This is a genomic window from Rhodococcus sp. PAE-6, assembly GCF_025290685.1.
GTDB lineage: Bacteria > Actinomycetota > Actinomycetes > Mycobacteriales > Mycobacteriaceae > Rhodococcus > Rhodococcus pyridinivorans.
The window spans coordinates 1-229161 of the sequence record NZ_JAOCLZ010000010.1; the positions used below are offsets into that span (position 1 = coordinate 1).

Sequence of the window (229161 nt, forward strand, 5' to 3'; positions counted from 1 at the left end):
TAGATCAGGCCGTCGCCGCGGATCTCACCGACGCGAGCGGTCTTGGTGATGTGGTGGTTGTCGCCATCGATCGTGACGGTGCCCTCGGGGGCGTCGAAGGTCACGCCGTCGGCGGCTTCGACGACGTCGTCGACCTCGAAGGACTCGGCCTTCTCGACGGTGTTCTTCCACAGGTAGACCGAGGTGTAAGCGGCCTCCATGGGATCGGAGGTCGGCTTGTTCGCGCCGTACTTCGCCTTGTACGCCTCGACGAACGAGGTGTTCTCGGGGGAGTCGACGGTCTGGTAGTAGTTCCACGCGGTGAGCTGGCCCTCGATGTTCTGCGCGCCGATGCCGCCCACCTCCTCCTCGGCGATGGACACCGACACGACCGGCATGTCCTTCGCGTTGAGGCCGGCGTTGGTGTACTCGCGGAAGAACGCGACGTTGGAGTCGCCGTTGAGTGTGTTGAACACCGCGTCGGCGTCGGCGGTGCGCACCTTGTTGACGATGGTGGAGAAGTCGGTGGAGCCGAGCGGGGTGTAGTCCTCACCCTTGATCTCGATGTCGTTGGCCTCGGCGTACGCCTTGATGATGCGGTTGGCGGTCTGCGGGAAGACGTAGTCGCTACCGACGAGGTAGAGCGACTTCACGCCCTGTTCCTTCAGGTAGTCCAGGGCCGGCACGATCTGCTGGTTGGTGGTCGCGCCGGTGTAGAAGATGTTCGATGACGACTCGAGGCCCTCGTACTGGACGGGGTAGTACAGCAGCGCGTTGCGGTCCTCGAAGACCGGCAGCATCGCCTTGCGACTCGACGATGTCCAGCCACCGAACACCGCTGCGACGCAGTCGGATCCGATGAGCTTTTCGGCCTTCTCCGCGAACACCGTCGGCTCGGATGCGCCGTCCTCGGAGACGATCTCGATCTGCTTGCCGAGCACACCGCCGTCGGCGTTGATCTCCTCGACGGCCAGCGCGATCGAGTCGCGGACGGTGACCTCGGAGATCGCCATCGTGCCCGACAGGGAGTTGAGCGAGCCGACCTTGACGGTGTCGCCCGAGGTGTCGACGCACGACGCAGCACCGGAGGCGGCCGTGCTGCCCTCGTCACCTGCGCGACTTCCGCAGGCGGACAGCACGAGTCCGACTGCGACGAGTGCTGCGGGGGCCGCGATGGCGCGGGTGGCGAGCCTGGACCTGACAACAGACATGTAGAGCCCTTCCTTCGAAGGTGTGGCCTGAGGGGACCCCGGTGTATCCGGGAGGCGTATACAGCGCTGTATCCGTGAGGCCACACAGTAGAAGGGAGTTGTTGCGCGGGAATATCTTCCGGTCACGGTCTCGTGACACAGATTTCGTGGGCGTTACAAAATGCGCACAAGCATCAGCTACGACCTTCGCTATCCGCTACGGCAATCGCTGCGGCGGATAGCTGACGGTGTAGCGAACTGTTTGTCCACAGGTGGCGAGATCATCCACAGGCGACGCGAATACCGGTGTTCGCACCGCGTCTGCACCACGACGATCGGGCACGGTTGTCCGCATGCGACCGACACCTTTCCTGCGGACCACCGCTCTCGCTTCCGGGATGACCGACTCCGAGATCCGTCGTGCGGTACGCGCCGGTGAACTCGAGCGACTCGAACCCGGCGTCTACCTCCACCGCGACGACTCCCTCGACGAACTCGATCGCTATCGCGTGCGCGTGCGATCCGTCGGGGCAGTGCTCGCGCCCGGCACGGTGATCAGCCACGAGTCCGCCGCCGTCCTGCACGGGCTCGCCCTGTGGAAGCCGGATCTCACACGGGTCCACGTCACCCGCGGCAGATCGGGTGGTGGTCGGAGGAACGCGAACCGTCACCTGCACGTCGCCCCTCTGCGTCCTCACGACCTGTCGGAGGTCGCGGGCATAGCGTGCACCTCGCTCGCCCGGACCGTCGTGGATCTCGCCTGCACACTCGACTTCGACGAAGCCGTGATCGCGGGTGATTGTGCTGCGGCTCGTGATGCCGAGTTCGGCTCCGCGTTGCTCTGTTGTCTCGACGAGTCCGGGCCGCGTAGGGGTATCGCCGCGGCGCGACGCGTGGCTGCATTTCTCGACGGTCGCAGCGAGAGTCCGGGAGAATCGCTGAGTCGCATCCGGATGCATCAGGCCGGCATGCCCGCACCGACGCTCCAGAAGGAGATACGAACACCCGACGGGCAGTTCGTCGCCCGGGTCGACTTCCTCTGGGAGGACGAAGGAGTCGTCGGTGAGTTCGACGGGATGGGCAAGTACGACAAGGGAGGCGTCGAGGCCCTACGGAACGAGAAGCGACGGGAGGACGCCCTGCGCGACCTCGGCTTCGAAGTGGTCAGGTGGACGTGGCCCGAACTGTCCCGGTTCGACGTCGTCCTCGCTCGCTTCGACCGTGCTGTCGCCCGTGCGTGGCGGTAACCGCTACCCTCCCAGCTATGTGCCGCATCTGCTTCCGCTGCGGATGGCAAACAAGCGAGCGGATGCGTCAGATGGGGTCGAGGACCGAGCCCATCACGCGCTCGACTGCGATCTCGATGACGACGCGGCGGGGGTTGGGGCGGGGTTCGCGGTAGCGGGCGGCGTAGCGACGCTCGCCCTCGCGGACGTCGGCCGGCTCGCGCGTAACGCGGGCCGGGCCCTCGAGGGTGAGCCAGCGACCGCCGTCGACCTGGCTCACCACCGCGTAACCCCCGCGCTCGACGTTGAGGGTCTTCTGGGAGCCCTCGAAGGTGATGACGCGGGCGAGGCCGGCCTCGCCGTCCCACGTGAACCCGACGGCGACGACGTGCGGCGAGCCGTCCTTGCGGAGGGTCGTGAGCGTCGCGAGGTGGTACTCGGACAGGAACTCGAGTGCCTTCGCGCCTATCGAGTCGGGGGTGCGTGCCATGCGACGAGCCTACCGACGCTCAGCGCACCAGATACGGCGAGACCGACGAGCGGTGCTCGTTGATGTCGATCTCCTTGCCCAGGGGAGGGAAGGCGCGCTGCGGGCAGTTCATCCGCTCGCACACGCGGCAACCCGAGCCGATCGGCGTGCCGGGATTGGACTCGTCGAGGTCGAGACCGTCGGCATAGACGAGGCGATGCGCGTGCCGCAGTTCGCAGCCGAGACCGATCGCGAACGTCTTCGACGGCTGGCCGTAACGCGCGGCGCGACGCTCGACCGTGCGCGCGACCCACAGATAGCGACGACCGTCGGGCATCTGCGCGATCTGCGTCATGATCTTGCCGGGATAGGCGAAGGTCTCGTAGACGTTCCACAACGGGCACGTGCCACCGCTGGTGGAGAAGTGGAAACCGGTGGCGGACTGGCGCTTCGACATGTTGCCCGCGCGGTCGACGCGCACGAACGAGAACGGGACGCCCCGCAGCTTCGGACGTTGGAGTGTCGACAGCCGGTGCGCGATCGTCTCGTAGCTGACGCCGTAGAAGGCCGACAGGCGTTCGACATCGTAGCGGAAGTCCTCTGCGATCTCGTGGAACTGCGTGTACGGCAGGATCAGTGCGGCCGCCCAGTAGTTGGCGAGCCCGAGCCGGGCCAGCGCGCGTGAGGCATCGCTCGTGAACGAACCCTCCGCGACGAGGCGGTCGATGAGCTCTCCACACTCCAGGTACGCGAGTTCGATGGCCAGCTTGAAGACCTGCTGCCCGCCGGACAACTGCGGCGCGACCTCCAGGACACGGGTCTCGGGGTCGTAGCGGTGAAGGATGTTCTCGCCGAGGTCGATGCGCTTGACGATCTGCACATCGTGGACCGTGGTCATGCGGCGAGCGATCTCGCCCCCCACGTCGCCGCGGTGGAACCGGATGCGGTTGGCCAGCTCCTCGGCCGCGGTGTCGAGATCGTGCAGGTAGTTCTGCCGCTGGTAGAAGTAGTCGCGGACCTCCTCGTGGGGCATGGTGATCGCACCGCTGCCGCTGCCGTCGCTGTACCTCTCCTCGGTCGCGACGGCGAGCTGCGCGGTGGTGTTGCGGAAGCGCCGGTGGAGATTGACCATCGCGCGCGCCAGAGTGGGGTGGGCTGCGACCATCTCGGCGATCTCCTGGGCGTCGGCCTCGATGCCCATCTCCCGGTCGAGCGCGACCTCCCGCATCTCCGCGATCAGACGGGTGTCGTCCTGCGAGGAGAAGAAGGTGGCGTCGACCCCGAAGACCTCGCTGATCCGGAGCAGGACGGGCACCGTCAGCGGCCTGACGTCGTGCTCGATCTGGTTGAGATAACTCGCCGAGATCTCGAGGGTCTTGGCGAGCGCGGCCTGGCTGAGTCCTCGCTCGGTGCGTAGCTGCCGCAGCCGGGCGCCTACATAGGTCTTGGCCATTCGCCCAGGGTAGAACTGCCTCGCAGCCTTCGCAAGGCAGCGTTCGCAGCGTGTTAATCGACAGATACCGGTGGGGCCTCGAGGCCGAACCACGAGCCCGGCGCGAACGCCTCGAAGTGAATCGACTCGGGGGATACCCCCGACGCGACGAGATCCGAGCGGATGGCACGCATGAACGTGATCGGACCGCACACATAGGTGCGGGCATCGCCCGGAATCGTCAGCCCGGACAGTGGAGTTCGTCCGTCGCTGCGGATCTCGTCGTACTCGGTGTAGCGCACGTGCAGCCGGGCGTCCGGCAACGAGTCGACCAGGATGGCGAGTTCGGTCCGGTGCGGTTGCTCGTAGGGGGTGCGGTCGACGTGGACGACGTCGACGCTCCGGCCGTCGCCCCGGGACTGCATGTCGCGCAGCGCCGCGATCGTCATCGTCACGCCCACGCCCGCCGAGGCGAGCAGCAACGGTTCGCTGCCCCTGTCGACGACGACGCTGCCGAACGGCGGCGACACGAGGAGGTGATCGTCGACGCCCAGGCCGTCGCACAGCACGGGGGAGACGAGTCCGCCCGGCACGCGCTTGACGGTGACGGCCCACTCGCCGCTCGTCCTGCCCGGGAAGACGGTGTACTGGCGGATCTGCTCGGAGCCGTTCGGCAGCGCGACCCGCACCGAGATGTACTGGCCGGGAAGGAAGGCCGGCAGCGGCCGACCGTCGACGGAGCGGAGGTGGACGGTGGCCGCGTGCGCGCCGTCGTACTCGTGTTCGGTGACGACAACCCGACGCCAGATGTCACCGGGGGCCACACCGGCCCGCCGGTACAGCTCCGTCTCCTGCTCGACGAGCGAGTTCGCCATCAGCGTGTACACCTCGTGCCAGGCCACGGCGACCTGCGGTGTGATGGCGTCGCCGAGCACCTCGGCGATCGCGGCGAACAGGTGGGTCCGCACGATCCCGTAGTGCGCGGCCTGTACACCGAGGGACGCATGTTTGGCGGCGATCCGCTCCATGATCGGGTCGATGTCGGTCGGTGCGTGGGTGACCAGCAGTGATGCGAAAGCGGCGACCGAGTCGGCGAGCGCCCGTTGCTGGGCCCCGTTGGCCTGGTTGGTGCGGTTGAAGGTGTCCCGCAGGGACGGGACGGCCCGGAAGAGCCGGTTGTAGAAGACACGTGAGATCGTGCCGATCTCGGCGCCGACCACCGGCAGGGTCGCTTCGACGATCGACCGCGACGTACTCGAGAGAATGTCGACTCCTCGTGTTCGGGGGCTGTTCTGCCGGGGCCCTGACACACGAAGGCACTACGATGCACCGGCCCCGATCCGGCCCGAGACATGTTACGGATGGGATTCCAGGGGTCAATGGGGATCACAAACCACGATCACCGTTTGTGAAGGCAGTCACAGGCAGGTGTCCGATCCGTCCCGAGGTGGGGGAGTCGGCGGGACGAGGCGTCCCGGCGGTGTGGGCCGGCCGGCAGCGGCAAAAGCCGAGGTAGTTACTACTCGCGGGTAATAAACCCGTGCCCGATTCGGGTAGTTGGACCGACCATCGATTGGCAATCTTCGCAATGGCTGCGACGAAAATAGCCGAGATTGGCATTAGCAACAGGTAGACGGGCTTTTTGGACTGTGTCATTGTCGTTCTTGTACATCCGAACGGCACGCAAAGGATGTGAAGTCGTACACGCGTACTGCTTCATCCCGAGCGGGGCAGATCTAGAGAGTGGAGATTTGATGTCGACCACCGGCACCCCGAGGACTGCAGAAGAGATCCAGAAGGATTGGGACACCAATCCGCGCTGGAAGGGGATCACCCGCAACTACACCGCCGAGCAGGTCGCCAAGCTGCAGGGCAACGTCGTCGAGGAAGCCACCCTCGCTCGCCGCGGTTCCGAGATCCTGTGGGACCTCGTCAACAACGAGGACTACATCAACTCGCTCGGCGCCCTCACCGGTAACCAGGCGGTCCAGCAGGTCCGCGCCGGCCTGAAGGCCATCTACCTCTCCGGTTGGCAGGTCGCCGGCGACGCCAACCTGTCCGGCCACACCTACCCGGACCAGTCGCTGTACCCGGCGAACTCGGTTCCGCAGGTCGTCCGCCGTATCAACAACGCGCTGCTGCGCGCCGACGAGATCGCCAAGGTCGAGGGCGACACTTCCGTCGACAACTGGCTCGCTCCGATCGTCGCCGACGGTGAGGCAGGCTTCGGTGGCGCCCTCAACGTCTACGAGCTGCAGAAGGCCATGATCGCGGCCGGCGTCGCCGGTTCCCACTGGGAGGACCAGCTCGCGTCGGAGAAGAAGTGCGGTCACCTCGGTGGCAAGGTGCTCATCCCCACGCAGCAGCACATCCGCACCCTGACCTCGGCTCGCCTCGCGGCCGACGTCGCGGACGTCCCGACCGTGGTCATCGCCCGCACCGACGCCGAGGCCGCGACCCTCATCACCTCCGATGTCGACGAGCGTGACCGCCCGTTCATCACCGGTGAGCGCACCGCCGAGGGCTTCTACCACGTCAAGAACGGCATCGAGCCCTGCATCGCCCGTGCGAAGGCCTACGCTCCGTACTCCGACCTCATCTGGATGGAGACCGGTGTTCCGGACCTCGAGGTCGCCAAGAAGTTCGCCGAGGGCGTCCGCAGCGAGTTCCCGGACCAGCTGCTGGCCTACAACTGCTCGCCGTCCTTCAACTGGAAGGCTCACCTGGACGACGCGACCATCGCGAAGTTCCAGAAGGAGCTCGGCGCGATGGGCTTCAAGTTCCAGTTCATCACCCTCGCCGGCTTCCACTCGCTCAACTACGGCATGTTCGACCTGGCGCACGGCTACGCCCGCGAGGGCATGACGGCCTTCGTCGACCTGCAGGAGCGCGAGTTCAAGGCGGCCAAGGAGCGCGGCTTCACCGCCATCAAGCACCAGCGTGAGGTCGGTGCCGGCTACTTCGACACCATCGCCACCACCGTCGATCCCAACACCTCCACGGCTGCCCTGAAGGGCTCCACCGAGGAAGGCCAGTTCCACTAGGAACCAGCGCCACCCCGAGGTCCACCACCCCGCGGCGGGATCCACAGGTCCCCATGTCCTGCCGCGGGGTGCGTGCGTATCCGGAGCAGTTCGAAACGCGCGCACCCGACGGGTCCTCGCTTGTACTTCCGGCCTCGGCCACGACCCCCACAACGAGAAGGAGCTGACGTGACCAGCGAAAAGATTCAGCGCGTCGGCGTGATCGGCGCCGGCATCATGGGCGCAGGTATCGCCGAGGTGTGCGCACGCGCTCATGTCGACGTACTGGTGTTCGAGCAGACCCGCGAACTCGCGGCTGCCGGACGTGCCCGGATCCTCCGGTCGCTGGACCGGGGCGTGAGCAGCGGAAAGATCACCGAACGGGAGCGTGAGCAGGCCGCATGGCGTCTGCGCTTCACCTCCGATCTCGGTGACTTCGCCGATCGGCAGCTCGTGGTGGAGGCCGTCGTCGAGGACGAGAAGGTCAAGAGCGAGATCCTCGCGGAGCTCGACAAGATCGTCACCGATCCCAACGCGGTGCTCGCCTCGAACACCTCGTCGATCCCGATCATGAAGCTCGGTATCGCGACCGGTGCGCCCGAGCGTGTCATCGGCATGCACTTCTTCAACCCTGTTCCGGTGCTCCCGCTCGTCGAGCTCGTCACCACCCTGAAGACCAGCCCCACCGTCGCCGAGCGCGCCGAGGCGTTCGCAGCCGACGTACTGGGCAAGCAGGTCGTGCGGTCCTCCGACCGTGCAGGTTTCATCGCCAACGCACTGCTGGTGCCGTACCTGCTCTCGGCGATCCGGATGGTCGAGTCCGGCTTCGCCACCAAGGAGGACATCGACAAGACGATGGTCCTGGGTTGCGCCCACCCGATGGGTCCGCTCGCCCTGACCGACCTGGTCGGTCTGGACACCGTCAAGTCGATCGCCGACTCCATGTACGAGGAGTTCAAAGAGCCCCTGTACTCGGCCCCGCCGCTGCTACAGCGCATGGTCGAGGCGGGACTCGTCGGCAAGAAGTCGGGCGCCGGCTTCTACGAGTACGCCGACAACGGTCGCACGGTCAAGAAGGCCGGCTAGCCAGGTAGCACCACCGCACACGGCGCCCGTGCCCGGCGACAGTGTTCCGAACACTGGTCACCGGTGCACGGGCGCGACGTGCATGAGGGAAAGGTCGACGCCGACATGGCAACTCTCGCCGACGGATACGGATCGAGCATCCTCGGGTACCCGCGCATCGGGCCCCGCCGCGAGCTCAAGTTCGCCCTCGAGGCCTACTGGCACGGTGAGGGCACGCGCGACGAACTTGTCGCGGTCGCTCGCGAGCTCCAGGAGAACACCTGGCGCGAGCTCGCAGCCACGGGTCTGACCCAGGTACCCGGCAACACGTTCTCCTACTACGATCACGTCCTGGACAACGCGCTGTTGTTCGGCGCGCTGCCCGAGCGGTTCCGTCCACTGGCCGATGAGCTCGACCCGCTCGATCTGTACTTCACGCTGTGCCGTGGCCGCGAGGACTTCCCGCCGCTCGAGCTGGTGCGCTGGTTCGGCAGCAACTACCACTACCGCCAGCCCGAACTCGACGAGAACACCGTCTTCGAGCTGAATTCGGCGGCCGTACTCGACGAGTTCGAGCGTGCGAAGGCCGAGGGTATCGAGCTGCGGCCGGTGGTGCTCGGCCCGGTCTCGCTGCTGCTGCTGTCGAAGGTCGCACCGACGTCGACTAAGGAGGGTTTTCGCACCCTCGACCTGCTCGACGCGCTGCTCCCCGAATACGAGAAGCTCTTCGAGCAGCTCGCCCGTGCCGGTGCCACCTGCGTGCAGCTCGACGAGCCGTCGTTCACCGAGGACCGCAGCGAGGAAGAGCTCGCAGCACTCGCGCGTACCTACGACGCGCTCTCGCACGCTCCGCTGCGTCCGCGTCTGCTCGTGACCGGCCCGTACGGGCATCTCGGTGAGGCACTGCCGATCCTGGCCGCGTCGAAGATCGAGGCGATCGGCCTGGACCTGGTCAACGGCCGCATGAGCGCGGACGAACTGGCCGCAGTGCCCGGACTCAAGCGCAAGCGCATCTACGCCGGTGTCGTCGACGGCCGCAACGTGTGGAAGGTCGACCGCCACCGCACCCTCGACTACCTGAAGTCGCTCGCCGCGGTCGCACCGGATCTCGTCGTGTCGACCTCGTCCTCGCTGCTGCACGTGCCCTACGACCTGCTCGTCGAGTACGACATCCCCGGCGACGTCGCCGACCGTCTCGCGTTTGCGAAGCAGAAGGTGGGGGAGGTGGTCTCCCTTGCCAAGGCGCTCACGACCGGGGCCGAGGAGCGGTGGCGCAAGCCGCCCGTGTCGGTGCACTTCAAGCAGAAGCACACCGTCCGTGCACGTCTGAACGCGGTCACGCCCGCCCATCGGGTGCGCGCGCCGTACGAGGAGCGCCGCGCCGCGCAGCAGAAGCGACTGGATCTGCCGCCGGTGCCGGTGACAACCCTGGGGTCGTTCCCGCAGACCGCGGAGATCCGCAGGGCACGAGCGGAACTCGGTCGTGGCCGGATGTCGTACGGCGAGTACGTCAAGCGGATCCAGGAGGAGATCGAGTCCACCATCCGTCTGCAGGAGGACATCGGTCTCGACGTCCTCGTCCACGGCGAGCACGAACGCAACGACATGGTGCAGTACTTCGCCGAGCTGATGGAGGGCTTTGCCACCACCCACTTCGGCTGGGTGCAGGCCTACGGTTCGCGCTGCACGCGTCCGCCGATCCTCTACGGCGACATCGTGCGGCCGAAGCCGATGACGGTCGAGTGGATCTCGTTCGCGCAGTCGCTGACCGACAAGCCGGTCAAGGGCATGCTCACCGGTCCGGTGACGATGCTGGCGCGTTCCTACGTGCGTCAGGATCAGCCGCTCCACGAGACGGCCGACCAGCTCGCGCTGGCCATCCGCGACGAGATCGCCGATCTCGAGCGGGCGGGCATCGCGATCATCCAGGTCGACGAACCGGCCATCCGGGAACTGTTGCCGCTGCGGCAGGACGGGCGCTCCGAGTACCTCGACTGGGCCGTCGACGCCTTCCGTCTCGCCACCGGTGGCGCGAAGCCGGAGACGCAGATCCACACGCACCTGACCTATTCGGGTCAGGTGTCGGTGGTCGACGCGATCGAGCGGCTCGACGCCGACGTCACGGCGATCGTGGCGACACGCTCGATCCGCTGGGTGCTCGAGGCGATCAAGGACCGCGCGCTGTCCCACGGTGTCGGTCCCGGTGTCTACGAGTCCCGCTCGGCCCGGATCCCGGACATCGACGAGCTCGACGAGTTGCTCAGCGAGGCGGCGGAATCGGTGGAACTCGACCGCTTGTGGGCCAATCCGGACGGTGGTCTCAAGACCCGTCACCACTGGCAGCTCGAGCCGTCGCTGCGCAACCTCGTCGCTGCGGCGCGACGACTGCGCCGCCGGGCGACACACCGGTCCGACCAGGCCGGATAGTCGAACCGTCTCCACGACGTGCACCTGCGGGAGTCCCCCGCGGGTGCACGTCGTCGCGAGGCGGAGTAGTTGTGGAGGAATGACGTCCACAACCGGTACGACCACCGTCGCCGCATACGCCGCCACCGCGCCCGACGCGCCCCTGTCGAAGACCACCGTCGAACGACGTGCCCTCGGCCCGCTCGACGTGCTCATCGCCATCGAATTCGCCGGCATCTGCCATTCCGACATCCACACCGCCCGGAACGAGTGGGGCGGAACCAAGTACCCGATCGTGCCGGGCCACGAGATCGTCGGCACCGTCGCCGCCGTCGGTTCCGGTGTCACGAAGCACGCCGTCGGAGACCGCGTCGGCGTGGGTTGCTTCGTGAACTCCTGTGGTGAATGTGAGCCCTGCCGAACAGGATTCGAGCAGCACTGCACCAGTCGGGTGACGGGAACCTACAACTCCGTCGACCGCGACGGCTCCGTCACCCAGGGCGGCTACTCGACACACATCGTCGTCACCGAACACTTCGTCCTGAGGATTCCCGACGGACTCGACCCGGCCGCCGCGGCGCCTCTGCTGTGCGCGGGAATCACCCTGTACTCGCCGCTGAAGCGGTGGAATGCCGGGCCGGGGAGCAAGGTCGCGATCATCGGCATGGGCGGTCTCGGGCATGTCGGAGTGAAGATCGCGGCAGCGATGGGTGCGGAGGTGACCGTGCTCGGTCACTCGCTGTCGAAGCGGGACGACGGCCTGCGCTTCGGTGCGGTCGACTACCGGTCCACCGAGGACGAGTCGACCTTCAAGGAGTTGCGCGGGAAGTTCGATCTGATCCTCAACACCGTCTCGGTCAACCTCGACCTCGACCGCTACCTGTCGTTGCTGCGGCTGCACGGCACCCTCGTCGGCCTCGGCCTGCCCGAGAAGCCGCTGTCGATGCGGGCGTTCTCGCTCGCGATGAACGATCGTGCGATGGCCGGATCGAATGTCGGCGGAATCCCCGACACGCAGGCGATGCTCGACTTCTGCGCAGAGCACGGCATCGGTGCGGAGATCGAGCTGATCTCCGCGGACCGTATCAACGAGGCATACGACCGTGTGGTCGCCAGTGATGTGCGCTATCGCTTCGTGATCGACGCCTCGACGTTCTGACCGCGTCGACGTCCCGGGCACGGGAGCCCGGGACGTCGACCCGTCAGAAGTTGTCGCCGAGCTGATCGCGGAGCTGCGCGAGGGTCTTCGTGAGCAGACGCGACACATGCATCTGCGAGACACCCACGCGCTCGGCGATCTGCGTCTGCGTCATGTTGCCGAAGAAGCGCAGCAGCACGACCGTGCGTTCGCGGGCCGGAAGGGCCTCGAGCAGCGGACGCAGCGCCTCGTGGTTCTCGACCTCGTCGAGCGCGGCGTCGTAGTCGCCGAGCGTGTCGGCGAGGGTGAGCCCGTCGTCGCCGGACGGGGACGACCGGTCGACCGACACGGTCTGGTAGGCGTTGCCGGCCACGAGACCCTGCAGCACCTCCTCCTGATCGATGCCGAGTACCTCGGCGAGCTCGGAGGCGGTGGGTGCACGTCCGAGCTGCTGGGAGAGCTCGGACGTGGCCTTGCTCAGGGACAGATGCAGTTCCTTCATGCGTCGCGGCACACGAACCGCCCAGCCGGCGTCACGGAAGTGCCGGCGCACCTCGCCCATGATCGTGGGGACCGCGAAGGAGACGAAATCCGAACCGCGTTCGGGGTCGAAACGGTCGACAGCGTTGACCAGGCCCAGGCGCGCGACCTGCAGCAGATCTTCGAAGGCCTCACCACGGCCGTCGAAGCGCCGGGCGATGTGCTCGGCGAGCGGCAGGCACCGCTCGACCACTGCGTCGCGGATGCGGATGCGACCGGGGTCGCCCTCCTCGAGTGCGAGGAGTGTTCTCAACGTTTCGGTGACGTCGGCGTACTCGTCGCTCGACCTACCCGTGTTGCGCGTCACCGATCGGCGCTGCCTTCGGCGATGGACATGTCGATCGTGGCGCGCGAGTCGTCGCTCGTCACCGAGATGGACTCGGTCAGCGAGTTGAGCACGTGCCATCCGAAGGAGCGCGGCTGCCCGATCTCGGAGGCGTCGTTCGTGGGCGCCGACAGGCTGATGTGCAGCAGCGGGAGAGCCGCCCGGAACGAGCACGCCAGGATCGCGTCCTCGGGTGCGCCCATGATCAGCCGCGTGGCCGCTTCGTCGACGGCGAGCTTCACATCCGCAACGGTATCGAGGTCGAAGTCGTGCTGCAGCGCGATCGCGGCGGCTACCGCTCGAAGCACTGCGAGCTGGTCGGGATGGGCCTCTAATCGAAGTTCGACTACCGGGGGATTGTGGTCGCGTGCCGATTCGATCGACGCGGATTTTGCCATGAGCCTGATGTCTCCAGTACGGGGAGTGGGGGTACGAGCGGGTCGTGTCTGTCTGATCGTCGGAGAGATTACCCAGATACCGCGAATTCAATCCATCCAACGTGACCTGGGCAGGGGGCCGCAACATTCCCGAAATGCACGATGGGCGTGTTGAGTGCCCGTGGTTCGTGGACTACTGTGGCGGCAGAAGGTTGAGCACACAGCCGAGAACACGGAAGCACCCCTGTTTCGGGAGGGTTCCGATCGGTCACCGGTTGTGCCTGTCTCGTAGGTCGTGCTTCCTGCAATTTTCGATGTTGGGAAGTGCTATGACAGTTCCTCAGCGAATTGCCGCACAGGTAGATTCCGTCCCATCCGGGTGGTCGGCTCGGCCGATCAGGTCCGACATTCCCGCAGAACGGGTCGTCGGCGCAGAATTCAGCGCGCAGAAGATCGAACCGGACCTCGTCTGGATCGACGTGCGAGGCGAGATCGACATCCGCAACGCACACGCTCTACACGCGTTCACCCATCGGCAGCTCGAAGAATCGATCCGTATGGTCGTCGATCTCGGAGCAGTCGAATTCTTCGGTGCGGCCGGGTTGTCGGTCTTCGACGATCTCGACGAACGTGCGCGTGCCCTGAACGTCCGCTGGGCACTTCTGAGTGGGCGACCGGTGGAACGGTTGCTCCGGGTCGCCGACGCGACCATCGCTTCCAAGGCATGCAGAACACGTGAAGCAGCGCTTGCTGCGCTCGCTCGCGTGAAGTAACAGGCCGGGAGAGCCGACCATACGGCGTGGCCGCAATCCGCCACGCCCCTCCATACCGTTGCCGTTCGGGTTTCCCGGGCGGCAACGGTTCTGTTCGGAGGGCATCTCCGATCCGCCGCTCGGCCCGAGGTGCCCGTTTCGTCACTCCGACCCGGGGGAACCCGCTGGTGAACCCGAGGAGGTCGAGATGAGCACGAACGACTGGATTCTGCTGGTGATAGCGGTGGTCGTCGCGTTGGTGGTAGTGGCGGTGCTGGGGTGGACGCTCCGCAACCGGCGTGCCGAGCGCCGGCGTACCGAAGCCGAACGTCTGCGTCGCAGCGTCGAGGAGAACAGGCCGGGAGTCGAACAGCGGGCGGCGTCGGCCGAACGCACCGAAGCGGAGGCCCGTCGCGCCGCGGCGGACGCCGAAGCGAAGGCGGCCGAGGCGGAGCGGCTGCGCGCCCGCTCCGAGGAGGAACGTCGTACCGCCGAAGCGGCACGAGCCGAACTCGACGAGCGTCGTCGCCGGGCGGAAGAGCTGGATCCCCGTTCGGCGGAACACGCCGAGCGCGGTGATCACCGCGCGGATCCGGTTCCGCGGACGGCAGGTTCGTCGGATCAGGTCCCGAACACCGTGCCGGGCGACGAGGCCGGCCCAGCGGGCGCACACCGGAACGATCAGGACTTCCGTCGCTGATCGTTCCGGCGTCTGTAGAGGTTCGACGGGCGCTACTGCACGCCGGTCCGTGCGGTCCGGTGTGCAGTACGCCGGACCGGCACGCAGCGTTCGTAGGCGCGAAGGGTGTCCTCCGCCACGCGATCCCAGGTGTACCGGGCGAGAACGCGGTCGCGTCCGGCGATACCGAAGGTGGCGCGTGTCGTCGCATCGGAGAGAAGCCGGCGCGCGGCGGCCGCGACGGCCTCGGGGGAGCGGGTGGGCACGAGAAGGCCGGTCGCCTCGTCGAGCACGGTGTCGAGCATTCCACCGGAAGCAGTTGCGATGACCGGGCGACCGCACGACATCGCCTGCAGGGCGAGCATCCCCGACGGATCGTGCCAGGGAGTGGAGACCACGGCGTCGGCGGACAGGAGCAGACCGGGCATCTCGTCCCGCCCGACATCGCGGCGGATCCGGACGCGTCCCTGCACACCGCGTACGCGTGCGAGCTTCACGAGACGGGCCTTCTCCTGCTCGTCCGCTCGGCGCGACAAGTACGGGGGAGCGGGATGCGCGGCGATGATCAACTCGGTGTCGGGAATGCCCGCCAGCGCTTCGATGGCGATGTCGAATCCGGAGCCCAGTTCGAGAGGGCCGGCTGCGAGCAGACGATGCTTGCGGGTCCTCGTGGTGTCGGGAGCGGCAGCGGTGCTGTAGTGCACGGCGTCCACGCCGCTCGGCACCACCGTGGTCCGCGTGCGGGGAAGTCCCATGCGCGCCAGCTCGAACACCTCGTCGGAACTCGTCGCGATCATGCGTGTCGCGCCCCGGGCGAGGAGCCGCTCCAAGCGGATTCGGTCGCGCGCGGACGCGTCCATCGCAGTCTTCTCCCGGATCCGGTGCTCGACCGTGCCGAGGGAATGGAAGGTCTGAACCGTGGGGATGCCCAGCGAACGGGTGGCGAGCTGCGTGGCCAGTCCGGACAGCCAGTAGTGGGCGTGGGTGATGTCCGGTGGCCGCTGGCGCCACTCCCGATCCAGGAAGCTTCCGAATTCCCCCATCGCAGAGGCGGTTTCGTCGGGACGCAGCGGGGACGGTGGTCCTGCCGGTACCTGCACCACCTCGTATCCACCGGGGGCGGAGATCCGGTCGGGGTCGTCGCGGTCCTCGCGGCGTGTGTAGACCACCACCTCGTGACCGGCCCCGGCGAGGGCGGACGACAGTTCGGCCAGGTGGACGTGAAGTCCTTGCGGCGGCGCATCTGCGTGCGCGCCGTGACCGAGCAGGGGATTCACTTGTCCGGCAACCATCGCGATCTTCACCACAGCGGTATTCCCGTGTGTGGTGGGGGATAAACCGGTCACGGCGCGCCGGTACGAACCGAAATACGCTGCTGCCCCACCTGTTCGTTCGTGTGGGTCGGTGGCTCCGGCCGCACCGGGCCGGGACGACCGGTCCCGGATCAGATGATGGCGCGGGCGGAGATGGTGGCGTAGACGACCATCAGCACCAGCAGTACCCATCCCGCACCCTGCCAGATCGGCCAGCGACCGCCGCGCTTCCACGTGCGGTAGGCCGTCAACAGTGCGCCGAGTCCGCCGAGCAGGAGCACGAGTGTGGGTCCGAAGACCAGGATCTGGCGGGCGGGATCGGTGCACACCGCGAATGCGGCGTCGCTGCAGTCCTGTCCGGAGTTCGTGCCCCAGAGGATGGCGACGCCCATCACCACGAGCGCAGCGACGATCACGCCCCCCGCGTACATCGTGGCCTTACGGGCCGTCCGGGGGTCGTTCCAGCGTTTCTCCACATCCTGGGTCATGGCTCTCCTTCTCGTGGCCGAACGGTGCACGCGCGATGGGGGCGCACGCGCGTAACGGCCGGCGTGACTCGCTCTCCGAGTACCCCCGGCCAGGTCGCCCAATCCGGATGTGCGGTGGTCGCCCCACGAGAGGTGGGGTGAGCCGGGCGTCAGGCGTGCTGGTGCACGGTCATGAAGACGTGGTCGAAGTGGCTCCGATGCTGTTCGGCGAGGGCCGGCAAGGACGTGATCTCGTGTACGAGTCGTTCGGCCAGTGCCCGCAGTTCGACGTCCGTCTCCTGCGAGCGCCAGGCGCCGCCGGACCCGGATTCATCCCCGCCCGATCCGACCTTGGAGAGTTTTGTCCGTTAGGGCCGGATCAGGGCGCTCGGTGCGTTTGTTCGGTTTCCCCCTCGGGTATTGCTACCCGGCCGGACGGTCCGGCATATGAGACGGATCGAGGTGAGGTCGTGCGATTGGTGAGTCTCGTGGTCCTGATCTGGTTGATCATCGGTGCGGTGGCGGCCGGTCAGCGCGGCTACTTCAGCGACTCGGACCAGAATTGCAGCAGTCTCGCGACGGTGGCAGTCACGGTGGTGGCCGGGCCGCTCAACTACGCGGGCGTCAATCCCCAGGTCGAGTGCGAGGTGCCGCAGCCGAGCGGGTAGGTCCGCATTCCTTCGGGTCTGTCGCTGTTCGAGGTGCGGAGCGTGCGGGTCCTCTCCGACAGATGTCGGAGAGGACCCGCACGCCTAACTTCCGGAGGCGGTGACGTGCGCACCCGAGGTGGCCCGCAGGTCCTCGAGGAAGGTGCGCGACCAGCGGGCGACGTCGTACTCCATGACGTGCGCGTGCATGGTCTTCATGCGCTTCTTCCGTTCGGCCGGGTCCTCCTCTATCGCTTCCACGATCGCGCGCTTGACGCCTTCGAGATCGTGTGGGTTGACCAGAAGAGCGCGGCGGAGTTCGGCTGCCGCCCCGGCGAATTCGCTGAGCACCAACGAACCGCTGCCGTCGGGGTGGCAGGCGATGTATTCCTTGGCGACGAGGTTCATGCCGTCGCGCAGGGGAGTGACCAGCATGACATCGGCACCGGTGTACATCGCGAGCAGTTCGTCGCGGTCGACCGAGGCATGGAGGTAGTGGACGACGGGGGAACCGAGCCGGGCGAACTCGCCGTTGATCCGACCCACTTCGCGCTCCACCTGGTCGCGGAGTTGTGCGTACGCCGTCAAACGCTCGCGGCTCGGCGTGGCCAACTGCACCATCACGACCTTCTCGGGATCGAGGGTGCCTTCGGCGAACAGCTCGTGCAGGGCCTCGAGACGTACGTCGATCCCCTTGGTGTAGTCGAGCCGGTCGACGCCGAGCAGCATGACCTCCGGATCGCCCAGGTCCCTGCGGATCTCGGCGGCACGCTCCTGAACGGCGGTGTCGCGGGAACGTTCCCGGAGCTGCGCGGAGTCGATGGAGATGGGGTAGGCACCGACACGAACCTGCCGGTCGCCGAGAACGATGGTGCCGCCCGACGAGGTCCCGCGCGGTGCCGGAAGTCCGAAGAGCCGGTTGGCGAGATAGAGGAAGTTCTGTGCCCCGCCGGGGAGATGGAAACCGACGAGATCGGCGCCGAGCAGACCGTCGACGATCGCCTTCCGCCACGGCAACTGCAGGAACAGTTCGGTAGGCGGGAAGGGGATGTGGAGGAAGAAACCGATCGTGACGTCGGGCCGGAGTTCACGCAACATCCGGGGAACGAGCTGGAGCTGGTAGTCGTGCACCCACACCGTCGCCCCGGGGGCAGCGGCACGGGCCGCGGCCTCGGCGAATCGCTGATTGACCGCGCGATAGGTCCGCCACCACCGGCGATCGAAAGTGGGTGGGATGAGCGCGTCGTGGTAGAGCGGCCACAGAGTGTCGTTCGAGAAACCCTCGTAGTACTCCTCGACCTCCTGGGAGGACAACTCCACCGGATACAGCGAGAGCCCGTCCTCCTCGAAGGGATCGACCGTCACGTCGGGAGTGCCGGGCCAGCCGACCCAGGCGCCACTGTTGGACCTCAGGACGGTCTCCATCGCGGTCACCAGGCCACCGGGGCTGCGTCGCCAGACCGGCGGGCCACCGTCGGTCGGCGTCTCGAGATCCACCGGCAAACGGTTGGCGACCACGACGAAATCGTCGGAGTTCGGTTCGTTCATAATCCCGCCTTCGTGCAACTGCCTTACGGCGAACCAATCCCACATGTTCGAAATCGACTACTTCTTGTTATCAAGGCGGGTAGGGGGCCGCAAACTGCGTGCACCGCTGCGGGCCTTCGACCAGCAGTTCTCCGGAAAATCAGCTTTCGCTCGGCAGGGGAGCAGCCGGGTTGTCGAACATTTCGTCGATACGCTTCTTGATCTCCGCGGTACTGAATCGCACGCCCTGGTGGAGGGCTGCGGGCGGGAAGAAGGTGGCGCCGGAAACGGGGCTCTGCTCGAGCATCGTCGAGGTCCTTTCGGAAAACAGGCGGAGATGGACCGGGACCTTTGTGGTCGCGGTCGGTGAAGTGACGAGGATCGGCCTGCGTCGTGGCCCGAACGATTCAGCTCGCGGGGTTCGCCGCGAAGAGATCTATGAGTGCCTTGCAGAATGCCGGCAGGTCGCCGGGGTTGCGGCTCGAGACCAGGTTGCGATCGACGACCACCTCTTGATCGACGACGTTTCCGCCGGCGTTGCGGATGTCGGTACGAACGCTCGGATACGACGTGAGGGTGCGGTCGCGCACCACGTCGGCCTCGACGAGCATCCATGGTCCGTGGCAGATCACGCCGACCGGGCGCCCGGAGGTGACGAACTCCCGCACGAACGACACGGCCTTGTCGTCCTGGCGCAGCTGATCGGGATTCGTGGTTCCACCGGGAAGCACCAGGCCGTCGAAGTCGCCGGGGGAGACCTCCGAGACGAGGTGATCGACGGTGTATTTCCCTGCGGCGTTGACGTCCTTCTCCATTGCCTGGATCTCGCCCTGCTCGATCGAGACGAGTCGGACCGTGGCGCCCTCGTCCTCGAGAGCTTTACGCGGCTCGACGAACTCGACCTCCTCGACTCCGTTCGTCGCGAGAATTGCGATGGTCAGTCCGGACAGTCGTGCCCCATCGGCGGAATTCATGTTCGTGTGTCCTTTCTCGGCTGCTGTCAGAATTACCCGGCTCGGATGGTGTGAAACGCGGGCTCTCACGCCTTTTTCCACCCTCGGCGTCACCTGGGGGAAAGGTTGCCGGTCGCGGGCCCCTCCAGCAGAGTGCCGTCGGCAGTGAATCGGGAGCCGTGCAGCGGGCAGTCCCACGACGACTCCGCGTCGTTCCACCGCAGGATTCCGCCGAGGTGCGGGCAGACCGCGCTCACGCGGTGCGTCCGGCCGTCGACCGTGGACACGCCGACGGGACGTCCGCAACTGCGTACCACCCGTCCCTGTCCTTCTTCCGGCTTTGATCCGGAGGACGTCGCGGCCTGCAACCAGCCCTTGGCCATGTGCAATGCGACGGTGGCATTGAGTTTGGCTGCGGTGGGAATGCCGGTCACCAGTTCGGTGCGCCATGCCGCTATGGCGGGCGCCCACGCCTCGACCTCGGGATCCGGCGACTCCGAGAACCGGGACGCGATGATGTGCGCCGCCGCGACCCCGCCGGTCATGCCCCACTTGCCGAAGCCGGTCGCCACCCAGATCCGGTCGGCACCGGGCAGGACGGGCCCGACCTCGGGGAGGCTGTCCATGTTCGTGTAGTCCTGCGCCGACCACCGGTACAGTTCGTGGGCGCCGGGGAAGGTCCGTTGACTCCATCGCAGCAGGTCGTCGTATGCGGAGCGGGTCGAATCGTGCCGGCCGACGACGTGTCCGTTGCCGCCGACGAGCAGTAGTCGATCCGCCGACGAGGGCGTTCCCGCCGCAGAGGCGGTGCGGAGCGACCGGGTGGGACTGTCCGCGGACAAGAACATCCCTTCCGGCGGGCCACCGGGCACTTCGACGGCGATGGAGTACGAGCGGTCGGGTTCCATCCTGGCGAAGAATGCACCGCGGTCCAGGATGGGGATGCCGGTTGCAAGTACGACGCGATCTGCACGGATGTTGCCGTCGTCGGTGCGGACGATGCATCCTGCGTCCTCGGTGTCCACGGTCTTCACGCGCCGCCCGACGAACACTTCGGCGCCGCACGCACGCGCCCGGTCGACCGCCGTGAACAGAATGGGCATGGGATCGACCTGCACCTGGTCGGGAATCGTGACTGCCGCGGCCACGCCGAAGGGCAGCGGGATCTCACCGACCCTCTCGGCCGGTAACCCGGCGGCGCGGCAGTGGTGGTATTCCGCGTCGATCATGCTCACGTTCGACGGATCCTGCGCGTAGGTATAGGCGTCCGCACGGTCGAAGTCGAGTCCGTGCCGCGTGCAGAAATCGACCACCCATCGTTGTGCCGCGAGGGTGCCGTCGACATATCCCTGACGGATCGCACCGGAATGTCTGCGGCCGATCTGCGACAGGCGTGTGCCCTGCAGGACGCTGACCTTGCCGGTGGTGTTCCCGGTGGTCACCGCCCCGATGTCCCGGGCTTCGAGCACCGCAACGCGTAGTCCCCTCTCAGCGAGGAGCAGCGCCGTCACGGTGCCCGTGATCCCGGCGCCGACGACCACGATGTCGTAGCGCTCCCGGCGGGCCGTCCAGTCGTCGTACGTCGCGATGTGCGGGGCGCGATCCCGCCAGAGGGACACCGTGGTCTCGGTAGGCATACGCGCTGGTTACCTCCCCGGCCGGACCGGTAAACGGGGCGCTGCGGGAGCCTCTCGCATCGTTGTTTCCGGTTCGTGATCCGAACCGGGTGTTTCGATGCCGGACAGGTGTGGGTAAACCGCAGTACCACGTCGCGTAAGGCGAAATAAATCAACCGGTTTCGTGGGTGTCCCACGGGAGGTTCCAGTGCTGTCTTCTGAGATCGACGATTTCGGTGGAGGTGAGGGCGTCAGCCGCACCCACCGAGGTGGAAGCGTGCGCTCCCGAGTCGTTCGGGGCGCGGTACGCGCACTCGCGAAGCCGGTCGTCGGGGCATGGATGGCCCGGCCCGACCTCGCGTGGCCACTGTCGGTCGTCGACGGCGCTGCGTCCCTCCTCCCCAAGCCCTCCGGAGCCCAGTACGTGGACGTCGACCTGGGCGCGTGCAGTGCAGAGTGGATCCGCGCGGAAGGACGATCGACCAAGCGCGCGGTGCTGTACCTGCACGGTGGCGCGTTCCTGATGTGCGGATTGAACACTCATCGTTCGCTGGCCGTGAGCCTGTCGGATCGCGCCGACGGCGCGGTGCTCAGCGTCGACTACCGCATGCTGCCGAACGCTCCCCTCGCACACGCGGTGGACGACGCGGTACGCGGTTACGAGTGGTTGTGCGAGAAAGGCTATCGGGGAGAGGACATCGTCGTCGCAGGCGACTCCGCCGGAGGATACCTGTCGTTCATGACGGCCCTGGCCATCGCGGAATCCGATCTGCCCCGCCCCGCCGGAATCGTCGCGCTGTCGCCCCTCGTCGACCTCGATTCCGATCGTCGCGCCGAACACGACATGCAGGCGGCCTGCCCCATGTTCCCCGGATCGGCCGTGCAGTCGCTCGTACGCTACATCGAGGGCACCCATACCCGTCTGACCGTCGACGGGGAGCCCGGACCGCTGATGTGCCCGCTCGACAACGACCTCAGTGTGCTGCCCCCGGTGATGATCCACGCCGGTCACGACGAATTGCTGCGCAGCGACGCAGAATCCATGGCGCGGGCCGTGCGGGAGGCAGGGGTCAGCTGTGACCTGCACCTGTGGCGACACCAGGTGCACGCCTTCCCGATCTTCGCCGACAGCGTTCCCGAGAGCCGGCGTGCGCTCGCCGAGGCCGGCCGGTTCGTGCAGTCCGTGACGGACACGACCGGTCGTGCGCAACGGTCCGTCGTCACGCCGATCTCTCGCTACGTCTCCGATTCCGCAGTCGCCTGAGCACTGCAGTGCTCTGAGAACTGCAGTGCTCTGAGAACTGTAGTGCTCTGAGAACTGCAGCGGCCCGAATCAATTGGAGTCGGGACCGCTCGGTCGCGGCACTCGTGACCGAGCGGTCCCGGAACCTTCTACAGCACCTACTGCTGCGAACTACCCGAGTGGGCGAATTCCAAGGTTCCGAGATCGGCTTCCGCCACCTCGAAAGGCATCGTCAGCACGGTCGCGGTCGCCCACCCCCGGCACACGAGAACGGCGTCGCTGTCGTGGGATTCGTCGAGTTCGACCGCCCGGAAGGTGACCGGCAAGGCGCGGGAGATGTCGCCGTCGTCCTCGACCTCCCCGATCTCGGCCTGGACGGCACCGAATCCTGCCAGAGGAGCACTGCGCAGTCCGCGTAACTCGTGGACGGGCATGTCGGGGATGTTGACGTTGAGAACCGTGCCCGGACGGCTGTGTTCGACGGCCCACTCGAGAGCGCGACGGGTCACCAACTCGGCGGTCTCCCACTGCGACGGAGCTGTCCCGTTGAGGGACAATGCGACCGCGCGGGCACCGTGGGTGGCCGCGGTCAGGGCTGCACCCACCGTGCCCGAATGCAGGATCGCGTGACCGGTGTTGGGGCCCAGGTTGATTCCGGATAACACGATGTCCGGTGCCGTCCCGAACGCGCCGTACGAGGCGAGGAAGGTGATCAACGCCGGAGATGCTTCCACCGCATAGGATTCCACCTCGGGCAGGTCGTCGAGCGGGCGACGGCTGAGCAGGAGTTTTCCTTCGTCCTGGAGAGCGGTCAAGGATGCGCTGGCGCCGCTGCGCTCGACATGGGGCGCCGCGACCTGCACGTCGAATCCCGCCTCGACGGCGAGGCGGGCGAGCAGGGCGAGACCGGGACTGTCGATGCCGTCGTCGTTGACGATCAGTGCTTTCATGAACGCTTCCCCTTCACCTTCCGGACCTCCACCTTCTCGGCCATCTTCTCCACAGCGCCACGATGCCCCGTCGCCAGACCGCGGCGCGTGACGTTGACCGCACCTGCTGCGGCGCCGAGACGCAGCGCGTCCTCGAACTTCGCGCCCGCGGCGTAGGCCGACGCGATGCCGGCGGTCATCGAATCTCCGGCACCGTGGTGGTCCACGGTCTGCACCGAGGGTGCCTCCACCTCCCAGATGGTTCCGTTGTCCAGTGCGATCGCCGGATCGCCGGCGCGGGAGATCACCACCGAGGCGGCACCTTCGTCGTGGAGACGGTGCAAGGCCTCGATGAGATCGTCGAGATCCTCGGACTTCGCGCGACCGTCCTCGATGAGATCCTCGTGGCTCACCTTCAGCACGGTCACCCCGCCTTCGAGGGCCGCACCGAGGGTGGGGCCGGACAGATCGGCGACGACCGGGATGCCGAGGGCTCCCAGATCGGCGCACAGGCGCGTGTACACCTCGCTCGGTACGGCGTCGTCGTTGTGCGGTCCGCCCAGCATCGCGACCTTCGCGCACATCGCGGACGCCAGCGACGCGCTGAACAGATCGTCGGTCTCGTGACGGGTGAGTGCCGGCGGGTCGATCTCCACGATCTCCTTCCGTTCGCCCTCGCGCCGGTCGTGGATGTAGGAACCGTTGGGTGATGCGGTCTCCACGGCATGCACCGTCACGCCTTCGCGGTTGATCATGTCGACGAGGATCGTGCCGGACTCGCCGCCGAACGGTCCGCACAGGTGCACGTCCATTCCCAGGGTCGCCGCCATGCGGCCGATCCAGAATCCCTGCCCGCCGGGATGGACGTGCAGTTCGGTGCTTCCGTCGGGTGCCTTCTCGAGGGTTACCGTGAGGAGCGGGGACGGCGCGAAGACGAAGGCGTACGGGTTGGAGGAGGGGGTGTTCTCGGCTTCCATGCCCGCCCGGATACCCCCTCCGAACAGCGATGACACCCGGCGTCGTGTGACACCTGCGGAAGCGGGGTATGCGTCTGCCGCAAGCGAGCTGTCGTCCAGAGGATGAGGAGCGGGCATGGCCAGGATCGCGACGATCGAGACTTCGGTGGCACCGGCGCGTGTATGGGAGATCCTCGCCGACGGCTGGCGGTACGCGGCATGGGTGGTGGGTGCGTCGCGCATCCGGGCCGTCGACCCCGCCTGGCCGCAACGGGACACCCGGATCCATCATTCGGTGGGTCTGTGGCCTCTCCTGCTCGACGACCACACCGAGGTCAGCGAGGTGGTGCCCGAACGGCAACTGGTGCTGCGCGCACGTGCCTGGCTGTTCGGCAAGGCCGAGATCGCGATCTCGCTCGAACCCACCCACGACGGCGGCACCCGCATCACGATGGCCGAACACGTCGTCGAAGGACCGTACGCCCTCGTCCCCGATCGCGTACAGGAGGAAATGGTGTTGCCACGGAACCAGGAATGCCTGAGACGGCTGGTGCTGCTCGCCGAAGGCGCCACCGAATGAGCGACGCGACGGTCGATGCGGTTGTCATCGGCGCCGGACCCAACGGTCTGACCGCCGCCGCGGTGCTCGCCGACGCCGGATGGGACGTCCTCGTACTGGAGGAACAACCCGAACCCGGTGGAGCGGTGCGCAGCGCAGAACTTCACCCGGGATACTGCGCCGATCTGTTCAGCGCGTTCTATCCGCTCGGTGTGGCCTCACCGGCCTTCCAAGCCCTCGATCTCGCGTCGCACGGCCTCCGCTGGGCGCGTTCCCCGAAGGCCTTCGGTCACCCGCTGGGCCCCGACGACGAGGACGCGATCGTCGTCTCTCCGGATCCGACCGACACGGCGGCCGACCTCGAGCGTCGCTACGTCGGTGACGGGGAAGCGTGGCTGGCGCTGTTCGACCAGTGGAAGCAGGTACGCGGCGCGCTTCTCGAACTGCTCCTCGGTCCGTTCCCGCCCGTCCGGGGTTCCGTGGACCTGCTGCGCACCATGAAGACGGGAGATCTGCTGCGCTACGCGCGCATGCTCGCGCTGCCCGTCACCCGGATGTCGTCGGAGTTGTTCGGCGGTTCGGCGGCGCGGCTGCTGCTCCTGGGCAATGCCATGCATGCCGACACACCGCCCGAGGCGCCCGGCAGCGGCGTGATGGGTTACATGCTCACGATGCTCGCGCAGGACGTCGGATTCCCCGCGCCGGTCGGCGGCGCGGGAGCGCTCACCGACGCGCTGGTCCGGCGCGGCGCCGCAGCGGGTGCCCAGCTGCGATGCGACTCGCCGGTCGTCGGCGTGGAGGTGCAGGGCGGGAAGGTCTCCGCAGTCCGGATCGCCGGTGGCGAGCGGGTGAAGGTGCGACGTGCCGTCCTCGCCGATACCTCGGCCCCGGCCCTGTACACGCGGCTCCTCCCGGCCGACGCCGTCGGGTCACGGGTACTCGACGACCTGCGCAAGTTCGAATGGGACACCCCGGTCGTGAAGGTGAACTACGCGCTCGACGGCCGCGTGCCGTGGCGTTCGCCCTCGTTGAGCGGGGCCGGCACGGTGCACGTCGGTGCCGATACGGACGCGATGATCCGGTGGTCGGCCGATCTGTCCACCGGGGTCGTCCCCGAGTCGCCCTTCCTCCTCTTCGGGCAGATGACCACCACCGACACGACGCGGTCGCCCGAGGGAACCGAAAGCTGCTGGGCCTACACACATCTGCCGCGGGGCATCACCGACGACGCGTCCGCCGACCACCTCGCCGAACGCGTCGACGCGCAACTCGAGGCCTACGCACCGGGTTTCGGTGCACGCGTGGTCGGCCGGCACGTCCAGCGACCCGGCGACCTCGAAGCGGCCGACGCAAATCTCGTCGGCGGCGCCGTCAACGGTGGAACCGCGCAGGTCCACCAGCAGTTGTTCCTGCGGCCCACTCCCGGTTTCGGCGGACCGCGGACCCCGGTCGAAGGGGTGTATCTCGCCAGCTCGGGTGCGCATCCGGGCGGGGGAGTCCACGGCATGGGTGGCTGGAACGCCGCTCACGCCGCACTCGCGGACGGCAAACGCACCGCTCCGGTGACCCGACGCGTGCGAAATGCCGCTCGCCGGGTGCTGTTCTCGTGATTGCTGGGCCTCCCACGCGGAACGGTGGCGTGTTTCACACGGAAGTCGCGCGGGTATCCGCCCGCGAACGGACGGATCCGGGTTTTCGGCCCGGGGTGGTGGAGATGCCGTCGAACTCGAGATACCGAGGTGGTGTGACGTGACAGCTTCCCTGGCGCTGGACGGATCGGATTCGCCGCGGGTATGGCGTCTTCCGGGGGTGTACCGCCCCCAAGAGGATTCGTATCTGCTCGCAGGCGCGCTTGCGGACGCAGGCGGTACGAAGGGTGCGAAGGTGCTCGACTTCTGCACCGGGACAGGGTTTCTGGCGGTGAACGCCGCCATGCTCGGTGCTTCGTCGGTGGCGGCCTTCGACATCAACCCGCGAGCCGTGTTCAGCGCCCGCGTCAACGCGTGGTCGCGCCGGCTGCCGATCCGTGCCCGGCAGGGAGGCCTGGACGAAGCGTTGCGCCACGGTCCGTTCGACATCGTCTTGTCGAATCCGCCGTACGTTCCGTGCGACGGGGAGAACCGCGACCCGCGCTGGGATGCCGGCGCCGACGGACGCTGCGTGCTCGATCCGTTGTGCGACAGCCTGCCCACCCTGCTCACGCCCGGCGGATTCGCGCTGATCGTGCACTCCGAGTTCACCGGTGTGGAGGCGACACTGTCCCGGCTGCGCGAGGCGGACCTCAAGGCATCCGTCGTCGCCCGCAGCCGTATCCCCTTCGGACCGGTCCTTCGCAACCGCACGGACTATCTGTACTCGTCGCAGCTGGCGGAGCCCGGGGCACTGACCGAGGAGGTGGTCGTCGTCCGCGCCGACCGCCCCCGCACGAGGAGTTGAGAACGTGAGCAAGGCACCGAAGATCACGCAGCTCACCGCCGACGGAGAGTGCGAAGCACGGGTCGTGCGGCAGGTGAGGGGCGGTCCCACCCTCGTCGAGGGCCCGGTGCGGATCGTCGAGGACGACGGCGCCGAGACGGTCTCGGACCGTTTCGTGGTGGCCGTGTGCCGGTGTCACCGCAGCGCGCTGTACCCCCTCTGCGACACCAGCCATCGCGCACTCCGCACGCCGAAAGCCGCGGCGCGCGCCGACACGTAGTCACCCGACGAATCTGCCGATCCGGGCCGGTCCCCGCACAGGGGCCGGCCCGGATGTCGTTCCGGGACCCGGTCCGTCCGTCCCTGTCGGGACCGGTCCGTAGAGGTACGGAAACGACGGATCCCGGGTGCAGTGAGCACCCGGGATCCGCAGTTCTGCTTCGTGCCGGACGTCTCCTTCCGGCACGGACGATCGGTAGGGGGTCAGTACCAATGCGCGCGTCCGCCGATCGCCCGGCCCGTCGCGCCCAGGATCGCAAGGATCACGCCGATCACCAGGAGTATCACTCCGAGTGTGGTGAGGATCGAGATACCCGTGAAGAACCCCACCACCAACAGAATCAGACCCAGAATGATCATTGTCGCCACCTCAGATGTCATGACCGAGACCTGGAAGCCTCGGTGCCCGGCGATCGAATAACCGGGTTGGTCCGTTTCCAAACGTTTGTGACTCGCCGAATTCGGACGAAATTCTTCGATGCAGGTCGCGGGACGTCCGGTGCGCCCGGATGTTTGGATTCCACCGTGCCTCGGGTATTCGCCCTCCGACACACCCGAGAGCATTCTGGAGGAAGAATATGTCGAACTCGAGCTATACGGTTCCCGGTCTGAGCGATGCCGACGGCTCGCGCACCGCGCAGATTCTCCAGGAGCGCCTGAGTGCCTACAACGACCTGCACCTCACGCTGAAGCACATCCACTGGAACGTCGTCGGTCCGAACTTCATCGGCGTCCACGAGATGATCGACCCGCAGGTCGAGCTCGTGCGTGGATACGCGGACGAGGTCGCCGAGCGGATCGCCGCGCTCGGTGCGTCCCCCAAGGGCACGCCCGGCGCCATCGAGAAGAACCGCACGTGGGACGACTACTCGGTCGGCCGCGACACCGCGCAGGCGCATCTCGCCGCGCTGGACCTCGTCTACGACGGGATCATCACCGACAACCGCAAGGCGATCGACGAGGTCGGCAAGCTCGACCCGATCACCGAGGACGTCCTGATCGGCCAGACCGGCCAGCTGGAGAAGTTCCAGTGGTTCGTCCGCGCCCACCTCGAGAACGCTGCCGGTACTCTCCAGAACGCCGATGCGCAGACGGAGAAGGACGCAGCGGAATCGGCCCGCTGACCGGGACGCTCGGACGATACCGGCGATGCCGATGGCTTCCACATCCCGAACCGGTCTGCCACGACGCATCGTCGTCACCGGAGCGAGCGGAAATGTCGGCACGGCGCTTCTGCGCCGGCTGGCCGCTCATCCCGCACAACTCGATATCGTCGCGATCGCGCGCCGGATTCCCCCGGCGCGCGATCCGTATGCGGCGGCACGGTGGTGCGCCGTGGACCTCGCGGCTCCCGACGCCGCCGAGGTCCTGACGCCTATCTTCGCGGAGGCCGACGCCGTCGTGCACCTGGCGTGGGGATTCCAGCCCTCGCACCGTCGCGACTATCTCCGGCGGGTGGCGGTGGACGGCACCCGCGCCGTCGTGACGGCCGCCGCCGAGGCCGGTGTCGAGCACGTGATCCACATGTCCTCCGCCGCCGTGTACTCCGACGGTGCCTACGGTCGGGAGGTCGACGAATCGTGGGCGCGCGAAGGTGTACCCACCTGCGTGTACAGCGTCGACAAGGTCGCGGCGGAGAAATTCCTCGACGACTTCGAGACCGGCACGAACGTGCCCGTCCTCACCCGTTTCCGCCCGGGATTCATCGGGCAGCTCGTCTCCGGCTCGGGTCTCGAACGCTACGTGCTGCCCGAGTCCGTGCCCGCCGGCATCACGAACCATCTGCCGCTGATCCCGATCGACCACAGGCTCACGATCCCCGCCGTACATTCCGACGACGTCGCGGATGCGCTGGTCGCAGCGCTCGAACGACGGGTGCCCGGTCCGTTCAACCTGGGTGCACCGACGCCAGTGGGGGCACAGGACTTCGCGGCCCCGTTCGACTGCCGGACGATTCCGGTGCCGCGATGGGGTCTGTCGGCCGTCGCCGAAGCGACCTGGCGCCTACGGCTGCAACCGGTGCAGGGCGGTTGGATCGACCTCGCCTACACCTGCCCGATGCTCGACTGCAGAAGGGCCCGCGAGGAACTCGGATGGTCGCCGAAGTACGACGGTCCCGAGGTGTGGTCCGAGACGGTGCGCGGCATGCGCAGCGCGACGGGCACCGATAGCCCCGTCCTCTCTCCGCGCAGCGCGCGCGAACGACTCGCCGCGCTCGTCGAACGTGGGCCCATCGGCCGGCGGATACCGCCGTAACACTCTCGGCCGTAACGCTCTCCTGCGCAGAACCATCCGCCGCCCTCCGTCGTCCCCTGCTGGGCCGTGGAGGGCGGGTTCGTGGAGGGCTGGTTTCGTGGAGGGCCGGATGCGGTATCCACCACCATGACGAAACCATCGAATCGAGCTCACGCTCCAACCACTGCGTCCCGAGCTTCGGGCTGGGTCGGATACGCCTGCATCCTCGCGGGGATCGCTGTCGTCGCTCTCGTCCTCTACGCGGCGGGCGACGGATTCGAGGGATGGGTGATCGTCGGAGCCATCGCTGCCGCCGTGCTCATCGTCATCGGCGTGGTGATGTCCGCGCTCAACCTCCGTCGACGCCGCCTCCGCGGGTCCGGTGGCACCCCCACACACGAACCCGGCCTGATCGACTGAGCCGGGACCCCGGCACCGACGAGTGGAGCCCCGGGACGCACTGTCCCGGGGCTCCACTCGCTGACTCGTACCCGAGTGTCAGGCCGGTGCCTCCGCCGACGTGAGGAGCGAGCTGCGACCGGCGGTCCAGCTGCCCAGCAGATGGCTTCCGAGCCGGCCCTCGAGGAACTCGATGGCCTGCGCACCGAACGAGATGTCCTGCGCCCGAGACGGATCCTGTTCGATCATGTAACCCACCACGTCGTGCCGCAGGACGAGCTCGTGGACGGCGTCGGCCTCGATGTGCTCGGAGTAGAAGAGGACGCACGCGTCGTCGGCGCCCAGACGCTCGAGAGCCTCGACCATGCGGCGGGCGCTGGGGGCGGTGGTGATCTCGGCCGCGGCGAACATCCCGACCAGCATCGGCGTATATGCGCGGTGCAGACCGCACAACGACATGAAGTTCACCGTTGCAAGGGTGACGGCGGGAACGACGTCGAGATAGCCCAGATAGTCGTCCTTCAGGCCGGCGGCGAGCAGCAGGTCGGCGAACAACCGCGAGTGCATGCGCTCGGCCCGACCTCCGCCGTACTCGTCGAACTCGACGGCGACCAGCGCGGCTTTGGCGCGACCGGACAGTCGAGGGATCGCGAGGGCGTGTGGGTCCGCTTCCTTGAGGTGGTAGATCGAGCGATGGACGAAGAACTCGCGCATCATCTCCCACGTGCCGTTCGCGGCGAGCTCGTGGGAGACACCCCACGAGTCGTCCGGCTCGCGGCACAGGTCCTCGAGGACACCCTGCGGATCGTCGGAAGCCGGGACGTCGGCGCGCAGCCGATCGAGGAAGATGCGCTCGAGACGCGCCCGGACCCCGAGCGGGCCCGGTGCCCATTCCCAGGCCGGGTCGACGCCCGCGAACCCGCGGTAGTGGAGCTCGTAGAGAACGGCCAGAGCGAGTTGGACGTCCTCGCCGTAGGCATCCGCGCCGTCGGTCGCGACGTCCCACACGGCATCGTCCACCGGGCCACCGAGTCGCTCGACGATCTCGGCGGAGATGGGTCCGCGGGGCGTGGGAAGCGGAGCGTCGTGCACGTCGCACATCCGGGTCTCATGAGCCATACGCCGGGGTTACCCTCTCGGAGCAGTGCAGAAACGACCCGTCGGTCGGTGCAGAAACGACCCGTCGGTCGGTGCAGAAACGACCCGTCGGTCGGTGCAGAAACGACCCGTCGGTCGGTGCGGACCGGGGAAACGGGCGTGAATATCGATGCAGCCTGTGGGTATCCGGCGGCCATGAGCGAGGACCGCGAACGAGAACCACACACCATCGACTATCCCGGTGAGACCGACGAGATGGCCGAGCGCCCCGCCGACGAGATGCGCGATTACGTCGGCCGCGGGTTGCTGTCCGGCCGCAAGGCCCTCGTCACGGGCGGCGACTCCGGCATCGGACGGGCGGTCGCCGTCGCCTTCGCGAAGGAGGGTGCCGACGTCGCGATCGCGTACCTCGAGGAACACCGCGACGCCGAACACACCGCCGACCTGGTGCGGCGCGAGGGCCGCACATGCCACGTGATCGCGGGCGACCTCGGCGACGCGCAGCACTGCCGGGCGGTGGTGGCCGAGACGGTCGAGCAACTCGGTGGCCTCGACATCCTCGTCAACAATGCCGGCACCCAGCAGCCCGTCGACGATTTCGCCGAGTTGAGCGAGGAGCAGTGGCGCCACACCTTCGCCGTGAACATCGACAGCTTCTTCCACGTGACGAAGGCGGCCCTGCCGCATCTGACGCCGGGCGGTTCCGTCATCAACACCGCGTCGGTCAACGGTCTGCGCGGCAACAAGACGCTCATCGACTACTCGGCGACCAAGGGCGCGGTGATCGCCCTGACCTACTCGCTCGCGCAGGCACTGCAGGACAGGCAGATCCGCGTGAACTGCGTGGCGCCCGGACCGGTGTGGACACCGTTGATCCCGGCGACGATGGACGCGGAGAAGGTCTCCGAGTTCGGGCAACAGGCCCCTTTCGGCCGCGCCGCGCAGCCCGACGAGATCGCCCCGTCCTACGTCTTTTTCGCATCGGAGACGATGTCGTCGTACTACAGCGGTGAGGTACTCGCCCCGCTCGGCGGCGAGACCATGCCGGGCTGACCGGGTGAGCCGGTAGAGAGCAAGAACGGTCGGGCGGCGGCCGGGGTCTGCGCGCGACACTGAACGCATGACCTTCGGCCGTGACCGACTGCGGGAACTGCTCGACGCCGTTCTCGACGAGAACAACGCGACCCTCGAACGGATGGCGCAGCACGCCTACGCGTCGCAGTGGCACTTCAGCCGCACCTTCGCGGTGGGCACCGGCGAGTCGCCGGTGGCGTTGCGGCGCCGGGTGATGCTCGAGCGTGCCGCCTGGCAACTGCGTCACGGCAGTTCGGTCACCGATGCGGCGTTCGCCGCCGGCTACGACAGCGTCGAAGGGTTCGCCCGGGCCTTCGCCCGTGCCTACGGATATCCGCCCAGCGAGGCCGCCCGGGTGCTCGGCACCGGCCGTAGGGATCCCGGGGCGCCTGCGCCCGTCGACCACTGGGCGCCCGCGCCCGTCGACCACTGGGCGCCCGCGCCCGTCGATCACTGGTTGCCCGCCCCCAACGGCGTACATTTCCATCCGCCCACCAATCTCTGGGTCGAGGAGGACGGAAGGCGGTCCACCGCGCCCGATTACCCGGCCGCCGAGGTCCTCGCGCAGATGGTGCAGCACGACCTCGCGGACACCCGCTATCTCCTCGAGCGCGCCACCGAGCTCGACGACGACGAGCGCGACCGGATCAGGTTCCCCGGACTGGTGGTCCTCGAATGGGACGGTCCCGAGGAATCCGTCTCACGTGTGCTCGGCAACCTGGTACGTGCCAAGGAGATGTGGTTGGCCTCGATGGCCGGCGCTGACCACCCCGAGGATTCTGACAACGGGATCGACTCTCTGACAGAGCGTTTCGAGGACGTTGCTCCGCGCTGGGTGGAGACGATCCGCGACATCCATCGCCGCGGCGCCTGGGGCGACGTGCTCATCGACGCCCTGTGCGACCCTCCCGAGAGCTTCGTCCTCGGGGGAGTGGTCGCCCACGTCCTCACCTTCGCCGCACACCGCCGTCAACTCGCGCGGCACATGATGCGGGCGGTCGGGCTCGACGTCGATCACGGAGATCCACTCGACTGGAACAGGAGCAGCTCATGACCCGGATGATCTACTACACCGCAAGTACACTGGACGGCTTCCTCGCCACCGAGGACCATTCGCTCGACTGGTTGCTCACCCGGGAGTCCGGTGACGGCGGGCCGTTCGACTACGAGAAGTTCATCGCCGGTATCGGCGCCATCGTCATGGGATCGTCCACCTACCGCTGGGTGCTCGACCATGCAGGCGAGGACAAGTGGGAGTACGACCTGCCCTGCTGGGTGTTCACGCATCGCGACGACCTGCCCGTCGCCCGGGCAGGCGACGAACCCGGCGACATCCGCTTCACGCAGAAGGACGTCCGTCAGGTCTACGACGAGATGGCCGAGGCCGCGAACGGCCGCGACCTGTGGATGGTGGGCGGCGGTGATCTCGCCGGACAGTTCGCCGAGCGCGGTCTGCTCGACGAGCTCGTCGTCTCCTTCGCGCCGGTGACCATCGGTTCCGGCCGTCCGTTGCTCCCGCTACACGTGGAGATGCGCCTCACCGAGCTCGGGCAGAGCGGCGAGTTCGCCGTCCTCCGCTACGAGGTGCTGAAGGAATCCACCGGTCGGTTGTGATGCGAGTCACGTGCAGGTACCGTCGGCATCGAGAGGGACACACCTCGTCCGAGGAGGCCGGTCGTGAAACTCAATCTGTTCGTAGCCTGGAGCGCGTATGCGCTCGCACTCGCCTCGATCCTGATGATCGCCCTGACGATCGTCGCCGCGGGGTACGGATTCTCGGGCTGGGCGCTCGTCGCGGCGCTCGGCGCTGTCGTCGCACTCGGCGCGGCATTCGGCATGATGGCCGGAACCGTGCGCCGAGACCACAGACGGCACTACGACACCCCGCATCTGTTCTGAGGGTGATACCTGACGCGAGTCGGTGAAAGCCGACTCGCATCACTCACACGACATCACGACTCTGCGAGACATCACGACTCTGCGAGTCGACGCTTCTCCGTTTCGATGTCGAAAGTAGGCTCCGGCCAATCGAGGTCGAGACGTTCGAACGCGTCGATGAGCAGTTCCGTCACTGCGAGGCGGCTGTACCACTTGCGGTCGCACGGTACGACGTACCAGGGCGCCTCGTCGGTGCTGGTCCGATCCAGCATGTCCTGATAGGCCTGCTGGTACTGCGGCCACAGGGCGCGCTCCGAGACATCGCTCGGGTCGTACTTCCAGTGCTTGTCGCGGCGCTCGAGGCGCTCGGCGAGGCGCTTCTTCTGCTCGTCCAACGAGACGAACATCGCGACCTTCACGATGGTCGTGCCCTCCCGGACGACTTCGCTCTCGAACCGGTTGATCTCGTCGTAGCGTCCGCGCCAGACATTCTCCGGCACCAGTGATCTCACCCGCGCGACCAGCACATCCTCGTAGTGCGACCGGTCGAAGACGCCGAGCTGACCGTTGCGGGGGAGGGCCTTCGCGATCCGCCACAGGAAGTGGTGCCGCTTCTCCTCCTCCGTCGGCACCCCGAAGGCCTTATGGTCGACGCCCTGCGGGTCGATTTGGCCGACGACGTGACGCACCATGCCGCCCTTCCCGGCGGTGTCCATGCCCTGCAGGATCAGCAGCACCGAGCGGGTGCCGCCGGTCCGCCCCTCGGCGAACAGCATCTCCTGCAGATCGGAGAGGATGGCACCACGTTCGGCGAACAGACGTTCGCCGAGCGCCTTGTCGCCGTCGAATCCCGGGGTGCCGTTCGTGTCGATGTCGGCGACGCGGGTCTCGGGCGTCGCCCGGAGGGCTTCGACGATCGATGCGGGCCGGAAGACGTCGTCCTTCGTCATCCCGCCAGCGTGTCACACGCAGTCGTGATCAGGCGGGATCGACACCGTCGGTCTCGGTTGGCAGAGGGTAGGGCGGTCGCGAGATGCCGTCGACCATGTGGCTGCCCCACAGGTCGACCTCCGAGATGCGGGCGGTCGCGGTCTCGGGGGCGTCGGGCACCGTGATCGTCACGGTGGTGCCGGGGGCGGGCGAGGCGTCTGCTCCGAGGGTCTCGGCGAGCCTGCGGAGCCGGCCGCGCCACACGTGCCGGCCGAGCAGGGGGTCGAACCGTCCGGAGATCTCGACGTCGACGGCGACCGTGCGGTTGCCCACGGTGACCTCGGCGGGACCGCGGTAGCCGGGATCGTCCTCGTCGTGCAGGTCGTCGGCGTGGTCGCTCATGTCCGCACTATACATGCAACTTCGAGTAACAGTAAAGGTGTCGATCAGGGAGTGGTCGACGACTCCGGCAGGAGTGGATGCGGTTGCGACTTGAAGCGCACCGGAGATCCGGCGACTCCGGCGATGCCGTTCATGCCGCCCCAGATCATCATCGTCAGATAATCGATCAGGTCCTCGGCGGTCATCGACTTGTTCGAGATCCACCAGTGCGTCGCGAGCTGGATGCCGCCGACGATTCCGTACGCCCACGGCACGGCACCACCCGAATCCATCTCGAGCAGCCGCAGCCGTTCCCCGAGGACGGTAGCGACGAGCTCGGCGATCATCCGCTCCGAATCGGCCACCACGTCGCGCCCCGCCGACGCGCTGTTGCTCATCACGTACAGATAGACCTCGGGATCGTCGGCGACGGTCTCGACGTAGGCGGTGATCGCCTCCCGGGTGAGCTCGTACTCGTCGAGATCCTCCGCGACCGCCGCGTAGATCCGGGGAGCGAGGACCGTCTCGACGTACCGCAGCATCGTCGCGGTCGTCAGGTCGCTCTTGTCGGTGAAGTAGCGGTAGAGCACCGTCTTCGACACGCCGATCTCGGCGGCGATCTCGTCCATGCCGATCTCGTGGCCGCGGGAGCGGATCGCGTTGATGGTGCCGTCCACGAGCTCTTCCCGGCGGGCGATCTTGTGCTCGTGCCAGCGCCGTTTGCGGCCGTCCTGCTTCACGGGCGGGGCGGCCTCGCTCGAGGTCGTGGTCGAAGTCGTCTGCGGTCTGCTGGACACTGTGTGGCACATCCGTTCGGTTTCGATCGTCGGCTCAGTCTACGATCCGGCCCCCCGTCCTTCAGAACTCGAGGGCGATCCGTCCGCCGAGTGCCGACTTTCGGCACAATCGATCGGGTGCAGCTCCTGACGACCGACGACGAGATCAAACGCCGAGAACTCCGCCGTATGAAGGCGGTCGCGACCGGCTTCCTCGTCGCCGCCGCGATCATCTATCTCTTCTGCCGCTGGCAGGAAACCCGCGGCGCCGGCGCATGGGTGGGTTACGTGCGCGCGGCTTCCGAGGCCGGCATGGTCGGCGCGCTCGCCGACTGGTTCGCCGTGACCGCCCTGTTCCGGCACCCACTACGGATACCCATCCCGCACACGGCGATCATCAAGCGGAAGAAGGACCAGCTCGGCGCCAACCTGAGCTCGTTCGTCGGCAACAACTTCCTCGCACCCGAGGTGGTGTCGGCCAAGGTCGAGTCGGCGCAGATCCCGCTGCGGGTCGGTACCTGGCTCGCCGAACCCGAGAACGCCCAGCGTGTGGCCAAGGAGACGTCGACGGTCCTGCGCGGCGTGGTCGGAATCCTGCGCGAGGACGACATCCAGCAGATCATCGACCACACCATCGTCAAGCGGATCGCCGAACCGGAATGGGGACCGCCCATCGGGCGTGTCCTCACCGAGCTCCTCGCCGAGAACCGCCACCTGCCGCTCGTCGACATGCTCGCCGAACGCGCGCACCAGTGGGCGCTCGGGAGCCAGGAGACCATCGACCGCGTGATCAGCCGCGACTCGCCGTCGTGGTCGCCGAAGTTCGTCGACCTGCTGCTCGGCGAGAAGATCCACCGCGAACTCGTGGAGTTCACGTGGAAGGTGCGGTCGAATCCCGACCACGAGGTGCGGCTCGCGGTCAACAAGTTCCTCGCCGACTACGCCCGCGACCTGCAAAGCGATCCCGTGACCATCGCCAAGGCGGAGAAGGTCAAGGCCGAGATCATGGGCCGCGACGAGATCACCGGGCTCGCCGCGGCGACCTGGCGGACGGCCAAGCGGATGATCCTCGACTCGGTGGACGACCCGAACAGCACCCTGCGCACGAAGATCGCGGAGAACGTCATGGCGTTCGGCATCCGGGTGCGTGAGGACGCCGAGCTGCGCACCAAGATCGACGGTTGGTTGCTCGACGCGGTGCGTTTCGTCGCGTCCAACTACGCCGACGAGATCACCTCCGTCATCCGCGAGACGGTCGAGCGCTGGGACGCCGAGGAGGCCAGCCGCAAGATCGAACTCGCCGTGGGTCGCGACCTGCAGTTCATTCGCATCAACGGCACGGTGGTCGGCTCACTCGCCGGGTTGACGATCTACACGGTCTCGGAGTTGCTGTTCGCGTGACGACGGTCACGTGCTAGCAAGGTGCTTGCTGTAGCTAGCACTTGTCCGTAGACTGGTCGGTGTGTCCACGGAACCAGATCCGATCGAGGGCTCGGACACGCCGGACGACAGCGCCGGACCGGGGGATATCGCCGTTCGGGTGGTCAACAACGCCGCCCAGGACATCGGTGCCTTCATTCGGTCGCAGCGCGAGGCTGCACAGGTGTCGCTCCGCCAGTTGTCGCAACTGGCCGGTGTCAGCAACCCGTACCTGAGCCAGATCGAACGGGGCCTGCGCAAGCCGTCCGCAGAAGTGCTCGCCCAGATCGCCAAGGGGTTGCGGCTCTCGGCCGAGGTTCTCTACGTGCGAGCGGGGATCCTCGAGCATCGAGCGGAGAGCGCCGTGCGCGACGCGGTGCTCGTCGACACCGTTCTCACCGAGCGGCAGAAGCAGGTCCTGCTCGACATCTACGACTCGTTCTGCCGAGAGAACCAGCAGAACACCGGCGAGGCCCGGCCCGACCATCCGACAGACTTCGACGAGGAGAAAACTCCATGACCGATCCCACCAACATCCGTACCTCCCTCTACGCCGCGGTCGGTGCCGGCGACGCCGTCGTCCAGGCCGTCGCCGACCTCGTGGCCCAGGCGCGCCGACGTGCGGAGACCAACCGCACCGAGGTGGCCGAGCGAGTCGAGACCGCCCGCGACCGCTTCGCGACCCTGCCCGCCGATCTCACCGAGACCGTCGAGTCCCTCCGCGAGCGTCTCGCCGAACTCCCGGCCGAGCTGCCCGAGGAGATCGCGGAGCTGCGCGAGCGCTTCAGCACCGAGGAGCTGCGCAAGGTCGCCGAGGCGTACCTGAAGGTCGCCTCCGACCTCTACACCGCACTTGCCGAGCGCGGTGAGGAGACCATCGAGCGTCTGCGCTCCCAGCCGGCCCTCGAGGACGGCCTCGGTCGCGCCGAAGCCGTGCTCGGCGACGCCGCCGACCTCACCGAGGAAGCCCTCGGGACGGTGGCCCGCCGGACCCGCGAGGTCGGCGAGCAGGCCGCTAAGCTCGCGGGTCGCGCGGCCGGCCGCATCTCCGAGACGAGCGACGAGGTGAGCGAGGCCGTGTCCGACGCCGGCGACAAGGCCGCCGAGCGCGTCGTCGAGCTCGGTGAGCGTGCCGAAGAGACGGGCTCCGAGACCGCCGGACGGGTCGAGTCGGCCCGCGGCGAGGTCCGCGAAGCGGCCGACAAGGCTGCGGAGAAGGTCGAGTCGGTGGCCACCCCGGTCGAGCCGGTCGAGGTCACCCCGGCCAAGGCTCCGGCCAAGAAGACTCCCGCCAAGGCTCCGGCGAAGGCCCCGGCCAAGACGGTTGCCAAGACGCCCGCCGCCAAGGCTCCGGCCAAGACCGCCGCCAAGACCCCGGCGAAGAAGACCCCTGCCAAGAAGGCGGCTCCGCGCAAGACCAGCGGTTCCTGACCTGCAGTGATCGATCGGCCCTCGTGCGAACTCGCACGAGGGCCGATTCTCGTAGACTGGTGTGGTGACCAATGTCGATTCACTTGCCGGTCTGATCATCCTCGCGCTGCAGATCATCGCCATCGCCGGGGCGGGATTCGCGCTGTTCCACGTCGTGCGTCAGCCCGCCGAGGCGTTTCCGGCCGTCGACAAGCTGACCAAGCCCGTCTGGCTCGGCATCCTCGTGGCCGCGTTGCTCGTCCTCGTCGTCTTCGGCGCGGTGGGTCTGCTCGGGATCATCGCGGTCGTCGCCGTGTGCGTGTACCTCGTGGACGTCCGTCCGCGGGTCGAGGAGGTCCAGCGCCCTCGGTGGTAGGGGGTCGGGCCTCCCTTTCGCTTGACAAGTGTGATCCAGATAATGACACTTCGGGTAACGGATAATTTTCCGAGACGAGGTGATCGGCGATGACGCTCCTGCGAAAGCACGACAGCCTGCCGGGTGAACACTCCACGGATCACCGGCAGGAGACCGCGCAACGCCTGCTCGATTCGTCGGCGCGGCTCTCCTACGATCCCGAGCTCGAGATCGACTGGGACGCGCCGCTCGTGGACGGCAAGTACGGCATGACCCCGGAGTGGTGCAGTCTCTACGGCACCGACCTGTGGGAACGCATGTCGGAGGACCAGCGCATCACCCTCACCGAGCACGAGGCCGCGAGCATCGCCGGCACCGGGATCTGGTTCGAGATGATCCTCATGCAGATGCTCGTCCGCGATCTCTACCGGCACGATCCGGCAACCCCCTACGTGCAGTTCGGGCTCACCGAGATCGCCGACGAATGCCGGCACTCGATCATGTTCGCGCGGTCGGCGCAGCGATACGGCATCCCCTCCTACCGGCCCAAGCGTTGGATCCGCGAGACCGGCCGGCTGTTCAAGGCCGTCGCGCGCGGCGCCCTCGCCTACGGCGGCACCCTGTTCGCCGAGGAGATCCTCGACATGATGCAGCGCGATTTCATGCGCGACGAGCGGGTGCAGCCCATCACCCGGACGGTGAGTCACGTCCACGTCGTGGAGGAGTCGCGGCACATCCGCTACGCCCGCGAGGAGACACGCAGGCGCTCGGCCCGGCTCGGACGTCTCGAGCGGGCATGGATCCGGATCCACCTCGGGGTGAGCGCGTACTTCGTCGTCACCAGCCTCGTGAACGACCAGGTCTACGCCGCGGCCGGACTCGACGTCGCCGAAGCGAAGAAGGCCGCACAGGAGAACAGGCACTACCACGACAAGCTCCGTCAGGGCACTCGCCGCACGGTCGAGTTCCTCGACGAGGTGGGACTGATCGGCGGTCCGTCCACTCTGCTTCTGCGTCGCGCGCACGTCCTGTGACGGCGCGCTGCTCCACCGAACCGACAGGAGAATTCCACCCGTGAGAAAGCCGTCCCCGACCGCGTCGATCGCCGCGGGTTCGATCGTCCTCGCTGCCGCGGCGACCACCGCCGTGCTCGTCCGCCGGCGTCGTCGGACGGTCGTCCGTACCGAGGACGTCGCCCCGCACGAGCTGCTGCGCGAACCGGAACTCGAACCCGAGATCCTCGACGTCCGCGCCGACGACGGTGCCCGGCTGAACGTGCTCGCCTATGGCGACGCGGACGCTCCCGTGCTGGTGTTCTGTCACGGCTGGACGTGCAACGCCGCGTACTGGACCCCGCAGATCAACGCCTTCGCGGAGAACTACCGGGTGGTGGTCTACGACCAGCGCGGGCACGGCGACAGCGAGGCCGGGGCGCGGACGCTGGGAGCAGACGTGCTCGCCGACGATCTCCGGACGGTCCTCGACGCTGTGGTCCGGCCCGGTTCGAAGGCCGTGCTCACAGGTCACAGCATGGGCGGGATGAGCATCATCGCGTGGGCCGAGAAGTACCCGGAGAACGTCGGCCGCACGGTCGCAGGCGTGCTGCTCGCGAGCACCGGCACCGACCGGCTGGTCGCGGACTCGGCGATCGTGCCGCTGCCGCAACGCTTCCCGCGGGTGCCGGTGCCCGTCGCGAGCCGGCTCATGGGTGCGACCGTCCCGTTGGCGGCGTCCCCGGTGACGACGCGGGCCCTGCGCTACGTGGCCCTGTCGCCCGGTGCAAGCGCCGCCGAGGTGCAGTTCTGCGAGAAGATCGTGCTCGGCTGCCCGCCGCGCACGCGGGGCGGCTGGGGCAGGGCCCTGAGTGCCCTCGACATCCGTGAGGGTCTGCGCAATCTCACCGTGCCGACGACGGTGCTGGTCGGCACCGCCGACCGTCTCACCCCGCCTGTCCACGCCCGGCGTCTCGCCGAGGAACTCGACCGTGCGGGCAACCTCGAACGTTTCGTGGTGCTCGACGGCATCGGCCACATGAGCTCGGTCGAAGCGATCGACCGGTTCGACGAGGAGCTCGCGCACCTTGTCGAACGAGCCGGTGTGCCCGTCGGCTGAGCCGATCACTCGCACGCACGTCGGCTGAACCGATCACCCACGCACGAAAGACCGGTCCATCCGCTCGCGGGTGGACCGGTTTCGGCTCGGGGGATCTACCGGAAGACGACGGTCTTACTGTCGTGCACCAGCACCCGATCCTCGAGGTGCCAGCGCAGACCGCGCGAGAGGACCAGCTTCTCGACGTCGCGGCCCTGACGGACCATGTCGCTGACGCTGTCGCTGTGACTGACGCGGATGACGTCCTGCTCGATGATCGGGCCCGCGTCGAGTTCGGCGGTGACGTAGTGGCAGGTCGCGCCGATGAGCTTCACGCCGCGCGTGAAGGCCTGGTGGTAGGGCCGTGCGCCGATGAACGACGGCAGGAAACTGTGGTGGATGTTGATCGCGCGGCCGGCCCAGTGCTCGCACAGTTCCTCCGGGAGCACCTGCATGAACCGGGCGAGGACCACCGCGTGCGGGTCGTGGGCGTCGACGAGCTTGCGGACCTGCTCGAAAGCCGGTCCGCGCTCGGCGGGATCCTTCGGGAACGACACGTAGTGGAAGGTGATGCCGTGTCGCTGCGCGACCGGTTCGAGATCGCGATGGTTGCCGATGACCGCGCAGATCTCGGCGTCGAGTTCCCCTGCGGCGACCCGTCCGAGGATGTCGTGCAGGCAGTGCCCTTCCTTGCTGACGAGCAGCACGACGCGCTTGCGCTTGCCGGTGTCGGAGAGCGTCCATTCGGTCTGCGGGCCGATGTCGGCGGCGACGCTCGCGAACTTCTCGCGCAGCTCGTCGAGTCCGAACGGGATCGACGACGCCCGGACGGCCTGCCGGGTGAAGAACCAACCGGTGTCTTGATCGGCGTGGTAGGCCGCCTCGACGATCGAACCACCGACCTCCGCGAGGAAGGTCGCGATGCGGGCGACGATCCCGGTGGTGTCCGGGCAGCCCAGGGTCAGAACGTAACGTCGATCGTCGGCGGATGAGGCGAGCGTCATGCCCCGATTCTCTCAGGTGACACACGGCGTCCTACTTCCGGTCGGCCCTGCTCCCGGTAGACCCTGGCTCCGGTCGTCAGCCCGAGACCGGAGGACGTCGAACCGTACCCGTGGCGACGAGAGTGGTCGCATCGATCGTGCGCAGTCCGCGTGCGGTGACCTCCTCGGCGATCTGCTGCCGCACCGACGCCACCTGCCCGGAGTCGAGCCCGGTCAGCACCGCGCGCAAACCGGTGCCCGTTACGAGCGACCAGCACAACTCCTCCGTCGCCGGAAGGAGATTCGACAGGGTGCGGACCTCCACGGAATCGGTTCCGGCGTCCGCGAGCCACGCCTCGAGTGTGTCCGGAGTGTCGATCCGGTGCAGGGGTGTGCGGTCGCGCAGGACGCCGCGCTCGCGCAGCCCGGGGGAGTAGCGCGACGCGACATCGAACACGATCGACGAGAACTCCTCCATCGCGCCGCGTCGCCAGACCGTCACGCCGGCGCGTCCGCCCTGCCTCACGAGCGAGACCAGACGCCAGAAGGTTCGGTCCATGTCCGGGAGGAAGAACACCCCGTAGGAGATCGACAGCACGTCGTAGCCGGCGTCGGGTACGTCCGACGGCGCCTCCCACTGCGAGGCGTCCGCACAGACGAATTCGATGTTCTTCAGGCCGCGGCGTTCCGCGGTCAGGCGGCCGTGTTCGAGCATCTCGTCGGCGACGTCGACGCCGTGGACGAGACCTTCGGGTCCGACGGCGGCGGCGGCGGGAAGCGCGGACGATCCCGTTCCGCAACACGCGTCTAGCACCGCCTCGTCGGGGGCGACGCCGAGCTGGAAGACCAGTGCCTGCCCGGCCGGTCCCCACACTGTCGGGGTCAGCTCGTCGAAATCCCCGCTCGCCGCGTCGAAGGTGCGTGCGGTCTCGGCGGAATCGGCCCAGGGGTTCTCGGGATCGTCGTTCATGCCTGCTCCTCGAGGGCGTAGAACGGCTCGGCGTACCGGAAGGTGCCCCGCAGCTCGGGGTCGTGTGCCGTGAGCGCCCGTGCCTGGAAGTGGGACGCCCACTCCTCGACGTCGGGGGAGATCCCGAGTTCGGCGGCGGGCACGAAACCGAAGCGGGGGTAGTAGTCGGGATGTCCGAGCAGGAGCACGATCGACTCGTCCAGGGCATCCGCCGCACCGAGCACGGCGTGCATGAGAGCGGCGCCCACGCCGGAGCGCTGGAAATCGGGACGGACACCGAGTGGACCGAGGCCCAGGGCAGGGGTGGCGCCGACGTGACCCCGGGTGGCGACGACCTGGCCGACGATCGCGCCCGAGGCGTCCTCGGCCACGAGCGACAACGGCGGCAGCCATGCGTCGCTCGCCCGCAACGACGCGACCAGACCGGGCTCGACCGGCTCGCGACCTTCCGGGGTGAACGGCGCGAACGCGGCGCGATGCACGTCGGCGGTCGCACGGACGTCGGCGGGGAGTTCTCGACGGATCAGCACGCGATCATTGTCGTGGCCGAAGCGGTGCGGCGGTATCGAATTATCGCCGTCTGCTGTTCCTCCGGACCACCACGACGGCCACAACTGCGACGAGAAGCGCGATCACCAGGATTTCCATGGGAATCGACTACCCGGCACGGGGCGAAGCCTGCTGAGCACGGCCGTCGGATCTCGCCGTGTGGAAAGCTGCAGTCATGTCCGGAACTACGTTGACCCGCGCGCAGGTCGCGTCGATGATCGACCACACCCTCCTCAAGCCCGAAGCGTCCTCGCAGGACGTGCGGGCCCTCGTCGACGAAGCCGTCGAACTCGGCGTGTACGCGGTGTGCGTGTCGCCGTCGATGCTGCCCCTGCGGGCCGAGGGGGTCACGGTCGCGACGGTCGTCGGTTTCCCTTCCGGCAAGCACCATTCCCTCATCAAGGGCGCCGAGGCGCGACTCGCCGTCGACGAGGGCGCACGCGAGATCGACATGGTGATCGACGTGGGCGCAGCGGTGGCCGGCGACTACAACGCCGTCCTCGCCGACATCCTCACCGTGCGTGAAGCGATCGGTTTCGACCCTGTCCTCAAGGTCATCATCGAATCCGCGGTGCTCTCCGACGAGGCGATCGTCGAGGTGTGCCGCGCCGCGGAGAAGGCCGGGGCGAACTTCGTGAAGACCTCCACCGGTTTCCATCCCGCGGGTGGCGCCACCACCCACGCGGTCGCGCTCATGGCGGAGACGGTGGGCGGCAAGCTCGGCATCAAGGCGAGCGGCGGCATCCGCACCGCCGAGGACGCGGTCGCAATGATCGAGGCCGGAGCGACGCGACTCGGACTGTCCGGCAGCCGCGCGGTGCTGGACGGGCTGCAGAGCTGACGACAGCTCTCGACGGTCTGCCGGACCGGCCTCCTCGCTCACGACAGGAGGCCGCAGCTGCCCTCCTGCTGTTGCTGCTGCTGTCCCTGCGGGGCCTCCGGCAGCACGAAGCGGCCACCCTCGAGGCGGAGATCGATACCGCTGTCGGTGACGTTCACCTCGGTGGCCTGCATACCCAGCGGGTACTGCTGCAGACCCGAGGTCAGGATCTCCACGACGCCGTCGACGAGGGCCGTCGGGAGCCCGATGCCGAGGATCGTCGCGTCGGTCGTCTCGACCGTCACCACACCGCCGTTCACCACCGGTCGCGCGGTGAACTCCGCGAGACCCTGGCCGCCGACCGTGAACGTCAGGGTGCCCGCGTTCTCGTCGGCCACGACATCGGTGACGAGGCCGCCGACCGACTGGCTCTGCACGGTCGCGAGGATCCCGGAGGTGGGCCACGAGACGTCGGCACTCGAGCTGCCGATGGTGCCGGCGCCCTCGGCGGAGTCGCGCAGGTCGACGTCGTTGACCTCGGCGTGCACCTGCATCTGCTGGGCCGGACCGAAGGCGGTGTCGTCGCTGTCGAGAGCGACCGAGGGAACCTGCCGGTCGAGCAGCTGGAGCAACACCGGCTTCCAGCTCAGGTCGACGTCGACTCCCGTGCCGAGCTCGCTCTCGAAGGACTGGGCGAGGCAGGCCGTCGCGCGGTTGCGGACGTAGACCTCCGCGCCCACCAGGACTGCGACCAGCGCCGCGACGAGAACGACGGCGATCGTGACGGTGCGGTTGCGCTTCCGTTGCGTCATGGTCGCCGATTCTTCCGGACGACGCTGAGGATCGACTGAGCACACGGCCACAGGATGAGGAAAATATGTGAGGTGTACCACATTCTTCGGCTACGCTGGGCGCCATGACAGGGTGGACGGATTCAGGTTACGACGCAACCGGGCGGGCCGATGCCGACGACTCGCTGCGGCGCCTCGCCGCCACACAAGCCGGGTTCTTCACCGCACGCCAGGCCGTCGGTCACGGAATAGCAGCTCACGACTTCGCGGAACGCATCGAGGCGGGACTGTGGATCCGCGTCGAGACCGAACTGTTCCGCCTCAGCGACAGCCCACGGACGAAGTTCGACGAATTCGCCCAATGGTGCACCTGGTACGAGGGGGAAGCGGTCGTCTCGCACCAGAGCGCCGCCGACCTGCACGGCATGGGCCACCTGCAGCCCCGCTTCCTGCACCTGTCCACACCCGACCAGCGCACCGTGCCGAGCAACCGGCTCGCGCTGCATCACCGGACGCTGGCAGAGGAGGACTGCGAGGTCGTCGGGGCCTTCCGGATCACCACACCCGCCCGCACCGCGGTCGACCTCGCGGCCGGCGGCGTGTCCCAGGAAGTGCTCGACGAACTCGTCGGCGACGCGATCGCGCTCGGACGGGTCGACTCCGACCAGCTGCACGCCGCCGTGGCGAACCAGCCGGCCGCAGTGGCCGACCGGATCGAGCTCGCGCTCCTCGCCGCGGGCTGACCGACCGGAGCGACGACGAACTCGGACAGACGGTCTCAGACCGCGACCAGCTCGGATGCAACGGGTGCGCCGGCGGGCGCGACCGCGTCCCACGGCACCGTCAGCACGCAGTCACGCAGACGGCGGCGGGGCGGAGACACCGGGAAGCCCTGATCCCGCAGCAGCTCGAGCGTCGCCTTCCATCGGATCCGCGGCCCGAACGCCGCGTGCGGAGCGCTCGTCGCCCACGCCCGGTCGGCCGCGCGGAGCAGCGCGTGGATCGGCTCGCCCGGGACGTTCCGGTGGATCAGCGCCTTCGGCAGCCGTTCGGCGACGTCGGACGGTCTCTCCACGTGGAACGGGCTCCACGCCAGGGTCAGCGAACGGGGACCGTACTCGTCGAGGAGCACCCAGGCGCAGCGCCGGCCCAGCTCGTCGCACGTGCCGTCGATGAGCAGGCCGCCGGAAGCGAGGCCGGAACGCAGGTGCGCCCACGCCGGTTCGACCGCCTCCTCCGGATACTGCCGGAGCACGTTGAAGGCCCGGACCAGGGTCGGGCGCAGGCCCGCGAGCTCGAAGCCGCCCCGGGCGAACTCGACACCGTCGCGGCCCGGGACCACACGGTCCGGATCGATCTCGAGACCGACCACGCGCAGATCGCTGCGGACCCGACGCAGGCGCGCGGCGAGTTCGAGGGTCGTCACCGGCATGGCGCCGTAACCCAGATCGACCACCAGCGGGTCGGTGGCGTGCGTCAACGCCCTCATGATGTGGGGGTCGTGCATCGCCCAGCGGTCGCTGCGGCGCAGCCTGTTGATGCCGGTGGTGCCGCGCGTGACGACACCGACGGGTCCTCGATTCCGCACGCGCTACCGGCCGGCGAGCCAGTCGGCGGTGATGGCCGCTTCGGTGCGGAACACGTCGACGAGATTGGTGAGGATGAGTTCTTCGAGTTTGCCGCCGACGAACGGGATGTGCACCTTGGCCTCGGAGGTGGTGCGGAGCGTGGCGCCGTGGTCGTCGCCGAAGAGCTCCATCGTGCCCGTAAGGCTGCCCGGACCGCCGGGGATCGACGCCTGGTAGGTGCCGGTCGCGCCGTCGGTGAACGGCCCGTAGTTCTCCTTGCGCGTGATGACCATGTCCTTCTTGATCACCGTGCGGGCGATCTCCGGCAGGTCGGAACGCGGCAGGACGTGGTGCAACACCAGTGCGATGCCCGATTCGGAGACCGTGAACTCGCGGACGTGGTTCTCCGAATACTTGCGCATCTCGGTCATCCGCGCTTCCCAGTGATCGGGGTCGGCGAGAGCCTCGTACACCCGCTCCGGTGGATGAGGGAAGCGGGCGGAGTAGTCGATACGCCGTGCCACGACCGGCCAGGTTACCGCGCCGGACGGCCGGCCCGGAAATCGCGACCGTCCACGGGGGAGCCCCGCGGGGTGCGATCAGGCCGAGTGATCCCCGTTCAACCACTGTTCGGTGAAGGTGCGCTCCGCGTCGAACAGCTCGACGAGCTGCTCGACGATCATGCCCTCGATCTTGGAACCGAGGAACGGGATCTTCACCTCGACGGTGCCCTCGATGACGACGGACGAGCCTGCTCCGTCGGCGATGAGTGTCATCCCGCCGGTGACCTCGCCGGGCATGCCGTCGACGTGGGCCGAGAACCTGCCCTCGGCGCGACCGTCTGCGTACGCACCCCACGATTCGTGACGCCGGATGACGAGATCGCCCGGGCGGAGGCTCGTGACCATGCTCGGCAGGTGCTCGGCCGGGATGGCCTGGTGGAGGTCGAGTTCGATCGTGCCGTCGCCGGTGTCGGCGCGTTCGACCGCCGCGCCCGGGCCCCCGACCTCACTCAGCCGGGTCTGCCAGTACTGCGGATCGACGAACGCCGCGTGGACCGCAGCAGGCGGGGACGAGTAGTTCGCAGTGTGGTCGATAGGGCTGCCCATACGGGGCACGCTACCGTTTGCTGGTGCTTGATCCACGTACCAGGGCCCGGCTCGTCGAAACGGGAGCCACGGTGTCCGAGCAGGTGTCGCTGTCGGAATTCACGACCCTCCGGCTCGGTGGCCCCGCCCGGTATCTCGTCGAATGCACGTCCACCGCGTCGTTGATCGAGGTCGTGCGCCTGCTCGACGAGCAGGAAGTGCAGCTGCTGCTCCTCGCGGGTGGCTCCAACCTCGTGATCGGCGACGACGGCTTCGACGGCGTGGTGGTGCGTGTCGCGACCACCGGTGTCGACCTTCGCGACGACCACGTCCGGGTGGACGCGGGAGCCGAATGGGACGCCGTCGTCGCGGCCACCGTGGAGGCCGGCCTCGGCGGCCTCGAATGCCTGTCGGGCATCCCCGGCTCCACGGGAGCGACGCCGGTGCAGAACGTCGGCGCGTACGGCGTCGAGGTGGGCTCGATCCTGCGTCGCGTCCGCCTGTTCGACCGCGCCACCGGCCAGGACTCGTGGGCCGGCCCCGAGGCACTCGGTCTCGGCTACCGGACCAGCATCCTCAAGCACACCGACGCAGCGGTCGTCCTCGAGGTGGAACTGGACGTGCGGAGCGACGGTTCGTCCGCACCCCTCGCATACCGGGAGCTCGCTGTCGCGCTGGGTGCGGAGGAGGGCGAGCGCCGGCCGGCGGCGCAGGTACGCCAGCACGTGCTCGCGTTGCGCCGCAGCAAGGGCATGGTGCTCGACGCCGACGACCATGACACCTGGAGCGCCGGATCGTTCTTCACGAATCCCGTCGTCCCCGACGACCGCCTGCCGCAGGTGCTCGCGGCCATCGCGGCGAAGGTGGGGGAGGACGTGCGCATCCCGCAGTTCCCCGCGGACGGCGGCACCAAACTGTCGGCCGGATGGCTCATCGAGCGGGCCGGTTTCGTGAAGGGTTTCCCCGGCGCCGACGCACCGGCGCGGTTGTCGACGAAGCACACGCTGGCGCTCACCAACAGGGGAGCGGCATCGGCCGCGGACCTCGTGGCGCTGGCGCGGACGGTGCGCGACGGCGTCGAGGACGCCTTCGGGGTCCGTCTGCATCCCGAACCCGTCACCGTGAACTGCGTGATCTGACGGACGGCCCGCCCGTCGCCCCCGGTCGAACACCCCGAAGGCGGTGGCGGGATCGAGGACCAGCTCCCGCCCACCCACGGTGACCGTGACAGTACCGACGGGGGTGGGTGCGACAGCCTCGCCGCGCCCACCACCGCGGTGGGTCAGTCGGTGACGCGGTGGAACCGGCCGGCATTGGCCTGGTCGCGCGGCTTGACGATGATCTGGTCGAGGTTGACATGCGACGGCCGCGACGCGACGAAGCCGATGATGTCGGCGATGTCCTGGGCGACGAGCGGGGTGATGCCCTCGTACACCTTGTCGGCCCGATCCTTGTCGCCCTCGAAGCGCACCAGCGAGAACTCGGTCTCGACCGCGCCCGGCGCGACTTCGGTGAGGCGGACGGGCTGTCCGAGCAGTTCGCCGCGCAGCGTGCGGTGCAGCACGGCCTGCGCGTGCTTCGCCGAGGTGTAGCCGGCGCCGTTGTCGTAGGCCTCGAAGGCCGCGACCGAGGTGATGGTGACGATCAGGCCGTCGCCCGAGGCGATGAGCTTGGGGATCAGCGCCTTGGTGATGCGCATGGTGCCGATGACGTTGGTCTCCCACATCCAGCGCCAGTCGTCCTCGACGGCCTCGGCCACCGGTGCGAGTCCCTTGGCGCCACCGGCGTTGTTGACCAGCACGTCGACCCGCGGCAGCACCGTGGTGAAAGCGTCGACCGAATCCTCGTCGGTGACGTCGAGCTCGAGCGCGGTACCGCCGATCTCGTCGGCGAGCTTCTGCAGGCGGTCGAGGCGGCGTGCGCCCACCACGACGTGGAAGCCCTGTGCGGCGAGCGTGCGGGCGGTCGCCTCGCCGATTCCGGAGGAGGCTCCGGTGACGACGGCGACGCGGGAATCGGGAGAGATGCTCATGGGGGCAATCGTAGTGTCGGGCACCGGATGCCGCCGCACGTCCCGGCCTGCGAAGTCCTTTCCGTGCGGCTACCCTGCGGCGTATGACCACCACCCGCGGTCGATACAGTTCGGGCGAACAGACCCGGATCCGGCTCGTCGAAGCCGCTGAGCGACTCTTCGCCCGCAGTGGATACGACGGGGTCACCCTCGCCGACATCCGCAAGGCCGCCGGACAGCACAACTCGTCGGTGGTCGGTTACTACTTCGGCACCAAGGAGGGGTTGCTCGAGGCGGTCTTCTCCCACCGGTTGCTCGCCCTGCACTCCCAGCGGGAAGCGCTCCTCGCCGAGATGCTGCGGACGCGGGAGACCCTCTCGGTCCGCGACCTGCTGTGGGTGATCATCCGCCCCCTGGCCGGCACGCTCGGCCGCAACAACCACTACGTCGCCTTCCTCGACCGGCTGTCGAACCACGACCGGTTCGCCGAGTGCTTCCGCGTCACCGGACCGACGGGAACCGAGAGCGGCCGCCGGTCCGACACCGCGCTACGGACCCTGCTCGGGCCGTTGCCCGACGATATCGCCGGGCAGCGTCTGCGGCTGGTCTACTCCGGCACCGTCGGTGCGCTGGCGCGGTGTCACCGTGCAGGCGAATCACCCACCACGGCAGAACTCGCCGCACTCGTCGACGCGTGGGAGGCGTTGCTGCTCGCCCCGGTGTCGGCGGAGACCGCGGACGCACGCGGGGACGTGCAGGAAGATTTCCCACCGGATCGGTGAGGATTGGACACGACGCGGTTCGGGCGATAGTTTGAGCGACATGTCAGTCGGCCACGCCTCCGCACCGCGGGTCACCTATGTGACCGCCGCGCTGGGATCACGGCTGCCTCTGGCGCGCGAACTCTGTTGTCGCTGCTGCGGAAAGTAACTCCGCACCGATCCCGCCCTCGTTGTGCGGGTCCGTCTCCGATCATGTTCTCCACGTCGGGGTCTCGGTGCGTCGATCGTCTCCCGCCCGTTCTCCGGTCATCACGTCCGGATCAGCAGCCAAGGATCAGCGCCGTGTCGGTTCCCACTCTCTCGCCGTCCGTTTCCCTTCCCTCGCGGTCGTCCGCGCCCCGTCGCGCCGCCGGTTCCGCCGTCCGTGGATCCACGCGTGCGACGGTCGTCCGTCCCCGCACCTCCCGTGTGTCGAGCCCCGTCAGGATCGTTCCGCCGGACCTGCGTATCGCCGACGGCACCGGGGCGTCGGTCTTCCGTGTCGCCGCCAACCGTGGCCCCGTCTCGCGCGACGTGATCGCCAAGGTCACCGGTGCGAGCATCGCCACCGTCAATCGTCAGGTGTCGGCCCTGCTCTCGGCAGGTCTGCTGCGTGAGCGCGCCGACCTGACCGAACCCGGCGCGGTCGGCCGGCCGCGTGTTCCCGTCGAGGTCGACCACGAGCGGTACCTGACGGTCGGCATTCACATCGGTGCCGTCACCACCGGCATCGTCGCCAGCGACCTGCGCGGTCGCATCATCGGCGCCGTCGAGGTCCCCACGCCGACCGGCGACCAGGACGCCGCGCTCGCGTCGATCACCGCGAGCGCCAAGGCCTTCGTCGGACGGTGGCACCGCCGCGCCCCGTTGTGGGTCGGCGTCGCACTCGGCGGGCGGGTGGACTCGAACACCGCCGTCGTCACGCACCCGCGACTCGGCTGGGTCGACGCCCGGGTCGGCGCGATCGTCGGTGGCGGTATGGGGCTTCCGGTCTCGGTGGCCGCGCACGTCGAGGCGATGGCCGCCTCCGAACTGCTCCTCACCCCCGATCGCGACGCCCCCGAGGCCAAGGGCACCGGCCTGTACTTCTACGTTCGTGAGACGGCCGGTGTGGCAATCACTTTCGAGGGCAAGGTGCACACCCCTGCCGGCGGTCCGGGTTCGGTGACGCATTTCCCCACCGGTTCGTCGACCCGGTGCTCGTGCGGCGGCACGGGTTGCCTCGAGGCGACGGTGAGCGATCGGGCGGTCGTGCAGCGCGCGGTGGCCGAGGGCATCCTCGCCGACGGCGACAACACCATTCAGTCGCTCTACCGCCTCGCGCGCGGCGGTTCCGAGGCCGCCCACGGTCTGCTCGTCGAGCGGGCCACCGTGCTCGGCCGCACCGTCGGAATGCTGCGCGACCTGTTCAATCCCGACCGTGTGATTCTCGGCGGACAGGCCTTCACCGAGTACCCGGCCGCGGTTCCGCACGTCGCCCGCGCGTTCGCCGCGTCGACCACCCTGCCGCGCAAGGACATCCGCATCACCGGCTTCGGCAACCGGGTGCAGGCCCACGCCGCGGGTGTCGTCTCGCTCAGCTCGTTGTTCTCGGATCCGATCGCGGCGATGAAGCGCACCGAACTCTGAGCGATCCCGTCGGATTCACACGCTCGGTGGGGCGTCCGTCGCGTCCGCAGCGGCGCCCCGCCGGTCGAGTTCCGCCCGGGCCCGGTCCAGCCCGCCGTGTTCGAGTGCGGCCGAGTGCGATTCGTCGGCCCACACCAGTTTCCCCCGTTCGTGGACCGTCACGGTCATGCGACCGCCGAGATGTTCGATCGAACCGGCGACGTTCCGTCGTTCCGCGGGCACGGGGACCGGCAGGACGTGTGCCGCTCCGAGGGGTGAACTTCCCGAGATCTCCACGCTCCAGCGGGCATTGCGGCCGCGCAGGTGCCAGCTCTCGTCGGTGACCGTCGCCCGGACCGGGGATGTGACGGGATTGCCCAGCCGCACGATGCGCCCGTCGGGTAGTGCGACGACGACCGCCGTGACCTCCGTGTGCAGCGGACCCGAATGCACCTGCCCGCCTGCGAACGCCACACACGCCTGCGGGTCGGCGAATCCCTGCGCCTGACCCCACCACCACGACTCGGGGAAACCGCCCTTGCCCCAGTTCTTCTCGCCGTAGACCTGGGCGCCGGTCAGATCCCACTTCTCGTCGCCGAGGATCGCGTGCCCTTCCACCCGGCCGCCGAGCAGCCAGGAATGCCAGTACTGGTTGAGACCGGGGACGGAATGGAACACGCTCGACGCGCCGAAGCGGCGTCGCGGCCAGAGCCACAGATCCGACAACCGGATGTCGAGACGGGCGTCGTCGCCGAGATCCATCCACACGCGTTCGCTGTCGCCGCAGAAGACGTCGCCGGCCGATGCGCCGAGCCGATCGGGATCGGAAGCGGCCACCGGATGCGCGGCGGTGCGCAGGAAACCCCCGGGATGGGCGGCCAGACCGAGCGTCGCCCAGTGCGAGCCGGGCCCTCCCGAGTCGTCCGCACGGTTTACCCCGCACAGAGCGATGACGACGCGGCCGGTTCCGGGCTGGGTGAAGCGCCAGAAGTAACCCTCCATCGCGACGCCGTGCGCGGCGAGCGGATTCCCGAAGGGCAGATCCGCTCCCGACGCGCGGTAGCGGGTCCACAGACTCCTCGGAGAGAGATCCTTCGGTGAGAGCCGTCCGTGTCGTTCGTGCACCGCCATGCCCGCTCCGTTCCGTGGATCCGTCCTGTCCGTTCTCCGGATGTACCCAGCATGGCCGTTCCCGTCACGGAACGTGCGGAATCGGGCAGCGATGTGCGGACGCGGGGGAGGTACCTTCACCTCGCGTGGTCGGTCGGCCATAACGTTGACCGGACCGGATCGGACCGAAGAGAACGCGAGAAGTACGTGACAGGAGAGAAGGGCGGCTCGTACCGCGAGTTGTTCGCAGCGCCGGGTGCAGCCGCGTTCTGCCTGGCGGGATTCGTGGCGCGACTGCCGATCGCGATGGTCGGGATCGGCATCGTCACGATGTTCTCCCAGCTCGAGGGGAACTATGCGGTCGGGGGCGCACTGTCCGCGGTGTTCGCGCTGTCGTACGCCGTGCTCACCCCGCTCGTCTCCCGCGCGGTCGACCGGTACGGCCAGCGACGGGTCCTGCCCACGGCGGCGGCCGTCAGTGCGGTCGCCACCCTCGCGATGCTCGCGGGCGTCCGGTTCGAGGTGCCCACGGTGTGGCTGTTCGTCTGCGGGATCCCGGCGGGACTCATGCCCACGATCGGCGCGATGGTGCGGGCGCGGTGGACACAGCTCTACGGCGGCACCCCGCGACTGCGCACCGCCTTCGCGCTCGAAGCGGTGGTCGACGAGGTGTGCTTCATCGTCGGCCCCGTCCTGTCGGTGGGCCTGAGCGTGGCGGTCTTCCCCGAGGCCGGCCCGCTGCTCGGCGCGGTCCTGCTGCTCGTCGGCACCCTTGCCCTTGCGGCGCTGCGCAGCACGGAGCCTCCCGTGCAACCGCACACCGACGACCGTGCGCGGACGAACATCCTGCGCATGCCCGTCCTCCTGTCGATCGTCGTGGTGATGGTCGCGATGGGTGTGGTCTTCGGCGTGATCGATGTCGCAGCCGTCGCGTTCACGGCCGAACAGAACTCTCCGGGCTCGGCCACCTTCGCGCTCGCACTGTTCGCGACGGGTTCGGCGATGAGCGGCCTGATCTTCGGTAGCCGGGTGGGATCGAGTGCTCCGACCCGCCAGTTGTTCGTCGCCACCGGCACTCTCGCCGTCCTGCTGTGCCCGTTGCTGCTCGCCGGTTCGGTGCCGATGCTCACGGTGCTGTACTTCGTTGCCGGATGCGCGATCTCGCCCATCATGATCGTGGCGACGTCGCTGACGCAGCAGATCGTGCCGCCCGACCGGCTCACCGAGAGCATCACGTGGACGGTCGCGGGTCTCGGCGTCGGCGTCGCCGCAGGTTCGGCGCTGGTGGGACAGGTCATCGACCGGACCGATGCCGGCACCGGATATCTCGTGGCGGTCGCCGCGGGCATCCTCGCGGTCACCTGTGCCGGCGGGATCCATGTGCAAGCACGGTTAGAGTGACGCGCATGGCAGTTCGTGAAGTGGCCGGTATCGACGGCACCTCCCTCGTCTATCGCACATTCGGCTCCGAGACGGCACCGGTTCTGGTGCTGCTCCACGGGTGGGCGCAGTCGTCGCGGTGCTGGGGCGACGGGGTCCTCGACGCACTCGCCCGCGACTTCCGTGTCGTCGCCGTCGACCTGCGCGGACACGGTTATTCGCAGGCTCCCGAGACCGGATACGCCGATCGCAGTCTGTGGGCCGGCGACCTCGCCGCGGTGCTCGCCGCCGAGAACGTCTCCGAGACGAACCCGGCGGTGCTGCTCGGTTGGTCGTACGGCGGCCTGGTGATCTGCGACTATCTCGCCGAACGCGGCGCGGGAGCCGTCGCCGGCCTGGTCCTCGTGGGTGCCATCACGAGCATCGGCCGTGGCGAGAAGGGCGGACGCGTCGGTGCCTCGATGCGTGCCGCGATCCCCGCCGCGATGTCGGAGGACCCGAAGGAAGCGGTGCGCGCGCTCGGCTCCTTCGGTAACGCCCTCACCGGTCCCGTCGTCGAGGGCAGCGCTCTCCTCGAAGGCAAGGGCGCGGTGTCGCAGGCCTTGTTCGGTGCGAGCCTGTGCACCCCGCCCCGCGTCCGTGCGGCGCTGTTCGACCGGGCGGTGGGCAACGACGACCTGCTCGCCGACCTGGACGTGCCGGTTCTCCTCCTGCACGGCGACGCCGACTCGGTCGTCGACGTCTCCGCGGCGCACCACGCGGCGTCGCTGCTGCGACGCGCCACGACCTCGATCTGGGAGGGCGTCGACCACGGTCCGTTCGTCGAAGATCCCCACCGGTTCGTGTCGGAGGTCGGAGAGTTCGCTCGCACCGCGACGGCGGAGGCGGCGACACGCGAAGATCGGCAGCAGGGCAGTATGGAGGGGTGACGTCCCAGCCCAGCCGCCCGCACCGCGTGGCCGTGATCTCGGTCCACACCTCGCCGCTGGCGCAGCCCGGAACCGGGGACGCAGGCGGTATGAACGTGTACGTCCTGCAGACCGCCGTCGAGCTCGCGCGTCGCGGCGTCGAAGTCGAGATCTTCACCCGCGCGACCTCGTCGGCCGATCCGGCCGTCCAGCAGGCCGCGCCCGGGGTGCTCGTCCGCAACATCGAGGCCGGCCCCTTCGAAGGCCTCGACAAACACGACCTGCCGACGCAGCTGTGCGCTTTCGCCGCCGGCGTGCTGCGCGAGGAGGCACGGCACCCGCAGGGCTACTACGACCTGGTGCACTCGCACTACTGGTTGTCGGGGCAGGTCGGCTGGCTCGCCCGCGACCGCTGGGGTGTGCCGCTCGTGCACACCGCCCACACGCTCGCCGCGGTGAAGAACGCCTCGCTCGCCGAGGGCGACACCCCCGAACCCGCAGCCCGGCAGATCGGGGAACAGCAGGTCGTCGCGGAGTCCGACCGCCTGGTGGCCAACACCGCCGACGAAGCGGGGCAGCTCGAACGCATCTACGGGGCCGATCCCGCGAAGATCGACGTCGTCGCACCGGGCGCCGACCTGAACCGCTACCGGCCCGGCGACCGCGCGGCCGCCCGCGCCGAACTCGGACTCGACCCGCGCGAGACCGTCGTGGCGTTCGTGGGCCGCATCCAGCCGCTCAAGGCCCCCGACGTGCTGCTCGAGGCCGCTGCGCGGGCACTCGCCGACGATCCCGGCATGCCGCTGCGGGTCCTCGTGGTGGGAGGTCCCTCGGGAACGGGTCTCGAGCGCCCCGACGCGCTCATCGAACTCGCGTCCGCACTGGGCATAGCGTCGCGGGTCACCTTCCTCCCGCCGCAGCCGCCGGACCGTCTCGTCCAGGTCTACCGGGCTTCGGATCTCGTTGCGGTGCCGAGCTATTCGGAGTCCTTCGGTCTCGTCGCAATCGAGGCGCAGGCTTGCGGCACGCCCGTGCTGGCCGCGAACGTCGGGGGTCTCGGCGTCGCCGTGCGCGACGGGGAGACCGGCATGCTCGTCGACGGGCACCGCATCGACGACTGGGCGACGGCGTTGCGTTCGCTCGTCGGCGATCCGGATCGTCTCGCCCGGTTCGCGGCGACCGCGCCCGTGCATGCGGAGTCCTTCTCGTGGGAACACACCGCGGAAGGACTGCTCGACAGCTATCGGCGGGCCGGGATGCGCCGCAACCGCACCTTCGGTACCGGTGAGCATTCGCTGCGACGGCAGCGTGGAGTGTGGAAGTTGCGACGGACGAGGGGAGTCACGGCATGAGCGACCGGCTCATCGAACTGATCGAATCCACGCTGCGCGATCGCGAGCTCGAGTTCTCCGTCAAGGAGGGCGGGCACTTCGTCGTCGAGCTCCCGGGCGAGAAGAAGCTCAAGACGACCACGCTGCTCAGCGTCGGACAGCACGGTGTGCGGGTCGAGGCGTTCGTGTGCCGCAAGCCGGACGAGAACTTCGAATCGGTGTACCGCTACCTGCTGCGTCGCAACCGTCGCCTGTACGGCGTGGCGTACACGCTCGACAAGGTCGGCGACATCTATCTGGTGGGACGCATCGCCGCGCACGCGTTGACCCCCGAGGAGATCGACGCGGTCCTCGGGCAGGTCCTCGAGGCGGCGGACCACGACTTCAACATCATCCTCGGTATCGGGTTCATCACGTCCATCAAGCGCGAATGGGAGTGGCGGGTCTCGCGGGGCGAACCGTTGCGCAATCTCGAGCCGTTCCGTCACCTCATCGAGGAGGAGACCGGCACGCCGTTCGAGCCCGATGTGGACGACGACGAACCCGGGGATCGGCGCGAAGCGAACGGGTGACGGCGTTGCCGGACACCGTTATCTCCCCGTGAACATATCCGGTTGGAGAGGTCTGCACGGCCGTATGGTGTGACCATTCCCACAATCGAAATCCGCTGAAAACGTCCGGGAAACGGTGCGTTCCCACGAAGCGACCTGGGGTTTTGTCGATCGCCGGTCCGGTTTCTCGCACAGCCGTACCGGAAAATCGAACCGTGACCTCGCCGTGATGAACCCTTACCGTCGATGTAGGCCCGATACCGACGGGCTTTACACACCGGCCCCGCAGCCGCTCGTTCCACCCCCGCGGGATTGTCGGATCCACAATCTGCCGAGGGGTGGAGCGAGAGAGCGACCGGGCGTGCGCCAGCACCGCACCGCGTTGCCGGCACCGACCGTCCAGCCCACATGTGGCGGACCCGTTGCGTCGGGGGCCTCGCAAGCAGCCGGAAAGGAATCATCCACATGGCAAAGTTCACGATCAAGCGCGCCCTGGGCACCCTCGCTGCCTCCACTGCACTCGTTGCGACCCCGTTCGCTCTGGGTGCCGGTACCGCCAATGCCGCATCCGGTAACTGGGATGCCGTCGCACAGTGCGAGAGCGGTGGTAACTGGGCGATCAACACCGGTAACGGCTACTACGGCGGTCTGCAGTTCTCGCAGAGCACCTGGGAGGCCTACGGTGGCTCGGGAACCGCGAACAACGCGTCGCGCGAGGAACAGATCCGCGTCGCCGAGAACGTCCTCGCCGGACAGGGCGTCGGTGCATGGCCGGTCTGCGGTCAGTACCTCTGACCGCAGCGCCCTCCGGGGTAGCGAGCGCAGCTCACACGCCATCGTGAGTGCAGCTCCAGCAGCTTCACAAACCCCGCGTGCGATCCGTCGCACGCGGGGTTCGTGCTTTCCGGCAGGGGAATCGCGCCGGGAACGGTATCCTCGCAATCCCCACACAGCGTGTGTGACGGGCTTCATAGCCGCTGCGGTAGTGTGAACTCGACCGAAAGTCGGCACGGCGTGCCAGCAGAATCCTCGGAGGATGAGTAATGAGTTTCCGCAGTCCCTTTCCCGACGTGGACATCCCGGCATCGAGTGTCTACGACTTCCTGTTCGGTTCGCTCGACGAGTCCGAGCTCGATCGACCCGCGCTGATCGACGGCGCGTCCGGCACGGTGACGGACTACCGCACGCTCGTGGCCCACATCGACGCCGTCGCCGGAGCGCTGGCCGCCCGGGGCATCGGTGTGGGGAAGGTCGTCGGGCTGCTCGCACCCAACGTGCCGGCCTTCGCCTCGGTCTTCCACGGCATCCTGAGGTCCGGCGCCACCGCGACCACGATCAACGCTCTCTACACGGCCGGGGAGATCTCGAAGCAGCTCGACGACTCGGGGGCCGTGGCACTGTTCACGGTGTCCCCGTTCCTGCCGCAGGCGAAGGAGGCCGCCGCGGCCGCCGGGATCCCCGATGAGCTGCTCTTCGTGCTCGACGGGGCCGAGGGCCATCCGTCCCTGCGCGACGTGCTCACCGAGGGGTCACCGGCTCCCGCGGTCGAATTCGATCCGGCCACCCACCTCGCGGTACTGCCGTATTCCTCGGGCACGACCGGCCGGCCCAAGGGCGTGATGCTCACGCACCGTAATCTCGTCGCGAACGTCTGCCAGATCACCCCGCGGATGGGTATCGCCGCCGACGACCGCGTGCTCGCACTGCTGCCGTTCTTCCACATCTACGGCATGACGGTGCTGCTGAACGCCGCGCTGTACAACCGCGCGTCGCTGGTGACGATGCCGAAGTTCGACCTCGTCGACTTCCTCACCTACATCTCGGAACACAAGTGCACGTACGTGTTCATCGCGCCGCCGGTCGCGGTCGCGCTCGCCAAGCACCCCCTCGTCGACCAGTACGACCTGTCGAGCGTGCACACGGTCTTCTCCGGTGCCGCACCGCTCGACAAGGAACTCGCCGGATCCGTCGTGAAGCGCCTGGGCTGCAACGTCCGGCAGGGATACGGCATGTCGGAGATGTCGCCCGTGTCGCACGCAATTCCCTTCGAGGACAACGAGACCGAACTCGATTCGGTGGGTCCGACGATCGCGAACATGGAATGTAAGATCGTCGATCCCGCGACCGGTGAGGAAGTCGAATATCCCACCGGCGACGGCGTTTCGGCGCCCGGCGAACTGTGGTGCAAGGGGCCGAACGTCATGGTCGGTTATCTCGGCAATCCCGAGGCCACGGCCGACACCCTCGACGATGACGGCTTCCTCCACACCGGCGACATCGCCACGGTCGACGGGAAAGGTGCCGTCCGGATCGTCGACAGGCTCAAGGAACTCATCAAGTACAAGGGCTACCAGGTGCCGCCGGCCGAGCTCGAGGCTCTGCTGCTCACGCACCCGCAGATCGCCGACGCCGCGGTGATCGGCGTCCGCGACGACGAGGGCGAGGAGGTCCCGAAGGCCTTCGTCGTCCGGCAGCCGGATTCGACGATCGACGAGGACGAGGTCATCGACTTCGTGGCCGCGCGGGTCGCGCCGCACAAGAAGGTCCGCCAGGTCGAGTTCATCGACACGGTGCCGAAATCCTCTGCGGGCAAGATTCTTCGGAAGGATCTGCGCGCCCTGAACGCCTGACGGGCGCACCGGCGACGTGTGGATCCCCGGGAGATCGTGTGTCTCCCGGGGATGCCGCTGTCCGGCCCCTGCTACGGAACCGCCGGGCCTCGACCTCTCGGGCCGTGGAGGACCCTGCCCGATCAGGCGAGCATGTGCGGTTGTCCCGCTCGGTACCGGTCGGCGTTGATGCGCCGCAAGGGTTCCAGTTCGGGCGGTTCGTGCAACTTGTACAGTGCCGGCGGTGCGGCGGGGGAGCCCGCAGTCTGGAGCAACGCACCCACCGCCACCCGCGCCGATTCGTTCGCGCTCTCCATCGTCGCGAGGTCGATGTCGTTGCGGACGTAGTCGCCCGCGAGGAACAGGTTCGGGATCGCGGTGTGTGCCTCGGGCCGGTTCGCGAGCGACCCCGCGGTGTTGATGAGCAGCGGGTGTCGTTGGTGACGCCACCGGCTCCCCACTTCACGCCGGGATCGAGGAACCACGAGGCGATGTCGTTCTCGTCGATCGCGCCCGTCCCGGGCAGATCGAGGCGGCCGCCTGCCGCGGTGCCGGGGGAGGGGATGCTGCGCGCCTTGCCGCCGAGCGCGGTCGGCTCGAAGACGGTGACCTCGAAGCCGCGTCCGATCAACTCGTGCGCGGCGGCCGGTCCGGCCATCCCGCCGCCGAGGATCGCGACCCGGCGTCCGCCGGAGTGCACCGCCGGTGCGCGGCGGCTCGGCTGTGCGCCCGCCGTGACCGGCAGGGCTGCGGCCCCGAGCGCGCCGAGCGCGCCGAGCGCGCCGAGCGCGCCGAGGGCGGTGAGGACGGTGCGGCGGGACATGCGTCCGTCGGGCTGCGGACCCCGGTGTGGCTGCGGACCCCGGTGTGACATCGAATCCCGTGTGTGTCGGTGACGACGAACTGTGGTGCGCGGCGCCGACTCCCGCGTTCCTGGCAACGTACATTGTCAGATATGGCCCACGATCGGGGGCGCCCGTGGCGAAATCCCCATCCGTGCATGTCAGGATTGGGTCATGACTATCGGAACACTTGTTCTGCTCCGCCACGGCGAGAGCGAATGGAATGCGATGAACCTGTTCACCGGCTGGGTGGACGTGCATCTGACCGACAAGGGGATCGCCGAGGGCAAGCGGGCCGGTGCCCTCCTCGCCGAGCACAATGTGCTTCCCGACGTCTCCTACACCTCCCTGCTGCGCCGCGCGATCAGCACCGCCAACTTCGCGCTCGACGCCGCCGACCGGCACTGGATCCCCGTCATCCGCGACTGGCGTCTCAACGAACGCCACTACGGCGCGCTCCAGGGCAAGAACAAGTCCGAGATCAAGGACGAGTTCGGCGAGGAGCAGTTCATGCTGTGGCGTCGCAGCTACGACACCCCGCCGCCGCCGATCGAGCCGGGTTCGAAGTACAGCCAGGACGCCGACCCGCGCTACGCCGACGTCGACGAGGTTCCCCTCACGGAGTGCCTGAAGGACGTCGTCGCCCGTTTGATCCCGTACTGGGAGTCGACGATCTCCCAGGACCTGCTCGCGGGCAAGACCGTGCTCGTCACCGCGCACGGCAACTCGTTGCGCGCGCTCGTCAAGCACCTCGACGGGATCTCCGACGACGACATCGCGGGCCTGAACATTCCGACGGGCATCCCGCTGCGCTACGACCTCGACGAGAACCTGCGCCCGCTGAACCCGGGTGGCACCTATCTCGACCCCGAGGCCGCAGCTGCCGGTGCGGCGGCGGTCGCGAACCAGGGCGCCAAGTAGCAGCCTCACGGAAGCGAGATCCGACCCCGTTGCCGTTCGGTGACGGGGTCGGTTCGTTCGTGCAGGTCCGTCGCAGAGTGGTCCGTTCTGGGCGAACAAAGGGTGAACAACACTCCAACATCCGAAAAATGGGGTGTGACGTGCGGGAAATGCCGTCGACCCGCTGTTCGGTGGGGTACCGGTGTCATTACGATTCGAAGTGTGAGTGTTACGCAGGCCGTGTTGCTGGCCGTGGTCGCAGCGGTCCTCGGCGGGATCGTCACCGTCGCCGCCGGGAGGCTGGTGCAGCGCCGGGCCCACGGTAGCGACCAAGCCGACCTCACGATGTTCGACGTGCTCGACCGGGTCGTGCACGGGGCGTCGACCGGTATCGCGGTGGTCGACAAGTTCCACGACGTCGTCCTGTCGAACCCGCGCGCCGAGGAACTCGGCCTCGTTCGCAACCGGCAGATCGACGACCGGGCCTGGGCGGCCGCCTGCCAGGTGCTCGAGAAGAGGAAGCCGATCGAACTCGACCTGGGCGCGAAGGCATTGCTCGGCCGCGAGCCCGTCGCGGTGCGCTGCACCGTCCGGCTGCTGCTCGACCAGGATCCGCGCTTCGTCGTGCTCTACGCCTTCGACGACTCCGAGCACGTCCGCATGGAGGCCACCCGGCGCGATTTCGTGGCCAACATCAGCCACGAACTGAAGACCCCCGTCGGCGCGATGGCGTTGCTCGCGGAGGCGCTGCTCGAATCCGTCGACGATCCCGAGACCGTCCGCCACTTCGGCGAACGGGTCCAACGCGAGGCGACGCGCCTCGGCAACATGGTGACCGAACTGATCGCCCTCTCGAAGCTCCAGGGTGCCGAGAAACTGCCCGATCTCGAGGTCGTGGACGTCGACGACGTCGTCGACGAGGCTCTCGACCGCACGCGCCTGACCGCCGAGAACGCCTCGATCACCATCAGCACCGACCGGCCGAGCGGTCTCGAGATCCTCGGCGACCGAACGCTGCTCGTCAGCGCCCTCACCAACCTCATCGAGAACGCGATCGCCTACTCCCCGGCCGGCTCACCGGTGACCATCAGCAGGTCGCTGCGCGACGGCAAGGTCGCTATGGCCGTCACCGACCGGGGGATCGGTATCGCCAAGGAGGACCAGGAGCGGGTCTTCGAGCGCTTCTTCCGCGTCGACAAGGCCCGGTCGCGGGCCACCGGAGGCACCGGCCTCGGGCTGGCCATCGTCAAGCACGTCGCTGCGAACCATCACGGCGAGATCACCCTGTGGAGCAAGCCCGGTACCGGCTCCACCTTCACCCTCCTCGTCCCGGCCCACGTCGAGGACGCCGAGGACGACGAGAACCACACCGCCGACCGCACCGAGAAGGTGGTCGGATCGTGACGCAGACCCCACCCGGGTTCCCGGGCGGACGGATATCGAGAAACAGACGGAGGACCAGCTCGTGACGCGTGTGCTGATCGTCGAGGACGAGGAATCGTTGGCGGATCCGCTCGCCTTCCTGCTGCGGAAGGAGGGGTTCGAGACGACCATCGCCGGCGACGGCCCCTCGGCCCTCGCCGAGTTCGACCGGGAGGGCGCCGACATCGTCCTGCTCGACCTGATGCTCCCCGGGATGAGCGGCACCGACGTGTGCAAGCAGTTGCGGACCCGCTCGGGTGTGCCGGTCATCATGGTCACCGCTCGCGACAGTGAGATCGACAAGGTCGTCGGGCTCGAACTCGGCGCCGACGACTACGTCACCAAGCCGTACTCGGCGCGTGAACTCATCGCCCGGATCCGTGCGGTCCTGCGGCGCGGGGCCGACACCGAGAGCGAGGTAGCGGCGGACGACGGACTGCTCGAGGCCGGACCCGTGCGGATGGACGTCGACCGTCACGTCGTGCACGTCAACGGTGAGCCGGTTGCCATGCCGCTCAAGGAATTCGACCTGCTCGAATATCTCCTGCGGAACTCCGGGCGGGTGCTCACCCGCGGACAGCTCATCGACCGGGTGTGGGGCGCCGACTACGTCGGCGACACCAAGACCCTCGACGTCCACGTCAAGCGTCTGCGCTCGAAGATCGAGGAGGATCCGGCCAAGCCGCGTCACCTCGTGACGGTGCGCGGTCTGGGTTACAAGCTCGAGGCCTGATCGGAGCCGGCATCGGAGCCCGCCTGTGCTGCCGACGTCGCGGGATGGATCGCGATCAGACCCAGTCCCTGGCGTCGCCGGCACAGGCGCGCGAGCTCGTCGTAGGCCGCCGCACCGAGGAGTTCGGTGAGCTCGGGGGCGTACGACTGCCAGACCGGACGCTCGCCGACGTGCGCGTCGGGAGAGCCCGAGCAGTACCAGTCGAGGTCGTGCCCACCCTCACCCCAGCCGCGTCGGTCGTACTCGGTGATGACCGTGCGCAGGATCTCGGTGCCGTCGGGACGCTCGACCCAGTCCTGGGTGCGGCGGATCGGGAGCTGCCAGCATACGTCCGGCTTCATCTCGAGCGGTTCGATGCCGCGTCGCAACGCCATGGTGTGGAGGGCACAGCCCTGGCCGCCCTCGAATCCGGGACGGTTCAGGAAGATGCACGCACCCTTGTAGCGGCGGGTGCGCAGGGCGGGCTCGTCGTCGATCTCGTCCTCTTCGAGGTAGCCCTTCTTGCCCAGGCCCTTGTCCATGAACTGCCAATCGGCCGGCGTGAGGTGTTTCACTGCCTTCGCCAGCTTCTGGCGATCGTCGTCGTCGGACAGGAACGCACCGTGCGAGCAGCACCCGTCGTCGGGTCGCTCGGCGATGATGCCCTGGCACGCCGGAGTGCCGAACACGCAGGTCCACCGCGAGAGCAGCCATGTCATGTCTGCGGCGATGACGTGTTCGTCGTTGTCGGGGTCGGTGAACTCCACCCATTCCCGAGGAAAGTCGAGAGGGACTTCCGGGGCCGGGTCGAGTTTGTGTGGGGCATGGGACATACCTGCTGTCACAGGTCCCGACGGTAGACCCAGTACCGTATTGATGTGCGCTTAGGGGTACTCGACGTCGGAAGCAACACCGTTCACCTGTTGGTGGTGGACGCCCATCGTGGTGGGCACCCCACGCCGATGAGTTCGACGAAGGCCACGCTGCGGCTGTCCGAGAACATGGACGACAACGGCGACATCACCTCCAACGGCGCCGATCGGCTCGTCGAGACCGCCGCCGAATTCGCCAGCATCGCCCGCACCTCGGGATGCGGCGAGCTCATGGCGTTCGCGACGTCCGCGGTGCGCGACGCCGGCAACTCCGAGGCCGTCCTCGAGCGGGTGCGCCGGGAGGCCGGGGTGTCGCTGGACGTGCTCTCCGGCGAGGACGAGGCGCGGCTGACCTTCCTCGCGGTGCGCCGCTGGTACGGCTGGAGCGCCGGAAACATCCTCGACCTCGACATCGGCGGTGGATCGCTCGAGCTCACCTTCGGTGGCGACGAGGACCCCGAGATCGCCTACTCGCTCCAGCTCGGTGCGGGACGGCTCACCCGCGACTGGTTCCGTGAGGACCCGCCCGGCAAGCGCCGGATCTCGGCGCTGCGCGACTGGCTCGACGCCGAACTCGCCGAGCCGGCGAAGGCCATACGCAACGCGGGCGACCCCGACCTGTGTGTGGGCACCTCCAAGACCTTCCGGACCCTCGCCCGCCTGACCGGCGCGGCCCCCTCGTCCGCCGGCCTGCGGGTACAACGGACCCTGACGGCCAGCGGACTGCGCCAGCTCATCGCCTTCATCTCCCGGATGACCACGGCCGACCGCGCAGAACTCGAAGGCGTCAGCTCGGACCGGTCCGAGCAACTCGTCGCCGGCGCCCTCGTCGCGGAGGCGAGCATGCGTGCCCTCGGAGTGGAGACGCTGCAGATCTGCCCGTGGGCGTTGCGCGAAGGCCTGATTCTTCGGAAGCTCGATACGGATATGGGTGGCGAACTGGTGGTGGCAACCGGATGAGCGAGAATCGCAGCAACGACACGGGGCAGATCTCCGTGGCCGAGCTGTTGGCGCGTAACGGCCAGAAGGTGGGAACACGGGCCGGGGGACGACGCCGACGAGGTGCGAGCGGCGGCATCTCCGTCGCTGAACTGACGGGTGAGATCCCGATCACCCGCGCAGACAGCAAGGTCGAGCGGAATACCCCGACCGATGCGGAAAGCGCTGCCGGGCAGGCGGATTCGTCGTCCTCGACGGCTGCTGTCGAGGCGGAGACCCCGCCGAAGGCCGTCCCGGCGCCACGCAAGGTCGAGACCCCGAAGCTAGAGACGCCGAAGGCGGCGACCTTCGCGCTGTCCGACATCGAGAAGACCACCGTGACCCCGCGGGTTGCCGTCGAGACGAAGACGCCGCCGGTGAAGACCGGAACGAGCACGCCTGCCGTCACGAAGACGCCGCCTGCCGCGAAAACACCACCCACTGCGAAGGCGCCGTCCGGCCCGGCGGCGAAGGTGCCTGCAGCCGCGGATGAAGTGTCGAAGACGGACACGGTGTCGAAGACGGACACGGTGTCGAAGACGGACACGGTGTCGAAGACGGCCGCATCGACGAAGGCAGCGTCCAAGGCGGCGCCGCCCAAGATCGAGTCGCCGACCGAGGTCATCCGTCCCGAGGCGCTTCCCCGGCGCGCGCGGGCGCATCTCGGAGCGGCAGCGCCCGGCTCGCAGTCCGGTGAAGGAGCAGCGGTCGCCGACAAGAAGGCGGACAAGAAGTCCGAGAAGGCGAGCGTCCCGGCGGTGTCGGTGCGCAAGGCCGACGTCGCCGAACCGCGACTACTGTCCGGCCCCGCCAGCGACCTGCAGGGCACCGGTTCCGACGCCGACGACTCGACCGACACCATCGGTGCTGCGGGTGCCGCGCCCGACGCTTCGAAGGGAGTGGCATCGTCGCGGTCGCGGAAGTCCCGCGGCAAGGGTGGGAAGGCGACGTCCGACGCCGCCGACGACTCGGCACGGAAGAGTGCGGACGACGAGTCCGCCGACGCGGAGCAGGGCAGTGGCCTCAAGCAATGGGCGTTGCTGATCGGCGAGAGCGTCGCCGCGATCGTCGCGGGCGGATTGCTCTTCAAGGGCTTCGAGCGGTTGTGGGACCTCATGCCGTGGGTCGCCTTCGCGCTCGCGCTGCTGGTGATCGTGGGCCTGGTCGCGCTGGTGCGTGTCCTGCGGCGCACCGACGACATCACGAGTCAGCTCATCGCGCTCGCGGTGGGAGCATTCGTGGCCTTCGGGCCGCTGTTGTTCCTGCTGCCCGGGTGAGCCGATGCCGACCGCGCAGGGAATCCGGGTAGGGCTGTCCACCGCTTCGGTCTATCCGGAGAACACCGAAGCGGCGTTCCGCTTCGCGGCCGATCTCGGTTTCGACGGGGTCGAGCTGATGGTGTGGGCCGAACCGGTGAGCCAGGACCCCACCTCGGTGGAGCGTCTGGTCCGCGAGTACGGCGTGCCGGTGCTCGCCGTGCACGTGCCGTGTCTGCTGATCTCGCAGCGCGTGTGGGGATCCGATCCCGCCGCCAAGCTCGACCGTTCGGTGCGTGTCGCCGAGATCCTCGGTGCGGAGACCGTCGTGGTCCATCCGCCCTTCCGGTGGCAGCGTCGCTATGCGGAGGGATTCTCCGACCAGGTCGCGGCGCTCGAGGCCGACAGCCACGTGGTGCTCGCGGTCGAGAACATGTACCCGATGAGGGCCGACGTCGTCTTCGGCGGTCGTGATCGCGGCGCCGAACGTCTGCGCCGGCGCGGTCCCGGCCGCGCGGTCTCGGCCTACAGCCCGTCGCTCGACCCCACCGACACCGGTTTCGCGCACTACACGCTCGACCTGTCGCACACCGCGACCGCGGGGGCCGACGCCCTCGCGCTCGCGGATCGGATGGGGGAGGGGCTCGCCCACCTCCATCTCGCCGACGGCCGGGGCTCCTCGCTCGACGAACACCTCGTCCCGGGAACGGGCACGCAGCCGTGTGCGGACGTGTGCCGCCGGCTCGCCGCGAGCGACTTCGGCGGGCACGTGGTGCTCGAGATCAGCACCCAGAGCGCACGGACGCGTGCGGAGCGCGCCGGGATGCTGGCGCGTTCGCTGGCCTTCGCTCGCACGCACCTGGATCGCTCGGCGACGCGCGCGATCACCGCCGGCCCCGAGAGTCCCCGGCACACGGACATCGCGCGCGTCCCCGCCTCAGAGGGCAGCGATTCCGGCGGCGAGCACGGCGACGCCTGAGATCAGCACGCCCGCGGTGAGGGAGACGGCGCCGAGCCGGACCGCCGCGAACATCCGGTCGGGCCGCGTCGGATCGGGCCCGAGCACCGACAGGAAGAAGCCTGCCGGGATCAGGATCGCGGCGACGAGCACGGCGATGGCGCCGGCCGCCGACCAACCGGGTGATGCGCCCACGACGTGCGTGAGAACGGCGATGAGCAGCCCGAGGGTGACGAGTACTCCAGCGTGGGCGTGACCGGCACGGAAGAACGTCTTCTGCAGGTCGTTGGTGGGTACGCCGCCCGAGGCGACGCGTAGCAGGAAGGTGCCTCCGAAGGCGATGCCTGCGACGGTGAGCACGGTGCTCCCGAGAACGATGGTCACGAGCGGATGCATGAGGGCCTCCTCGGCCGGTACTCCGTGACTGGATACTACAACTATCCAATACTGGATAGTTGTAGTATCCGGTGTCGAGGAGCGGAGGTGATCGGTGCGTATCTCGGAACTCGCCGAGCGTTGCGGCATACCGCTGCCGACGGCGAAGTACTACCTGCGCGAGGGGCTGCTCATGCCGGGCGTGGCGACGAGCGTCACCTCGGCGACCTACGACGACCGGCACGTGCGGCGCATGGGTCTGGTCCGGTCACTCGCCGCGCAGGGTCTGCCCCTCGAGAAGATCAAGACCGTCGTGGATCTCGTCGACAATCCCCGCGACGACCTCTTCGTCGAACTCGGCCACGCCATCGCCGCGCTGCCACCCTACGTCGAGGACTCGGCCGGTCCCGGCTATCCCCGCGCCCGCCACCTGCTCGAACGCCTCGGCCAGATCTACGACCCACGGTTCGCGGCCGTGGCGCAACTCGAACACGCGCTCGCGGCACTCGAAGCCGCCGGCCTGCGGATGGACGACCGCCGGATCGACGCCTACGGCCGTCACGTCCGCGCCATCGCCGAACTCGACCTCGAACTGCTGCCGACGCACTCCCGGGAAGCCACCGTGGAAGCGGCCGTGCTCGGGACCGCCCTGTACGAACCGGTCCTCACGGCCATGCGCCGGTTGGCCCACCAGCATCTCGCCGCCCGCATGTTCGGGTCCGGTGGACCCCCCACGACCGGCGCCGATCCGGCCCCGAACGACGACCAGGAGCAGCAGTGACCCTCACCGACCAGCCCTTCCTCGACCTGACCTCGGTCACCCGGATGCCGGGAGAGCACCCGGATGGCACGGCGCCCTGGCAGGCGCACATCGATCCGGTGTGGACCATCGGGCCCAAGGTGCACGGCGGATGCATGCTCGCGGTCTGCGCGTCCGCGGCGCGCAGGTCGGTGCTCGACGCCGGCGTGGACCCGCTCACCCAGCCCCTCGCCGTGAGTGCCTCGTTCGTCGCCGCGCCCGACCCCGGCGACGTCGAACTCACCACCGTCCTACGCAAGCAGGGCAAGCAGATCGCCCTTGTGGACGTCGAACTGTCCCAGGCCGGGCGTGTGGCGGTGCGGGCGAGTGTCACCCTCGGCACGCCGGATACCGAGGAGCCCTTCCACACGGTGCCGCACCGCGCGACCACGATGCCCGCCGACCCGCCGGCCGAGTCGGTGCTCGTCACCCCCGAGCACCCCATGGGGCAGATCGTGAAGTTCGCCGCCACCTCCCACCTCCGGATCGACTCCGCCACCGCGCGTTTCCTCGACGGGCAGCAGGGCGAACCGCTCGTGTCGATGTGGACGCGGCCGTCGCCGGGCGACGAGGCCGACGTCGACACCTCGGTGCTGTTCGCGCTCATGTGCGGCGACGTGTCGGCTCCCGTCGCGATGAACCTCGGCCGTTTCGGCTGGGCGCCGACGGTGCAACTCACCGCCTATCTGCGGCGGGTTCCGGCTCCGGGATGGCTGCGGGTCATCGCCGAGAGCAGCGTGCTCGGCAGCACCTGGTTCGAGGAGGACCACACCGTCGTCGACTCGACCGGCCAGGTGGTCGTGCAATCGCGTCAGCTGGCCATGATGCCGCGCTGATACGCCCGAACGCGGTAGGTCCCGACAGGCGGTGACCGTGGTGTAGGCCGCACGGACGGTCGTGGCAGGCTGTCCCCATGACGAGAATCGCAGTGATCGGTGGCGGCAGGATCGGCGAGGCGCTGATCTCGGGTCTGCTGAAGAACGGCTTCGCGACCAAGGATCTCGTGGTCGCCGAGAAGTTCGAGGAACGGCGTGAGGAATTGTCCCGGGCCTACTCGATCCGGGTCACCGACAGCACCTCCGACGCCGCGGAAGGCGCCGACGTGGTGGTCGTGGCCGTCAAGCCCAACGACGTGGACGTCGTCGTCACCGCCCTCGCGGCGGTCGACGCCGGGAACGACGACGAGCAGATCCTGGTGTCGCTTGCCGCGGGCATCCCGACGGTCCGCTACGAGACCAAGCTCCCGGCCGGCTTCCCTGTCGTGCGCGTGATGCCGAACACCCCGATGCTCGTCGGGGAGGGCGCGAGCGTGCTGTCCGCCGGTCGGTACGTCAAGCAGCAGCATCTCGACACGGTCCGCGAGATCCTCGCGAGCGTGGGAACGGTCTCGGTGGTCCCGGAGGCGCAGATCGACGCGGTAACCGCGGTTTCCGGATCCGGGCCCGCATATTTCTTTCTCGTCGCGGAGGCGATGATCGACGCCGGTGTCTCGCTCGGCCTGACGCGGGCGGTGGCCACCGATCTGGTGGTGCAGACGATGACCGGCTCGGCCGCGATGCTCACGCGCTCGGGGGACAACGCTGCCGACCTGCGCGCCGCGGTCACCTCGCCGGGTGGCACCACGGCGGCCGCGATCCGCGAACTCGAGCGTGGAGGCCTGCGTACGGCCTTCTACGAGGCGCTCGACGCTGCGAAGCGCCGTTCCGCGCAACTCGGGGCGGCATCGGATCAGCCGTCGCCTGCGGCCCGCGAGGGGCTCTCCGGGACGGCCTGACAGGGCATCCACCCGAGGCACTGACAGGTGTCACTGCGGAACGCTGACAGACGTCACCGTAGGGCGTAGCGTGGCGACGAACAGCCGCCCGCCGGAAATTCCCCAGCTGCATCGTCGCACAGGAACCATTCGTCACGCTAAGCTCGAATCAGCACGTGCGTGTCTGTTCCGCCGGAGGGGAAGCCGGCGGCGCGGGCGTGCCGGAGGTGTGTAATGGTTTCAGGAAACACGCCGTCGAAGGGTCAACCTCAAGACGGACAGTCGGTTCTCGCCGGTACCCAGTTCCTGACGGTTGCCGAAGTGGCAGCTCTCATGCGGGTGTCGAAGATGACCGTGTACAGGCTGGTGCACAGTGGCGAACTACCCGCAGTGCGTGTGGGACGCTCGTTCCGCGTGCATGCGAAGGCCGTCCACGACTACCTCGAGACGTCGTACTTCGACGTCGGATAGAGGTCGGACAGGGACGATCGGCGCATCGTCGGGGACGACGGTACGACGAACGGATCCGGTGCGCGAGGGAAGTCGCGTTCCGGGACGGACCTCGGTTTCACGCCGGGTGGGCCGCCCCGGTAGGATTGCTTGTCGTCGTACCGGCCAGCCGGTGTCGTGAGGCGCTGTTACTCGTCGCCACGAGGCCCAGCGTCGACATACATCAGGCGTACGTCACCGGCGTGCGCAGGAACGCTACAAGGAACGTGAGGGATGCCCACATGGGATCTGTGATCAAGAAGCGCCGTAAGCGCATGTCGAAGAAGAAGCACCGCAAGCTGCTCCGCCGCACCCGAGTGCAGCGTCGTAAACTCGGCAAGTAAGCCCTGCGCCTATCCGATGCCCGTCACCTTCCATGGTGGCGGGCATCGTTCGTCTGTGCATCCCGGTACACGAAAGTTCACCCACGAGTCGTGCGATGGCGGCGAATTGGCCGTATTGTGGGACGGCATACCGCGTCGGGGCGAATGTGACCGATGACGCGTGTGGTGCAGCAGGGGGTTTCACGAGTGGTTTCGCAGGGGCACGAAGTGGCACGTCCACGAGTCGTGCTGGTCACCGGAGCAAGTCGGTTCCTGGGGGGTTTCCTCGTCACCAGGCTCGCCCAGAATCCCGACATCGAGCGGGTGATCGGCGTCGACACCCAGTCGCCGTCGAAGGACATGCTCCGGCGCATGGGGCGGGCCGAGTTCGTGCTCGCCGACATCCGCAACCCACTCATCGGCAAGATCATCCGCAACATGGACGTCGACACCGTCGTCCACGCGTCCGCCGTCACGAAGGCCCCGAAGTCCGGGAGCCGCACGGCGATGAAGGACATGAACGTCCTCGGCGCGATGCAGCTGTTCGCGGTGTGCCAGAAGGCACCCTCGGTGCGCAGGATCGTGCTGCGCTCGTCGTCCGTCGTCTACGGATCGAGTGCCAAGGACCCCGCGAAGTTCACCGAGGAGATGAGCGCCCGCCGCCGGCCCACGGGCGCCTTCGCCCGCGACATGATAGAGGTCGAGGGATATCTGCGCGGCGTCGCCCGGCGGCGCAGCGACATCGCGACCACCATCCTCCGGTTCGCACCCACCGTCGGAAACCGGCTGCCCGGCTCGGTGTCGAGCTATCTCACCTCCCCGCTCGTCCCCAACGTGCTCGGCCGCGACGCGCGACTGCAATTGCTGCACGAGGAGGACGCACTCGGTGCGCTCGAACACGCGGTCGTCGCCGGACCGTCAGGGACGTACAACATCGCCGGTGAGGGGATCGTCACGATGACCCAGGCCGTGCGCCGGGCCGGTGGCGTCACCGTGCCGATGCCCTACGCGCTGTTCCGCACGGTCGGGCACGCACTCATGGGTTCCGTGATGAACTCCTTCACCAAAGAAGAACTCGACTATTTCCATTTCGGATGCGGACTCGACACCACGCGCATGCGCAACGAGTTCGGATTCGAACCACGCTGGACCACGAGAGAAGCGCTCGACGATTTCGCCCGGGGCCTCGCCCTCACCCGCATCGTGAAGACCGAATGGGTGGACAAGGCCGAGTCGATGGCGCTCTCCGTGCTCGGAGAGACGAGGGAGACGCGATGACGGAGGTCGCGAAGGTCATCCCGTTGCACGCCGGCAACCGCCGTCCCGGTGAACGGGTCACACGCACACCCCATCCGTCGATGGGGCCACCGCCCACCCCCGAGCAGGTGAACCGCACCGATCGATTCCTCGACGACCTGCGCGGCACGCTCGCACAACAGGTCACCGCCACCGCCGAGTTCGTGCGCCGCCGGATGACCGGCGACTACGAAGTCGACGACTTCGGCTTCGACCCGCACTTCACCGAGAACGTCGTCCTGCCGGTGCTGCGACCCCTGTTCGACAAGTGGTTCCGCGTCGAGGTCCGCGGCGTCGAGAACATCCCCGCCGAGGGCAGCGCACTCGTCGTCGCCAACCACGCCGGCACGCTCCCCGTCGACGCACTGATGACCTCCGTCGCCGTGCACGACCACGCGGATCGTCACCTGCGGATGCTCGCCGCCGATCTCGCCTTCGGTATGCCCGTGGTGGGGACGGTGACGCGCAAGGCCGGCCACACCCTCGCGTGCCATCCCGACGCCGAACGACTCCTCCGGCAGGACCAGGTGGTCGCGGTCTTCCCCGAGGGGTACAAGGGACTCGGCAAGCCGTTCAAGGAGCGTTACAAACTGCAGCGGTTCGGCCGCGGCGGTTTCGTGTCGGCGGCCCTGCGCACCCAGGCGCCCATCGTGCCGTGCTCGATCGTCGGCTCCGAGGAGATCTACCCGAACATCGCCGACCTCACCTCGCTCGCGCGCCTGCTCGGCCTGCCCTACTTCCCGATCACCCCGCTGTTCCCGGCGCTCGGCCCGCTCGGGATCCTGCCGCTGCCGTCGAAGTGGTACATCGAGTTCGGCACACCCATCGTCACCGACGTGTACGACGAGACCTCGGCGGAGGATCCGATGGTGTTGTTCGAGGTCACCGACCACGTGCGCGAGACGATCCAGCAGACCCTCTACAAACTGCTCACGCGCCGGCGGAACGTCTTCCTCGGCTGAGCACCTCGAAAATCAAGCCGCTCGGTCGCGGCGGCGACCCACGAGGACCGCGACAGCACCACCCGCGGCACCGAGACCGAGCGCCGTCGGCACCCCGACCTTCGCGGCCTTGCGCGCCGTCCGGAAGTCGCGGATCTCCCACCCGCGTGTGCGAGCGACCTGCCGTAGATCCGGATCGGGATTGATCGCGACGGCCGTGCCGACCACCGAGAGCATCGGCACGTCGTTGTGGCTGTCCGAATAAGCCGTGCAGCGCTTGAGATTCAGACCCTCACGGATCGCGAGGGCCCGCACCGCGTGCGCCTTGCCGAGACCGTGCAGGATGTCGCCGACGAGACGGCCCGTGAAGACGCCGTCCTTCGACTCGGCGACGGTGCCGAGCGCACCGGTCAGGCCGAGGCGTTCGGCGATGACGTCGGCCAGTTCGACCGGCGTCGCGGTCACGAGCCACACCTGCTGGCCCGCGTCCAGGTGCATCTGCGCGAGCGCGCGGGTGCCCGGCCAGATCTTGTCGGCGATGATGTCGTCGTAGATCTCCTCGCCGAGCCGGCGCAGTTCCTCCGTGGAGCGGCCCTGCACGAACGACAGCGCCTTGTCGCGACCGGACGCGACGTCGTTCATGTTCTCCTTGCCCGTCAGGCGGAACTTGACCTGCTGCCAGGCGAACTCGAACAAGTCGGACTTGTCGAAGTAGTTCCGGGCGACGAGGCCGCGGGCGAAGTGGATGATCGACGCGCCCTGCACCATCGTGTTGTCGACGTCGAAGAACGCCGCCGCGGTCAGATCGCGCGGGACGGGAGCGGTATCGGGGGAGGGCTCGGGTTCGACGCGGGATTCCTGCAACGCGAGGGCGGCATCGGCGCTCGCCTCACCTGCGAGATTGGCGCGGACCTCTTCCTCGCTGGGTCCGAATTTGCGAGAGAAGAGCCGACGTCCGGGACGGATGATGCTCGCCCACGTCTCACCCATGCCCCATCCGTAGGGAAACGAACGTCCTGGCACTCGCACCTCCGGTGTCGTAACGGGCGGGGCTGTCGAAACGGGCGGGCCCCGTGTGACCCCTGCACTTCCGGGCGCCGCACATATGGCGACCGCATGCACGGGCGACCCGCGCCAAGCCTAGCCCGCGACACCGCCCCTCACCGGGAGGCCGTCGCCCCCGTGACGGGGTGTGACGTTCATCTCGACAGGTCGTGCCGCACAGTGGAGGCATGAGTGAGCAATCGTCATCGGCAACGAGCGGCTCCGCGAGCCGTCATCACCTGACCCTTCTCGTGCGCGCCGGGTGCGGTGCGTGCGGTCCTGCGCGCGAGCAGCTCGAGGCGCTCGCGGAGGAGCTCGGCGTCGAGGTCACCTGCATCGACGTGGATGTCGCTGCCGCAACCGATCCCGATCTGAGGGCCGAATTCGGGGACCGTCTGCCCGTCGTTCTGCTCGACGGACGCGAGCACAGCTACTGGGAGGTCGACGAGCCGCGACTGCGCGCAGATCTCGCTCGGTGAGTCGGCAGGTCCTCGTCGTACAGCAGGTGGGAAGCACATTCGGGGTGCTTCGAGCAACTTTGTGCATGGCTTCACAAGCGGTTACCGTGGTGTGAACGAATTCCCGGATCACCGTGAGGCCAGGCGTGTATCCACCGGCCGGACGAGGAGCCACGTACCGTGACGCAGTTGCACCCACCGCAGGGCGAGGACGCTCGCGGCACCGCCGAGTCCGGCGAGGGTGCCACTCCCACTCCTCCGGTCCGCGATATCCCACAGGCTACTGTGACGCGTCTCGCGACCTACCTCCGGGTCCTCGGTGCGTTCGCCGAAGCGGGCACTCTCATCGTCTCCAGTGAGGAACTCGCGGCCGCCGCCGGGGTCGGTTCGGCCAAACTGCGCAAGGATCTGTCCTTCCTCGGACCCAACGGAGTGCGCGGCGTCGGCTACGACGTCCTGCGCCTCCAGTCCCGCATCGAAGCAGCTCTCGGACTCGACCGGGGCCATCGCGTCGTGCTCGTCGGAGTTGGCAGCCTCGGCCGCGCCCTCGCCCGGTATCCGGGCTTCGACCGCCGCGGTTTCACGATGGCCGGACTCTTCGATTCCGATCCCGACGTGGTGGGCACACGTGTGGGCGATCTCGTCGTGCGTCACGTCGACGATCTCGAGAACGGAGCCCATGAACTCGGCGCGACCATCGGTGTCGTCGCCACCCCCGACGAGGCAGCACAGCAGGTGTGCGATCGGCTCGTGCTCGCAGGAGTGCGCAGCATCCTGAGCTTCGCTCCCGTCGAACTCGATGTCCCCGACCACGTCGAGATCCGACGCGTCGATCTGTCCGTCGAGATGCAGGTCCTGTCCTTCAACAGCACCCGCAACGGGGAGACCCCCCGGGCCGCGACCGCTGACGTTCGTCCTGCTGCCGGCGACGTACGCCCCGCCGGCATACCGCGGGTGTCCACCCGAAGCTCTGCTCGGCGTACCACAACAGGAAAGGCGGGTCCGATGGGCTCGGCCGCGACCAGAAACGGATCGGTGATCGCACCGTGAGTGTTCTCCTCGTCGGGATATCGCATAGGAGCGCACCGGTCCCGGTGCTCGAGAAGGTGGCGGTCACGGACACCGACCGCCCCAAGCTCACCGACAAGATGCTGGCGTCGGACAAGATCTCCGAAGCGATGATCGTCTCCACCTGCAACCGGGTGGAGATCTACGCGGTGGTCGACGCCTTCCACGGCGCGCTCGCCGCGGTCAGCGAACTGCTCGCCGAGCACTCGGGTCTGCCCGTCACCGAACTGCACAAGCACGCCTACGTCCGCTACAGCGAGGCCGCTGCCGAACACCTGTTCTCCGTCGCCAGCGGGCTCGACTCGATGGTCGTGGGGGAGCAGCAGATCCTCGGCCAGATCCGCACCGCCTACGCCGCCGCCGACGCTCAGCAGGCCGCCGGCCGCACCCTGCACGAACTCGCCCAGCAGGCGCTGCGCGTCGGCAAGCGGGTGCACTCGGAGACCGGCATCGACGCCGCCGGTGCATCCGTCGTGTCGGTCGCGCTCGACAAGGCCTCGAACTTCCTCGGAGGCGCCCTGAAGGGCCGCACCGCCGCGGTGATCGGTGCCGGCGCCATGGGTGGTCTCGCCGTCGCGCATCTCGTCCGGGCCGAGGTCGGCTCGATCGTCGTCGCCAACCGCACCCGCGACCGTGCCGAGCGACTCGCCGAGACCGCACAGGCCGCCGGTGTCGACGCCGAGGTCGTCGGATTCGACGATCTCGCGACCGCACTGAGCCGCGCCGACGTCGCCGTCACCTGCACCGGAGCCGTGGGCGCCGTCGTCACGCTCGCCGACGCGCACCGCGCACTCGCGCAGCCCGGCCGCGGCGAACGCCCCCTCGCGATCTGCGATCTCGGTCTGCCGCGCGACGTCGACACCGCCGTGGCCGGTCTTCCCGGTGTGCAGGTCTTCGACATGGAGTCGCTGCAGCGCGACCCGTCGGCCGGCGCCGCCGCGACCGACGCGGAGGCCGCCCGCACGATCGTCGCCGCCGAGCTGTCGCAGTACCTCACCGCGCAGCGACTCGCCGAGGTCACCCCCACCGTGACGGCACTGCGTCAACGCGCCGCCGAAGTGGTCGAGGGCGAACTGATGCGCCTCGAATCGCGACTGCCCGATCTCGACGACGGCCAGCGCGGCGAGGTCGCCCGCACCGTGCGCCGGGTCGTCGACAAGCTCCTCCACGCACCGACGGTGCGCGTCAAGCAGCTCGCGTCGACGCCGGGAGGCGACCAGTACGCCGAGGCCCTGCGCGAGCTGTTCGAGCTGCGCCCGGGCTCGGTCGAGGCGGTCGCGACACCCACCAAGGATCTGAACTCGCTGACCGATCCCACCCTCTCGGGGGATCTGTCCGCCGCACTCGACCCCGCTGTCACCACCGAACTCCAGGCCTCACGAAAGGACGGCACCGCATGAGCACCGAAGCCGCATCGGTTTCCCGCGACGATGTTGCTCGGCAGGATCGTCCCCTGCGGATCGGTACCCGCGGCAGCGTGCTCGCCACGACCCAGGCCGGTACCGTGCGCGACGCACTGATTGCCGCCGGTCGCCCGGCAGAGCTCGTCATCATCACCACCAAGGGCGATGTGACGCCCGGCCCGGTGCAGCGCATCGGCGTCGGCGTGTTCACCGCCGAGCTGCGCGAGGCGCTGCTCGCAGGTGAGGTCGACGTCGCCGTGCACTCCTACAAGGACCTGCCGACCTTCCAGGATCCGCGCCTCGTCGTCGCGGCCGTCCCCGAGCGGGAGGACCCGCGCGACGCGCTCGTCGCCCGTGACGGACTCGTCCTCGGCGAGCTGCCGCCCGGCTCCAAGGTCGGTACCTCGGCGCCGCGCCGGCGGGCACAACTCGCTGCGCTCGGCCTGGGACTGCAGATCGAACCGCTGCGCGGCAACATCGACACCCGCATCGGCAAGGTCGACTCCGGCGAACTCGACGCGATCGTCATCGCGCGTGCCGGACTGTCGCGGATCGGACGCCTGGACCGGGTCACCGAGTCCCTCGAACCGGTGCAGATGCTGCCCGCGCCGTCGCAGGGTGCGCTCGCCGTGGAGTGCCGGTCGGACGATCCCGAGATGATCGAGCTGCTCGCCGGACTCGACCATGCGCCGAGCCGCGCCGCCGTCGTCGCGGAGCGCTCGCTGCTCGCCGAACTCGAAGCCGGATGCACCGCACCGGTGGGGGCGATCGCCGAGGTCGTCGAATCGCTCGACGACGACGGCCGGGTGATCGAGGAACTGTCGGTGCGCGGATGCGCCGCCGCCATGGATGGATCGGATGTGCTGCGAGCGAGCGCGGTGGGGGCGCCGGAGAAGGCCGAGGAACTCGGTCGTCGTGTCGCCCGCGAACTGCTCGACCTCGGTGCGCGCGAGCTCATGGTCGAGCACGGGGTCTTCCCCGAGACGAGACCTGCCGATGATTGACACAGCCGTCACCGTCACCCGATTTGCCCTTACCGCTGATTTGACCGCACTGGAGAATGACCGATGAGCCGAGTCCGTAAGCACAACCCCGGGCGCATCCTGTTCGTGGGATCGGGTCCGGGCGATCCTGCGCTGCTCACCGTGCGCGCGCGTGACGTGCTGGCGGGCGCCACGATCGCCTTCACCGACCCCGATGTCGACAAGGGTGTCGTGGCCCTCGTCGGTGTCGACCACGGCACCGACCCGGAGACCGGTGAGCCCGTCGCCGAGGTCCGTCCCGCGCTCGGCGAGCCCGCCGAGGTCGCCAAGACGCTCGTCGCCGAGGCGAAGGCCGGTCGCGACGTGGTGCGCCTCGTCGCGGGCGACCCGCTCACCACCGACTCGGTGATCGCCGAGGTCAACGCCGTCGCCCGCACCCAGGTGGCCTTCGAGGTGCTGCCGGGCCTGCCCGCCGGATCGTCCGTGCCGAGCTACGCCGGTATGGCGCTCGGCTCGTGCCACACCGAGGTCGACGTGCGCGGAGAGGTCGACTGGGCCGCGCTCGCCGCCGCCCCCGGCCCTCTCGTCCTCCATGCGACCTCCGGCCACCTCGCCGAGACCGCCAGCGCGCTGGTCGAACACGGCCTGGCGCCGCAGACCCCCGCCGCGATCACCGTGCGCGGCACCACCCGTCAGCAGCGCACCGTCGAGGCCACTCTCGCGACCCTGAACGACGCGGGTTCCGAGCTCGTCGGACCGCTCGTCGTCACCGTCGGCAAGGTCGTCTCGCACCGCAACAAGATGTCGTGGTGGGAGTCGCGCGCCCTGTACGGCTGGACCGTGCTCGTGCCCCGCACCAAGGATCAGGCCGGCGAGATGAGCGAGCGGCTCGTCACGCACGGCGCGATCCCGATGGAGGTGCCGACCATCGCGGTCGAGCCGCCGCGCAGTCCCGCGCAGATGGAACGCGCGGTCAAGGGCCTGGTCGACGGTCGCTACCAGTGGGTGGTGTTCACTTCCACCAACGCGGTGCGTGCGGTGTGGGAGAAGTTCGAGGCGTTCGGTCTCGACGCGCGCGCGTTCTCCGGCGTCAAGATCGCGTGCGTCGGTGAGGCCACCGCTGCGAAGGTGCGCTCGGTCGGCATCATTCCCGAGCTCGTGCCCAGCGGCGAACAGTCCAGCCTCGGCCTGCTCGCCGAGTTCGCCCCGTACGACGACGTCTTCGATCCGGTCAACCGGGTGCTGCTGCCGCGCGCCGACATCGCCACCGAGACCCTCGCCGAGGGTCTGCGCGAGCGCGGCTGGGAGATCGACGACGTCACCGCCTACCGCACCGTGCGTGCCGCTCCGCCGCCGGCCGCGACCCGCGAGATGATCAAGACCGGTGGTTTCGACGCGGTGTGCTTCACCTCGTCGTCGACGGTCCGCAATCTCGTGGGTATCGCGGGCAAGCCGCACGCCCGCACGATCGTCGCGTGTATCGGCCCGAAGACGGCCGAGACGGCGATCGAGTTCGGCCTGCGGGTGGACGTGCAGCCCGAGACCGCGCAGATCGGGCCCCTGGTCGACGCGCTCGCCGAGCACGCGGCCCGGCTCCGCGCGGAAGGCGCACTGCCTCCGCCGCGGAAGAAGTCCCGCGCCCGCCGCTGATCTCTGGTGATCCGATGATCCGTGCGCGGTCCCGGTAGTCGCCACTACCGGGGCCGCGCACGACCCGTATGGAAGGTGTTCTCCCCATGTTTCCCGACATCCGTCCCCGCCGGCTGCGCAGCACACCCGCCATCCGACGGCTCGTGGCAGAAACCTCCCTCGAACCCCGCCACCTCGTGCTCCCGATGTTCGTGGCCGACGGCCTCGACGAGCCGCGCGAGATCGCGTCGATGCCCGGGGTGTACCAGCACACCGCCGATTCGCTGCGCAAGGCCGCGGCCGCGGCCGTGTCCGCCGGTGTCGGCGGCCTGATGCTCTTCGGTGTGCCCAGCCCCGAGGACAAGGACGCCCGTGGTTCCGCGGCGAGCGATCCCGGCGGTGTGCTCAACCGCGCGCTGCGGTCGCTGCGCAGCGAACTCGGCGACGCCACGGTGATCATGGCCGACACCTGCCTCGACGAGTTCACCGATCACGGCCACTGCGGTGTGCTCACCGACACCGGCGTCGTCGACAACGACGCGACCCTCGAGCGTTACGCCGAGATGGCCGTCGCGCAGGCCGAGGCCGGGGCGCACCTGCTCGGCCCGAGCGGCATGATGGACGGCCAGATCGGTTTCATCCGGTCCGCGTTGGACGAGGCCGGGCACACCGAGGTCGGTCAGCTCGCCTACTCCGCGAAATACGCCTCGGCGTTCTACGGTCCCTTCCGCGACGCCGTCGGCTCGTCCCTCGAGGGAGATCGCCGCACCTACCAGCAGGATCCGGCGAACCGTCGCGAGTCGCTGCACGAGGTGGACCTCGACCTCGCCGAGGGCGCCGACATGGTGATGGTCAAGCCGGCGATGTCGTATCTCGACGTGCTGCGCGAGGTCGCCGACCGCTCGCCCGTCCCGGTGGCCGCCTACCAGATCTCGGGGGAGTACTCGATGATCACCGCGGCCGCGCAGAAGGGCTGGATCGATCGCGATGCGGCGATCCTCGAATCGCTGGTCGGCATCCGGCGGGCCGGTGCGGACGTCGTCCTCACCTACTGGGCCGCCGAGGTCGCGGGTCGCCTGTCATGAGCTTCCCCGCACCTCCTGTCGGGCCCGGCCCCGCGGCGAATCGTCCCGTTCCCGGAGACGTCACGACGGCCCACCAATTGTGGTGCGGGGTACTCGCTCTCGCCGTCGTGAGTTTGGCGGCAAGTCTCGCCGATCTGCTGAGTCGACGCGAGGAACTGCTCGACCTCATGACCACGATGGCCGCCGAGCAGGCCATCGAGGGCGTCACCACGGAGCAGCTCGAGTCGGCGGTCCCGCTGCTGGTCGCGCTGACCGCCGGCATCGGCCTGGTGATCGTCGGACTGCTGTATCTGGTAGTCAGGCAGCTGTTGAAGGCCAAGAACTGGGCCCGGATGCTGCTGACCCTGCTCGGGGTGTTCATGTCGCTGTCGACCCTGCCCACCGTCTTCGGTGTGGGCGTCGGGGAGGGCGGCGCGGGCTGGATACTCGGTGTGGTGGGCATTCTGCAAGCCGTCGCGACCGTCGGAGCGATCGTGCTGATGCACCGGCGGGATGCCAACCGCTTCTTCCTGCGACTGCCGGAAGAATAGACGTACCACTCGGTTTCGTCCGGCGCGACCGAAGAGTACGGTGGGCTCACCATGTGGGCCGCACGGCCCTTTCCGTCGAGCGAAAAGGACGTCATGCAGGTGGAACCGCGGCCCTATGGGCGCCGTCGCGAATTGGTGTTGATCGCTCTCATCGCCCTCCTCGGACTGGTGACCACCGTGCTGCTGGTGATCCCCGGCGCGTTCGCCGCTTGACCGACCCGGCGGCCCCCGATCCGGCGACCCCTGATCCGGCAACCCCTGATCCGATGGGCACCGACCCGGCCGGGCCGCTGTTCCACGAACCCGGAGCGCGCTGGCGCACGGTCGCCATCGGCCCGCTGGTCTGCGTCGTGGCCCTCGTCGTCGAACTGTTCACCGGCCCCGTCGTGCACTGGGTCGCGCTGCCGATCATCGCGATCGTGCTCGCCGGCTTTTCCTACGTGATGGTCGTGGCTGCTCGTCGGCACGTCAGCGTCGAGCTCACCTCCACGGTCCTGCGGCAGGGCACCGAGGAACTGCCGGTCGCCGAGATCGAGGCGGTGCTGCCGCCGCCACCGGACGACCGGCGCGATCCGGAACGCTGGGAGACCGCCCGGAGCCTCGGCGAACTGGCGGATGTGCCGCGCGGCCGCAAGCCTGTCGGACTGCGGCTCATCGGAGGAACGTTCGTGCGGGCGTGGGCGAAGGACGCCGACGAGCTGCGAGCACGGCTCGGCGAGCTCGTCGGCGAACCCGGTCAGACTGCGACGTCCTGAGGTGGGACGACCGCTCCCTCGCGGTCGAGCATGGCCGAGCCGAGCAGGTAGTCGGGCACACCCAACCCGTCCACGAGCGTCAACGCGTGCGGACGCAGGCTGCGGCACCGCTCGTTGATCCCGCGTGTGACGGCCTTGGCGCGTTCGACCGACAGCAGGCGGTGCTCCATGAACCACGCCTTGTCCTCGTCGATGATCGTCAGCGCGTAGAGATCGCACAGCTCCGACAGCAGGTCGCGGGCGGTCTCGTCCTTGCAGTCCTCGATCGCGGCGACGAACGCCTCGAGCACGACTCGGTCGATGTGCGCGCGGGCGGCGTGCAGAACGTGGTCCTGCACGAAGTTGAAGGCGTCGAACGGGTTGTCCTCACGCTTCATCGCGGCCTGCAGGCGCCGGGCCGCAGTGGACAGCAGGTACTGCTCACGGTCCTCGAACATCGTCACCTGGGTGCCGCGGTCGAAGAGGCTGCCGTCCTCCTCGTTGTCCTGGCGGGTGTCGACGATCGTCTGGATGATCTGCTGCGCCGCGGTGCGCTTCTTGACGATGTCGGAGATGGTGGTCGCGGCGAAGCGCATCCACTCCACCGGGCTCATGCCCTGCACCTCGTCGGCGTAGGCCGTGAGCAGTTCCTTCGCGACCAGCTGGGTCAGGACGTGGTTGTCGCCCTCGAAGGTCGTGAACACGTCCACGTCCGCGCGCAGCGCCGTCAGCCGGTTCTCGGCCATGTAGCCGGCACCACCGCACGCCTCGCGGCACTCCTGTATCGCCCGCGACGCGTGCCAGGTGTTGGCGGCCTTGAGGCCGGCCGCGCGACCCTCGAGTTCGCGCTGTTCCTGCGCGTCGAGTTCCTGCAACGACGTCGACTGCAGCCGGTGCATCGTCGTGAGCAGCTCGTTCTGGGCGAAGCCGAGCGCGTACGAGCGGGCGATCAGCGGGAGCAGGCGCCGCTGGTGGACGAGATAGTCCATGATCGGCACCTCGCCGTCGCGCCCGGGGGCGTCGAACTGGCGACGCTTCTCGGCGTAGCGGGTGGCGATGCTCAGCGCGACCCGCGCCGCCGCACCCGCCGAGCCGCCGACGGTGATGCGCCCGCGGACCAGCGTGCCGAGCATCGTGAAGAACCGTCGGCTCGGGTTGTCGATGTCCGAGGCGTAGGTGCCGTCCGGTTCGACGTCCGCGTACTTGTCGAGCAGGTTCTCCCGGGGGATGCGCACCTGGTCGAAGACGATGCGGCCGTTGTCGACACCCGGCAGGCCGCCCTTGTAACCGCAGTCGGAGGTCGTCACACCCGGCAGGTCGTTGCCGTCCTCGTCGCGGATCGGGACGACGAAACAGTGCACACCGTGCGTCTCACCCTGCGTGACGAGCTGCGCGAAGACGGCCGCGAACCGGGCGTGCTGCGCCGCGCCACCGATGTAGTCCTTGCGGGACGACGGGGTGGGGGAGTGGATCACGAACTCCTGGGTGTCCGGATCGTAGGTCGCCGTGGTCTCGAGCGACTGCACGTCGCTGCCGTGACCCGTCTCGGTCATCGCGAAGCAGCCGAGCACGTCGAGGTCGATGAGCTGCTTGACGTACTTCTCGTGGTGCCGCTCGGTGCCGAGGTTCTCGATGGCACCGCCGAACAGGCCCCACTGCACGCCCGCCTTGACCATCAGCGACAGGTCGGACATCGCGAGCATCTCGATGGATGCGACCGCGCCGCCCGCGTCGCCCGTGCCGCCGGACTCGACGGAGAAGCCCGCCGCGGCATAGCCGTGTTCGGCGAGGATGCGCATCTGCTCGAGCGTGATGGCGCGCGCCTTGTCGGTCTCGGGGGTGTAGTGCGGTGCGAACTTCTCGTGCGCGAGATCCTTGCGTGCGCGTTCGCGTGCTTCGTGCCACGCACCGTCGAGTGCGATGCGCAGGTGTTCGGCTGTCGTCGGCATGCCTCAGACGATAGGTGCGACAAGTCACTCACGGTGTCCCTTTTTCCTGGTAAGGGAGAAAAAACACATGAGGTTTGAGGACCACTGTTTTTGGCAAATCCCGCGAAACTACGGACACTGGAAGTCGTGACTGCGACCCCCGATGCTTCGTCCACCCACGACACTCGATCCGCCGCACTCTTCCACCGGGCATCGAAGGTGACACCGGGGGGCGTCAACTCTCCGGTCCGCGCGTTCGGATCGGTCGGCGGCAATCCTCCTTTCTTCGCATCGGGATCGGGTCCGCTGCTCACCGACGTCGACGGAAAAACCTACGTCGACCTGGTGTGTTCTTGGGGCCCGATGATTCTCGGGCACGCGCATCCGGCGGTCGTCGAGGCCGTCCGATCCACCGCGCCGGCGGGTCTGTCGTTCGGTGCCCCCACCGAGGGTGAGGTCGAACTCGCCGAGGAGATCGTCGCCCGCATCGCACCCGTCGAGCAGGTCCGGCTCGTCAACTCCGGCACCGAGGCGACGATGAGCGCCGTCCGTCTCGCGCGCGGATTCACCGGACGGTCGAAGATCGTGAAGTTCGCGGGTTGTTATCACGGTCACGTCGACGCGCTGCTCGCCGACGCCGGTTCCGGCCTCGCCACCTTCGGTCTGCCCACCTCGCCCGGCGTCACGGGCGCCCAGGCGGGCGACACCATCGTCGTCCCCTACAACGACCTCGCCGCCGTGCGCGCCGCCTTCGAGGCGAACCCCGGTGAGATCGCCGCGGTCATCACCGAGGCCGCCGCCGGCAACATGGGCACCGTCCCGCCGGTGTCCGGCTTCAACGAGGGCCTGCGCGAGCTCACCCGTGAGCACGGCGCGCTGCTGATCATGGACGAGGTGATGACCGGCTTCCGCGCGAGCCCGACCGGCTGGCACGGCATCGACGGTGTCTCCGGCGACCTGATGACCTTCGGCAAGGTCATGAGCGGAGGTCTGCCCGCCGCGGCCTTCGGTGGCCGCGCCGACGTCATGGCCCATCTCGCCCCGAGCGGACCGGTCTACCAGGCCGGCACCCTGTCCGGTAATCCCGTCGCCGTGGCCGCCGGCCTCGCGAGCCTGCGTGCCGCCGACGCCGAGGTCTACGCCACCCTGGACCGCAACTCCGAGACCCTCGGGCGTCTGCTGGGGGAGGCACTCGCCGCCGAAGGGGTGCCGCACCGCGTCCAGAATGCCGGCACGCTGCTGAGCGTCTTCTTCACCGATGAGCCGGTGACGAACTACGAGCAGGCCAAGGCCGCGCAGACCTGGCGCTTCCCGGCCTTCTTCCACGCGCTGCTCGAGCGCGGCGTCTATGCACCCCCGAGTGCCTTCGAGACGTGGTTCGTCTCGTCCGCGCTCGACGACGACGCGTTCTCGCGGGTCGCCGACGCGCTGCCGCACGCCGCGCGCGCGGCCGCCGCGGCGACCGCGCCGTAGCACCGCTCTCCTGCCTGCCCAGCCCGATCCGCCCCTCCCACACCCCTCGAGGAACATCGACGTGACCGACGCCGCCCCGTCCGAGACCCGCACGATCGTGCACGTGCTCCGCCACGGAGAGGTCCACAACCCCTCCGGAATCCTCTACGGCCGCCTGTCCGGCTTCAAGCTGTCGGTGACCGGTGAGGCCCAGGCACGTGCGGTCGCGGCGTCGCTCGCCGACCACGACATCGCACACGTGGTCGCGTCCCCGCTCGAACGGGCCCAGCAGACCGCCGCCCCGATCGCGGAGAAGCACGGACTGCAGATCCGCACCGACGAGAACCTCATCGAGGCGGCCAACGACTTCGAGGGCTTGAAGGTCTCGGTCGGCGACGGTGCGCTCAGCCGCCCGCGCCACTGGTGGAAGCTGCGCGATCCGTTCACCCCTTCCTGGGGCGAGCCCTACCTGCAGATCGCCCACCGCATGCTCGCCGCCGTCCACGCGGCCCGCGTGGCCGCGGTGGGGCGGGAAGCGGTGTGCGTGAGCCACCAACTCCCGGTGTGGACGCTGCGCCGCTTCCTCGAGGGCGAGCGACTGTGGCACGACCCGCGTCGCCGCCAGTGCAGCCTCGCCTCGCTGACCTCCCTGGTCTACGAGGGTGACACCCTCGTCGACCTGGTCTACTCCGAGCCGGCCGGCGCCTCCGACCCGAACGTCCACGGCGCATGAGAAAGGTGTTCCGGGCGACGGTCGCCGCGATCTGCGGTGCCGTCCTTCTCACCTCCTGCGCCACCGGGGACGACGCCGTCGCCACCGGGGGAACGTTCGACTTCGTCTCGCCCGGCGGGCAGACCCGCATCTTCTACGACCCCCCGGCCGACCGGGGCACCCTCGGTGAGCTCACCGGCGAGGACCTCATGAACGAGGGCGAGACCATCTCCCTCGACGACTACGAGGGCCAGGTCGTCGTGCTCAACGTGTGGGGCCAGTGGTGCGCGCCGTGCCGCAGCGAAGCCGACGATCTCGAGGAGGTCTACGAGGCCACCAAAGATCTCGGGGTGCAGTTCCTCGGCATCAACGTCCGCGACAATCAGCGCGACAAGGCCCAGGACTTCGTCACCGACCAGCGGATCGGCTACCCGTCGATCTACGACCCGCCGATGCGGTCGCTGCTCGCCCTCGGCCGCAACTACCCGACCTCGGTCGTGCCGACGACGGTCGTCCTCGACCGTGAGCACCGCGTGGCTGCGGTCTACCTGACCGAACTGCTCGCCGAGGACCTGCAACCGGTCGTCGAACGGGTCGCGGCGGAACCGGATTCGGAGCAGTAACAGTGATCCTTGCGTCGGGTGTCGGGGAGACCTTCCAGAACGCGGCCCTGTCGGGTCCGCTGCTGCTGGCGATGGGCGCGTGCCTGCTCGCCGGTCTCGTCTCCTTCGCATCGCCGTGCGTCGTGCCGCTCGTTCCCGGCTATCTGTCCTACCTCGCCGGAGTGGTGGGAGCCGAAGCCCCCGCCGTCACCGCCGAGCAGGCCGGTGCCCGCACCACGACCGTCCGCAGCGACGGCCGCCTCCGGGTGGCCGGTGCCGCCGGGCTGTTCGTCCTCGGATTCACCGTGGTGTTCGTCCTCGCGACGGCCTCGGTGTTCGGGGCGATCTCCGCGCTCGCCGTCAACCGCGAACTGCTCATGCGGATCGGTGGTGTCGTCACCATCGTGATGGGTCTGGTCTTCATCGGTCTCATCCCAGTCTTGCAGCGCGACACGCGTCCGGCGCCCCGGCGCATCTCGAACCTTGCGGGAGCCCCGCTGCTCGGCGCGGTGTTCGCGCTCGGGTGGACCCCGTGCCTCGGCCCAACCCTCGCCGGCGTCATCTCGCTCGCGGCGGGCACCGAGGGCACCACCGCGGCACGCGGGGTGACGCTGATCGTTGCCTACTGCCTCGGCCTCGGGTTGCCGTTCGTCGTGCTCGCGCTCGGTTCGGCGCGGGCGCTGCGCGGGGTGGGCTGGCTGCGCACCCACGCGCGGACCGTGCAAATCGTCGGTGGCCTGATGCTCATGGCCGTCGGTATCGCTCTCGTCACCGGTGCGTGGGACCTGTTCGTGTCCTGGGTCCGTGACTCGTTCATCTCGGAAGTGACTCTGCCCGTATGACCGCGACACACACCCCGACCCCCGCACCGCAACCGTCGCCGCCGCCGCGACAGGGCGCGCTCGGACGTGCCGCGGCCTTCGTGCGGAACACCTGGCGCGGCCTGACGTCGATGCGGACTGCGCTGGTCCTGCTGTTCCTGCTCGCGCTCGCCGCGATCCCGGGCGCACTCCTGCCGCAGCGCAGCCTCAACACCCAGAAGGTCGACGAGTACATCGCGGCCCGCCCGACGCTCGGACCGATCATGGACCGGTTCGAGCTGTTCGACGTCTTCGGCAGCTTCTGGTTCACCGCCGTCTACGTGCTGCTGTTCGTCTCGCTGGTCGGCTGCATCCTGCCGCGCTGCGTCGAGCACTTCCACGCCCTGCGCACCCCGCCGGTCGTCGCGCCGCGCAACCTGCAGCGCCTGCCGCACCACACGCAGACGAGCGTGTCCGAGGCCCCCGCCGACGCCCTCGACCGGATCCAGAAAGAGCTGCGAGGTTGGAAGGTCGTGCGCCGCGAGGGCGGTGCCCGCGGACGGGACGGCGAGATGACTCTGTCCGCCGAGAAGGGTTATCTGCGCGAGGCCGGCAACCTGGTCTTCCACATCTCCCTCGTCGGGCTGCTCGTCGCCGTCGCCGCCGGCAAGCTCTTCGGCTACGAGGGACAGCGCATCCTCGTCGCGAACGGCGAGGAGTTCTGCACCACCTCGCCCGCCTCCTTCGACTCGTTCCGCGCCGGCAGCACGCTCGACGGCACCGGCCTGAACCCCATGTGCGTGCGGGTGAACACCTTCGCCGCCGACTATCTCGACAACGGCCAGGCCGAGATGTTCACCTCCGACATCGAGTACCAGTACGGTGACGACCTCCTCACGAACACCTGGCGCGACGCGCAGTTGAAGGTCAACCATCCGCTGCGGGTCGGCAGCGACCGTGTCTACCTGCAGGGTCACGGTTACGCCCCGACCTTCACGGTCACCTGGCCGAACGGCGAGACCCGCACCGAGACGATGCAGTGGGCGCCCGACGACGCGACGACCTTCCTCAGCAGCGGCGCCATGCGTTTCGACCCGCCCGGCGGCATGTACCCCGACGCCGACGAGCGCCGGAAGAACCAGATCGCGCTCGAGGGACTGTTCGCGCCGACGGCGTCCTTCCACGGCACGCTGCTCACGTCGATCTTCCCGTCGATGATGGACCCCGCCGTCGCCATCGACGTCTACAAGGGCGACTCCGGCCTCGACACCGGCAGCCCGCAGTCGCTGTTCTCGCTCAACAAGGAACTGATCAACCAGGGCCGCCTCGTGAAGCAGGACCGCGTGAACCTGCGTCCGGGGGAGAGCGTAACGCTCGCCGACGGCACCGAGGTGCGGTTCGACAAGGCCACCGACTTCGTCAACCTGCAGGTCTCGCACGACCCGGCGCAGCAGTGGGTGCTCGTCGCGGCGATCGCGATGATGGCCGGTCTGCTCGTGTCGCTGCTGGTCAAGCGACGCAGAGTGTGGGCGCGCGCGTACCCGGGCGGTACAGTGAACGACGGTGAACGACGAACCGTAGTAGAACTCGCTGGTCTCGCACGGACCGATCAGGCCGGATGGGGAGACGAGTTCGACCGACTGGTCGAGCGTCTTCTCGGTGACGATGCACCCCCCGCCCCGGCGGCACAGGAGAAGAAGAACAGATGACAGAGAACGACACCCTGGCGCGGTACAGCGACTGGGCCTTCGAATCGGCGTTCGCGGTGCTCGTGCTGGCGCTGGTGCTGCTCGTCGCCGAATACGCGACCCACCGCGCCGACGTCGTGGCCGAGCGGGAACGCGAACTCGTCGCCGCCGGCCGCCGAGCGGCCTCCGACACCGTCGAACGCTCCGCCGGCCCGGGTCGTGTCGAGGAGGCGCCCAAGCGCGCCCTGTCGCAGCGTCTCGGCAACATGGGCCGCGCGCTCGTCGTCGTGGTCGCCGGACTGCAGGTCGCCTCGATCGTGCTGCGCGGCCTGGCCACCGAGCGATTCCCGCTCGGCAACATGTACGAGTTCGTCGCGATGGCGTGCACCGCCGCCGTGATCTTCGGCCTGATCGTCCTGCGCAAGCCGGCCTACCGGACCATGTGGGTGTACCTGCTGGTCCCCGTCCTGATCCTCATGTTCCTCGCGGCGACCGTGCTCTACGCAGACGCCGCTCCCGTGGTTCCCGCGCTGCGCTCGTTCTGGCTGCCGATCCACGTGACGATCATCAGCGTCGGCAGCGGCATCTTCCTCGTCTCGGGTGTCGCGAGCCTGCTGTTCCTGCTGCGCATCCGCTTCCCCAAGGGTGAGGAGCGCAGCGGCGTGTTCGCGGCGCTCGCCGAGCGTCTGCCCGACGCCCAGACTCTCGACCGGCTCGCCTACCGCACCACGATCATCGGTTTCCCGCTGTTCGGAGCCGGCATCATCCTCGGTGCCATCTGGGCCGAGGCGGCCTGGGGACGATTCTGGGGCTGGGACCCGAAGGAGACGGTCTCGTTCATCACGTGGGTCGTCTACGCCGCCTACCTGCACGCACGTGCGACCTCCGGTTGGCGCAACACCCGCGCGGCCTGGATCAACGTCGCCGGTTTCATCGCGATGCTGTTCAACCTGTTCATCATCAACATGGTCGTGTCGGGCCTGCACTCGTACGCCGGGCTCAACTGAGGCTGCTATCGTCGCGCCGTCGTCCGTGACAGTCGACGGGGGGAGAACGCGGTGAATGGGGCCGGTAACGGGTCGTCGGGGCTCGACGGACACGCATTGGACGCGACGGCGCTGGACTCGTCGCTACTTGTACGTCCGGTCGCCGCGCCGCCGCGGAAGGGCTGGCGGCGGGTCGTCTACCGGGCGACCGGTGGTCGCGTGCACGTGGGGGAGAGTTCCCGGCAACAATGCAAGGAGGAAGCGGCCGAGCGGGTGCGTGCACCGCTGCACGGCTGCCATCGGATCGCCCTGCTGAGTCTCAAGGGCGGGGTGGGCAAGACGACCACCACGGTCACGCTCGGCTCGACCTTCGCGGAGCTGCGTGGCGATCGGATCGTCGCGGTCGATGCGAATCCGGACCGCGGGACGTTGAGTCAGAAGGTGGCCGAACAGACGCCGGCCACGGTGCGCACGCTGCTGCGCGATCAGTCGCTGCTCGAGACATATGCGGACGTGCGCGCCTACACCTCGCAGAACACGCATCGTCTCGAGGTGCTCGCCTCGGACACCGATCCGGCGGTCTCGGAGGCCTTCAGCGCCGACGACTACGAACGGACGTTGGGTCTTCTCGAGCGGTTCTACAGCATCGTGCTCACGGATTGCGGGACCGGGCTCATGCACTCCGCTATGACCGCGATCCTCGAGAACGCCGACACGCTGGTCGTCATCAGTTCCGGTTCGGTGGACGGCGCCCGCAGCGCGTCGGCCACGCTCGACTGGCTCGACGCGCACGGCTATCGCGAACTCGTCGAGCGGTCGGTGGCCGTCGTCAACGCGGTGCGGCCGAGGTCGGGCAAGGTCGACCTCGACCTCGTGGTGCGACACTTCGAACAGCGGTGCCGCGCGGTCCACGTCCTGCCCTTCGATCCCCACCTCGAAGAAGGGGCGGAGATCGACCTGGACCGGTTGCAGTCGGGTACGCGGCGCGCCCTGCTCGGACTCGCCGCGGATATCACCGACGGTTTCGCCGCGCGGTGACAGACCGCTCGGCGTAACGCGAACGGTCAGTCGCCCCGCTCCTGATCGGACTCGCCGGTGCCGTCGCCACTCCGGCGGCGGTGCACCTCGCGATCGACCTTCCACAGGAAGTCGGGATCGTCGTCCGGGCCCATCACGCGGGACGGCGGACGAGATGTGGGACCGTACGCCTTCCACAGCAGGACGGCGAGTGTCACCGCACCGATGAGTGCCAACAGATAGAGCACGTTGCACCTCCTGACCGTGGTGGTGCCGGACGAGGACGTGCCCTCGCCGTGCACCTCCGGGCCGCGGCGACCGCAGACCGGTTCGTCCACATTCTAGGTGGGCGGAACCCGGTCCGGCACGTGGGTTCCGCGGGTGGTCGGCCGGGATCCGGCAGGTGCACGCCGGAGGTGCGGATTCTGCTGTCTCGGATCAGCGTGTCGCTTCGGTCGTGAGGGAGCGGAGAAGCGCCAGGACCTCGGACTCACGGAAGCGGCGATGGCCACCGGGGGTCCGCAGCGAGCCCAATCGGCCGGCGTGGGCCCACCGGGTGACGGTCTTGGGATCCACATGGAACAGTGCCGCCACCTGGCCCGGGGTCAGCAGGGATTCCTTCGCGCCGTTGAAAGTGGGTGCGCTCATTGCGAATGTCCTCCCGGTTGTCGTGATCGTGTTGTTCGACGCGATCGAGTTGTTCGATCGGGATGTCCAAGCCCATGGTGGCACCGATACCCCTGGTTGCTCGAACGGTCTACGGTTGGTAAAGCGGAAGTAATAGACAAAACGGACGGATGTCCGACTTTCGGAAATCGACGCGGAGCTCGTCGTCCGGGCGGCCGGTTAACCTGGAGTGGTGAACGACGAACGCCGGAACGAACCCTCGGATACCCCCTCCCAGCGCACTCCACACCCTCACGGTGAGGGCGCCACGGCCGCCGACGGTCAGGCGGGGGCCGGGTCTCTGATCCGGGACGTCGCGTTGTACTCGGTGGCCCGACTCGCCCTCGTGGTCGTGCTCACTCTGCTCATTCTCTACGTTCCTCGGGCATTCGGGGTGGAAATCCCCCTCCTCGTCGCGGCCCTGTTCGCCGTGCTCATCGCCCTGCCCGTTTCGCTCGTGCTCTTCGCGTCGCTTCGGCGTCGCGTCAACGTGGGCATCGCCGCGGTCGATGAGCGTCGGCGCACCGAACGCGCGGACCTCGAGAAGCGCATGCGCGGCGAGAACGGGCGGTGACGGCGACCGGTGCGGTCGTCGACCGCAGCGCACCCCGGGACTGGGTCGACAACGCGGTCCGACTCATCGAGGCCGACGCCCAGCGCAGCGCCGACACCCACCTGCTCCGCTACCCCCTCCCCGCGGACTGGGGCATCGACCTGTACTTGAAGGACGAGTCGACGCACATCACGGGCAGCCTCAAGCACCGTCTCGCGCGCTCGTTGTTCCTCTACGCCCTGTGCAACGGCTGGATCCGTGAAGGGACCCCGATCATCGAGGCGTCGTCCGGGTCCACCGCGGTCAGTGAGGCGTACTTCGCGCGACTCCTCGGCCTCGACTTCGTCGCCGTCGTACCGCGCCGCACCTCACCGGCGAAGGTCGCGCTCATCGAGGCGCAGGGCGGCCGGTGCCACTACATCGACCGCCCGCCCGAGATCTACACCGAGGCTCAGCGGCTCGCCTACGAGCTCGGGGGCTGCTTCATGGACCAGTTCACGAACGCCGAGCGGGTCACCGACTGGCGGGGCAACAACAACATCGCCGAGAGCATCTACTCGCAGATGCGTCTCGAGCGTCATCCCGTGCCGGAGTGGATCGTCGTCGGCGCCGGAACCGGCGGCACGAGCGCGACCCTCGGCCGCTACATCCGCTATCGCCGTCACCGGACACGGCTGGCGGTCGTCGACCCGGAGAACTCGGCGTTCTTCGGCGGGTTCGAGACGGGATCGGCCGACTACACGACCGGCATGCCCTCGCGTATCGAGGGGATCGGACGTCCGCGCGTCGAGCCGTCCTTCGTGCCCGAGGTCGTCGACCGGATGGTGCGGGTGCCCGACGCGGCGTCCATCGCCGCCATGCGGCACGCGAGCACCGTGCTCGGACGTCGGGTGGGCGGCTCGACCGGCACGAACCTCTGGGGAGCCTTCGGCCTGATCGCCGAGATGCTCGCGGAGGGCCGTGAGGGCAGCGTCGTGACGTTGCTGTGCGATGGCGGTGAGCGCTACGCCGACACTTATTTCTCCGACGAGTGGGTCGCTGCCGAGGGGATGGACCTCGCAGGGCCGCTCGCGGTGCTGGAGAAGTTCGCGACCACCGGCGGCTGGTGCCGGTAGAGCCTTCACCACCTGCGCAGATTCCGTTTCTGTCAATCGTCGTTGACGCGCCCTCGGTGTCAACCTATATTGACAACATGAGTGAAGCCACCACCCTCGCCGCTGCCGCCGCGAGCTCCGATCCCGCAGTGGGCCTGCGCGCCGTGCGTGCCCTGCGCCGGCTGCTGGAACGGCTCGAGGAGGTCCAGGTCACGAATGCCCGTGAGCGAGGATGGTCCTGGCAGGCCATCGCCGACGAGCTCGGTGTCAGCCGCCAGGCGGTCCATCAGAAGCACAATCGGAAGCGCAGGTGATCGACATGTTCGAACGATTCGCCGACGGTGCCAGATCCGCCGTTGTCGCAGCGCAACAGGAGGCGATCCGGGTGTGCGATCCCCGGATCGAGGCGTCGCACCTGCTCATCGGGGCCGCTGTCGCTGCGGACGAACCGCTGCGGGTCCTGCTCGCGGAGGAAGGTCTCACGGTCGACGGGCTCCGCTCCGACCGGGCCGCCCGCACCGCCGACGCCCCGCTCGGTGACGAGGACGCCGCGGCGCTCGAAGCGATCGGGATCGATCTCGACGAGGTCCGGAGCCGTCTCGAAGCGGCCTTCGGCAAGGGGGTGCTCGACGGGAAGAGCGCCGATCGGCGGGGCGTCGCGAACCGGCTCGGTCACATCCCGTTCGACCGGGCGGCGAAGAAGTCGCTCGAACTCGCGCTGCGGGAGGCCATCGCACGCCGCGAACGGGTCATCCGTCCCGAACACATCCTGCTCGGACTGCTGCGCAGCGACGATCCGGCGACCGGCGCCCTCGTGGAAGCGCACGTGCCGCGCGCGCAGCTCCGTCAGCGCCTGAGCGGCCACCTCGACGCCGCTGCCTGAGGTCGTCGAGCCTTCGGGTGGTTACCGGGTCGGCTGCGCGGGGGCGACGGCGAGCGGACGCCCGGCGACGAGCGGGACGACCGTCGCCGCGACGAGCAGCAGCGTGCCGACCGCGATCGTCGCGAACGGCCACCACTGACGATCCGAGGTCGCCGTGACCTCCGCAGCCTGCGTGTCCGTAGCGGCCGGCGCGGTGCGCGGCAGCGCTTCGGTGGCCGACCGGACGTTGTCGGCGATGCCACCGACGACGTCGGCCACCGGCACCACACCGTCGACCAGCTGTCCGGTGCCGTCCGTCAGGGCTCGGCCACCGTCGTCGAGGAGAACGAGGCCGTCGCGGAGCTGTCGCGAGCCGTCGGCGGCCTGCGCCATGCCCGCAACGAACTGCGCGTTCGGATCGGTGAGTTCGTAGGCGAGCTGCCGTGCGCCGTCGCGCAACTGCCCGAGCTGGGCGAGGGTGTCCGGTCCGAGGCCCTGCGTGTCGAGGGTCTCGACGAGCCCGCGCAGTCGGCCGGCCGCGCCCTGCGAGACCGGATCTGCAGACGCACCGAGCGTGTCGGCGACAGCTGCGAGTTGCGCGGTGACGTCGCCCTGCATCTCCCCGAAACCGGAGAGCCGGTCGACCACCTCGTCGACGCCACCGCTCACCTGGCGGGCACCGTCGCCGAGCATGTCGACACCGCCGTCGAGTTGTCCGAGACCGTCGGCGAGCTGCTCCCCGCCGTCACGGGCCTGCCGGAGACCGTCGGAGAGCTGGTGGGCACCGTCGTCGAGCTGGGTGCTGCCCTCCGTCAGCTGACCGACCCCGCCGTCGAGCACCGACAGCGGCAGTCCGGCCCGCTGCAGATTGCTCCGCGCCTCGTCGACGCCGTCCGCAGAGGGACTCGGCTCTTCCGCGACGGTCGCGACCGTCGTCTGGGGGCGGTCGAACCAGGCGAAGACCGAACCCGTGCCCACGAGGAGCAGACCGGCTACAGCGAGAAGCAGGGGGAGAAGACGTGAACGCACGCCGGCCGACGCTACCGTCCGTCGCTGAGAGGCCCCTGAGGGGGAGGGGCGATCCCGAATGGGCCCGATTTGCCCGTTACGAGACCGAGTTCGGTGTGCCACAGTGGCACCATGATTTCTCTGATACTGCGGTTGATCATCAACGCGGTCGGTCTGTGGCTCGCGGTCGAGCTGGTCGACGGGATCGACTTCACCGATCCCGCAGGCACCTCCGACACGACCCGCAAGGTCATCTCGCTCGTCGTGCTGGCCGCCATTTTCACCGTCGTCAACGCACTCGTGAAGCCGCTGGTGAAGCTGCTGTCGCTGCCGCTGGTGATCCTCACCCTCGGGCTCTTCCTGCTCGTCGTCAACGCGCTGATGCTCATGCTCACCGCGTGGCTGAGCGGATTCACCGAATACGGCCTCACGATCGACGGTTTCTGGGCGGCGCTGTGGGGCGGCGTGATCATCGCGATCGTCAACTTCGTCCTCGGCCTGGTCGTCCCGGACCGCGACTGATCCCGTCCGCCCGCGACCCGGTCCGCCGCGCCCGCGTCATGGTCAGCCGAAGGCCAGCGCGGGCGCGGTGGCTACCGCCCACACGAGCATCGCGACACCCGAATCGCTGAGCGCCGGGATCAGCGCGAGACCGAGGGCGCCGGCCCGCACCGGTTTGTGCGCGCGGACCGCGAACGGTGCGGCGAGGAAGCCGGCGAGCGCCCACGGCGTCGCCGCGACCAGCACGAGCGACATCACGAACGGCACGACGACCAGCACCAGGTGGAGCGTGCGGGTCCTCGGGTCGCCCAGCTTGACCGCCAGGGTCCGCTTGCCGGTCTCCGCGTCGGTGGCGATGTCGCGGAGATTGTTCGTCACCAGGACGGCCGTCGAGATCGAGCCGACGGCGACCGCGCAGGCCAGACCCACCCAGTCGACGCGACCGGCCTGAACGAACTGGGTGCCGAGCACCGCGACCAGCCCGAAGAACACGAAGACGCCGATCTCACCGAAGCCGCTGTAGCCGTACGGGTTCTTTCCGCCGGTGTAGTACCAGGCCCCAGCGATGCAGACCGCGCCGACGAGCACGAGCCACCAGGCGGTCGTGACGGCGAGAGCGAGTCCCGCGACGGCCGCGATGCCGAAGCACACGAACGCCGCGCGCTTGACAGCGCCGGGGCTCGCCGCCCCCGAACCTACGAGCCGCATCGGGCCGACCCGCTCGTCGTCGGTGCCGCGGATGCCGTCGGAGTAGTCGTTGGCGAAGTTCACGCCGATGATCAGTCCGAGCGCGACGACCAGTGCCAGCAGCGCCTTCCACCACACGGCCTCACCGAGCCACGCCGCAGCGCCCGTGCCCGCCAGGACGGGTGCGATCGCGTTGGGGAGGGTGCGCGGACGAGCGCCTTCGAGCCATTGACCAGCCGTTGCCATGGATCGATCTTCGCACCCGGGCCTGCCTGCCGCGTCGTGCGCACCCCGTCAGGAGAAGCGCGAGACGAGGGCGCGGCGATCGACCTTGCCCGGTCCACGCAGCGGCAGCGTGTCGACGACCTGCAGCTCACGCGGCGCAGCAGTGGGATCGAGCGTGGCCTCGACGTGGTCGCGGAGTTCGGCGAGCGTCGGCGTCGCGCCGGGGACGGGCACGACGACCGCCGCGACGCGCTGACCGAGCCGGGCGTCGGGCAGACCCACCACCGCGACCTCCCGGACGGCCGGGTGCTCGACGAGCACGGCCTCGACCACCTGGGGGACCACGGTGAGCCCACCGGTCGAGATGGCCTCGTCGAGCCGTCCCAGGATGCGCAGGACCCCGTCGTCGAGCATGCCCGCGTCGTCGGTGCGGAACCAGCCGGGTTCGGCGAAGGCAGGATGGTCGGGCAGGTTCCGGTAGCCCGAGGCGAGCGTGGCGCCGCCGAGCCACACCCGCGAGTCGCCGTCGACGCGCACGTACACGCCGTCGAGCGGCACGCCGTCGTAGACGCAGCCGCCGCAGGTCTCGCTCATGCCGTAAGTGCGCACGACGGTGATGCCGGCCGCGCAGGCGCGGTCGAGGATTGGCACGGGAGTCGCGGCCCCACCGAGCAGGATCGCGTCGAGGCGGGCGAGCGCCGCGGTGGCGTCGGGATGGTCGAGGGCCTTGATCAGCTGCGTGGGAACCATCGAGCTGTACCGGCGGGGGCCCGGCACGGCGTCCACCGCCGCCGGCAGATCCGCAGGATCGAAACCGGCGGACACGTCGACGACGACGGGTTCGGTTCCGGAGAGCAGGCTGCGCAGCAGCACCTGCATGCCCGCGATGTGATGGGCGGGCAGGGCCAGGAGCCACGAGCCCGTCCCGCCCAGTCGGGCGTGGGTGGCGTCGCCGCTCGCGCGCAGCGCCTGCGCGGACAACATGGCACCCTTCGGGGTCCCGGTCGTGCCGGAGGTCGCGACCACCAGTCCCACGCCGTCCGCGACGGGTTCACCGGGGCTCAGTGCGGCGGTGAGTCGGAGCGTCTCCCGCTCGTCCCCGGCGGGGACGGGGAGCAGCGCCGGTCCGTCACCGTCGAGCATGCGCTGCAGGGTGGGCAGCACGGAGCGGACGGCGGACCCGGCAGGGACGGGCAGGAGCTCGAGCGTGGTCACAGATCGTATTGTGTCGTGTCCCATCCGCCTGCCTCGAGCTGGCGGCGGACCCGGTCCACATCGTCGGGCGACGGCATGTTGTTGGTGATCCTGCTGACCAGGACCGCGATGTCGATGCGGTTGATCGAGAGGTCACCGTCCTCGACCAAGGTGTCGGCGACCTGGGCGACCTCCTCGTCGGACAGGCGCCGCGCGAGCAGTGCGAACAGGGGTACGTAGTCCTGTTCCGGTACCCCTTCGGGGTAACCGGCGCGGAGCCACTCGACGATGGAAGCGAGAAACGGCGGGAGAGCCACCCGTCACTCCGATCAGAAGATGTCGATGCCGAACGTTCCGGCGAGGAAATCGGACGCCAGCAGGAGGATTCCCGCCAGGATCGCGCAGGCGACCACGGCGAAGCACAACACCGCAGCGGTCCGCGCCACGGGAGTCGGTAGGCCGTCGCTGCCCCGACCGGTGTCGAGTGCGCGGACCCCCAGGGCGAACAGGGAGGGCAGGCCGGCGCCGAGCAGCAGGCCCACGAGAACGACCTGCCAGAGGGAATCGAGGGTGTGCGTCAACAGGTTCACGAGCGTCCTTCCCCGCTGACCGTTGCGGAGGCACCCGGCGCCGGGGCCAGCTTGTCGTCCCAGTCGGCGGTGACATTGGAGGCGTCGACGGGCTGCCGGCGCGAGCGCAGCCACATGAACAGGGCCAAGGCGCACAGGATCGCGAACACGCCGAGCACGCCGGGCATACCTCCGATGAGGTGGGCGAGCGCCCAACAGATCGCTCCGACGACCGCGGCGCACGGCAGGGTGATGACCCACGCGACGACCATCCGTCGCGCCACCGACCAGCGCACCTCGGCGCCCTTGGTGCCCAGACCCGTTCCGAGGATCGACCCCGTGGCGACGTGCGTGGTCGACAGCGGCAGACCGAAATGACTCGAGGTGAGGATGATGGCGGCCGACGACGACTCGGCGGCCAGGCCCTGCGGCGGGGCGATCTCGACGAGACCCTTGCCCAGCGTGCGGATGATACGCCAGCCACCGAGATAGGTGCCGAGTGCGATCGCGACGGCACAGGCGACCTTCACCCAGAACGGCATCGCGGTGTCGGCGGTGATGGTGCCGTGGGCGACGAGGGCCAGGAAGATCACGCCCATCGTCTTCTGCGCGTCGTTGGTGCCGTGCGCGAGGGACATCAGGGACGCCGTGCCGATCTGTCCCAGCCGGAAGCCGCGGTCGCGGTGCTCGGTGGAGACGGATCGGGTCAGGCGGTGAATCGACCAGATGCCCACCGTGGACACGAGCGCCGCGATGACGGGCGCAAGCACGGCGGGGATCAGGACCTTGCCCAGGACTCCGTCCCACACGACGCCCTGGACACCGATCGACGCCAGTGCAGCGCCGACGAGACCGCCGAACAGAGCGTGCGACGAGCTGGACGGCAGGCCGAACAGCCAGGTCGAGATGTTCCAGAGGATCGCTCCGACCAGACCGGCGAAGACGATGAGCAACAGATCGGTACCGCCGACGGTGTCGAGGTCGACGACACCCTTCGCGACGGTCGCAGCGACTTCCACGGACAGGAAGGCGCCGACGAGGTTGAGAGTCGCGGACAAAGTGACCGCGGTCTTGGGTTTGAGGGCGCCGGTGGCGATGGATGTCGCCATGGCATTGCCGGTGTCGTGGAAGCCGTTGGTGAAATCGAAAGCGAGGGCAGTGACGACCACCACCAGGAGCACGACGAACTCTGCGGTCACGTCTGTCGATTGTGGGGTAGCGGGCAGGTGAATGTACAGCGACGGGGATGTGAATTCTGCGTCTCGCCGTCACACCCGACCGGTTCTTTCGGACTCCGACCATGAGCGGAGTGCAGAGCAGACCGCACGGCTTGTGTGCAAGATCACCGGCGCCGCGCGACTGGCTCCGGCCGTGCCCGGGTACCTCCGTTCGTCAACGGAGGTCGCGCCGCAAGGGATGGTCCTCGGGGATCTGCACCAGGACGATCGGGATCCCCTCGGGATCCGCGATCCACAGCTCGCGCAGTCCCCACGGCTCCTGCTTCGCACCCCGGACGATGCGCACGCCCTTCAGCGCCAGTTCGGCCTCGGCGTCGTAGACGTCGCGCACCTGGAGCCACAGGGCGCCGTGGAACATTTCGTCGCTGTCGTCGGATCGGCCGTGCGCGGCGATCTCGATGAGCGACTGCCCCGCGAAGAAGACGGTTCCGCCGGGATACTCGCGGGCGATCGCCAGTCCCAGCGTCGAACCGTAGAACTCGAGGGCGGCCTCGGGGTCGCGCGGACGGAGGATGGTGCGGCTGCTGAGGATCTCCACGGTCACTGTTCCTCGGCCGGGCAGGCCTCGTGATGGCGGCGGCCGTGCGTGCGCCGCGATTCCTTCATCTCGGCCTCGAACAGATGGCGCCGGCCCTCCACGAGTTCGTCGCGCACCTGCTTCTCGAAAGTGCGGAAGTCCGACCAGTAGCCGTCGTCGAACTCCTCGACGAGCTGGAAGGTCCAGCGACCCTCGGCGATGTTGCGTCCGATGATCTCGGTGCCGAGCCGCTCGGCGATCTCGTCGTGCCCGGCCTCGCGGAACAACTCCTCGGCGTCGCCGGTGAGCAGATCGGCGCGGCCCATCAGCTGGTGGAAGGCATAGAGATGGCCTCGCGCCTGCTCGACGGTCTCGAGGGCCTCGGACAGTTTGCCGGTCGCTTTCACAGTGGCGTCGGAGACGCTTTCCGGGCGGGTGTGGGCGGTTCGCGGACTCTGGCGATCGGTCATGTCCCACAGTGTGCCCGAGAGCACACGGTTCGAACGTAACTGAACATATGTGTTTGACGAAGCTTTCGATGGGACATTACTGACGGCAACGGTGCCCATGACAGCGCCGGCCTGCCACAGCGGATCCGACGCCGCCGTTACCGCGGCTGCGCGGCACCGCCGACAACGAGTGAGGAGAACTGCCATGGCGACCGACTACGACGCTCCCCGCACCACCGACATCCTGGGCGGCGGTGGCACTGCCCTGGACGAGCTGGACATCAAGCCCACCGCGGCCGCCGACACCGACGAGGGCGAGATCCTCGAGACCCTCGACCTGCCCGGCGCCGACCTCTCGGCACTGTCGGCGGAGGAGCTCTCGGTGCAGGTCCTGCCGAAGCAGTCGGACGAGTTCACCTGCATGGGCTGCTTCCTCGTCCAGCACCACAGCCGTCGCGCGACGGGCGACGGCGAGCAGGCCTACTGCCGCGACTGCGTCTGACCTTCCGTCCGACGACCCCTCCCTGCGCGGCGAACCGGGCTTTGCACCTGCTGTAGCAGGGGCGAAGCCCGGTTCGCCGCGTCAGGATCAGTAGTAGTGCGGGTAGGGCGACCAGTCGGGCTCGCGCTTCTCGAGAAAAGCGTCGCGACCCTCGATCGCTTCGTCGGTCATGTAGGCCAGACGCGTGGCCTCGCCCGCGAACAACTGCTGACCGACGAGGCCGTCGTCCTGCAGGTTGAAGGCGTACTTGAGCATGCGCTGCGCCTGCGGCGACTTGCCGTTGATCTTCTGCGCCCACTCCAGCGCGACGTTCTCGAGCTCGTCGTGGTCGACGACCTTGTTCACCGCACCCATGTGGTGCATCTCCTCGGCCGTATAGGTGTCGCCGAGGAAGAAGATCTCCCGCGCGAACTTCTGGCCGACCATCTTGGCGAGGTAGGCGCTGCCGTAGCCCCCGTCGAAGCTGCCCACGTCGGCATCGGTCTGCTTGAAGCGGGCGTGCTCGCGGGAGGCGAGCGTCAGGTCGCACGTGACGTGCAGGCTGTGACCGCCACCGGCGGCCCAGCCGTTGACCAGAGCGATGACGACCTTCGGCATGAACCGGATCAGCCGCTGGACCTCGAGGATGTGCAACCGGCCCGCGCGGGCCTTGTCGACGGTGTCGGCGGTCTCGCCGCTCGCGTACTGGTAGCCGCTACGGCCACGGATCCGCTGGTCGCCGCCGGAGCAGAACGCCCACCCGCCGTCCTTCGGGCTCGGGCCGTTGCCCGTGAGCAGCACGACGCCCACGTCGGAGGTGGTCCGCGCATGATCGAGCACGCGGTAGAGCTCGTCGACGGTGTGCGGACGGAAGGCGTTGCGCACCTCGGGACGATCGAACGCGACGCGGACCGTGCCCTGCGTGACGTGTCGGTGATAGGTGATGTCGGTGAGGTTCTCGAACCCGGGTACCGGGCGCCACAATTCTGGATCGAAGGTCACCTCGTCACCATAAAGGGCCGGACATCTCGGCGACGTGTGCTGCCGCCCGATAACGTGCACAACCATGACCGAGCAGACCGATCCCCGCGACGACTACGAACACCACGGCGGATTCCCGGTCTACGAACCGGTGAAGGCGGGGCCGAACTACGGTCGCCTCGTCGAGACCTTCCGGCGTCTGCAGGATCTGATGGTCTCCACGAACCCGCCGGACGAGGTCGTCGACCGCGCGATCGAGCAGACCGAGGCACTCGTCGGCCTGCTCGCCGAGCACGCCGTGCCGGAGGGCCGCTCGCCCGCCGGATTCAACGTCGACCTGCCCGGACGCGGCAGCGCGCTGCTGCTGCCGTGGACGATCGAGAAGTACGGACCGGACGGTGTCCGTGAGCGCGGCGTCTTCCGCCGCTACCACCTCGGAGGCAACGGGGCCGCGCACGGCGGCACGCTGCCACTGCTGTTCGACGACCTGTTCGGCATGGTCATCCACGCCAACGGCCGCCCGATCGCCCGCACCGCCTATCTCCACGTCGACTACCGCAGGATCACTCCGATCGAGACCGAACTCGTCGTCGACGGCTGGGTGGACCGCGTGGACGGTCGCAAAGCCTTCTGCAAGGCCGAACTGCGCGATGTCGACGGCAACCTCCTCGCCGACTGCGAGGCGCTGATGGTCCAGTTGCTGCCGGGCCAGCCGTGACCTCCCTGCCCCTCCCGTCCGCGCTGCCCCTCCCGTCCGCGGACGAGTTGCTCGACGGGGCAGTCGTCGTCTCGCTGCCCATGCGCGTCCGGTTCCGCGGCATCACCGAACGCGAGGTGCTGCTGCTGCGCGGACCCGCCGGGTGGGGCGAGTTCGGACCGTTCCCCGAATACGGCGACGACGAGGCGGCGCACTGGTTGCAGTCGGCGATCGAAGCCGCCTGGCAGGGCCATCCGGCTCCGCGCCGCTCCCGGATCGCGGTCAACGCGACCGTGCCCGCCATCGGCCCGGAGCGCGTCCCCGAGGTGCTCACCCGGTTCCCCGGCGCGCGCACCGCGAAGGTGAAGGTCGCCGAAACGGGCCAGGATCTCGCGCAGGATGTCGCTCGCGTCCGGGCCGTGCGCGAACACGTGCCCCACGTCCGGATCGACGCGAACGGCGGCTGGAGCGTGGACGAGGCCGTCCGCGCCCTCACGGCGTTCACCGCCGACGGTCCGCTCGAATACGCCGAGCAGCCGTGCGCGACCGTCCCCGAACTCGTCGAGGTGCGCCGGCGACTGCCCGGGGTGCGCATCGCGGCGGACGAGAGCATCCGCCGCGCCGAGGATCCCCTGCGGGTCGTGCGGGCCGGGGGAGCGGACGTGGCCGTCGTGAAGGTCTCGCCGCTCGGTGGGGTCCGACGCCTCGTCGCGCTCGCCGACGAACTCGCCGGGCACGGCGTCGAGGTGGTCGTCTCGAGCGCCCTCGACTCCGCGGTGGGGATCGCCACCGGTCTCGCGGCGGCAGCCGCCCTGCCCGACCTCCCGTACGCCTGCGGGCTGGGCACGGGTGGCTTCGTCGAAGCCGACGTCGCGCCGGCTCTGCACATGTCCGACGGAGCGCTCGATGTCGTCGCGGTCGAGCCCGAACCCGAGCGGCTCGACGCGCTGCGGGCCGATCCCGATCGAGTCGAGTGGTGGTGCGAGCGGGTGCGTCGGTGCCGTACGGTGCTCGCCGGACGCGGACTGTGACGACCTCGCCGGACGCGGACTGTGACGGCACGGAATCGTCGTATATCGTTCCCCGCGTCCCAACGGTCACAAGTGTCACATCTACGGAGGCAGTGAAAGTGGTTGCAGCTCTGGGCGATGCCCTCCTCGGCGCCGACAAGTTCCCGGCGGTCAAGGCAGACGTCGAAGCCCTGATCGATGCTGAGGTGTCGGACAAGAAGGGTGCGTCCGGTCTCGCCCTCAAGGGTGGCTACGCAGCAGTGAAGAAGGTCGGCCCGGGCATCGTGCCGGGTGCCGTCGAAGGTCTGCTGCCCGAATTCGTCGAGAAGCTCCAGCCGTTCTGGGTGGAGTACGCAGGCAACGGTTCGTTCGCGGACTTCCTGGTCGCCCGCGGCGAGGTCGTCGCCGACGCTCTCCTCGGCGTGACCGACGAGCGCATCGCCGGCACGTCGAAGTCCGGCGTCAAGAAGGTCTACGACTCGCTGCGCCCCTCGGCCAAGAAGCACGTCGTCGAGGCCCTGCCGCGCCTGGGTGATCTCATCCAGAAGCACGCCGGCTGAGCCGACACCAGCGACATCCGGACGTCGCGGTCCCGAACCGGTTCGCCGGTCGGTACCGCGACGTTCGTCGTTCGAGGGGGTCGTTCGAGGGGTCCGTCAGTAGACGGGCTCCCCGTACTTCCAGTAGCCGATGAAGGTCACCGCCGCACGGTCCCAGCCGCACTCGCGCACGAGATGGCGGCGCACGCCGGTCGCGAGCGACGACTCGCCCGCGACGAACGCGTGGGCCGAATCCGACGAGGGCGTCGACTCCCGCACCGCGTCGACGACGAGACTGCCCGGAACCGCCTCGCCATCCGTCCTGATCACCGGATGCACCCGCACGTTCTCGCCCGTCGGCAGATTCTGGGCGCTGAGATCGCCCGGGTGCGGAACCTCGACGAAGACCTCCACGGCCGCGAACGGGTCGAGGGCAAGAATCGAGTCGAGGATGCCGACCACGGCGGGCACCGCGCTCTCGTCGCCGACGAGCAGCCACGACCGTGCTTCGTCGAGGGGCAGGTTGCTGATGCCCTCGTCGAGGATGCCGATCTCGTCGCCGGGCTGTGCCCGCTCCGCCCACGCCGAAGCCGGACCCAGATCGCCGTGCGACGCGAAATCGATCTCGATCTCTGAGGTCGGACCGAACAGCCCGGTGCCCGCAGGTCGCACACGGCGGAACGTGTAGTTCCGCAACACCGGACGCCGCTCCTCGGGCAGTTCCTGGTATTCGGGCCACCAACGGTCGTCGGTCGCGCCGGGAAGGGTCAGTTCCTGCTGATCCGGGGTGGGAAAGAACATGCGGAACCAGTGGTCGAAGCCCATCGGTGCGATCGAGTCGACGTCGTCGCCGCCCACGGTGATGCGCACGAAGGTCGGGCTGATGCGTTGGGCGGCGAGTACCTGCGCGCGCACCATCCGCCGCGACTCGGGCTTGAGATAGGGATTGCGCCGTGCGGTTCCGGTGCTCTTCGCCATACGGCCCTCCGAGGTTGCTCGGGATGCCACCACTGACGACGTGCAGCATCCCGACGATCGTTCAGCGGAGCCTAACCTGTGTCGTCACCCGGGAGTGCCGGGCCGCTGCAGTCTCCGCACCGCGGGCGTCAGTCCCCATTCGGTCCGCCCCAACCGGCTCACCGCGCCGAGCGCGGCGAAGTCGGGGGCACCGTCCTCCGCCAGCACCTCCGGATCGACCGTCACGGCGAGGACGTCGCCCATCACGACGAACGAGTCGCCGATCTCGATCACACGGTGCAACCGGCACTCGATCGAGGCCGGTGCCTCCGCGACCCGCGGGGGCCGCACCCGCTCGCTCGGCTCGGCGTGCAACCCCACCTCGGTGAACTCGTCGATGTGGTGCGGGAACGCCGCCGACGAGGCGTTGACCTTCTCCATCAACGGCACGGTCGCGATGTTGATCACGAACTCGCCCGTCTGCTCGATGTTCCGCAGACTGTCCTTCCGGCCCACGGAGGTGAACTGCACGACCGGCGGGGCCGTACTCGCCACCGTGAAGAAGCTGTACGGAGCGAGATTGAACACACCGTCCTCGGCCTCGGTGGACACCCACGCGATCGGTCTCGGCACGATTGTCGCGGTGAGAAGGCGGTAGAAGCGGCCGGGACTCGACTCGGCGGGATCGAAGACTGTGCGCACGGCCTCCATTCTGACCGCACCTGTACCCGGCCACACTTCCGGCGCAATTACCCTGGACTCCGTGAATCCGTCCACTGCCCAGGCCACTGCTGTCGTCGACGAACTCGCCCGGGGCGGTGTTCGGGACGTCGTGCTGTGCCCGGGCTCGCGCAACGCGCCGCTCGCCTTCGCGCTCCAGGCCGCCGACAGCGCAGGACGTCTGCGCCTGCACATGCGTATCGACGAGCGCACCGCCGGATTCCTCGCGATCGGCCTGGCCCTCGCATCGGGGCGTCCCGTCCCGGTCGTCATGACCTCCGGTACCGCCGTGGCCAACCTCGCGCCCGCCGTGCTCGAGGCGAACTACGCCCGCGTCCCGCTGGTCGTGCTCAGCGCCAATCGCCCCTACGAACTGCTCGGATCCGGTGCGAACCAGACCGTCGAACAGCTCGGGTTGTTCGGCAGCCAGGTGCGCGCCACCATCAGTCTCGGCCTCGCCGAAGGCATCGAGCAGAACAGCCAGTGGCGTTCGGCTGTCTCCCGGGTTCTCGCTGCCGCCCGCGGAACCCGATCGGGCAACGCCGGCCCGGTCCACTTCGACATCCCGCTGCGCGAACCGCTCGTGCCCGAGCTCGACGCGAAGGGCCCGGTGCCCGAGGGCCGCCCCGACGGCAATGCCTGGACCACCACGGTGAACGCCACCCTCGACGTCCCGCTCGAGATCGACCTGACCCCCGACACGATCGTCGTCTCCGGTCACGGTTCCGCCCACCGCCCCGAATTGTCCGGGCTGCCGACCGTCGCCGAACCCACCGCACCGTTGCACGGCATCCCGGTGCATCCGATGGCGCTGCCGCACCTGAAGCCGCGCCAGGCGATCATCACCGGACGGCCCACGCTGCACCGGCCGGTGTCGAACCTGCTCGCCGACCCCGCCGTCACCGTGTACGCGCTGACCACCGGCCCGCGCTGGCCCGACGTGTCGGGCAACGTCATCGCGACAGGCACCCGCGCCGTGGTGTCGGGAACACCCGACGAGGCGTGGCTCGAACGATGCCGCCAGCTGTCGGCACACACCGACAAGGCCGTGCGCGCCCAGCTCGACGGGCATCCGAAGGCCACCGGACTGCACGTCGCGGCGGTCGTGACGGACTCGCTGAAGCCCTGCGACCAGCTGCTGCTCGGGGCGTCGAACCCGGTGCGCGACGCGGCGCTCGTGAGCTACCCGAAACCCGACGTGAAGGTGCTGTCCAACCGGGGTGTCGCCGGGATCGACGGTACGGTCTCCACCGCCGTCGGTGCCGCACTCGCCTACGAACAGGGACGGACGGTCGCGCTGCTCGGCGACCTGACCTTCCTGCACGACGCGTCGGGCCTGCTCATCGGGCCGTCGGAGCCGCGGCCGCAGAACCTCACCATCGTCGTCGCGAACGACGACGGCGGCGGAATCTTCGAACTGCTCGAACAGGGCGACCCGCAGTACGCGGGTGTTTTCGAGCGTGTCTTCGGCACCCCGCACGGTATGGACCTCGCGGCACTGTGTGCGGCCTACCGCGTCCCGCACGAGCTGGTGGATCTGCAGGGACTCGCGCTCGCCCTCGCGAACGACACGGCGCCGCCCGCGGGCATCCGTGTGGTCGAGGTCACCACCGATCGGGCCGGACTGCGCGAACTGCACGCGGCGGTGCGGGCGCAGCTGTGAGCGGACCCGAGCGCGCGCGGCGCGCGGTTCTCATGGTCGCGGCGGCGATCTCCGCCCTCGCGGTGATCCTGTTCCTCGGCGCCCTCCGCAACGACCTCACCATCCGCTCCGACACGGGCACGGCCGTCGCGGAGGTGCTCTCGGCCGGCTCCGTGCGGTCCGCCGTGAGTTTCGTCACTCCTGACGGTGTGACGCACAATCCGGAGCTCGGCGTTCTGTACCCGACGGGGCTGACCACCGGGCAGCGGATCGCCGTCGAGTACGCCCGGAGTGATCCCGATCTCGTTCGTGTGACCGGTCGCGACGCCCGCGTCGCCCTGATCCCGACCGGATCGGTGATCGTCGTCACATGGTTGATCGCCACGCCGGTGCTGATCTGGCTGCGGCGGAGGGCGACCGCCGCACCCGCTGTCGCTCCCGACGTGAAGGATCGACAGCTGCAGGTGTGACGAACGAAACGTTCGTCGCGACTTCGTCCATCGGTCACCGAACTCGCACCTGCTCGACTCGCAGGCTCGCCACGCTGTCGGCGTGCGAGTAGCCATCGTCGCGGAATCCTTCCTCCCGAACGTCAACGGCGTCACCAACTCGGTGCTCCGCGTCCTCGAGCACCTCGACCGCACCGGACACGACGCGTTGGTCGTCGCACCCGACACGGTCGCAGGCAGGCCACCCGCTCCGTCCGACCATCACGGGACACCCGTCCACCGCGTACCGGCGGTGCGCGTACCGAGGATCAGCTCCCTCCCGGTGGGCGTGCCCGGCCCGGAACTCCTTCCGGTGCTGCGCACTTTCGCGCCGGATGTGGTGCACCTCGCGTCCCCGTTCGTGCTCGGTGCCGGCGGTCTCGCCGCCGCGGGACGTCTCGACATTCCGACGGTCGCGATCTATCAGACGGACGTGGCCGGATTCGCCTCCAGCTACGGGCTCGGCCTCGCCGCGCGTGCGTCCTGGCGGTGGACTCGGCGCCTGCACCGCGGCTGCGATCTCACCCTCGCTCCCTCGACCTCCGCCGTGGACGACCTCGTGGCCCACGGCATCCCGCGCGTGCGGCGCTGGTCGCGGGGCGTCGACACCGACCGCTTCGCGCCGTCCCGGCGGGACGAGGACCTGCGCGCCTGCTGGTCGCCGGACGGCCGTCCGATCGTCGGTTTCGTGGGACGCCTCGCGCCCGAGAAGCACGTCGAGCGGCTCGCGATCCTCGCCCACGACCCGCGGCTGCAACTCGTCGTCGTCGGCGACGGTCCCGAACGGTCGCGGCTCGAACGTCAGCTGCCGTCGGCCGTGTTCACCGGGCAGCTGGGGGGCGAGGAACTGGCCCGCGCCCACGCGAGCCTCGACGTCTTCGTCCATCCCGGCGAACACGAGACCTTCTGCCAGGCCGTGCAGGAAGCCCTGGCGAGCGGGGTCCCGGCGATCGTGCCGGACGCGGGCGGACCACGCGACCTCGTCGCCCACTGCCGCAACGGTTACCGCTTGCCGGTGGACCGCTTCGTCGAATTGCTGCCCCGAGCCGTCGATGCGCTGCTCGCTCCTGGGGTCCGGGACGAGTTCGGTGGTGCGGCACGCAGTGGAGTGCTCGGCCGCACCTGGCCCGTGCTGTGCGACGAGTTGTTCGCCCATTACCGGCGGGTGCAGGGCCTTCCCGCGCACGCGCTCCGCCGCGCCGCGTGAGCGCCGGCGTCCACTAGGGGAGCGGGTAACGTTTCGGCCGTGGCAACAACTCACGGATCACGCGCGTCGCTCGACAAGGACCCGCGTGAGGTCGCGTCCATGTTCGACGGGGTCGCTGCACGCTACGACCTGACCAACACCGTCCTGTCGTTCGGGCAGGACCGCGGGTGGCGTCGCGCGACCCGTGCGGCTCTCGACCTGAAGCCCGGCGAGCGGGTGCTCGACCTGGCCGCCGGCACCGGGGTCTCCACCGTCGAACTCGGACGGTCCGGCGCGTGGGTCGTCGCCACCGACTTCTCCAAGGGCATGCTGCACGCCGGTGAGTTCCGCAACGTCCCGATGGTCGCAGGCGACGCGATGAGACTGCCGTTCGCCGGCGCGGTCTTCGACGCCGCGACCATCTCCTTCGGCCTGCGCAACGTCGCCGACCCGGACGAGGGACTGCGCGAGATCGCCCGGGTGGTCAAGCCGGGTGGACGCCTCGTGGTGTGCGAGTTCTCCACGCCGGTGCGGGAACCGCTGCGCACCGTCTACATGGAGTACCTGATGCGGACGTTGCCGCGGGTCGCACGGGCGGTCAGCAGCAATCCCGACGCCTACGTCTACCTCGCCGAGTCGATCCGGGCCTGGCCCGATCAAGAGCAGCTCGCCCGGCGCATCGAGGCCGCGGGCTGGAGCGACGTGAAGTGGCGCAATCTCACCGGGGGCATCACCGCCCTGCACCGCGCGGTACGCAAGTAGCCGGGCGCATCGGCACCGCGCGGTACGCAAGTGGCCGGGCGCATCGGCACCGCGCGGTACGCAAGTAGCCGCGCGGCGCTGTATCGGCTCTCAGGCGAAGAGGGGCTGACGGTCCCAGCGCATCGAGAGATGACCGCTCGTCCGCCACACCCGGGCCACGAAGTCGGCGTCCTCGTCGGTGACAAGATTGCCCATCACCCGCACCGCGACCGACATCATCGTCCGCGACCGCATCGCGATCGGGCCGGTCGCCGGCAGGAACTTCGGGATCGTGAGCAGGCTCGCGAGGCGACGCGCGGTGGAGAACGCCCGGCCGTAGTGGGAGCGCAGCGTCGCCGGCCACAGGTCGGTGAGGTCGTCGGAGTCGAGCAGCCCGGCGAGCAACCGACCGCCTTCGAGTCCGTAGTCGATGCCCTCGCCGTTGAGCGGATTGACGCACGCCGCGGCGTCGCCGATCAGCGCCCAGTTCCTGCCCGCGACCCCCGACACGGCTCCGCCCATGGGCAGCAGCGCCGACGCCACACGCGTCACCTCACCGAGTTCCCATTCCGTGCGACGCTGCCGCGCGTAGAGGTCGATGAGAGGCCGCAGCGATCCGCTCGCCGGTCGCGAGGCGGTCGCGAGGGTCCCCACTCCCAGGTTCACTTCGCCGGTGCCGAGCGGGAACACCCAGCCGTAGCCCGGCTGGACGGCCCCCGCGTCGTCGCGCAGTTCGAGGTGCGAGGTGATCCACGGATCGTCGCTGCGCGGGGAGGTGGCGTAGGCCCGCGCGGCCACGCCGTAGGTGGTGTCGCGGTGCCAGCGACGACCGAGCACCTTGCCGAGGGGAGAACGCACCCCGTCGGCGACGATCACCGTGCGGCAGCGGACGGTCCGCGGTCCGTCGGCGGTGCGGAAGATCACGGCCGAGACCCGGTCGCCGTCGCGTTCGACGTCGACGGCCTTCGTTCCGTCCACGGCGCGGGCACCCGAGTCGAGCGCGACCTGCCGGATCCGGGCGTCGAGTTCGGTGCGCGGCACGGCGCTGCCCACGACCGGGAACGACGAGTCGGGCCAGGGGAGTTCGAAGCGGCCACCGAAGCCCTCGAGACGCAGACCGCGGTTGACGGTGCGGGTGCGCAGCCAGTCGCCGAGGCCGAGTTCGTCGAGTTCGGCGACGGCACGCGGGGTCAGTCCGTCACCGCAGGTCTTGTCGCGAGGGAAGGTCGCGGCATCGACGAGCAACACCTCGCGACCGGCGCGGGCAGCCCACGCGGCGGCGGCGGAACCGGCTGGACCGGCACCGACGACGAGAACATCGGTACTGTCGGGAACGCAGGACTGGGATTGCCGCGGATCTCGCGCGGAGTGTTCGGCCACCACCGCTCCATCTTCTCAGGCCGCGATCGGCCGCCTCGACGAGGTGGATCGGGGAACGAACGGCTAGGTTCACTACGGTGAAGTCGAGGCGACAGAACAGGATGGGTACGTCATCGTGAGCACTGAGGGGGCGGCTCGGACCGCTGGTTCGGCCGATGCGGCGCCGAGCACCGTCGTGGCCGGTGTGGAACTCGGCGATCCGGTCCTCGCCGCGACAGTCGGGGACGGCCTCGCGAGCGTCGAGAAACTCCTGGTCGAGGAACTGTCCGACGGTGAGGACTTCCTGACGGAGGCCGCACTGCACCTTGCGAAGGCGGGTGGCAAGCGGTTCCGGCCGCTGTTCACTATCCTCACCGCGCAGCTCGGGCCGAAGCCCACCGATCCCGCCGTGGTGACGGCGGCGACCGTCGTCGAGCTCGTGCACCTCGCGACGCTCTATCACGACGACGTGATGGACGAGGCGACGATGCGTCGCGGCGCCCCGAGCGCCAACGTGCGCTGGGGCAACAGCGTCGCGATCCTCGCCGGCGACTATCTGTTCGCGCACGCCTCGCGGTTGGTGTCGACGCTGGGTCCGTCGGCCGTGCAGATCATCGCGGAGACGTTCGCCGAGCTGGTCACCGGTCAGATGCGCGAAACCATCGGTGTGCGTACCAACGACGACCCGGTCGAGCACTACCTGCGGGTGATCTGGGAGAAGACCGGTTCGCTGATCGCCGCCAGCGGTCGCTTCGGCGGTACGTTCTCGGGCGCCGATCCGGAACATGTAGAGCGTCTCGAACGGCTCGGCGACGCCGTCGGCACCGCTTTCCAGATCGTCGACGACATCATCGACATCGCGTCCGACACCACGGAGTCGGGCAAGACCCCCGGAACCGATCTCCGCGAGGGTGTGTACACCCTGCCGGTGCTCTACGCGCTGCGGGAGACCGGACCGGAGGCGGATCGTCTGCGTGAACTGCTAGTCGGTCCCATCGAGGACGAAGCACACGTCGCGGAGGCGCTCGAACTGCTCGTCCGCTCGCCGGGGATGGATGCGGCGAAGGCAACTCTCGCGACCTACGCCGCCCGCGCTCACGCCGAACTCGATGCCCTGCCGCAGGGGTCGGCGAACGAGGCGCTGCGTCGCCTCGTGGACTTCACCGTCGCCCGCGTCGGCTGACGGACCGTCGTGTCGTCCCGCCCCGGTCGGGGCGGGAACCGCGCCGTTCGCTCGTTCGTTGGACGAATGAGTGGGAAATCGTGGTGCGGAAGGGGTGCGACGTGCACGGATACTCGAACCGTCTCAAGACGGCCGGTCTGTTGATCGGAATGTCCGCGCTGATCGTGTTCGTCGGAGCGTTGTTCGGCAATTCGACGATCCTGCTGATATCGATCGTGCTCGCCGTCGGCATGAACGGCTACGCGTACTTCAACAGCGACAAGCTCGCCCTGCGGGCGATGCACGCCCAGCCGGTCACCGAGGTGCAGGCACCGGCGATGTACCGGATCGTTCGCGAACTGGCGACCGCGGCGCACCAGCCCATGCCGCGGCTCTACATCAGCCCCACCAACGCTCCCAACGCGTTCGCCACGGGTCGTAACCCGCGAAACGCCGCCGTGTGCTGCACGACGGGCATCCTGGAGATCCTGAACGAACGGGAACTGCGCGCGGTGCTCGGCCACGAACTCGCCCACGTCTACAACCGCGACATCCTCATCTCGTCGGTCGCCGGCGCGATGGCTGCCGTCATCTCGGGCCTGGCGAACTTCGCGTTCTTCGCCTCGGCCTTCGGCAACCGGGAGGGTGGCGCGAACCCACTGGCGCTGCTGCTGGTTTCCCTGCTCGGCCCCATCGCGGCGTCGGTCGTCAAACTCGCTGTGTCGAGGTCGCGCGAGTACCAGGCCGACCAGTCCGGTGCCGAGCTCACCGGCGACCCGCTGGCCCTCGCGTCGGCGCTGCGCAAGCTCGCTCTCGGCACGCAGGCCGCGCCGCTGCCACCCGAACCGAAACTCGCGGCCCAGTCGCACCTGATGATCGCCAACCCGTTCCGGGCGGGCGACAAGATGAGCCGGCTGTTCTCGACGCACCCGCCGATGGCCGACCGCATCGAACGGCTCGAGCGCATGGCCGGGATCCGCTGACCGGACGGCACCCCACAGACGACATCCCGGACGACTCCGCCCGCGACGACGGTCGCGGGCGGAGTCGTAGGAGAGGGCGTCGTCGGCAGCGGTCGACGTACTAGCGGTAGTTGACGAACTGCAGGGCGATGTCGAGGTCGGCGTTCTTGAGCAGCGAGATGACGGCCTGCAGGTCGTCGCGCTTCTTGCTGCTCACGCGCAGCTCCTCGCCCTGGATCTGCGCCTTGACGCCCTTCGGGCCCTCGTCACGGATGAGCTTGGAGATCTTCTTGGCATTCTCCTGGCTGATGCCCTGCACCAGCGTGCCGGTGATCTTGTAGACCTTGCCGGACTGCGTCGGCTCGCCGGCGTCGAAGGACTTGAGGGACAGGTCGCGGCGGATCAGCTTCTCCTTGAAGACCTCGAGCGCGGCGAGCGCGCGGTCCTCGGTCTCGGCCGAGATCGTGATGGCCTCGTCGCCCGACCACTCGATGTGCGCCCCGGTGTTCCGGAAATCGAAGCGGTTGGCGATCTCCTTCGCCGCCTGGTTCAGCGCGTTGTCCACTTCCTGGCGGTCGACCTTGCTCACCACATCGAACGACGAATCAGCCACGTCTCACTCCACTTCGGGGTCGGTCTGTAAGGGTTCTGTCCACCCGACGCTATCGGGTCGCGCGGAGCTGTGACCACTCGGTTTGCGTTTCGGGGGGGTATGCGTTGTATTCTTCCAAACGCATCGAGGACGCGGTCCCGATCGCACCCCGGCAGGTTGCCCGAGCGGCCAATGGGAGCGGACTGTAAATCCGTCGGCTTACGCCTACGTAGGTTCGAATCCTACACCTGCCACCGGAACAGCCCCGGTTCTTCGGAACCGGGGCTGTTCTGCATTCCGGGGCCCTTCGGTGCGGGATCCGGAGTGTGGGTCCTGCTCTCCCCGAGGTTCCGGGCGGCTCGGCACGCGGTGCCGTTCCGCCTCGCGCCCGATGCCTCCCGCCGGCCCGCCGCGCGCGTATGTGTGGGCACGGGTGGGTGCGGGTGGGCAGAGCTCGGAGAGGAGCGGCGTTTATGCGCCTCCACCAGCGGATTTTGCACCAGGACCGAGTGTGTGTAATCTTTTGGAGGCCGCAGCGAGCAGAGATGCTCCGGAGGCCACGCCCCCTTAGCTCAGTCGGCAGAGCGTTTCCATGGTAAGGAAAAGGTCGACGGTTCGATTCCGTCAGGGGGCTCGCTGGATTGAGGTGCCGCCTTCGTAGCGACACTCGGCACCGAGGCGGTGTAGCTCAGTTGGTAGAGCAAACGACTCATAATCGTTGCGTCGCCGGTTCAAGTCCGGTCACCGCTACCAAAAGTTCATTGATCCACCCTGATCGATACTGATCGGATTGACGCGAAAGAAGGCATCCCGTGGCCTCCTCTACTGACGTTCGGCCGAAGATCACCTTGGCCTGCGAGGTGTGCAAGCACCGCAACTACATCACGAAGAAGAACCGTCGCAACGACCCCGACCGGCTCGAGCTGAAGAAGTTCTGCCCGAACTGCGGTACGCACCAGTCGCACCGCGAGTCCAAGTAGCCGGTCGCAACGACGTCGACGCATAAGGTCTCCGCAATACCGACCGTGCCAGTTGGCGTCGTCGGAATTGCGGAGGTTTTGCGTATGACGAACATACTCGAGAACCAGGAATCGGTGGACGCGACCGAACAGGCCGGGATCCCGTTCGATGCCGCCGCGCACGCCAAGTCCATGGTCGGTCACCACTACCGGGTGGGCGACTACTACGAGGTCGGTCGCGAGAAGATCCGCGAGTACGCCCGTGCCGTGCGCGATTCGCATCCGGCCCATCACGACGACGACGCAGCCCGGGGGCTGGGATATGACGGAGTGATCGCGCCGCTGACCTTCGTCTCGATCGTCGGCATGATCGCGCAGCGCAAGCTGTTCGAAGAGGTCGTCACCGGCTACGACCTGAGCCAGATCATGCAGACCGACCAGCGGATGGTCTACCACCGCCCGATCCAGGCCGGCGACAGGCTGTTCTGCGACGTCTACCTCGACGATTTCCGGCAAGCTGCCGGCAGCGACATCATCACCACCAAGAACGTGATCACGGATCAGTACGACAATCTCGTGCTCACCTCCTGGACGACGCTCGTCGCCCGTTCCGGTGGCGAGGTCGACGACAACATCGCGCACGCGGTCAAGGATGTGGTGATGCACAGTGACACTCCGTAGTTTCGCGGATGTCGCGGTAGGGGACGAGCTTCCGTCGAAGGTCGTCACGCTCACGCGCGGAAATCTGGTCAACTATGCAGGTGTGTCGGGTGATCCCAACCCGATCCACTGGAGCGACAAGGTGGCCGAACTGGCCGGCTTGCGCGACGTCGTCGGGCACGGCATGCTCTCGATGGGCATCGCGGCCGGCTTCGTCACGGAGTGGCTGGGAGACCCCGGCGCGGTGACCGAATACAATGTTCGGTTCACCAGTCCGGTATACGTGGAGGCCGACGAGGCCGCCGAGATCGAGTTCACCGGCAAGATCAAGTCGGTGGACGCGGAGAGCAAGACAGCAGTGGTCGCTATCGTGGCGAAGTCCGACGGTCGTAAGATCTTCGGTCGCGCCACGGCAACGGTCCGTTTGGCCTGACGGCCGAGCGGATTGGGTTTGTCCCGGGGCAATGCAGTACACTTAGGCTTCTGGGATCGCATAGCAGCGCGCTGCTCTACGAAGGCCGTAACGGCCCGACGGGGTAGCGCGCGTGTCATGTGGTCGCAGATGGGTCGGTTCCGGACACTCGCTTCGTACGAGTGTGGATGTCCGACCAGAGGGGCGTAGCTCAATTGGCAGAGCAGCGGTCTCCAAAACCGCAGGTTGCAGGTTCAAGTCCTGTCGCCCCTGCCCCCGGACTGCCAGCGACCGAGAGGAACGATGTGAGCGAGGAGCGCGGTCAGCGCCACAGCGGCACCGCAGGGAACATTCCCGGCGACGCTGGAACGGCTACCGGCGCGACCCCCGACGGTTCTTCCGCGGCTGCTCGGCCGACCGGCAAGCGGGCCACCCGTCGTGGTGCAGCCGATCCCTCGGCATCCACGACGAGTGCGGTGTCCATGAAGAAGACGTCGCGTTCGGCCACGGCCGTGAGCGATCGTCCCGCCGCGAAGTCCGAGAACATCTTCAAGCGACTCGTGCGCTTCTTCCGTGAGGTCATCGCCGAGCTCCGCAAGGTGATCTGGCCCAACCGCAAGCAGTTGACCACCTACACGCTCGTGGTCCTTGCGTTCGTGACCGTCATGACGGCGTTCATCTTCGGATTGGATCTGGCGTTCGTACAGGGCGTCAGCTGGTTGTTCGGTTAGCGCCTGTCCGCGCGAGACGAAAAATGTGATCGACGAGAGGAAAGTGCCCGGTGAGCACCCCCGAGAACGACTCGTACGAGGCTTCGGCCGAGGAGCACGTTTCGGACGAGGCCTTGGTTGACGACGTGACGGCCGAGTCGGCGGATGCGGACACCGAGGTCTCCGAGTCCGACGCTGCTGTCGAGTCCGGCACCGATGCCGAGACCGATGTCGAGGTCTCCGACGCAGCGGAGGGCACCGACGACGCCGCCGCCGAAGAGGACGAGGTCGACCCGGCCGAGGCCCTCGAGAAGCAACTGCGGCGCGAGCCCGGCGACTGGTACGTCGTGCACTCCTACGCCGGCTACGAGAACAAGGTCAAGACCAACCTCGAGACCCGCGTCCAGAACCTCGACCTCACCGAGTACATCTTCCAGGTCGAGGTGCCGACCGAAGAGGTCACCGAGATCAAGAACGGTCAGCGCAAGCAGGTCAACCGCAAGGTCCTGCCCGGCTACATCCTCGTCCGGATGGAACTCAACGACGAGTCGTGGGGCGCCGTCCGGAACACCCCCGGCGTGACCGGCTTCGTCGGAGCCACGTCGCGTCCGTCGCCGCTGACGATCAAGGAGGTCGTGAAGTTCCTCCTCCCGCAGCAGGCGAAGAAGAAGCCGGCGGCCGGTGCTTCGACCGCAGGCGAGCAGGCTCCCGCCGCCGCCGCGAAGCCCGCCATCGAGGTGGACTTCGAGGTCGGCGAGTCGGTCACCGTGATGGACGGCCCGTTCGCGACGCTGCCCGCCTCCATCAGCGAGGTCAACGCCGAGCAGCAGAAGCTCAAGGTCCTGGTGTCGATCTTCGGCCGTGAGACTCCCGTGGAGTTGTCGTTCAACCAGGTGTCGAAGATCTGACGATCCCCAGGATCCGACGGCGCCGGCATCCGGCGCGCACAAGCTTGCAGTAGCAGTACGCAAGAACCACACCGAGCACGAAACTAGGAATAGAGATGCCCCCCAAGAAGAAGAAGATCGCCGGGCTCATCAAGCTCCAGATCCAGGCCGGCCAGGCCAACCCGGCTCCGCCGGTCGGCCCCGCGCTGGGTCAGCACGGCGTCAACATCATGGAGTTCTGCAAGGCGTACAACGCGGCGACCGAGTCGCAGCGTGGCAACGTCGTGCCGGTCGAGATCACGGTCTACGAGGACCGTTCGTTCGACTTCAAGCTGAAGACTCCGCCGGCCGCGAAGCTCCTGCTCAAGGCCGCAGGCGTGCAGAAGGGCTCCGGCGAGCCGCACAAGACCAAGGTCGCCAAGGTGACCATGGATCAGGTGCGCGAGATCGCCAAGACCAAGCAGGAAGACCTGAACGCCAACGACATCGAGGCTGCCGCGAAGATCATCGCCGGCACCGCTCGGTCGATGGGCATCACGGTCGAGGGCTGAGCCCCTCGCTGTTCCGGGGCTCCGTCCCCGGGCTTGCATAGCACTCGTGGGAGGGCCGGCCAGGCCCGCTACCACGCCCGAACCATTCACCTGCCGGTGAGAAGTTAGGAAAGAACATGGCAAAGCGCAGCAAGGCATACCTCGCCGCGGCCGAGAAGATCGACTCGGACAACCTGTACAGCCCCCTCGCAGCTGCGAAGCTCGCGAAGGAGACCAGCTCGAAGAACTACGACGCCACCGTCGAGGTCGCCATGCGACTCGGTGTGGATCCCCGCAAGGCGGACCAGATGGTGCGCGGCACGGTCAACCTGCCGCACGGCACGGGTAAGACCGCTCGCGTCATCGTCTTCGCGGTGGGCGAGAAGGCTGCCGAGGCCGAGGCCGCAGGTGCCGACGTCGTGGGCGCCGAGGATCTGATCGAGCGCATCCAGGGCGGCTGGCTGGACTTCGACGCCGCGATCGCGACCCCCGACCAGATGGCGAAGGTCGGTCGTATCGCCCGCGTCCTCGGTCCCCGTGGTCTGATGCCGAACCCGAAGACGGGCACGGTCACCCCGGACGTCGCGAAGGCCGTCACCGACATCAAGGGTGGCAAGATCAGCTTCCGCGTCGACAAGAACGCCAACCTGCACTTCGTGATCGGCAAGGCCTCGTTCGACGAGACCAAGCTGGTCGAGAACTACGCTGCTGCTCTGGATGAGGTGCTCCGCGCCAAGCCGTCCAGCGCGAAGGGCCGCTACATCAAGAAGGTCACGATCGCTACGACCACCGGCCCGGGCATCCCGGTGGATCCGCAGCGCACCCGCAACCTCCTCGAGACCGCGGAGTAATTCGCACTGCACGCAGTGGATGTGCGTCCTGAAGCGGCCGGTACAGCATCGCTGTGCCGGCCGTTTTGCATCTCGTGCACATCGTCCGCTACAGTGGTGGGGTAGTTCGGCGTGCGCCGATCTTCACCCCGATCATGTTCTACCCAAGACCGTTGGTCACCGAATCCGCGTGCGGATCGGTTGAAGGTCCGGAGTTGTCCGGCGGCCCACGCAGGAGGACGAGGTTAGGGGAGATACGAACCGCGATGTGCCTTCGGGTTGCATTCGAGTTCCTCCTCCTTGTATGCCCCGTGTGCCCTGCGCCGGGGCGTTCGTCGTTTTCCGGTCCCGGCGGTCGTCCGGTGGGGCGTCCCACTCGGGACACCGGGAAAACGACTGTTACTGAGAGGAGGCGAAGTATGGCAAAGCCCGAGAAGGTTTCCGCAGTTGCGGAGATCACCGAGCAGTTCAAGACCTCCACCGCTGCCGTGATCACGGAATATCGTGGTCTGTCGGTGGGAAGTCTGACCGAGCTGCGTCGCGCTCTCGGAGAGGGTGCCACCTACTCCGTCGCCAAGAACACCCTGGTCAAGCGTGCCGCCGCTGAGGCGGGCGTCGAGGGTCTCGACGATCTGTTCGTCGGTCCGACCGCCATCGCGTTCGTCAAGGGCGAAGCGGTGGATGCTGCGAAGGCTCTGAAGAACTTCGCGAAGGACAACAAGGCTCTCGTCATCAAGGGCGGCTACATGGACGGCGCTGCGCTGTCCGTGGAGCAGGTCAACCAGATCGCGGACCTCGAGTCCCGCGAGGTGCTGTTGGCCAAGCTCGCCGGCGCGATGAAGGGCAACTTGGCAAAGGCCGCAGGCCTGTTCAACGCCCCCGCTTCGCAGGTGGCCCGCCTCGCGGCCGCTCTGCAGGAGAAGAAGGCGGGCGAAGAAGCCGCCTGACGCTGATCCGCATCACTGCGAATCTGCATCACCGCGAAAGATACATCCACGCGTGCTCCGGCACGCACCATCCCATCCGGTCGCGGATCAGCGACATGGGACTTATCAGGAAGGACCGCCACCATGGCGAAGCTCACCACCGAAGAGCTGCTCGACGCGTTCAAGGAACTGACCCTGCTCGAGCTCTCGGAGTTCGTCAAGGCATTCGAGGAGACCTTCGAGGTCACCGCTGCTGCTCCGGTTGCCGTCGCTGCCGCCGGTGCTCCGGCCGCTGCTGCCGAGGCCGAGTCCGAGCAGGACGAGTTCGACGTCATCCTCGAGGGTGCCGGCGAGAAGAAGATCCAGGTCATCAAGGTCGTTCGCGAGATCGTCTCCGGCCTGGGCCTGAAGGAAGCCAAGGACCTCGTCGAGGGTGCTCCGAAGCCGATCCTCGAGAAGGTCGCCAAGGATGCTGCCGACGCTGCCAAGGCCAAGCTCGAAGAGGCCGGCGCCAAGGTCACCGTCAAGTAGGACGGTTTCCGAACTTTCCGTCGAGCGTTCCGACGCTCTCCGGAACGGTTCCGCACAGGGCCGTTTCCGCGAATTCATTTCGCGGAAACGGCCCTTCTGCATTTCGGGCATGAATGTCGAGTGATATGTCCGTTATCGGCAGAAATCGACATCTACGCCGTGTTCATGCAGGTCACGGCGTAAGTCGAGATACGCGCACCCCCTTGTACAACGTCCTTACTCATGAGTAGGATCGCGTGTCACAGGTACCACTATCCATGCGATAGAGTGGCCCAACCCACACGGGGGCGACGGTATCGGACAGCGGAGGGTGATCGTGGGAGTCGAGGTTTCCGTCGAGGGACTGACCAAGTCCTTCGGCTCGCAACGTATCTGGCAGGACGTGACGTTGACGTTGCCGGCCGGTGAGGTGTCCGCGTTGCTCGGGCCGTCGGGTACCGGTAAGTCGGTGTTCCTCAAGTCGTTGATCGGTCTGCTGCGCCCGGAGGAGGGCTCGATCGTCATCGACGGCACCGACATCCTGCAGTGCTCCTCCAAGGAGCTCTACGAGATCCGCAAGTTGTTCGGGGTGCTGTTCCAGGACGGTGCGTTGTTCGGGTCGATGAACCTCTACGACAATGTCGCCTTCCCGTTGCGTGAGCACACCCGCAAGTCCGAGTCGGAGATCCGGCAGATCGTGATGAGCAAGCTCGAGCTCGTCGGTCTGCTCGGCGCCGAGGACAAGTTGCCCGGGGAGATCTCCGGGGGGATGCGGAAGCGCGCCGGTCTGGCGCGGGCGTTGGTGTTGGATCCGGAGATCATTCTGGTGGACGAGCCGGATTCGGGTCTCGATCCGGTGCGCACGACCTATATTTCGCAGACGTTGATCGATATCAATGCGGAGATCGATGCGACGATCCTGATCGTGTCGCACAACATCAATCTGGCGCGCACGGTGCCGGACAACATCGGGATGTTGTTCCGCCGGCAGTTGGTGATGTTCGGTCCGCGTGAGGTGTTGCTGACTTCGGATGAGCCGGTGGTCAAGCAGTTCCTCAACGGCACGATGATCGGTCCGATCGGGATGTCGGAGGAGAAGGACGAGGCGACGATGGCGCACGAGCAGGCGCTCGTCGAGGCGGGTCATCATGCCGGTGGTGTGGACGACGTCGAGGGGATCGTGCCGCAGATGCAGGCGACTCCGGGGATGCCGGAGCGGCAGGCGGTGGCGCGTCGGCAGGAGCGGGTGCGGTCGATCCTGCACAACCTGCCCCCAGCCGCCCAGAGCGCCATCCTCGAGTCGCTCGATCACAACGGCGCGCCCCACACAGCCCGGGGCTATGCCGACGACGACACCCAGATCATTCCCGCCTATACCGGAGAGAGATACGAGCAGCAGGCCCAGCAGTAGCACCAGCCGCAGCAGTGGTACAGCGTCAGCAGTGGTACAGCCGCAGGCTGGAGAAGTAGGAGAGTAGATGGGGGCGGGCAGCTCGCTCGTGCGGCCGGTTCACGGCGCACTCACCCAGGCCGGCAACATCGTCGAACTGTTCGTCGACGTCGTGCGGAACACCTTCCGCCGACCGTTCCAGTTCCGGGAATTCATCGAACAGGCGTGGTTCATCGCCAGTGTCACGATTCTTCCGACGGCGCTCGTCGCGATCCCGTTCGGCGCCGTCGTGTCGCTGCAGACCGGCTCGCTGATCAAGCAGCTCGGCGCCGAATCGTTCACCGGTGCCGCGAGCGTCCTGGCGGTCATCCAGCAGGGCAGTCCGATCGTGACGGCTCTGCTGATCGCCGGTGCCGCCGGCTCCGCGGTCACCGCCGACCTCGGATCGCGGACGATCCGCGAGGAGATCGACGCGATGGAGGTGCTGGGCATCAATCCCATCCAGCGCCTCGTCGTCCCGCGAGTACTGGCGATGGTGCTCGTCGCGCTCCTGCTCAACGGTCTCGTCTCCGTGATCGGCATCGCCGGCGGCTACTTCTTCAACGTGGTGCTGCAGGGCGGTACCCCCGGCGCCTACCTCGCCTCCTTCTCCGCCCTGGCGCAGCTACCCGACCTCTACGTCGCCGAACTCAAGGCTGCGATCTTCGGGTTGATCGCCGGCGTCGTCGCGTCCTACAAGGGGCTGCACCCCGGTGCAGGCCCGAAGGGCGTGGGGGAGGCCGTGAACCAGACTGTCGTCATCACGTTCCTGCTTCTCTTCTTCGCGAACCTGATCCTGACGATGGTGTACCTGCAGATCGTTCCTGCGAAGGGATCCTGACCAGATGACAGTCTCCAGAGGCCGCGGAGATCTCGTTCTTCTCCGGGGTCGCCGAGCGGTGCGCGCACCGCTGAACGTGCTCGACCGCGCGGGGGACCAGATGTCCTTCTACGCGCGCGCCGTCGCGTGGACCCCGCGAACCCTCACCCACTACCGCAAGGAAGTCCTGCGGTTGCTCGCCGAGGTCACCTTCGGCAGCGGTGCACTCGCCGTGATCGGTGGCACCATCGGCGTCATCGCGATGATGTCCGGCTTCACCGGCGTCGTCGTGGGTCTGCAGGGTTACGCCGCGCTCGAGCAGCTCGGCTCGTCGGTGCTCACCGGCTTCCTCTCGGCCTACGTCAACACCCGTGAACTGGCCCCGATCGTCGCGGCGCTCGCGTTGTCGGCGACCGTGGGCTGCGGCTTCACGGCACAGCTCGGTGCCATGAGGATCAGCGAGGAGATCGACGCCCTCGAGGTGATGGCCGTGCCGTCGCTGCCGTTCCTGGTGACCTCCCGGATGATCGCCGGCTTCGTCGCCGTGATCCCGCTGTACATCATCGGTCTCCTCGCGGCCTATCTCGCGACCCGCACGATCAGCACGCTGTTCAACGGCCAGTCGAGCGGCTCGTACGACCACTACTTCTATCTGTTCCTCCCACCGGAGGATGTGTTGTATTCGTTCGCGAAAGTGCTGGTCTTCGCGTTCGTGGTCATCCTCATCCACTGCTACTACGGTTTCCACGCCAGCGGCGGTCCCGCCGGCGTCGGGGTGGCCGTGGGCCGCGCGGTACGTACCGCGATCGTGACGATCGCGATCCTCGACTTCTTCCTCAGCCTCGCGATCTGGGGCACGACGACCACGGTGAGGGTGGCCGGATGAGCGACACGACCACTTCGCCCTTGCGTCGCCGCACCCTGGGATTGATCTTCTTCGTGGTGCTGGCGCTGTTCCTGTACGTCACGATCGCGATGTACAACAAGACGTTCACGAAGGTCGTGAAGGTCGACCTCCGCACCGACAGCATCGGCAACGCCCTGCCGCTCAACGCCGACGTCAAGGCACGCGGTGTGCTCGTCGGCGAGGTCCGCGGAACGAGCGCGGAAGGCGGCGACGTCACCGCGCATCTTGCGCTCGACCCCGACAAGGCCGAACTGATCCCGGTCAACGCCACCGCACAGCTGCTGCCGAAGACCCTCTTCGGTGAGCGCTACGTCTCGCTGATCATCCCCGACGATCCGGGGCGTCCCGTCACGAACGGCGATGTGCTGGTGCAGGACACGAGCGAGCGCACCGTCGAACTCGGCGACGTGCTCGACGGGCTGCTCCCGCTCCTCGAGGCCGTCCCGCCGCAGGACCTCGCCAACACGCTCGGCGCCCTGGCCCAGGGACTGAGCGGACGCGGCGAGAAGCTGGGACAGACGGTCGACGACCTCGAACAGATCTTCCGCGAGGTGAACGGCGAACTGCCCACACTGCAGGAGGATCTGCGCGGACTCGCCGATTTCTCGCAGACCTACTCCGAGGCCGCACCGGATCTCGTCGAGGCACTGAACAACCTGCGCACGACGGGTGGCACGGTCGTCGAACAGCAGAACCAGATCCGCACGCTGCTTGCGAGCGCGACGGGAGCGTCGTCGCAGACGGCCGATTTCATCGAGCAGAACTCGAACTCGATCATCACGCTGTCCGCCGATTCGAAGGAGGCGCTGCAGCTGCTCGCCCGTTACTCGCCGTCCTTCCCGTGCACCTTCGAGGGATTCGCCGACGCGAAGCCGGCCGCCGTCGATCTGCTCGCGGCCGACGATCCGTTCCCGGGTGTGCGCGCGAACATCCAGTTCACGAACCCGAAGGGCCGCTACCTGCCGAACCAGGACGAACCGCGTCTGCTCGACGATCGCGGACCGGCCTGCTACGACGACGTGACCGCGCCCGGCCGCAACTTCCCGCAGTATCCGGGCGGTTCGATCAACGACGGTTCGTACCAGGTGCCGTCGCGTAATCCCGGCCCCGAGACCATCGATTTCTTCCCTGCCCCGGCAGGATCCGGCGTCCCCGACGACGTCGGTGAGATCATCGGCACCTCGGACGGCGGCGCGACTCCCGTCTCGTACGCCGGCTCGCGTCTGGAACAGGACACGCTCGACGTCATCTACGGACAGGCCACCGGTGTCGACCCCGAGGAGGTCCCGTCCTGGACCACCCGGCTCGGCGCTCCGGCGATCCGCGGTACGGAGGTGAGCTTCCAGTGAGAGGTCTCGCAGCACCCCTGATCAAACTCATCGTGTTCGCCGTGGTCACCGTCCTCGCGACCGGTGTCCTCGCCGCGACCATCGCCAATGTCGGCGGTGGGGGAGGAACGAAGTTCCACGCGATCTTTTCCGACGTCACCTCACTCAACAAGGGCGACGACATCCGCATCGCGGGTGTCCGCGTGGGGCAGGTCGAGGAGATCTCGGTCTTCGACGAACGGCAGGCGCGGGTCACCTTCTCGCTCGAGGAGCGCGACTGGCTCCCGGCCGGTGCCACCGCGACCATCCGGTTCCGCAATCTCGTCGGCCAGCGTTACATCGCGCTCGGTCAGGGTGAGGGCGCGCAGGGCGAGAAGATCACGGGCGGCGATACGATCCCGATCGAGCGTACGAAGCCGGCGGTGAACCTCACGACGCTCTTCGACGGCTTCCGGCCGTTGTTCCAGACGCTGAGCGCCGACGACGTCAACAAGCTCTCGTTCCAGATCATCCAGGTCTTCCAGGGTGAGGCCGGAACGATCGACGATCTGGTGCGCAGCACCGCGTCGCTGACCAACACCATCGCCGACAAGGACCGCGTGATCGGTGCGGTGATCGACAACCTCAACACCGTCCTGGCCACGATCGACCAGCGCGACGAGCAGCTCGATTCGCTGCTGGTCAACACGCAGGCACTCGTCAGCGGGTTGTCGGCCGACCGGGCGACCGTCGGTTCGGCCGTGGCGTCGATGGCGGGGCTGACCGACGCGGTCTCCGACGTCCTCGAGCCCACCCGCCCGTCGATCGCACAGTCGATCACGGCGCTCGAACAGGTCACTTCGAATCTCAACGCGAACCGCGACGAGGTCGACCGCGTCCTCGAGACGTTGCCGGTCAAGCTCGACAAGCTCGGGCGCGTGGCCAGCTCCGGTTCGTGGTTCCAGTACTACCTGTGCGGTATCGACATCATCGCAGGTCCCGGTTCGGTCCCGTATCTGAATCTGCCGACGGGGCTGCCCACCGTGAACCAACCCATCTACACGAATGCGGCGAAGCGTTGCTCGCAAGAGGGGATGCAGGAGTTGCAGGGACGATGAGCAAACGTCGCAGTCCGGCCGCCGCCGGTGCCCTGGGCATCGTCGTGGTGCTGCTGGGGACACTGTCCGCCTTTTTCCTCGACGAACTGCCCATTATCGGGGCGGGCGCGACCTACGAGGCCGAATTCAGCGAGGCCGCGGGTCTCAAACCCACCAACGAGGTGCGTATCGCCGGCGTGAAGGTCGGCAAGGTCACCGGAGTCGACCTCGAGGGCGACCGCGTGATCGTCTCGTTCAAGGTCCAGGACGCATGGGTCGGGAACGACACGGCGGCCTCCATCCAGATCAAGACGATCCTCGGACAGAAGTATCTGGCACTCGAGCCGCGGGGTACGGAGGTGCTCGACCCGGACGACCGGATCCCGCTCGACCGGACGGTCGCGCCGTACGACGTGATCGAAGCGTTCTCGTCGGCGGCCACGACCCTCGGCGAGATCGATTCCGAGCAGCTCGCGACCGGCTTCCAGACCCTGTCGGAGGCGTTCTCGGAGACACCCGACGACATCCGGGCCTCGCTCGACGGCATCAGCCGCCTGTCCGAGACCGTCGCGAGTCGTGACCAGGAGCTGAAGAAGCTCCTCGACGCGACCGGCAATGTCTCGAAGGTGCTCGCCGACCGCAACGCCGAGTTCAACCGGTTGCTCTCCGACGGTGCGCTGCTCGTCGCGGAACTGAACAATCGGCAGGAGGCGATCTCCCAGTTGCTCGATGGCACCAAGCGGTTGTCGGCCGAGCTCTCCGGGCTCGTCGAGGAGAACCGCGAGACCATCGGTCCCGCCCTGCAACAGTTGCGCGGCGTCGTCGACGTCCTCCAGGAAAACAACGACAACCTCGATCGGGCCATGGAGCTGTACGAGCCGTTCGTGCGTGTCTACACCAACGTCGTCGGCAACGGCCGGTGGTTCGACCAGGTCGTCGTGAACCTGACCCCGCCGGGCCTACCGGAGATCCCCGGTTACCGCGAGCCCGGTCGCCGCCTGGAAGGGGGCAACTGATGGCACACGCCGAGAACGGCGAGTCCCGCAGCAATCGCGGGCGCATCGCGCTGCTCGCAGCCGTCGTCGCGGGCGTGGTGGCCCTGGCCGGAGCGGGGTGGTGGATGTTCACCCGGCTGGGCACCACCGAGATCACTGCCTATTTCGACAAGGCCGTGGGCATCTACGAGGGCTCCGACGTCCGGGTGCTGGGCGTCGAGGTGGGGAAGGTGACGTCCGTCGAACCGCAGGGCGACCTCGTGAAGGTCGGGCTGCGGGTGAACCGCGGCGTCGACATCCCGGCCGACGCCCGCGCCGTGCAGATCACCCCGTCGGTCGTCGCCGACCGTTACGTGCAGCTCACCCCTGCCTACACCGGTGGCGACACGATGAGCAGCGGTGCGGTGATCGACCGCGAGCGCACCGCCACCCCTGTGGAGGTCGACGAGCTCTACGCGAGCATCGACGAGCTCTCCCGCGCGCTCGGTCCCGACGGCGCGAACCGCGAGGGCGCGCTGACCGACTTCGTCGAAGTCGGTGCGGAGAACCTCGCCGGCAACGGTGAGGCCCTCGGGCAGAGCATCGAGAACCTGTCGGCCGCCGCGCGCACGCTCGACCAGTCGCGCGACGACCTCTACGGCACGATCGAGAACCTGCAGGTGTTCGTCAGTGCTCTCGCGGCCAACGACGAGCAGGTGCGCCAGTTCAATGCGCAGCTCTCGGACCTGTCGGGATTCCTGGCGGGGGAGCGGCAGAACCTCGGTGAGGCGCTGAACACGCTGTCGGTCACGCTCGGCGACGTCGCGACGTTCGTGCGCGACAACCAGGCAGCCGTGAAGGACAACGTCGACGCACTCGTGCCGATCACGGAGACCCTGGCTAACCGCCGGCAGGAACTCGTGAATTCGCTGACGCTGCTCCCGCTCGCGGTGAGCAACCTCGTCAACTCGTACGACGCCGAAGCAGGTGTGCTCGCATCGCGGCTCGTGCTGCCCGACCTGCAGGACCCTGCGGGAGCGGTGTGCAAGCTCATCGATCTCGGCAATCTCGTGCCCGGCGACGAGCGTTTCGAGCAGCTCGGCCGGCAGATGCAGCCGCTGATCGACCGGTGCCGCGACGTCGCCACGCAGATCACCGAGGACCAGCGGTCCCCGGATCTGATCCTGCCGTTCGGTGTCCTGAGCGGTGAGAACATCCAGCGGCAGGTCACCCCGGGCACGGTGCCCGGCGTGGTCTCGCCTCGGCTCGACCTCCGGGGAGGAGATCGGTGAGCGGCGCGAAGAGGATGGGCCGCACAGGTGTCTTCGGAGCGGCCGCGTGCGTGGTCGCGGTGACGGTCGCGGGGTGCGGAGGTCTGTCCGACGTCCCGTTGCCCGGCGGCGCCGACGTGGGTAGCGATCCGATCCGTCTGTCCATCCAGTTCGACGACGTGCTCGACCTGGTTCCGCAGTCGAGCGTGAAGGTCGACGGTGTGCCGGTCGGGCGCGTCGAATCGATCTCGGTCGCATCCGATTTCGGATGGACCGCCGACGTCGGCATCGTGCTCGACTCGAGCGTCGACCTGCCGGCGAACGCGCTCGCGAGCGTCGAACAGTCGAGTCTGCTCGGTGAGAAGTTCGTGCAGCTCACGCCTCCGGAGGACGAGCCCCCGACGGGCCGGCTCGCCGACGGCGACGTGATCCCGCTCGACCGCACCCGGCACGCCACCGAACTCGAACCGGTGCTCGGCGCGCTGTCGCTGCTGCTCAACGGCGGCGGTGTCGGCCAGCTCGCGCCGATCGTCAACGAATTGTCGACGGCCTTCGACGGCCGCGAGGGAACCACGCGCAGCCTCATCGAGCAGGCCGAGACCCTGATCACCGGTCTCGAACAGCAACGCGACGACATCACCCGGGCGCTCGACGGACTCGACGAGCTCACGGTGCGGGTCGCGGAGCAGAACGACAAGATCGCCGCCGTGCTCGACGAACTGCCGGTCGCGACCGAGGTGCTCGAGCAACAGCGGCCGCAGCTGACCCAGCTGCTCGGCCAGCTCGACCGGCTCGGCACCGCAGGTGTCGACGTCCTCGATCAGTCCAAGGAGGATCTGATCGCCGATCTCCTGGCGCTGCGCCCGACCCTCCAGGCACTCGCGGCGTCGGGCGACGATCTCGTCGAGGCGCTCTCCTTCGTGCCCACGGTGCCGTTCCCGGACGGTGTCGAGAAGGTCGCGCTGGGCAACTCGGTGAACCTCTTCCTCCTCGTCGACCTGCAGATCGGCGATGCGCTGGCCGCGCTCGGTGTGGGCCAGGGCGACCCGGTCTACCGCCAGCCGAAGTTCGGCAATCCGAAGCCGCTCGTCGACCCGTCCAACCCGTACTACGACGGGAACGGACCTGCCCCGGGCTGGCCCACCGTGTCGTTGCTGCCGGTGCTTCCTACTCCGCGTCTGCCCGGTGTGACCCTGCCCGAAGGGGTGTCGCTGCCCGACGGCATCGAGATCCCGGGGGTCACCGAGGCCGGTACGGACACCGATACCGGCACCGGCACCGGCACCGACGGTGACGAGGCCCCGCCGCCGGGGCCGCTGGAAGGTTTGCTGAATCAGCTCGGACTCGGGGGTGGGCAGTGAGATCGCGCCTGGTGAAAGTGCAGCTCGCGCTGTTCGTGGTCATCGCCCTGCTCGGCATCGTGTTCGTCGGTGCCCGGTACGTGCGGCTCGACAACCTCATGGGCTTCGGCCAGTACACCGTCGACGCGCGGTTCCCCACCGGCGGTGGCATCTTCCCGAACGCCGAGGTCACCTACCGTGGGGTGCCCGTCGGTCGAGTCGGGGCGCTCAGCCTCACGGACGACGGAATCAACGTCGAACTGCGCCTCGACAACGGCGGACCGCAGATCCCGGCGTCGGCGCGTCCCGTCGTGGCGAACCGGTCGGCGATCGGTGAGCAGTACGTCGATCTGCAGCCGCCGAACGACGAGGGCCCCTATCTCGAACAGGGCTCCGTCATCGAGGGCACCGAGGACGATCTGCCCACGCCGGTCGAAGACCTGCTGTTGAGCACGAACGACCTCGTGTACTCGGTTCCGCTCGAGCCGCTGCGCACCGTCGTCACCGAGCTCGGCGCGGCCTTCGACGGCCGCGGCGACGACCTGCAGGTGCTCGTCGACGCGCTCGCCGGTCTCAGCGAGAAGGGCACCGAATACCTGCCGCAGACCGTTACGCTCATCCGCGACAGCCTCACGGTGCTCGACACGCAGTCCGCCCAGTCGTCGGCGATCCAGCAGTTCAGCTCGGATCTGGATCTGGTGACCGCGCAGCTCCGCGACAGCGACCCCGACCTGCGACGCCTGATCGACACCGGCACCGACGCGAGCGACCAGCTCTCCCAGCTGATCGAGGGCTCCGGCCCGGGCCTGACCACCGACCTCGCCAACCTCGCGGCGGTGGCGGAAGCGGCAGCCCCGCAGTCGATCGCTCTGCAGCCGCTCCTGGCCTTCCTTCCCGCCGTCGCGGGCAGTGCGAGTACGGTCGCTCCGGGCGACGGCGCGGTGCGTCAGGGCATCGTGCTCGAGACCAACAATCCGCCTTCGTGCACCATCGGGTACGAGGGGACGCAGGAGATCCTCGCGCAGATGCGCGCGCAGGATCCGAACTTCGACGAGACCCAGCAGGACTTCCCGTTCAACACGAACGCCTCGTGCGAGGTGCCGCAGGGCAGTGTCACCGGCGTGCGCAGCGCGAACCGCATCGTCTTCGCCGATCCGAACACGATCCAGCCCTGGGATTTCAAGCCGAAGAAGGACCCCGACAAGCTCAACCTGAATCCGATCGCGACGCAGCTCGCGCCGTTGCTCGGAGTCACCCCGAAGTGAGCAGTTAGTAGGTTTGTGGAGTGAGTGCACCAATTTCCTCCGACGCTCCGCCCACCCCGCCCCCCTCCGCCGACGGCAACTCGTCCGCGGACGGGCGGGGGCCGGGCGGGGCACGCAGGGCGGCCCTCGCCGTCGTCTCGGTGCTCGCCGTCGTCGCCCTCGCGGCGGCGGTGTGGTTCGGCTACGGCTGGGGGCGCGCGCTCCTGGTGGACCGTTCGGCTGCCGAGGCGCGCGACGCCGCGCTCTCGGGAGCCATGCAGGCGGCCGTCAACCTGAACAGCGTCGACGCGAACGACGTCGACCTGTCGATCGAGAACATGCGGTCGTCGATCACCGGCGACGCCCTGCGCAACGATCTCGCGGCGACCGAAGAGGACATCCGGGCTCGGGTCGCGGAGACCGGCACCAGCATGTCGGCCGAGGTGCTGTTCGGAACGCTCACCGAACTCAACACCGACGACGACCTGGGCAAGGCGCTCGTCGTCCTGGCCGTGCGCACCCAGACTCCCGAGTACTTCGTGACCAACAAGGTCCCGGTGCTCGTGTCGCTGCGCAAGGACGGTGACGTGTGGAAGGCCGAGACCATCGAACCGCTCGCCTCCGTCGAGATGGAGTCGGGACCGGTCCCCGGTGCTCCGGCTCCCGATCCCGGCGCGCAGCCCGCACCGGACGGGGCGCCCGCGCCCGAGGGTTCCGGGGCGCCCGCGCCCGAGGGTTCCGGGGCGCCCGCGCCCGAGGGCGAGGCGGGCCCGTGATGTTCGGCAAGTCGACGAAGGAGAACGTGTAGTGCCCCCGCAGCGACGGAAGACCGGCCCCAGTGGGCCCCCGCGCCGTCGGCCGAAGGTCGCCGGCACGTCCCGACCGCCTCGAGCGACCCCTGCAGAGGACGAACGCCCGACCCGGGCAGAGGACGAACGCCCGACCCGGGCAGAGGACGAACGCCCGACCCGGGCAGAGCAAAACTCTGCCGAGGAAACTTCTGCCGAGCAGTCACGACCCTCCGAGGTGACGCTCGACAAGCAGGACGAGGAGCAGGAGAAGCCGGCCCCGGCGGCCGGCGACGGAACTCCCGCAGAGCACCCGACGGAGTCTCCGGCCGAGCCGGTTGATCCGCCCGGGCCTCCCGCCGGTGACGCCGGCAGGTCGCGTGCCTCCGGTGGGTGGCGTCCGGTGATCGTCGTCGGTGCGGTGGCGGTGGTGCTCGCGGTGATCGCCGCGGTCGCAGCCTTCCGCCCCGGCGCCGAGATCTCGAACGTCGCGTGGGTCGACACCGCGGAGACACGCGAGGTCACCGAGGCCGCGAAGGTCGCGATCGAGACCATGCACGGCTACGACTACCGCACCATCGACGAGGACTTCGGCCGGATCCGGGAGTTGCTGACCCCGGAGCGGCTCGAGGAGTTCGACTCGACCGCGGACGTCACCAAGAAGGCCGCGATCGACACCCGCACGGTCACCGAGGTGATGGTCGAGCACATCGGCGTGACGATGCTCGACGACACCCGCGCCGAGGTCGCCGCCTACATCAACGTCAGCGCCACCGGCGACGGGATCGCCCAGGGAAGTGCGGCCGCACCGCTGCTGGTGAGGATGGAGAAGTCGGACGGACGATGGCTGGTCTCGGAGATCCGCGACCGGTGACGACGGCTGCGGATCGCCCCCTCACCGGGGGCGTCCGCGGCCGCGACGCGCGGATCGTTCCGGACGCGCAGTCTTGACGCAGGCGACGCGAGCGGTCACTCTATCGGTACGCCTGTTCGACTGAAGGCTTCCTCGTGAGCCGCTCGAGGTCGTTTGCCAGGTTTCTTTGAGGCACCCCTGTGGACATTTCGCCTACTCAGGTGTAGGTTAGTTCTTTGCGCTGGCTGCCTCCTGTTCACCTTCTGATCGTCGAGTCGGAATTCGCTCTTTCGAGCGAGACCGTTTCGGTGCGTCGGTGGGGTTCTCGTTCGGGTTGCGACCAGCGAAAACGCCCCACATGAAGAAGCAGGTACAGCGGCGGTCGCACCGGTTGGAGCGGCCCGCGTGAGGTGCTGGAAGGACGCATCTTGGCAGTCTCTAGCCAGACCAAGGCAGTAGCCGGAATCCCCGGAGCCCCGACGAGGGTGTCGTTCGCGAAGATTCGCGAACCCCTCGAAGTTCCCGGGCTCCTCGATCTACAGACCGATTCGTTCGAATGGTTGATCGGCTCGGAGCGCTGGCGCGCGAAGGCTGCCGAGCGCGGCGACGGTCACGTCGTCGGTGGCCTGGAAGAAATCCTCGACGAGCTCTCGCCCATCGAGGACTTCTCGGGTTCGATGTCCCTGTCCTTCTCCGATCCGCGCTTCGACGAGGTCAAGGCCTCCGTCGAGGAGTGCAAGGACAAGGACATGACGTACGCGGCTCCGCTGTTCGTCACCGCCGAGTTCATCAACAACAACACCGGTGAGATCAAGAGCCAGACGGTCTTCATGGGTGATTTCCCGATGATGACCGACAAGGGCACCTTCGTCATCAACGGCACCGAGCGTGTCGTGGTGTCGCAGCTCGTGCGTTCGCCCGGTGTGTACTTCGACAAGAACGTCGACAAGAGCACCGAGAAGGACCTGCACAGCGTCAAGGTCATCCCGGGCCGCGGTGCCTGGCTCGAGTTCGACGTCGACAAGCGCGACACCGTCGGCGTGCGTATCGACCGCAAGCGTCGTCAGCCGGTCACCGTGCTGCTCAAGGCGCTGGGCTGGTCCACCGAGCAGATCGTCGAGCGTTTCGGGTTCTCCGAGATCATGATGTCGACGCTCGAGAAGGACAACACGGCGGGCACCGACGAGGCGCTCCTCGACATCTACCGCAAGCTCCGTCCGGGCGAGCCGCCGACCAAGGAGAGCGCGCAGACCCTGCTGGAGAACCTCTTCTTCAAGGACAAGCGCTACGACCTGGCGCGCGTGGGCCGTTACAAGATCAACAAGAAGCTCGGCCTGAACACGGGCCAGCCGATCGAGGCGTCCACCCTCACCGAGGAAGACATCGTCGCCACGATCGAGTACCTCGTGCGCCTGCACGCGGGCGAGAACAAGATGACCGTCCCCGGCGGCGTCGAGGTTCCCGTCGAGGTCGACGACATCGACCACTTCGGCAACCGTCGTCTGCGCACGGTCGGCGAGCTCATCCAGAACCAGATCCGCGTGGGCCTGTCCCGCATGGAGCGCGTGGTCCGTGAGCGCATGACCACCCAGGACGTCGAGGCGATCACGCCGCAGACCCTGATCAATATCCGTCCGGTCGTGGCCGCGATCAAGGAGTTCTTCGGAACCTCCCAGCTGTCGCAGTTCATGGACCAGAACAACCCGCTCTCGGGCCTGACCCACAAGCGTCGCCTGTCGGCGCTGGGCCCCGGCGGTCTGTCGCGTGAGCGCGCCGGCCTCGAGGTCCGCGATGTCCACCCGTCCCACTACGGCCGCATGTGCCCGATCGAGACCCCGGAAGGTCCGAACATCGGCCTGATCGGCTCGCTGTCGGTGTACGCGCGGGTCAACCCGTTCGGCTTCATCGAGACGCCCTACCGCAAGGTCGTCGACGGTGTCGTCACCGATGAGGTCGAGTACCTCACCGCCGACGAGGAGGACCGCTACCTCATCGCGCAGGCCAACTCGCCGATCGGTTCCGACAACCGCTTCTCGGACGAGCGTGTGCTCGTCCGTAAGAAGGGCGCGGAGATCGAGTACGTCTCCGCCGACCAGGTCGAGTACATGGACGTCTCGCCGCGCCAGATGGTGTCGGTCGCGACCGCCATGATCCCGTTCCTCGAGCACGACGACGCCAACCGTGCCCTCATGGGCGCGAACATGCAGCGTCAGGCCGTGCCGCTGGTGCGCAGCGAGTCGCCGATCGTCGGTACCGGCATGGAGCTGCGTGCCGCCGTCGACGCCGGCGACGTCATCGTCACCGAGAAGAGCGGCGTGATCGAAGAGGTCTCCGCCGACTTCATCACCGTCATGGCCGACGATGGAACCCGCAAGACCTACCGTCTGCGCAAGTTCGACCGTTCGAACCAGGGCACCTGCTCGAACCAGCGTCCGATCGTGGACGAAGGACAGCGCGTCGAGTCCGGCCAGGTCCTCGCCGACGGTCCCTGCACCGAGAACGGTGAGATGGCGCTCGGCAAGAACCTGCTCGTGGCGATCATGCCGTGGGAAGGCCACAACTACGAGGACGCGATCATCCTGTCGCAGCGCCTCGTGGAGGAGGACGTGCTCACCTCGATCCACATCGAGGAGCACGAGATCGACGCTCGCGACACCAAGCTCGGTGCCGAGGAGATCACCCGCGACATCCCGAACGTCTCCGACGAGGTCCTCGCCGACCTCGACGAGCGTGGCATCGTCCGCATCGGCGCCGAGGTCCGCGACGGCGACATCCTCGTCGGCAAGGTCACGCCGAAGGGCGAGACCGAGCTGACCCCCGAGGAGCGCCTGCTCCGCGCGATCTTCGGTGAGAAGGCGCGCGAGGTCCGCGACACCTCGCTGAAGGTGCCCCACGGCGAGAACGGCAAGGTCATCGGTGTTCGCGTGTTCTCGCGCGAGGACGACGACGATCTGCCTCCGGGTGTCAACGAGCTCGTCCGCGTGTATGTGGCGCAGAAGCGCAAGATCCAGGACGGCGACAAGCTCGCCGGCCGCCACGGCAACAAGGGCGTCATCGGCAAGATCCTCCCGCAGGAGGACATGCCGTTCCTGCCCGACGGCACCCCGGTCGACATCATCCTGAACACCCACGGTGTTCCGCGTCGTATGAACATCGGCCAGGTCCTCGAGACGCACCTGGGCTGGATCGGCAAGGCCGGCTGGCAGATCCAGGTGGCCGACGACGGCAGCCGTCCCGAGTGGGCGCAGAACCTCTCCGATGAGATGCTCGCCGCCGAGCCCGACACCAACATCGCCACGCCGGTGTTCGACGGTGCCCGCGAGGAGGAGCTGACGGGTCTGCTGTCCTCGACGCTGCCGAACCGCGACGGCGAGGTCATGGTCGGCCCCGACGGCAAGGCGACGCTGTTCGACGGTCGCTCCGGCGAGCCGTTCCCGTACCCGGTGTCGGTCGGCTACATGTACATCATCAAGCTGCACCACCTGGTCGACGACAAGATTCACGCGCGTTCGACCGGTCCGTACTCGATGATCACGCAGCAGCCGCTCGGTGGTAAGGCACAGTTCGGTGGTCAGCGCTTCGGTGAGATGGAGTGCTGGGCCATGCAGGCCTACGGCGCCGCCTACACCCTCCAGGAGCTGCTCACGATCAAGTCCGACGACGTGGTCGGTCGCGTCAAGGTCTACGAGGCGATCGTCAAGGGCGAGAACATCCCCGAGCCGGGTATCCCCGAGTCGTTCAAGGTGCTCCTCAAGGAACTCCAGTCGCTGTGCCTGAACGTGGAGGTCCTCTCCAGCGACGGCGCGGCCATCGCGATGGCCGACGGCGACGACGAGGACCTCGAGCGGGCGGCCGCCAACCTGGGCATCAACCTTTCCCGCAACGAGTCGGCCACGGTCGACGACCTCGCGAACTAGGAGCCGAGCCGACGCGGTACGCACCCCGACACCACTGGGCGCGTACCGCGTCGGGCCCCGGCAGCGATAGCGACAACTAGCAGCAATACAACCCGCACAGGGGAAAGGAAGTTACGTGCTCGACGTCAACTTCTTCGATGAACTCCGGATCGGCCTGGCCACCGCCGAGGACATCCGTAACTGGTCGTACGGCGAGGTCAAGAAGCCCGAGACCATCAACTACCGCACGCTCAAGCCCGAGAAGGACGGCTTGTTCTGCGAGAAGATCTTCGGTCCCACCCGGGACTGGGAGTGCTACTGCGGCAAGTACAAGCGTGTCCGCTTCAAGGGCATCATCTGCGAGCGCTGCGGCGTCGAGGTGACCCGCGCCAAGGTCCGCCGTGAGCGTATGGGCCACATCGAGCTCGCCGCTCCGGTGACGCACATCTGGTACTTCAAGGGTGTGCCGAGCCGCCTCGGCTACCTGCTCGACCTCGCGCCGAAGGATCTCGAGAAGATCATCTACTTCGCCGCGTACGTCATCACGTCGGTCGATGACGAGCTGCGCCACAACGAGCTCTCCACTCTCGAAGCCGAGATGGAGGTCGAGAAGAAGTCGGTCGCCGACCAGCGCGACGCCGACCTCGAGGCCCGTGCACAGAAGCTCGAAGCCGACCTCGCCGAACTCGAGGCCGAGGGCGCCAAGTCCGACGTCCGCCGCAAGGTCAAGGACGGCGGCGAGCGCGAGATGCGTCAGCTCCGTGACCGTGCGCAGCGCGAGCTCGACCGCCTCGACGAGATCTGGACGACCTTCACGAAGCTGAAGCCGAAGGACCTGATCGTCGACGAGATGATCTACCGCGAGCTCCAGGACCGCTACGGCGAGTACTTCACCGGTGCCATGGGTGCCGAGGCGATCCAGAAGCTCATCGAGAACTTCGACATCGATGCCGAGGCCGAGTCGCTGCGCGAGACCATCCGCAGCGGCAAGGGCCAGAAGAAGCTCCGTGCTCTCAAGCGCCTGAAGGTCGTGGCGGCGTTCCAGCAGTCCGGCAACTCGCCCATGGGCATGGTTCTCGACGCCGTGCCGGTGATCCCGCCGGAACTGCGTCCGATGGTGCAGCTCGACGGTGGCCGCTTCGCGACCTCCGACCTCAACGACCTGTACCGCCGCGTCATCAACCGCAACAACCGCCTCAAGCGACTGATCGACCTCGGTGCCCCCGAGATCATCGTCAACAACGAGAAGCGGATGCTGCAGGAGTCGGTCGACGCCCTGTTCGACAATGGCCGTCGTGGCCGGCCGGTCACCGGTCCCGGTAACCGGCCGCTCAAGTCGCTGTCCGATCTGCTCAAGGGCAAGCAGGGCCGCTTCCGTCAGAACCTGCTCGGTAAGCGCGTCGACTACTCGGGCCGTTCGGTCATCGTCGTCGGTCCGCAGCTCAAGCTGCACCAGTGCGGTCTGCCGAAGCTGATGGCGCTCGAGCTGTTCAAGCCGTTCGTGATGAAGCGTCTCGTCGACCTCAACCACGCGCAGAACATCAAGTCCGCCAAGCGCATGGTCGAGCGTCAGCGCCCGCAGGTGTGGGACGTCCTCGAAGAGGTCATCAACGAGCACCCGGTTCTGCTGAACCGTGCTCCCACGCTGCACCGCCTCGGTATCCAGGCGTTCGAGCCGCAGCTCGTCGAGGGCAAGGCCATTCAGCTGCACCCCCTCGTGTGTGAGGCCTTCAACGCCGACTTCGACGGCGACCAGATGGCCGTGCACCTCCCGCTGTCCGCGGAGGCGCAGGCCGAGGCCCGCATCCTGATGCTGTCGTCGAACAACATCCTGTCGCCGGCATCGGGCCGCCCGCTCGCCATGCCGCGTCTGGACATGGTGACGGGTCTGTTCCACCTGACCCGTCTGGTCGAGGACGCCCCCGGCGCCTACACGGCCGCGACCGCCGACGAGCCCGAGCAGGGCGTCTACTCGTCGCCGGCCGAGGCCCAGATGGCCGTCGACCGTGGCGTGCTGTCGGTCCAGGCTCCGATCAAGGTGCGCCTGACCCAGCTGCGTCCGCCGCGCGACGTCGAGAACGAGCTGTTCCCGGAGGGTTGGAAGTTCGGTGAGCCGTGGACCACGCAGACCACCCTCGGTCGCGTGCTGTTCAACGAGCTGCTGCCGACGAACTACGCGTTCGTCAACGACATCATGCCGAAGAAGCGCCAGGCCGCGATCATCAACGACCTGGCCGAGCGGTACCCGATGATCGTTGTCGCGCAGACCGTCGACAAGCTCAAGGACGCCGGCTTCTACTGGGCCACGCGTTCGGGTGTCACCATCTCGATGGCGGACGTGCTCGTTCCGCCGGAGAAGAAGGACATCCTCGAGCGGTACGAGACCCAGGCCGACGCCATCCAGCGGCAGTACGACCGAGGCAAGCTCTCGGAGGACGAGCGTCGCGACTCGCTCGTCAAGCTGTGGCAGGAAGCGACCGAAGAGGTCGGTCAGGTCATGGAGGCGCACTACCCGGACGACAACCCGATCCCCACGATCGTCAAGTCCGGTGCTGCGGGCAACATGACCCAGATCCGTTCGCTGGCGGGCATGAAGGGTCTGGTGACGAACCCGAAGGGCGAGTTCATCCCGCGCCCGATCAAGTCCTCCTTCCGTGAGGGCCTGACCGTCGCCGAGTACTTCATCAACACGCACGGCGCGCGTAAGGGTCTGGCCGACACCGCTCTCCGTACCGCCGACTCGGGTTACCTGACCCGTCGTCTGGTCGACGTCTCGCAGGACGTCATCGTCCGCGAGGTCGACTGCGGCACGCCGCGCGGCATCGAGATGACCATCGCCGAGCTCGCACGCGACGCGACCGGTCAGCCGACCGGTGAGCTCGTGCGCGACGCTCACATCGAGACCAGCACCTACGCTCGCACGCTGGCGACGGACGCGGTCGACGCGAACGGCAACGTCGTCGTCGAGCGTGGTTCCGACCTCGGCGACCCGGCGATCGAGGCGCTGCTCGAGGCCGGTATCCAGAAGGTCAAGGTCCGCTCGGTCCTGACCTGCGACACCGGCACCGGCGTGTGCGCGACCTGCTACGGCCGTTCGATGGCGACGGGCAAGCTCGTCGACATCGGCGAGGCCGTCGGTATCGTCGCCGCCCAGTCGATCGGTGAGCCCGGTACGCAGCTGACGATGCGTACCTTCCACCAGGGTGGCGTCGGTGAGGACATCACCGGTGGTCTGCCCCGCGTCCAGGAGCTGTTCGAGGCTCGCGTCCCCAAGGGCAAGGCCCCGATCGCCGACGTCTCCGGTCGCATCCGTCTCGAGGACGACGATCGTTTCTACAAGATCACGATCATCCCCGACGACGGTGGCGAGGAGGTCGTGTACGACAAGCTGTCCAAGCGTCAGCGTCTGCACGTCATCCGCAAGGCCGACGGCACCGAGGGCGTGCTCGCGGACGGCGATCACGTGGAGGTCGGTCAGCAGCTCCTCGAGGGCTCTGCCGATCCGCACGAGGTGCTGCGCGTGATGGGCCCGCGTCAGGTTCAGGTCCACCTGGTCCACGAGGTCCAGGAGGTCTACCGGAGCCAGGGCGTGTCGATCCACGACAAGCACATCGAGGTCATCGTGCGTCAGATGCTGCGTCGCGTGACGATCATCGACTCGGGCTCGACGGAGTTCCTGCCCGGTTCGCTCGTCGAGCGCAGCGAGTTCGAGGCTGCGAACCGTCGTGTGGTTCAGGAGGGTGGCGAGCCGGCTGCCGGCCGTCCGGTCCTCATGGGTATCACGAAGGCGTCGCTGGCCACCGACTCGTGGCTGTCGGCGGCGTCCTTCCAGGAGACCACTCGCGTGCTCACCGACGCGGCGATCAACTGCCGCTCGGACAAGCTGATCGGTCTCAAGGAGAACGTGATCATCGGTAAGCTGATCCCCGCCGGTACCGGTATCAACAAGTACCGGAACATCGAGGTCCAGCCGACCGAGGAGGCCCGTGCGGCCGCGTACGCCATCCCGGCGTACGACGACCAGTACTACTCGCCGGACGGCTTCGGCCAGAACACCGGCGCTGCAGTGCCGCTGGATGACTACGGTTACTCCAACGACTACCGGTAGTTCGCTGCCGTAGTAGACGACGAAGGTCCCGCCCTCTTCTCTTCGGGGGCGGGACCTTCGTCATTTGTTCTCGACGGTGATGCCGCCACGGCGTGCGTGCGAGCGTCCCGTGGCAGTTCCACTCGGGGTGGGTCGCTCGGGACGCGGGTCAGCGCGGGATGTGGAAGTCCACGAGTTCGGCGGTGCCTCGCGACAGTTCGGACCAGGATCCGCTCACCGTGAGGACCGCGATCGCGGAGGTGGGGAACTTCTCGGCCACCTGATGGGCAGCGTCGGTGCTGTGATCCGTGATGAGCCCGAGGACGGTCGCGGAGAGGGTCGGCTCGTGCCCGATGACGAGCAGGGTGTGCACGTCGTCGGCCGTTCTCCGGATCTCGGCGACCAGGGATTCCGGATCGGCGTGGTACAGGCTGTCGCGGTACTCGACGGGAGCCTCCACGGCTGCTTCGGCGAGTGTCTTGCGCGTCCGGGTCGCGGTGGAGCACAGAACGGCGTCCACTTCGGGCAGGTTCGCCCGGATCCAGCGACCGGCGAGTCCGGCCTCGCGGCGTCCGCGGGGGGAGAGGGGACGCTCGTGATCGTCCACGTCGTCCGGGTACGCGGACTTGCCGTGGCGCAGCAAGATCAGGGTACGGGTCATGGGGTCCACCGTAGAGCGTCCGGTTTCCGGCCGATCCACGCGACCGCGCGAGTGTGATCCTCGACCGTGAACCAGACCGTCAGTCCGTCCTCTCGCAGGGTCGTCCGCAGTGTGAGGGTCTCGCCGGCGGCGACGGGGCGCAGGTGTTCGATCACCGCCCGGTACGGCGCGTCCGGGATGTCCGGCCGGAGGGGCAGGAGCTCCTCGAGGCCGTGCCAGTAGACGGCGTTGTTGACGTGCCCGAACGGGTCGAGGTCGGTGGCGCGTAGGGGGAAGACGCGTTCGTCGTCGACCTCGTCGGGTGCGCGAGCGGGCAGCCACGCCGTCCACTTCAGGCGTGTGTCGTGCGCGTAGCGGGCCATGTGCTCGAACAGGCCGTCGCTGATCCGGGTGGGGGCGCCGGTGGTGGGACCGATGTCGATCCAGAACGCCGCGGTCTCGATCAGCGGGCCGTCCGGGGCGTCGCCGGGGTCGTCGAAGCGGACCCGCACGTTCGCCCACCGCGTCGACAGGGCGTCGCACCAACGTCGCAGCCGGAGCGTGCGGCCGTACTCGGCGGGGCGGTGCACGTCGACGATCGTGCGCCGGACGATCCAGAGCGGGTCGGTCTCGGACGCGCCGACGGCGGCGAGGTTGTCGGTGCCGATGTCCTGGAGATAGCGGGCGATGCCGTCGAGCCGCAGTCGCTTACCGGTGTCGACGTCGCCGGTGCGGACGGTGCGCTCGGTGGAGAAGGGGTTCGCCTGCTCGGGCAGTTCCGTGAGCGGTCGCGTCCGAGGCAGATCGGTGCTCGGCGTCGACGTGGCCATGTGTCCCCCCGGGTCGGATGTCCGATCGTGCGATTCTCGCAGTTTCGGTGGGCGGTCGCAGGTTCTCTTGCGAACCCACGGCGACAGCCGCTACAGTCGAATTAACTGTTACGGATCGTTACATGAAATTCGCGGACGCTCCGCCCGGCTGCCGAGGACCCTTCCCATGGCCTATGTGATCACCCAGACCTGCTGCAACGACGCGAGCTGCGTCGCAGTCTGCCCCGTGAACTGCATCCACCCCTCGCCGGACGAGCCCGAGTTCGCCACCGCCGAGATGCTGCACATCGATCCGAAGACCTGCATCGACTGCGGCGCCTGCGCCGACGCGTGCCCGGTCGAGGCGATCCTGCCCGACGACAAGCTCGATCCCTCCCAGATGCGGTTCGCCGAGATCAACGCGGCCTGGTACGAGGACCACCCGGCGCCGGAGGGGTGGAAGCCCCTCGTGCCCACCCCGGCGCCTCCGCGCGATCGTGGAACGCTGCGGGTCGCGATCGTCGGCGCCGGCCCCGCGGCCTGCTACGCCGCCCAGGAACTGCTCGAACGTTCCGAAGTCGAGGTCGAGATGTTCGACCGGCTCCCGACTCCCTTCGGCCTCGTGCGCGCCGGTGTCGCCCCCGATCATCCGGGGACCAAGGCGGTCACGGAATCGTTCGAATGGTCGTTCCGGCGCGAGGAGTTCGCCCTGCACCTTGCCACCGAGGTCGGTCGCGACATCACCCACGCCGAACTGCTCGAGCACCACCACGCCGTGATCTACGCGACCGGTGCGTCGTCCGACCGCCGCCTCGGGGTCGCCGGTGAGGACCTGCCCGGCAGCCACGCTGCCACCGAGTTCGTCGCCTGGTACAACGGCCACCCCGACTACGCCGACCGCACTTTCGATCTGTCCGGGGAACGCGCCGTCATCGTCGGCAACGGCAACGTCGCCCTCGACGTCGCGCGGATACTCACCATGGACGTCGACGAACTCGCGCGCACCGACATCGCCGACCACGCCCTGACGGCGTTGCGGAAGAGCAACATCCGCGAGGTCGTCCTGCTCGGCCGGCGCGGCCCGGCCCAGGCCGCGTACAGCAATCCGGAGTTCCTCGCCCTCGGCGACCTCACCGGAGTCGACGTCGTCGTCGACGACGCCGACCTCGAACTCGATCCGGTGAGCGACCGGGCCGTGGAGGAGGACGCGGCGACCGCGCTGCGCGTCCGTCTCGCCCGCGAGTACGCCGGCCGGCCCGTCCGTCCCGGGCACCGCCGCATCGTCTTCCGGTACCTCGCCGCGCCGAGCGAACTGCTCGGCGACGACCACGTGACCGGCGTGCGGATCGAACGCACCGAACTCGTCGACGATAGTGGTCGTCTCTCCGCCCGACCCACCGGCCGTTTCGAGGACCTGCCCGCCACGCTCGTACTCCGGTCGATCGGCTATCGCGGCGTTCCGCTACCGGGTGTGCCCTTCGACGACGTCCGCGGGGTCGTTCCCAACACCGGCGGTCGTGTGGACGCCGGCGTCTACGTCACCGGGTGGGCCAAGCGCGGCCCGAGCGGAGTCATCGGCACCAACAAGGGATGCGCGAAGGAGACCGTCGCCGCGCTGCTGGCCGACTTCGACTCCGGTGCACTCGCCGCTCCCCGCGGCGACCGTCGTGCGCTGAACCGGTTGCTCGCACAGCGCAGGCCCGATCGGGTGGACCTGGACGGCTGGAAGACCATCGACGCCGCCGAGCGGCAGGCCGGACGAGCCCAGGGTCGGCCGCGCGTCAAGATCACCGATCGCGAGAGCCTCGTCGAACTCGGTCGTCGCCGACGCCGTCTTCCGCTGCTCGCCTCGTTGCGTCGTTGACACAGCCGCGGGTGACGCAGGTCGCGGCCTGCCCGGACGTTCGTCGATAGGCTCGGGAGAACCGAATCCCGACCCGAACGGACATGTGCATGAGCAGCGACAACCTCGACCGCACGGCGCTCACGCGCCGCACCCTCATCGGCGGCGCCGGTGTGGTGGCGGCCGGCGCGGCCCTTACAGCCTGCGGATCGTCCGGCGACACCGGCGAGGCGCGATCGGCGGTGCCCGCACCGACCACGACGGCGCCTCCCGGACCCGATGCGGAGGTCGTCGCCGCCGTCGCGGACGTGCCGGTCGGCGGAGGCGTCATGCTCGAATCGAAGAGGCTCGTCGTCACCCAGCCCGCAGAGGGCGACTTCCGCGCGTTCATCGCGATCTGCACCCATCAGGGCTGCAATCTCAGCGGTGTCGAGGACGATCGCATCATCTGCCCGTGCCACGGCAGCCGGTACGACCTCGACGGCGCGCCGGTCGAAGGACCGGCGAAGCGGCCGCTGAAGACCCGTCCCGTGGCGGCCCGCGGGTCCGATCTCGTCGTGGGCTGATCGGTCCGGGGATAGAGTCCGCTCCGTGGAGACCAGCGGAGGCCGGCGCCCGAAGGCGCTGCACGGTTGGCGCCCGAAGGCGCTGCGTGACGGTACGGACCCGGACCCTCGTTTCACGCTGGCCAACGAGCGCACCTTCCTCGCGTGGGTGCGGACCGCGCTCGGCGTCATCGCCGCGGCGGTCGCGCTGGAGACCTTCGCGGGCGGCATCGTGTCGGAGGGGCTCCGCACGGTGCTGGCGTGCGTGTTGCTCGGATTCGCCGCTGTGCTCACGGTGTTCGCGCTGATCCGCTGGCACCGCGTCGAGCACGCGATGCGCACCGGACGGGCACTCCCGGTGCCGTGGGTGGCCTATCTGCTCGCCGTGGCCCTCGGGGTCTCGGGGGTCGTGCTCGCCGTCGCGATCGCCCGGTGAGACGAGCCGCACCGTGAGCCGGGACGATCTGCGGCACGGCGACGTCGGTCTGCAGCCCGAACGGACGAGTCTGGCGTGGCTGCGCACCGCCTCGGTGCTCGGTGCGGTGGTGCTCGGATTCATGCGGTTCGTGCCGGGCCCGGGTGCCGTGGTCGCGTCGATCGGCCTGATCTGCCTCGTGCCCGTGCTGGCGGTGCTGCTCGCCTCCCGGATCGGTCACCGCGCGCGAGTGCGCGGTCTGGTCGCGGGTCGCGCGCCCTATTTCTGGTGGCGCAACGTCGCGGTCTCCGCCACGGTCGTGGTGCTCGCGATCTCGTCGGCCGTCCTGATCGTCACCGCCCGCTGAGTGACAACACGCCGATCAGGGCTATCGCCGCGACCCAGACGGTCGCCGCTGCCGCGAGCGCGATCGGACGCCATCCGACGCCGCGGAGCACTTCCCGGCGCACCCCCGCGCCCAGGGCGAACATCGCGACGGTCAGCAGCGTGCGCTGCACCGTCCCCGCAGCCTCCACCACGATCGGATCGAGCAGTCCGGTCGAGCGCAGTGCGACGCACGCGAGGAAACCCAGCAGGAAGACCGGCACGATCGGGGGAGTGCGCTCGTCGCGGCGGTCCTCACCGCGCCGCCGAGCGACGACCCCGACGACCGTCACGACCGGGGCCAGCAGTGCCACCCGTGCGAGCTTGACCGTCACCGCCGCGGCGAGCACCCCACCGGCGGTGGCCTCGAGGGCGGTGCCGGTCGCGACCACCTGGGCGACTTCGTGGATCGCCGCACCCGCCCACAGACCGGCGGTCCCGGGAGTCAGCCCGAGCATCCCGGCGGCGAGCGGAACGAGCGGGATCATCGCGGTGCCGAAGACGACCACCAATGCGACGGTGGTGACGAGTTCGCGTTTGCGCGAATCGATCACACCGTCGACCGCCGCCGCGGCCGCGGCTCCGCAGATCGAGAAACCGCACGCGATGAGCAGGCGCTGGGTCCAGCCCACCCCGAGCCACCGGCCGAAGGCGAGCGACCCGCCGATACCCGCGACGACGACGGTCGCCGCGACGACCGCTGTGCCCCACCCGAGGTCGACGAGATCGGAGACCGCGAGCTGCACGCCGAGAAGAGCGACGCCCACTCGGAGGAGACGCTTCGACGCCGTACCCAGGCCCGGCTCCAGAAGGCCGACCACCGGTGCGGGCAGACCGATATTCGCCACGACCACACCCAGGACGATCGCGACGAGCAACGGGCTCGTCCCGGGGATCAGGTGCGCCGCTCCCAGTGCGACGACCGCGCCCGCCGCGGCCACGAGGAGACCCGGGACGACGGTGGGCCGGGACACGGGCGCGTGGACGGTGAGCATGCCTCGACTCTTCCGCCGCAGCGGTGTCCGCACCAGCCGTCGATCGGACATGAGCTCATATCGAATGGATATGAGTGGCGAGTGCGGCATATCGTTCGTGCATGACCAGCTGGCCGGATCTCGTCGCTCTGGAACTGCTCGTCGGGGTCGACGACCGGGGCGGGCTCGGCGCCGCGGCCCGCGCGGCCGGTCTCGCCCAACCCAACGCGACCCGCATGCTGCGCCGACTCGAACGGCAACTCGGCGCGGTCCTCGTGCGGCGGGGCCGCACGGGTTCGGTGCTCACCCCGGAGGGCACGGTGGTCGCGCACTGGGCGCGGGAGGTCCTGGCCGACGCGGAACGCCTCCTCGACGCCGCTGCAGCACTGCGCGTCGAACAGCAACCCGAACTGGTGGTCGCGGCGTCGATGACGGTCGCCGAACACCTCATCCCGCGGTGGCTCGGCGCCTTCCGCACGCTCCGAGACGACGTCCAGATCCAGTTACAGGTCCACAACTCGATGCGGGTGTGTGACGTCGTCGCCGAGGGCGGATGCGACGTCGGGTTCGTCGAGGGGCCGACGGTTCCGGAGGGACTGCACAGTGTCGCGGTGGCACGCGACCGCCTGGTCGTGGTCGTCCCGCCGCAGCATCCGTGGGCACGGCGGCGGCGCCCGCTCACCGTGGCCGAATTCGCGGCGACACCACTGGTCGTCCGCGAGGAGGGGTCCGGTACCCGCCGCACCCTCGACCTCGCGTTGCAGGAGTACGACCGGGCCGCACCGCTGCTCGAACTCGGGAGCGGAGCCGCGGTCCGCACGAGTGTGCTCGGGGGCACGGGCCCGGCGGTGCTGAGCACCCTGGCGGTGGAGGAGTATCTGGACTCCGGCCGGCTCGTCGCGGTCGCGGTGGACGGACTCGACCTGCAGCGTGTGCTCCGCGCGGTCTGGAGGCCGCCGCGGGTGTTGTCCGGTCCGGCGGGGGAGTTGGTCCGATTGATCACCCGTACCCGCTGACCTGGCTTACATCCGGCGCCGGGTCACGCGCGCGAGTGCTGCAACGCACCAGCCCCCGCGACCACCACGAGTGCGATACCCGCGAGGGCGAGAGGTTCGACGACCTGCCCCAGCACCAGAGCGCCGGCGAGCGCTGCGGCGGCGGGTTCGAGCGCGATGAGGATCGCGAACACCTTCTTCGGCAGGTCGCGCAGGGCACGGATCTCGAGGGTGTACGGGATCGCCGACGACAGCAGCGCCACGGCGAGTCCTGCGAGCACGAGGTCGGGCCGGAGGAGCTCGGTGCCGGCCGTCGCCGCGCCGAACGGCAGGACGACGACGGCCGCGATCGTCGTCGCCCCGGCCAGCCCCGCCGATCCGGGCAGGGTCGTCGCCACACGTGAGCCGGCCACGATGTACCAGGCCCACCCCGATGCGGCGACCAGCGCGAAGGCGACTCCGAGCGGATCGGGACCGGTGGACAGCCCGGCACCGTCGCCGACGCCGAGCAGGACCACCCCGCCCAGCGCGAGCACCACCCACAGGGCGTCGCGCATACGTCGGGACAGGATCGCGGCCAGCCCGAGAGGGCCGAGGAACTCGATGGTGACGGTCGCGGCGAGCGGCAGTCGCGTCAACGCCCCGTAGAACGCCGTGTTCATCAGCGCGAGACTCGCGCCCAGTGTCACCACCGCCCGCCACTGTTCCGGTGTCCACGTCCACGGCCGGGGCCGGGTGAACGCGCAGAGGATCACGGCGGCGAACAGCAGGCGCAGGGTCACCGTGCCGAGAGCACCAGCCCGGTCGAACAGGGTCGCGGCGAAGGCCGCCCCGAACTGCATCGACAGCACCGCGGTGAGGACCGCGACGACAGGGCCGACGGTGTGCGTGCGGGAATCGTCGGCCATCTCGTCAGTCTGTCCGACGAGCGCGAACGACGCCTGTCGCAAAAAACAATCACACGTGCTTGATTTTGGGGCTGTGGCGTGTGACGCTTGCCGCATGTCCGATCTGCACATCGTGCTCGACGATCTCCGCGCGGAGGGCGACGATCTCGACGCTCTCGTCACGACCCTGCCCGACGAGAGTTGGGCACTGCCCACCCCGGCGGAGGGCTGGACCATCGCTCACCAGATCGGTCACCTGTTGTGGACCGACCGGGCGGCGCTCACCGCCGTGCGCGACCCGGACGCCTTCGTGAAGATGGTCGAAGCGGCATTCGGCGACCCGCTGGGATTCGTCGACGTCGGTGCCGAGGAACAGGCGGGGCGGCCGCCCGCGGAGTTGCTCGCCGACTGGCGCGACACCCGCCGCGAACTCGCCGACGCGCTCGCCGAACTCCCGCGGGGTACGAAGATCCTGTGGTTCGGACCGCCGATGTCGCCGGCGTCGATGGCGACCGCGCGGCTCATGGAGACCTGGGCGCACGGGGGTGACGTCGCCGACGCCCTCGGTGTCACCCGCACGCCCACCGCGCGCCTGAAGAACGTCGCGCACCTGGGGGTGCGGACGCGCGACTTCGCGTACGTCATCCGCGACCGGAAGCCCCCGGCCGAGCCGTTCCGCGTCGTGCTTACCGCCCCCGACGGGGACAGCTGGGAATGGGGTCCGGAGGACGCCGCGCAGTCGGTCACCGGCCCGGCCCTGGACTTCTGCCTGCTCGTCACCCAGCGCATCCACCGCGACGACACCGCCCTCGTCGCCGACGGCCCGGACGCGGAGGAATGGCTCGGCCTCGCGCAGGCCTTCGCCGGTGCCCCCGGCGCCGGGCGCGAGCCCGGCTCGTCCGCCACCTGAGACCGCCCGCCCCACAGTCGAGACACCTCCGGCCGAGACATCTTCGACCGAAACACCATCCTCGACCGAAAACACCATCGGAGACATCGTGAGCATGTGGACCACCCCCGAGCGTCTCGCCCTCCGCGAGACCGTCACCGGTTTCGTGAAGCGTGAGATCCTGCCCCACCTCGACGACTGGGAGCGCGCCGGCGAACTGCCCCGCGAACTGCACGTCGAGGCCGCGAAGATCGGCCTGCTCGGCGCCGGATTCCCCGAGGAGGTCGGCGGTTCCGGTGGCGACGGCGCCGACACGCTCACCGTGTGCGAGGCGTTCCACGAGGCGGGGGCCTCGGGCGGCGCGTTCGCATCACTGTTCACGTGCGGCATCGCCCTGCCGCACCTCATCGCGGCCGGCGATCCCGATCAGATCGACAAGTGGGTACGGCCCACTCTCGCAGGCGAACTCGTCGGGTCCCTCGCGATCACCGAACCGGGCGGCGGATCGGACGTCGGTCATCTGACCACCACCGCGGTGCGCGACGGCGACCACTACGTCGTCAACGGCGCGAAGACCTACATCACCTCGGGATGCCGCGCCGACTTCGTGGTCACCGCCGTCCGCACCGGAGGTCCCGGCGCCGGGGGAGTCTCGTTGCTCGTGATCGAGAAGGGCACACCGGGTTTCACCGTCTCCCGCAAGCTCGACAAGATGGGATGGCGCGCGTCGGACACCGCCGAGTTGTCCTTCGCCGACGTCCGCGTACCGGTCACCAACCTCGTCGGCGCGGAGAACACCGGATTCTGGCAGATCGCACAGGGTTTCGTCTCCGAGCGGATCGCCCTCGCCGCCCAGGCCTATTCGGGTGCGCAGCGGTGCCTGGACCTGACCGTCGCGTGGTGCCGCGACCGCGAGACCTTCGGCCGGCCGCTGATCACCCGCCAGGCCGTGCAGCGCACCCTGTCCGAGATGGCGCGTCGCGTCGACGTCGCGCGCGTCTACACGCGGCACGTCACCGAGCGCGCCGTGGCGGGAGAGACCGACCTGATCGCCGAGGTATGTTTCGCGAAGAACACCGCGGTCGAAGCCGGCGAATGGGTCGCCGACCAGGCGGTTCAGTTGTTCGGCGGCCTCGGGTACATGGCCGAATCGGAGGTCGAACGGCAGTACCGCGACATGCGCATCCTCGGCATCGGTGGTGGCACCACAGAGATCCTCACCGAACTCGCCGCCAAGCGGCTGGGTTACGGCGCCTGACCCACCTGTTCCCTCATGCGACCGTCCACGGCCGCGCGTCCTCTCACCCGACCCGGAAGGCATCCCCGTGAGCATCATCGAGACCGAAGAACAGAAGGAACTACGCGCTGCGGTGGCGGCTCTGGCCGAGCGCTACAACTACGTCGACTACGTACTTCCCAAGTCGCGCGCGCACGAGCCGCTCACCGAATTGTGGGCGGAGGCGGCCAAGCTCGGCTTCCTCGGCGTGAACCTTCCGGAGCAGTACGGAGGCGGCGGCGCCGGCATCTACGAACTCGCGCTGGTGCAGGAGGAGCTCTCCGCGAAGGGCGCCGGGCTGCTGCTCGTCGTGGTTTCGCCGGCGATCTGCGGCACCATCATCTCCAAGTACGGCACCGACGCTCAGAAGCAGGAATGGCTGCCCGGCCTCGCCGACGGCTCTTGCATCATGGCCTTCGGCATCACCGAGGCCGACGCCGGATCCAACTCGCACAACATCACCACGATCGCGCGCCGCGACGGTGACGACTGGATCCTCTCCGGCAGCAAGGTCTACATCTCCGGTGTCGACCAGGCCGACGCCGTGCTCGTCGTCTCCCGCACCGAGGACGCGAAGACCGGCAAGCTCCGTCCGGCCCTGTTCATCGTGCCGACCGATGCCCCGGGCTTCACGAAGACGCCCATGGAGATGGACATCCTCGAGCCGGACTACCAGTTCTCCCTGTTCTTCGACGACGTCCGACTTCCCGCCGACGCACTCGTCGGTGAGCCGGAGGCCGCGCTCATGCAGCTGTTCGCCGGACTGAACCCCGAACGGATCATGGGCGCGGCGATGGCAGTGGGTATGGGCCGGTACGCCCTCGACGCCGCGGTGCGCTACGCCAACGAGCGGACCGTCTGGAAGCAGCCCATCGGTGCGCACCAGGGCATCGCGCACCCGCTGGCGCAGCGCCGGATCGAGCTCGAACTCGCCAAGCTCATGATGCAGAAGGCCGCCGTCCTCTACGACAGCGGCGACGACTTCGGGGCCGCCGAGGCCGCGAACATGGCCAAGTACGCCGCGGGTGAGGCTGCGATCGCCTCGCTGGACCAGGCGATCCAGACCCACGGCGGTGCCGGCCTCACTCGGGAGTACGGCCTCGCGGCGATGCTCGGCGCCGCGCGCATCGCACGCGTGGCGCCGGTCAGCCGGGAGATGATCCTCAACTTCGTGGCCCAGCACTCGCTGGGCCTGCCGAAGTCGTACTAGGCCGACGCTTCCGAGTCGGATGCTTCCGGGTTCGAGGTTTCGGGGTTCGACACCTCGAACCCGGAGGTTCCGATGTTCGGCGGGAAGGAATCCGGCGGGAAGAGACCGGCCGCCTCCTCCGCTGGGAGCAGCGTCCCCAGCAGATAGGCGAGGGACCACCGCAACGAGCTCACGTCCTGCAGCGGCACGGTCTGCTGGTAGCCCACGAGCGTGTACAGGGCCAGCCGCGCGAACCGCTCGGCCTGGTCCCTCGAACCGAGGTACTGGGCCACCGCTTCGGCCACCACCGCGTACCGCAGGTCGTCGACCTCGCTCTGCACCTCGTGGACGCCGGAGTCGCTGTGCGACCAACCGCGGATGGCGGACTCGGCGGAGTGGGGGAGGCTGCACGCGAATTCGACGAGCAACCGGAGCCGCCGGGTCATCGAACCCTCGAGGCGCGCCGCGGCGGCGAGCTGGAGCGTCTGGCTCTCGAGCCAGTGCTGGAGGAATTCGGTCTTGAACTGCGCCCAGCTCTCGAAATAGTTGTAGAACGAGCCGGTCGTCACCTCGAGGTGACTGCACAACCGTGCCTGCTTGAGTCCGGCATGGTCGTTGGTGGCCAGGATGGCCAGCGCAGCGTCGAAGTAGTCCTCGCGCCTGACGGTGGTCGCCACGTGGTGCTCCCCTTTCCCCCCGACCTGTTATACGAGTGTACGGATGATGACCTTTGCGTACGGTCTCGGGGTCGCACGAATACCCGTTCGGCGGAAGATCAGTCGTGACGGAACGGTCGTGACCACGGGGTCGTGACAGGACAGGCAGGAACAGGAGTCCCGATGGCGCGAGAACCGAAGCAGGACCGCAGCCGCGCCACGCGGCGGCGACTGCTCGAGGCGACGATCGACTGCCTCGTCGAATCCGGTTGGGCCGCAACCACGGTGAGTGTGGTCGCCGAGCGGGCAGGAGTGTCGCGCGGGGCCGCCCAGCATCACTTCCCGACCCGGGAGGACCTCATCACCGCATCGCTCGAGTTCATGTTCGACAGTCGCATCGAGCGGGTCCGCACCGAACCGTTCGACGTGCCCGAGGGCGTCGGCCGCACGGAGGCGGTGGTCGAGCGCATCGTCGACCAATGCACCGGCAACATGTTCAAGGCCGCCCTGCAGGTGTGGACGGCCGCGGCCGCCGATCCGGCTCTGCGCGAGATGCTTCTGCCGCTCGAGGAGAAGTTCGGCCGTGTCTCGCACGCCGTGGCCGTCGAGCAGCTCGGTGCCGACGACACCGACCCGGTCGTGCACCGGACGGTGCAGGCGACCCTGGATCTCGCGCGCGGCCTCGGCCTGGCCGACGTGCTGACCGACGACTCGGCCCGTCGGCGGGAGATCGTCCGTCACTGGGCCGCGCAGCTCGACGAGGTGCTCCGGGAGTCCTCGAGTCGTCGCACACAGGCGGGCCCGGCTCGGTAGTCTTCCCGCCATGCCTCTCCCGCGCATCGGAAGGACGGCGGCTGCCGTGGCGACGGCCGGTCTCATGGGTCTCGGTGCGGCGGCGTGCGGGAACTCCGACGACGCCGGACAGGTCGAGACCTCGCCGACCGCGTCCGTCACCGACCCCGGCCCGCTGTTCGACGAGTGCGGCGCGATGTCCGACGACGAGGTGGCGGCGGCCTTCGGTCTCGGCAGTTTCACGACGGTGACGCGCAACTCGGTGGGCTGCGAGTGGGAGATCTACGTCGGCGGCCCCAGCGTGAGCTTCTCGTGGTACCGGGGAAGTCCCATCGGCCGCGAACGCGCCGGCTCCGATCTCATCGGCCGGCCCGCCGCCGACGTCGAGATCGGGGGACGGTCCGGCTTCATGGGGTCCTACCAGAACGAGCTGGGGCAGACGACGCTGTGCGAGATCGGCGTGGAGTTCGGCGGCGACTTCGTCCACTGGTCGGTCTCGTACTCGAACCTCACGCCTGTCGCCGACGCCTGCGTCGTCGCTCGCGGCCTGGCCACCACGAGTGTGGAAAGGGTGCAGAAGTGAACGCCCGCCGCTGGGGCGCCGCACTCGCGACCGTCCTCACGACGGGTGCTCTGCTCACCGGATGTACCCGCACCATCGAGGGGCGGGCCGTCCCGGAGGGGATCGGCGGCGGCACGGGCGCCGAATTCACCCGGCTGCTCACCGAGTGCGATGCGGTCGCCGACGAGAAGATCGCCGAGGCCGTGGGCGCGGACTACGTCTACCGCGGGTTCTTCGGTGCGATCTGCCGCTGGGACGGTGAGGGACCCACGGGAGTAGTGAAGGTCACCTTCAACTGGTTCGAGACCGGTTCCCTCGACCACGAACGCGCCGCCGCCGAGGGACTCGGATACGAGATCGAGAACACGACCATCGAGGGCCGGCGGGCACTGCAGATGCGCCGACCCGGCGATCCGCTGTCGTGCGGGGTCAGTTCCGGGGCGTCGACGACCGGCATCTTCGGCTGGTGGGTGCAGTACACCTCCGGGGGAGCGGACCCGTGTGAAGCTGCTGCTACGTTGGCCCGGCTCACACTGAACCTCAGCAGTTGACGGTGTGTGCGGATCCTCGGGAGGGTGCGCGCTCCTCACTTTGACCTCATGCGCGCACGCCGGGTATCGTTGTGGGTCGTGTCCGGCATGCCCGGGCCGGTCTGTGTGCCTATGCGAGGTAGTGCCGTGCGCGCGGTCTGTGGATATCTGCAGGAGCGAGCCCCCGGCTGCCTGTGTGGGGGTACGCGACACACCCGACCTCGTGTGCACACGAGGGGCGAGTGCGGGGCAGCAGCTTTCTTGCCCCAACCGATGGATCCCTAATTTCAGAACAGCCGAGGTTGCTCGAAGTGAGCAGCTTCAGACAACGAAGAAAGCCGGTTAATGCCAACCATCAATCAGCTGGTCCGCAAGGGCCGCCGCGACAAGGCCGCCAAGGTCAAGAGCGCGGCGCTCAAGGGCAGCCCCCAGCGTCGCGGTGTGTGCACTCGCGTGTACACCACCACCCCGAAGAAGCCGAACTCGGCTCTCCGTAAGGTCGCCCGTGTGCGCCTGACCTCCCAGGTCGAGGTCACCGCCTACATCCCCGGTGAGGGCCACAACCTCCAGGAGCACTCGATGGTGCTCGTGCGTGGCGGTCGTGTGAAGGACCTCCCGGGTGTGCGCTACAAGATCATCCGCGGCTCGCTCGACACCCAGGGTGTCAAGAACCGCAAGCAGGCCCGCAGCCGCTACGGAGCGAAGAAGGAGAAGGGCTGATGCCACGTAAGGGTCCCGCTCCCAAGCGCCCGCTGATCGCCGATCCGGTCTACGGTTCGCCGCTGGTCACCCAGCTGGTCAACAAGATCCTGCTGGACGGCAAGAAGTCCACCGCCGAGCGCATCGTCTACCAGGCGCTCGAGCAGGCTCGCGAGAAGACCGGTACCGATCCGGTCGTCACCCTCAAGCGCGCGCTCGACAACGTCAAGCCCGCCCTCGAGGTCCGCAGCCGTCGCGTCGGTGGTGCCACCTACCAGGTGCCGGTCGAGGTTCGCCCCGGTCGTTCCACCACGCTCGCGCTGCGCTGGCTGGTGACGTTCTCGCGTCAGCGTCGCGAGAAGACCATGGTCGAGCGGCTCGCCAACGAGCTCCTCGACGCGAGCAACGGCCTCGGCGCCTCCGTGAAGCGCCGCGAGGACACGCACAAGATGGCTGAAGCCAACAAGGCGTTCGCGCACTACCGCTGGTGAGTCGTCGCCGACCGGGAGATGCCGTCATCACGGACCTCCCGGTCGGCTGCTCGCACAACTGTGTCGGTCCCGTAAAGGCCGGCTGACAACACAAGAACATGTGGTCCGCACCCAAGGACCGACACGAGCTACGAGCGGGGTTACCTGTGGCACAGGAAGTGCTGACCGACCTGAACAAGGTCCGCAACATCGGCATCATGGCGCACATCGATGCCGGCAAGACCACCACCACCGAGCGCATCCTCTTCTACACCGGTGTCAACTACAAGATCGGTGAGACGCACGACGGTGCCTCGACCACCGACTGGATGGAGCAGGAGAAGGAGCGTGGTATCACCATCACCTCCGCTGCTGTGACCTGCTTCTGGAACAAGAACCAGATCAACATCATCGACACCCCCGGCCACGTCGACTTCACGGTCGAGGTCGAGCGGTCGCTGCGCGTCCTCGACGGCGCAGTCGCCGTGTTCGACGGCAAGGAGGGCGTCGAGCCCCAGTCCGAGCAGGTCTGGCGCCAGGCTGCCAAGTACGACGTTCCGCGCATCTGCTTCGTCAACAAGATGGACAAGATGGGCGCGGACTTCTACTTCACCGTGCAGACGATCATCGATCGCCTGGGCGCGAAGCCGCTGGTCCTCCAGCTCCCCATCGGTGCCGAGGATGCCTTCGACGGCGTCGTCGACCTCGTCGAGATGAAGGCGCTCACCTGGCGTGGCACCACCGACATCGGCACCGAGGCCACGGTCGAGGAGATCCCGGCCGACCTCGCCGACAAGGCTGCCGAGTACCGCGAGAAGCTGCTCGAGACGGTCGCCGAGTCTGACGAAGAGCTCATGGAGAAGTACTTCGGCGGCGAGGAACTCACCGTCGCCGAGATCAAGGCGGCCATCCGCAAGATGACCGTCAACTCCGAGCTCTACCCGGTGCTGTGCGGCTCCGCCTTCAAGAACAAGGGCATCCAGCCCATGCTCGACGCGGTCATCGACTACCTGCCGAACCCGCTCGACATCGGCGACGTCATCGGCCACCAGGTCGGTAACGAAGAAGAGGAACTGCGTCGTAAGCCTTCGAAGGAGGAGCCCTTCTCGGCTCTCGCCTTCAAGATCGCTGCGCACCCCTTCTTCGGCAAGCTGACCTTCGTCCGCGTGTACTCCGGCCGGATCGACTCGGGCACCCAGGTGCTCAACTCGACCAAGGGCAAGAAGGAGCGCGTCGGCAAGCTGTTCCAGATGCACGCCAACAAGGAGAACCCGGTCGACGAGGCAGTCGCGGGCCACATCTACGCGATGATCGGCCTGAAGGACACCACGACCGGCGACACCCTGTGCGCGCAGGACGCCCCGATCGTCCTCGAGTCGATGACCTTCCCGGACCCGGTCATCCAGGTTTCCATCGAGCCGAAGTCGAAGGCCGACCAGGAGAAGCTGTCGACGGCCATCCAGAAGCTCGCCGAAGAGGACCCGACCTTCTCGGTCGAGCTCGACGACGAGACCGGCCAGACCGTCATCGGCGGTATGGGCGAGCTCCACCTCGACATCCTCGTCGACCGCATGAAGCGCGAGTTCAAGGTCGAGGCCAACGTCGGCAAGCCGCAGGTCGCGTACCGCGAGACGATCACCAAGCCGGTCGAGAAGCTCGAGTTCACGCACAAGAAGCAGACCGGTGGCTCGGGCCAGTTCGCAAAGGTCATCATCGGCCTCTCGCCGTTCGTCGGCGAGGACGGCGCGACCTACGAGTTCGAGAACAAGGTCACCGGCGGTCGCATCCCGCGCGAGTACATCCCGTCGGTCGACGCGGGTGCTCAGGACGCCATGCAGTACGGCGTGCTCGCCGGCTACCCGCTGGTGAACCTGAAGGTCACCCTCATCGACGGTGCGTACCACGACGTCGACTCGTCCGAAATGGCGTTCAAGATCGCCGGCTCGCAGGCACTGAAGGAAGCGGCCCGCAAGGCCGCCCCGGTGATCCTCGAGCCCCTCATGGCGGTCGAGGTCACCACGCCCGAGGACTACATGGGTGAAGTGATCGGCGACCTGAACTCCCGCCGTGGCCAGATCCAGGCCATGGAGGAACGCAGTGGTGCCCGTGTCGTGAAGGCGCTGGTTCCGCTCTCGGAGATGTTCGGTTACATCGGCGATCTGCGGTCGAAGACCCAGGGTCGTGCGAACTTCTCCATGGTGTTCGATTCCTACGCAGAGGTTCCCTCGAACGTCGCGAAGGAAATCATCGCCAAGGCGACCGGCGAGTAGCCTCCGGGTTATCCCTCGGTCACCTGCACGACCAAGTAATACAAACCGCACTGCTGCATACAGCAAGCAACAACAGTCCAGGAGGACATCCAGTGGCGAAGGCGAAGTTCGAGCGGACCAAGCCGCACGTGAACATCGGCACCATCGGTCACGTCGACCACGGCAAGACCACCACCACGGCTGCGATCACCAAGGTGCTTGCCGACAAGTTCCCCGACCTGAACGAGAGCTTCGCTTTCGATCAGATCGACAAGGCACCTGAGGAGAAGGCTCGTGGTATCACGATCAACATCTCCCACGTCGAGTACCAGACCGACAAGCGCCACTACGCGCACGTCGACGCCCCGGGTCACGCGGACTACATCAAGAACATGATCACCGGTGCCGCCCAGATGGACGGCGCGATCCTGGTCGTGGCCGCCACCGACGGCCCGATGCCCCAGACGCGTGAGCACGTGCTGCTCGCCCGCCAGGTCGGCGTTCCCTACATCCTCGTCGCCCTGAACAAGGCCGACATGGTCGACGACGAGGAAATCCTCGAGCTCGTCGAGATGGAGGTGCGCGAGCTCCTCGCTTCGCAGGAGTTCGACGAGAACGCTCCGGTCGTCCCGATCTCCGCTCTCAAGGCTCTCGAGGGTGACGAGAAGTGGGTCCAGTCGATCGTCGACCTCATGCAGGCCGTCGACGACTCCATCCCGGACCCGGTCCGTGAGACCGACAAGCCGTTCCTCATGCCCGTCGAGGACGTCTTCACGATCACGGGTCGTGGCACCGTCGTCACCGGCCGTATCGAGCGTGGCGTGATCAACGTCAACGAAGAGGTCGAGATCGTCGGCATCCGCCCCGAGTCGACCAAGACCACGGTCACCGGCATCGAGATGTTCCGCAAGCTGCTCGACCAGGGCCAGGCCGGCGACAACGTCGGTCTCCTCGTCCGCGGCATCAAGCGCGAGGACGTCGAGCGCGGCCAGGTCGTCGTCAAGCCGGGCACCACGACTCCCCACACGGAGTTCGAGGGCCAGGCCTACATCCTCAACAAGGAGGAGGGCGGCCGCCACACGCCGTTCTTCAACAACTACCGCCCGCAGTTCTACTTCCGTACCACGGACGTGACGGGCGTTGTGACCCTCCCCGAGGGCACCGAGATGGTCATGCCCGGTGACAACACCGAGATGTCCGTCAAGCTGATCCAGCCGGTCGCCATGGACGAGGGCCTCCGCTTCGCGATCCGCGAGGGTGGCCGCACCGTCGGCGCCGGTCGCGTCACGAAGATCATCAAGTAGGCACCGCCTACGGGATCATCAAGTAGGCACCGCCTACGGGATCATCAAGTGAGCTAGTCCTCACTGACGCTCGAACGGCGTCCACCCTCCGGGTGGGCGCCGTTCGGCGTTTCTGGATCACAAGCGATCAGCCGACGATCTCCTTCAGCTGGTTTGCCACGGGGGTCACCGGTTCCTCCCCGTCGGCCGTCGGGATGTCGCTGTTCACGGCGGCGACGACCACGGCCCGGCGCTCGGGCAGATATCCCACGTAGGTGTTGAAACCGGGGAGTTCGCCCGTGTGGCCGAGCCAGCCGTTCTCGATACCGAGCCCGAGGCCGTAGGCGCGCGTGTCGGTCGCACCGGGGACGTCGAACAGGAACGAGTCGAGACGGAGCTGCTGCATCTCGGGGGAGAGGATGCCCTCGCCCGTCCCGAGGGCCGTGCCCCACAGTTCGAGGTCGTCGACGGTGGAGATCACCGCGCCGGCCGACCATCCCCACGACGGGTTCCAACCGGTCGCATCGGCCGTCTGCCCGTCCGGCTGTCCCTGTTCGGTGATCCCGTACAGGTGCGGTGACGCGATGGCCGCGTCGGTGGGCATGACGGTGTCGGCCATGCCCAGGGGCTCGAAGATGTTCGCCCGGAAGTACTCGTGCAGGCTCTGCCCGGAAACCTGCTCGACGACCAGCCCGAGCGCGATCGTGTTGGTGTTGGAGTACTCGAACCGCTCCCCGGGAGCGAAGTTCGGTGCGTCACCGCGTACGTAGTCGAGGAGTTCGTCCGGGGTCCACGGTGCCTCCGGATCGTCGAAGAGTTGCTGCTGGAATTCCTCGTCGAAGGTGTAGCTGGGGATGCCGCTCACCATCGAGGCCAGCTGACCCAGGGTGGCGACGTCGCCGTTCGGCAGGCCCGGCACATAGCGGCCGATCGGATCCTCCAGCGACAGGCGGTCGTCCTCCGCCAGTTGCAGTAGAGCGGTGATCGTCATCGTCTTCGTGATGCTGCCGATGCGGGTGTGGTCGTCCGGGCCGGGTTCCTCCGATCGATCCGCACCGATCGTGCCGGACGAACCGGTCCACTCGTATTCCGGGGTGACCACGCGCGCAACGACTCCCGGGAAGCCGACTTCCTCGCGGACGCGGTCGAGCACGTCCTGGAATTCGTCGGCGGGCGCCGCGCCGGTAGCGGTCGCATCGGTCGCGGTCGCTTCGGACGTTGCGGCGAGCGGTGATTCGCTCGAGGTGTCGTTGCCGCAGGCGGCCGCGACGGTGAGGATCACGGCGGACAACACGATCGGTAGTCGACGCACAGCACTCTCCTCGGTCGAGACGACGGTGTGAGAACGACAGTGATCAGTATGTGCCGTTCGGCAGGACGTCGGGTCTGTTTTCGAATCCGGAGATGAGCGCGCCGTACACGATGCGCCGTGCGTCAGGCGCTCTCGATCGCGGCGAGGAGCATCCGCGCCGTCACCGCGATCATCCGGGTCCGATCGGATCTCCGGGGCCGCAAGAGGGCGATCCGTGAACACAGGCTCGCCGTCGCTCCCATCACGATGAACACGAGATCGTCGAGTGCTGCGTCGTCGAGATCGGGTCGCAGCCGCGCCGGGATGATGCGTCCGAGCGGCCGCAGCGGACCTTCGACCTCGGCCCACGCGAGTCCGAACTCGATCTCCTCGGAGGTGTACGACACCCGGAGCACCGCGGCGTGTTTCTCGAACGCGGCGGTGAGGCTTTCCACGACCGTCGCCATGGCGTCCTCCGGCTGCTGGTCCATCGCCCGCCCGATGGCGGTGGACAGCGAGGTGGTGATCGCGTGGACGGCGGTCATGCGGAGTTCGTCGAGCACGGCGTCGACGTCGGGGAAGTATCGGTAGACCGTCCCGATGCTCACGTGGGCGTGCTCGGCGAGTGCCGTGGTGCTGATCCGCGCGGTGGGGCTGCGCTCGAGCAACTCGTACGCAGAGGTGAGGAGCAACTTGCGGGTGTCGTGACTTCGCTGCTGCACAGGACGCTTCCGAGGGGTTCTGCCTGCGGTTCTGTTGCCGCGCGGGGAGCTCATGAAAAGTGAATAATAAGTGAGGATTCCTCGTGTTTCCATGGATGCATGGAGCGACACATCCCACGTGATCTCGTCAACGCCGACCTTGCGGTGCGCCGATACGCAGATCTCGGCGAGCGCTGGCTCGACGGCATGTGGCAGGCCGACCCGCCGGCCGACGCCGTGGTGAACGACGACTTCGGTCCGAACTCCGCGACGGCTGCCGTGCGCGTCGCACTCACCCACGGTGTCGAGGCGGTCCCCGACGCACCCGGATCCCTGCGAGAGCTGTTCGCCTTCCTCGACGACGAACCCGCCTGGGTCGACCACGACCGCATCGACAACGCCGCCGACGCGCTCGTTCGGCACACGCCGATCCTCGGCATGGTGCTCGGTGCTGCCTCGCTGCTGCGCGGTGCCGGAAACTTCATCGCCGGAAAGCCTCTCGCACTGACGGGCCGCTATGTGAGTCAGCCGGCCGTGCGGTCGGTCGAGGTCGGGGAGTGGTTACGGCACGTCCTCACTCGCGGCGGAATGCGCCGCGACGGAGGCGGATTCGCGTTCACGGTGCGGGTGCGCCTGATCCACGCCCACGTGCGCAAGGGCATTCTCGCGAGCGGGGTGTGGGACGAGGACGCCTGGGGAGTGCCGATCCCGCAGTCGTACATGGCGCTCACGATGGCCGAGTTCGGGCACATCGCGGTCGAGGCGATGCAGATCCTCGGGGTGCGCTTCACCGATCGCGAACTCGACGACATCTACCACCTGTGGCGCTACGTCGGGCACGTGATCGGGATGGGCGAGGAACTGGGCCTGCGCACCGAACGCGACCACATCGCGGTCGAGGACCTGTACCGGCTCACCTCGCCCGGCCCCAGCGACGAGGACCGGGATTTCGTCACCGCGCTGACCGAGCAGTATCTCGTCCCGGAGCTGGCCAACCTGCTGCCGGGCACCGCACCGATCCGGACGACGGTCGCCCGCACGGTGATGCACTCGCTGCAGCGGGTGTTCATCGGTGACGCCGACGCCGACGCCCTGCACATCCCCGACAGCCCGCTCAAGCACGTCCTCGGACGCGTCGGGCCGCTGCTCGCGCTCGTCGACCGCGTCCAGGAATTCCGCTATCCGGACCTCGAACGCACCACACAGCGGGCGTACAAGGTGCGCGACGTGGCGATGGACCGGATGCGCGTGGACTACAGCGTCGAGCACGACCTCGTGGACGCGGCCCGAAGCTGAGCCGCCCCGGGCCGGATGGGTTCCGGCCCCGGGTGGGTGGGCTCAGTGGACGTCCACAGCCGGGTCGAGATGTACCAGGACCTGCGTCGCCACGTGCGCCCCGCCGAGAGCGCGCGCGACTCGCTGGGCGGCATCCTCCGCGGCTTCCGTCAGCTCGGTGACATCGATGGTCGGGTCGGCGTGCACCACCACCGAGAGCGTCGGCAGGTGGCGTTCGACGACCGCGCGTCCGCGCACGGCCCGCACGCCCGGCAGGGCGGCGAGTTCGGCTGCCACACCGTCGACGACGGGACCGAGTTCGACACCGAGGGTGGCGTCGGTGACCTGGTCGTAGAGCTGCACGGTCGACGTGCGCCGGCGCGACAGGTTGACAGCGAGCAACGCGATGCCGAGCACGAGTCCGCCCGCGAAGACCGACCACAGGGCCGGTGTCCACCACGACTGGTCCGGGACGTCGGTCACGCGGGGACGGTCGAGACGCGAGAGTTGCTCTCGAGCTAGGGGAACCTGCCACACCCACGCCAGGGCGAATGCGCCGGCACCGGCGAGGGCGAGGCCCGCCAGGAAGGTGACGAGCCGATTCGCCAGCACGGTACGGAGTTTCACCGCGCCACCTCCACCACGAGTTCGACGGGGTCGGCGAGCGCCGCGAGGTTCGGGGCGACCGCGCCGCGCACGGACGCGGTGATCTCGTCGACCGGTGTCTCGTCCTCGATCGAGATGCGCACCACGGCACGGCGACGGTCGACGACCGTGCGGGCCGTGCGCACGCCGGTGAGCGCGGACGCGTGGGCGCTGCACATGCGTGCGACGTCCGTGCGCCGCATCCACACCGTGGGCACCGGCCCCGCGACCTGCAGCGGCACATGCGTCCGGCGGCGGGGTTTGAGGGCGACGACGATCAGGACGATCCCGAGGACGAGGCAGACGCCCGCGACGGGTGCGAGCCAGGTGTGCCAGTGCAGACGGCCGAACCACTCGAAGGAGTTGCGCAGCCACGGGGCACCGCCGTACGTCCCGTTGACGATGAGCAGTTCCCGGGCGGCGACGAACGACAGGGCGAGCGCCGCGATCGCCACGATCGCGGCGGCGGGTGCGGCCGCGGGCGGCGCCAGCGGTGGCAGGGGAGCGACGGTGGGGATGTCGGGATGCGGAGTGGTCCGCGCCGCGACGATGTCGGATTCCAGGTACTCGACGGGTGGCTGCGCCTCGTCGGTCTCGCCGTCCTCGACGAGCGCGGTCGCGACGATGAGCACGTTGAGTTCGCTGATCCGCATGCCCGTCAGGTCGTTCAGCTGGCGTTCGACCGCGTCGTGGACCCGGCGGGTGAGCATCGCCGCGTCGTACGGCCATTCGGCGGCGATGTAGAGATTCACCGCGACGGCCTTCGCGCCGGTGGTGACATCGGCCCGGGGCAGGTCGCGGCCGGTGAGGCGCAGGATCCCACCTCCGCTGTGCCGCACCACACCGGGAACGCCGAGCGCGGCAGCCGCGGCGATGCGTTCGATCGCACGGTCCTTGACGACAAGGCTGCCGCGTTCGCCCGGGGGGACGACCCCGGTCCCGGTGTCGTCTGATGTCCCGACGTCGGACGCGGTGGGATCAGCCACGGCCCCGACTCCTCAGCAGGGCGCCGAGGTCGAGGTGGCCGTCGCGATGGGCGCCGATCGCGGCACCGAGCGCGCCGAGCAGCACGGCGAACAGCAGACCGCTGAACCCGCCGATGATGCCGGCGAGGGCCAGGAGCAGCCCCGCGAGGAGTCCGACGACGGTGTTGCTGACGGGTGTGTGGTTCACGATGGGGCTCCTTCTCGTTCACCGGCGTGGACATCTTCGATGGTCACTTGGACGGGGACGTCCACCAGCGGGGACACCCGGACGCGGACGGCGTCGGCGACGGCCGGGAGATCGGCGGGGATCCGCACGACGATGTGCACCGCGCACAGCTGATCGGTCAGCCGCACACCTTCGACCCGTCGGCCGGGCAGATAGGTGGCGACCTCCCCGAATGCGCCGCGGTGCAGACCCACGACGCCGGGAACGGACAGCGCGGCGTCCACCACCAGGTCGGCCGCATTCGCCTGCGCTGCTGATCCGGGGTTCACTGCACGCGGGGTTTGGCGTCGTCGGTGAGGGCCGCGGCCTCTTCGTGGAGCATCACGTCGAAGACCGTGATGTTGACCTCGGTGACCTCGAGTCCCGTCATGCGTTCGACCGCAGCGATGACGTTGTGCCGGATGGCGACGGCGAGTTCGTGCAGCGCGACGCCGTATTCGGCGACGATGCCGATGTCGATCGCGGCCTGACGTTCACCGACCTCGACGGCGACACCCTGTCCGTGGTTGATGCGCGCACCGGGGATGCGGTCGCGCAGTGCGCCCACGACGCGGGCGGTGCCGGCGCCCACCTCGATGACGCCGCTGATCTCGCGGGTCGCGAGCCCCGCGATCTTGGCCACCACCGCGTCCGCGATGATCGTGCGGCCCTGCGGGTCGGCGGATCCGGAGGAGGTTCCGGCGCCGAACTGTATGCGGCTGATACCTGCGCCGCTGTCGCTGGTCATGAGGGGCTCCCAGGTAGGTGTACCGGTCGTGTTCCGTGCTCGATCCTGTGCTGGATCCCATTGTCCTCACGGTGCCTCGAACTCTAACGGCCGACGTAGGTCTGTCGCCCGTCGTCGCTGTTTGGTAAGAACGTGGGACGCGGAGTGGGATGCATCACTACCGCGCGGAACGCGCATGCGTGTCACAACAGACGAAGCGAAGGATGGGCCGAGGGTGTCGAACGAGCGGGAGACCGAGAGTACGCCGGAGCGCGTCGTGGTCGTGGGCGCCGGCCTGGCGGCGGTGCGTACCGCCGAAGAGCTGCGCCGGGCCGGATACGAGGGCGAACTCGTGCTCGTCGGCGACGAGACGCACCTGCCCTACGACCGCCCGCCCCTGTCGAAGGAGGTCCTGCGCGGCGACCGCGACGACACGACTCTTCGGCCGAGCGAGTTCTTCGGCGAGAACCGCATCGAGTTGATGCTCGGTGCCGCGGCTCGCTCGGTCGACACCGCGTCGCGCATCCTCACGCTCAGCGACGGCACCGAACTCGGCTACGACGAACTCGTCGTCGCCACGGGTCTGCGGCCCCGCCGCATCCCCGGTCTGCCGGATCTGGCGGGGGTCCACGTCCTGCGGTCGCTCGAGGACAGCCGCGCCCTGCGCGAGGCGATCGTTCCGGGTGCCCGCGCGCTCGTCGTCGGTGCCGGGTTCATCGGGTGCGAGGTCGCGGCGAGCCTGCGGGCGCGCGAGGTGGAGGTCGTGCTGGTCGAACCGCAGCCCACCCCGCTCGCATCGGTGCTCGGTGCCGAGGTCGGTGCTCTCGTCACCCGCCTGCACACCGCCGAGGGCGTCGACGTGCGTGCCGGCGTCGGATTGTCGGAGATCCGCGGCGACGGCCGTGTCACCTCCGCCGTCCTCGGCGACAGCAGCGAGATCGACGTCGACCTCGTCGTGCTGGGCATCGGTTCGATCCCGGCCACCGAGTGGCTCGAGGGATCGGGTGTCGAAGTCGAGAACGGTGTCGTGTGCGACGGCACGGGCCGCACCTCCACCCCGCACGTGTGGGCCGTCGGCGATGTCGCGTCCTGGCAGGTACCGGCCGGTGGGCGCAGGCGCATCGAGCACTGGACGAACGCCGGCGAGCAGGCATCCGTCCTGGCGAAGACCATCATGGGCGTCGAGGCCGGGGCCGCCGCACAGGTGCCCTACTTCTGGAGCGACCAGTACGACATCAAGATCCAGGGCCTCGGTGCGGTCACCGCCGACGACACGGTGCACGTCGTGCGCGACGACGGCCGCAAGTTCCTCGCGTACTACGAGCGCGACGGCAGGTTCGTCGGCGCTGTGGGCGGCGGCCTGCCCGCGCTGGTCATGAAGTCGCGCGCGAAGATCGCTGCGGGCGCCCCGATCGACGAGCTGCTCACGGCGGCCTAGGGGAGTGAGCTGCGCGCCGGAACGACCGCCGTCGGGCCGGCCGTGCGCGACCCGCTAGATTCGTAGGGTGATCGTTGCGCTCATCGACTCGGGTCTCGGGCTGTTGCCGACGTCCGCGTGGCTGCGACGGTTGCGTCCCGATCTCGATCTCATGTTGTCGACGGATCCCGACGGCGCCCCGTGGGGCCCGAAGTCTCCGGACTGGGTGATCGACCGGGTCGTCACCACCGCCCGTCGCGCCGTCGCCCGGGGCGCCGAGGTGGTCGTGCTCCCATGCAACACCGCATCGGTGACCGCCCTCGAACACGTCCGGGCCGATCTCGGTCCGGCGGTGCCCGTGGTGGGCACGGTCCCCGCGGTCAAGCCCGCGGCCGCGGCGTGCGATTCGGTGGCGATCTGGGCCACCGCGGCGACCACCGCGAGCAGGTACCAGGCGAATCTGATCGACCAGTTCGCGAACGGGTCCGAGGTCGTCGGCGTGGCGTGTCACGGACTTGCCGACGCCATCGATGCGGGTGATCGGGTGGCCGTCGCCGCAGCGGTCGCCTCCGCGGCCGAGCGCACCCCTCGGGATGTCCAGGGTGTGGTTCTCGGTTGCACCCACTATCCGCTTGTCGCCGACACCATCATCGAACACCTGCCGGCCGGAGTGCGCCTGTTCGACAGCGCCGAGGCCGTCGCACGGCAGACGCTGCGCCGGATCGATGCGCTCGGGCGACCCGCCTCGGGTTCGGGCCGTGTCGAAGTCTTCCGCAGCGGTGTGCCCGGAGAGTTGCCGCTGGCAGCGACGGTCTTCGCTGCCGGTCGCGCCCTGCTCGCGGCGCCCGGCGACATGCGGGACGAGGACGTCGAGGACGCCACCTCCCTCTGAGTGTCCGAGCCGTCGGGTGGATGGCCGGAGGAATACTTCGTCGAGCGAAGTATGTTGGTGAAGGGGTGTTCACCAATTCGCGCGGAGGCGCTCGTTCGTTTCCGCGTGGGACACGCCGTTCGTCTCTCGCGTGGAACGCGCCGATCACCTTCTGGAGGTTCGATGACTGCTCCCGTCCAGCCCCGCGGCCGTATCCGCTCGTTCGGTTTCGCCGTGGTCGGCCTGGGAGCGTTCACCCTCACCGCGTCGTCGTCGGCACCGTCACCGCTGTATCCCGTCTACCAGCAGATGTGGGGGTTCTCCGCGGCGATGCTCACGGTGGTGTTCGCGGTCTACGTGCTCGCACTGCTCGCGGCGCTCGTGACGGTGGGGTCGCTGTCCGACCACGTCGGGCGCAGACCCGTGATCGTCACGGCCTTGCTGTTGCTCGCGGCGAGCATGGTGGTCTTCATCGCCTCCCCGGGGGTGGGGTGGCTGATCGTCGCGCGGATCCTGCAGGGTCTCGCGGTGGGCGCAGCGACGAGCGCGCTGGCGGCGGCCGTGATCGAGATGCAGCCGAACAGGCACATCGGTCCGCTGATCAACACCGCGGCGCCGTCGCTCGGCCTCGCGCTCGGCGCGGCGGGAGCCGGCGTACTCGTACAGTTCGCGCCGCTCCCCACGGTCCTGAGCTATGCGGTCGTCGGCGTTCTCGCCGTCGTGCTGGCGATCGCGCTGATCTTCGTGCCGGAGACCTCGCCGTCGGTGGGTTTCCCGTCGCGACGCGACGCCCTGCGGAGCCTGGTGCCGAGCGCGTCGGTGCCCCGTGAGGTCCGGGGCCGCTATCTGCTCATCCTGCCCAGTCTGATGTCGGCGTGGGCACTCGGCGGGCTGTACATGTCGCTGGGGCCCTCGATCGTCGACTCGGTATTCGGTATCGACAACCGCCTCGCCGCGGGTCTGGCGATCGGCACGCTGTTCACGGCGGGCACGGTCGCGGCGACCACCACGGCCCGCCGCGACCCCCATCGCATCGTGATCCTCGGGGCCGTGTTGCTCGCGACGGGACTGGCCGCGGTGATCACCGCGCTCCTCACGGGATGGGTCGCGGCGTACTACGCGGGTACCGCGGTCGCCGGCTTCGGCTGGGGTTCGACCTTCGTCGCGGCCATGGGCGTGGTCGGCTCGCTCGGCCGACCCCACGAGCGCGGCCGGATATTCGCAACGACCTTCGTCGTCTGCTACTTCGCGTTCTCGGTGCCCGCGATGGCCGCCGGGGCGGCGGCCGGATCGTTCGGCCTGATGTCCACCGCCGTCGGCTACGGCGTGGTCGTCGCCGTGCTGGCGCTCGTGGCCGGGGTCGGCGTGCTCGTGCGAAAGCCGAAGCCCGACTCCGCCGGGATGCGGGAAGTGCCCGTCCCCGCACGTTCGTAGGGGCCGGGCACTTCCGCAGAGAGCGGGATCAGCGGGGCGTGAACCCGCCGGCTCAGAACTCGATCTTGAGGTGGTCGGTCACCGGCCGGGCCTGGCAACCGAGGATGTAGCCCGCCTCGATGTCCTCGGGGTCGAGCACGTCGCAGTTCTCCATCTCGACCTTGCCCTCGAGCACGGTGCACGCGCACGACCCGCATTCGCCCTCCTGACACGAATACGGCACGTCGATGCCCTTCGCGAGCATGATGTCGACGAGGGTCTGCGTACGCGGCCACGAGAGCTTGTGGACCTCGCCGTCGAGTTCGACCTCGACGGTCGCGGCGTCGGCGGCGTCCTCGTCGCTGACCTCGACCGGCGCCTGGTCGGCGAACGGGTCGCCCGACAGCGAGTTGAAGACCTCGGCGTGCACGCGGGCGGGGGGCATGCCCACGGTGTTCAGTGCCTGGTGGACCGTGTCCATGAACGGTCCGGGGCCGCACATGAACGCCTCGTACGACTCGTAGGGCGTTGCGATCGCCGCGAGCTGGTCGGCGGTGGGCAGACCCTGGACGGACTCGAGCCAGTGCACGACGGTCAGGCGCGTCGGGTACTTCTCCGCGAGAGCCCGCAGCTCCTCGGCGAAGATGACGGACTTCTCGTCGCGGTTGGCGTAGACCAGCACCACCGTGCCGCCGCCCTGGGTGAGCGCGGACTTGAGGATCGAGATCACCGGGGTGATGCCGCTGCCGGCGCCGAACAGCAGGAAGTCGTGGTCGAGCGACTTCGGGGTGAAGACGCCCGCGGGAGGGAGCACCTCGAGGGTCTGTCCGGCCGCGATGTTGTCGCACAGCCAGTTGGATCCGTAGCCGTCGGAGGTGCGCTTGACGGTGACCTTGGGGGCGTCGTCGGTGAACGGCGAGCTCGCGAGCGAGTAGCAGCGGGCCACCGAGCCCGTCCGGTCGCTCGGGATGCGCAGGGTGAGGAACTGGCCGGGCCGGTAGGCGAATTTGTCGCGCAGCTCGTCCGGGACGGCGAACACGATCGACCGCGTGTCGGCGGTCTCCTCGACGACGGCGGACACGGTGAGGATCACCGAGCGTGAGCCGTGGGGCACCTCGACAGTCGTCATGGGTGGGTCTCGTCCTCTCCTGCAAAGATGGCCGCGCACGACCGAATCTAGAACGTGTTCTAATTCAGGTTACCAGCGCACATGGGATGAGGAAAACGGTACCGGCACTGCTCGGGCGAGTGCGGCGCCCACCCGGTCAGCGGGAGGTGCCCTACCCGAACGGGCGGTGCCCCCGCGGCGACCGGACGGTTTCGGCCGCTGCGTCTTTCACGCCTCGCAGCTCTGGTCGATGGTGGATCGCGGATGAGGTCCACATCACACTCCCGATCCGGTACACCCCCTCTGCGAGGAGATACACCATGGCAATCGAGCTCAATCAGATCTGGGACTTCCCGATCAAGGAATTCCACCCCTTCCCCCGCGCGCTGATGGGTGTCGGCGCCCACGACATCCTCGGCGTCGAGGCGAAGAACCTCGGCTTCAAGCGCGCCCTGCTGATGACCACCGGCCTGCGCGGATCGGGGATCATCGAGGAGCTCATCGGCAAGATCGAGTACCAGGGCGTCGAGGTCGTCCTCTACGACAAGGTCGAGTCCAACCCCAAGGACTACAACGTCATGGAGGCCGCGGCGCTCTACCAGAAGGAGAAGTGCGACTCGATCATCTCCGTCGGGGGCGGATCGAGCCACGACGCCGCGAAGGGCGCCCGCGTCGTGATCGCCCACGACGGCCGCAACATCAACGAGTTCGAGGGCTTCGCGAAGTCCACCAACAAGGAGAACCCGCCGCACATCGCCGTCTCCACGACCGCCGGCACCGGCTCCGAGACGTCCTGGGCCTACGTCATCACCGACACCTCCGACATGGACCACCCACACAAGTGGGTCGGCTTCGACGAGGCCACGATCGTCACCCTCGCGATCGACGACCCGCTGCTCTACTACAGCTGCCCCCAGCACTTCACCGCCTACTGCGGTTTCGACGTCCTCGCCCACGGCTCCGAGCCGTACGTCTCCCGGCTGGACTTCGCCCCGTCGCTCGGCAACGCCCTGTACTCGATCGAGCTCGTCGCGAAGCACCTGCGTGAAGCGGTCTTCGAGCCGCGCAACCTCAAGGCCCGCGAAGGCATGATGAACGCCCAGTACATCGCCGCGCAGGCCTTCAACTCCGGCGGCCTCGGCATCGTGCACTCCATCTCGCACGCCGTCTCGGCCTTCTTCGACAGCCACCACGGCCTCAACAACGCCATCGCCCTGCCGCGCGTGTGGGAGTACAACCTGCCCTCCCGCTACGAGCATTACGCCCGCATCGCCACCGCGATGGGCGTGGACACCCGCAACATGACCACCGTCCAGGCCGCCGACGCGGCCGTCGAAGCGGCGATCCGTCTCGCGAAGGACGTCGGCATCCCCGACAACTTCGGGCAGGTGCGCACCGACTCGTACGAGAAGAACCAGATGAACACCAAGAAGTATGCGGGTCGCGGAGACGCGATCCGCGGCGACGAGAAGACCGTCCGGGCGATCTCCGAGCACATCCAGGACGACTGGTGCACCCCGGGCAACCCCCGCGAGGTCACCGTCGACTCGATGATCCCGGTCGTCGACCACTGCATCAACCGGTCCTACTGAGAACCCGCGCTCCCGGGGCGTCCCCTGCGCCCCGGGAGCGCCCTGCTCCGCTGCGACCACGCCACAGAAGGAGACCCCGGATGACCCCGTTCGCCTCGGGCGCCGAGTTGAAGGATGCGCTGCGCCGGCACGACTACATCGCCGACGACGAGTTCGCGACCGTCGTGCACCTCGCCACCGCACTCGAGCGGCCCCTACTGCTCGAAGGCCCCGCCGGGGTCGGCAAGACCGAACTGGCCAAGGCGCTCGCCGCGGTCGGCGGCCGGAAACTGGTTCGACTGCAGTGCTACGAAGGGCTCGACGACAGCCGCGCCCTCTACGAGTGGGACTACGCCAAACAGCTGCTGCACGTGCAGATGCTGCGCGACCGCATCGGCGAACTGCTCGCCGGTCGCGCCGACCTCGCGGACGCGTCGAAGTTCCTCGCGCAGCAGGACTTCGGACTGTACTCGGAGACCTTCCTGTCGGTCCGTCCGCTGCTCGAGGCCGTGCTCTCGGAGGAGCCGGTGGTCCTGCTCGTCGACGAGGTGGACCGCACCGAGGAATCCATGGAGGCACTGTTGCTCGAGGTGCTCGCCGAACGGCAGGTGACGATCCCCGAGGTCGGCACGTTCACGGCCCGGTCCACACCGTGGGTGATCCTGACCTCCAACGACACTCGCGAGTTGTCACCCGCGCTCAAGCGTCGCTGCCTGCACTACCACGTCGGATACCCGACACCCGAGCGTGAACGCGAGATCGTCACCGCGCGGGTGCCGGACGTGCGCCCGGGAACGGCTCACCAGATCGTCGACCTGTCCCGGACCCTGCGCGATCTGCCGCTGCGCAAGAGTCCCTCGATCTCGGAGGTCATCGACGCCGCACGTGCGGCGACGGTGATGGGACACGACGCCGACGACCCGGATTCGCTGGGCGGCATGCGCGACGTGCTGCTGGCGACGCTGCTCAAGTACACCGGCGACGTCGACCTCGCGAAGACCCGGCTCGGCGGTGCGGCACCGGCAGCCGCGGTGTCCGAACCGATCGCACCCGAAGCGAGTGCGCCCGAAGCTGTTGTGAACGAATCTGTTTCGTCGCGTGAACGCGTGACGGTCGCATCGCGCCCGGCGAACACCACGACGGCCGTCTTCCGGGGACGCGGTGGTGGCGGTCGCGACGCCGCGGGCAGCGGACTGCGGGGGTGACCCCGCAATGCACGCATCCCGGGTCGCACAGGTGACCGCGCTCGACGAGCGTCGCCCCCGCTACGTGCTCGACGTGGTAGCGGCGGTGTTCGGCCTGCTCCTGCGACGCCACGGTGTCGCGGCGTCACCGGCCGAGAGCATCGAGGTGCGCCGGGTGCTCGACCTGGTCTCCGTCCGCGAGCGGGATTCACTGCGCTCGTGCCTGCGGGCGGTGTGCGCCAAGTACCCGCACGAGCGGGCCGGTTTCGAGCGCGCTTTCGACGAGTTGTTCGGTGCGGTCGACGCCGCCGTCGCCGCGAGCGGCGGCGGTCCCGCCCGGGCGCAGTTCGCCGAATCCCTGCCGGCGGCGCTCGAGATCGGCGACGACCCGAGCATCGCGCGCTACGCCGAGTACAACGACCGCGCAGCCGAGGTCGGCGACCACTTCGACACCCCGGAGGCCCGCAAGGGGTTCAACCCGCACAAGGACGACGACGATGTGTCGATGACGTCGTCCGATGCCGATCTGTCGGTGGACACGGGTGCGGACTCGGGCCGTCGCGGCGTCACCTACACCGTCGACGTCGAGAATGCGGCGACCACGACGGTGGGTGATCTGTCCGGTGAACCGGGTGCCGCGGTCGTCGGATCGCTGTCGTGGGACGACCCGGCGTCGATCCTCGCGTGGCTCGACGCCTACGACCCGCACCGCACCTACGGGGGAGAGGTCCTCGACGAACCCCTCTCCGCATCGCAACTCGCGCGACTCGTGGACGCGGTCGAGGCGTTCGTCGCCTCACTCGCCGCCGCGGTGCCGGGCGCCGAGGGTGTCGAGGCGCCCGAATCGCACGACGCCGCCGGCATCGATCGCGCCGAGATCGAGCTCGCGTGCCACGAGGTGCTGCGCCGCATGCGCGGACCGGTCCGGCCCCATCCGCGTGAGCGGACCCGCGGACGGCTCGACATGCGCAGGACCGCCCGGGCGGGGATGCGGACCGACGGTGTGCCGTTCCGGCTCGTCGTCCGCGCGCCCCGCCCCGACCGGGTGCGGCTGCTCGTCCTCGCCGACGTCTCGCTGTCGGTCCGCCCGATCACCGCGTTCACGCTCCGGCTCGCCCAGGCGATGCACGGGCGGGCGCACCGGTGCCGGGTGGTCGCCTTCGTCGATCGTCCGGTGGACGTGACGACACAGTTGCTCGCCGCCGGCGGTGACGGTGCCCTGGCCGCCGTACTCGCCCATCCTGCCGTCGATCTCGAGGCGAGCAGCGACTACGGAAGGATGTTCGACGAACTGCTCACCGAGCACTCCGGATCGATCGACGGCCGGACGTCGGTGCTGGTCGTGGGGGACGGGCGCTGCAACGGCCTGCCCCCGCGCACCGATCGGCTCGAGGAACTCCGTCGCCGCGTGCACCGCCTCGCGTGGATCACGCCCGAACCCGAGCGGTACTGGACGCAGGCGACCTGCGCGATGCCCGGCTACGCCGAACTGTGCGACGAGGTGGTCGTCGCCCGCGACGGCGCGCAACTGCTCGCGCGCGCCGCCGAACTCGGCCACGCCCTGCGGTGAACGGCGCTCACCGCGTCGCGGACCCGGCAAGCAGTTCCTCGAGTCGTTCGAAACCCTCGGTCAGGCCGGTCTCCATACCCGCTTCCGCCATGCCGTCGCGGGCCTCCTGTCTCGGGTACACGGAATGGCCGACCAGCTTGCAGGGACGTTCCCGAGGTCGACGAAGGTGAGCGTCTCGAGGCTCACCACATCAGGGAACCCGAGATATTCGAAGGTCTGGACGATGAACTCGTTCTCGCGGACGGTGTGGAAGACACTCGCGAAGCGGTAGCTGCCGCTGTCGTCGGAGTGTTCGTAGCGGTACGAACCGCCGGTGCGGAGGTCGTACTCCTCGATCTTCATCTCCAGGCCGCGCGGGCCGAGCCACTGCGCGACGGCGTCGAGACCGCGGAACTGCTGTTCCTTCACCAACCGGTAGCGGTCGATCCAGGAGGTCAGCATCTCCAGCCGTGCGGGCTTCAGGTGGACGGGCCGGCGCTGGGCGTCGCGCGTGCGCAAACGGATCGCGGTCGAATTCCCTACGGGCACTCACGTGCCCGGCTACGGTCAGTGAATGGTCCTGCCCTCGAGAGCCCGGTCCGGTGTCCGCGCGGCCTTCGCCGCGGCCGTCTCGATCACCCTCCTCGGCGCGTGTACGTCCGCGTCGGGCGATACGGAAGCGGGCGATATGGAGTCGGGCGGTACGGCTGACGTGCAGGAGACCGCGGCAGCCGCGACCTGCACCGCCGAACCCAACGGCACCCCGATCGCCGAGACGCAGCCGGCGACGGAGACCGGGGATCGCGACATCTCCACGAACCCCGAGATCGCGACCGGTTACCGCGCCGGCATGACCGCGGTGACCACCTCCTCCTTCGCCGTGTCGACGGCCAATCCCGCATCCACCGAGGCGGCATGCGAGGTCCTGCGCGACGGCGGGACCGCGGCCGACGCACTCGTCGCCGCCCAGATGGTCCTCGGTCTGGTCGAACCCCAGTCGTCGGGTATCGGCGGCGGAGCGTTCCTGGTGTACTACGACGCCGAGTCCGGTGAGGTGAAGGCATACGACGGCCGCGAGACGGCACCGATGTCCGCGACCGAGAACTATCTGCGCTGGATCAGCGACACCGATCGCACCGAACCCCGCCCCGACGCGCGTGCGAGCGGCCGCTCGATCGGCGTGCCCGGCGTCGTGCGGATGCTCGAAACCGTCCACGCGAAGCACGGGAGTGCCGCCTGGGGCGAATTGTTCCGCCCCGCGATCGATCTCGCCGATCAGGGCATCGTGATCAGCGACCGTCTGGCGCAGTCGATCGCCGATTCCGCCGAGCAGCTCGCCGTCGACGACGAGGCCCGCGCCTACTTCCTGCAGGCCGACGGCTCGCCCAAGCCCGAAGGTGAGATCCTCACGAATCCGGCGATGTCCAAGACGCTCTCGGCGATCGCCACCGACGGCGCCGACGCCTTCTACACCGGTGACATCGCGGCCGGCATCGTCGAGTCCACCGGCACCGATTCGGGCGGGCGTACACCCGGAACGATGACCCTCGACGATCTCGCCGTCTACGAGGCGAAGGAACGGCAACCGCTGTGCACCCCCTACCGCGAGTACGAGATCTGCGGGATGCCCAACCCGTCCTCGGGTGGCATGGCGGTCGCGGCGACGCTCGGCATCCTCGAGAACTTCGACCTCGCGTCGCTGCCGCCGGGTGATGTCGATGCCGACGGTGGCGTCCCCGACGCGGATGCGGTGCACCTGATCTCCGAAGCCGAACGACTCGCCTACGCCGATCGCGACAAGTACGTCGCCGACGCCGATTTCGTGCCCCTGCCGGGTGGCTCGCTCGAGACCCTGGTGAACCCGGACTACCTGTCCGAACGCGCAGGGCTGATCGACCCCGGCAAGAGCATGGGCGAGGCGCAGCCCGGCGACTTCGGTCCGGTCCCGCTCGGCCTGCCGCCGCAGAGCCCCGAACACGGCACCAGCCACATCTCGGTCGCGGACAGCTACGGCAACGTCGCATCCATGACGACCACCATCGAGTCGGCCTTCGGCTCGTTCCACATGACCGACGGCGTCCTCCTCAACAATCAGCTCACGGACTTCTCGGCCGAACCGGTCGACGAGGAGGGACTGCCCGTCGCCAACCGCGTCGAACCCGGCAAGCGGCCGCGCAGCTCGATGGCCCCGACGCTCGTCTTCGATCGCACCTCCGACGGCGGTCGCGGCGACATCCGGATGGTGGTCGGGTCGCCGGGCGGCTCGGTGATCATCCAGTTCGTCGTCAAGACACTCGTGAACACTCTCGACTGGGGACTCGACCCGCAGCAGGCCGTCTCGGCCGTGTCGTTCGGCGCTGCGAACACCCCCGTCACAGGGGTCGGCGGCGAGCATCCGGCGATCGACGGTGCCGACGACGGAGCGAACGATCCACTCGTGCAGCAGCTCCGCGACAGGGGCCACGAGGTGTCCGTCGCCCCGCAGTCCAGTGGACTGAGCGCGCTGCTGCGTCAGGGGGAGGGATGGATCGGTGGCGCCGACCCCCGACGCGAGGGCGCCGTGATGGGTGATACCGGCGGGCAGTGACGATCGGCGCCCTATATCCGTCGAGCGCGGATCGACGCCCGTGACCTACCCTGTCGAATAGGTGCCGACCTCACCATCGGTCCGGTGCGTCCCGTGCCCGCTCCGCCCGACAACCCGCGCACCGTAAGATGGATCACACAGGTGCGCGGATCGTGCGGATCGTCAGGAGTGAACAGTGGCCGTCGTCATGCCGGGACACCAGAACACGACCCATCCCCGTGCTTCCGCGCCCCCTCGGGACGACCACCCCGCTTCGGGGCCGGCCCTGGTCAAGTTCCACGCCCCCGAGATCGTCTTCGGGGAGGGCTCGCTCGTCGAAGCGGCCCACGCCGCCGTCCGGCTCGGCGGTGTCCGCCCCATGCTCGTCACCGACCCGGGACTGATCGAAGCCGGCTGGGTCGACGAACTCCTGCAGCACCTGCGTGATCAGGGGGTCGACGCCACCGTGTGGGCCGGTCTCACCCCCAATCCGAAGGACCACGAGGTCGCGACCGGCCACGAGGTGTACCGGTCGCGGGGCTGCGACGTCCTCGTCGCGCTGGGCGGTGGCTCGGTGATCGACGCCGCGAAGGGCGTCGCGATCCTCGCCGCCAACGGCGGCAACATCCTCGACTACGAGGGCGTCGACCGAGCGCCGTTGCCCATCCCGCCGATGGTCATGGTGCCGTCGACGTCCGGGACGGGAGCCGACGTCTCCCAGTTCTGCGTGGTCACCGACACCGCGCGCGGCAGCAAGATCACCATCATCGGCCGGTCGCTCGTCCCCGACCTCACGGTGATCGATCCGCGACTCCTCACCACCATGCCCGACGACCTCAACGCCGCCACCGGACTCGACGCCCTCACCCACGGCATCGAGGCGTTCGTCTCCCGCGCCCACAACCCCCTCACCGACCATCACGCACTGCGGGCGGTCGGCATGGTCACCGGCACGCTCGTGCGCACGATCGACGACCCGACCTACATGCCCGCTCGCGCCACCATGGCCCAGGCCAGTCTCGAGGCCGGACTCGCGTTCACCAACGCGATCCTCGGTGCAGCCCACGCGATGAGCCATCAGGTCGGCGGTCTGCTCGACCTGCCGCACGGGGTCATCAACGGCGTGCTGCTGCCGCACGTCATCCGGTTCAACGGTGCCGACGATCCCGAGCCGTTCGTCCAGGTCGCCGCGACCCTCGGTCTGGAGGAGGCGCGCGGTGCCGCGCCCGAGGCCGTCGATGCCGTCGCGTCGCGCATCGACGCCCTCGCCCGTCAGGTGGGTGTGCCGCGCGGACTGCGCCAACTCGGCGTGCGGGAGGAAGACCTGCCGCGACTCGCCGAGGGAGCACTGCGCGACGCGTGCATGTCGACGAATCCGCGCACCGCGACCCGCGACCAGATGATCGAGTTGTTCCGGACGGCGCTGTGAGTGCTCCCGACCTGTCGGCACTGACCGGACTCCGCTCCGGGAAGTCGACCTTCTATCCGCAGTACCGCGGCGCCGCCGAACGGCTCGAACGCGTCGTCCACGCACTCGAACTGATCTCCCGGGCATTGGTGCGCACGGTCGAGGGGCCCGAGACGCTTATCTGCGCCGTCGCCGAAGCCGCTCGCGCGCACCTGAGCGCGACGTGGGTTGCCTTCGCCCTCGCCGATGGTGTCCTTCCCGATGCCGGGCCGCGCAGACTCGTGCTCGGCCCCGACGCCACTCCCTTCCTCGTCGACAACGTCGAGGGACCGCCCCTGCCCGACGAGGTCGTGGCCCTGCTCGACGCCGTGCGTACCGGTGCCGTCGAACGTCGCGAGCTGGTCGAGAACCACCACGCGTTCGTGCCCATCGTCCTGGACGGGGGAGTCGCCGGTGCCATCGCCGCGTGGACGCCGGACCGCCGCGTCCTCGACACCACCGACCGCGCCGTTCTGTCGATCCTCGCCAGCCAGACCGCGGTCGCGCTGCAGAACTCCGCGCTCTACCAACGCGGACAACTCCTGCTCGAACGCGCCGAGCAGGCCTACCGCGAAGCGAACCGCTCCGCCGCCGATCTGCAGGCACGCAACGAGGAACTCGAAGCGACCCTGAAGAAACTCGCTCTCACGCAGCGGCAGCTGGGCGTCGCCCACCGGAACCAGGCGCTCGACGAGGAACGCCACCGCATCGCGCGCGAGCTCCACGACAGCGTCACGCAGGCCGTGCTCTCGGCGGGCATGCAGATCGAGGTGTGCCGCAGCGACATTCCCGACGCCGAACGCAGCGAACGACTCGACCTCGCCAAGGAACTCACCCGCGGTGCCGTCGAGCAGTTGCGATCCGCGATCTACGCGCTGAACCGGCCGTCCGATTCCGAACGGATGTCGTTGCCGGAGATGCTCGAACAGCTCAGCGTGGCCCACATGCCGGGCGAACTCGAGGTCAAGACGAGAATGGGTGGCACACCGGTCGAGTTGAGCGGCGAGGCCGAGCACGCCCTGCTCCGGATCGCCGGCGAAGCGTTGTTCAACGCGGCGGTGCACGCCAACGCGAGTCGCGTGGTGCTGCGGCTCAGTTATGGACGCGATGCGGTCCTGCTGTCGGTCGCTGACGACGGCGACGGCGACCCGGCGCGTCTGCGGGTGATGCTGCGACTCGCCGCCAACGACCTCGACGGGAGCCATCGCGGTCTCGCGAACATGCAGGCCCGCGCCCGCGAACTCGGTGGCACCCTCGAGGTGCGTCGTTCCCGGTTCGGTGGAGTGCGAATCGCGGCCCGTATCCCGTTGCAGGACAATGCTGTAGCTCAACAGGTGGGAGAACCGTCATGACCGTCACGCCGCCTCGGATGACCCCGCGGGCGCGGCCCGGCACGGTGCGCATCGCACTCGTCGACGACCACGCGATCCTCCGTCAGGGACTCCGCTCGATCCTCGATCGCGAACCGGATCTCGAAGTGGTGGGGGAGGCCTCGACGGACGTGGAGGCGCTCGCGCTCGTCGACCGCATGCGCCCCGACATCGTGCTGCTCGATCTCAAGCTCTCGGCCGGGTCGGACTTCGAGGGACTGGGATTGTGCGGGCGGCTGTCCTCGGCGCACCCGGGCATCGGTCTGCTCGTGCTCACCACCTTCCTCGACGAACAACTCGTCGTGCGGGCGGTGCACGCGGGCGCGCGTGGTTACGTCGTCAAGGACGTCGACACCACCGAACTGGTGCGCGCCATCCGGGCGGTCTCTCGCGGTGAGAGCGCATTCGACTCGCGCAGCGCGGCGGCGGTCGTGCGTTCGCTCAACGGGCAGGGCACATCCGCCGAACAGTTGACCGGCCGCGAACTCGAGGTGCTGAAGCTTCTCGCCGCCGGCATGTCGAACGTGAAGATCGGTGAGCAGCTTTTCATCTCGGCCACCACCGTGAAGTTTCACGTCAGCAACATCATGCGCAAGCTCGGGGTGAGCCGCCGGGCCGAGGCGGTCTACGCCGCCAGCAAGCAGGGGCTGATCTGACCGCCTGGCCCCTTCCGCGGCTCAGCTCTGCGCGGTGAGCTTGCTGCTGTAGGCCGCACCCCAGTCGTCGAGCCACGCGGCGACGGCCAACGGTTTCGCGTTCGGTGTCCGCGACGAGCGTGGCCGCGTCCGCAGATACGGCGACGGGGGACTGGCGGGTACGGACCCGACGTCCACACCGCGTCAGCGTCCGGTCGGAGCAGGCGAATGCAATGGCACGAGTACCGACAGTGCGCCGGTATACAGGATCAGGCGCAGTAGCGGTCCGCCTCGGAGAAGCTGCCGGGTGATCTCCCGGACCCGTCGGCCCTCGTCCTCACCCGGCGGCGCGGCGAGCACGATCGCGGGACCGGAACCGGGCCGGGTCGCGGTGACGAGCAGACACTCCTCGACGGTGGTCAGTACCGGAATGTCGTTCGCGCCCTCGGTCTTTCCGATCGCCACGGCGTCGTAGTCGGAGTCGTCCGCATCGTCGTGGAAGACGAGCAGCCGCACGTCCGGTCGCTCGGGGAGCGGCCGACAGTCCGTCACCACTCCGCACGACATGTCCCGCGATGCGCCGGGGCGGGGAAGGACGACGCGACGAGTCGTCCAGCCGAAGTGGCTCTCGACGATGTGGTCCATCACGCCACCTCCTTCCGTCCACACCGGGTATTCGTCGCCGGACGGGAAACGGATGGGCGGGCAGGCGGATGGCCCGGGTGGATCACCCGATGACGAGCCACCCACCGTGGTGTTCGAACACCTCGAAGGGACGCCCCGTACTGCGGCCCAGTTCCTCGAGTGCGGGCAGGTCGAAGGTGCGCACGTGTCCGTGGCAGGCCGTCGCCTCGTCCTCGAACGGCACCGCGACCACCACCCGCTGCCGGGCGATCCGCAGCGCCTCGGCGAGGATCGTGGCACCGAGGGCGTCGTCGACGTGCTCGAGCAGGTGGATCGCGGTGACTGTGTCGGCGCTGCCGTCGGGCACCGGGACGTTCGCCGCGTCGCACACGAGCGTGTCGACGTGCAGCCCGAGCCGCGGTGCGACCGCATCGAGCAGGCGCATCGTGCCGGGCAGGATGTCGGTGGCGGTGACGGTGGTGCCGGCGGCGGCGAGCCGCAGCGGCAGGAAGCCGAAACACGACCCCAGGTCGAGCACGCTCCCACGCACGAGTTCAGCGGCCCGATTATGGATGGGCGCGAAATCGGCTGTACCGTCGAGCAGTTCGCCGAGCGAGTTGCGGTAGTAGGTGACCCACGAGTCGAGGGCGCCGGGCACCGTGGAGCGGACGAGTCCCACCATCGTCAGCTCGAACTCGTCCTGACCGAACTCGATGTCCTGGATCGAGGCGGTGACCTCGGCGACGAGTCGCTCGCTGATCTGCTCGGCCGTGAGGGAATGCGTGACGTGGAGTCGGTCGTCCTCGCGCCGGACGTTCAGCGGCCCGGCGGGTACGCGTTCGACCGTCACGTGATCGTGTGTCCACCGGCCCGGGCTGCAGGGAGCGAGCGAATCGAGCAGGGTCATTGTTTCGCAACCTTTTTCGGAGGTGTGGAAGGGGGCGGTGTGGAAGGGGAGTGCGGGTCACTGTAGTCGAGACCGGCCGTCAGTGTCCCCATCCCGGTGGCCAGTAAGTCGTGCAGATCCGATCCGGGTTCGTCGAGCCACGCCTCGTAGGCGGAGATCGCGACACCGAGCAGCAGATAGCCGACGGTGCGGGGGATGTGGTCGTCGGGATCGGCCCCGATGCGACGGGCGACGAACTCGGCGACGACACGTCTCCAGCCCTGGTACATCACCGACGAATAGCCCTGCAGCGCGGGCGTGTGCAGGATGAGACCCATCCGCGCGCGGTGTCGTTCGGCCTCACTGTCGGGGAAGGTGTTGAAGTCGTGCAGGGCGGTGGTCAGCGCTTCCGAGAGCGGAACGTCTTCGGGGATCGTTTCGAGGCTCGCGCGCATGCCGGCGAGGTGTTCGTCGAAGTTTCCCCAGGCCACCTCGTTCTTCGACGGGAAGTAGCGGAAGAAGGTGCGTCGCGCGATGTCGGCCGCCTCGGCGATGTCGTCGATGCTCGTCTCGTCGAAGCCCGCCTCCATGAACAGCTCGATGCCGATTGCGGCGAGTTCCTCCTTCGTGGTGGACGGGCGGCGACCTATCCGAGCGGACGGTTTCCCGCGACTACGCGTCATTCTTCCTCCCGAAGGCGTGACATTCTGCACTCGATGCCATTACAGTGGTGAACCGTCTCACAGCGCAAGTCCCACTGTGACGACCGGCTCCGATCCAGGAGAAGAAACCGAGGAGGAAACATGTCCGATCGTGACAACGCCGTGATCGAATCCGATCTGATCGAAGAGTCCCTCGTCGAAGAGGTCTCCATCGACGGCATGTGCGGCGTGTACTGACATGACCGCGCCCGGAGCCACCGACGTGTCCCCCCTGGCAATGGACACCGAGACAGCAACGGACACCGAGATGTTCGATCCGGGTGCCGGCTGGCGGCTCCACCCGCAGGTAGCGCTTCGCCCCGAGCCGTTCGGGGCGTTGCTCTACCACTTCGGCACCCGCAAGTTGTCGTTCCTGAAGAACACCGTCATCGTCGACGTCGTCCGATCCCTCGGCGACCACGGGTCGGTGCGAGACGCGTTGCGAGCGCACGGGATCGACGAGAACGCCGAGCGGCCCTACGTGCGTGCCCTGTGCACCCTGGCCGATTCGCACATGATCGTTCCTGTCTGACGTCTGTAAGGACCAGCCCATGACCTCGCTGCTCGAACCGCCCACAACCTCCGCCCCACCGAAGGTCGGTCGCCTCGTCGACCAGTTCGAGAAGGGCCTCGACGCCCCGATCTGCCTGACCTGGGAGCTCACCTACGCCTGCAACCTCTCATGTGTGCACTGCCTGTCCTCGTCGGGCAAGCGCGACCCGCGTGAACTGTCGACCGAACAGTGCAAGGCGATCATCGACGAACTGCAGCGCATGCAGGTCTTCTACGTCAACATCGGCGGCGGCGAACCCACCGTGCGATCCGATTTCTGGGAACTCGTCGACTACGCCACCGAACACCAGGTGGGCGTGAAGTTCTCGACCAACGGTGTGCGCATCGACAAGAAGGTCGCCGCCCGGCTGGCCGCCTCCGACTATGTCGACGTGCAGATCTCCCTCGACGGCGCCACCGCCGAGGTCAACGACGCCGTGCGCGGGCCGGGTTCGTTCGCGATGGCCGTGCGTGCCCTGGAGAACCTGTCCGAGGCGGGCTTCCGCGACGCGAAGATCTCCGTCGTCGTCACCCGCCAGAATGTCGACCAGCTCGACGAATTCAAGGCTCTCGCCGACCGTTACGGCGCGACCCTGCGCATCACGCGACTGCGCCCGTCCGGCCGCGCCGTGGACGTGTGGGACGACCTGCATCCCACCCACGAGCAGCAGCGGCAGCTCTACGACTGGCTCGTCGCCCACGGCGAGGGCGTGCTCACCGGCGACTCGTTCTTCCACCTGTCCGCCTTCGGCGGCGAGGGCGGCGGCTCGCTGCCCGGACTGAACCTGTGCGGTGCGGGACGCGTGGTGTGCCTGATCGACCCGGTCGGCGACGTCTACGCGTGCCCGTTCGCGATCCACGAGAACTTCCACGCCGGAAACATCCTCACCGACGGTGGTTTCGCGTCGGTGTGGAAGAACTCCGAGCTGTTCCGCGAACTGCGCGAACCGCAGTCCGCCGGTGCGTGCGGCTCGTGCAACTTCTTCGACGCGTGCCGCGGCGGCTGTATGGCCGCGAAGTTCTTCACCGGCCTGCCGATGGACGGACCCGATCCCGAGTGCGTGCAGGGCTACGGGCAGTCCGCGCTCGAAGCCGAGCGCACCGTGCCGCAGTCGAGCGTCGACCACTCGCGCACCGGCAAGCGCGCCGAACGGCGCACCCCGGCCGCACCGGTACCGCTGACCCTGCTCACCAAGCCCCCCGCCAAGTTCTGCGACGAGAATCCGCTCGCAGGGCTCTAGACCTTCCGAGGAGACGACCGACGATGGCCAAGCCTTCCTGGTTGAAGAATCCGTGGGCCCAGGACCCATGGTTCGAGACCGTCGCAATCGCACAGCAGCGCGCCCGTAAACGCCTGCCCAAGTCCGTCTACGGCGCACTCGTCGCCGGATCCGAGGCCGGCATCACGGCCGACGACAACACCACCGCCTTCCGCGAACTCGGGTTCGCCCCGCACGTCGCGGGACTGTCGGACAAGCGGGAGATGTCTACGACCATCATGGGACAGGATGTGTCCCTGCCCGTGATGATCTCGCCGACCGGTGTGCAGGCCGTGCACCCGGACGGTGAGGTCGCCGTGGCCCGCGCGGCCGCCGCCCGCGGCACCGCGATGGGTCTGTCGTCGTTCGCGAGCAAGTCCATCGAGGAAGTCGCGGCGGTCAACGACAAGACCTTCTTCCAGATGTACTGGGTCGGCAGCCGCGACACGCTGATCCAACGCATGGAACGTGCCCGCGCTGCGGGCGCGAAGGGCCTGATCATGACCCTGGACTGGTCGTTCTCCAACGGTCGAGACTGGGGCAGCCCCGCCATCCCGGAGCGGATGAACCTCGAGGCGATGGTCAAGTTCGCCCCCGAGGGCATCACCCGGCCCAAGTGGCTCCTCGAATGGGCGAAGACCGGTGCCGTGCCGGATCTGACCACCCCCAACCTCACACCGCCGGACGGCCAGGCCCCGACCTTCTTCGGCGCCTACGGCGAGTGGATGACCACGCCCCTGCCCACCTGGGAGGACGTCGCGTGGCTGCGTGAGCAGTGGGGCGATGCACCGTTCATGCTCAAGGGCGTCATGCGCGTCGACGACGCCAAGCGCGCCGTCGACGCCGGGGTCACCGCCATCTCGGTATCCAACCACGGTGGCAACAACCTCGACGGCACCCCGGCGCCGATCCGGGCCCTGCCGGCGATCGCCGAAGCGGTGGGCAAGGACGTCGAGGTGCTGCTCGACGGCGGTATCCGCCGCGGCAGCGACGTCGTCAAGGCGATCGCGCTCGGCGCCAGGGCCGTGCTCATCGGCCGCGCGTACCTGTGGGGTCTGGCCGCGAACGGTCAGGCAGGCGTGGAGAACGTCCTCGACATCCTTTCCGGCGGAATCGGTTCCGCCCTCATGGGTCTGGGCAAGAACTCGATCCACGAGCTCACGCCCGACGACGTCTTCGTGCCGGACGGCTTCCGCCGCGACCTCGGCATCTGACCGAACCGACGACATGAGCCCCGCGCTCACCGAACCGATCACCCTCGCCGGACGCACCGCTTCGTCGAGGGTGATCTTCGGTCCGCACGTCACCAATCTCGGTGACGGCCGGTCGTTCTCGGACCGTCACGTCGCGTACTACGCGCGACGTGCGCAGGGTGGGTGCGGGATCGTCGTCACGGAGACGGCGTCGGTGCACCCGTCCGACCACCCTTACGAACGCGCGCCGCTGGCCGAGTACTGCGGGGACGGCTACCGGCGGATCGTCGAGGCCTGCCGTCCGCATGGCACACTCGTGCTCGCCGGCCTCGGTCATCGCGGCCTGCAGGGTTCGAGCGCGTGGACCCGGGCACCGCTGTGGGCACCCTCGCGCGTGCCGGATCCGGTGACACGCGAACTGCCTGCCGAGGCGACCGAGCGTGGAATCGCCGAGCTCGTCGAGTCCTTCGCCCGTGCTGCCGTCGTCGCCGCGGAAGCGGGTCTCGACGGAGTGGAACTCGACGCCGGACCGACCTCGCTGCTGAGGCAGTTCCTCTCCGGGCTGACCAACCGTCGCGACGACGCATACGGCACCGAACGCCTGCGGCTGTTGCGTGAGGCGATCGCCGCCGTTCGCGCGCGAATCGGCTCGGATCACATTGTTGCACTGAGACTCTCGTGCGACGAGAACGCGCCGTGGGCGGGCATCACACCCGACATCGCCGCCGGATACGTCCACGCGATCGCATCATCGGTCGACCTGCTCACCGTGGTGCGGGGTGGATTGTTCTCACCCGAGTCGTATCGGCCCGACGCACATGTCCCCGCCGGATTCAACGACGACCTGTGCCGCCGCATCCGGGACGAGATCTCCGGATCGGTCCCGATCGCTCTGCAGGGCAGCATCGTCGACGCCGGCCACGCGCAGCGGGCCCTCTCCGACGGTGCGTGTGACCTGGTCGAGATGACCCGCGCGCAGATCGCCGACCCCGACCTCGTCGTCGCCGTCCGTCGCGGTCGTCGGCCGCGTCCCTGCGTGCGCTGCAACCAGGCGTGCCTCGTCGACGACTTCCACAACCCGATCGTGGGGTGCATCGCGAACCCGCAGGCCGGCGACGAGACACGGAACTCTCCCGGATCAGTGGACTCCGCACGCGACGTACTCGTGGTGGGTGCCGGACCCGCCGGTCTGGAAACAGCGCGCGTGGCAGCGACGCGCGGTCACCGTGTCGTCCTGGTCGAGGCGGACGAACGAGTCGGTGGGACGATCGCCGCCGTCTCGCGCGGTGGCCGGCCCGACTTCGCTGCGCTCGTCGACTGGCTCGAACAGCAGTGCCTGGAGTCCGGCGTCGACATCCGTACCGGCACGGAAGTGAGCGCTGCCGACATCGAGAGTGCGCTCGCCGCGGGTACGGAGGTCGTGCAGGCCACCGGCGGGCTTCCACGTCCACCCTCCTTTCCGGTGACCGAGCCCGAGCGGTACGCGACCGCCGCGGAGGTGCTGTCGGGGATTCGGCCGCCTGCGTCCCGGATGGTCGTGTGGGATCCGACGGGTGGTCCGGTGGCGAGTGCCGTCGTCGACCGTCTCGTGGAGCGCGGCGCGGAGGTCCACTATGCGACGGGTGACCCGGTCGCCGGATCACGACTTGCGCCGACGGGGGACCTCGTCGCCTTCGACGTCTGCATGCAGCGGGCGGGCGTGGCGAGACATCTCGGGTGCCGGGTCGGTTCGGTCGATGCCGACGGCGTCGTGCTCGTCGACCGGGTGTCCGGGGAATCCAGGCCGGTGGCGGACGCTGTCCTGGTCGACTGCGCACCCCCGTTACCGGCAGAAGTGTCCGAGTGGCCGGGATCGCGGTCGATCGGCGACCAGGTGGCCCCGAGGACCGTGCGCGAGGCCGTCCGAGAGGGATACCGGGTGGCCACGGCGCTGTAACGTGGGGCACACTGAAACGCGTTCTAATTTGGGTCTACGGAAGGGCCGACATGGGAGATTTCGACGGCAAGGTCGTCTTCATCACCGGGATCGCGCGCGGGCAGGGCCGCAACCACGCCATCCGGTTCGCGCGCGAGGGCGCGTCCGTCATCGGCGTCGACATCGCGGCCCCGGTATCGGAGTACGTGACCTACGAGCAGGCCACCGAGGACGACTTCCACGAGACGGTCCGCCTCGTGGAGGAGGCCGGCGGGAAGATCCTCGCCCGTGTCGCGGACGTGCGCGACAGTGCCGCACTGAAGGCCGTCGTCGACGAGGGCGTCGCCCAGTTCGGGCGACTCGACGTGGTGGTCGCCAATGCCGGCATCTGCAGCTGGAACCGCTTCTGGGAAATGCCCGACGACCAGTTCGAAGAGCTGATCGACATAAACCTCACCGGTGTCTTCAAGACCCTCAAGGCCGCTGCCCCCGCGATGATCGAGGCCGGTAACGGCGGATCGATCATCGTCGTCAGCTCGGTGGCGGGCCTCAAGGCGATGCCAGGCCAGATCAACTACGCGGCAGCGAAATTCGGCCTCGTCGGTATCACGCAGGCAGCGGCGAAGGAACTCGGCCCGTACCGTATCCGGGTCAACTCCATCCACCCCTACGGCGTGAACACCCCGATGGGCACCGACGTCAGCGTCCTGAAGCTGTTCGAGAAGAACCCGTCGTGGGGACCGAACTTCGTCCCCATCCTCACCGAGAAGCCTGCGGCCGACCCCGACGACATCTCGGAGACCGTGTTGTTCCTCGCGAGCGATCGGGCCTCCACGATCACCGGCAGCCAGATGGCCATCGACCAGGGCAACTCGAAGGTCTGACGGTGACGCGCACGGCGACCGGCACCGTTCCGCACGCGTCGTTGCGGATCGGTCCGGTCAGCCTGCGCAACCGCATCGTCTTCCCGGCGCACCTGACCAACTTCTCGGTCGACGGCACCGTCACCGACCGTCACATCGCGTACTACGACGCCAGAGCACGCGGCGGCGCGTCGATGATCGTCACCGAGGAGCACACCGTGCACCCCTCGGACCGGCCCTACGAGAAACTGATCCGGGGCTGGGACCCGGACATCGTCCCCGGTTACCGCCGCCTCACCGACGCCGTCCACCGACACGGCACGCGGATCCTCGCGCAGCTCAACCACAACGGCGCGCAGGGCACCTCGATGTACACGGGGCAACCGCTGTGGGCGCCGAGCCCCGAGCCCGACCCGCTCTTCCGCGAGGTCCCACGCGTGATGACGGAATCCGACATCGCCGAACTCGTCGCGGGCTACGCCGACGTCGCCCGCCGCTGTGCCGAGGGCGGCTTCGACGGTGTCGAGATCCAGTGCTCCCAGGCATCCGTCCTGCGCGCTTTTCTCGCATCCGCGACGAACCGTCGCACGGACCGCTACGGCGGGGATCTCGCCGGGCGGGCCCGTCTGCTGCTCGAGGTCGTGTCCGCGGTACGGGCGGCCGTCGGGCGCGACCGTGTCGTGGGCGTGCGACTGACGGGTCACGACGGCACCGACGGCGGTGTCGGTATCGACGACGCCGTGCAGGTCGCGCGGATGCTCGAGGCGAGCGGCGACGTCGACTACCTCAACACGTCCGTGGGCGTCGCGACCGAGACGTTGCATCTGGTCGAAGCGCCGATGTCCACCCCGCACGGTTATTCCCTGTTCGTCCCCGACGCGATCCGGGCGGCGGTGTCGCTGCCGGTCGTCGGGGTCGGGCGCTTCACCCGACCCGAACAGATCGGTGCCGCGCTCGCCGACGGAGTATGCGATCTGGTCGGCGCCGTGCGCGCGCAGATCGCCGACCCGGAGTTCGCGAACAAGACCCTCTCCGGACGCGACGACGAGATTCGGCCGTGCATCGGCTGCAATCAGGAATGCATCGGACGGGTCGGGCTCAACCGTCCCATCGCGTGCGCGGTCAATCCCCAGGCCGGGTACGAATCCGACGCTCCTGCCGCGCCCGCCGTACCGCACCGGGTCGTCATCGTCGGCGGCGGACCCGCGGGCTTGCAGGCGGCGGTAACGGCTGCCGGAGAAGGACATTCGGTCACCTTGCTCGAACGGAACCGGTGCACCGGCGGCCAGATCCGTGAGGCGGCTGCAGCCCCGCACCGTGCCGAACTGCTCGGTGCGGTGACCCACCTCGACGCCGAGTGCCGCCGCAGGGGAGTGGAGGTGCGTACCGGTGTGACCGCCGATGCCGCGACGCTGCACGCGCTCGCGCCCGACGTCGTGGTCGTCGCGACGGGTGCGCGCCCACACCGGCCCGCCTGGGCGGGTTCGTCGGCGCGGGTGAGCGACGTGCGCGACGTGCTCACCGGTCGCGCCGCACCCTCCGGCCGCGTCCTCGTCGTCGACGATCTCGGTTTCCACCAGGCGACCTCGGTCGCCGAACTACTGGCCGACCGGGGGAGTGCGGTGACGGTGTGCACGCCGGGAATGCTCGTGGGCCAGGACCTCGGCCTGACGCTCGAGCTCGACGGCTGGTTGCGCCGCGCCCACGACAAGCGGATCGGGCGACTCACCGGCGTCGCCGTCGGCGGTGTCGTGGACCTGCCGGACGGCGCCGAGGTCACCCTGATCCACCACGCGACCGGCGAACCGGCGACGCTCGCGGTGGACGCGGTCGTCGTCGCCACCCATCAGGATCCCGTCGACGAGCTGTGGCAGGAGCTTTCGGCATCCGGCACGAGAGTGATCCGTGTGGGCGACGCGGTGACGCCACGCCGTCTGCACGCCGCGATCACCGAGGGGGATCGGGCCGCCAGGGACCTGGCTCTTACGTCTTCAGCCCGCGGCGCATGACGATGCGCGGCCAACGGTCGAGGCCGTGCTTCCGTTCCTCCACGCGGATCCGGGTGAAACCAGGGGAGAGGGCATCGTCCGCGACCGTGCGGAAGCCGAGACGCGCGTAGTACGGGCCGTTCCACGGCACGTCGCGGTAGGTGGTCAGCGTCAGCGATCCGAACCCGGCGTCCCGAGCCCACCCCGCGACATGGTCGATCAGCTTGCGGCCGATCCCGCGACGCGCGTGATCGGGATGCACCGACACCTGCTCGATGTGAACGCCGTCGTCGACGATGTCGGCCACGAGATACGCGACCGCTCGTCCGTGCTCGTCGAACCACGCCCAGCAGCGACCCGCGTCCCGGTGGGCGCGCAACTCCTCGACGGACGGAGGATCGTCGTCGGCGACGAACTCCATCCCGATCTCGGCGAAGGGCTTACCCGCAGCGCGTTCGATCTCCTGCAGCACCGGCAAGTCGTCGTCGGTCGCCAGACGGATCGGGGGCAGTTCCTTGCAGTAGTACATCGCCGTCGGTGATTCCGCGTAGAGCCCGAAGCGCTCCGTCATCGGTAGGTACCCGGCCTTCGCGTACAACGCGATCGCCTCGGGTTGCTCGCTGCCCGTCTCGAGAATCATGCGACGGCGACCGGCATCGGTCGCCGTCCGCTCCAGCGCACCCAGCACCCGTTCCGCCACACCGCGGCGCCGCATGCTCGCCCGCACGTACATCCGCTTGATCTCGGCATCACCGTCGCGCACCCCTCGATGAGCATGCTCCGGTGCACGCCAGCCGCCGATCCCGGCCGGAACCCCGTCGGCCACCGCCAGGAGGAACACCCCGCGCGGAGGGTCGAATTCGTGCAGCGCCAGTTCGGTGTCGTCGGGTCCGCCGTACCTCCGCACGTATTCGAGCTGGACCTCGCCGATGAGGTCCTGTACGTCCGGATCGTCCAGCGGACGAGGTTCGATCAGCACCGGGAAAGCGTACCGACCGGATCTCGGCGTCCGGGCGGACCCACCGAGACCTCCGGGTTTCGTGCACGCCCGCGAAACCCTTAGCATCGGAGCGGTGATGCGGGAGCTCGCCGACGCCTGTTGGACGGACATCGAACCCGACCGGGTGACGGTGGCCGTCCCGATCGGTGCGTTCGAACAACACGGCCCACACCTTCCCCTCGACACCGACACCCGGATCGCGACTGCTGTCGCCGCCGAGCTGCCCGAGGTGGTCCTCGCGCCACCCCTGCCCTACGGAGCCAGCGGGGAACACGAAGGTTTCGCCGGCACCGTCTCGATCGGAGCCGAGGTGACGAAGGCGCTGATCGTCGAATACGGCAGGTCGGTGTGCCGATGGGCGAAGCGGGTCGTCTTCGTCAACGGGCACGGCGGCAACGCCTATCCGCTGATCGAGGCGGTGAGCCTCCTGCGATACGAAGGCCGCGACGCTGCCTGGCTTCCGTGCGCGGTGCCCGGATCCGATGCCCACGCCGGTGTCACCGAGACGAGTCTGCTGCTGCACCTGGCGCCCGGGGCGGTCGACATGACGCGGGCCGCGGTCGGCGCAACGGAACCGATCGGAGCACTGATGCCACGACTGCGCGAAGCCGGTATCGTCTCGGTGTCCGCGAACGGAGTGCTGGGAGACCCCACCGAGGCCACCGCAGAACTCGGCGCGCGCCTGTTCGCGAGTCTGGTCGAGCGGGCGAGTGCACAGGTCGTCCGGTGGCAGCCGGGAACGGAAGGAAGGCTTCGGTGAGTCGGGCGATCACTCCACAGGCGACGTCCCCGGAGGCGGCGCAGCCCTCGGCGACCCGGCTCCCCGACGGTTTCGGTGTGCGCATCGACGCGCGGGTGCGCAGCTTCGCCGGAGGACGCGTCCTCGTCGGAGGATCGCCCACGCGCATGCTCACACTTGCCCCCGCCGCCGTAGCGATGATCGACGAGGACTTCGTCGAGGTGGTGGACGCGCAGAGCGCCGCGGTCGCGCGACGCCTGCTCGACTCGGGCATCGGAAACCCCCGGCCGACGAAGCTGCCGCCGAGTTCCGCCGTCACCGTCGTCGTCCCGGTCAAGGACAATCCGTCCGGCCTCGCCCGTCTGCTCGCCGCTGTCGAAGGGCACGAGGTCGTGGTCGTCGACGACGGTTCCGAGAAACCGGTCGAGGCGCCGGAACGTGGTCGCGTCCGGGTGATCCGGCACGAGACCGCACGCGGGCCGGCGGCGGCCCGCAACACCGGATTGCAGCAGGTGGCAACGGAATTCGTCGCCTTCCTCGATTCCGATGTGGTGCCGCAGCTGGGCTGGCTCGAACGATCACTGGGGCACTTCACCGATCCTGCGGTCGCACTCGTCGCGCCGCGCATCGTGGCCCTCGAACCCGACAGCAGCGCGCTCGCGAAGTATGAGCACGCACGCTCGTCGCTCGACCTCGGCAGCCGGGAATCCGCTGTGGTCGCGGGTGGTCCCGTCTCGTACGTGCCGAGCGCGGCGCTGCTCGTCCGTCGCGACGCGCTCGTCGCCTGCGGTGGTTTCGACGAGACGATGCACGTGGCCGAGGACGTCGATCTGTGCCGGCGACTGCAGACCTCGGGGTGGCGGTTGCGGTACGAGCCCATCTCGCGGGTCGCGCACGACCATCGCACCCGCTTCCGGACGTGGTTGACGCGCAAGGCATTCTACGGAACCGGTGCGGCTCCGCTCGCCGAGCGGCATCCGGGTTCCGTCCCACCGATGGTGATGTCGATCTGGACGCTCCTCGCGTGCGTCGCGATCGCGACCTTCACCCGCGTCGGGGTGATCGCAGCGGTGCTGACCCAGGTGGTCACCTTCGTGCGGTTGCGGCGGATGTTCTCCGGACTCGACCGGCCCGACCGCATCGCCGCGCTGCTCACCGCCCAGGGATTCGCCGGTGGTCTGTGGCAGGTGGCGTCGGCGGTGTGCCGGCACTACTGGCCGGTCACGGTCGTCGCAGCGGTGTTCTCCCGCAAGGTTCGGCGGGCGGTTCTGGCTTGTGCTGTGGCCGAAGGCATCTGGGACTGGAAGACGCACCGCGAGAGCGGCGGGCTCGATCCCGTCCGGTACCTGCTCTACAAGCGCCTCGACGACCTCGCCTACGGCGCGGGGCTGTGGAAGGGTGCGCTCGACGCCCGTACGGCGGCCGCGCTCGTACCCGACATCCGGAAGTGACATGATCCCGGCGCACGCCGATGTGGTGATCGTCGGCGGGGGAAGTTGTGGCTGCGTTCTCGCCGCCGGGCTCAGCGACGATCCGGACCGCACCGTGCTGCTGCTCGAGGAGGGCACGGCGTTCGGGTCGGCGTCCGCTGTTCCGCGCGAGATCCGTGACGCTGCCGTCCTTCCGGTTGGTCCGGAGAGCCCGTGGACGGCGGACTTTCCCGGACGGTTGACCTCGGACGTCCAGGCGACCGTGACGCGGGGCCGGGTGCTCGGCGGCTCCGGCGCGGTCAACGGCGCGTACTTCGTGCGTGCGCGGCCGGACGACTTCGCGTCGTGGCCCGCCTCGTGGTCGTACGAGGAGGTGCTGCCGTCCTTCCGGGCCGTCGAGACCGACACGGATGTCCCCGGCGACCTGCACGGAAGTTCCGGCCCGATACCGGTCGCCAGGGTGCCGCGCGAACGGATGCATCCGCTCTCGCGTGCCTTCGTCGACGCCTCCGAAAGTGCGGGATTCGCACCGGTCGCCGACCTCAACGCTCCCGGACCCGACGGGGTGGGTGCGGTTCCGTCGAACATGCGCGACGGCACGAGAGTGGGTCCGTTCCTCGCGTACCTGGCACCCGTCCTGGACCGGCCGAATCTGACGGTCGCCGGCGGGGTGAGCGCGACTCGAGTCGTGATGGCGGGCGGTCGCGCGGTGGGTGTCGAGATCGCCGGACCCGACGGACCACGAACGATCTCGGCCGGACACGTGATCGTCGCCGCAGGCGCAGTGAGGTCCCCGCAGCTGCTGATGCTCTCCGGGATCGGACCGGCCGACGAACTGCGCCGGCTCGGCGTCGATCCGCTGCACGACCTTCCCGGGGTGGGCCGCGATTTCTCCGACCATCCGGAGTTCGCCGTCCCGTACCGATTCCGCCCGGGCCTCCCGTCGCACACGCTGCTGCTCGAGACGGTCCTGCACACCGAGAACCTCGAACTGCGCCCGTACACCGCGGCATTCGGTGCGGCGATCCCCGGCAGCGGTGTCGCCGATCCGGTGCTCGGCGTCGTCCTGACGCGCCCACGCAATCGCGGACGCATCGTGCTCGACGAACGTGACCCGCGACGTCCACCTCTGCTCGACTATCGATACCTGACCGACCCGGCCGACCGGCAAGCTCTGGAGGAGGGTGTCCGGCTCGCCGCCGACCTCCTCGCCGCGACCACCGGCGTCGTCGAGGCCGGCAGCGTGGACGCGCGCGGCGGCAGGCTCGGAACGTCCCTGCACCTGTCGGGCACGTGCCGGATGGGCGACGACGAGAACGCCGTGGTCGACGAGTGGTGCCGCGTGCGCGGGATCGAGGGGTTGAGCGTCGTCGACACCTCGGTGTTTCCGCAGGTCCCCAGCCGTGGGCCGCACGCCACTGCGGTGATGCTCGCCCACCGCGTCGCCGCGACCGCGAGGGATGCCCTGTCGCACACGGTGTGATCCCGACTACAGTGTCGGGGGAGGAGGCGCCGGTACATGACGGATCGTGGAATCGCGACGACCAACCCCTGGGTGGCACTCGACCCGGGAGCGGACGTGGCCGCGCACGCACGTGCGGTACTGCGCGCGCACGGCACGTTCGTCTCCGCCCGCGGCAAGGATCGGCTCGACGGGGTGCGCTCGGTGGTCCGCGACTCGTGGAGCCGGAGCCTGCAGCGCGGCATCGATCCCGACGTCGTCGAACAACCCGCACTGCTCTCCGGGCACGACCTCGAGGAGTACCGCGCCGGCCACCCCATGTCGCTGATCCGCCCGGTGGTGCGCAAGCTCCTCGTCGAGGACGCCGACGACAGTGGACTGCTCGTCGCCATCACCGACGGACAGGGACGGCTGCTGTGGGTCGAGGGCGATCACGCCGCGCGCGACCGCGCCCTGTCGATGAGTTTCGTCGAAGGGGCCGACTGGAGTGAGGACCGCGTCGGCACGAACGCTCCGGGAACGGCTCTCGCCGTGGATCATTCGGTGCAGATCTTCGGCGCCGAGCATTTCAACCGCACGGTGCACGAATGGAGTTGTTCGGCCGCTCCCGTGCACGACCCCACCAGCGGCCGGGTCCTCGGTGCCATCGACATCACCGGTGGGCACCGCGTCGCCGCGCCCGAGGTCCTGCAACTCGTCCGCGCGACGGTCGCGGCGGCGGAGGCCGAACTGCGGTTGCATGCCCTGAGCGGCCGCCCGTTGTTCCCGTCGGCGACGCCGCGCATCGAGACGATCGGCGCCGGGCGGCCCGCCCTGCACCGCGGAGGCGAACGCGTCGGCCTGTCCCGCCGGCACGCCGAGATCCTGCTGATCCTCGCCGATCACCCCGAAGGCCTGAGCTCCGACCGGCTCGCGATGCTGCTCGACGAGAACGAACTCGACTCGGTGACCATCCGCGCCGAGATGTCGCGCCTGCGCAAGGTGCTCGGGGCCGAACACCTCGGATCGCGGCCCTATCGGCTGCTCACCACGCTCGACACCGATGTCGCGGACGTGCGCCGCGCACTCGACCGCGGCGACGTGGCCTCGGCGGTCCGCCTCTGTACCGAGGAGATCCTGCCCGGATCGGTGGCGCCGGGCATCGAGGAGATCCGCGACGAACTCTGCTCGGGCGTGCGGGCGGCGCTGTTGCGCTGCGGCGAGGAGCATCTGCTCGCGCAATGGACCGCGTCCGTCCACGGCCGCGAGGACATCACCGCCTGGGCGGCCTACCGGGCATCGATCGATCCCCGGTCACCCCGCTTCGCGCAGGTCGACGCCACATTGACCCGATTGGACAGGCAGCTCGCAACGTAGTTGCAACCCTCGCGTTCGTAGTGTTTCGGATCACATACCGACCGCTCGACGCTGCAGGAGATGCACATGACCGTGTACGCCCGCCCCGGTTCGCCCGACGCCCACATGTCCTTCCAGTCCCGGTACGACAACTGGATCGGCGGCCAGTGGGTGCCCCCGGTGAAGGGGGAGTACTTCGAGAACGTCACCCCCGTCACCGGCCAGGTGTTCACCGAGGTCGCTCGCGGCACCGAGGAAGACATCGAACTCGCGCTCGACGCAGCCCACGCCGCCGCGCCGGCCTGGGGGAAGACCTCGCCCGCCGAACGCGCGGTGATCCTCAACAAGATCGCCGACCGCATCGAGGAGAACCTCGAGTCGATCGCCCTCGCCGAGTCGTGGGACAACGGCAAGCCCATCCGCGAGACCCTCAACGCCGACATCCCGCTCGCGATCGACCACTTCCGCTACTTCGCGGGAGCCATCCGCGCGCAGGAGGGTTCGATCTCCGAGATCAACTCCGAGACGGTCGCCTACCACTTCCACGAGCCGCTCGGCGTCGTCGGCCAGATCATCCCGTGGAACTTCCCGATCCTCATGGCCGTGTGGAAGCTCGCGCCGGCCCTGGCCGCCGGCAACGCGGTGGTCCTCAAGCCCGCCGAGCAGACACCGGCGTCGATCCTGCACCTGATCTCGATCATCGGCGACCTGCTGCCGCCCGGCGTGGTCAACATCGTCAACGGTTTCGGTGTGGAGGCGGGCAAGCCGCTCGCGTCGAGCCCGCGCATCCGCAAGATCGCGTTCACCGGTGAGACCACCACCGGCCGGCTGATCATGCAGTACGCCTCGCAGAACCTGATCCCGGTCACCCTCGAACTCGGTGGCAAGAGCCCGAACATCTTCTTCTCCGACGTGCTGTCGGCGAACGACGACTACCAGGACAAGGCGCTCGAAGGCTTCACGATGTTCGCCCTCAACCAGGGTGAGGTGTGCACGTGCCCGTCGCGTGCGCTGATCCAGCAGGACATCTTCGACGACTTCCTCTCGCTCGCCGCGGTCCGCACCAAGGCCGTCCGCCAGGGCGATCCGCTCGACACCGACACGATGATCGGCGCTCAGGCCTCGAACGACCAGCTCGAGAAGATCCTGTCGTACATCGAGATCGGCAAGAGCGAGGGTGCCAAGGTCATCACCGGTGGTGAGCGCGCCGATCTCGGCGGCGACCTCTCGGGCGGCTACTACGTGCAGCCGACGATCTTCCAGGGCAACAACAAGATGCGCATCTTCCAGGAGGAGATCTTCGGCCCGGTCGTGTCCGTGACGTCCTTCAGCGATTTCGACGATGCGATCTCGATCGCCAACGACACCCTCTACGGTCTCGGTGCCGGTGTGTGGTCCCGCGACGGTGGCGTCGCCTACCGTGCCGGTCGCGCCATCCAGGCCGGCCGGGTGTGGACGAACACCTACCACCAGTACCCCGCGCACGCGGCCTTCGGTGGTTACAAGCAGTCCGGCATCGGCCGCGAGAACCACCACATGATGCTCGACCACTACCAGCAGACGAAGAACCTCCTGGTGTCCTACGCCCCCAAGGCACAGGGCTTCTTCTGATCCGAACTTCGGCGCCTGTCACGTCCGCACGACGTGGCAGGCGCCGTTGCCATACGCTCGGAACACCGTGCACCCCAACGGAAAGGCAGGCCTGTGACCGTCCCGCGAATCGTGGCGACCGTCGATGCCGTCGCCCTGCTGCGCCGCCTCGCGCAGCGCAACGGACCGCTCATGATGCACCAGTCCGGCGGATGCTGCGACGGCTCCGCGCCGATGTGTTATCCCGACGGCGATTTCGTCGTCGGCGACTGCGACGTGCTCCTCGGAGTCCTCGACCTGCGCCTCGGGGCAGGGGAGACCCGCTCCGATCCGCCGGTCGGCGCGGACGCCGTGCCGGTGTGGATCTCCGGTTCGCAGTTCGAGGCGTGGAAGCACACCTGTCTCGTCCTCGACGTGGTGCCCGGGCGCGGCTCCGGGTTCAGTCTCGAGAGTCCGGAGGGGGTGCGGTTCCTCAGCAGGGGGCGCGCGTTCACTTCCGACGAAATGGCTCTCCTGGAAGCCCACCGGCCACTCACCGGGCGGGACCGGGAGGCCGGCGTGGAGCCCGCCGTGTCCGATGTGCCCACCGTGGTCGCCGAGGCCGCCGACGCGTGCCCGGTACCCGGCCTGTCCCCGTGATCCCATCTGCGTGATCCCATCGGGAGGAGGGTGACTCGCCTGCCGGTTGCCGGTGTGCGTCAGAATCGGGACGGAATCCGTCCGGATTCCGGACGACGACGTGGGCGCCCGGCGGGTGCGACGAGGAGTGGGCATGGCCTTCGCAGGCAACGTGGACGAACTGGCACTGCTGCAGACGGTGCGCCTGAAGAAGCAGGTCACTGCCGAGGTGATCGCCGCGCACCTCGGTGTGTCGGTGGCGGCCGGCCAGGCTGCGGTGGCCGCGCTCCTCGAACAGGGCAAGGCGTCGGAGAACGGCGGCGGCATCAGCCTCACCGACAAGGGCACCTCCGAGCTGAACGATCAGCTCGATGCCGAACGGGTCTCCATCGACGAGGATTCGATCTCGGAGCTCTACGACCAGTTCCTCCCGCTCGACGAGGAGCTGAATACGCTCCTCGAGAACGCGGACGCCGACGGATTCGTCGACGGCCTCATCGACCTCGACCGCCGGGCGCAGAGTCTGTTCGACGACGTGTCGGCGTTCGTGCCGCGCCTGTCGCGCTACCAGGACCTGTTCGCCGAGGCCCTGGAGAAGATCAAGGGCGGCTCGCTGGCGTGGGCCACGGCCGCCAACATCGACTCCTACGCCTCCGTGTGGGGCGAGATGCGCCAGGAGATCGCGGGCGCCGCCGGCCGCTGACAATTTCGTTCGTTCGGCGCACTATGTGATGCCGGTCACCTCTACCCCCCTTTCGGGGGTGGTGCGGGGGTGACCGGCATCACTACGTTTCGTTCATCCGCCGAGGCGATCACGCCCGCGGTTCGAACGGACAACGGAGGACTCACGTGACCAGTGTGTCGACCCCGGGGGCTGCCGAACCCCCCGTCGCCGGACCGGTGGGACGTTCGCGTCCCGATCCATCCACACCCCGCCACGCGGGCCCCTCGAAGGAAGGGCCCGGTATCCGGCGCGTCGCCGTCGCCAGCTGCATGGGCACGACGATCGAGTTCTACGACTTCTTCATCTACGGCACCGCCGCAGCGCTCGTCTTCCCGACGGTCTTCTTCCCCGCGCTCGGATCGACCGCAGGTACCGTCGCCTCCTTCGCGACCTTCGCCGTCGCCTTCATCGCCCGCCCCGTGGGCGCAATGCTGTTCGGGCACTTCGGCGATCGCATCGGACGCAAGAAGACGCTGATCTCCACGCTGCTGCTGATGGGTATCTCCACCCTGCTCATCGGCCTTCTGCCCGGCGCCGAGACCATCGGTGTCGCCGCCCCGATCATCCTCGTGCTGCTGCGATTCGCCCAGGGCTTCGCAGTGGGCGGTGAGTGGGCCGGTGCGACCCTGCTCACCGCCGAATACGCGCCACCAGGCCAACGCGGTCTGTACGCGATGTTCCCGCAGCTCGGTCCCGCCATCGCATTCGCCCTGTCGAGCGGAACCTTCCTGTTCACCGGTCTCGCCCTCGGCGACACCAACGACGCCTTCCTGAACTACGGCTGGCGGATCCCGTTCCTGCTCAGCATCGTTCTCGTCGGCATCGGCCTCTACATGCGCCTCGCCATCGAAGAGACTCCTGTCTTTCGTGCGGAGCAGGAAGCCCGCCGTAGTGCCCCGGCCGCCGAGATCGAGGCCCCGCGCCGGCTGCCCTTCCTCGACGCGTTGCGCTACCAGGCCAAGGAGATCTTCCTTGCCGGCGGCGCGCTGGCCATCATGTTCGCCTTCTTCTACATGGGCACGGCCTACCTGACCAGCTACGCGACGTCCGAGCTGGGATTCGACCGGCCGTTCGTCCTGGTGGTGGGCATCGCCTCGTCGCTCGTCTTCGGTCTCGCGATCGTGCTGTCCGCGCTGTATTCCGACCGCTTCGGGCGCAAGAAGGTCATCATGGTCTCGTGCGCCTTCTCCGTGGTCTGGGCACTGGTGTTGTTCCCGCTCCTCGACACCGGCTCACCGATTGCGTTCGTGCTCGGAATGATGATCACCCTCGCGATCTTCGGTATCGCCTACGGGCCGTGCGGAGCACTGCTGCCCGAGATGTTCGCGACCCGCTACCGCTACACCGGTGCCGGTCTGGGCTACAACTTCGCCGGTGTCCTCGGCGGCGCCATCCCGCCGATGATCGCCGCACCGCTCGCCGCCTCCTACGGCGGTATCGCGATCGGGATCATGCTGGCCGGAATCGGCCTCGTGAGCCTGGTCTGCACCGCGGCGCTCGTGGAGACCCGCGACCGGGCCCTCTGATCCACCGCCCCACCGATCCACCCCCGGTGGCGGTCGTCCGGCAGCAGCCCGACGACCGCCACCACAGCCGTTTCCCCGCCTCGTGAAGGAGAATGCGATGTCCGGCCTCGACGTCGACCGTCTGCCCAGCTACACCCAGGGTGCCTGGGACGTCCCGCTGCTCGGCGACACCATCGGCGACAACCTCGACCGCACCGCCGCCCGCTTCGGCGACCGTGAGGCGCTCGTCGATTCTGCCGCCGGAAAGCGCTGGAGTTACACCGAATTCGTCGCGGACATCGACGTGCTCGCGCTCGGTATGCTGCGGGCGGGCATCACCAAGGGTGACCGCGTCGGAATCTGGGCACCCAACTGCTGGCAGTGGGTGCTCGTGCAGTACGCGACCGCGAAGATCGGGGCGATCCTCGTCAACATCAACCCCGCCTACCGCTCGCACGAGCTGCAGTACGTCCTCGAGCAGGCCGGTGTGCGGATGCTGGTGTCCGCCCCGACGTTCAAGACCTCCGACTACGCGCAGATGATCGAGACCGTCCGGCCCAACTGCCCCGATCTCGAGGACGTCGTCCTGCTCGACTCGCCGAGGTGGGACGAACTCGTCGACTCCGGCCGCGCCGCGCTCACCGAGGACCGGGCACCGCTCGACGCGGCCCAGGCCTCGTTGTCGCCCGACGATCCGATCAACATCCAGTACACCTCGGGCACCACCGGTTTCCCCAAGGGCGCCACCCTCAGTCACCACAACGTGCTCAACAACGGTTTCTTCGTCGGCGAGCTGTGCCACTACACCGAACGCGACCGGGTCTGCATCCCCGTCCCGCTGTACCACTGCTTCGGGATGACGATGGGCAACCTCGCGTGCACGAGTCACGGCGCGACCATCGTGTTGCCGGCGCCGGGATTCGACCCCGCTGCGACGCTCGGTGCGGTCGCCGAGGAGAAGTGCACGTCGCTGTACGGCGTGCCGACGATGTTCATCGCCGAACTGGCCGACCCCGGATTCGACAACTACGACCTGTCGAGTCTGCGGACCGGAATCATGGCGGGATCACCGTGTCCGGTGGAGGTGATGAAGCAGGTGATCGACCGGATGGGCATGAGCGAGGTCTCCATCTGCTACGGCATGACCGAGACCTCCCCGGTCTCGACGCAGACCCGCAGCGACGACAGCATCGAGCGGCGCGTGAGCACCGTCGGTCGTGTCGGCCCGCATCTCGAGGTGAAGGTCGTCGACCCCGTCACCGGACTGACGGTGCCGCGCGGCGAACCCGGCGAACTATGCACCCGCGGTTACTCGGTGATGCTCGGCTACTGGGATCAGCCCGACAAGACCGCCGAGGCGATCGACGCGGCCCGATGGATGCACACCGGCGACATCGGCGTCATGGACGAGGACGGGTACGTCTCGGTGACCGGCCGGATCAAGGACATGGTCATCCGGGGTGGGGAGAACATCTACCCCCGCGAGATCGAGGAATTCCTCTACACCCACCCGGACATCCTCGACGCCCAGGTCGTCGGCGTGCCCGACACGAAGTACGGCGAGGAACTCATGGCGTGGATCCGGATGCGCGAGGGCGCCGAACCGCTCGACGCCGATTCGCTCCGGACGTTCTGCACCGGCAAGCTCGCCCACTACAAGATCCCGCGCTATGTGCACGTGGTCGAGGAGTTCCCGATGACGGTGACCGGGAAGGTCCGCAAGGTGGAGATGCGCGAGCAGGCGATCGCCTTGCTCGAGGCGACACGAGCGGACGGGGGCCGGTGAGACCACGGCCCTGCCGGAGAAGGATGTTCACCCGAAAGGCACGTCGAATCCGCCTCGTGTGAGAGGTTCATGATCGACACTGATGGGGTACATGGTCGTCGAGGTTGCGCCGCCCCGGGTGCGGCGCCGAACAGAGAGGCTCACCATGGGACAGATCATCGGCACGATCATCTTCGGCGCAGTCATCGGTATCCTCGCCAGGTTGGTGATCCCCGGTAAGCAGGCGATGGGGATGCTCATCACCATCGTCATCGGCATCATCGGTGCGCTGATCGGTTACTGGATCTGGGGTCTGATCTCGTCCGAGGGGAACGAGAACACCTCCGGCATCGACTGGATCCGCTGGATCATCTCCATCGCCGTCGCTGTGGTGCTCACCCTCATCTACACGTCTGCGACGCGCGAGCGGCGGTAGCCGAGAGTCCTCGCGCGAGGCTCCGTTTCGGACGTCTCGGACGTCGTGCACGGGCAGTCCGTCCGTGCACGACGGTTCCCGGCCGGTCCGGGCGGGCCTTCGTCCGTGTTCAGGTACGGTCCCGGACCGGGAGGTGAACTGTGGTGGAACCGCAATGGACTCCGACGGACGTCGACATCGAGCAGGCGAACGTCACCGGATTCACCCGGTTCGTCGAGGAGAGACACGGACTCGACCTGCCCGGCTACCGGGCGTTGTGGCAGTGGTCCGTCGACGAGCCCGGCGCATTCTGGCAGGCAGTGTGGGACGCCTTCGACGTCGTCTCCCACACCGACCCCGGCCCGGCTCTGGCCGACGCCTCCATGCCCGGTGCCGTGTGGTTCCCGGGCGCGCGACTGAACTTCGCCAAGTACGTCTTCCGGGAGCGTCCCCCGGACGAGGCCGCCATCGTCCACCTCGACGAGGAGGGACGCCGGCGCGAGGTCTGCTGGTCCGAACTCGAACGCCGGACGGCCGCGCTCGCCGCGACGCTCCGCGCGCACGGGGTGGGAGAGGGTGATCGTGTCGTCGGCTACCTGCCCAACATCCCCGAAGCGATCGTCGCCCTGCTCGCCACGGCGAGCATCGGGGCCGTCTGGGCCGGATGTGGACAGGACTACGCCGCACCTGCGGCGATCGACCGTCTGGGCAGACTCGAACCACGAGCACTCGTCACGGCAACCGGATACCGCTACGCAGGACGGCGGCACGACCGCGTCGACGAGGTGGACGTACTCCGCGCCGCGATGCCCGGCCTCGCCCTGACGGTCGTCGTGTCGGAGGAGGAGACATCGTTCGACACGTCCGGGTTCGACACGTCCGGGCAGACCGGGACCGTTCTGGACTGGCGGGACGCTGTCTCCGGCGACGCCGCTCTCGAACCCCTACCCGTTCCCTTCGACCATCCGTTGTGGGTGGTCTTCTCCTCCGGCACCACCGGCCCACCGAAAGGCTTGGTGCACGGCCACGGTGGTGTGCTGCTCGAACACCTCAAGGCGTTGTCGCTGCACCTCGACCTCCGTCCCGGCGACCGCTTCCTCTGGTACACCAGCCCGAGCTGGATGATGTGGAACTTCCTGCTCTCGGGGCTGCTCGTGGGATGCACCGTCGTCACCTACGACGGCGCCCCGTCCCATCCCGAGGTCGATCGCCTGTGGCGGATCGCGGCCGACGAGAACGTCACGGTGCTCGGGACGAGCCCCGGCTATGTGCTGGCCTGCATCAAGGCCGGTGTCGTCCCGCAGGACGACCACGATCTGTCGGCCCTCCGCGGCGTCGGGGTCACCGGGTCGACGCTGCCCGCCTCGTCGTCGGCGTGGCTGTCGGACAACGCCGGCGAGCACGTGCAGGTGATGTCGATCTCCGGCGGGACCGACGTCGTGACGGCCTTCGTCGGCGCCGTCCCCACGGTGCCCGTGTGGCCGGGGGAGATCTCGGTGCCCTGCCTCGGTGTGGCCGTCGACGCCTTCGACGAAGGGGGCCGGCCGGTGCGCGGAGAGGTCGGAGAACTCGTGGTGACCGTCCCCATGCCGTCCATGCCCGTGCGGTTCTGGAACGACCCGGACGGCAGTCGCTACCGCGACGCCTACTTCTCCGTCTATCCGGGTGTGTGGCGCCACGGCGACTGGATCACGATCACCGAGCGCGGAACCTTCGAGATGCACGGCAGGTCCGACTCCACCCTCAATCGCCACGGTGTGCGGATGGGCAGTGCCGATATCTACCAGGCCGTGGAGAACCTGCCCGAGGTCGTCGAGTCGCTCGTCCTCGGCATCGAACAACCCGACGGCACGTACCGCATGCCGCTGTTCGTCGTCCTCGCCGAGGACGTCACGCTCACCGACGACCTGAAGGAACGGATCCGTGCGGCCGTGCGCGAGCATGCCTCGCCCCGGCACGTGCCCGACGAGATCGTCGCCGCGCCCGGGGTGCCGCACACTCGCACCGGTAAGAAGCTCGAGGTTCCCCTCAAACGGATCCTGCAGGGAGCCGATCCCGGCCGCGTCGTCGACCGCACCGCGATCGACGAACCCGACCTGCTCGACTGGTACCGCGACCAGGCGTGATCCGGGGCACACCATGAGCGTCACCTAACTGGACAGTCCCCGTCCCGAATGGTCGGATTGCGCCATGGACATCGCCATCAAGATCTTCCTCATCCTGCACTTCATCGGCCTCGCGGGCATCATCGGTTCGTGGCTCGCGGTCATCAAGGAACCGCGGGTCGTCGCCGGCATGCTGCACGGCGCCATCCTGCAGGTCGTGACGGGTCTGGCCCTGGTCGGTCTGCGGGAGGCGCAGGACGTCGTCGAGGTGAACCACATGAAGATCGGCATCAAGCTGCTGGTCGCCCTCGCCGTGCTCGTCGTGGCGTTCATCGGCCTGAGGAAGGAGAAGCAGAATCCCGGCTCGACCGCGACGCTCGCCCACGTCGCCGGTGGTCTGGGCATTCTCAACGTGATCATCGCCGTGGCGTGGACGTGATCGTCCGCACTCGGGTGACAGCTGGTCGGCGCCGGGTGGGCACCCTGTAGATTGGGGCCGATGCGTATGTCATGGGCTCCGGTGATGACCGGCGGGTAACCTGCTTCGGGCGCCTCGGCCGAAAGGCTGGGGATTCGTTGCTGCGTCCGGTCCTGCGGAGAGTCCTACCGCCCGGCCGCGCCGTAACGATTCCCACCTGGTCAGCAGATAAACCGAGAAGGTTGTGCGCTGCGCAAGCTGCCGCCGATGGGGGTTGCGCGACGGTGAGAGAGAGGTTGGGGATTGGACTCGCTGGGTAGCGGCGGATCGGAAGCGGCGAACGCGCAGGGCATCGTGCCGCCCGGGGCCTTTCCGCTCTCGCCGGCACAGCTGGGCATGTGGTTCGCTCAGCACGTCGATCCGACGGTGCCCGCCAACATCGCTCAGTACGTCGAACTCGAGGGCGACCTCGACCGCGACCTGCTGCGTGCCGCGAGTGTCCGCGCCGCCCACGAGATGGGATCGGGTTTCCTCCGGTTCATCGAGGTCGACGCCCAGCCCTACCAGCTCGTCGACCCCACTCTCGAAGAGTCCGTCGGGTACGAGGATCTTCGGGGCGAGCCCGATCCTCGCCAGGCCGCGCTCGACTGGATGCGCGACGACCGCAGCCGTCCCGTCGACGTCCTCCGCGACCGGCTGATCTCCGCGACGGTCCTGCGCATCGGTGACCGTCGTTACTTCTGGTACAACCGCGTCCACCATCTCGCGCTCGACGGTTTCGCCGCCGCGACCTTCATGACCCGCATCGCCGAGCTCTACACGGCGTCGGTCGACGGCGTCGAACCGTCCCCGAGCCTCGCGTCCGATCTGCGCAAGGTCCACGACGTCGAGATGGAGTACCGCGGATCGAAGCGGTTCGCCGACGACCGCGAGTACTGGGCGCGGCAGATCGAGGGCATCGAGGAACCCACGAGCCTCGCCGGCCGCACCGCGGCGCCCGCGCCGGTCAGCCGCATCGACAGCGCGGCGTTGTCGGACGAGACCGAACGTCGCGTCGAGCAGCTGTCGGAGCGGGAGAACACGAGTCTGGCGACCGCCGTCATCGCGGCGTTCGCGGCCTACGTCGCCCAGATGACCGGGCAGACCGACGTCGTCCTGAGCCTGCCCGTCGCGGCTCGCACGACCGCCCTGTTGCGCCGCTCCGGCAGCATGGTCTCGAACGTCGTCCCGCTCCGGCTGAGCGTGACCGACGAGACCACTGTGCACGACCTGATCGCGGCGTCCGGTGCTGCCGTCTCGGGCGCGCTGCGTCACCAGCGCTACCGGCACGAGGACATCGTCCGCGACCGCGCCGCGACCTCGGCGGGTGGAGCGCAGTCCACCTTCTTCGGACCGTGGGTCAACATCATGCTGTTCGACAACGAGGTCCGACTCGGCGACATGGTGGGACGGATCAACATCCTGTCCACCGGTCTGATCGAGGATCTCGGCGTCAACGTCTACACCAGCGGCGACAACACCCACATCGACTTCGAGTCGAACCCGAATCTCTACGGACCCGACCGGGCCGCCTCCGACCACGCGCGGTTCGTCGAGTTCTTCGACCGCTTCGTCGGTTCGGCCTCCGACCGGCCCGTCTGGGACATCCCGCTCGCCGGCGGCACCGAACTCGACCGGGTCGTCCGCGACTGGAACCGCACCGACCATCCCGTGCAGCGCCGCGACCTGCTCGCGGAGTTCCACGACCGGGTCGCGACCTCTCCCGAGGCGACCGCGCTGGTCTTCGAAGGAGAATCGCTGACCTACGCCGAATTCGCCGCGCGGGTGAACAGCCTTGCCCGGGCACTGGTCGATCTCGGTGTCGGCCCCGAGTCCCTCGTCGGACTGTCCATCCGACGCTCGCTCGAGCTCGTCGTCGGCATGTACGCGATCGTCGAGGCGGGTGGTGCCTGGGTGCCGATCGACCCCGACCACCCCGCCGATCGCACCGCCTACATCCTCGAGACCGCCCACCCCGCGGCGGTGCTCACCACGGCACGCGACGACGTGACGCTGCCCGAGGGCATCCCCACGATCGACGTCGACACCTTCGACCACTCGCGGTTCGGCACGACACCGCTCACCGACGCCGAACGACGCGGACCGATCCTGCCGGACACGACCGCCTACGTCATCTTCACCTCCGGTTCGACGGGCCGGCCGAAGGGCGTGGCCGTGAGCCACGTGGCGATCGACAACCAGATCCAGTGGATGAACGACCAGTACGGTCTGACCTCCACCGACGTGTACCTGCAGAAGACCGCGACGACCTTCGATGTGTCGCTGTGGGGCTTCTTCATGCCCCTGCGCGTCGGCGCGACCCTCGTGATCGCGACGCCCGACGGGCACCGCGACCCGGTCTACGTCGCGAACAAGATCGCCGAGCACGACGTCACGATCACCGACTTCGTGCCGTCGATGCTCACCGTCTTCGTCGCGAACGCGCCTGCGGGAACGTGTGATTCGCTGCGCCACGTCTTCGTCATCGGTGAGGCCCTGCCGTCCGAGACCGCCGCGGACTTCGCGCGGATGTGCCCGGCCGGGCTCCACAACCTGTACGGCCCCACCGAAGCGGCGGTCTCCATCACCTACCACCGGGCCGCTCCCGGCGACGTGCACAGCGTCCCGATCGGCGTCCCGCAGTGGAACAGCCGCGCATACGTCCTCGACCGGCGGCTGCGTCCGGTGCCGGTGGGCCGGCCCGGCGAGCTGTACCTCGCCGGAATCCAGCTCGCGCGCGGGTATCTCGACCGTCCCGACCTGACCTCCGACCGTTTCCTTGCCGATCCCTTCGGGGCGCCCGGCGAGCGGATGTACCGCACCGGCGACCTGGTGCGGTGGGAGACCGCCGCCGACGGCACGGGTCTGCTCGAATACATCGGCCGCACCGACTTCCAGGTCAAGTTCCGCGGCCAGCGCATCGAACTCGGCGAGATCGAAGCGGTGCTCCTCGCGCACCCCGCGGTCTCGCAGGCCGTCGTGCTCGTGGTGGCGACCCCCACCGGCGACCAGCTCGTGGGGTACGTCGTCGCGGCTCCCGGCCGCACCATCGACACCTCCGATCTCGCCGACCACGCCGGCCGGTCGCTGCCGTCGTACATGGTTCCGGCGTCACTCATGGTGCTCGACGCGCTGCCGCTCAACACGAGCGGCAAGCTCGACCGGAAGGCGTTGCCGGAGCCGGTCTTCAGCAGCACCCGCATCTTCCGTGAGCCGCGCACTCCCGCCGAGCGTGCCGTCGCCGAAGCGTTCGGCGAGGTCCTCGGTGTCGAACGTGTCGGTCTCGACGACGACTTCTTCGAACTCGGCGGCAACTCCCTCGTCGCCACCCAGGTGGTCTCCCGCATCGGAGCCGCGCTCGACACCCAGGTGCCCGTGCGCGTGCTGTTCGAGGCGTCCACCGTCGTGGGTCTCGCGACCCGGCTCGCCAAGCAGATCGGTACCGGCGCGCGGTCCCCGCTCGTCGCTCGCCCGCGACCCGACGTGCTGCCGTTGTCGACTGCGCAGCAACGGATCTGGTTCCTCAACCGCTTCGACGTCAGTACCGCCGCCTACAACCTTCCGTTCACGGTGCGGCTCACCGGCGCCGTCGATGCCGCAGCGGTGTCCGACGCCTTCGCCGACGTGGTGGCGCGGCACGAGAGCCTGCGGACCGTCTACCCCGAGGTGGACGGCGAACCGCAGCAGACGATCCTTCCGGTCGAGCAGGTCGTCGTCCCGCTCGAGCCGATCGACGTCGACGAGCAGGACCTGCACGCGGCCGTCGTCGACCTCGCGAGCCGCGGTTTCGACGTCGTCCGCGACGTCCCCTTCCGTGTCGCGCTGTACCGGCTCGCCCCCGACGACTACGTCCTGGCGATGGTGCTGCACCACATCGCAGCCGACGGCTCCTCGTTCGGCCCGTTCGCCCGCGACGTCGTCACGGCCTACAGCGCCCGCACCGAAGGGAACAAGCCGAGCTGGACGCCGCTTCCCGTCCAGTACGCCGACTACGCCGTCTGGCAGCGCGAGGCCCTCGGCGACGAGGCCGACCCGAATTCCGTTGCGGCGCAACAGCTCGACTACTGGGTGAACGAGCTCGACGGTCTGCCCGACCAGCTCGACCTGCCCACCGACCGGACCCGGCCCGCCGTCTCCTCCTACAACGGCGACAAGCACCGCTTCGCGATCGACGCCGAGACCCACCGCGGTCTCGTCGACCTCGCCCGCAAGCAGCACGCGTCGCTGTTCATGGTCGTCCACGCGGCCTACGCGGCGCTGCTGTCCCGCCTCAGCGGTTCCGACGACATCGCCATCGGCACCGCCGTGGCAGGCCGCGGGGAGAAGGATCTCGACGACCTGATCGGCATGTTCGTCAACACCCTCGTCCTGCGCACCCGGGTCGATCCCGGCGTGTCGTTCGAGGACTACCTCGCCGGCGTCCGGGAGACCGACCTGACGGCGTTCTCGAACGCCGACGTCCCCTTCGAGCGTCTCGTCGAGGTGCTCAACCCGCCGCGCTCGACCGCGCGGCACCCGCTGTTCCAGGCCGCGCTGTCCCTCGAACCGGGTACCGCGCGCGACGTCTCGTTCGCGGGAGTCCACGCCGTCGGCGCCGAACTGGACGTGCCGATCTCCAAGTTCGACATCCAGCTCTGGGTGACCGAGAAGACCGGTGACGACGGCGAGCCCGCCGGCCTCGACGCCCTGTTCGAATACGCCACCGACCTGTTCGACGCCGCGACGGTCGCGGTCTTCGCGGAACGCTTCGCGCGGCTCCTCGCCGGGATCGTCGCCGATGCGTCGACCTGCGTGGGCGACCTGGCGATCCTCTCGCCCGGGGAGGCCGAACGCCTGCTCACGGCGACGGGGCCCGAGCCCGCCGAGGCCCGCACCCTGGTGGAGCTGCTGACCACCGGCGCCGTCGACCATCCCGACCGCGTCGCCGTCCGCGACCGCGACACCGTCCTGACCTACCGCGAGCTCGACACGTGGTCGAACCGCATCGCCCGGCGGCTCGTCGAGCGCGGTGCCCGGCCCGACGGCATCGTCGCGCTGGCCTTCCCGCGGTCGTGGGAGATGGTGCTCGCCGTGTGGTCGGTCGCCAAGACCGGCGCCGCCTACACGCCCGTCGACCCGGAGTACCCGGCCGAACGCGTCACCCACATGCTCGACGACTCGTCGGCCGTCTTCGGTCTGACGACGGGGGAGTACGCCACCGGTCTGCCCTCGGCTACCGAGTGGATCCGCCTCGACGACCCCGAGTTCGTCGACGCGTGCGCGTCCTACCCGGACGGCCCGCTCACCGACGCCGACCGCGCTGCGCCGCTGCGCCTCGACCACACCGCCTACGTCATCTACACCTCCGGTTCGACGGGCAAGCCCAAGGGCGTCGCCGTCACCCACCGCGGCCTCGCCGGTCTCGTCCGCGAGACCGTCGAACTGTACGGCGTGACAGAGGAATCGAAGCTCCTGCACATCTGCTCGCCGAGCTTCGACCCGACGGTCCTCGACTGGACGCTGGCCGGGTCCACCGGCGCCGAACTCGTCGTGACACCGCCGTCCGTCTACGGCGGCGCCGAACTGCGCGCGCTCATCGAACGCACCGGCGTCACCCACACCGTCATCACCCCGGCGGTGCTCGGTTCCGTCGACCCGAGCGGACTCGACGCTCTGCGCGTCGTGAACGTCGGTGGCGACGTGTCCACGGCCGACCTCGTCTCCCGCTGGGCGCCCGGCCGTCGCTTCTACAACGCCTACGGACCGACCGAGACCACGATCGTCTCGACGCGCGCTCTGCTCGAACCGTCCGGGCCGATCACCATCGGACGGCCTGTGGCGGGCGTGCACGCCCTGGTCCTCGACAGCCGGCTCCGCCCGGTCCCCGCCGGTGTCGCGGGTGAGCTCTATCTCGCGGGCGACGTGCTCGCCCGGGGTTACCACCGACGCCCGGCACTCACCGCCGACCGGTTCGTGGCGAACCCGTTCGGCGCGAGCGGAACCCGGATGTACCGCACCGGCGACATCGTGCGCTGGGACGAGCAGGGCCGCATCGAGTTCGCCGGACGCGCCGACTTCCAGGTCAAGGTCCGCGGCTACCGCATCGAACTCGGGGAGATCGACGCCGCGCTGCTGACTCACCCCTCGGTCGCCTTCGCGACCACCGTCGGACACGAGATGCCGTCCGGTCAGACCGCACTCGTCGCATACGTGCACGGGGACGAGCAGATCGATCCTGCCGAACTCGCCGATCACGTCGGCCGCTCGCTGCCGTCGTACATGGTGCCCTCGCAGATCATCGTGCTCGACGAGGTGCCGCTCAACCCGGTCGGCAAGCTCGACCGCCGTGCCCTGCCCGAACCCGATCTCGGCATCAGCTACCGCGAGTTCCGTGCCCCGACCACCCCCATCGAGGAGACGGTCGCGAACGTCTTCGCCGAGGTGCTCGGCGTCCAGGGCGTGGGTCTCGACGACGACTTCTTCGAGCTCGGCGGCAACTCGCTGCTCGCCACGCAGGTCGTCTCCCGGCTCGGTGTCGCCCTCGACGCGCAGGTGCCGGTGCGGGCGTTGTTCGAATCCAGTTCGGTGGCGGCCCTGGCGGTGCGCGTCGAGCAGGAGGCAGGTCGCGGAGCGCGCATCGCTCTGACGAAGATGCCGCGGCCCGAACGTGTTCCGCTGTCGCTCGCGCAGCAGCGCATGTGGTTCCTCAACCGCTTCGATCCGCGGTCGTCCACCTACAACCTCCCGATGGCGCTGCGCCTGACCGGCGAACTGGACGTCGCCGCACTGCAGGTGTCGATCATGGACGTCATCGATCGGCACGAGTCGTTACGCACCGTCTTCCCCGACTCGCCGAACGGACCGCACCAGGTCGTCCGTGCCGCGGCGGAGGTCGTGCCGGATCTGACCCCGACCCGGATCACCCCCGACGAGCTGCCCGCCTCCGTGCGGCGCCTGGTCTTCACCGGCCTGGACGTGACGTCGGACGTGCCGATCCGCGCCGAACTGTTCGAACTCGGCGACCAGGAACACGTGCTCGCGCTCGTCGTGCACCACATCTCGGCCGACGGCTGGTCCACCGGCCCGATGGCGCGCGACATCATGGTCGCCTACACCGCCCGCACCGAATGGGAGGAGCCCTCGTGGGCACCCCTGCCGGTGCAGTACGCCGACTACACGCTGTGGCAGCGGCAGGTGCTCGGGTCCGAGGACGATCCGCAGTCGCTGATCTCCCGGCAGCTCGACTACTGGCGTCGCACCCTCGCCGGTGCGCCCGATCAGCTCGATCTGCCCGCCGACCGTCCGCGGCCGGCCGTGCAGTCGTACTCCGGTGCGACCGTGGACTTCCCGATCGATCCGGAACTGCATCGCGAGCTCGTGGCGCTGGCACGTACCCGCAACGCGTCGCTGTTCATGGTGGTGCACGCGGCCCTGAGCGTGCTGCTCGCGCGGATGTCCGGTCAGGACGACATCGCGATCGGCACCCCGGTCGCGGGTCGCGGCGAGCAGGCGCTCGACGACCTGATCGGCATGTTCGTCAACACCCTCGTGCTGCGCACGGATGTCGATTCGGGCAGGCCGTTCACCGCGCACCTCGCACGGGCACGCGACGCGGCGCTCGGCGCCTTCGGCCACGCCGACGTGCCGTTCGAGCGGCTCGTCGAGGTGCTCAACCCGACCCGCTCCACCGCCCGGCACCCGCTGTTCCAGGTGATGCTCTCGTTCGAGAACCTGCGCGCCGCGCACGTCGAACTGCGTGGCCTGACCCTCGACGTGCTCGACATCGACACGGCGGTCGCCAGGTTCGACCTGCAGCTCACCCTCACCGAGGACTTCGCGGAGGACGGCACGCCGAACGGTCTCGGAGCGGCGTTCACCTATGCGACCGACCTGTTCGATCACGCGACGGTGCGCGGATTCGCCGATCGCTTCGTCCGCATCCTCGAGGCCGTGGTGCGCGAGCCCGAGGTCGTCGTCGGCGACATCGACCTGCTCGACGCCGACGAGCGTCTCGCGGTCCTCGAATCGTGGAACGCCACCGCGCACGAGTTGGAACCGGCCACTCTCGTCGACCTGTTCGACGCCCGGGTGGCGACGGATCCCGACGCCGTGGCCGTGGCTTTCGAGGGTGAGCAGCTGACCTACGCGGACTTCGACGCGCGAGTGAATCGCCTTGCCCGCCATCTGATCTCGCAGGGTGTCGGACCGGAGTCGACCGTCGGACTCGCGGTGCGGCGCTCCCTCGACCTTCTCGTCGGCATGTACGCGATCGTCAAGGCCGGCGGCGCCTACCTGCCGCTCGACCCCGATCAGCCCGCCGACCGCAACGTGTACATCCTCGACACGGCGGCGCCGGTCGCGGTGCTGACCACCACCCGCGACGGCTTCGGGTCGACCGCGGCCGCGCGCACGATCGAGATCGACACGCTCGATGTGTCCGACCTGCCGTCCGGCCCGATCACCGATGCCGATCGCATCGCCACGCTCACGCCGGCGAACACCGCCTACGTCATCTTCACGTCCGGTTCGACGGGACGGCCCAAGGGTGTCGCGGTGCCGCACGGCGCGATCGTCAACCGCCTGCTGTGGATGCAGGACGAGTACGGCCTCGGTCGCGACGACGTGGTCCTGCAGAAGACGCCGTTCACCTTCGACGTGTCGGTGTGGGAGTTCTTCTGGCCCCTGCAGATCGGTGCGCGACTCGAGATCGCACTGCCCGACGGTCATCGGGACCCGGCCTATCTCGCCCGGGTCATGGCCGACCGCGGCGTCACGGTCGCGCACTTCGTGCCGTCCATGCTCGCGGTCTTCGTCGCCGAGAACGCCGCGGCCTCGGCCTCATCGTTGCGGATGGTCTTCGCCTCGGGCGAGGCACTGCCCGCCTCGGTCGCCGCACGCCTGCGGTCGATCCTGCCGGGCGCTCGCCTGCACAACCTGTACGGCCCCACCGAGGCGGCCGTCGACGTGACCTACCACGAGGTCACCGCGGCCGACGCGGTGTCGGTGCCGATCGGCGTCCCGGTCTGGAACACCGGCGTCCACGTCCTCGACGGCCGACTGCATCCGGTGCCGGTCGGTGTCGCGGGTGAGCTCTACCTGTCGGGTGTCCAGCTGGCGCGCGGTTACGTGGCGCGGCCGGATCTGACGGCGGAACGCTTCGTCGCCTCGCCGTACGGGGCGGGGGAGAGGCTCTACCGCACGGGCGATCTCGTGCGGTGGGTCGTCCGGGAGACCTCCGACGCACGCACGGCGCGTGCCGAACTCGAATACATCGGCCGCACCGACTTCCAGGTCAAGCTGCGCGGTCTGCGCATCGAACTCGGCGAGATCGAGACGGCTCTGCTCGCGCTCGACGACGTCGATCAGGCCGTCGTGCTCGTGCGCTCGGACGCCCACTCCGGTGAGCACCTCGTCGCCTATCTCGTCGCCGCCGACGGCCGGTCGCTCGACACCACCTCCGTCTCGCGTCGTCTCGCCGGCTCGCTGCCGGCCTACATGGTGCCGTCGGTCTACGTCGTGCTCGACGAGTTCCCGCTCGGATCGTCGGGCAAGCTCGACCGCAAGGCCCTGCCGGCCCCGGTCTTCGAGGTCAAGGAGTTCCGCGCCCCGACGACCCCGGTCGAACAGATCGTCGCGTCGGTCTTCGCCGACGTCCTCGGACTCGACCGCGTCGGTCTCGACGACGACTTCTTCGCGCTCGGCGGCAACTCGCTGATCGCAACACAGGCCGTCTCCCGCATCGGCGAATCCCTCGGTGGCCGAGTGGCATTGCGCGCGATCTTCGAGGCGTCCACCGTCGAGGCCCTCGCCGCCGACGTCGAGGCCGACTCGTCGGGTGCGGCCCGCACACCGCTCGTCGCCGGGCGCCGCCCCGAACGGGTTCCGCTGTCGCTCGCGCAGCAACGCATGTGGTTCCTCAACCGTTTCGACCCGGAGTCCGCGGTCAACAACATCCCGGTGGCCGTGCACCTGTCCGGTGCGCTCGACGTCGCTGCGCTCGGGACCGCGCTGCGCGACGTCGTCGCACGGCACGAATCGCTCCGCACCGTCTATCCCGACGTCGACGGCTACGGCTACCAGAAGGTGCTGCCGGTCTCGGAGGTGCCGGTCGAGTTGACCGTCACCCGCATCGACGCAGACCGCCTGCCTGCCGAACTGCGGGCACTCGCGGCGACCACCTTCGACGTCGTGCGCGACGTGCCGATGGTGGTGCGGCTGTTCGAGACCGGCCCTGATTCGCACGTGCTCGTCGCGATCCTGCACCACATCGCCGCCGACGGATTCTCGATGGTGCCGTTGACCCGCGACATCATGATCGCGTACGCGGCTCGGTCGCAGGGCGGGGATCCGGCCTGGGCTCCGCTCGAAGTCCAGTATGCCGACTTTACTCTCTGGCAACACGAGGTGCTCGGTGCGGAGAACGACCCGGAATCGCTGTTATCAAAGCAAATTCGTTACTGGACGAAGGTGCTTGCTGGTCTACCTGACAGTCTCGACCTGCCGGCGGATCGGCCTCGCCCGGCGGTGGCGTCCTACGCGGGTGCCGTCACCCGATTGCGGATCGACGCTGAGCTCCGTATCGCTATCGAACGCGTCGCCCAGCAACACCGCTCCACCGAGTTCATGGTGGTGCACGCGGTGTTGGCCTTACTGCTTGCGCGGCTGAGCGGCTCCGGTGACATCACTATCGGTACTCCGGTCGCGGGCCGCGGTGAACGTTCCCTCGACGACCTCATCGGTATGTTTGTCAATACGCTCGTTCTGCGGACCCGAGTGGATCCCTCAGCGGGATTCGAAGATCTGCTTGCCCATGTCCGCGAAGTGGACCTCGGGGCCTTCGGGCACGCAGAGCTTCCGTTCGAACGTCTCGTCGACGTACTTGCTCCCGTTCGCACTCAGGCTCACAATCCGTTGTTCCAGGTGATGCTCGCATTCCAGAACCTTGGGCAGGTCGCTCTTGAGTTGTCGAACCTATCGGTCTCGAACCTGCCGTTCGACCACGGCATGTCGAAGTTCGACCTCGCATTTACCGTTCTCGACGTTGGCGAAGAAGAGGTCGATCGCGGTTATGAACTTGAAATTCAATATGCGACTGATTTGTTCGACGCCTCCACAATCGACGAATTGAGTAAGCGATTTGTCCGTCTCCTCCATGTCGTCACCGCAGACTCGTCCGTGACGGTGGGAGATATCGATCTACTGGATGCCGACGAGCGGTCGCGTCTGCTCCAGCATTGGAATGACACTCATCATGAGGTGGATGAGTCGTCTACCCTCGTGAATCTGTTCTTCGAACAGGTCGAGCGCACGCCGGATGCGATCGCGGTGGAATTCGAGGGTGAGGCACTGACCTACTCCGAATTCTCCTCCCGTGTCAATCGTCTTGCACGGCATCTGGTCTCGGTGGGAGTGGGGCCGGACTCGACGGTCGCGTTGGCTATGCGTCGGTCGACAAGCTTGTTGGTGGGTATGTACGCCGTTGTGGTGGCGGGAGGCGCCTACGTCCCGGTGGATCCGGATCAACCGGACGAGCGCAACGCATATATCCTCGACACGGTGGCTCCCGTGGTGGTGTTGACGACTGAAAGCGACAAGTTTGCGGTCTCCGGAGCAAAAGTGGTGCCGAACCTGACTATCGACACCTTGGATCTGTGCGATGTTTCGGATGCGCCTGTGTCGGATGTAGATCGGGTATCGCCGTTGCGGCGGACGAACACCGCCTACGTCATCTTCACGTCGGGATCGACGGGACGACCGAAGGGTGTTGCGGTACCGCACCGCGCGATAGTCAATCGTCTGCGCTGGATGCAGCACGAATACCCGCTTGACGCCACCGATGTAGTACTGCAAAAGACTCCGTTCACCTTCGACGTCTCGGTCTGGGAGTTCTTCTGGCCATTGCAGGTCGGCGCTCGCCTCGTGGTGGCGCGGCCCGACGGTCACCGCGATCCGCGCTACCTGGTCTCCGTGATAGCGCGCAGTTCCGTCTCGGTCGTTCACTTTGTCCCGTCGATGCTCGCGGTCTTCGTTGCAGAGTCTTCCGTCGCCAATTGCTCGTCGCTGCGTTACTTATTCGCGTCGGGTGAGGCGCTCCCGCCAGCGTTGGCGGCCCGCACCATTGCCGTCTTGCCCCGTGTCGGGCTGCACAATCTGTACGGACCGACGGAGGCTGCGGTGGACGTGACGTACCACGAGGTCGTCGATTCTGACGTGCTGTCGGTGCCGATCGGCGCGCCTGTGTGGAACACGAAGGTCTACGTCCTCGATCACCGCCTGGCTCCGGTCCCTGTTGGTGTCCCGGGGGAACTTTATCTCGCGGGCGTTCAGCTTGCCCGAGGTTACGTAAATCGGCCGGATCTGACGGCCGACCGCTTCGTTGCCTCTCCATTCGGTGATGGTGAGCGTCTGTACCGCACCGGCGATCTCGTCCGATGGATTGGTGATGGTGAGCGGGGTGAACTCGACTACATTGGGCGAACAGATTTCCAGGTCAAGCTCCGTGGTCTGCGGATCGAATTAGGGGAAATCGAAGCCGCACTTCTCGAATGTGACGACGTCGACCAAGCCGCAGTCCTCGTGCGACAGGACCAACTGGTCGCATATATCGTGCCGCAGAGCGGCGCGACCCTCGACCGCGAGGTGGTCGATACGTATCTGTCGACGCGTCTGCCGTCCTACATGGTGCCCGCGACCTATCTCGTGCTCGATGCCATGCCATTGGGTGCGTCCGGCAAACTCGACCGCAAGGCGTTGCCAGATCCTGTTATCGAGTTACAGGAGTTCATGCCGCCGCGCACGCCGGTCGAGGAGATCGTCGCGGGTGTCTACGCGCAGGTGCTCGGTGTCCCGCGCGTCGGCCGCACCGACGACTTCTTCGCGCTCGGTGGGAACTCGCTCGTGGCGACGCAGGTGGTCGCCCGTCTCGGCGACGCCCTCGACACGACCGTCCCCGTCCGTGCCCTGTTCGACGCCCCCACCGTCGAGGCTCTCGCGGTCCGCGTCGAACAGTTCGGGGGAGCCGGGTCGCGGCCCGCCCTCGAACGGCGCGAGCGTCCGGAGCGGATCCCGCTGTCGCCCGCGCAGCAGCGCATGTGGTTCCTCAACCGCTTCGATCCGGCCTCCGCGGCGAACAACATCCCCGTCGGTGTCCGCCTCACCGGGAACCTCGACGTCGACGCGCTGCGCACCGCGCTCGGCGACGTCATCGAGCGGCACGAGTCCCTGCGGACGGTCTACCCGGACATCGACGGCGTCGGCCACCAGTCGGTGCAGCCGCCCTACGAGGTGGAACTGCCCGTCGAGCGGGTCGCCGAGAGCAGCCTGCTCGAGCGGGCGGAGCAGCTCACCTCGGCCGGCTTCGACGTCACGAGCGAAGTGCCGCTGCGGGTCGTGCTGTTCTCGCTCGGCGCGCGTGAGCACGTGCTGTTCCTCGTGGTCCACCACATCGCGTCCGACGGCTTCTCGCTGCGGCCGCTCGCGCGCGACATCATGGTCGCCTACGCGAGCCGTTCGCGCGGTGAGACCCCGAACTGGGCGCCGCTCGAGGTGCAGTACGCCGACTACGCGTTGTGGCAGCGCGACGTGCTCGGCTCCGAGGACGATCCGCGTTCGGTGCTCTCCCGCCAGGTGGAGTACTGGACCGCGCAGCTGGCGGACCTTCCCGACCAGCTCGACCTGCCGTCGGATCGTGCTCGCCCCGAGGTCGCGTCGAACACCGGACGCACCAGCCGGTTCCGTATCGAACCCGAGCTGCACTCGGCGCTGGAAAGCCTTGCCCGGGAGCGGAACACGTCCCTGTTCATGGTCGTGCACGCGGCCCTGACGGTGCTGCTGGCGCGACTGTCCGACAGCGAGGACATCGCGATCGGCACCCCGATCGCGGGTCGCGGCGCGGCCGCCCTCGACGACCTCGTCGGCATGTTCGTCAACACGCTCGTGCTGCGTGTCGGTGTGCGCAACGACATCCGGTTCCAGGATCTCCTCGCCGAGGTGCGCGACACCGACCTCGACGCCTTCGCGAACGCCGACGTCCCCTTCGAGCGGCTCGTGGAGATCCTCGACCCGCAGCGTTCGCAGGCGCGTCACCCGCTGTTCCAGGTGGCTCTGACCTTCCAGAACACCGGCCGGGTCGAGTTCGACCTCGACGGCGTCACCGCCGCGGCGGTCGACTACGAGGCGCCCACCGCCAAGTTCGACCTGCAGTTCACCTTCGCCGAGAGCGTCGGCGAGGACGGTTCGGCGGCCGGTATGGACTTCGCCGTCACCTACGCGACCGATCTGTTCGACGACCTGCGGGTCGCGGCGTTCGCGGAGCAGCTGCTGCGCATCCTGCGCGGGGTGGCCGAGGATCCGGCGGCGGTGGTCGGCGACATCGAGATCGTCGACGACTTCGAACGCGAACTGGTCGTCTCGCGCTGGAATTCGCTGGGCGACGACGTCGCACCGGCCGGAACGACACTCGTCGACATGTTCGAGGCGCGCGTCGCCGAACGCGGCGACGCGGTCGCGGTGCGGTTCGGCGACGAGCAGTTGTCCTACCGCGAACTCGGTGCGCGGGTGCACCGCCTGGCACGTCATCTCATCGATGTCGGTGCGGGTCCGGAGGATCTGGTCGCGGTCGCGATGCCGCGCTCGCTCGATCTGATCGTGGCGCTGCTCGCGGTGCTCGAGGCCGGTGCCGGTTACCTGCCGATCGACCCGAACTCGCCGACCGACCGGATCGAGTTCCTGGTTTCGGACGCGACGCCGGTGGCGGTGGTGACCACTTCGGACGTCGAGGTCGCGTTCCCGGCCTCGGTGCCGGTCGTCGAGATCGACCGTCTCGATCTGTCGGAGGTCGACGACGCACCGATCCTCGACGCGGAGCGTCGTGCCCCGCTGACGTCGACGAATCTGGCGTACGTGATCTACACGTCGGGCTCGACGGGACGCCCGAAGGGTGTGCTGATCCCGCACCGCAATGTGGTGCGGCTGATGGTCAACACCGAATCGGTGTACGGCTTCGACTCGTCGGACGTGTGGACGATGTTCCACAGCTACGCCTTCGACTTCTCGGTGTGGGAGCTGTGGGGACCGCTGCTCTACGGCGGAACCCTCGTGGTCGTCGACTACTTCACGTCGCGTTCACCGGAAGCCTTCCGCGAGTTGCTGATCCGCGAGCGGGTCACCGTGCTCAACCAGACCCCGTCGGCGTTCTACCAGCTTGTCGAGGCCGACCGGGTGGCGGCCGACGAGGCACAGCTGTCGCTGCGGTACGTGATCTTCGGTGGTGAGGCACTCGAGCCACGGCGTCTGGCCGGGTGGTTCGAGCGTCACGGCGACACCTCACCGCGGTTGGTGAACATGTACGGCATCACCGAGACGACCGTGCACGTGTCGTACCGGGAGATCGGTGCCGACCTGGCGCAGGGCGCGTCCGCGAGCGTGGTCGGTGTGCCGATCGCGGGTCTGCGGGTGTACGTGCTCGACCGGCGGCTCAAGCCGGTGCCGGTGGGTGTGGCCGGCGAGATGTACGTCGGCGGCGGCCAATTGGCGCGTGGATACCTGCGCCGTCCGGAGCTGTCGGCGGCACGTTTCGTCGCCGATCCGTTCTCGTCCGACGGTGCGCTGCTGTACCGGACGGGCGACGTCGCACGCTGGGTCGTCTCGGGCGATCTCGAATATCTCGGACGCGCCGACGACCAGGTGAAGATCCGCGGTTTCCGCATCGAACTCGGTGAGGTCGAGGCTGCGGTGCTCGCGCAGGACGAGGTCGCCCACGCGGCGGTCATCGTGCGCGAGGACACCCCGGGAGCGGCCCGGATCGTCGCCTATGTGGTTCCGCACGAGGGCATGTCGATCGACACCGAAGCGCTGCGCAGCAGTGTCGCCGTGATTCTTCCGGAGTACATGGTGCCCTCGGCGTTCGTGGTGATCGACGCGATCCCGCTGACGGTCAACGGCAAGCTCGACCGGCGGGCGTTGCCCGAGCCGGTGTTCGAGACGCGTGGTTTCCGCGCGCCGAGCACCCCGATCGAGGAGATCGTGGCGGGTGTGTTCGCCGATGTGCTCGGTGTCGACCGCATCGGTGCTGACGACGATTTCTTCGCGCTCGGTGGCAACTCGTTGATCGCGACGCAGGTGGTTTCCCGGCTCGGTGCCGCGCTCGATGCGCAGGTGCCGGTGCGGGCGTTGTTCGAGGCGTCCACCGTCGCGGAACTCGCGACGCGGGTCGAGCAGGAGTCCGGTCGCGGTGCGCGGGTGCCGCTCACGGCCCGGACCCGGCCGGAGTCGATCCCGCTGTCGCTGGCGCAGCAGCGGATGTGGTTCCTCAACCGCTTCGATCCCGACTCGACGGCCTACAACATCCCGTTCGCGTTGCGGATGACGGGCGCACTGGACGTCGACGCCTTGCGTGCCGCGGTCGCCGACCTCGTCGCACGGCACGAGTCCCTGCGGACCGTCTACCCCGAGACCGAATCCGGTCCGGTGCAGCGCATCCTGCCCGCCTCGCAGGTCCGGCCCGAGCTCGAACCGGTGGACGTCACCGCCGCCGATCTCGAACCGCGGATGCGGGAGATCGCCGCGGCCGGCTTCGACGTCACGGTCGACGTGCCGGTGCGGATGCATCTGCTCCGCGTCGCCGACGACGATCACGTCCTCGTCACCGTGGTCCACCACATCAGCGCCGACGGCTCGTCGATGGTGCCGCTGGTCCGCGACGTCATGACGGCCTACGCCGCCCGGTCCGCGGACAGCGATCCGGCGTGGGCGCCGCTCGAGGTGCAGTACGCCGACTTCGCGTTGTGGCAGCGGGAGGTCCTCGGCTCCGAGGACGATCCGGAGTCCACCGCCGCCGAGCAGCTCGGCTACTGGCGCATCGCGCTCGCCGACCTGCCCGACCAGCTCGACCTGCCGCTCGACCGTCCGCGGCCTGCGCAGCAGAGCTTCCGCGGCGACCGCGTGGAGTTCACCATCGGTGCCGATCTGCACCGCGAGCTGCGCGACCTGGCACGCAACCGGAACGCGACCGTGTTCATGGCCGTGCACGCGGCCTTCGCGGCGCTGCTCGCGCGCCTGTCCGGCTCGACGGACATCGCGGTGGGCACCCCCATCGCGGGTCGCACCGAGCAGGCCACCGAGGACATCATCGGCATGTTCGTCAACACGCTGGTGCTCCGGCTGGAGGTGGACGGTGGTGCGTCCTTCGACGAACTGCTCTCCGCGGCACGGGAAACCGATCTGCAGGCGTTCGCCCACGCGGACGTGCCGTTCGAGCGCCTCGTCGAGGTCCTGAACCCGGCCCGCTCGACCGCCCGGCACCCGCTGTTCCAGGTCGGCTTCTCGTTCCAGAACCAGAGCCGCTCCGAACTCGCCCTGCCCGGCCTCGACATCGAACCGGTCGATCTCGAAGGCGGCACCGCCCAGTTCGACATGCACCTGATCGTCGCCGACAGCTACGGCGACGATGGCGCGCCGCAGGGCATCGACGCAATCCTCACCTACGCGACGGATCTGTTCGACCGCGAGACCGCGGAAGCCGTCGCGGCCCGTTTCGAGCAGCTGCTCGAAGCGCTCGTCGAGTCGCCGGCACTGCCCGTCGGCGATCACGCGTTGCTCCTGCCGCAGGAGCGCGACGCGGTGCTCGGCGCGTGGAACGACACCGCCCACGGAACCGACACCGGAGCGACCCTCGTCGGTCTGTTCGACGAGCAGGTCGCCGCACACCGCGACGACGTCGCGCTCGTGTACGAGGGCCGGCAGTGGACCTACGGCGAGTTCGACTCGTCGGTCAACCGTCTCGCCCGGCACCTGCTGGGTCTCGGTGTGGGACCGGAGCACCGGGTCGCGCTGGCGATCCGTCGTTCGCCCGAGTTGCTCGTGGGCATGTACGCGATCGCGAAGACCGGCGCGGCCTACGTGCCGGTCGACCCGGAGCAACCCGCCGAGCGCAACACCTACATCCTCGACACGGCCGCTCCCGTCGCGATCGTCACGACGAGCGGCGACCGGGTCGAGCACGGCACCGCGCCGGTCGTCGAACTCGACCGTCTCGACCTCACCGGGCTCCCGGACGGCCCGATCACCGACGACGACCGGTCGGCTCCACTGCGGCCGGGCAACACGGCGTATGTGATCTTCACGTCGGGTTCGACCGGACGCCCCAAGGGCGTCGCGGTCTCCCACGCCGCGGTCGTCAACCAGTTGCTGTGGAAGCGTGAGCATTTCGGCATCGGGTCCGACGACGCGGTGCTGCTCAAGACCGTCGCGACGTTCGACCTGTCGGTGTGGGAGTTCTGGTCGGCGCTCACCTCCGGTGCCCGCCTGGTGATCGCCACCGCCGACGGACACCGCGATCCCGACTACCTGCTCGCGCTGCTGCGCGACGAGCAGGTGACCACGCTGCACACCGTTCCGTCCATGCTGTCGATGCTGATGACGGTCGCGGCCGGTCCGGTGGCGCCGTCGCTGCGGCGGATCCTCGCGATCGGTGAGGCACTGCCCGCGGCGGTGGCCCAGCAGTTCCGCGCGGACAACACTGCGACGCTGTACAACCTCTACGGGCCGACCGAGGCTGCGGTCTCGGTGACCGTCCACGAGGTCGACGACGCCGACCGCACCGTCGTCCCGATCGGTGTGCCCGAGTGGAACACGGCCGTCTACGTCCTCGACGACCGGTTGCGACCGGTGGCGCCGGGCGTCGCCGGCGAGCTGTACCTCGCGGGTGCCCAGCTCGCGCGGGGCTACCACGACCGTCCCGACCTCACCGCGGACCGGTTCGTCGCCGACCCGTACGGGCGCGGACGCATGTACCGCACGGGGGACATCGTCCGGTGGAACCGTGCCGGTCGCCTCGAATACCTCGACCGGGCCGACTTCCAGGTCAAGGTACGCGGTTACCGCATCGAACTCGGCGAGGTCGAGACCGTCCTGCGGGAGCTGCCGGACGTGAAGGACGTCGCCGTCCTGGTGCGCAACACCGCCCACCTCGGCGACCGTCTCGTCGCGTACGTCGTTCCGGCCACCGACGCGTTCGACTCCGGTGCGACACGGGCGTTCGACGCCGGTGCGACACGGGCGTTCGACGCCGGTGCGACACGGGCGGCGCTCGCGGAGCGACTGCCGTCGTACATGGTGCCGTCGGCCTTCGTCGAACTCGACGCGCTGCCGCTGAACACCAACGGCAAGCTCGACCGGCGGGCCCTGCCCGACCCCGAACTCGACGCGGGGCAGTTCCGCGCCCCGACCGATCCCGTCGAGGAGATCGTGGCCGCGACCGTCGCCGAACTGCTCGGTGTCGAGCGGGCCGGTCTCGACGACGACTTCTTCGAACTCGGTGGCAACTCGCTGCTCGCGACGCAGCTCGCCGCCCGGCTCGGTGCCGCACTCGACACCCGCGTGCCCGTCCGGACCGTCTTCGAGTCGTCCACGGTAGTCGCGCTCGCCGCCCGCATCCGGCCGTCGGTGGGCGAGGGCGCCCGCCCGGCACTCACGACCGTCCCGCGCCCCGAACAGGTGCCGCTGTCGCTCGCCCAGCAGCGCATGTGGACCCTGAACCGGGTCGATCCCGAATCGGGTGTCTACAACATCCCCGTCGCCGTGCGCCTGACCGGTGCGCTCGACGTGGACGCCCTGCGCGCAGCGATCGCCGACCTGTTCGCCCGGCACGAGGTGCTGCGCACCGTCTACCCGGACAGCGGTGACGGTCCGGTGCAGGTCGTGCTGCCGGTCGCACAGGCCGTGCCCGAGCTCACCCCGGTGAGCGTGACCACCGACGAGCTCGTCGACCGCCTCACCGAGATCCTCGGCAGCGGATTCGACGTGACGGCATCGGTCCCGCCGGTGCGGGTCGCGCTGCTGCGTCTCGCGGCGGACGAACATGTCCTCGCGGTCGTGGCGCACCACATCAGCGCCGACGGGTACTCGATGCGTCCGCTCGTGCGCGACGTGATGACCGCCTATCTCGCGCACGCCGCGGGGGAGACCCCGGGATGGGAACCGCTCGAGGTCCAGTACGCCGACTACACGCTGTGGCAGCAGAGAGTTCTCGGCTCCGAAGACGATCCCGAGAGCGAGCTGTCGCGTCAGCTCGACTACTGGGCCGACGAACTCTCCGGTGTCCCGGAGGTTCTCGCCCTGCCCACGGATCGTCCGCGCCCCGCCCGCCAGTCGACCGTCGGTGAGTCGTTCACCTTCACGATCGGTGAGGAACTCGCGCAGCGCATCGAGAAGACCGCCCGCGAGCACAACGCGACGGTCTTCATGACGATGCACGCCGCCTTCGCGGTGCTGCTCGCCCGCCTGTCGGGCAGCGAGGACATCGCGGTGGGGACCCCGACCGCCGGTCGTGGTGAGGAAGCGCTCGACGACCTCGTCGGCATGTTCGTCAACACCCTCGTGCTCCGCACCCGGGTGGCCGGTTCGGCGACCTTCGCGGAGCTGCTCGCACAGGCCAAGGAGAAGGACCTCGCGGCGTTCGGCAACGCCGACGTGCCGTTCGAGCGGGTCGTCGAACGTCTCGGTGTGCGACGCAACAGCGCGTACACCCCGCTGTTCCAGGCGATGCTCACCTTCCAGAACATCGACACGGGCACCTTCGCCCTGCCGGGGCTCGAGGTGGCCGCGCTCGAGACGGGCGCCGACCAGGCGAAGTTCGACCTGCAGTGCACGGTGGTCGAACGGTTCTCCGAGTCGGGAGCGCTGACCGCGCTCGATGTGACCTTCACCTACGCCACGGCACTGTTCGACGCCGCGACGGTCGAGGCCTTCGGCGATCGCTTCGTCCGGATCCTCGAGGCCGTCAGCGCCGACCCGCAGGTCGTCCTCCGTTCGATCGACATCCGCACGGATGCCGAGCGGGCGCGGGCGGCCCGGCCGAAGAAGGCACGCACCGTCGCCGATCTTCCGGCACTCGTGGCGGCAGCGGCCGCGGTGGCCCCGGACACCGTCGCCTTCCGGCACGGTGAGCGCGAGGTCACACTCGGCGAGTTCGCCCAGCGTCTGGACACCATGGCCACCACGACCGGCGGTGCGCTCACCGCGGAAGCGCTCGTCTCGGTGGTTTTGAACGGCCTCGTACCGGGGATGCTGCCCCAACTCGGCGCCGACGGTCTCGCACAGTTGGTGCGCGATGTGATCGCCGTCGCGGAAGGCGTCGATGCCGATGCGGTGGGAGACGCGGATTAGTCCTGTGTCGGTCACTTCGGGATAATGGAAGATCGGCTGTCGTTCGACTGCCCGGCCAGTACGGTGCCGGGTGGCAGCGGGGGGCGGTGTCGCGTGCACAGCGTGATGCCGAGCGCAGGTTATTTCAGGAGGCTGACGTAGATGACGGGTGACATGGCGGGCAAGCCGGCGCTGGCGATCGAGGACCTTCCCCGGTTGCTCGCCGCCGTCGCGGAGATCGAACCCGACCGCGTCGCCCTCACCGACGGTGATACCCGTATCGGCTACGCGCGCCTGCGCGACGAGATCGCCACGCTCGACACCGCCATGGGCGGTGCGCTCGGTTTCGACGCGCTGTTCCCGGTCGTTCTGTCGAACATCGCGCCCGCTCTGCTGGGTGCTCCGGGTCTCGCGGGGGTGGTCGACGCCCTGCTGGCCGACGCCGTCGAGGTGCTCGGCGACGATGTGGCAGCACCGGCCACGGTCGATCCCGACACCCTCATGGCGCGTTTCGACGCCCAGGTGGCGCGGACCCCCGATGCGGTCGCTCTCGATTTCGACGGGCAGGCCCTGACCTACCGCGAATTCGACGCCCGCGCCAACCGTCTCGCACGTCACCTCATCGGTCTCGGTGTGGGCCCCGACGCACGTGTCGGTCTCGCCGTCCGTCGGTCGTTCGACCTGCTGGTCGGCATGTACGCGATCGTCAAGGCCGGTGGCGCCTACGTGCCGCTCGATCCCGACCACCCGGCCGACCGCCTCGCCTACGTCCTCGAGATCGCCGAGCCGGTCGCCGTCGTCACCACCGAGCGCGACGCCGTCGATCTCCCCGGTTCCGTCCCGGCGCTGACGATCGACACCCTCGACCTGTCCGAGGTATCCGACGAGCCGATCACTCCGGAGGAGCGCGGCGGCGCGCTCACGGCCGATCACCTCGCCTACGTCATCTTCACGTCGGGTTCGACGGGACGGCCCAAGGGCGTCGCCGTCGAGCACCGGGCGATCGTCGCGAACATCGACTGGCGTCAGTCCGAGTACGGGATGCGCGCCGACGACGTGGTGCTGCAGAAGACGCCGTTCACCTTCGACGTGTCGGTCTGGGAGTTCTTCTGGCCCCTGCAGGTGGGTGCCCGTCTCACGATCGCCGTGCCCGACGGGCACCGCGACCCTGCCTACCTCGCGCAGACGATGATCGAACGCGGCGTGACGATCGCGCACTTCGTGCCGTCGATGCTCGCCGTCTACCTCACCGAGTCCACCGCCGCGTCGGTGAGCACCCTTCGCTATGTCTTCGCGTCCGGTGAGGCGCTGCCGCCGCAGACCGTCGCCCGCTTCTACGAGATCTCCTCGGCGCGTCTGCACAACCTCTACGGGCCCACCGAGGCCGCGGTCGACGTCACCTACTTCGCGACCTCCGCCGACGACACCGTCGTGCCGATCGGTGCCGCCGTGGCCGACACCGGCCTCTACGTCCTCGACGAGGGTCTGCGCCCCGTCCCGGACGGTGTCGAGGGCGAGCTCTACCTCGCGGGCGTCCAGCTCGCGCGCGGCTATCTCCGTCGCCCCGATCTGACCTCCGATCGCTTCGTCGCCGACCCGTTCGGCGAGCCCGGCGACCGCATGTACCGCACCGGCGACCTCGTGAAGACGAACGAGGACGGGCAGATCGAGTACATCGGCCGTACGGACTTCCAGGTGAAGCTGCGCGGTCTGCGCATCGAAC

General features: G+C 68.5%; 217 protein-coding genes, 4 tRNA genes and 2 pseudogenes (1 of these 223 only partly in view). 154 read left to right on the plus strand and 69 right to left on the minus strand.

Annotation, left to right across the window (positions count from 1 at the left end):
- On the minus strand, positions 1 to 1190 hold a 1190-nt coding region (gene urtA / locus NVV99_RS18705), incomplete at its 3' end, for an urea ABC transporter substrate-binding protein (RefSeq protein ID WP_260783000.1).
- 332 nt (positions 1191 to 1522) lie between these two features.
- Here urtA and NVV99_RS18710 point away from each other — a divergent pair.
- Positions 1523 to 2416, plus strand: coding sequence for a type IV toxin-antitoxin system AbiEi family antitoxin domain-containing protein (locus NVV99_RS18710; protein ID WP_024101772.1), 894 nt, complete (start codon positions 1523 to 1525; stop codon positions 2414 to 2416).
- Between the two features lie 67 nt (positions 2417 to 2483).
- Here NVV99_RS18710 and NVV99_RS18715 read toward each other — a convergent pair whose 3' ends face one another.
- The 3 genes from NVV99_RS18715 to NVV99_RS18725 are packed head-to-tail and all read right to left on the minus strand — an operon-like array spanning position 2484 to position 5516.
- Entirely contained in the window at positions 2484 to 2885 is a 402-nt protein-coding gene (locus NVV99_RS18715) for a PPOX class F420-dependent oxidoreductase (protein ID WP_024101771.1), read from the minus strand.
- Positions 2886 to 2904: 19 nt separating this feature from the next.
- Entirely contained in the window at positions 2905 to 4317 is a 1413-nt protein-coding gene (gene ramB, locus NVV99_RS18720) for an acetate metabolism transcriptional regulator RamB (protein WP_006553582.1), read from the minus strand.
- Positions 4318 to 4370: 53 nt separating this feature from the next.
- Positions 4371 to 5516 carry a globin domain-containing protein gene (locus tag NVV99_RS18725; RefSeq protein WP_051424844.1) on the minus strand — a complete coding sequence of 382 codons (1146 nt, stop codon included), beginning with the start codon at positions 5514 to 5516 and terminating at the stop codon, positions 4371 to 4373.
- A gap of 534 nt (positions 5517 to 6050) precedes the next feature.
- Here NVV99_RS18725 and aceA point away from each other — a divergent pair.
- From aceA to NVV99_RS18745, 4 genes are all read left to right on the plus strand, one after another.
- Positions 6051 to 7340, plus strand: a complete 1290-nt coding sequence (gene aceA, locus NVV99_RS18730; protein WP_006553580.1) for an isocitrate lyase — start codon at positions 6051 to 6053, stop codon at positions 7338 to 7340.
- Positions 7341 to 7508: 168 nt separating this feature from the next.
- Positions 7509 to 8405: a 3-hydroxybutyryl-CoA dehydrogenase gene (locus NVV99_RS18735; RefSeq protein WP_019291147.1), complete on the plus strand. Its 897-nt coding sequence runs from the start codon at positions 7509 to 7511 to the stop codon at positions 8403 to 8405.
- A 105-nt stretch (positions 8406 to 8510) separates the two neighbouring features.
- A complete protein-coding gene (metE, locus tag NVV99_RS18740) occupies positions 8511 to 10811 on the plus strand; it encodes a 5-methyltetrahydropteroyltriglutamate--homocysteine S-methyltransferase (RefSeq protein WP_024101769.1) in 2301 nt (766 codons plus the stop codon).
- Positions 10812 to 10890: 79 nt separating this feature from the next.
- Entirely contained in the window at positions 10891 to 11949 is a 1059-nt protein-coding gene (locus NVV99_RS18745; RefSeq protein WP_024101768.1) for an NAD(P)-dependent alcohol dehydrogenase, read from the plus strand.
- Positions 11950 to 11992: 43 nt separating this feature from the next.
- Here NVV99_RS18745 and NVV99_RS18750 read toward each other — a convergent pair whose 3' ends face one another.
- Together NVV99_RS18750 and NVV99_RS18755 are read right to left on the minus strand one after the other, a co-directional pair.
- On the minus strand, positions 11993 to 12775 hold the full coding sequence (locus NVV99_RS18750; RefSeq protein WP_006553576.1) for a SigB/SigF/SigG family RNA polymerase sigma factor: 783 nt from the start codon (positions 12773 to 12775) through the stop codon (positions 11993 to 11995).
- Entirely contained in the window at positions 12772 to 13191 is a 420-nt protein-coding gene (locus NVV99_RS18755; protein ID WP_024101767.1) for an anti-sigma factor, read from the minus strand. The genes NVV99_RS18750 and NVV99_RS18755 overlap by 4 nt, the downstream gene beginning before the upstream one ends.
- A gap of 308 nt (positions 13192 to 13499) precedes the next feature.
- On the opposite strand from NVV99_RS18755, the gene NVV99_RS18760 reads away from it, so the two are divergent.
- Positions 13500 to 13943 carry an STAS domain-containing protein gene (locus tag NVV99_RS18760; protein ID WP_006553574.1) on the plus strand — a complete coding sequence of 148 codons (444 nt, stop codon included), beginning with the start codon at positions 13500 to 13502 and terminating at the stop codon, positions 13941 to 13943.
- Positions 13944 to 14130: 187 nt separating this feature from the next.
- Positions 14131 to 14622, plus strand: a complete 492-nt coding sequence (locus NVV99_RS18765) for a hypothetical protein (protein ID WP_024101766.1) — start codon at positions 14131 to 14133, stop codon at positions 14620 to 14622.
- A 32-nt stretch (positions 14623 to 14654) separates the two neighbouring features.
- Here NVV99_RS18765 and NVV99_RS18770 read toward each other — a convergent pair whose 3' ends face one another.
- Complete coding sequence (locus NVV99_RS18770; protein WP_041803436.1) at positions 14655 to 15908, minus strand: glycosyltransferase; 1254 nt, start codon at positions 15906 to 15908, stop codon at positions 14655 to 14657.
- Between the two features lie 137 nt (positions 15909 to 16045).
- Entirely contained in the window at positions 16046 to 16402 is a 357-nt protein-coding gene (locus NVV99_RS18775; RefSeq protein WP_019291150.1) for a hypothetical protein, read from the minus strand.
- A 449-nt stretch (positions 16403 to 16851) separates the two neighbouring features.
- On the opposite strand from NVV99_RS18775, the gene NVV99_RS18780 reads away from it, so the two are divergent.
- Positions 16852 to 17049 (plus strand): hypothetical protein, encoded by a 198-nt coding sequence (locus NVV99_RS18780; RefSeq protein ID WP_019291151.1) that lies wholly within the window; start codon positions 16852 to 16854, stop codon positions 17047 to 17049.
- An 84-nt stretch (positions 17050 to 17133) separates the two neighbouring features.
- On the opposite strand, the gene NVV99_RS18785 is transcribed toward NVV99_RS18780, so the two are convergent.
- The 4 genes from NVV99_RS18785 to NVV99_RS18800 all read right to left on the minus strand — a co-directional run bounded on the left by NVV99_RS18785 (position 17134) and on the right by NVV99_RS18800 (position 21145).
- Positions 17134 to 18576 (minus strand): trehalose-6-phosphate synthase, encoded by a 1443-nt coding sequence (locus NVV99_RS18785; protein WP_006553569.1) that lies wholly within the window; start codon positions 18574 to 18576, stop codon positions 17134 to 17136.
- Positions 18577 to 18715: 139 nt separating this feature from the next.
- Positions 18716 to 18862 (minus strand): hypothetical protein, encoded by a 147-nt coding sequence (locus tag NVV99_RS18790; RefSeq protein ID WP_019291152.1) that lies wholly within the window; start codon positions 18860 to 18862, stop codon positions 18716 to 18718.
- Between the two features lie 100 nt (positions 18863 to 18962).
- Positions 18963 to 19529 (minus strand): type 1 glutamine amidotransferase domain-containing protein, encoded by a 567-nt coding sequence (locus NVV99_RS18795; protein ID WP_006553568.1) that lies wholly within the window; start codon positions 19527 to 19529, stop codon positions 18963 to 18965.
- Between the two features lie 89 nt (positions 19530 to 19618).
- Positions 19619 to 21145, minus strand: coding sequence for an FAD-dependent oxidoreductase (locus tag NVV99_RS18800; protein ID WP_024101764.1), 1527 nt, complete (start codon positions 21143 to 21145; stop codon positions 19619 to 19621).
- Positions 21146 to 21401: 256 nt separating this feature from the next.
- On the opposite strand from NVV99_RS18800, the gene NVV99_RS18805 reads away from it, so the two are divergent.
- Positions 21402 to 22388: an alpha/beta hydrolase gene (locus tag NVV99_RS18805; RefSeq protein ID WP_024101763.1), complete on the plus strand. Its 987-nt coding sequence runs from the start codon at positions 21402 to 21404 to the stop codon at positions 22386 to 22388.
- A gap of 137 nt (positions 22389 to 22525) precedes the next feature.
- Here NVV99_RS18805 and surE read toward each other — a convergent pair whose 3' ends face one another.
- Together surE and NVV99_RS18815 are read right to left on the minus strand one after the other, a co-directional pair.
- Entirely contained in the window at positions 22526 to 23317 is a 792-nt protein-coding gene (gene surE / locus NVV99_RS18810) for a 5'/3'-nucleotidase SurE (RefSeq protein ID WP_006553565.1), read from the minus strand.
- On the minus strand, positions 23314 to 24273 hold the full coding sequence (locus NVV99_RS18815) for a 1-phosphofructokinase family hexose kinase (protein ID WP_024101762.1): 960 nt from the start codon (positions 24271 to 24273) through the stop codon (positions 23314 to 23316). Before NVV99_RS18815 ends, surE begins: the two co-directional genes overlap by 4 nt.
- Before the next feature lie 115 nt (positions 24274 to 24388).
- On the opposite strand from NVV99_RS18815, the gene NVV99_RS18820 reads away from it, so the two are divergent.
- From NVV99_RS18820 to NVV99_RS18835, 4 genes are all read left to right on the plus strand, one after another.
- Positions 24389 to 24832: an SRPBCC family protein gene (locus tag NVV99_RS18820; protein ID WP_006553563.1), complete on the plus strand. Its 444-nt coding sequence runs from the start codon at positions 24389 to 24391 to the stop codon at positions 24830 to 24832.
- Positions 24829 to 26421, plus strand: coding sequence for an NAD(P)/FAD-dependent oxidoreductase (locus tag NVV99_RS18825; protein WP_024101761.1), 1593 nt, complete (start codon positions 24829 to 24831; stop codon positions 26419 to 26421). The genes NVV99_RS18820 and NVV99_RS18825 overlap by 4 nt, the downstream gene beginning before the upstream one ends.
- Positions 26422 to 26620: 199 nt before the next feature.
- A complete protein-coding gene (locus NVV99_RS18830; RefSeq protein WP_024101760.1) occupies positions 26621 to 27247 on the plus strand; it encodes a HemK2/MTQ2 family protein methyltransferase in 627 nt (208 codons plus the stop codon).
- A gap of 4 nt (positions 27248 to 27251) precedes the next feature.
- On the plus strand, positions 27252 to 27506 hold the full coding sequence (locus NVV99_RS18835) for a CDGSH iron-sulfur domain-containing protein (RefSeq protein ID WP_024101759.1): 255 nt from the start codon (positions 27252 to 27254) through the stop codon (positions 27504 to 27506).
- Positions 27507 to 27709: 203 nt separating this feature from the next.
- Here NVV99_RS18835 and NVV99_RS18840 read toward each other — a convergent pair whose 3' ends face one another.
- Entirely contained in the window at positions 27710 to 27865 is a 156-nt protein-coding gene (locus NVV99_RS18840) for a DUF6131 family protein (RefSeq protein ID WP_006552398.1), read from the minus strand.
- Between the two features lie 218 nt (positions 27866 to 28083).
- On the opposite strand from NVV99_RS18840, the gene NVV99_RS18845 reads away from it, so the two are divergent.
- The 3 genes from NVV99_RS18845 to NVV99_RS18855 all read left to right on the plus strand — a co-directional run bounded on the left by NVV99_RS18845 (position 28084) and on the right by NVV99_RS18855 (position 30160).
- Positions 28084 to 28629 carry a Dps family protein gene (locus NVV99_RS18845; RefSeq protein ID WP_016693685.1) on the plus strand — a complete coding sequence of 182 codons (546 nt, stop codon included), beginning with the start codon at positions 28084 to 28086 and terminating at the stop codon, positions 28627 to 28629.
- A 25-nt stretch (positions 28630 to 28654) separates the two neighbouring features.
- Entirely contained in the window at positions 28655 to 29761 is a 1107-nt protein-coding gene (locus NVV99_RS18850; protein ID WP_255025633.1) for an NAD-dependent epimerase/dehydratase family protein, read from the plus strand.
- A 126-nt stretch (positions 29762 to 29887) separates the two neighbouring features.
- On the plus strand, positions 29888 to 30160 hold the full coding sequence (locus NVV99_RS18855) for a hypothetical protein (protein ID WP_024101757.1): 273 nt from the start codon (positions 29888 to 29890) through the stop codon (positions 30158 to 30160).
- Positions 30161 to 30238: 78 nt separating this feature from the next.
- Here the strand turns inward: NVV99_RS18855 and NVV99_RS18860 are convergent, their stop codons facing one another.
- Positions 30239 to 31258 carry an iron-containing redox enzyme family protein gene (locus tag NVV99_RS18860; protein WP_024101756.1) on the minus strand — a complete coding sequence of 340 codons (1020 nt, stop codon included), beginning with the start codon at positions 31256 to 31258 and terminating at the stop codon, positions 30239 to 30241.
- Positions 31259 to 31432: 174 nt separating this feature from the next.
- Here NVV99_RS18860 and NVV99_RS18865 point away from each other — a divergent pair, with 174 nt between their 5' ends.
- The 4 genes from NVV99_RS18865 (at position 31433) to NVV99_RS18880 (ending at position 34210) form a co-directional block, all read left to right on the plus strand.
- Positions 31433 to 32290 (plus strand): SDR family oxidoreductase, encoded by an 858-nt coding sequence (locus tag NVV99_RS18865; RefSeq protein ID WP_024101755.1) that lies wholly within the window; start codon positions 31433 to 31435, stop codon positions 32288 to 32290.
- 67 nt (positions 32291 to 32357) lie between these two features.
- Entirely contained in the window at positions 32358 to 33365 is a 1008-nt protein-coding gene (locus NVV99_RS18870) for a helix-turn-helix transcriptional regulator (protein ID WP_024101754.1), read from the plus strand.
- Complete coding sequence (locus NVV99_RS18875; protein ID WP_024101753.1) at positions 33362 to 33925, plus strand: dihydrofolate reductase family protein; 564 nt, start codon at positions 33362 to 33364, stop codon at positions 33923 to 33925. Before NVV99_RS18870 ends, NVV99_RS18875 begins: the two co-directional genes overlap by 4 nt.
- A gap of 63 nt (positions 33926 to 33988) precedes the next feature.
- Positions 33989 to 34210: a hypothetical protein gene (locus NVV99_RS18880; protein ID WP_006552390.1), complete on the plus strand. Its 222-nt coding sequence runs from the start codon at positions 33989 to 33991 to the stop codon at positions 34208 to 34210.
- A 71-nt stretch (positions 34211 to 34281) separates the two neighbouring features.
- On the opposite strand, the gene NVV99_RS18885 is transcribed toward NVV99_RS18880, so the two are convergent.
- The 3 genes from NVV99_RS18885 to NVV99_RS18895 are packed head-to-tail and all read right to left on the minus strand — an operon-like array spanning position 34282 to position 36309.
- Positions 34282 to 35139: a polyphosphate kinase 2 family protein gene (locus tag NVV99_RS18885; protein WP_006552389.1), complete on the minus strand. Its 858-nt coding sequence runs from the start codon at positions 35137 to 35139 to the stop codon at positions 34282 to 34284.
- A 28-nt stretch (positions 35140 to 35167) separates the two neighbouring features.
- Positions 35168 to 35521: a DUF4873 domain-containing protein gene (locus tag NVV99_RS18890; protein ID WP_019291167.1), complete on the minus strand. Its 354-nt coding sequence runs from the start codon at positions 35519 to 35521 to the stop codon at positions 35168 to 35170.
- Between the two features lie 44 nt (positions 35522 to 35565).
- On the minus strand, positions 35566 to 36309 hold the full coding sequence (locus NVV99_RS18895; protein ID WP_024101752.1) for a TetR/AcrR family transcriptional regulator: 744 nt from the start codon (positions 36307 to 36309) through the stop codon (positions 35566 to 35568).
- 96 nt (positions 36310 to 36405) lie between these two features.
- On the opposite strand from NVV99_RS18895, the gene NVV99_RS18900 reads away from it, so the two are divergent.
- The 6 genes from NVV99_RS18900 to NVV99_RS18925 all read left to right on the plus strand — a co-directional run bounded on the left by NVV99_RS18900 (position 36406) and on the right by NVV99_RS18925 (position 41572).
- Complete coding sequence (locus tag NVV99_RS18900; RefSeq protein WP_174556268.1) at positions 36406 to 37677, plus strand: DUF445 domain-containing protein; 1272 nt, start codon at positions 36406 to 36408, stop codon at positions 37675 to 37677.
- Between the two features lie 61 nt (positions 37678 to 37738).
- Complete coding sequence (locus NVV99_RS18905; RefSeq protein ID WP_006552384.1) at positions 37739 to 38215, plus strand: helix-turn-helix domain-containing protein; 477 nt, start codon at positions 37739 to 37741, stop codon at positions 38213 to 38215.
- Entirely contained in the window at positions 38212 to 39126 is a 915-nt protein-coding gene (locus tag NVV99_RS18910; RefSeq protein WP_024101751.1) for a hypothetical protein, read from the plus strand. Before NVV99_RS18905 ends, NVV99_RS18910 begins: the two co-directional genes overlap by 4 nt.
- A gap of 64 nt (positions 39127 to 39190) precedes the next feature.
- Entirely contained in the window at positions 39191 to 39481 is a 291-nt protein-coding gene (locus NVV99_RS18915) for a DUF2516 family protein (protein WP_024101750.1), read from the plus strand.
- Between the two features lie 89 nt (positions 39482 to 39570).
- The gene (locus tag NVV99_RS18920) at positions 39571 to 40494 is read left to right on the plus strand and encodes a diiron oxygenase (RefSeq protein WP_006552381.1); all 924 of its coding nucleotides are present in this window, start codon (positions 39571 to 39573) and stop codon (positions 40492 to 40494) included.
- A 67-nt stretch (positions 40495 to 40561) separates the two neighbouring features.
- On the plus strand, positions 40562 to 41572 hold the full coding sequence (locus NVV99_RS18925; protein ID WP_230826450.1) for an alpha/beta fold hydrolase: 1011 nt from the start codon (positions 40562 to 40564) through the stop codon (positions 41570 to 41572).
- Between the two features lie 95 nt (positions 41573 to 41667).
- On the opposite strand, the gene purU is transcribed toward NVV99_RS18925, so the two are convergent.
- From purU to NVV99_RS18940, 3 genes are all read right to left on the minus strand, one after another.
- Complete coding sequence (gene purU / locus NVV99_RS18930) at positions 41668 to 42555, minus strand: formyltetrahydrofolate deformylase (RefSeq protein ID WP_006552379.1); 888 nt, start codon at positions 42553 to 42555, stop codon at positions 41668 to 41670.
- Positions 42556 to 42631: 76 nt separating this feature from the next.
- Positions 42632 to 43504 carry a class I SAM-dependent methyltransferase gene (locus NVV99_RS18935; RefSeq protein WP_024101749.1) on the minus strand — a complete coding sequence of 291 codons (873 nt, stop codon included), beginning with the start codon at positions 43502 to 43504 and terminating at the stop codon, positions 42632 to 42634.
- Positions 43501 to 44034, minus strand: a complete 534-nt coding sequence (locus tag NVV99_RS18940) for a GNAT family N-acetyltransferase (RefSeq protein WP_024101748.1) — start codon at positions 44032 to 44034, stop codon at positions 43501 to 43503. The genes NVV99_RS18935 and NVV99_RS18940 overlap by 4 nt, the downstream gene beginning before the upstream one ends.
- A gap of 194 nt (positions 44035 to 44228) precedes the next feature.
- On the opposite strand from NVV99_RS18940, the gene deoC reads away from it, so the two are divergent.
- Positions 44229 to 44894: a deoxyribose-phosphate aldolase gene (gene deoC, locus NVV99_RS18945; RefSeq protein WP_019291175.1), complete on the plus strand. Its 666-nt coding sequence runs from the start codon at positions 44229 to 44231 to the stop codon at positions 44892 to 44894.
- Positions 44895 to 44932: 38 nt separating this feature from the next.
- On the opposite strand, the gene NVV99_RS18950 is transcribed toward deoC, so the two are convergent.
- Complete coding sequence (locus NVV99_RS18950; protein ID WP_255025647.1) at positions 44933 to 45685, minus strand: DUF2993 domain-containing protein; 753 nt, start codon at positions 45683 to 45685, stop codon at positions 44933 to 44935.
- A gap of 104 nt (positions 45686 to 45789) precedes the next feature.
- Here NVV99_RS18950 and NVV99_RS18955 point away from each other — a divergent pair, with 104 nt between their 5' ends.
- Complete coding sequence (locus NVV99_RS18955) at positions 45790 to 46407, plus strand: type IV toxin-antitoxin system AbiEi family antitoxin (protein ID WP_006552373.1); 618 nt, start codon at positions 45790 to 45792, stop codon at positions 46405 to 46407.
- A gap of 35 nt (positions 46408 to 46442) precedes the next feature.
- Here the strand turns inward: NVV99_RS18955 and NVV99_RS18960 are convergent, their stop codons facing one another.
- From NVV99_RS18960 to NVV99_RS18970, 3 genes are all read right to left on the minus strand, one after another.
- Positions 46443 to 47252: a hypothetical protein gene (locus NVV99_RS18960; RefSeq protein ID WP_024101746.1), complete on the minus strand. Its 810-nt coding sequence runs from the start codon at positions 47250 to 47252 to the stop codon at positions 46443 to 46445.
- 3 nt (positions 47253 to 47255) lie between these two features.
- Complete coding sequence (locus NVV99_RS18965; RefSeq protein WP_024101745.1) at positions 47256 to 47756, minus strand: DUF2505 domain-containing protein; 501 nt, start codon at positions 47754 to 47756, stop codon at positions 47256 to 47258.
- Between the two features lie 75 nt (positions 47757 to 47831).
- Positions 47832 to 48341: a DUF2505 domain-containing protein gene (locus NVV99_RS18970; RefSeq protein WP_024101744.1), complete on the minus strand. Its 510-nt coding sequence runs from the start codon at positions 48339 to 48341 to the stop codon at positions 47832 to 47834.
- Positions 48342 to 48364: 23 nt separating this feature from the next.
- Between NVV99_RS18970 and NVV99_RS18975 the strand changes: the two genes are divergently transcribed.
- Entirely contained in the window at positions 48365 to 49459 is a 1095-nt protein-coding gene (locus tag NVV99_RS18975) for a UDP-N-acetylmuramate dehydrogenase (RefSeq protein ID WP_080678485.1), read from the plus strand.
- A 143-nt stretch (positions 49460 to 49602) separates the two neighbouring features.
- Here NVV99_RS18975 and NVV99_RS18980 read toward each other — a convergent pair whose 3' ends face one another.
- Entirely contained in the window at positions 49603 to 50352 is a 750-nt protein-coding gene (locus NVV99_RS18980; RefSeq protein ID WP_006552368.1) for an SDR family NAD(P)-dependent oxidoreductase, read from the minus strand.
- Between the two features lie 83 nt (positions 50353 to 50435).
- Between NVV99_RS18980 and NVV99_RS18985 the strand changes: the two genes are divergently transcribed.
- Both NVV99_RS18985 and NVV99_RS18990 read left to right on the plus strand, forming a co-directional pair.
- Positions 50436 to 51113 (plus strand): TetR/AcrR family transcriptional regulator, encoded by a 678-nt coding sequence (locus tag NVV99_RS18985; protein WP_024101742.1) that lies wholly within the window; start codon positions 50436 to 50438, stop codon positions 51111 to 51113.
- Between the two features lie 408 nt (positions 51114 to 51521).
- Positions 51522 to 52721, plus strand: a complete 1200-nt coding sequence (locus tag NVV99_RS18990; RefSeq protein ID WP_235367137.1) for an ROK family transcriptional regulator — start codon at positions 51522 to 51524, stop codon at positions 52719 to 52721.
- A 15-nt stretch (positions 52722 to 52736) separates the two neighbouring features.
- On the opposite strand, the gene NVV99_RS18995 is transcribed toward NVV99_RS18990, so the two are convergent.
- Positions 52737 to 53831 carry a tocopherol cyclase family protein gene (locus NVV99_RS18995; protein ID WP_024101740.1) on the minus strand — a complete coding sequence of 365 codons (1095 nt, stop codon included), beginning with the start codon at positions 53829 to 53831 and terminating at the stop codon, positions 52737 to 52739.
- Between the two features lie 51 nt (positions 53832 to 53882).
- Between NVV99_RS18995 and NVV99_RS19000 the strand changes: the two genes are divergently transcribed.
- The 6 genes from NVV99_RS19000 (at position 53883) to NVV99_RS19025 (ending at position 60610) form a co-directional block, all read left to right on the plus strand.
- Positions 53883 to 55211 carry an MFS transporter gene (locus NVV99_RS19000; protein ID WP_242411742.1) on the plus strand — a complete coding sequence of 443 codons (1329 nt, stop codon included), beginning with the start codon at positions 53883 to 53885 and terminating at the stop codon, positions 55209 to 55211.
- 5 nt (positions 55212 to 55216) lie between these two features.
- Complete coding sequence (locus NVV99_RS19005) at positions 55217 to 56119, plus strand: alpha/beta fold hydrolase (protein WP_024101738.1); 903 nt, start codon at positions 55217 to 55219, stop codon at positions 56117 to 56119.
- Complete coding sequence (gene mshA / locus NVV99_RS19010; protein WP_024101737.1) at positions 56116 to 57450, plus strand: D-inositol-3-phosphate glycosyltransferase; 1335 nt, start codon at positions 56116 to 56118, stop codon at positions 57448 to 57450. The genes NVV99_RS19005 and mshA overlap by 4 nt, the downstream gene beginning before the upstream one ends.
- Positions 57447 to 58001, plus strand: coding sequence for a YbjN domain-containing protein (locus NVV99_RS19015; protein ID WP_019291186.1), 555 nt, complete (start codon positions 57447 to 57449; stop codon positions 57999 to 58001). The genes mshA and NVV99_RS19015 overlap by 4 nt, the downstream gene beginning before the upstream one ends.
- A gap of 444 nt (positions 58002 to 58445) precedes the next feature.
- Positions 58446 to 58775: a transglycosylase family protein gene (locus tag NVV99_RS19020; RefSeq protein ID WP_006552360.1), complete on the plus strand. Its 330-nt coding sequence runs from the start codon at positions 58446 to 58448 to the stop codon at positions 58773 to 58775.
- Positions 58776 to 59023: 248 nt separating this feature from the next.
- A complete protein-coding gene (locus NVV99_RS19025; RefSeq protein WP_024101736.1) occupies positions 59024 to 60610 on the plus strand; it encodes an AMP-binding protein in 1587 nt (528 codons plus the stop codon).
- Between the two features lie 122 nt (positions 60611 to 60732).
- On the opposite strand, the gene NVV99_RS19030 is transcribed toward NVV99_RS19025, so the two are convergent.
- Entirely contained in the window at positions 60733 to 61074 is a 342-nt protein-coding gene (locus NVV99_RS19030; RefSeq protein WP_313906254.1) for an FAD-dependent oxidoreductase, read from the minus strand.
- 98 nt (positions 61075 to 61172) lie between these two features.
- Positions 61173 to 61247, minus strand: a pseudogene (locus NVV99_RS19035) (hypothetical protein); the annotation flags it as partial.
- Here NVV99_RS19035 and NVV99_RS19040 point away from each other — a divergent pair.
- From NVV99_RS19040 to NVV99_RS19055, 4 genes are all read left to right on the plus strand, one after another.
- Positions 61224 to 61460 carry a hypothetical protein gene (locus NVV99_RS19040; RefSeq protein ID WP_255029078.1) on the plus strand — a complete coding sequence of 79 codons (237 nt, stop codon included), beginning with the start codon at positions 61224 to 61226 and terminating at the stop codon, positions 61458 to 61460. The pseudogene NVV99_RS19035 and the gene NVV99_RS19040 overlap by 24 nt on opposite strands.
- A 145-nt stretch (positions 61461 to 61605) precedes the next feature.
- Positions 61606 to 62352: a phosphoglyceromutase gene (locus NVV99_RS19045; RefSeq protein WP_019291191.1), complete on the plus strand. Its 747-nt coding sequence runs from the start codon at positions 61606 to 61608 to the stop codon at positions 62350 to 62352.
- 201 nt (positions 62353 to 62553) lie between these two features.
- Positions 62554 to 63735, plus strand: a complete 1182-nt coding sequence (locus NVV99_RS19050; protein WP_024101733.1) for a cell wall metabolism sensor histidine kinase WalK — start codon at positions 62554 to 62556, stop codon at positions 63733 to 63735.
- A 61-nt stretch (positions 63736 to 63796) separates the two neighbouring features.
- On the plus strand, positions 63797 to 64486 hold the full coding sequence (locus tag NVV99_RS19055; protein ID WP_006552355.1) for a response regulator transcription factor: 690 nt from the start codon (positions 63797 to 63799) through the stop codon (positions 64484 to 64486).
- Here NVV99_RS19055 and NVV99_RS19060 read toward each other — a convergent pair.
- Positions 64468 to 65298: a hypothetical protein gene (locus tag NVV99_RS19060; protein ID WP_024101732.1), complete on the minus strand. Its 831-nt coding sequence runs from the start codon at positions 65296 to 65298 to the stop codon at positions 64468 to 64470. The two genes, NVV99_RS19055 and NVV99_RS19060, sit on opposite strands and share 19 nt — an antisense overlap.
- A gap of 45 nt (positions 65299 to 65343) precedes the next feature.
- On the opposite strand from NVV99_RS19060, the gene NVV99_RS19065 reads away from it, so the two are divergent.
- From NVV99_RS19065 to NVV99_RS19075, 3 genes are read left to right on the plus strand one after another with little or no spacing between them, the layout of a single operon-like run.
- A complete protein-coding gene (locus NVV99_RS19065; protein ID WP_024101731.1) occupies positions 65344 to 66297 on the plus strand; it encodes a Ppx/GppA phosphatase family protein in 954 nt (317 codons plus the stop codon).
- Positions 66294 to 67592 (plus strand): hypothetical protein, encoded by a 1299-nt coding sequence (locus tag NVV99_RS19070; RefSeq protein ID WP_024101730.1) that lies wholly within the window; start codon positions 66294 to 66296, stop codon positions 67590 to 67592. The genes NVV99_RS19065 and NVV99_RS19070 overlap by 4 nt, the downstream gene beginning before the upstream one ends.
- A gap of 4 nt (positions 67593 to 67596) precedes the next feature.
- Positions 67597 to 68550, plus strand: a complete 954-nt coding sequence (locus tag NVV99_RS19075) for a sugar phosphate isomerase/epimerase (RefSeq protein ID WP_019291195.1) — start codon at positions 67597 to 67599, stop codon at positions 68548 to 68550.
- Here the strand turns inward: NVV99_RS19075 and NVV99_RS19080 are convergent.
- Positions 68509 to 68925, minus strand: a complete 417-nt coding sequence (locus NVV99_RS19080) for a hypothetical protein (RefSeq protein ID WP_024101728.1) — start codon at positions 68923 to 68925, stop codon at positions 68509 to 68511. The two genes, NVV99_RS19075 and NVV99_RS19080, sit on opposite strands and share 42 nt — an antisense overlap.
- Positions 68926 to 69019: 94 nt before the next feature.
- On the opposite strand from NVV99_RS19080, the gene NVV99_RS19085 reads away from it, so the two are divergent.
- From NVV99_RS19085 to NVV99_RS19115, 7 genes are all read left to right on the plus strand, one after another.
- Complete coding sequence (locus NVV99_RS19085; RefSeq protein WP_024101727.1) at positions 69020 to 69685, plus strand: MerR family transcriptional regulator; 666 nt, start codon at positions 69020 to 69022, stop codon at positions 69683 to 69685.
- A 44-nt stretch (positions 69686 to 69729) separates the two neighbouring features.
- Complete coding sequence (locus NVV99_RS19090; protein WP_051424933.1) at positions 69730 to 70539, plus strand: thioesterase family protein; 810 nt, start codon at positions 69730 to 69732, stop codon at positions 70537 to 70539.
- 77 nt (positions 70540 to 70616) lie between these two features.
- Positions 70617 to 71477 carry a pyrroline-5-carboxylate reductase gene (proC, locus tag NVV99_RS19095; RefSeq protein ID WP_024101725.1) on the plus strand — a complete coding sequence of 287 codons (861 nt, stop codon included), beginning with the start codon at positions 70617 to 70619 and terminating at the stop codon, positions 71475 to 71477.
- Between the two features lie 213 nt (positions 71478 to 71690).
- Complete coding sequence (locus NVV99_RS19100; RefSeq protein WP_006552345.1) at positions 71691 to 71927, plus strand: helix-turn-helix domain-containing protein; 237 nt, start codon at positions 71691 to 71693, stop codon at positions 71925 to 71927.
- A gap of 260 nt (positions 71928 to 72187) precedes the next feature.
- A complete protein-coding gene (locus tag NVV99_RS19105; RefSeq protein ID WP_003402602.1) occupies positions 72188 to 72289 on the plus strand; it encodes an AURKAIP1/COX24 domain-containing protein in 102 nt (33 codons plus the stop codon).
- A 225-nt stretch (positions 72290 to 72514) separates the two neighbouring features.
- Positions 72515 to 73546: an NAD-dependent epimerase/dehydratase family protein gene (locus NVV99_RS19110; RefSeq protein WP_041803431.1), complete on the plus strand. Its 1032-nt coding sequence runs from the start codon at positions 72515 to 72517 to the stop codon at positions 73544 to 73546.
- The gene (locus NVV99_RS19115) at positions 73543 to 74526 is read left to right on the plus strand and encodes a lysophospholipid acyltransferase family protein (RefSeq protein WP_024101723.1); all 984 of its coding nucleotides are present in this window, start codon (positions 73543 to 73545) and stop codon (positions 74524 to 74526) included. The genes NVV99_RS19110 and NVV99_RS19115 overlap by 4 nt, the downstream gene beginning before the upstream one ends.
- 12 nt (positions 74527 to 74538) lie before the next feature.
- Here NVV99_RS19115 and NVV99_RS19120 read toward each other — a convergent pair whose 3' ends face one another.
- The gene (locus tag NVV99_RS19120; protein WP_006552341.1) at positions 74539 to 75495 is read right to left on the minus strand and encodes an HAD family phosphatase; all 957 of its coding nucleotides are present in this window, start codon (positions 75493 to 75495) and stop codon (positions 74539 to 74541) included.
- Between the two features lie 242 nt (positions 75496 to 75737).
- Here NVV99_RS19120 and NVV99_RS19125 point away from each other — a divergent pair, with 242 nt between their 5' ends.
- From NVV99_RS19125 to NVV99_RS19160, 8 genes are all read left to right on the plus strand, one after another.
- Positions 75738 to 76028, plus strand: a complete 291-nt coding sequence (locus NVV99_RS19125; RefSeq protein WP_006552340.1) for a glutaredoxin family protein — start codon at positions 75738 to 75740, stop codon at positions 76026 to 76028.
- 159 nt (positions 76029 to 76187) lie between these two features.
- On the plus strand, positions 76188 to 77057 hold the full coding sequence (locus NVV99_RS19130; protein WP_019291201.1) for a redox-sensing transcriptional repressor Rex: 870 nt from the start codon (positions 76188 to 76190) through the stop codon (positions 77055 to 77057).
- Complete coding sequence (locus NVV99_RS19135) at positions 77054 to 78475, plus strand: glutamyl-tRNA reductase (protein WP_024101721.1); 1422 nt, start codon at positions 77054 to 77056, stop codon at positions 78473 to 78475. Before NVV99_RS19130 ends, NVV99_RS19135 begins: the two co-directional genes overlap by 4 nt.
- Positions 78472 to 79482 (plus strand): hydroxymethylbilane synthase, encoded by a 1011-nt coding sequence (hemC, locus tag NVV99_RS19140; protein WP_024101720.1) that lies wholly within the window; start codon positions 78472 to 78474, stop codon positions 79480 to 79482. The genes NVV99_RS19135 and hemC overlap by 4 nt, the downstream gene beginning before the upstream one ends.
- 63 nt (positions 79483 to 79545) lie before the next feature.
- Entirely contained in the window at positions 79546 to 81111 is a 1566-nt protein-coding gene (locus NVV99_RS19145) for a bifunctional uroporphyrinogen-III C-methyltransferase/uroporphyrinogen-III synthase (RefSeq protein ID WP_024101719.1), read from the plus strand.
- 86 nt (positions 81112 to 81197) lie between these two features.
- A complete protein-coding gene (gene hemB / locus NVV99_RS19150; protein ID WP_024101718.1) occupies positions 81198 to 82175 on the plus strand; it encodes a porphobilinogen synthase in 978 nt (325 codons plus the stop codon).
- A gap of 107 nt (positions 82176 to 82282) precedes the next feature.
- The gene (locus NVV99_RS19155; RefSeq protein ID WP_228044622.1) at positions 82283 to 82705 is read left to right on the plus strand and encodes a hypothetical protein; all 423 of its coding nucleotides are present in this window, start codon (positions 82283 to 82285) and stop codon (positions 82703 to 82705) included.
- Between the two features lie 266 nt (positions 82706 to 82971).
- Positions 82972 to 83460 carry a hypothetical protein gene (locus NVV99_RS19160; RefSeq protein WP_006552334.1) on the plus strand — a complete coding sequence of 163 codons (489 nt, stop codon included), beginning with the start codon at positions 82972 to 82974 and terminating at the stop codon, positions 83458 to 83460.
- Here the strand turns inward: NVV99_RS19160 and NVV99_RS19165 are convergent.
- Positions 83442 to 85388, minus strand: coding sequence for an acyl-CoA dehydrogenase (locus tag NVV99_RS19165; RefSeq protein WP_024101715.1), 1947 nt, complete (start codon positions 85386 to 85388; stop codon positions 83442 to 83444). The genes NVV99_RS19160 and NVV99_RS19165 overlap by 19 nt on opposite strands.
- 126 nt (positions 85389 to 85514) lie before the next feature.
- Between NVV99_RS19165 and hemL the strand changes: the two genes are divergently transcribed.
- From hemL to NVV99_RS19200, 7 genes are all read left to right on the plus strand, one after another.
- On the plus strand, positions 85515 to 86840 hold the full coding sequence (gene hemL, locus NVV99_RS19170) for a glutamate-1-semialdehyde 2,1-aminomutase (RefSeq protein ID WP_024101714.1): 1326 nt from the start codon (positions 85515 to 85517) through the stop codon (positions 86838 to 86840).
- Positions 86841 to 86901: 61 nt separating this feature from the next.
- Entirely contained in the window at positions 86902 to 87552 is a 651-nt protein-coding gene (locus tag NVV99_RS19175; protein WP_006552331.1) for a histidine phosphatase family protein, read from the plus strand.
- Positions 87549 to 88154 carry a TlpA disulfide reductase family protein gene (locus tag NVV99_RS19180; RefSeq protein ID WP_006552330.1) on the plus strand — a complete coding sequence of 202 codons (606 nt, stop codon included), beginning with the start codon at positions 87549 to 87551 and terminating at the stop codon, positions 88152 to 88154. The genes NVV99_RS19175 and NVV99_RS19180 overlap by 4 nt, the downstream gene beginning before the upstream one ends.
- Before the next feature lie 2 nt (positions 88155 to 88156).
- Positions 88157 to 88975, plus strand: coding sequence for a cytochrome c biogenesis CcdA family protein (locus NVV99_RS19185; RefSeq protein WP_006552329.1), 819 nt, complete (start codon positions 88157 to 88159; stop codon positions 88973 to 88975).
- Positions 88972 to 90642 (plus strand): cytochrome c biogenesis protein ResB, encoded by a 1671-nt coding sequence (locus NVV99_RS19190; protein ID WP_024101713.1) that lies wholly within the window; start codon positions 88972 to 88974, stop codon positions 90640 to 90642. The genes NVV99_RS19185 and NVV99_RS19190 overlap by 4 nt, the downstream gene beginning before the upstream one ends.
- Positions 90639 to 91628, plus strand: coding sequence for a c-type cytochrome biogenesis protein CcsB (ccsB, locus tag NVV99_RS19195; RefSeq protein WP_024101712.1), 990 nt, complete (start codon positions 90639 to 90641; stop codon positions 91626 to 91628). Before NVV99_RS19190 ends, ccsB begins: the two co-directional genes overlap by 4 nt.
- Before the next feature lie 51 nt (positions 91629 to 91679).
- Positions 91680 to 92645 (plus strand): MinD/ParA family protein, encoded by a 966-nt coding sequence (locus NVV99_RS19200; protein WP_041803430.1) that lies wholly within the window; start codon positions 91680 to 91682, stop codon positions 92643 to 92645.
- Between the two features lie 26 nt (positions 92646 to 92671).
- Here the strand turns inward: NVV99_RS19200 and NVV99_RS19205 are convergent, their stop codons facing one another.
- A complete protein-coding gene (locus NVV99_RS19205) occupies positions 92672 to 92872 on the minus strand; it encodes a hypothetical protein (RefSeq protein ID WP_024101710.1) in 201 nt (66 codons plus the stop codon).
- A 190-nt stretch (positions 92873 to 93062) separates the two neighbouring features.
- Positions 93063 to 93272 (minus strand): BldC family transcriptional regulator, encoded by a 210-nt coding sequence (locus tag NVV99_RS19210; RefSeq protein WP_006552323.1) that lies wholly within the window; start codon positions 93270 to 93272, stop codon positions 93063 to 93065.
- 208 nt (positions 93273 to 93480) lie between these two features.
- On the opposite strand from NVV99_RS19210, the gene NVV99_RS19215 reads away from it, so the two are divergent.
- From NVV99_RS19215 to NVV99_RS19230, 4 genes are all read left to right on the plus strand, one after another.
- Positions 93481 to 93864, plus strand: a complete 384-nt coding sequence (locus tag NVV99_RS19215) for a DUF4229 domain-containing protein (protein ID WP_006552322.1) — start codon at positions 93481 to 93483, stop codon at positions 93862 to 93864.
- The gene (locus NVV99_RS19220) at positions 93861 to 94958 is read left to right on the plus strand and encodes a PLP-dependent cysteine synthase family protein (protein ID WP_024101709.1); all 1098 of its coding nucleotides are present in this window, start codon (positions 93861 to 93863) and stop codon (positions 94956 to 94958) included. Before NVV99_RS19215 ends, NVV99_RS19220 begins: the two co-directional genes overlap by 4 nt.
- Before the next feature lie 77 nt (positions 94959 to 95035).
- On the plus strand, positions 95036 to 95251 hold the full coding sequence (locus NVV99_RS19225) for an HTH domain-containing protein (protein WP_006552320.1): 216 nt from the start codon (positions 95036 to 95038) through the stop codon (positions 95249 to 95251).
- 5 nt (positions 95252 to 95256) lie between these two features.
- On the plus strand, positions 95257 to 95820 hold the full coding sequence (locus tag NVV99_RS19230) for a Clp protease N-terminal domain-containing protein (RefSeq protein ID WP_024101708.1): 564 nt from the start codon (positions 95257 to 95259) through the stop codon (positions 95818 to 95820).
- A 21-nt stretch (positions 95821 to 95841) separates the two neighbouring features.
- Here the strand turns inward: NVV99_RS19230 and NVV99_RS19235 are convergent, their stop codons facing one another.
- Complete coding sequence (locus NVV99_RS19235) at positions 95842 to 96828, minus strand: membrane protein (protein ID WP_024101707.1); 987 nt, start codon at positions 96826 to 96828, stop codon at positions 95842 to 95844.
- Between the two features lie 111 nt (positions 96829 to 96939).
- Between NVV99_RS19235 and NVV99_RS19240 the strand changes: the two genes are divergently transcribed.
- Positions 96940 to 97329, plus strand: a complete 390-nt coding sequence (locus tag NVV99_RS19240; RefSeq protein WP_033096110.1) for a phage holin family protein — start codon at positions 96940 to 96942, stop codon at positions 97327 to 97329.
- A 42-nt stretch (positions 97330 to 97371) separates the two neighbouring features.
- Here the strand turns inward: NVV99_RS19240 and NVV99_RS19245 are convergent, their stop codons facing one another.
- The 7 genes from NVV99_RS19245 to NVV99_RS19275 all read right to left on the minus strand — a co-directional run bounded on the left by NVV99_RS19245 (position 97372) and on the right by NVV99_RS19275 (position 102208).
- Positions 97372 to 98241 carry a 1,4-dihydroxy-2-naphthoate polyprenyltransferase gene (locus tag NVV99_RS19245; RefSeq protein ID WP_006552316.1) on the minus strand — a complete coding sequence of 290 codons (870 nt, stop codon included), beginning with the start codon at positions 98239 to 98241 and terminating at the stop codon, positions 97372 to 97374.
- A 48-nt stretch (positions 98242 to 98289) separates the two neighbouring features.
- A complete protein-coding gene (gene menE / locus NVV99_RS19250; protein WP_024101705.1) occupies positions 98290 to 99435 on the minus strand; it encodes an o-succinylbenzoate--CoA ligase in 1146 nt (381 codons plus the stop codon).
- Positions 99432 to 99731, minus strand: a complete 300-nt coding sequence (locus NVV99_RS19255) for a DUF3349 domain-containing protein (protein WP_024101704.1) — start codon at positions 99729 to 99731, stop codon at positions 99432 to 99434. The genes menE and NVV99_RS19255 overlap by 4 nt, the downstream gene beginning before the upstream one ends.
- Before the next feature lie 12 nt (positions 99732 to 99743).
- Positions 99744 to 100004: a hypothetical protein gene (locus NVV99_RS19260; protein WP_024101703.1), complete on the minus strand. Its 261-nt coding sequence runs from the start codon at positions 100002 to 100004 to the stop codon at positions 99744 to 99746.
- Entirely contained in the window at positions 100001 to 101182 is a 1182-nt protein-coding gene (locus tag NVV99_RS19265) for an inorganic phosphate transporter (protein WP_024101702.1), read from the minus strand. The genes NVV99_RS19260 and NVV99_RS19265 overlap by 4 nt, the downstream gene beginning before the upstream one ends.
- A 193-nt stretch (positions 101183 to 101375) precedes the next feature.
- Positions 101376 to 101759 (minus strand): VOC family protein, encoded by a 384-nt coding sequence (locus tag NVV99_RS19270; protein WP_024101701.1) that lies wholly within the window; start codon positions 101757 to 101759, stop codon positions 101376 to 101378.
- A 2-nt stretch (positions 101760 to 101761) separates the two neighbouring features.
- Positions 101762 to 102208, minus strand: a complete 447-nt coding sequence (locus NVV99_RS19275) for a hypothetical protein (RefSeq protein ID WP_024101700.1) — start codon at positions 102206 to 102208, stop codon at positions 101762 to 101764.
- Between the two features lie 184 nt (positions 102209 to 102392).
- On the opposite strand from NVV99_RS19275, the gene NVV99_RS19280 reads away from it, so the two are divergent.
- Complete coding sequence (locus NVV99_RS19280) at positions 102393 to 102689, plus strand: DUF4193 domain-containing protein (protein WP_024101699.1); 297 nt, start codon at positions 102393 to 102395, stop codon at positions 102687 to 102689.
- 87 nt (positions 102690 to 102776) lie between these two features.
- Here NVV99_RS19280 and NVV99_RS19285 read toward each other — a convergent pair whose 3' ends face one another.
- Entirely contained in the window at positions 102777 to 103670 is an 894-nt protein-coding gene (locus NVV99_RS19285; protein WP_024101698.1) for a 1,4-dihydroxy-2-naphthoyl-CoA synthase, read from the minus strand.
- 64 nt (positions 103671 to 103734) lie between these two features.
- Here NVV99_RS19285 and NVV99_RS19290 point away from each other — a divergent pair, with 64 nt between their 5' ends.
- From NVV99_RS19290 to NVV99_RS19300, 3 genes are all read left to right on the plus strand, one after another.
- Complete coding sequence (locus NVV99_RS19290; protein ID WP_006552307.1) at positions 103735 to 104367, plus strand: PaaI family thioesterase; 633 nt, start codon at positions 103735 to 103737, stop codon at positions 104365 to 104367.
- 5 nt (positions 104368 to 104372) lie between these two features.
- Positions 104373 to 105377 carry an o-succinylbenzoate synthase gene (locus NVV99_RS19295; RefSeq protein ID WP_080678583.1) on the plus strand — a complete coding sequence of 335 codons (1005 nt, stop codon included), beginning with the start codon at positions 104373 to 104375 and terminating at the stop codon, positions 105375 to 105377.
- A 98-nt stretch (positions 105378 to 105475) separates the two neighbouring features.
- Positions 105476 to 105916 (plus strand): hypothetical protein, encoded by a 441-nt coding sequence (locus NVV99_RS19300; protein WP_006552306.1) that lies wholly within the window; start codon positions 105476 to 105478, stop codon positions 105914 to 105916.
- 96 nt (positions 105917 to 106012) lie between these two features.
- Here NVV99_RS19300 and NVV99_RS19305 read toward each other — a convergent pair whose 3' ends face one another.
- Together NVV99_RS19305 and NVV99_RS19310 are read right to left on the minus strand one after the other, a co-directional pair.
- On the minus strand, positions 106013 to 106873 hold the full coding sequence (locus NVV99_RS19305; RefSeq protein ID WP_024101696.1) for a siderophore-interacting protein: 861 nt from the start codon (positions 106871 to 106873) through the stop codon (positions 106013 to 106015).
- A gap of 84 nt (positions 106874 to 106957) precedes the next feature.
- On the minus strand, positions 106958 to 107563 hold the full coding sequence (locus NVV99_RS19310; protein ID WP_039585385.1) for a flavin reductase family protein: 606 nt from the start codon (positions 107561 to 107563) through the stop codon (positions 106958 to 106960).
- Positions 107564 to 107615: 52 nt separating this feature from the next.
- On the opposite strand from NVV99_RS19310, the gene menD reads away from it, so the two are divergent.
- The 4 genes from menD (at position 107616) to NVV99_RS19330 (ending at position 111650) form a co-directional block, all read left to right on the plus strand.
- Entirely contained in the window at positions 107616 to 109235 is a 1620-nt protein-coding gene (gene menD, locus NVV99_RS19315; RefSeq protein ID WP_024101694.1) for a 2-succinyl-5-enolpyruvyl-6-hydroxy-3-cyclohexene-1-carboxylic-acid synthase, read from the plus strand.
- Complete coding sequence (locus NVV99_RS19320; protein WP_024101693.1) at positions 109232 to 109684, plus strand: DUF3592 domain-containing protein; 453 nt, start codon at positions 109232 to 109234, stop codon at positions 109682 to 109684. The genes menD and NVV99_RS19320 overlap by 4 nt, the downstream gene beginning before the upstream one ends.
- A gap of 82 nt (positions 109685 to 109766) precedes the next feature.
- Positions 109767 to 110909, plus strand: coding sequence for a glycosyltransferase family 1 protein (locus NVV99_RS19325; RefSeq protein WP_024101692.1), 1143 nt, complete (start codon positions 109767 to 109769; stop codon positions 110907 to 110909).
- A gap of 39 nt (positions 110910 to 110948) precedes the next feature.
- A complete protein-coding gene (locus tag NVV99_RS19330; RefSeq protein ID WP_024101691.1) occupies positions 110949 to 111650 on the plus strand; it encodes a demethylmenaquinone methyltransferase in 702 nt (233 codons plus the stop codon).
- A 90-nt stretch (positions 111651 to 111740) separates the two neighbouring features.
- On the opposite strand, the gene NVV99_RS19335 is transcribed toward NVV99_RS19330, so the two are convergent.
- Positions 111741 to 113012 (minus strand): geranylgeranyl reductase family protein, encoded by a 1272-nt coding sequence (locus NVV99_RS19335; RefSeq protein ID WP_024101690.1) that lies wholly within the window; start codon positions 113010 to 113012, stop codon positions 111741 to 111743.
- Between the two features lie 112 nt (positions 113013 to 113124).
- Between NVV99_RS19335 and NVV99_RS19340 the strand changes: the two genes are divergently transcribed.
- Complete coding sequence (locus tag NVV99_RS19340) at positions 113125 to 114171, plus strand: polyprenyl synthetase family protein (protein WP_006552298.1); 1047 nt, start codon at positions 113125 to 113127, stop codon at positions 114169 to 114171.
- Positions 114172 to 114272: 101 nt separating this feature from the next.
- Positions 114273 to 115133: a zinc metalloprotease HtpX gene (htpX, locus tag NVV99_RS19345; RefSeq protein WP_024101689.1), complete on the plus strand. Its 861-nt coding sequence runs from the start codon at positions 114273 to 114275 to the stop codon at positions 115131 to 115133.
- A gap of 100 nt (positions 115134 to 115233) precedes the next feature.
- Here htpX and NVV99_RS19350 read toward each other — a convergent pair whose 3' ends face one another.
- Positions 115234 to 115725 (minus strand): YajQ family cyclic di-GMP-binding protein, encoded by a 492-nt coding sequence (locus NVV99_RS19350; RefSeq protein ID WP_006552295.1) that lies wholly within the window; start codon positions 115723 to 115725, stop codon positions 115234 to 115236.
- 150 nt (positions 115726 to 115875) lie between these two features.
- Here NVV99_RS19350 and NVV99_RS19355 point away from each other — a divergent pair.
- The 26 genes from NVV99_RS19355 to NVV99_RS19480 all read left to right on the plus strand — a co-directional run bounded on the left by NVV99_RS19355 (position 115876) and on the right by NVV99_RS19480 (position 142162).
- Positions 115876 to 115958: transfer RNA gene (locus tag NVV99_RS19355), tRNA-Tyr, on the plus strand.
- A 307-nt stretch (positions 115959 to 116265) separates the two neighbouring features.
- Positions 116266 to 116338: transfer RNA gene (locus NVV99_RS19360), tRNA-Thr, on the plus strand.
- 43 nt (positions 116339 to 116381) lie between these two features.
- Positions 116382 to 116457 (plus strand) — tRNA-Met (locus NVV99_RS19365).
- Between the two features lie 59 nt (positions 116458 to 116516).
- Positions 116517 to 116684: a 50S ribosomal protein L33 gene (gene rpmG / locus NVV99_RS19370; protein ID WP_003941903.1), complete on the plus strand. Its 168-nt coding sequence runs from the start codon at positions 116517 to 116519 to the stop codon at positions 116682 to 116684.
- A gap of 84 nt (positions 116685 to 116768) precedes the next feature.
- Entirely contained in the window at positions 116769 to 117344 is a 576-nt protein-coding gene (hadA, locus tag NVV99_RS19375; RefSeq protein WP_006552294.1) for a (3R)-hydroxyacyl-ACP dehydratase subunit HadA, read from the plus strand.
- Positions 117331 to 117756 (plus strand): (3R)-hydroxyacyl-ACP dehydratase subunit HadB, encoded by a 426-nt coding sequence (gene hadB / locus NVV99_RS19380; RefSeq protein WP_024101688.1) that lies wholly within the window; start codon positions 117331 to 117333, stop codon positions 117754 to 117756. The genes hadA and hadB overlap by 14 nt, the downstream gene beginning before the upstream one ends.
- 179 nt (positions 117757 to 117935) lie before the next feature.
- Positions 117936 to 118008 (plus strand) — tRNA-Trp (locus NVV99_RS19385).
- Between the two features lie 32 nt (positions 118009 to 118040).
- Positions 118041 to 118466, plus strand: a complete 426-nt coding sequence (gene secE / locus NVV99_RS19390; RefSeq protein WP_024101687.1) for a preprotein translocase subunit SecE — start codon at positions 118041 to 118043, stop codon at positions 118464 to 118466.
- A 50-nt stretch (positions 118467 to 118516) separates the two neighbouring features.
- On the plus strand, positions 118517 to 119353 hold the full coding sequence (nusG, locus tag NVV99_RS19395) for a transcription termination/antitermination protein NusG (RefSeq protein WP_006552291.1): 837 nt from the start codon (positions 118517 to 118519) through the stop codon (positions 119351 to 119353).
- A gap of 95 nt (positions 119354 to 119448) precedes the next feature.
- Positions 119449 to 119883, plus strand: a complete 435-nt coding sequence (gene rplK, locus NVV99_RS19400) for a 50S ribosomal protein L11 (protein WP_006552290.1) — start codon at positions 119449 to 119451, stop codon at positions 119881 to 119883.
- A gap of 116 nt (positions 119884 to 119999) precedes the next feature.
- Entirely contained in the window at positions 120000 to 120713 is a 714-nt protein-coding gene (gene rplA / locus NVV99_RS19405; RefSeq protein WP_006552289.1) for a 50S ribosomal protein L1, read from the plus strand.
- 398 nt (positions 120714 to 121111) lie between these two features.
- Positions 121112 to 121639 (plus strand): 50S ribosomal protein L10, encoded by a 528-nt coding sequence (rplJ, locus tag NVV99_RS19410; protein ID WP_006552288.1) that lies wholly within the window; start codon positions 121112 to 121114, stop codon positions 121637 to 121639.
- 123 nt (positions 121640 to 121762) lie between these two features.
- Entirely contained in the window at positions 121763 to 122149 is a 387-nt protein-coding gene (rplL, locus tag NVV99_RS19415) for a 50S ribosomal protein L7/L12 (RefSeq protein ID WP_024101686.1), read from the plus strand.
- Between the two features lie 313 nt (positions 122150 to 122462).
- Complete coding sequence (locus NVV99_RS19420) at positions 122463 to 123539, plus strand: ABC transporter ATP-binding protein (protein ID WP_041803793.1); 1077 nt, start codon at positions 122463 to 122465, stop codon at positions 123537 to 123539.
- A 67-nt stretch (positions 123540 to 123606) separates the two neighbouring features.
- Positions 123607 to 124398: an ABC transporter permease gene (locus NVV99_RS19425; protein ID WP_006552286.1), complete on the plus strand. Its 792-nt coding sequence runs from the start codon at positions 123607 to 123609 to the stop codon at positions 124396 to 124398.
- Between the two features lie 4 nt (positions 124399 to 124402).
- On the plus strand, positions 124403 to 125263 hold the full coding sequence (locus tag NVV99_RS19430) for an ABC transporter permease (RefSeq protein ID WP_024101684.1): 861 nt from the start codon (positions 124403 to 124405) through the stop codon (positions 125261 to 125263).
- Entirely contained in the window at positions 125260 to 126633 is a 1374-nt protein-coding gene (locus NVV99_RS19435; protein WP_006552284.1) for an MCE family protein, read from the plus strand. Before NVV99_RS19430 ends, NVV99_RS19435 begins: the two co-directional genes overlap by 4 nt.
- A complete protein-coding gene (locus NVV99_RS19440) occupies positions 126630 to 127709 on the plus strand; it encodes an MCE family protein (protein WP_033096104.1) in 1080 nt (359 codons plus the stop codon). Before NVV99_RS19435 ends, NVV99_RS19440 begins: the two co-directional genes overlap by 4 nt.
- Positions 127706 to 128704 carry an MCE family protein gene (locus tag NVV99_RS19445; RefSeq protein ID WP_006552282.1) on the plus strand — a complete coding sequence of 333 codons (999 nt, stop codon included), beginning with the start codon at positions 127706 to 127708 and terminating at the stop codon, positions 128702 to 128704. The genes NVV99_RS19440 and NVV99_RS19445 overlap by 4 nt, the downstream gene beginning before the upstream one ends.
- Positions 128704 to 129954: an MCE family protein gene (locus tag NVV99_RS19450; RefSeq protein ID WP_019291234.1), complete on the plus strand. Its 1251-nt coding sequence runs from the start codon at positions 128704 to 128706 to the stop codon at positions 129952 to 129954. The genes NVV99_RS19445 and NVV99_RS19450 overlap by 1 nt, the downstream gene beginning before the upstream one ends.
- A 14-nt stretch (positions 129955 to 129968) precedes the next feature.
- Complete coding sequence (locus NVV99_RS19455) at positions 129969 to 131294, plus strand: MCE family protein (RefSeq protein WP_247849608.1); 1326 nt, start codon at positions 129969 to 129971, stop codon at positions 131292 to 131294.
- Positions 131291 to 132538: an MCE family protein gene (locus NVV99_RS19460; protein WP_039958116.1), complete on the plus strand. Its 1248-nt coding sequence runs from the start codon at positions 131291 to 131293 to the stop codon at positions 132536 to 132538. The genes NVV99_RS19455 and NVV99_RS19460 overlap by 4 nt, the downstream gene beginning before the upstream one ends.
- 20 nt (positions 132539 to 132558) lie before the next feature.
- The gene (locus NVV99_RS19465) at positions 132559 to 133293 is read left to right on the plus strand and encodes a hypothetical protein (RefSeq protein ID WP_228044616.1); all 735 of its coding nucleotides are present in this window, start codon (positions 132559 to 132561) and stop codon (positions 133291 to 133293) included.
- A 250-nt stretch (positions 133294 to 133543) separates the two neighbouring features.
- The gene (locus NVV99_RS19470) at positions 133544 to 134179 is read left to right on the plus strand and encodes a hypothetical protein (RefSeq protein WP_200358451.1); all 636 of its coding nucleotides are present in this window, start codon (positions 133544 to 133546) and stop codon (positions 134177 to 134179) included.
- Between the two features lie 389 nt (positions 134180 to 134568).
- Positions 134569 to 138075, plus strand: coding sequence for a DNA-directed RNA polymerase subunit beta (locus tag NVV99_RS19475; protein WP_039585362.1), 3507 nt, complete (start codon positions 134569 to 134571; stop codon positions 138073 to 138075).
- Positions 138076 to 138190: 115 nt separating this feature from the next.
- Entirely contained in the window at positions 138191 to 142162 is a 3972-nt protein-coding gene (locus tag NVV99_RS19480; RefSeq protein WP_006552275.1) for a DNA-directed RNA polymerase subunit beta', read from the plus strand.
- Between the two features lie 148 nt (positions 142163 to 142310).
- On the opposite strand, the gene NVV99_RS19485 is transcribed toward NVV99_RS19480, so the two are convergent.
- Both NVV99_RS19485 and NVV99_RS19490 read right to left on the minus strand, forming a co-directional pair.
- Positions 142311 to 142802, minus strand: coding sequence for a histidine phosphatase family protein (locus tag NVV99_RS19485; protein ID WP_006552274.1), 492 nt, complete (start codon positions 142800 to 142802; stop codon positions 142311 to 142313).
- The gene (locus NVV99_RS19490) at positions 142799 to 143611 is read right to left on the minus strand and encodes an acyl-[acyl-carrier-protein] thioesterase (RefSeq protein WP_024101674.1); all 813 of its coding nucleotides are present in this window, start codon (positions 143609 to 143611) and stop codon (positions 142799 to 142801) included. Before NVV99_RS19490 ends, NVV99_RS19485 begins: the two co-directional genes overlap by 4 nt.
- A gap of 166 nt (positions 143612 to 143777) precedes the next feature.
- Here NVV99_RS19490 and NVV99_RS19495 point away from each other — a divergent pair, with 166 nt between their 5' ends.
- From NVV99_RS19495 to NVV99_RS19510, 4 genes are all read left to right on the plus strand, one after another.
- Positions 143778 to 145454, plus strand: coding sequence for an FAD-dependent oxidoreductase (locus NVV99_RS19495; protein ID WP_258913156.1), 1677 nt, complete (start codon positions 143778 to 143780; stop codon positions 145452 to 145454).
- Positions 145455 to 145543: 89 nt separating this feature from the next.
- The gene (locus tag NVV99_RS19500; protein ID WP_006552271.1) at positions 145544 to 145999 is read left to right on the plus strand and encodes a Rieske (2Fe-2S) protein; all 456 of its coding nucleotides are present in this window, start codon (positions 145544 to 145546) and stop codon (positions 145997 to 145999) included.
- A gap of 25 nt (positions 146000 to 146024) precedes the next feature.
- A complete protein-coding gene (locus NVV99_RS19505; RefSeq protein WP_174556260.1) occupies positions 146025 to 146414 on the plus strand; it encodes a YidH family protein in 390 nt (129 codons plus the stop codon).
- Between the two features lie 13 nt (positions 146415 to 146427).
- Positions 146428 to 146760, plus strand: a complete 333-nt coding sequence (locus NVV99_RS19510; protein WP_006552269.1) for a DUF202 domain-containing protein — start codon at positions 146428 to 146430, stop codon at positions 146758 to 146760.
- On the opposite strand, the gene NVV99_RS19515 is transcribed toward NVV99_RS19510, so the two are convergent.
- A complete protein-coding gene (locus tag NVV99_RS19515; RefSeq protein ID WP_258913157.1) occupies positions 146747 to 147772 on the minus strand; it encodes a YeiH family protein in 1026 nt (341 codons plus the stop codon). The genes NVV99_RS19510 and NVV99_RS19515 overlap by 14 nt on opposite strands.
- A gap of 101 nt (positions 147773 to 147873) precedes the next feature.
- Here NVV99_RS19515 and NVV99_RS19520 point away from each other — a divergent pair, with 101 nt between their 5' ends.
- Positions 147874 to 148767, plus strand: coding sequence for a LysR family transcriptional regulator (locus NVV99_RS19520; RefSeq protein WP_019291245.1), 894 nt, complete (start codon positions 147874 to 147876; stop codon positions 148765 to 148767).
- Between the two features lie 23 nt (positions 148768 to 148790).
- Here NVV99_RS19520 and NVV99_RS19525 read toward each other — a convergent pair whose 3' ends face one another.
- The gene (locus tag NVV99_RS19525) at positions 148791 to 149654 is read right to left on the minus strand and encodes a DMT family transporter (protein ID WP_024101669.1); all 864 of its coding nucleotides are present in this window, start codon (positions 149652 to 149654) and stop codon (positions 148791 to 148793) included.
- A 94-nt stretch (positions 149655 to 149748) separates the two neighbouring features.
- On the opposite strand from NVV99_RS19525, the gene NVV99_RS19530 reads away from it, so the two are divergent.
- The 3 genes from NVV99_RS19530 to NVV99_RS19540 all read left to right on the plus strand — a co-directional run bounded on the left by NVV99_RS19530 (position 149749) and on the right by NVV99_RS19540 (position 153008).
- The gene (locus tag NVV99_RS19530; protein WP_024101668.1) at positions 149749 to 150543 is read left to right on the plus strand and encodes a TIGR03084 family metal-binding protein; all 795 of its coding nucleotides are present in this window, start codon (positions 149749 to 149751) and stop codon (positions 150541 to 150543) included.
- Positions 150544 to 150631: 88 nt separating this feature from the next.
- Positions 150632 to 151780, plus strand: a complete 1149-nt coding sequence (locus NVV99_RS19535) for an acyl-CoA dehydrogenase family protein (protein WP_024101667.1) — start codon at positions 150632 to 150634, stop codon at positions 151778 to 151780.
- A gap of 67 nt (positions 151781 to 151847) precedes the next feature.
- Positions 151848 to 153008, plus strand: coding sequence for an acyl-CoA dehydrogenase family protein (locus NVV99_RS19540; RefSeq protein ID WP_006552263.1), 1161 nt, complete (start codon positions 151848 to 151850; stop codon positions 153006 to 153008).
- Here NVV99_RS19540 and NVV99_RS19545 read toward each other — a convergent pair.
- Positions 153005 to 153664, minus strand: a complete 660-nt coding sequence (locus tag NVV99_RS19545) for a TetR/AcrR family transcriptional regulator (RefSeq protein ID WP_024101666.1) — start codon at positions 153662 to 153664, stop codon at positions 153005 to 153007. The two genes, NVV99_RS19540 and NVV99_RS19545, sit on opposite strands and share 4 nt — an antisense overlap.
- Positions 153665 to 153826: 162 nt before the next feature.
- Here NVV99_RS19545 and NVV99_RS19550 point away from each other — a divergent pair, with 162 nt between their 5' ends.
- The 7 genes from NVV99_RS19550 to tuf all read left to right on the plus strand — a co-directional run bounded on the left by NVV99_RS19550 (position 153827) and on the right by tuf (position 160249).
- On the plus strand, positions 153827 to 154456 hold the full coding sequence (locus tag NVV99_RS19550; RefSeq protein ID WP_024101665.1) for a TetR/AcrR family transcriptional regulator: 630 nt from the start codon (positions 153827 to 153829) through the stop codon (positions 154454 to 154456).
- A gap of 46 nt (positions 154457 to 154502) precedes the next feature.
- Positions 154503 to 155018: a DUF3558 domain-containing protein gene (locus NVV99_RS19555; protein ID WP_024101664.1), complete on the plus strand. Its 516-nt coding sequence runs from the start codon at positions 154503 to 154505 to the stop codon at positions 155016 to 155018.
- Entirely contained in the window at positions 155015 to 155548 is a 534-nt protein-coding gene (locus tag NVV99_RS19560; RefSeq protein WP_006552259.1) for a DUF3558 domain-containing protein, read from the plus strand. The genes NVV99_RS19555 and NVV99_RS19560 overlap by 4 nt, the downstream gene beginning before the upstream one ends.
- Before the next feature lie 324 nt (positions 155549 to 155872).
- Positions 155873 to 156247 carry a 30S ribosomal protein S12 gene (gene rpsL, locus NVV99_RS19565; RefSeq protein WP_006552258.1) on the plus strand — a complete coding sequence of 125 codons (375 nt, stop codon included), beginning with the start codon at positions 155873 to 155875 and terminating at the stop codon, positions 156245 to 156247.
- Positions 156247 to 156717, plus strand: coding sequence for a 30S ribosomal protein S7 (rpsG, locus tag NVV99_RS19570; protein ID WP_006552257.1), 471 nt, complete (start codon positions 156247 to 156249; stop codon positions 156715 to 156717). The genes rpsL and rpsG overlap by 1 nt, the downstream gene beginning before the upstream one ends.
- Before the next feature lie 146 nt (positions 156718 to 156863).
- A complete protein-coding gene (gene fusA / locus NVV99_RS19575; RefSeq protein ID WP_024101663.1) occupies positions 156864 to 158966 on the plus strand; it encodes an elongation factor G in 2103 nt (700 codons plus the stop codon).
- A 92-nt stretch (positions 158967 to 159058) separates the two neighbouring features.
- Positions 159059 to 160249 carry an elongation factor Tu gene (tuf, locus tag NVV99_RS19580; protein ID WP_016690893.1) on the plus strand — a complete coding sequence of 397 codons (1191 nt, stop codon included), beginning with the start codon at positions 159059 to 159061 and terminating at the stop codon, positions 160247 to 160249.
- Between the two features lie 127 nt (positions 160250 to 160376).
- Here tuf and NVV99_RS19585 read toward each other — a convergent pair whose 3' ends face one another.
- Both NVV99_RS19585 and NVV99_RS19590 read right to left on the minus strand, forming a co-directional pair.
- Positions 160377 to 161540 carry a serine hydrolase gene (locus NVV99_RS19585; RefSeq protein WP_024101662.1) on the minus strand — a complete coding sequence of 388 codons (1164 nt, stop codon included), beginning with the start codon at positions 161538 to 161540 and terminating at the stop codon, positions 160377 to 160379.
- A gap of 122 nt (positions 161541 to 161662) precedes the next feature.
- On the minus strand, positions 161663 to 162241 hold the full coding sequence (locus NVV99_RS19590; protein WP_024101661.1) for a TetR/AcrR family transcriptional regulator: 579 nt from the start codon (positions 162239 to 162241) through the stop codon (positions 161663 to 161665).
- Between the two features lie 99 nt (positions 162242 to 162340).
- Between NVV99_RS19590 and NVV99_RS19595 the strand changes: the two genes are divergently transcribed.
- Positions 162341 to 163516, plus strand: coding sequence for an oxygenase MpaB family protein (locus tag NVV99_RS19595; protein WP_024101660.1), 1176 nt, complete (start codon positions 162341 to 162343; stop codon positions 163514 to 163516).
- Positions 163517 to 163558: 42 nt separating this feature from the next.
- On the opposite strand, the gene NVV99_RS19600 is transcribed toward NVV99_RS19595, so the two are convergent.
- From NVV99_RS19600 to NVV99_RS19620, 5 genes are read right to left on the minus strand one after another with little or no spacing between them, the layout of a single operon-like run.
- On the minus strand, positions 163559 to 164122 hold the full coding sequence (locus tag NVV99_RS19600) for a hypothetical protein (RefSeq protein ID WP_006552251.1): 564 nt from the start codon (positions 164120 to 164122) through the stop codon (positions 163559 to 163561).
- Positions 164119 to 165126 carry a DUF6286 domain-containing Asp23/Gls24 family envelope stress response protein gene (locus NVV99_RS19605; protein ID WP_006552249.1) on the minus strand — a complete coding sequence of 336 codons (1008 nt, stop codon included), beginning with the start codon at positions 165124 to 165126 and terminating at the stop codon, positions 164119 to 164121. Before NVV99_RS19605 ends, NVV99_RS19600 begins: the two co-directional genes overlap by 4 nt.
- Positions 165119 to 165313 (minus strand): hypothetical protein, encoded by a 195-nt coding sequence (locus NVV99_RS19610; protein ID WP_006552248.1) that lies wholly within the window; start codon positions 165311 to 165313, stop codon positions 165119 to 165121. Before NVV99_RS19610 ends, NVV99_RS19605 begins: the two co-directional genes overlap by 8 nt.
- Positions 165310 to 165621: a hypothetical protein gene (locus tag NVV99_RS19615; protein ID WP_024101659.1), complete on the minus strand. Its 312-nt coding sequence runs from the start codon at positions 165619 to 165621 to the stop codon at positions 165310 to 165312. The genes NVV99_RS19610 and NVV99_RS19615 overlap by 4 nt, the downstream gene beginning before the upstream one ends.
- A complete protein-coding gene (locus tag NVV99_RS19620) occupies positions 165618 to 166079 on the minus strand; it encodes an Asp23/Gls24 family envelope stress response protein (protein ID WP_006552246.1) in 462 nt (153 codons plus the stop codon). The genes NVV99_RS19615 and NVV99_RS19620 overlap by 4 nt, the downstream gene beginning before the upstream one ends.
- A 214-nt stretch (positions 166080 to 166293) precedes the next feature.
- Between NVV99_RS19620 and NVV99_RS19625 the strand changes: the two genes are divergently transcribed.
- From NVV99_RS19625 to NVV99_RS19635, 3 genes are all read left to right on the plus strand, one after another.
- Positions 166294 to 167496, plus strand: a complete 1203-nt coding sequence (locus NVV99_RS19625) for an NAD(P)/FAD-dependent oxidoreductase (protein WP_024101658.1) — start codon at positions 166294 to 166296, stop codon at positions 167494 to 167496.
- Between the two features lie 67 nt (positions 167497 to 167563).
- Positions 167564 to 168367 (plus strand): glutamate racemase, encoded by an 804-nt coding sequence (locus tag NVV99_RS19630; RefSeq protein WP_006552244.1) that lies wholly within the window; start codon positions 167564 to 167566, stop codon positions 168365 to 168367.
- A gap of 162 nt (positions 168368 to 168529) precedes the next feature.
- Positions 168530 to 169780: an MFS transporter gene (locus tag NVV99_RS19635; protein WP_024101657.1), complete on the plus strand. Its 1251-nt coding sequence runs from the start codon at positions 168530 to 168532 to the stop codon at positions 169778 to 169780.
- A gap of 52 nt (positions 169781 to 169832) precedes the next feature.
- Here NVV99_RS19635 and NVV99_RS19640 read toward each other — a convergent pair whose 3' ends face one another.
- The gene (locus NVV99_RS19640; RefSeq protein ID WP_024101656.1) at positions 169833 to 170888 is read right to left on the minus strand and encodes a ferredoxin--NADP reductase; all 1056 of its coding nucleotides are present in this window, start codon (positions 170886 to 170888) and stop codon (positions 169833 to 169835) included.
- Between the two features lie 299 nt (positions 170889 to 171187).
- On the opposite strand from NVV99_RS19640, the gene mdo reads away from it, so the two are divergent.
- The 3 genes from mdo to NVV99_RS19655 all read left to right on the plus strand — a co-directional run bounded on the left by mdo (position 171188) and on the right by NVV99_RS19655 (position 175192).
- A complete protein-coding gene (mdo, locus tag NVV99_RS19645) occupies positions 171188 to 172459 on the plus strand; it encodes an NDMA-dependent methanol dehydrogenase (protein ID WP_024101655.1) in 1272 nt (423 codons plus the stop codon).
- 80 nt (positions 172460 to 172539) lie between these two features.
- Positions 172540 to 173643, plus strand: coding sequence for a MoxR family ATPase (locus NVV99_RS19650; protein WP_006553556.1), 1104 nt, complete (start codon positions 172540 to 172542; stop codon positions 173641 to 173643).
- A 7-nt stretch (positions 173644 to 173650) separates the two neighbouring features.
- Positions 173651 to 175192 (plus strand): VWA domain-containing protein, encoded by a 1542-nt coding sequence (locus NVV99_RS19655; RefSeq protein ID WP_051424930.1) that lies wholly within the window; start codon positions 173651 to 173653, stop codon positions 175190 to 175192.
- 60 nt (positions 175193 to 175252) lie between these two features.
- Here the strand turns inward: NVV99_RS19655 and NVV99_RS19660 are convergent, their stop codons facing one another.
- Together NVV99_RS19660 and NVV99_RS19665 are read right to left on the minus strand one after the other, a co-directional pair.
- Positions 175253 to 175534, minus strand: coding sequence for an SRPBCC domain-containing protein (locus NVV99_RS19660; RefSeq protein WP_230811011.1), 282 nt, complete (start codon positions 175532 to 175534; stop codon positions 175253 to 175255).
- A 30-nt stretch (positions 175535 to 175564) separates the two neighbouring features.
- Positions 175565 to 175687: pseudogene (locus tag NVV99_RS19665) on the minus strand (transcriptional regulator); the annotation flags it as partial.
- A gap of 58 nt (positions 175688 to 175745) precedes the next feature.
- On the opposite strand from NVV99_RS19665, the gene ggt reads away from it, so the two are divergent.
- The 4 genes from ggt (at position 175746) to NVV99_RS19685 (ending at position 181210) form a co-directional block, all read left to right on the plus strand.
- Entirely contained in the window at positions 175746 to 177758 is a 2013-nt protein-coding gene (gene ggt / locus NVV99_RS19670) for a gamma-glutamyltransferase (RefSeq protein WP_024101653.1), read from the plus strand.
- 187 nt (positions 177759 to 177945) lie between these two features.
- Positions 177946 to 179166 carry an iron-containing alcohol dehydrogenase gene (locus NVV99_RS19675; RefSeq protein ID WP_197483219.1) on the plus strand — a complete coding sequence of 407 codons (1221 nt, stop codon included), beginning with the start codon at positions 177946 to 177948 and terminating at the stop codon, positions 179164 to 179166.
- Positions 179163 to 180536 (plus strand): GAF domain-containing sensor histidine kinase, encoded by a 1374-nt coding sequence (locus NVV99_RS19680; protein ID WP_024101651.1) that lies wholly within the window; start codon positions 179163 to 179165, stop codon positions 180534 to 180536. Before NVV99_RS19675 ends, NVV99_RS19680 begins: the two co-directional genes overlap by 4 nt.
- The gene (locus NVV99_RS19685; protein ID WP_006553550.1) at positions 180533 to 181210 is read left to right on the plus strand and encodes a response regulator transcription factor; all 678 of its coding nucleotides are present in this window, start codon (positions 180533 to 180535) and stop codon (positions 181208 to 181210) included. The genes NVV99_RS19680 and NVV99_RS19685 overlap by 4 nt, the downstream gene beginning before the upstream one ends.
- A 21-nt stretch (positions 181211 to 181231) precedes the next feature.
- On the opposite strand, the gene NVV99_RS19690 is transcribed toward NVV99_RS19685, so the two are convergent.
- The 4 genes from NVV99_RS19690 to mftR form a co-directional block, all read right to left on the minus strand.
- Positions 181232 to 181387, minus strand: coding sequence for a hypothetical protein (locus NVV99_RS19690; protein WP_024101650.1), 156 nt, complete (start codon positions 181385 to 181387; stop codon positions 181232 to 181234).
- Between the two features lie 6 nt (positions 181388 to 181393).
- Positions 181394 to 181834, minus strand: a complete 441-nt coding sequence (locus NVV99_RS19695; protein ID WP_024101649.1) for a hypothetical protein — start codon at positions 181832 to 181834, stop codon at positions 181394 to 181396.
- An 82-nt stretch (positions 181835 to 181916) separates the two neighbouring features.
- The gene (mftM, locus tag NVV99_RS19700; RefSeq protein ID WP_006553548.1) at positions 181917 to 182720 is read right to left on the minus strand and encodes a mycofactocin oligosaccharide methyltransferase MftM; all 804 of its coding nucleotides are present in this window, start codon (positions 182718 to 182720) and stop codon (positions 181917 to 181919) included.
- Complete coding sequence (gene mftR, locus NVV99_RS19705) at positions 182717 to 183382, minus strand: mycofactocin system transcriptional regulator (RefSeq protein ID WP_019291266.1); 666 nt, start codon at positions 183380 to 183382, stop codon at positions 182717 to 182719. Before mftR ends, mftM begins: the two co-directional genes overlap by 4 nt.
- Positions 183383 to 183502: 120 nt before the next feature.
- Between mftR and mftA the strand changes: the two genes are divergently transcribed.
- From mftA to NVV99_RS19740, 7 genes are read left to right on the plus strand one after another with little or no spacing between them, the layout of a single operon-like run.
- The gene (mftA, locus tag NVV99_RS19710; RefSeq protein ID WP_006553546.1) at positions 183503 to 183598 is read left to right on the plus strand and encodes a mycofactocin precursor MftA; all 96 of its coding nucleotides are present in this window, start codon (positions 183503 to 183505) and stop codon (positions 183596 to 183598) included.
- A 40-nt stretch (positions 183599 to 183638) separates the two neighbouring features.
- Positions 183639 to 183932 carry a mycofactocin biosynthesis chaperone MftB gene (mftB, locus tag NVV99_RS19715; protein ID WP_024101648.1) on the plus strand — a complete coding sequence of 98 codons (294 nt, stop codon included), beginning with the start codon at positions 183639 to 183641 and terminating at the stop codon, positions 183930 to 183932.
- A 19-nt stretch (positions 183933 to 183951) separates the two neighbouring features.
- On the plus strand, positions 183952 to 185193 hold the full coding sequence (gene mftC, locus NVV99_RS19720) for a mycofactocin radical SAM maturase (RefSeq protein ID WP_019291268.1): 1242 nt from the start codon (positions 183952 to 183954) through the stop codon (positions 185191 to 185193).
- A 23-nt stretch (positions 185194 to 185216) separates the two neighbouring features.
- Complete coding sequence (mftD, locus tag NVV99_RS19725) at positions 185217 to 186425, plus strand: pre-mycofactocin synthase MftD (protein ID WP_006553543.1); 1209 nt, start codon at positions 185217 to 185219, stop codon at positions 186423 to 186425.
- Positions 186426 to 186438: 13 nt separating this feature from the next.
- Entirely contained in the window at positions 186439 to 188340 is a 1902-nt protein-coding gene (locus tag NVV99_RS19730; RefSeq protein WP_041803425.1) for a mycofactocin system FadH/OYE family oxidoreductase 1, read from the plus strand.
- 50 nt (positions 188341 to 188390) lie between these two features.
- A complete protein-coding gene (locus NVV99_RS19735; protein ID WP_024101647.1) occupies positions 188391 to 189203 on the plus strand; it encodes a mycofactocin-coupled SDR family oxidoreductase in 813 nt (270 codons plus the stop codon).
- A gap of 2 nt (positions 189204 to 189205) precedes the next feature.
- On the plus strand, positions 189206 to 191191 hold the full coding sequence (locus NVV99_RS19740) for a mycofactocin system FadH/OYE family oxidoreductase 2 (protein WP_024101646.1): 1986 nt from the start codon (positions 189206 to 189208) through the stop codon (positions 191189 to 191191).
- On the opposite strand, the gene NVV99_RS19745 is transcribed toward NVV99_RS19740, so the two are convergent.
- Positions 191166 to 192149, minus strand: coding sequence for a GNAT family N-acetyltransferase (locus NVV99_RS19745; RefSeq protein WP_080678483.1), 984 nt, complete (start codon positions 192147 to 192149; stop codon positions 191166 to 191168). The genes NVV99_RS19740 and NVV99_RS19745 overlap by 26 nt on opposite strands.
- Positions 192150 to 192246: 97 nt before the next feature.
- Between NVV99_RS19745 and mftE the strand changes: the two genes are divergently transcribed.
- From mftE to NVV99_RS19815, 14 genes are all read left to right on the plus strand, one after another.
- Positions 192247 to 192930, plus strand: a complete 684-nt coding sequence (mftE, locus tag NVV99_RS19750; protein WP_024101644.1) for a mycofactocin biosynthesis peptidyl-dipeptidase MftE — start codon at positions 192247 to 192249, stop codon at positions 192928 to 192930.
- Positions 192927 to 194360, plus strand: coding sequence for a mycofactocin biosynthesis glycosyltransferase MftF (gene mftF / locus NVV99_RS19755; RefSeq protein WP_024101643.1), 1434 nt, complete (start codon positions 192927 to 192929; stop codon positions 194358 to 194360). Before mftE ends, mftF begins: the two co-directional genes overlap by 4 nt.
- A gap of 1 nt (position 194361) precedes the next feature.
- Positions 194362 to 195822, plus strand: coding sequence for a mycofactocin system GMC family oxidoreductase MftG (gene mftG, locus NVV99_RS19760; protein ID WP_024101642.1), 1461 nt, complete (start codon positions 194362 to 194364; stop codon positions 195820 to 195822).
- A gap of 36 nt (positions 195823 to 195858) precedes the next feature.
- Positions 195859 to 197157, plus strand: a complete 1299-nt coding sequence (locus tag NVV99_RS19765) for a helix-turn-helix domain-containing protein (RefSeq protein ID WP_024101641.1) — start codon at positions 195859 to 195861, stop codon at positions 197155 to 197157.
- A 66-nt stretch (positions 197158 to 197223) separates the two neighbouring features.
- Positions 197224 to 198747, plus strand: coding sequence for an aldehyde dehydrogenase (gene adh / locus NVV99_RS19770; protein WP_006553532.1), 1524 nt, complete (start codon positions 197224 to 197226; stop codon positions 198745 to 198747).
- Positions 198748 to 198840: 93 nt separating this feature from the next.
- Positions 198841 to 199365 carry a DUF779 domain-containing protein gene (locus NVV99_RS19775; protein ID WP_006553531.1) on the plus strand — a complete coding sequence of 175 codons (525 nt, stop codon included), beginning with the start codon at positions 198841 to 198843 and terminating at the stop codon, positions 199363 to 199365.
- 133 nt (positions 199366 to 199498) lie between these two features.
- A complete protein-coding gene (locus NVV99_RS19780; RefSeq protein ID WP_006553530.1) occupies positions 199499 to 200047 on the plus strand; it encodes a hypothetical protein in 549 nt (182 codons plus the stop codon).
- Between the two features lie 263 nt (positions 200048 to 200310).
- Entirely contained in the window at positions 200311 to 201594 is a 1284-nt protein-coding gene (locus NVV99_RS19785) for an MFS transporter (RefSeq protein ID WP_024101640.1), read from the plus strand.
- Between the two features lie 97 nt (positions 201595 to 201691).
- Positions 201692 to 203359 carry an AMP-binding protein gene (locus tag NVV99_RS19790; RefSeq protein WP_006553528.1) on the plus strand — a complete coding sequence of 556 codons (1668 nt, stop codon included), beginning with the start codon at positions 201692 to 201694 and terminating at the stop codon, positions 203357 to 203359.
- A gap of 145 nt (positions 203360 to 203504) precedes the next feature.
- Positions 203505 to 203774: a GlsB/YeaQ/YmgE family stress response membrane protein gene (locus tag NVV99_RS19795; protein ID WP_016932945.1), complete on the plus strand. Its 270-nt coding sequence runs from the start codon at positions 203505 to 203507 to the stop codon at positions 203772 to 203774.
- A gap of 143 nt (positions 203775 to 203917) precedes the next feature.
- Positions 203918 to 205879, plus strand: coding sequence for an acetoacetate--CoA ligase (locus NVV99_RS19800; protein WP_024101639.1), 1962 nt, complete (start codon positions 203918 to 203920; stop codon positions 205877 to 205879).
- 64 nt (positions 205880 to 205943) lie between these two features.
- The gene (locus NVV99_RS19805; RefSeq protein ID WP_006553525.1) at positions 205944 to 206297 is read left to right on the plus strand and encodes a hypothetical protein; all 354 of its coding nucleotides are present in this window, start codon (positions 205944 to 205946) and stop codon (positions 206295 to 206297) included.
- Positions 206298 to 206579: 282 nt separating this feature from the next.
- Positions 206580 to 227459 carry a non-ribosomal peptide synthase/polyketide synthase gene (locus NVV99_RS19810; RefSeq protein ID WP_024101638.1) on the plus strand — a complete coding sequence of 6960 codons (20880 nt, stop codon included), beginning with the start codon at positions 206580 to 206582 and terminating at the stop codon, positions 227457 to 227459.
- Positions 227460 to 227600: 141 nt separating this feature from the next.
- Positions 227601 to 229161: part of an amino acid adenylation domain-containing protein coding region (locus tag NVV99_RS19815; RefSeq protein ID WP_260783002.1), annotated on the plus strand (this coding region is incomplete at its 3' end). Its footprint extends 645 nt past the window's final position; the window shows 1561 of its 2206 annotated nt.

What these genes read in the sequence shown, in the direction of transcription:
- NVV99_RS18710 (WP_024101772.1), top strand. Translation starts at nt 1,523, where the DNA reads ATGCGACCGACACCTTTCCTGCGGACCACCGCTCTCGCTTCCGGGATG.
- NVV99_RS18715 (WP_024101771.1), bottom strand. Translation starts at nt 2,885, where the DNA reads ATGGCACGCACCCCCGACTCGATAGGCGCGAAGGCACTCGAGTTCCTG.
- ramB (WP_006553582.1), bottom strand. Translation starts at nt 4,317, where the DNA reads ATGGCCAAGACCTATGTAGGCGCCCGGCTGCGGCAGCTACGCACCGAG.
- aceA (WP_006553580.1), top strand. Translation starts at nt 6,051, where the DNA reads ATGTCGACCACCGGCACCCCGAGGACTGCAGAAGAGATCCAGAAGGAT.
- metE (WP_024101769.1), top strand. Translation starts at nt 8,511, where the DNA reads ATGGCAACTCTCGCCGACGGATACGGATCGAGCATCCTCGGGTACCCG.
- NVV99_RS18745 (WP_024101768.1), top strand. Translation starts at nt 10,891, where the DNA reads ATGACGTCCACAACCGGTACGACCACCGTCGCCGCATACGCCGCCACC.
- NVV99_RS18755 (WP_024101767.1), bottom strand. Translation starts at nt 13,191, where the DNA reads ATGGCAAAATCCGCGTCGATCGAATCGGCACGCGACCACAATCCCCCG.
- NVV99_RS18760 (WP_006553574.1), top strand. Translation starts at nt 13,500, where the DNA reads ATGACAGTTCCTCAGCGAATTGCCGCACAGGTAGATTCCGTCCCATCC.
- NVV99_RS18765 (WP_024101766.1), top strand. Translation starts at nt 14,131, where the DNA reads ATGAGCACGAACGACTGGATTCTGCTGGTGATAGCGGTGGTCGTCGCG.
- NVV99_RS18775 (WP_019291150.1), bottom strand. Translation starts at nt 16,402, where the DNA reads ATGACCCAGGATGTGGAGAAACGCTGGAACGACCCCCGGACGGCCCGT.
- NVV99_RS18785 (WP_006553569.1), bottom strand. Translation starts at nt 18,576, where the DNA reads ATGAACGAACCGAACTCCGACGATTTCGTCGTGGTCGCCAACCGTTTG.
- NVV99_RS18790 (WP_019291152.1), bottom strand. Translation starts at nt 18,862, where the DNA reads ATGCTCGAGCAGAGCCCCGTTTCCGGCGCCACCTTCTTCCCGCCCGCA.
- NVV99_RS18795 (WP_006553568.1), bottom strand. Translation starts at nt 19,529, where the DNA reads ATGAATTCCGCCGATGGGGCACGACTGTCCGGACTGACCATCGCAATT.
- NVV99_RS18800 (WP_024101764.1), bottom strand. Translation starts at nt 21,145, where the DNA reads ATGCCTACCGAGACCACGGTGTCCCTCTGGCGGGATCGCGCCCCGCAC.
- surE (WP_006553565.1), bottom strand. Translation starts at nt 23,317, where the DNA reads ATGAAAGCACTGATCGTCAACGACGACGGCATCGACAGTCCCGGTCTC.
- NVV99_RS18815 (WP_024101762.1), bottom strand. Translation starts at nt 24,273, where the DNA reads ATGGAAGCCGAGAACACCCCCTCCTCCAACCCGTACGCCTTCGTCTTC.
- NVV99_RS18820 (WP_006553563.1), top strand. Translation starts at nt 24,389, where the DNA reads ATGGCCAGGATCGCGACGATCGAGACTTCGGTGGCACCGGCGCGTGTA.
- NVV99_RS18825 (WP_024101761.1), top strand. Translation starts at nt 24,829, where the DNA reads ATGAGCGACGCGACGGTCGATGCGGTTGTCATCGGCGCCGGACCCAAC.
- NVV99_RS18840 (WP_006552398.1), bottom strand. Translation starts at nt 27,865, where the DNA reads ATGATCATTCTGGGTCTGATTCTGTTGGTGGTGGGGTTCTTCACGGGT.
- NVV99_RS18845 (WP_016693685.1), top strand. Translation starts at nt 28,084, where the DNA reads ATGTCGAACTCGAGCTATACGGTTCCCGGTCTGAGCGATGCCGACGGC.
- NVV99_RS18850 (WP_255025633.1), top strand. Translation starts at nt 28,655, where the DNA reads ATGCCGATGGCTTCCACATCCCGAACCGGTCTGCCACGACGCATCGTC.
- NVV99_RS18855 (WP_024101757.1), top strand. Translation starts at nt 29,888, where the DNA reads ATGACGAAACCATCGAATCGAGCTCACGCTCCAACCACTGCGTCCCGA.
- NVV99_RS18860 (WP_024101756.1), bottom strand. Translation starts at nt 31,258, where the DNA reads ATGGCTCATGAGACCCGGATGTGCGACGTGCACGACGCTCCGCTTCCC.
- NVV99_RS18865 (WP_024101755.1), top strand. Translation starts at nt 31,433, where the DNA reads ATGAGCGAGGACCGCGAACGAGAACCACACACCATCGACTATCCCGGT.
- NVV99_RS18870 (WP_024101754.1), top strand. Translation starts at nt 32,358, where the DNA reads ATGACCTTCGGCCGTGACCGACTGCGGGAACTGCTCGACGCCGTTCTC.
- NVV99_RS18875 (WP_024101753.1), top strand. Translation starts at nt 33,362, where the DNA reads ATGACCCGGATGATCTACTACACCGCAAGTACACTGGACGGCTTCCTC.
- NVV99_RS18885 (WP_006552389.1), bottom strand. Translation starts at nt 35,139, where the DNA reads ATGACGAAGGACGACGTCTTCCGGCCCGCATCGATCGTCGAAGCCCTC.
- NVV99_RS18890 (WP_019291167.1), bottom strand. Translation starts at nt 35,521, where the DNA reads ATGAGCGACCACGCCGACGACCTGCACGACGAGGACGATCCCGGCTAC.
- NVV99_RS18895 (WP_024101752.1), bottom strand. Translation starts at nt 36,309, where the DNA reads ATGTGCCACACAGTGTCCAGCAGACCGCAGACGACTTCGACCACGACC.
- NVV99_RS18910 (WP_024101751.1), top strand. Translation starts at nt 38,212, where the DNA reads ATGACCGATCCCACCAACATCCGTACCTCCCTCTACGCCGCGGTCGGT.
- NVV99_RS18920 (WP_006552381.1), top strand. Translation starts at nt 39,571, where the DNA reads ATGACGCTCCTGCGAAAGCACGACAGCCTGCCGGGTGAACACTCCACG.
- purU (WP_006552379.1), bottom strand. Translation starts at nt 42,555, where the DNA reads ATGACGCTCGCCTCATCCGCCGACGATCGACGTTACGTTCTGACCCTG.
- NVV99_RS18935 (WP_024101749.1), bottom strand. Translation starts at nt 43,504, where the DNA reads ATGAACGACGATCCCGAGAACCCCTGGGCCGATTCCGCCGAGACCGCA.
- deoC (WP_019291175.1), top strand. Translation starts at nt 44,229, where the DNA reads ATGTCCGGAACTACGTTGACCCGCGCGCAGGTCGCGTCGATGATCGAC.
- NVV99_RS18950 (WP_255025647.1), bottom strand. Translation starts at nt 45,685, where the DNA reads ATGACGCAACGGAAGCGCAACCGCACCGTCACGATCGCCGTCGTTCTC.
- NVV99_RS18955 (WP_006552373.1), top strand. Translation starts at nt 45,790, where the DNA reads ATGACAGGGTGGACGGATTCAGGTTACGACGCAACCGGGCGGGCCGAT.
- NVV99_RS18970 (WP_024101744.1), bottom strand. Translation starts at nt 48,341, where the DNA reads ATGGGCAGCCCTATCGACCACACTGCGAACTACTCGTCCCCGCCTGCT.
- NVV99_RS18980 (WP_006552368.1), bottom strand. Translation starts at nt 50,352, where the DNA reads ATGAGCATCTCTCCCGATTCCCGCGTCGCCGTCGTCACCGGAGCCTCC.
- NVV99_RS18985 (WP_024101742.1), top strand. Translation starts at nt 50,436, where the DNA reads ATGACCACCACCCGCGGTCGATACAGTTCGGGCGAACAGACCCGGATC.
- NVV99_RS18995 (WP_024101740.1), bottom strand. Translation starts at nt 53,831, where the DNA reads ATGGCGGTGCACGAACGACACGGACGGCTCTCACCGAAGGATCTCTCT.
- NVV99_RS19000 (WP_242411742.1), top strand. Translation starts at nt 53,883, where the DNA reads ATGGCCGTTCCCGTCACGGAACGTGCGGAATCGGGCAGCGATGTGCGG.
- NVV99_RS19005 (WP_024101738.1), top strand. Translation starts at nt 55,217, where the DNA reads ATGGCAGTTCGTGAAGTGGCCGGTATCGACGGCACCTCCCTCGTCTAT.
- NVV99_RS19015 (WP_019291186.1), top strand. Translation starts at nt 57,447, where the DNA reads ATGAGCGACCGGCTCATCGAACTGATCGAATCCACGCTGCGCGATCGC.
- NVV99_RS19020 (WP_006552360.1), top strand. Translation starts at nt 58,446, where the DNA reads ATGGCAAAGTTCACGATCAAGCGCGCCCTGGGCACCCTCGCTGCCTCC.
- NVV99_RS19025 (WP_024101736.1), top strand. Translation starts at nt 59,024, where the DNA reads ATGAGTTTCCGCAGTCCCTTTCCCGACGTGGACATCCCGGCATCGAGT.
- NVV99_RS19045 (WP_019291191.1), top strand. Translation starts at nt 61,606, where the DNA reads ATGACTATCGGAACACTTGTTCTGCTCCGCCACGGCGAGAGCGAATGG.
- NVV99_RS19060 (WP_024101732.1), bottom strand. Translation starts at nt 65,298, where the DNA reads ATGTCCCATGCCCCACACAAACTCGACCCGGCCCCGGAAGTCCCTCTC.
- NVV99_RS19070 (WP_024101730.1), top strand. Translation starts at nt 66,294, where the DNA reads ATGAGCGAGAATCGCAGCAACGACACGGGGCAGATCTCCGTGGCCGAG.
- NVV99_RS19075 (WP_019291195.1), top strand. Translation starts at nt 67,597, where the DNA reads ATGCCGACCGCGCAGGGAATCCGGGTAGGGCTGTCCACCGCTTCGGTC.
- NVV99_RS19080 (WP_024101728.1), bottom strand. Translation starts at nt 68,925, where the DNA reads ATGCATCCGCTCGTGACCATCGTTCTCGGGAGCACCGTGCTCACCGTC.
- NVV99_RS19090 (WP_051424933.1), top strand. Translation starts at nt 69,730, where the DNA reads ATGCCGGGAGAGCACCCGGATGGCACGGCGCCCTGGCAGGCGCACATC.
- proC (WP_024101725.1), top strand. Translation starts at nt 70,617, where the DNA reads ATGACGAGAATCGCAGTGATCGGTGGCGGCAGGATCGGCGAGGCGCTG.
- NVV99_RS19100 (WP_006552345.1), top strand. Translation starts at nt 71,691, where the DNA reads ATGGTTTCAGGAAACACGCCGTCGAAGGGTCAACCTCAAGACGGACAG.
- NVV99_RS19105 (WP_003402602.1), top strand. Translation starts at nt 72,188, where the DNA reads ATGGGATCTGTGATCAAGAAGCGCCGTAAGCGCATGTCGAAGAAGAAG.
- NVV99_RS19115 (WP_024101723.1), top strand. Translation starts at nt 73,543, where the DNA reads ATGACGGAGGTCGCGAAGGTCATCCCGTTGCACGCCGGCAACCGCCGT.
- NVV99_RS19120 (WP_006552341.1), bottom strand. Translation starts at nt 75,495, where the DNA reads ATGGGTGAGACGTGGGCGAGCATCATCCGTCCCGGACGTCGGCTCTTC.
- NVV99_RS19125 (WP_006552340.1), top strand. Translation starts at nt 75,738, where the DNA reads ATGAGTGAGCAATCGTCATCGGCAACGAGCGGCTCCGCGAGCCGTCAT.
- hemC (WP_024101720.1), top strand. Translation starts at nt 78,472, where the DNA reads ATGAGCACCGAAGCCGCATCGGTTTCCCGCGACGATGTTGCTCGGCAG.
- NVV99_RS19145 (WP_024101719.1), top strand. Translation starts at nt 79,546, where the DNA reads ATGAGCCGAGTCCGTAAGCACAACCCCGGGCGCATCCTGTTCGTGGGA.
- hemB (WP_024101718.1), top strand. Translation starts at nt 81,198, where the DNA reads ATGTTTCCCGACATCCGTCCCCGCCGGCTGCGCAGCACACCCGCCATC.
- NVV99_RS19160 (WP_006552334.1), top strand. Translation starts at nt 82,972, where the DNA reads ATGGGCACCGACCCGGCCGGGCCGCTGTTCCACGAACCCGGAGCGCGC.
- NVV99_RS19165 (WP_024101715.1), bottom strand. Translation starts at nt 85,388, where the DNA reads ATGCCGACGACAGCCGAACACCTGCGCATCGCACTCGACGGTGCGTGG.
- NVV99_RS19180 (WP_006552330.1), top strand. Translation starts at nt 87,549, where the DNA reads ATGAGAAAGGTGTTCCGGGCGACGGTCGCCGCGATCTGCGGTGCCGTC.
- NVV99_RS19190 (WP_024101713.1), top strand. Translation starts at nt 88,972, where the DNA reads ATGACCGCGACACACACCCCGACCCCCGCACCGCAACCGTCGCCGCCG.
- ccsB (WP_024101712.1), top strand. Translation starts at nt 90,639, where the DNA reads ATGACAGAGAACGACACCCTGGCGCGGTACAGCGACTGGGCCTTCGAA.
- NVV99_RS19210 (WP_006552323.1), bottom strand. Translation starts at nt 93,272, where the DNA reads ATGAGCGCACCCACTTTCAACGGCGCGAAGGAATCCCTGCTGACCCCG.
- NVV99_RS19225 (WP_006552320.1), top strand. Translation starts at nt 95,036, where the DNA reads ATGAGTGAAGCCACCACCCTCGCCGCTGCCGCCGCGAGCTCCGATCCC.
- NVV99_RS19230 (WP_024101708.1), top strand. Translation starts at nt 95,257, where the DNA reads ATGTTCGAACGATTCGCCGACGGTGCCAGATCCGCCGTTGTCGCAGCG.
- NVV99_RS19240 (WP_033096110.1), top strand. Translation starts at nt 96,940, where the DNA reads ATGATTTCTCTGATACTGCGGTTGATCATCAACGCGGTCGGTCTGTGG.
- NVV99_RS19245 (WP_006552316.1), bottom strand. Translation starts at nt 98,241, where the DNA reads ATGGCAACGGCTGGTCAATGGCTCGAAGGCGCTCGTCCGCGCACCCTC.
- NVV99_RS19275 (WP_024101700.1), bottom strand. Translation starts at nt 102,208, where the DNA reads ATGACCGATCGCCAGAGTCCGCGAACCGCCCACACCCGCCCGGAAAGC.
- NVV99_RS19280 (WP_024101699.1), top strand. Translation starts at nt 102,393, where the DNA reads ATGGCGACCGACTACGACGCTCCCCGCACCACCGACATCCTGGGCGGC.
- NVV99_RS19290 (WP_006552307.1), top strand. Translation starts at nt 103,735, where the DNA reads ATGACCGAGCAGACCGATCCCCGCGACGACTACGAACACCACGGCGGA.
- NVV99_RS19305 (WP_024101696.1), bottom strand. Translation starts at nt 106,873, where the DNA reads ATGGCGAAGAGCACCGGAACCGCACGGCGCAATCCCTATCTCAAGCCC.
- NVV99_RS19310 (WP_039585385.1), bottom strand. Translation starts at nt 107,563, where the DNA reads ATGGAGGCCGTGCGCACAGTCTTCGATCCCGCCGAGTCGAGTCCCGGC.
- hadA (WP_006552294.1), top strand. Translation starts at nt 116,769, where the DNA reads ATGACGAACATACTCGAGAACCAGGAATCGGTGGACGCGACCGAACAG.
- rplK (WP_006552290.1), top strand. Translation starts at nt 119,449, where the DNA reads ATGCCCCCCAAGAAGAAGAAGATCGCCGGGCTCATCAAGCTCCAGATC.
- rplA (WP_006552289.1), top strand. Translation starts at nt 120,000, where the DNA reads ATGGCAAAGCGCAGCAAGGCATACCTCGCCGCGGCCGAGAAGATCGAC.
- rplJ (WP_006552288.1), top strand. Translation starts at nt 121,112, where the DNA reads ATGGCAAAGCCCGAGAAGGTTTCCGCAGTTGCGGAGATCACCGAGCAG.
- rplL (WP_024101686.1), top strand. Translation starts at nt 121,763, where the DNA reads ATGGCGAAGCTCACCACCGAAGAGCTGCTCGACGCGTTCAAGGAACTG.
- NVV99_RS19425 (WP_006552286.1), top strand. Translation starts at nt 123,607, where the DNA reads ATGGGGGCGGGCAGCTCGCTCGTGCGGCCGGTTCACGGCGCACTCACC.
- NVV99_RS19430 (WP_024101684.1), top strand. Translation starts at nt 124,403, where the DNA reads ATGACAGTCTCCAGAGGCCGCGGAGATCTCGTTCTTCTCCGGGGTCGC.
- NVV99_RS19435 (WP_006552284.1), top strand. Translation starts at nt 125,260, where the DNA reads ATGAGCGACACGACCACTTCGCCCTTGCGTCGCCGCACCCTGGGATTG.
- NVV99_RS19445 (WP_006552282.1), top strand. Translation starts at nt 127,706, where the DNA reads ATGAGCAAACGTCGCAGTCCGGCCGCCGCCGGTGCCCTGGGCATCGTC.
- NVV99_RS19450 (WP_019291234.1), top strand. Translation starts at nt 128,704, where the DNA reads ATGGCACACGCCGAGAACGGCGAGTCCCGCAGCAATCGCGGGCGCATC.
- NVV99_RS19455 (WP_247849608.1), top strand. Translation starts at nt 129,969, where the DNA reads ATGGGCCGCACAGGTGTCTTCGGAGCGGCCGCGTGCGTGGTCGCGGTG.
- NVV99_RS19485 (WP_006552274.1), bottom strand. Translation starts at nt 142,802, where the DNA reads ATGACCCGTACCCTGATCTTGCTGCGCCACGGCAAGTCCGCGTACCCG.
- NVV99_RS19490 (WP_024101674.1), bottom strand. Translation starts at nt 143,611, where the DNA reads ATGGCCACGTCGACGCCGAGCACCGATCTGCCTCGGACGCGACCGCTC.
- NVV99_RS19495 (WP_258913156.1), top strand. Translation starts at nt 143,778, where the DNA reads ATGGCCTATGTGATCACCCAGACCTGCTGCAACGACGCGAGCTGCGTC.
- NVV99_RS19500 (WP_006552271.1), top strand. Translation starts at nt 145,544, where the DNA reads ATGAGCAGCGACAACCTCGACCGCACGGCGCTCACGCGCCGCACCCTC.
- NVV99_RS19515 (WP_258913157.1), bottom strand. Translation starts at nt 147,772, where the DNA reads ATGCTCACCGTCCACGCGCCCGTGTCCCGGCCCACCGTCGTCCCGGGT.
- NVV99_RS19520 (WP_019291245.1), top strand. Translation starts at nt 147,874, where the DNA reads ATGACCAGCTGGCCGGATCTCGTCGCTCTGGAACTGCTCGTCGGGGTC.
- NVV99_RS19525 (WP_024101669.1), bottom strand. Translation starts at nt 149,654, where the DNA reads ATGGCCGACGATTCCCGCACGCACACCGTCGGCCCTGTCGTCGCGGTC.
- NVV99_RS19530 (WP_024101668.1), top strand. Translation starts at nt 149,749, where the DNA reads ATGTCCGATCTGCACATCGTGCTCGACGATCTCCGCGCGGAGGGCGAC.
- NVV99_RS19550 (WP_024101665.1), top strand. Translation starts at nt 153,827, where the DNA reads ATGGCGCGAGAACCGAAGCAGGACCGCAGCCGCGCCACGCGGCGGCGA.
- rpsL (WP_006552258.1), top strand. Translation starts at nt 155,873, where the DNA reads ATGCCAACCATCAATCAGCTGGTCCGCAAGGGCCGCCGCGACAAGGCC.
- rpsG (WP_006552257.1), top strand. Translation starts at nt 156,247, where the DNA reads ATGCCACGTAAGGGTCCCGCTCCCAAGCGCCCGCTGATCGCCGATCCG.
- NVV99_RS19595 (WP_024101660.1), top strand. Translation starts at nt 162,341, where the DNA reads ATGGAGCGACACATCCCACGTGATCTCGTCAACGCCGACCTTGCGGTG.
- NVV99_RS19620 (WP_006552246.1), bottom strand. Translation starts at nt 166,079, where the DNA reads ATGACCAGCGACAGCGGCGCAGGTATCAGCCGCATACAGTTCGGCGCC.
- NVV99_RS19635 (WP_024101657.1), top strand. Translation starts at nt 168,530, where the DNA reads ATGACTGCTCCCGTCCAGCCCCGCGGCCGTATCCGCTCGTTCGGTTTC.
- NVV99_RS19640 (WP_024101656.1), bottom strand. Translation starts at nt 170,888, where the DNA reads ATGACGACTGTCGAGGTGCCCCACGGCTCACGCTCGGTGATCCTCACC.
- mdo (WP_024101655.1), top strand. Translation starts at nt 171,188, where the DNA reads ATGGCAATCGAGCTCAATCAGATCTGGGACTTCCCGATCAAGGAATTC.
- NVV99_RS19650 (WP_006553556.1), top strand. Translation starts at nt 172,540, where the DNA reads ATGACCCCGTTCGCCTCGGGCGCCGAGTTGAAGGATGCGCTGCGCCGG.
- NVV99_RS19655 (WP_051424930.1), top strand. Translation starts at nt 173,651, where the DNA reads ATGCACGCATCCCGGGTCGCACAGGTGACCGCGCTCGACGAGCGTCGC.
- NVV99_RS19660 (WP_230811011.1), bottom strand. Translation starts at nt 175,534, where the DNA reads ATGAAGATCGAGGAGTACGACCTCCGCACCGGCGGTTCGTACCGCTAC.
- ggt (WP_024101653.1), top strand. Translation starts at nt 175,746, where the DNA reads ATGGTCCTGCCCTCGAGAGCCCGGTCCGGTGTCCGCGCGGCCTTCGCC.
- NVV99_RS19675 (WP_197483219.1), top strand. Translation starts at nt 177,946, where the DNA reads ATGCCGGGACACCAGAACACGACCCATCCCCGTGCTTCCGCGCCCCCT.
- NVV99_RS19685 (WP_006553550.1), top strand. Translation starts at nt 180,533, where the DNA reads ATGACCGTCACGCCGCCTCGGATGACCCCGCGGGCGCGGCCCGGCACG.
- NVV99_RS19695 (WP_024101649.1), bottom strand. Translation starts at nt 181,834, where the DNA reads ATGGACCACATCGTCGAGAGCCACTTCGGCTGGACGACTCGTCGCGTC.
- mftM (WP_006553548.1), bottom strand. Translation starts at nt 182,720, where the DNA reads ATGACCCTGCTCGATTCGCTCGCTCCCTGCAGCCCGGGCCGGTGGACA.
- mftR (WP_019291266.1), bottom strand. Translation starts at nt 183,382, where the DNA reads ATGACGCGTAGTCGCGGGAAACCGTCCGCTCGGATAGGTCGCCGCCCG.
- mftA (WP_006553546.1), top strand. Translation starts at nt 183,503, where the DNA reads ATGTCCGATCGTGACAACGCCGTGATCGAATCCGATCTGATCGAAGAG.
- mftB (WP_024101648.1), top strand. Translation starts at nt 183,639, where the DNA reads ATGGACACCGAGACAGCAACGGACACCGAGATGTTCGATCCGGGTGCC.
- mftC (WP_019291268.1), top strand. Translation starts at nt 183,952, where the DNA reads ATGACCTCGCTGCTCGAACCGCCCACAACCTCCGCCCCACCGAAGGTC.
- mftD (WP_006553543.1), top strand. Translation starts at nt 185,217, where the DNA reads ATGGCCAAGCCTTCCTGGTTGAAGAATCCGTGGGCCCAGGACCCATGG.
- NVV99_RS19730 (WP_041803425.1), top strand. Translation starts at nt 186,439, where the DNA reads ATGAGCCCCGCGCTCACCGAACCGATCACCCTCGCCGGACGCACCGCT.
- NVV99_RS19735 (WP_024101647.1), top strand. Translation starts at nt 188,391, where the DNA reads ATGGGAGATTTCGACGGCAAGGTCGTCTTCATCACCGGGATCGCGCGC.
- mftE (WP_024101644.1), top strand. Translation starts at nt 192,247, where the DNA reads ATGCGGGAGCTCGCCGACGCCTGTTGGACGGACATCGAACCCGACCGG.
- mftG (WP_024101642.1), top strand. Translation starts at nt 194,362, where the DNA reads ATGATCCCGGCGCACGCCGATGTGGTGATCGTCGGCGGGGGAAGTTGT.
- NVV99_RS19765 (WP_024101641.1), top strand. Translation starts at nt 195,859, where the DNA reads ATGACGGATCGTGGAATCGCGACGACCAACCCCTGGGTGGCACTCGAC.
- adh (WP_006553532.1), top strand. Translation starts at nt 197,224, where the DNA reads ATGACCGTGTACGCCCGCCCCGGTTCGCCCGACGCCCACATGTCCTTC.
- NVV99_RS19780 (WP_006553530.1), top strand. Translation starts at nt 199,499, where the DNA reads ATGGCCTTCGCAGGCAACGTGGACGAACTGGCACTGCTGCAGACGGTG.
- NVV99_RS19790 (WP_006553528.1), top strand. Translation starts at nt 201,692, where the DNA reads ATGTCCGGCCTCGACGTCGACCGTCTGCCCAGCTACACCCAGGGTGCC.
- NVV99_RS19795 (WP_016932945.1), top strand. Translation starts at nt 203,505, where the DNA reads ATGGGACAGATCATCGGCACGATCATCTTCGGCGCAGTCATCGGTATC.
- NVV99_RS19805 (WP_006553525.1), top strand. Translation starts at nt 205,944, where the DNA reads ATGGACATCGCCATCAAGATCTTCCTCATCCTGCACTTCATCGGCCTC.